190 protein-coding genes, 1 tRNA gene, 1 rRNA gene and 2 pseudogenes (1 of these 194 cut by a window edge) are annotated in these 225067 nt (G+C 36.2%); 99 read left to right on the top strand and 95 right to left on the bottom strand.

The window, feature by feature from the left end; translation table 11 throughout:
• The first annotated feature begins 344 nt into the window (after positions 1–344).
• Positions 345–974 (top strand): TetR/AcrR family transcriptional regulator, encoded by a 630-nt coding sequence (locus tag HMPREF9699_RS02140; RefSeq protein WP_002662019.1) that lies wholly within the window; start codon positions 345–347, stop codon positions 972–974.
• Positions 975–992: 18 nt separating this feature from the next.
• Here HMPREF9699_RS02140 and bcp read toward each other — a convergent pair whose 3' ends face one another.
• Complete coding sequence (bcp, locus tag HMPREF9699_RS02135) at positions 993–1451, bottom strand: thioredoxin-dependent thiol peroxidase (protein ID WP_002662017.1); 459 nt, start codon at positions 1449–1451, stop codon at positions 993–995.
• A gap of 30 nt (positions 1452–1481) precedes the next feature.
• Between bcp and nth the strand changes: the two genes are divergently transcribed.
• Both nth and coaBC read left to right on the top strand, forming a co-directional pair.
• Entirely contained in the window at positions 1482–2096 is a 615-nt protein-coding gene (gene nth / locus HMPREF9699_RS02130; RefSeq protein WP_002662015.1) for an endonuclease III, read from the top strand.
• A 112-nt stretch (positions 2097–2208) separates the two neighbouring features.
• Positions 2209–3417: a bifunctional phosphopantothenoylcysteine decarboxylase/phosphopantothenate--cysteine ligase CoaBC gene (coaBC, locus tag HMPREF9699_RS02125; RefSeq protein WP_002662013.1), complete on the top strand. Its 1209-nt coding sequence runs from the start codon at positions 2209–2211 to the stop codon at positions 3415–3417.
• Positions 3418–3671: 254 nt separating this feature from the next.
• On the opposite strand, the gene HMPREF9699_RS02120 is transcribed toward coaBC, so the two are convergent.
• Positions 3672–5807, bottom strand: coding sequence for a peptidylprolyl isomerase (locus HMPREF9699_RS02120; protein WP_002662011.1), 2136 nt, complete (start codon positions 5805–5807; stop codon positions 3672–3674).
• Positions 5808–6133: 326 nt separating this feature from the next.
• On the opposite strand from HMPREF9699_RS02120, the gene lon reads away from it, so the two are divergent.
• Positions 6134–8521, top strand: a complete 2388-nt coding sequence (lon, locus tag HMPREF9699_RS02115) for an endopeptidase La (protein ID WP_002662008.1) — start codon at positions 6134–6136, stop codon at positions 8519–8521.
• Positions 8522–8699: 178 nt separating this feature from the next.
• Here the strand turns inward: lon and rodA are convergent, their stop codons facing one another.
• From rodA to HMPREF9699_RS02090, 5 genes are read right to left on the bottom strand one after another with little or no spacing between them, the layout of a single operon-like run.
• Positions 8700–9926 (bottom strand): rod shape-determining protein RodA, encoded by a 1227-nt coding sequence (gene rodA, locus HMPREF9699_RS02110; protein WP_002662006.1) that lies wholly within the window; start codon positions 9924–9926, stop codon positions 8700–8702.
• A complete protein-coding gene (locus tag HMPREF9699_RS02105; RefSeq protein WP_172539694.1) occupies positions 9923–11920 on the bottom strand; it encodes a peptidoglycan D,D-transpeptidase FtsI family protein in 1998 nt (665 codons plus the stop codon). The genes rodA and HMPREF9699_RS02105 overlap by 4 nt, the downstream gene beginning before the upstream one ends.
• Positions 11921–11964: 44 nt before the next feature.
• Positions 11965–12471, bottom strand: coding sequence for a hypothetical protein (locus HMPREF9699_RS02100; RefSeq protein WP_002686523.1), 507 nt, complete (start codon positions 12469–12471; stop codon positions 11965–11967).
• Positions 12461–13318: a rod shape-determining protein MreC gene (gene mreC / locus HMPREF9699_RS02095; RefSeq protein WP_002661999.1), complete on the bottom strand. Its 858-nt coding sequence runs from the start codon at positions 13316–13318 to the stop codon at positions 12461–12463. Before mreC ends, HMPREF9699_RS02100 begins: the two co-directional genes overlap by 11 nt.
• Positions 13319–13348: 30 nt before the next feature.
• Positions 13349–14374: a rod shape-determining protein gene (locus tag HMPREF9699_RS02090; protein WP_002661998.1), complete on the bottom strand. Its 1026-nt coding sequence runs from the start codon at positions 14372–14374 to the stop codon at positions 13349–13351.
• A 275-nt stretch (positions 14375–14649) separates the two neighbouring features.
• On the opposite strand from HMPREF9699_RS02090, the gene HMPREF9699_RS02085 reads away from it, so the two are divergent.
• The 4 genes from HMPREF9699_RS02085 to HMPREF9699_RS02070 are packed head-to-tail and all read left to right on the top strand — an operon-like array spanning position 14650 to position 17393.
• Positions 14650–14886: a uroporphyrinogen decarboxylase gene (locus HMPREF9699_RS02085; protein WP_407641239.1), complete on the top strand. Its 237-nt coding sequence runs from the start codon at positions 14650–14652 to the stop codon at positions 14884–14886.
• Entirely contained in the window at positions 14887–15996 is a 1110-nt protein-coding gene (locus tag HMPREF9699_RS02080; protein WP_002661996.1) for a glycosyltransferase, read from the top strand.
• Between the two features lie 9 nt (positions 15997–16005).
• Positions 16006–16425, top strand: a complete 420-nt coding sequence (locus tag HMPREF9699_RS02075; RefSeq protein ID WP_002661994.1) for a SufE family protein — start codon at positions 16006–16008, stop codon at positions 16423–16425.
• The gene (locus HMPREF9699_RS02070) at positions 16425–17393 is read left to right on the top strand and encodes a glycosyltransferase family 9 protein (protein WP_002661993.1); all 969 of its coding nucleotides are present in this window, start codon (positions 16425–16427) and stop codon (positions 17391–17393) included. Before HMPREF9699_RS02075 ends, HMPREF9699_RS02070 begins: the two co-directional genes overlap by 1 nt.
• A gap of 40 nt (positions 17394–17433) precedes the next feature.
• Here HMPREF9699_RS02070 and HMPREF9699_RS02065 read toward each other — a convergent pair whose 3' ends face one another.
• Complete coding sequence (locus HMPREF9699_RS02065; RefSeq protein ID WP_002661991.1) at positions 17434–19611, bottom strand: S46 family peptidase; 2178 nt, start codon at positions 19609–19611, stop codon at positions 17434–17436.
• Positions 19612–19799: 188 nt separating this feature from the next.
• Between HMPREF9699_RS02065 and HMPREF9699_RS02060 the strand changes: the two genes are divergently transcribed.
• The 3 genes from HMPREF9699_RS02060 to HMPREF9699_RS02050 all read left to right on the top strand — a co-directional run bounded on the left by HMPREF9699_RS02060 (position 19800) and on the right by HMPREF9699_RS02050 (position 28139).
• A complete protein-coding gene (locus tag HMPREF9699_RS02060) occupies positions 19800–24812 on the top strand; it encodes a translocation/assembly module TamB domain-containing protein (protein ID WP_002661989.1) in 5013 nt (1670 codons plus the stop codon).
• Positions 24796–27129 carry a translocation and assembly module lipoprotein TamL gene (gene tamL, locus HMPREF9699_RS02055; RefSeq protein WP_002661987.1) on the top strand — a complete coding sequence of 778 codons (2334 nt, stop codon included), beginning with the start codon at positions 24796–24798 and terminating at the stop codon, positions 27127–27129. The genes HMPREF9699_RS02060 and tamL overlap by 17 nt, the downstream gene beginning before the upstream one ends.
• An 83-nt stretch (positions 27130–27212) precedes the next feature.
• On the top strand, positions 27213–28139 hold the full coding sequence (locus HMPREF9699_RS02050) for a YihY/virulence factor BrkB family protein (RefSeq protein WP_002661985.1): 927 nt from the start codon (positions 27213–27215) through the stop codon (positions 28137–28139).
• A gap of 1 nt (position 28140) precedes the next feature.
• Here HMPREF9699_RS02050 and porD read toward each other — a convergent pair whose 3' ends face one another.
• The 3 genes from porD to HMPREF9699_RS02035 all read right to left on the bottom strand — a co-directional run bounded on the left by porD (position 28141) and on the right by HMPREF9699_RS02035 (position 30560).
• Positions 28141–29046, bottom strand: coding sequence for a type IX secretion system protein PorD (porD, locus tag HMPREF9699_RS02045; protein WP_034986055.1), 906 nt, complete (start codon positions 29044–29046; stop codon positions 28141–28143).
• A 185-nt stretch (positions 29047–29231) separates the two neighbouring features.
• Positions 29232–29555, bottom strand: a complete 324-nt coding sequence (locus HMPREF9699_RS02040) for a DNA-directed RNA polymerase subunit omega (RefSeq protein ID WP_002661981.1) — start codon at positions 29553–29555, stop codon at positions 29232–29234.
• A 45-nt stretch (positions 29556–29600) separates the two neighbouring features.
• Positions 29601–30560: an outer membrane protein assembly factor BamD gene (locus tag HMPREF9699_RS02035; protein ID WP_002661980.1), complete on the bottom strand. Its 960-nt coding sequence runs from the start codon at positions 30558–30560 to the stop codon at positions 29601–29603.
• Positions 30561–30868: 308 nt separating this feature from the next.
• On the opposite strand from HMPREF9699_RS02035, the gene HMPREF9699_RS02030 reads away from it, so the two are divergent.
• From HMPREF9699_RS02030 to HMPREF9699_RS02010, 5 genes are all read left to right on the top strand, one after another.
• The gene (locus tag HMPREF9699_RS02030; RefSeq protein ID WP_002661978.1) at positions 30869–31561 is read left to right on the top strand and encodes a MotA/TolQ/ExbB proton channel family protein; all 693 of its coding nucleotides are present in this window, start codon (positions 30869–30871) and stop codon (positions 31559–31561) included.
• A gap of 41 nt (positions 31562–31602) precedes the next feature.
• Positions 31603–32004, top strand: a complete 402-nt coding sequence (locus HMPREF9699_RS02025; RefSeq protein WP_002661976.1) for an ExbD/TolR family protein — start codon at positions 31603–31605, stop codon at positions 32002–32004.
• Positions 32005–32023: 19 nt separating this feature from the next.
• Positions 32024–32899, top strand: coding sequence for a hypothetical protein (locus HMPREF9699_RS02020; protein WP_002661974.1), 876 nt, complete (start codon positions 32024–32026; stop codon positions 32897–32899).
• 98 nt (positions 32900–32997) lie between these two features.
• The gene (locus HMPREF9699_RS02015) at positions 32998–33489 is read left to right on the top strand and encodes a hypothetical protein (protein ID WP_002661973.1); all 492 of its coding nucleotides are present in this window, start codon (positions 32998–33000) and stop codon (positions 33487–33489) included.
• A 53-nt stretch (positions 33490–33542) separates the two neighbouring features.
• The gene (locus tag HMPREF9699_RS02010; RefSeq protein WP_002661972.1) at positions 33543–35084 is read left to right on the top strand and encodes a glycine--tRNA ligase; all 1542 of its coding nucleotides are present in this window, start codon (positions 33543–33545) and stop codon (positions 35082–35084) included.
• 160 nt (positions 35085–35244) lie between these two features.
• On the opposite strand, the gene HMPREF9699_RS02005 is transcribed toward HMPREF9699_RS02010, so the two are convergent.
• The 4 genes from HMPREF9699_RS02005 to HMPREF9699_RS01990 all read right to left on the bottom strand — a co-directional run bounded on the left by HMPREF9699_RS02005 (position 35245) and on the right by HMPREF9699_RS01990 (position 38322).
• Positions 35245–35574, bottom strand: coding sequence for a hypothetical protein (locus tag HMPREF9699_RS02005; RefSeq protein ID WP_002661969.1), 330 nt, complete (start codon positions 35572–35574; stop codon positions 35245–35247).
• A gap of 264 nt (positions 35575–35838) precedes the next feature.
• On the bottom strand, positions 35839–36813 hold the full coding sequence (locus HMPREF9699_RS02000; RefSeq protein ID WP_002661810.1) for an IS256 family transposase, variant Zn-binding type: 975 nt from the start codon (positions 36811–36813) through the stop codon (positions 35839–35841).
• Positions 36814–36922: 109 nt separating this feature from the next.
• The gene (locus HMPREF9699_RS01995; RefSeq protein ID WP_002661967.1) at positions 36923–37606 is read right to left on the bottom strand and encodes a Bax inhibitor-1/YccA family protein; all 684 of its coding nucleotides are present in this window, start codon (positions 37604–37606) and stop codon (positions 36923–36925) included.
• Complete coding sequence (locus HMPREF9699_RS01990) at positions 37603–38322, bottom strand: hypothetical protein (protein WP_002661965.1); 720 nt, start codon at positions 38320–38322, stop codon at positions 37603–37605. The genes HMPREF9699_RS01995 and HMPREF9699_RS01990 overlap by 4 nt, the downstream gene beginning before the upstream one ends.
• A gap of 356 nt (positions 38323–38678) precedes the next feature.
• Here HMPREF9699_RS01990 and HMPREF9699_RS01985 point away from each other — a divergent pair, with 356 nt between their 5' ends.
• Positions 38679–39065 carry a helix-turn-helix domain-containing protein gene (locus HMPREF9699_RS01985; RefSeq protein WP_002661963.1) on the top strand — a complete coding sequence of 129 codons (387 nt, stop codon included), beginning with the start codon at positions 38679–38681 and terminating at the stop codon, positions 39063–39065.
• A gap of 181 nt (positions 39066–39246) precedes the next feature.
• On the opposite strand, the gene HMPREF9699_RS01980 is transcribed toward HMPREF9699_RS01985, so the two are convergent.
• The 3 genes from HMPREF9699_RS01980 to HMPREF9699_RS11395 form a co-directional block, all read right to left on the bottom strand.
• The gene (locus HMPREF9699_RS01980) at positions 39247–40584 is read right to left on the bottom strand and encodes a DUF5689 domain-containing protein (RefSeq protein WP_002661962.1); all 1338 of its coding nucleotides are present in this window, start codon (positions 40582–40584) and stop codon (positions 39247–39249) included.
• A gap of 30 nt (positions 40585–40614) precedes the next feature.
• A complete protein-coding gene (locus HMPREF9699_RS01975) occupies positions 40615–43473 on the bottom strand; it encodes a carboxypeptidase regulatory-like domain-containing protein (protein WP_002661960.1) in 2859 nt (952 codons plus the stop codon).
• A 332-nt stretch (positions 43474–43805) separates the two neighbouring features.
• Positions 43806–44114 (bottom strand): hypothetical protein, encoded by a 309-nt coding sequence (locus HMPREF9699_RS11395; protein WP_034985429.1) that lies wholly within the window; start codon positions 44112–44114, stop codon positions 43806–43808.
• Here HMPREF9699_RS11395 and HMPREF9699_RS11530 point away from each other — a divergent pair.
• The 3 genes from HMPREF9699_RS11530 (at position 44011) to HMPREF9699_RS01960 (ending at position 46426) form a co-directional block, all read left to right on the top strand.
• Complete coding sequence (locus HMPREF9699_RS11530; RefSeq protein ID WP_407641242.1) at positions 44011–44478, top strand: hypothetical protein; 468 nt, start codon at positions 44011–44013, stop codon at positions 44476–44478. The genes HMPREF9699_RS11395 and HMPREF9699_RS11530 overlap by 104 nt on opposite strands.
• A gap of 206 nt (positions 44479–44684) precedes the next feature.
• The gene (gene pepT, locus HMPREF9699_RS01965) at positions 44685–45938 is read left to right on the top strand and encodes a peptidase T (RefSeq protein ID WP_002661956.1); all 1254 of its coding nucleotides are present in this window, start codon (positions 44685–44687) and stop codon (positions 45936–45938) included.
• A gap of 77 nt (positions 45939–46015) precedes the next feature.
• Complete coding sequence (locus HMPREF9699_RS01960) at positions 46016–46426, top strand: BrxA/BrxB family bacilliredoxin (protein WP_002661954.1); 411 nt, start codon at positions 46016–46018, stop codon at positions 46424–46426.
• Between the two features lie 113 nt (positions 46427–46539).
• Here the strand turns inward: HMPREF9699_RS01960 and gdhA are convergent, their stop codons facing one another.
• The 3 genes from gdhA to HMPREF9699_RS01945 all read right to left on the bottom strand — a co-directional run bounded on the left by gdhA (position 46540) and on the right by HMPREF9699_RS01945 (position 49982).
• Positions 46540–47898 (bottom strand): NADP-specific glutamate dehydrogenase, encoded by a 1359-nt coding sequence (gene gdhA / locus HMPREF9699_RS01955; RefSeq protein ID WP_002661952.1) that lies wholly within the window; start codon positions 47896–47898, stop codon positions 46540–46542.
• A gap of 185 nt (positions 47899–48083) precedes the next feature.
• Complete coding sequence (gene dprA / locus HMPREF9699_RS01950; RefSeq protein ID WP_002661950.1) at positions 48084–49196, bottom strand: DNA-processing protein DprA; 1113 nt, start codon at positions 49194–49196, stop codon at positions 48084–48086.
• 21 nt (positions 49197–49217) lie between these two features.
• On the bottom strand, positions 49218–49982 hold the full coding sequence (locus HMPREF9699_RS01945) for a rhomboid family intramembrane serine protease (RefSeq protein ID WP_002661943.1): 765 nt from the start codon (positions 49980–49982) through the stop codon (positions 49218–49220).
• Between the two features lie 455 nt (positions 49983–50437).
• Here HMPREF9699_RS01945 and HMPREF9699_RS01940 point away from each other — a divergent pair, with 455 nt between their 5' ends.
• Positions 50438–51136 carry a CPBP family intramembrane glutamic endopeptidase gene (locus HMPREF9699_RS01940; protein WP_002661942.1) on the top strand — a complete coding sequence of 233 codons (699 nt, stop codon included), beginning with the start codon at positions 50438–50440 and terminating at the stop codon, positions 51134–51136.
• 108 nt (positions 51137–51244) lie between these two features.
• Positions 51245–53461 carry a heavy metal translocating P-type ATPase gene (locus HMPREF9699_RS01935; protein ID WP_002661940.1) on the top strand — a complete coding sequence of 739 codons (2217 nt, stop codon included), beginning with the start codon at positions 51245–51247 and terminating at the stop codon, positions 53459–53461.
• 56 nt (positions 53462–53517) lie between these two features.
• Here HMPREF9699_RS01935 and HMPREF9699_RS01930 read toward each other — a convergent pair whose 3' ends face one another.
• The 5 genes from HMPREF9699_RS01930 to hemA are packed head-to-tail and all read right to left on the bottom strand — an operon-like array spanning position 53518 to position 58262.
• On the bottom strand, positions 53518–54270 hold the full coding sequence (locus tag HMPREF9699_RS01930; protein ID WP_002661939.1) for an amidohydrolase: 753 nt from the start codon (positions 54268–54270) through the stop codon (positions 53518–53520).
• Between the two features lie 45 nt (positions 54271–54315).
• Positions 54316–55341 (bottom strand): uroporphyrinogen decarboxylase, encoded by a 1026-nt coding sequence (gene hemE, locus HMPREF9699_RS01925; RefSeq protein ID WP_002661937.1) that lies wholly within the window; start codon positions 55339–55341, stop codon positions 54316–54318.
• Between the two features lie 11 nt (positions 55342–55352).
• Positions 55353–56039: a uroporphyrinogen-III synthase gene (locus HMPREF9699_RS01920; RefSeq protein WP_002661936.1), complete on the bottom strand. Its 687-nt coding sequence runs from the start codon at positions 56037–56039 to the stop codon at positions 55353–55355.
• A gap of 3 nt (positions 56040–56042) precedes the next feature.
• Positions 56043–56957, bottom strand: a complete 915-nt coding sequence (gene hemC / locus HMPREF9699_RS01915) for a hydroxymethylbilane synthase (RefSeq protein ID WP_002661934.1) — start codon at positions 56955–56957, stop codon at positions 56043–56045.
• Between the two features lie 30 nt (positions 56958–56987).
• Positions 56988–58262 carry a glutamyl-tRNA reductase gene (gene hemA, locus HMPREF9699_RS01910; protein WP_002661932.1) on the bottom strand — a complete coding sequence of 425 codons (1275 nt, stop codon included), beginning with the start codon at positions 58260–58262 and terminating at the stop codon, positions 56988–56990.
• Positions 58263–58573: 311 nt separating this feature from the next.
• Here hemA and HMPREF9699_RS01905 point away from each other — a divergent pair, with 311 nt between their 5' ends.
• Entirely contained in the window at positions 58574–59866 is a 1293-nt protein-coding gene (locus HMPREF9699_RS01905) for a DUF6080 domain-containing protein (RefSeq protein ID WP_245946095.1), read from the top strand.
• A 409-nt stretch (positions 59867–60275) separates the two neighbouring features.
• Here the strand turns inward: HMPREF9699_RS01905 and rnpA are convergent, their stop codons facing one another.
• From rnpA to HMPREF9699_RS01890, 3 genes are read right to left on the bottom strand one after another with little or no spacing between them, the layout of a single operon-like run.
• Positions 60276–60635: a ribonuclease P protein component gene (gene rnpA / locus HMPREF9699_RS01900; RefSeq protein WP_375600458.1), complete on the bottom strand. Its 360-nt coding sequence runs from the start codon at positions 60633–60635 to the stop codon at positions 60276–60278.
• Positions 60632–61357, bottom strand: coding sequence for a tRNA threonylcarbamoyladenosine dehydratase (locus HMPREF9699_RS01895; protein ID WP_002661920.1), 726 nt, complete (start codon positions 61355–61357; stop codon positions 60632–60634). The genes rnpA and HMPREF9699_RS01895 overlap by 4 nt, the downstream gene beginning before the upstream one ends.
• Positions 61332–61997, bottom strand: coding sequence for a TatD family hydrolase (locus HMPREF9699_RS01890; RefSeq protein WP_245946097.1), 666 nt, complete (start codon positions 61995–61997; stop codon positions 61332–61334). Before HMPREF9699_RS01890 ends, HMPREF9699_RS01895 begins: the two co-directional genes overlap by 26 nt.
• A 180-nt stretch (positions 61998–62177) precedes the next feature.
• Between HMPREF9699_RS01890 and HMPREF9699_RS01885 the strand changes: the two genes are divergently transcribed.
• On the top strand, positions 62178–64388 hold the full coding sequence (locus HMPREF9699_RS01885) for an NADP-dependent isocitrate dehydrogenase (RefSeq protein WP_002661917.1): 2211 nt from the start codon (positions 62178–62180) through the stop codon (positions 64386–64388).
• A gap of 76 nt (positions 64389–64464) precedes the next feature.
• On the opposite strand, the pseudogene HMPREF9699_RS11615 reads toward HMPREF9699_RS01885, so the two are convergent.
• The 12 genes and pseudogenes from HMPREF9699_RS11615 to HMPREF9699_RS01825 form a co-directional block, all read right to left on the bottom strand.
• A pseudogene (locus HMPREF9699_RS11615) lies at positions 64465–64572 on the bottom strand (hypothetical protein); the annotation flags it as partial.
• Positions 64573–66286: 1714 nt separating this feature from the next.
• The gene (locus HMPREF9699_RS01875; RefSeq protein WP_002661913.1) at positions 66287–66796 is read right to left on the bottom strand and encodes a type II toxin-antitoxin system antitoxin SocA domain-containing protein; all 510 of its coding nucleotides are present in this window, start codon (positions 66794–66796) and stop codon (positions 66287–66289) included.
• Between the two features lie 135 nt (positions 66797–66931).
• Positions 66932–68728 (bottom strand): translation elongation factor 4, encoded by a 1797-nt coding sequence (gene lepA, locus HMPREF9699_RS01870; protein ID WP_034985423.1) that lies wholly within the window; start codon positions 68726–68728, stop codon positions 66932–66934.
• A gap of 76 nt (positions 68729–68804) precedes the next feature.
• A complete protein-coding gene (locus HMPREF9699_RS01865; RefSeq protein WP_002661909.1) occupies positions 68805–70328 on the bottom strand; it encodes a GH3 auxin-responsive promoter family protein in 1524 nt (507 codons plus the stop codon).
• A gap of 67 nt (positions 70329–70395) precedes the next feature.
• The gene (locus HMPREF9699_RS01860; RefSeq protein ID WP_002661907.1) at positions 70396–72000 is read right to left on the bottom strand and encodes a hypothetical protein; all 1605 of its coding nucleotides are present in this window, start codon (positions 71998–72000) and stop codon (positions 70396–70398) included.
• A gap of 8 nt (positions 72001–72008) precedes the next feature.
• Entirely contained in the window at positions 72009–72533 is a 525-nt protein-coding gene (gene lptE / locus HMPREF9699_RS01855; RefSeq protein ID WP_034986053.1) for an LPS assembly lipoprotein LptE, read from the bottom strand.
• A gap of 26 nt (positions 72534–72559) precedes the next feature.
• A complete protein-coding gene (locus HMPREF9699_RS01850; protein ID WP_002661899.1) occupies positions 72560–73849 on the bottom strand; it encodes a sigma-54 interaction domain-containing protein in 1290 nt (429 codons plus the stop codon).
• A 45-nt stretch (positions 73850–73894) separates the two neighbouring features.
• Positions 73895–76753, bottom strand: a complete 2859-nt coding sequence (locus HMPREF9699_RS01845; protein ID WP_002661897.1) for a reprolysin-like metallopeptidase — start codon at positions 76751–76753, stop codon at positions 73895–73897.
• A gap of 60 nt (positions 76754–76813) precedes the next feature.
• Positions 76814–77494 (bottom strand): DUF6261 family protein, encoded by a 681-nt coding sequence (locus tag HMPREF9699_RS01840; protein ID WP_002661896.1) that lies wholly within the window; start codon positions 77492–77494, stop codon positions 76814–76816.
• A 326-nt stretch (positions 77495–77820) separates the two neighbouring features.
• Positions 77821–79119 (bottom strand): Fic family protein, encoded by a 1299-nt coding sequence (locus HMPREF9699_RS01835; protein WP_002661895.1) that lies wholly within the window; start codon positions 79117–79119, stop codon positions 77821–77823.
• Positions 79120–79257: 138 nt separating this feature from the next.
• Positions 79258–80700: a tRNA (N6-isopentenyl adenosine(37)-C2)-methylthiotransferase MiaB gene (gene miaB, locus HMPREF9699_RS01830; RefSeq protein ID WP_002661894.1), complete on the bottom strand. Its 1443-nt coding sequence runs from the start codon at positions 80698–80700 to the stop codon at positions 79258–79260.
• 261 nt (positions 80701–80961) lie between these two features.
• Positions 80962–81558 (bottom strand): thymidine kinase, encoded by a 597-nt coding sequence (locus HMPREF9699_RS01825; protein WP_034985419.1) that lies wholly within the window; start codon positions 81556–81558, stop codon positions 80962–80964.
• 57 nt (positions 81559–81615) lie between these two features.
• Here HMPREF9699_RS01825 and HMPREF9699_RS01820 point away from each other — a divergent pair, with 57 nt between their 5' ends.
• Together HMPREF9699_RS01820 and HMPREF9699_RS01815 are read left to right on the top strand one after the other, a co-directional pair.
• Positions 81616–82596 carry a hypothetical protein gene (locus tag HMPREF9699_RS01820; RefSeq protein ID WP_002661892.1) on the top strand — a complete coding sequence of 327 codons (981 nt, stop codon included), beginning with the start codon at positions 81616–81618 and terminating at the stop codon, positions 82594–82596.
• 102 nt (positions 82597–82698) lie between these two features.
• Positions 82699–84078: a UDP-N-acetylmuramate--L-alanine ligase gene (locus HMPREF9699_RS01815; protein ID WP_002661890.1), complete on the top strand. Its 1380-nt coding sequence runs from the start codon at positions 82699–82701 to the stop codon at positions 84076–84078.
• 31 nt (positions 84079–84109) lie between these two features.
• On the opposite strand, the gene tsaB is transcribed toward HMPREF9699_RS01815, so the two are convergent.
• Both tsaB and HMPREF9699_RS01805 read right to left on the bottom strand, forming a co-directional pair.
• Positions 84110–84781 carry a tRNA (adenosine(37)-N6)-threonylcarbamoyltransferase complex dimerization subunit type 1 TsaB gene (gene tsaB, locus HMPREF9699_RS01810; protein WP_002661888.1) on the bottom strand — a complete coding sequence of 224 codons (672 nt, stop codon included), beginning with the start codon at positions 84779–84781 and terminating at the stop codon, positions 84110–84112.
• Positions 84782–84811: 30 nt separating this feature from the next.
• Positions 84812–86470, bottom strand: a complete 1659-nt coding sequence (locus HMPREF9699_RS01805) for a DNA repair protein RecN (protein ID WP_002661887.1) — start codon at positions 86468–86470, stop codon at positions 84812–84814.
• A 221-nt stretch (positions 86471–86691) separates the two neighbouring features.
• On the opposite strand from HMPREF9699_RS01805, the gene HMPREF9699_RS01800 reads away from it, so the two are divergent.
• Both HMPREF9699_RS01800 and ybeY read left to right on the top strand, forming a co-directional pair.
• The gene (locus tag HMPREF9699_RS01800; protein WP_002661886.1) at positions 86692–88848 is read left to right on the top strand and encodes a patatin-like phospholipase family protein; all 2157 of its coding nucleotides are present in this window, start codon (positions 86692–86694) and stop codon (positions 88846–88848) included.
• 170 nt (positions 88849–89018) lie between these two features.
• On the top strand, positions 89019–89426 hold the full coding sequence (ybeY, locus tag HMPREF9699_RS01795) for an rRNA maturation RNase YbeY (RefSeq protein WP_002661885.1): 408 nt from the start codon (positions 89019–89021) through the stop codon (positions 89424–89426).
• 85 nt (positions 89427–89511) lie between these two features.
• On the opposite strand, the gene HMPREF9699_RS01790 is transcribed toward ybeY, so the two are convergent.
• Positions 89512–92436 (bottom strand): M16 family metallopeptidase, encoded by a 2925-nt coding sequence (locus HMPREF9699_RS01790; RefSeq protein WP_002661884.1) that lies wholly within the window; start codon positions 92434–92436, stop codon positions 89512–89514.
• Positions 92437–92629: 193 nt separating this feature from the next.
• Here HMPREF9699_RS01790 and HMPREF9699_RS01785 point away from each other — a divergent pair, with 193 nt between their 5' ends.
• The 6 genes from HMPREF9699_RS01785 (at position 92630) to HMPREF9699_RS01760 (ending at position 96364) form a co-directional block, all read left to right on the top strand.
• Complete coding sequence (locus tag HMPREF9699_RS01785; RefSeq protein WP_002661883.1) at positions 92630–93373, top strand: DUF2911 domain-containing protein; 744 nt, start codon at positions 92630–92632, stop codon at positions 93371–93373.
• A 191-nt stretch (positions 93374–93564) separates the two neighbouring features.
• On the top strand, positions 93565–93969 hold the full coding sequence (locus HMPREF9699_RS01780; protein WP_002661882.1) for a hypothetical protein: 405 nt from the start codon (positions 93565–93567) through the stop codon (positions 93967–93969).
• A gap of 64 nt (positions 93970–94033) precedes the next feature.
• Positions 94034–94522: a DUF4920 domain-containing protein gene (locus tag HMPREF9699_RS01775; protein ID WP_002661881.1), complete on the top strand. Its 489-nt coding sequence runs from the start codon at positions 94034–94036 to the stop codon at positions 94520–94522.
• A 215-nt stretch (positions 94523–94737) separates the two neighbouring features.
• Entirely contained in the window at positions 94738–95295 is a 558-nt protein-coding gene (locus HMPREF9699_RS01770; protein WP_002661880.1) for an RNA polymerase sigma factor, read from the top strand.
• Positions 95292–95828 carry a hypothetical protein gene (locus HMPREF9699_RS01765; RefSeq protein ID WP_002661879.1) on the top strand — a complete coding sequence of 179 codons (537 nt, stop codon included), beginning with the start codon at positions 95292–95294 and terminating at the stop codon, positions 95826–95828. The genes HMPREF9699_RS01770 and HMPREF9699_RS01765 overlap by 4 nt, the downstream gene beginning before the upstream one ends.
• Positions 95829–95839: 11 nt before the next feature.
• Positions 95840–96364, top strand: coding sequence for a hypothetical protein (locus HMPREF9699_RS01760; RefSeq protein ID WP_002661877.1), 525 nt, complete (start codon positions 95840–95842; stop codon positions 96362–96364).
• An 11-nt stretch (positions 96365–96375) separates the two neighbouring features.
• On the opposite strand, the gene HMPREF9699_RS01755 is transcribed toward HMPREF9699_RS01760, so the two are convergent.
• The 3 genes from HMPREF9699_RS01755 to HMPREF9699_RS01745 all read right to left on the bottom strand — a co-directional run bounded on the left by HMPREF9699_RS01755 (position 96376) and on the right by HMPREF9699_RS01745 (position 100792).
• Complete coding sequence (locus tag HMPREF9699_RS01755; protein WP_002661876.1) at positions 96376–97605, bottom strand: 3'-5' exonuclease; 1230 nt, start codon at positions 97603–97605, stop codon at positions 96376–96378.
• A gap of 4 nt (positions 97606–97609) precedes the next feature.
• On the bottom strand, positions 97610–99154 hold the full coding sequence (locus HMPREF9699_RS01750; protein ID WP_002661873.1) for a helicase HerA-like domain-containing protein: 1545 nt from the start codon (positions 99152–99154) through the stop codon (positions 97610–97612).
• 102 nt (positions 99155–99256) lie between these two features.
• Positions 99257–100792 carry a YifB family Mg chelatase-like AAA ATPase gene (locus HMPREF9699_RS01745; RefSeq protein WP_002661872.1) on the bottom strand — a complete coding sequence of 512 codons (1536 nt, stop codon included), beginning with the start codon at positions 100790–100792 and terminating at the stop codon, positions 99257–99259.
• A 321-nt stretch (positions 100793–101113) separates the two neighbouring features.
• On the opposite strand from HMPREF9699_RS01745, the gene HMPREF9699_RS01740 reads away from it, so the two are divergent.
• The 4 genes from HMPREF9699_RS01740 (at position 101114) to HMPREF9699_RS01725 (ending at position 104021) form a co-directional block, all read left to right on the top strand.
• The gene (locus HMPREF9699_RS01740) at positions 101114–101728 is read left to right on the top strand and encodes a hypothetical protein (RefSeq protein ID WP_002661870.1); all 615 of its coding nucleotides are present in this window, start codon (positions 101114–101116) and stop codon (positions 101726–101728) included.
• A 119-nt stretch (positions 101729–101847) separates the two neighbouring features.
• Positions 101848–102483: a YiiX/YebB-like N1pC/P60 family cysteine hydrolase gene (locus HMPREF9699_RS01735; RefSeq protein ID WP_002661869.1), complete on the top strand. Its 636-nt coding sequence runs from the start codon at positions 101848–101850 to the stop codon at positions 102481–102483.
• 5 nt (positions 102484–102488) lie between these two features.
• Positions 102489–103373 carry a class I SAM-dependent methyltransferase gene (locus HMPREF9699_RS01730; protein ID WP_002661866.1) on the top strand — a complete coding sequence of 295 codons (885 nt, stop codon included), beginning with the start codon at positions 102489–102491 and terminating at the stop codon, positions 103371–103373.
• Between the two features lie 81 nt (positions 103374–103454).
• Positions 103455–104021, top strand: coding sequence for a hypothetical protein (locus tag HMPREF9699_RS01725; RefSeq protein WP_245946099.1), 567 nt, complete (start codon positions 103455–103457; stop codon positions 104019–104021).
• 223 nt (positions 104022–104244) lie between these two features.
• On the opposite strand, the gene HMPREF9699_RS01720 is transcribed toward HMPREF9699_RS01725, so the two are convergent.
• From HMPREF9699_RS01720 to HMPREF9699_RS01710, 3 genes are all read right to left on the bottom strand, one after another.
• Entirely contained in the window at positions 104245–104721 is a 477-nt protein-coding gene (locus HMPREF9699_RS01720) for a type II toxin-antitoxin system death-on-curing family toxin (protein ID WP_002661864.1), read from the bottom strand.
• Positions 104721–105743 (bottom strand): hypothetical protein, encoded by a 1023-nt coding sequence (locus HMPREF9699_RS01715; protein WP_002661863.1) that lies wholly within the window; start codon positions 105741–105743, stop codon positions 104721–104723. Before HMPREF9699_RS01715 ends, HMPREF9699_RS01720 begins: the two co-directional genes overlap by 1 nt.
• Before the next feature lie 111 nt (positions 105744–105854).
• A complete protein-coding gene (locus HMPREF9699_RS01710; protein ID WP_034986045.1) occupies positions 105855–107045 on the bottom strand; it encodes a phosphoglycerate kinase in 1191 nt (396 codons plus the stop codon).
• 676 nt (positions 107046–107721) lie between these two features.
• Between HMPREF9699_RS01710 and rpiB the strand changes: the two genes are divergently transcribed.
• The 11 genes and pseudogenes from rpiB to HMPREF9699_RS01655 all read left to right on the top strand — a co-directional run bounded on the left by rpiB (position 107722) and on the right by HMPREF9699_RS01655 (position 119190).
• Positions 107722–108153, top strand: a complete 432-nt coding sequence (gene rpiB, locus HMPREF9699_RS01705; protein ID WP_002661857.1) for a ribose 5-phosphate isomerase B — start codon at positions 107722–107724, stop codon at positions 108151–108153.
• A gap of 21 nt (positions 108154–108174) precedes the next feature.
• Entirely contained in the window at positions 108175–108885 is a 711-nt protein-coding gene (locus tag HMPREF9699_RS01700; RefSeq protein ID WP_002661856.1) for a head GIN domain-containing protein, read from the top strand.
• Positions 108886–109015: 130 nt separating this feature from the next.
• On the top strand, positions 109016–111175 hold the full coding sequence (rnr, locus tag HMPREF9699_RS01695) for a ribonuclease R (RefSeq protein WP_002661853.1): 2160 nt from the start codon (positions 109016–109018) through the stop codon (positions 111173–111175).
• Between the two features lie 67 nt (positions 111176–111242).
• On the top strand, positions 111243–111524 hold the full coding sequence (locus tag HMPREF9699_RS01690) for a TM2 domain-containing protein (protein WP_002661851.1): 282 nt from the start codon (positions 111243–111245) through the stop codon (positions 111522–111524).
• 268 nt (positions 111525–111792) lie between these two features.
• Positions 111793–112122, top strand: coding sequence for a HesB/IscA family protein (locus tag HMPREF9699_RS01685; protein WP_002661850.1), 330 nt, complete (start codon positions 111793–111795; stop codon positions 112120–112122).
• Positions 112123–112202: 80 nt separating this feature from the next.
• Positions 112203–112583 carry a four helix bundle protein gene (locus tag HMPREF9699_RS01680; RefSeq protein WP_002661848.1) on the top strand — a complete coding sequence of 127 codons (381 nt, stop codon included), beginning with the start codon at positions 112203–112205 and terminating at the stop codon, positions 112581–112583.
• A 93-nt stretch (positions 112584–112676) separates the two neighbouring features.
• Positions 112677–114125, top strand: a complete 1449-nt coding sequence (sufB, locus tag HMPREF9699_RS01675) for a Fe-S cluster assembly protein SufB (RefSeq protein ID WP_002661846.1) — start codon at positions 112677–112679, stop codon at positions 114123–114125.
• Positions 114126–114180: 55 nt separating this feature from the next.
• Positions 114181–114540, top strand: a pseudogene (locus HMPREF9699_RS01670) (four helix bundle protein).
• 67 nt (positions 114541–114607) lie between these two features.
• Entirely contained in the window at positions 114608–115351 is a 744-nt protein-coding gene (sufC, locus tag HMPREF9699_RS01665) for a Fe-S cluster assembly ATPase SufC (protein ID WP_002661843.1), read from the top strand.
• 45 nt (positions 115352–115396) lie between these two features.
• A complete protein-coding gene (gene sufD, locus HMPREF9699_RS01660; RefSeq protein ID WP_002661841.1) occupies positions 115397–116677 on the top strand; it encodes a Fe-S cluster assembly protein SufD in 1281 nt (426 codons plus the stop codon).
• Positions 116678–116913: 236 nt separating this feature from the next.
• Positions 116914–119190: an aconitate hydratase gene (locus HMPREF9699_RS01655; protein ID WP_002661839.1), complete on the top strand. Its 2277-nt coding sequence runs from the start codon at positions 116914–116916 to the stop codon at positions 119188–119190.
• 67 nt (positions 119191–119257) lie between these two features.
• On the opposite strand, the gene HMPREF9699_RS01650 is transcribed toward HMPREF9699_RS01655, so the two are convergent.
• The gene (locus HMPREF9699_RS01650) at positions 119258–119800 is read right to left on the bottom strand and encodes a hypothetical protein (RefSeq protein ID WP_002661837.1); all 543 of its coding nucleotides are present in this window, start codon (positions 119798–119800) and stop codon (positions 119258–119260) included.
• A 125-nt stretch (positions 119801–119925) separates the two neighbouring features.
• Entirely contained in the window at positions 119926–120840 is a 915-nt protein-coding gene (locus HMPREF9699_RS01645) for a mechanosensitive ion channel family protein (protein WP_002661836.1), read from the bottom strand.
• A 200-nt stretch (positions 120841–121040) separates the two neighbouring features.
• On the opposite strand from HMPREF9699_RS01645, the gene HMPREF9699_RS01640 reads away from it, so the two are divergent.
• From HMPREF9699_RS01640 to HMPREF9699_RS01620, 5 genes are all read left to right on the top strand, one after another.
• A complete protein-coding gene (locus tag HMPREF9699_RS01640; RefSeq protein ID WP_002661834.1) occupies positions 121041–121364 on the top strand; it encodes a PadR family transcriptional regulator in 324 nt (107 codons plus the stop codon).
• Positions 121361–122080 carry a hypothetical protein gene (locus HMPREF9699_RS01635; RefSeq protein WP_002661833.1) on the top strand — a complete coding sequence of 240 codons (720 nt, stop codon included), beginning with the start codon at positions 121361–121363 and terminating at the stop codon, positions 122078–122080. Before HMPREF9699_RS01640 ends, HMPREF9699_RS01635 begins: the two co-directional genes overlap by 4 nt.
• Before the next feature lie 58 nt (positions 122081–122138).
• Entirely contained in the window at positions 122139–122852 is a 714-nt protein-coding gene (locus HMPREF9699_RS01630) for a hypothetical protein (RefSeq protein ID WP_002661832.1), read from the top strand.
• Positions 122849–123136: a hypothetical protein gene (locus tag HMPREF9699_RS10735; RefSeq protein ID WP_002661830.1), complete on the top strand. Its 288-nt coding sequence runs from the start codon at positions 122849–122851 to the stop codon at positions 123134–123136. The genes HMPREF9699_RS01630 and HMPREF9699_RS10735 overlap by 4 nt, the downstream gene beginning before the upstream one ends.
• Positions 123137–123282: 146 nt before the next feature.
• Positions 123283–123561 carry a hypothetical protein gene (locus HMPREF9699_RS01620; protein ID WP_147292197.1) on the top strand — a complete coding sequence of 93 codons (279 nt, stop codon included), beginning with the start codon at positions 123283–123285 and terminating at the stop codon, positions 123559–123561.
• Between the two features lie 71 nt (positions 123562–123632).
• On the opposite strand, the gene serS is transcribed toward HMPREF9699_RS01620, so the two are convergent.
• Positions 123633–124904 (bottom strand): serine--tRNA ligase, encoded by a 1272-nt coding sequence (serS, locus tag HMPREF9699_RS01615; protein ID WP_002661827.1) that lies wholly within the window; start codon positions 124902–124904, stop codon positions 123633–123635.
• Positions 124905–124958: 54 nt separating this feature from the next.
• Positions 124959–125441, bottom strand: a complete 483-nt coding sequence (locus HMPREF9699_RS01610; protein WP_002661825.1) for a hypothetical protein — start codon at positions 125439–125441, stop codon at positions 124959–124961.
• Positions 125442–125736: 295 nt separating this feature from the next.
• Here HMPREF9699_RS01610 and HMPREF9699_RS01605 point away from each other — a divergent pair, with 295 nt between their 5' ends.
• The 3 genes from HMPREF9699_RS01605 to HMPREF9699_RS01595 all read left to right on the top strand — a co-directional run bounded on the left by HMPREF9699_RS01605 (position 125737) and on the right by HMPREF9699_RS01595 (position 127575).
• On the top strand, positions 125737–126618 hold the full coding sequence (locus tag HMPREF9699_RS01605; RefSeq protein WP_002661823.1) for a cupin-like domain-containing protein: 882 nt from the start codon (positions 125737–125739) through the stop codon (positions 126616–126618).
• A 21-nt stretch (positions 126619–126639) separates the two neighbouring features.
• Positions 126640–127383, top strand: coding sequence for a 3-oxoacyl-[acyl-carrier-protein] reductase (fabG, locus tag HMPREF9699_RS01600; protein ID WP_002661821.1), 744 nt, complete (start codon positions 126640–126642; stop codon positions 127381–127383).
• A gap of 118 nt (positions 127384–127501) precedes the next feature.
• Positions 127502–127575: transfer RNA gene (locus HMPREF9699_RS01595), tRNA-Asn, on the top strand.
• A gap of 78 nt (positions 127576–127653) precedes the next feature.
• Here the strand turns inward: HMPREF9699_RS01595 and HMPREF9699_RS01590 are convergent.
• The 3 genes from HMPREF9699_RS01590 to rsmI form a co-directional block, all read right to left on the bottom strand.
• On the bottom strand, positions 127654–128766 hold the full coding sequence (locus tag HMPREF9699_RS01590; RefSeq protein WP_002661820.1) for a Fic family protein: 1113 nt from the start codon (positions 128764–128766) through the stop codon (positions 127654–127656).
• Between the two features lie 121 nt (positions 128767–128887).
• Positions 128888–129877 carry a glycosyltransferase gene (locus HMPREF9699_RS01585; protein WP_002661818.1) on the bottom strand — a complete coding sequence of 330 codons (990 nt, stop codon included), beginning with the start codon at positions 129875–129877 and terminating at the stop codon, positions 128888–128890.
• Between the two features lie 18 nt (positions 129878–129895).
• Positions 129896–130570, bottom strand: coding sequence for a 16S rRNA (cytidine(1402)-2'-O)-methyltransferase (gene rsmI, locus HMPREF9699_RS01580; protein WP_002661816.1), 675 nt, complete (start codon positions 130568–130570; stop codon positions 129896–129898).
• An 804-nt stretch (positions 130571–131374) separates the two neighbouring features.
• On the opposite strand from rsmI, the gene HMPREF9699_RS11275 reads away from it, so the two are divergent.
• Positions 131375–131584, top strand: a complete 210-nt coding sequence (locus HMPREF9699_RS11275) for a hypothetical protein (RefSeq protein ID WP_002661814.1) — start codon at positions 131375–131377, stop codon at positions 131582–131584.
• Between the two features lie 821 nt (positions 131585–132405).
• On the opposite strand, the gene HMPREF9699_RS01565 is transcribed toward HMPREF9699_RS11275, so the two are convergent.
• From HMPREF9699_RS01565 to HMPREF9699_RS01535, 7 genes are all read right to left on the bottom strand, one after another.
• The gene (locus HMPREF9699_RS01565) at positions 132406–133380 is read right to left on the bottom strand and encodes an IS256 family transposase, variant Zn-binding type (protein WP_002661810.1); all 975 of its coding nucleotides are present in this window, start codon (positions 133378–133380) and stop codon (positions 132406–132408) included.
• 190 nt (positions 133381–133570) lie between these two features.
• Positions 133571–134002, bottom strand: coding sequence for a nucleoside deaminase (locus HMPREF9699_RS01560; protein ID WP_034985404.1), 432 nt, complete (start codon positions 134000–134002; stop codon positions 133571–133573).
• A 102-nt stretch (positions 134003–134104) separates the two neighbouring features.
• The gene (locus HMPREF9699_RS01555) at positions 134105–135331 is read right to left on the bottom strand and encodes an aminotransferase class V-fold PLP-dependent enzyme (protein WP_002661805.1); all 1227 of its coding nucleotides are present in this window, start codon (positions 135329–135331) and stop codon (positions 134105–134107) included.
• A gap of 352 nt (positions 135332–135683) precedes the next feature.
• A complete protein-coding gene (locus HMPREF9699_RS01550) occupies positions 135684–136013 on the bottom strand; it encodes an SUF system Fe-S cluster assembly protein (protein WP_002661804.1) in 330 nt (109 codons plus the stop codon).
• Positions 136014–136017: 4 nt separating this feature from the next.
• A complete protein-coding gene (locus tag HMPREF9699_RS01545; protein WP_002661803.1) occupies positions 136018–136719 on the bottom strand; it encodes a 3'-5' exonuclease in 702 nt (233 codons plus the stop codon).
• A 66-nt stretch (positions 136720–136785) separates the two neighbouring features.
• Complete coding sequence (locus HMPREF9699_RS01540) at positions 136786–137334, bottom strand: SPOR domain-containing protein (RefSeq protein WP_002661801.1); 549 nt, start codon at positions 137332–137334, stop codon at positions 136786–136788.
• Between the two features lie 171 nt (positions 137335–137505).
• Complete coding sequence (locus HMPREF9699_RS01535; protein WP_002661799.1) at positions 137506–137931, bottom strand: hypothetical protein; 426 nt, start codon at positions 137929–137931, stop codon at positions 137506–137508.
• A gap of 317 nt (positions 137932–138248) precedes the next feature.
• Between HMPREF9699_RS01535 and HMPREF9699_RS01530 the strand changes: the two genes are divergently transcribed.
• From HMPREF9699_RS01530 to HMPREF9699_RS01485, 10 genes are all read left to right on the top strand, one after another.
• Positions 138249–139607 (top strand): c-type cytochrome, encoded by a 1359-nt coding sequence (locus HMPREF9699_RS01530; protein WP_002661797.1) that lies wholly within the window; start codon positions 138249–138251, stop codon positions 139605–139607.
• Positions 139608–139626: 19 nt separating this feature from the next.
• Positions 139627–142701: a TAT-variant-translocated molybdopterin oxidoreductase gene (locus tag HMPREF9699_RS01525; protein ID WP_002661796.1), complete on the top strand. Its 3075-nt coding sequence runs from the start codon at positions 139627–139629 to the stop codon at positions 142699–142701.
• A 16-nt stretch (positions 142702–142717) separates the two neighbouring features.
• Entirely contained in the window at positions 142718–144070 is a 1353-nt protein-coding gene (locus HMPREF9699_RS01520; protein ID WP_002661795.1) for a hypothetical protein, read from the top strand.
• Positions 144071–144074: 4 nt separating this feature from the next.
• Entirely contained in the window at positions 144075–144644 is a 570-nt protein-coding gene (locus HMPREF9699_RS01515) for a DUF6705 family protein (protein ID WP_245946102.1), read from the top strand.
• A gap of 36 nt (positions 144645–144680) precedes the next feature.
• Positions 144681–145274: a DUF6705 family protein gene (locus tag HMPREF9699_RS10730; RefSeq protein ID WP_002661791.1), complete on the top strand. Its 594-nt coding sequence runs from the start codon at positions 144681–144683 to the stop codon at positions 145272–145274.
• A gap of 43 nt (positions 145275–145317) precedes the next feature.
• Positions 145318–146712, top strand: coding sequence for an NrfD/PsrC family molybdoenzyme membrane anchor subunit (nrfD, locus tag HMPREF9699_RS01505; protein WP_002661790.1), 1395 nt, complete (start codon positions 145318–145320; stop codon positions 146710–146712).
• Positions 146699–147220, top strand: a complete 522-nt coding sequence (locus HMPREF9699_RS01500) for a DUF3341 domain-containing protein (protein WP_002661788.1) — start codon at positions 146699–146701, stop codon at positions 147218–147220. Before nrfD ends, HMPREF9699_RS01500 begins: the two co-directional genes overlap by 14 nt.
• Positions 147213–147893, top strand: a complete 681-nt coding sequence (locus HMPREF9699_RS01495; protein ID WP_002661787.1) for a c-type cytochrome — start codon at positions 147213–147215, stop codon at positions 147891–147893. Before HMPREF9699_RS01500 ends, HMPREF9699_RS01495 begins: the two co-directional genes overlap by 8 nt.
• An 18-nt stretch (positions 147894–147911) precedes the next feature.
• The gene (locus tag HMPREF9699_RS01490) at positions 147912–149246 is read left to right on the top strand and encodes a hypothetical protein (RefSeq protein WP_002661786.1); all 1335 of its coding nucleotides are present in this window, start codon (positions 147912–147914) and stop codon (positions 149244–149246) included.
• Positions 149247–149308: 62 nt separating this feature from the next.
• Complete coding sequence (locus HMPREF9699_RS01485) at positions 149309–150553, top strand: DUF445 domain-containing protein (RefSeq protein ID WP_002661784.1); 1245 nt, start codon at positions 149309–149311, stop codon at positions 150551–150553.
• A 46-nt stretch (positions 150554–150599) separates the two neighbouring features.
• Here the strand turns inward: HMPREF9699_RS01485 and HMPREF9699_RS01480 are convergent, their stop codons facing one another.
• Genes HMPREF9699_RS01480 through HMPREF9699_RS01470 form a run of 3 tightly spaced genes read right to left on the bottom strand, consistent with a single transcriptional unit; the run spans position 150600 to position 151922 of the window.
• On the bottom strand, positions 150600–151025 hold the full coding sequence (locus tag HMPREF9699_RS01480; RefSeq protein WP_002661782.1) for a hypothetical protein: 426 nt from the start codon (positions 151023–151025) through the stop codon (positions 150600–150602).
• Positions 151026–151027: 2 nt separating this feature from the next.
• A complete protein-coding gene (locus HMPREF9699_RS01475) occupies positions 151028–151417 on the bottom strand; it encodes a hypothetical protein (RefSeq protein ID WP_002661781.1) in 390 nt (129 codons plus the stop codon).
• A 7-nt stretch (positions 151418–151424) separates the two neighbouring features.
• On the bottom strand, positions 151425–151922 hold the full coding sequence (locus HMPREF9699_RS01470; RefSeq protein WP_002661779.1) for a hypothetical protein: 498 nt from the start codon (positions 151920–151922) through the stop codon (positions 151425–151427).
• 116 nt (positions 151923–152038) lie between these two features.
• Between HMPREF9699_RS01470 and HMPREF9699_RS01465 the strand changes: the two genes are divergently transcribed.
• The gene (locus HMPREF9699_RS01465; protein WP_002661778.1) at positions 152039–152413 is read left to right on the top strand and encodes a helix-turn-helix transcriptional regulator; all 375 of its coding nucleotides are present in this window, start codon (positions 152039–152041) and stop codon (positions 152411–152413) included.
• 118 nt (positions 152414–152531) lie between these two features.
• Entirely contained in the window at positions 152532–154976 is a 2445-nt protein-coding gene (locus HMPREF9699_RS01460) for a bifunctional UDP-N-acetylmuramoyl-tripeptide:D-alanyl-D-alanine ligase/alanine racemase (RefSeq protein WP_002661776.1), read from the top strand.
• Positions 154977–155000: 24 nt separating this feature from the next.
• On the opposite strand, the gene HMPREF9699_RS01455 is transcribed toward HMPREF9699_RS01460, so the two are convergent.
• From HMPREF9699_RS01455 to HMPREF9699_RS01440, 4 genes are all read right to left on the bottom strand, one after another.
• Complete coding sequence (locus tag HMPREF9699_RS01455) at positions 155001–155513, bottom strand: DUF6973 domain-containing protein (RefSeq protein ID WP_002661775.1); 513 nt, start codon at positions 155511–155513, stop codon at positions 155001–155003.
• Positions 155514–155584: 71 nt separating this feature from the next.
• Positions 155585–156436: an acetyl-CoA carboxylase, carboxyltransferase subunit beta gene (gene accD / locus HMPREF9699_RS01450; RefSeq protein WP_002661773.1), complete on the bottom strand. Its 852-nt coding sequence runs from the start codon at positions 156434–156436 to the stop codon at positions 155585–155587.
• A gap of 65 nt (positions 156437–156501) precedes the next feature.
• Positions 156502–157569: a class II fructose-bisphosphate aldolase gene (fbaA, locus tag HMPREF9699_RS01445; protein ID WP_002661772.1), complete on the bottom strand. Its 1068-nt coding sequence runs from the start codon at positions 157567–157569 to the stop codon at positions 156502–156504.
• 122 nt (positions 157570–157691) lie between these two features.
• Positions 157692–161042, bottom strand: coding sequence for a methylmalonyl-CoA mutase family protein (locus HMPREF9699_RS01440; protein WP_002661770.1), 3351 nt, complete (start codon positions 161040–161042; stop codon positions 157692–157694).
• Between the two features lie 218 nt (positions 161043–161260).
• Here HMPREF9699_RS01440 and HMPREF9699_RS01435 point away from each other — a divergent pair, with 218 nt between their 5' ends.
• The 4 genes from HMPREF9699_RS01435 (at position 161261) to HMPREF9699_RS01420 (ending at position 165167) form a co-directional block, all read left to right on the top strand.
• Positions 161261–161587 carry a hypothetical protein gene (locus HMPREF9699_RS01435; RefSeq protein ID WP_002661768.1) on the top strand — a complete coding sequence of 109 codons (327 nt, stop codon included), beginning with the start codon at positions 161261–161263 and terminating at the stop codon, positions 161585–161587.
• Between the two features lie 58 nt (positions 161588–161645).
• Complete coding sequence (locus HMPREF9699_RS01430) at positions 161646–162782, top strand: hypothetical protein (protein ID WP_002661766.1); 1137 nt, start codon at positions 161646–161648, stop codon at positions 162780–162782.
• A gap of 2 nt (positions 162783–162784) precedes the next feature.
• The gene (locus HMPREF9699_RS01425) at positions 162785–163318 is read left to right on the top strand and encodes an adenine phosphoribosyltransferase (protein WP_002661765.1); all 534 of its coding nucleotides are present in this window, start codon (positions 162785–162787) and stop codon (positions 163316–163318) included.
• A 178-nt stretch (positions 163319–163496) separates the two neighbouring features.
• On the top strand, positions 163497–165167 hold the full coding sequence (locus HMPREF9699_RS01420; RefSeq protein ID WP_002661763.1) for a DUF6909 family protein: 1671 nt from the start codon (positions 163497–163499) through the stop codon (positions 165165–165167).
• Positions 165168–165243: 76 nt separating this feature from the next.
• Here the strand turns inward: HMPREF9699_RS01420 and mnmG are convergent, their stop codons facing one another.
• A complete protein-coding gene (mnmG, locus tag HMPREF9699_RS01415; protein ID WP_002661761.1) occupies positions 165244–167106 on the bottom strand; it encodes a tRNA uridine-5-carboxymethylaminomethyl(34) synthesis enzyme MnmG in 1863 nt (620 codons plus the stop codon).
• 35 nt (positions 167107–167141) lie between these two features.
• Positions 167142–167729: a Uma2 family endonuclease gene (locus tag HMPREF9699_RS01410; protein WP_002661759.1), complete on the bottom strand. Its 588-nt coding sequence runs from the start codon at positions 167727–167729 to the stop codon at positions 167142–167144.
• A 285-nt stretch (positions 167730–168014) separates the two neighbouring features.
• Between HMPREF9699_RS01410 and HMPREF9699_RS01405 the strand changes: the two genes are divergently transcribed.
• The 4 genes from HMPREF9699_RS01405 to mutS all read left to right on the top strand — a co-directional run bounded on the left by HMPREF9699_RS01405 (position 168015) and on the right by mutS (position 172662).
• Complete coding sequence (locus tag HMPREF9699_RS01405) at positions 168015–168701, top strand: LysE family translocator (protein ID WP_002661758.1); 687 nt, start codon at positions 168015–168017, stop codon at positions 168699–168701.
• Between the two features lie 4 nt (positions 168702–168705).
• Positions 168706–169638: a S66 peptidase family protein gene (locus HMPREF9699_RS01400; protein WP_034986026.1), complete on the top strand. Its 933-nt coding sequence runs from the start codon at positions 168706–168708 to the stop codon at positions 169636–169638.
• Between the two features lie 4 nt (positions 169639–169642).
• Positions 169643–170014, top strand: coding sequence for a YraN family protein (locus HMPREF9699_RS01395; RefSeq protein WP_002661755.1), 372 nt, complete (start codon positions 169643–169645; stop codon positions 170012–170014).
• Positions 170015–170079: 65 nt separating this feature from the next.
• Complete coding sequence (mutS, locus tag HMPREF9699_RS01390) at positions 170080–172662, top strand: DNA mismatch repair protein MutS (RefSeq protein WP_034985395.1); 2583 nt, start codon at positions 170080–170082, stop codon at positions 172660–172662.
• A 6-nt stretch (positions 172663–172668) separates the two neighbouring features.
• Here mutS and HMPREF9699_RS01385 read toward each other — a convergent pair whose 3' ends face one another.
• From HMPREF9699_RS01385 to glmM, 10 genes are all read right to left on the bottom strand, one after another.
• Entirely contained in the window at positions 172669–173538 is an 870-nt protein-coding gene (locus HMPREF9699_RS01385) for an NAD kinase (protein WP_034986022.1), read from the bottom strand.
• A gap of 4 nt (positions 173539–173542) precedes the next feature.
• Positions 173543–174196 carry a CBS domain-containing protein gene (locus HMPREF9699_RS01380; RefSeq protein ID WP_002661749.1) on the bottom strand — a complete coding sequence of 218 codons (654 nt, stop codon included), beginning with the start codon at positions 174194–174196 and terminating at the stop codon, positions 173543–173545.
• Between the two features lie 56 nt (positions 174197–174252).
• Positions 174253–174792, bottom strand: coding sequence for an RNA methyltransferase (locus tag HMPREF9699_RS01375; RefSeq protein WP_002661747.1), 540 nt, complete (start codon positions 174790–174792; stop codon positions 174253–174255).
• Positions 174793–174825: 33 nt separating this feature from the next.
• Positions 174826–176175 carry a tetratricopeptide repeat protein gene (locus HMPREF9699_RS01370; protein ID WP_034985392.1) on the bottom strand — a complete coding sequence of 450 codons (1350 nt, stop codon included), beginning with the start codon at positions 176173–176175 and terminating at the stop codon, positions 174826–174828.
• Between the two features lie 79 nt (positions 176176–176254).
• Positions 176255–177556 carry a GDSL-type esterase/lipase family protein gene (locus HMPREF9699_RS01365; protein ID WP_245946104.1) on the bottom strand — a complete coding sequence of 434 codons (1302 nt, stop codon included), beginning with the start codon at positions 177554–177556 and terminating at the stop codon, positions 176255–176257.
• 7 nt (positions 177557–177563) lie between these two features.
• The gene (locus tag HMPREF9699_RS01360) at positions 177564–178280 is read right to left on the bottom strand and encodes a hypothetical protein (protein WP_002661740.1); all 717 of its coding nucleotides are present in this window, start codon (positions 178278–178280) and stop codon (positions 177564–177566) included.
• Positions 178281–178363: 83 nt separating this feature from the next.
• On the bottom strand, positions 178364–179449 hold the full coding sequence (locus HMPREF9699_RS01355) for a mannose-1-phosphate guanylyltransferase (RefSeq protein WP_002661739.1): 1086 nt from the start codon (positions 179447–179449) through the stop codon (positions 178364–178366).
• The gene (locus HMPREF9699_RS01350) at positions 179446–180036 is read right to left on the bottom strand and encodes a SprT-like domain-containing protein (RefSeq protein WP_002661737.1); all 591 of its coding nucleotides are present in this window, start codon (positions 180034–180036) and stop codon (positions 179446–179448) included. Before HMPREF9699_RS01350 ends, HMPREF9699_RS01355 begins: the two co-directional genes overlap by 4 nt.
• 85 nt (positions 180037–180121) lie before the next feature.
• The gene (gene rseP / locus HMPREF9699_RS01345) at positions 180122–181483 is read right to left on the bottom strand and encodes an RIP metalloprotease RseP (RefSeq protein WP_002661736.1); all 1362 of its coding nucleotides are present in this window, start codon (positions 181481–181483) and stop codon (positions 180122–180124) included.
• Between the two features lie 63 nt (positions 181484–181546).
• The gene (gene glmM, locus HMPREF9699_RS01340; protein ID WP_034985390.1) at positions 181547–182935 is read right to left on the bottom strand and encodes a phosphoglucosamine mutase; all 1389 of its coding nucleotides are present in this window, start codon (positions 182933–182935) and stop codon (positions 181547–181549) included.
• A gap of 132 nt (positions 182936–183067) precedes the next feature.
• On the opposite strand from glmM, the gene HMPREF9699_RS01335 reads away from it, so the two are divergent.
• The 5 genes from HMPREF9699_RS01335 to mfd all read left to right on the top strand — a co-directional run bounded on the left by HMPREF9699_RS01335 (position 183068) and on the right by mfd (position 192251).
• On the top strand, positions 183068–185761 hold the full coding sequence (locus HMPREF9699_RS01335) for a carboxypeptidase regulatory-like domain-containing protein (RefSeq protein ID WP_002661733.1): 2694 nt from the start codon (positions 183068–183070) through the stop codon (positions 185759–185761).
• A 57-nt stretch (positions 185762–185818) separates the two neighbouring features.
• Positions 185819–186451 (top strand): ATP-binding cassette domain-containing protein, encoded by a 633-nt coding sequence (locus HMPREF9699_RS01330; protein ID WP_002661732.1) that lies wholly within the window; start codon positions 185819–185821, stop codon positions 186449–186451.
• Positions 186448–187407, top strand: a complete 960-nt coding sequence (locus HMPREF9699_RS01325) for a hypothetical protein (RefSeq protein ID WP_002661730.1) — start codon at positions 186448–186450, stop codon at positions 187405–187407. Before HMPREF9699_RS01330 ends, HMPREF9699_RS01325 begins: the two co-directional genes overlap by 4 nt.
• A 68-nt stretch (positions 187408–187475) precedes the next feature.
• On the top strand, positions 187476–188663 hold the full coding sequence (locus tag HMPREF9699_RS01320) for an endonuclease/exonuclease/phosphatase family protein (protein ID WP_002661729.1): 1188 nt from the start codon (positions 187476–187478) through the stop codon (positions 188661–188663).
• 198 nt (positions 188664–188861) lie between these two features.
• Positions 188862–192251 (top strand): transcription-repair coupling factor, encoded by a 3390-nt coding sequence (gene mfd / locus HMPREF9699_RS01315; RefSeq protein WP_002661727.1) that lies wholly within the window; start codon positions 188862–188864, stop codon positions 192249–192251.
• A 1204-nt stretch (positions 192252–193455) separates the two neighbouring features.
• Here mfd and HMPREF9699_RS10725 read toward each other — a convergent pair.
• Together HMPREF9699_RS10725 and HMPREF9699_RS01300 are read right to left on the bottom strand one after the other, a co-directional pair.
• A complete protein-coding gene (locus HMPREF9699_RS10725) occupies positions 193456–195690 on the bottom strand; it encodes a tetratricopeptide repeat protein (RefSeq protein ID WP_002661724.1) in 2235 nt (744 codons plus the stop codon).
• A 194-nt stretch (positions 195691–195884) separates the two neighbouring features.
• Positions 195885–198026, bottom strand: coding sequence for a S46 family peptidase (locus HMPREF9699_RS01300; protein ID WP_002661722.1), 2142 nt, complete (start codon positions 198024–198026; stop codon positions 195885–195887).
• A 69-nt stretch (positions 198027–198095) separates the two neighbouring features.
• Here HMPREF9699_RS01300 and HMPREF9699_RS01295 point away from each other — a divergent pair, with 69 nt between their 5' ends.
• The 8 genes from HMPREF9699_RS01295 to HMPREF9699_RS01260 all read left to right on the top strand — a co-directional run bounded on the left by HMPREF9699_RS01295 (position 198096) and on the right by HMPREF9699_RS01260 (position 204826).
• Positions 198096–198509 carry an META domain-containing protein gene (locus tag HMPREF9699_RS01295; RefSeq protein WP_002661720.1) on the top strand — a complete coding sequence of 138 codons (414 nt, stop codon included), beginning with the start codon at positions 198096–198098 and terminating at the stop codon, positions 198507–198509.
• A 6-nt stretch (positions 198510–198515) separates the two neighbouring features.
• On the top strand, positions 198516–199001 hold the full coding sequence (locus tag HMPREF9699_RS01290) for a YkgJ family cysteine cluster protein (protein WP_002661718.1): 486 nt from the start codon (positions 198516–198518) through the stop codon (positions 198999–199001).
• Between the two features lie 72 nt (positions 199002–199073).
• Positions 199074–199829 (top strand): Rossmann-like and DUF2520 domain-containing protein, encoded by a 756-nt coding sequence (locus tag HMPREF9699_RS01285; RefSeq protein WP_002661717.1) that lies wholly within the window; start codon positions 199074–199076, stop codon positions 199827–199829.
• A gap of 14 nt (positions 199830–199843) precedes the next feature.
• Complete coding sequence (locus HMPREF9699_RS01280) at positions 199844–200362, top strand: KdsC family phosphatase (RefSeq protein WP_002661715.1); 519 nt, start codon at positions 199844–199846, stop codon at positions 200360–200362.
• A gap of 45 nt (positions 200363–200407) precedes the next feature.
• Positions 200408–200974, top strand: a complete 567-nt coding sequence (locus HMPREF9699_RS01275) for a Maf family nucleotide pyrophosphatase (RefSeq protein WP_002661714.1) — start codon at positions 200408–200410, stop codon at positions 200972–200974.
• 99 nt (positions 200975–201073) lie between these two features.
• Positions 201074–203623 carry a type IX secretion system periplasmic lipoprotein PorW/SprE gene (gene porW / locus HMPREF9699_RS01270; protein WP_002661713.1) on the top strand — a complete coding sequence of 850 codons (2550 nt, stop codon included), beginning with the start codon at positions 201074–201076 and terminating at the stop codon, positions 203621–203623.
• Between the two features lie 92 nt (positions 203624–203715).
• Positions 203716–204582 carry a GLPGLI family protein gene (locus tag HMPREF9699_RS01265; RefSeq protein WP_002661711.1) on the top strand — a complete coding sequence of 289 codons (867 nt, stop codon included), beginning with the start codon at positions 203716–203718 and terminating at the stop codon, positions 204580–204582.
• A gap of 16 nt (positions 204583–204598) precedes the next feature.
• Positions 204599–204826 carry a PLDc N-terminal domain-containing protein gene (locus tag HMPREF9699_RS01260; protein WP_245946106.1) on the top strand — a complete coding sequence of 76 codons (228 nt, stop codon included), beginning with the start codon at positions 204599–204601 and terminating at the stop codon, positions 204824–204826.
• Positions 204827–204961: 135 nt separating this feature from the next.
• Here HMPREF9699_RS01260 and HMPREF9699_RS01255 read toward each other — a convergent pair whose 3' ends face one another.
• The 6 genes from HMPREF9699_RS01255 to pgi form a co-directional block, all read right to left on the bottom strand.
• Positions 204962–205762, bottom strand: a complete 801-nt coding sequence (locus tag HMPREF9699_RS01255; RefSeq protein WP_002661708.1) for an ABC transporter ATP-binding protein — start codon at positions 205760–205762, stop codon at positions 204962–204964.
• Positions 205762–206514, bottom strand: a complete 753-nt coding sequence (locus tag HMPREF9699_RS01250) for an MlaE family ABC transporter permease (RefSeq protein WP_002661707.1) — start codon at positions 206512–206514, stop codon at positions 205762–205764. Before HMPREF9699_RS01250 ends, HMPREF9699_RS01255 begins: the two co-directional genes overlap by 1 nt.
• Positions 206515–206713: 199 nt before the next feature.
• On the bottom strand, positions 206714–208087 hold the full coding sequence (locus tag HMPREF9699_RS01245) for an exopolysaccharide biosynthesis polyprenyl glycosylphosphotransferase (RefSeq protein WP_002661706.1): 1374 nt from the start codon (positions 208085–208087) through the stop codon (positions 206714–206716).
• A 10-nt stretch (positions 208088–208097) separates the two neighbouring features.
• Entirely contained in the window at positions 208098–208730 is a 633-nt protein-coding gene (locus tag HMPREF9699_RS01240) for a 7-carboxy-7-deazaguanine synthase QueE (protein ID WP_002661704.1), read from the bottom strand.
• 140 nt (positions 208731–208870) lie between these two features.
• A complete protein-coding gene (locus HMPREF9699_RS01235) occupies positions 208871–209746 on the bottom strand; it encodes a bifunctional 5,10-methylenetetrahydrofolate dehydrogenase/5,10-methenyltetrahydrofolate cyclohydrolase (RefSeq protein WP_002661703.1) in 876 nt (291 codons plus the stop codon).
• A 1-nt stretch (position 209747) separates the two neighbouring features.
• The gene (gene pgi / locus HMPREF9699_RS01230) at positions 209748–211370 is read right to left on the bottom strand and encodes a glucose-6-phosphate isomerase (RefSeq protein WP_034986017.1); all 1623 of its coding nucleotides are present in this window, start codon (positions 211368–211370) and stop codon (positions 209748–209750) included.
• Positions 211371–211720: 350 nt separating this feature from the next.
• On the opposite strand from pgi, the gene HMPREF9699_RS01225 reads away from it, so the two are divergent.
• The 4 genes from HMPREF9699_RS01225 (at position 211721) to HMPREF9699_RS01210 (ending at position 215252) form a co-directional block, all read left to right on the top strand.
• Positions 211721–212668 carry an MlaD family protein gene (locus tag HMPREF9699_RS01225; protein WP_002661698.1) on the top strand — a complete coding sequence of 316 codons (948 nt, stop codon included), beginning with the start codon at positions 211721–211723 and terminating at the stop codon, positions 212666–212668.
• A 19-nt stretch (positions 212669–212687) separates the two neighbouring features.
• Entirely contained in the window at positions 212688–214022 is a 1335-nt protein-coding gene (locus HMPREF9699_RS01220; RefSeq protein WP_002661696.1) for a 4Fe-4S dicluster domain-containing protein, read from the top strand.
• 104 nt (positions 214023–214126) lie between these two features.
• The gene (locus HMPREF9699_RS01215; protein ID WP_002661694.1) at positions 214127–214906 is read left to right on the top strand and encodes a (Fe-S)-binding protein; all 780 of its coding nucleotides are present in this window, start codon (positions 214127–214129) and stop codon (positions 214904–214906) included.
• Between the two features lie 130 nt (positions 214907–215036).
• Positions 215037–215252: a DUF3820 family protein gene (locus tag HMPREF9699_RS01210; protein WP_002661693.1), complete on the top strand. Its 216-nt coding sequence runs from the start codon at positions 215037–215039 to the stop codon at positions 215250–215252.
• A 234-nt stretch (positions 215253–215486) separates the two neighbouring features.
• Here the strand turns inward: HMPREF9699_RS01210 and HMPREF9699_RS01205 are convergent, their stop codons facing one another.
• Genes HMPREF9699_RS01205 through HMPREF9699_RS01190 form a run of 4 tightly spaced genes read right to left on the bottom strand, consistent with a single transcriptional unit; the run spans position 215487 to position 219730 of the window.
• Positions 215487–216239: a type III pantothenate kinase gene (locus tag HMPREF9699_RS01205; RefSeq protein WP_002661691.1), complete on the bottom strand. Its 753-nt coding sequence runs from the start codon at positions 216237–216239 to the stop codon at positions 215487–215489.
• A 36-nt stretch (positions 216240–216275) separates the two neighbouring features.
• Positions 216276–217040 carry a Rossmann-fold NAD(P)-binding domain-containing protein gene (locus HMPREF9699_RS01200; protein WP_002661689.1) on the bottom strand — a complete coding sequence of 255 codons (765 nt, stop codon included), beginning with the start codon at positions 217038–217040 and terminating at the stop codon, positions 216276–216278.
• Positions 217041–217059: 19 nt separating this feature from the next.
• Entirely contained in the window at positions 217060–217842 is a 783-nt protein-coding gene (locus HMPREF9699_RS01195) for a GLPGLI family protein (protein ID WP_002661687.1), read from the bottom strand.
• 43 nt (positions 217843–217885) lie between these two features.
• Positions 217886–219730 carry a M1 family metallopeptidase gene (locus tag HMPREF9699_RS01190; protein ID WP_002661685.1) on the bottom strand — a complete coding sequence of 615 codons (1845 nt, stop codon included), beginning with the start codon at positions 219728–219730 and terminating at the stop codon, positions 217886–217888.
• Positions 219731–220097: 367 nt separating this feature from the next.
• Between HMPREF9699_RS01190 and HMPREF9699_RS01185 the strand changes: the two genes are divergently transcribed.
• From HMPREF9699_RS01185 to HMPREF9699_RS01170, 4 genes are all read left to right on the top strand, one after another.
• Complete coding sequence (locus HMPREF9699_RS01185) at positions 220098–220319, top strand: hypothetical protein (RefSeq protein ID WP_002661683.1); 222 nt, start codon at positions 220098–220100, stop codon at positions 220317–220319.
• Between the two features lie 142 nt (positions 220320–220461).
• Positions 220462–221205 (top strand): GLPGLI family protein, encoded by a 744-nt coding sequence (locus HMPREF9699_RS01180; protein ID WP_002661682.1) that lies wholly within the window; start codon positions 220462–220464, stop codon positions 221203–221205.
• A gap of 107 nt (positions 221206–221312) precedes the next feature.
• Positions 221313–223874, top strand: coding sequence for a peptidase associated/transthyretin-like domain-containing protein (locus tag HMPREF9699_RS01175; protein WP_002661681.1), 2562 nt, complete (start codon positions 221313–221315; stop codon positions 223872–223874).
• Between the two features lie 645 nt (positions 223875–224519).
• Positions 224520–225067: ribosomal RNA gene (locus HMPREF9699_RS01170) — 16S ribosomal RNA — on the top strand (it continues 980 nt past the right edge of the window).

The raw sequence follows: 225067 nt of genomic DNA, 5'->3' as shown, positions 1-225067 counted from the left end.
GTGTGTGTGTGTGTGTGTGTGTGTGTGTGTGTGTTTACACAATCATTTGAATTGACCAAATTTTTGGCCCACTTTTTTTCAGTATTTTTATATATGTTGATTGTGTGTAACATAACGAGGCAAAGATAGATAAAGTTTTCTAATATGCAAAAAGTTTTTTATAAGTGGTACAATGATTTTAGAAGTTGGTAATTAGAATTTAGAGGTTAGAAAAAGCTAACTGTCAAAAGCTAGAAGCCATTCGCTAAAAGCCTACTGCCTATTGCTACATCCTGCTTTTAGAAAATTAGAATCCATATTCCTAATAATCCTTATCTTTGATTTCTAAATGATAAGTAATTAATATGAATCTTAGCGATAAACAAATCCATCTCCTCCAAGCAGCGGATGATGTGATATCCATCAAGGGATATGACACCTCCACACTCAGGGATATTGCTAATAATGCGGGAGTAAATATCGCACTGATTTCTTATTACTTTGGCTCTAAAGAAAAAATGATGCGTGAACTCCTGCACTATAAATGCTATATGCTGAGAACACACATTGCACAGTTTTTCTCTACCATCCAGAATGGGCTTCCTACCATGCAACTTCGGGAACTCATTCGGCAGAGTATTCGGAATCTCTTTAGGATTTTACGCTTAAAAAACGAAGTGGAAAAAGAGTTTTCCATTCACATTTCACTCCATACCTCACTGGTTCCTTTTCTGGAACTCCTTACCATCTATATTGATGAGGTCTTGAAAAGAGGCATTGCACAAGGTATTTTTACTTTTTTCCAAAAAGCAGAAGACCTTACCACAATGATAGTAGGGGCGGTTTTTTTTGCTTTTGACAATAAAGATTTTTATCAAAATTACCTTATACCAACTAGGAGCGAAGATTACTTCACCGAAGCCGAAAAGAACATCACTATTTCCATTTCTTTTTCCGTATTCGCTTCATTAGGAACAAAAGATGCTAGGCACTAATAATGGCACTCCATCAGATTAAATATTTTCTAATTCCAAAATCTGCTGAGCCGCTTCTTTCGTTTTTACCTTATCTATTCTATGAGTGCAGATTCCTTTTTCATCAAAGATAAAAGTAGTTCTTACAATGCCCATAAATTCCTTTCCCATAAATTTTTTGAGCTGCCAAACCCCAAACCGTTCACAAATCACCTTTTCTTCATCCGCAATAAGGTCATACTTCAGCTGATATTTACTATGAAACTTTTTTTGTTTTTCCACAGCATCTGCAGAAATCCCTATGAGCTGATAGCCGTGTTTCTGTAGTTCCGAAAAGTGGTCAGAAAGGTCACAGGCTTCAGCGGTACAGCCAGGAGTGCTGGCCTTAGGATAAAAGAAAATAATGAGCTTTTTACCTATAAACTGTTGTGATGAGATTAGATTTCCATCTTGATTTTTTCCTTCAAAAGCAGGAAGAGTATCGCCTATTTTTAACATAATGATTATTTTTACCCAAAATTACAAAAAGTGACGAAAAAACAACGAGCAAAAATCATTATCGAAGAACTCGAAAAACTATATCCACAAACGCCTATTCCATTAGATCACTATAGCCCGTTTACCCTTTTGGTAGCCGTGGCACTTTCCGCACAGACTACGGATAAAAAAGTAAATGAAGTAACCCCTGCCCTTTTTAAAGTAGCAGACACCCCAAAAGCTATGGCAAGTATGGAAGTGGAAGAAATAAAGGAATACATCAAGGAAATAGGATTATCTAATACCAAAGCCAAAAATTTAAAAAAAATGTCAGAACTTTTATTAGAAAGACATAATGGAGAAGTACCCGAAAGTTTTGAAGAGCTGGAAGCACTACCAGGGGTAGGGCATAAAACGGCCTCCGTGGTCATGAGCCAAGCCTTTGGGCATCCTGCTTTCCCTGTAGATACGCATATTCATAGACTAATGACAAAATGGAAACTTACTTCTGGAAAAAGCGTAGTGGAAACAGAGAATGATGCCAAAAAACTCTTCCCAAAATCTAAATGGAATAGCCTCCATCTCCAAATCATATTTTACGGAAGAGAATATTCCCCCGCAAGAGGAAAGGGAGATAAAGATTTTATTACCAAAATGGTGATATAAATAGAAAAAAGCCCTCCCTATCATTCACATTTTAATCTATGTACATCGTATATTATTAAAGAAAAATAGTCCTTTAAATCTTTATACTTTATACATTCATACAATAAAAATCATGGCATTAAAAAATAAAAATATACTCATAGGAATTACGGGTGGAATAGCCGCCTACAAAATCCATACGCTGATTCGTCTTTTGGTAAAAGAAGGAGCTACGGTAAAAGTAATACTCAGTCCCTCAGCGGAAAATTTCGTTTCGCCTAATACGCTGAGCGTACTCTCTAAAAATTCCGTATATACCGATTTTTTTTCGTCCCAACACGCATGGAACAATCATGTAGAGCTGGCACTTTGGGCAGATCTCATGCTCATAGCTCCATGTACCGCTAATACTCTCGGGAAAATAGCCCACGGATTATGTGATAACTTCCTTATGGCAACCTATCTTTCAGCCAAATGCCCCGTAATGATTGCTCCCGCTATGGACTTGGACATGTATGCACACCCTACTACTCGGCAGAATTTGGACACCATCGAAGATTTTGGTAATATCATCATTCCTGCCGAAGAAGGAGAGCTGGCGAGTGGACTTTTCGGAGCGGGAAGAATGAGTGAGCCTGAAACCATTTTTGAACAAATAAAAAAGCATTTCGAAGTCGCTAATTCCCTTTCTCTGGAAGGTAAAAAAATCCTCATCACAGCTGGGCCTACCTATGAAGCTATTGATCCCGTGCGTTTTATTGGAAATCATTCCAGTGGGAAAATGGGCTATGCCATCGCTGAGGAAGCTGCTAAGAGAGGGGCAAGCGTTCAGCTCATATCGGGGCCTACGGCACTCCACATTCAGCATAATAACATCCTACTTACCCGCGTTACCTCTGCCCAAGAAATGTATGATGAGGTGTTTAAACATTTTGATACGGTGGACATCGCCATTGCCGCCGCTGCCGTGGCAGACTATACTCCTAAAATAAAAGCCTCTGAAAAAATTAAAAAAAATGAGGATACCATGACCATAGAGCTCATTAAAAACCCTGACATTCTAAGAACAATGGGAGAAAGAAAAAAGGAACAATTACTCATTGGCTTTGCCCTCGAAACGGAAAACGAAGAAGCCAATGCCGAAGCGAAATTGGTAAAGAAAAATTTAGACATGATAGTCCTTAATTCTCTAAAAACGGAAGGTGCAGGTTTCCAAAAAGATACCAATCAGGTAACATTCATTTACCCCAATAAAAAAGAAAGCTTTACTCTAAAAAACAAAAACAAAGTAGCCCAAGATATCCTCAACGCAGTGGAAATACTTGTGGAGAATGGTTTTTAGCGTTTAGGGACAAATAGTACAAGAAAACATAAAAAACTTTTACTAATGATTAGTAAGTTTTTTCTGAATGCATTGAATTCATTTTGATTCATCTTACTTCCGAAGCACTTTACCAAAATACCTCGGAATCGTATTAAGACTTAGGGAGAACTTGGGCAAAATCAAAAAGTCAAGACAAGTTCCGATTATTATACAGCACAAAAAAGGTCGTTTCAGTTTTTGAAACGACCTATAAAATAGATATGAAAAAACTATTATTGTTGTCCTTTGTCCCAAACATCTATTCTGTAATCTTCTATTTTAGCGTTATCTTGTAAGCTCTTTAAGAAAGATTGTACAAAGAAGTTAGAGTTTTGGGCAGCGTTAGATTCCATCATTTGTTTAAGGTCTCCAGCTTGTTTATTAGTGGTCTCTGATTTTTTCACTACCACGAATACCCCTGTCATTCCCTCTATCGCTTGGCTGAGTTTTCCTTTTAAGATTCCGAAAGAAGCTCCTGCTACTTTGGGTTCTATAGCTCCTGCCACTTGCGGCTGTGCAAAATTTACAGTAGAAGTTTGCACAGATGTTCCGAACGCTTTGGCAATTTGTTCTAGATTAGAAGCCTTAGTACTTGCTATTTTTTCTGCTATTTTTTTCGCTGCAAGTTTATTTTTTACGATAAATTCTACTTGGTCTCTAACAGTTTCAGGGTTAGCGAGTCCTTTTTCATATCTTCCATTGAGGAAGACCACTACTCTATCTCCTGTACCTTCTACCACGAACATTTCTGTATCTCCCTTTTCTCTTTTCTTATTAAATGCCCAAGCGAGAATATCCGCATCTTTAGGAGTTCCTAAACCTGGAATCATGCCCTCAAATCGTTTGAGGGATTTTGGGTTAGAATAGTTGAGGTTTCCTTTTTTAGCTAGGTTAGTAAAATCAGTGAAAGATTTACCTTCGGCCTGCTGGATGAATTTTCTTGCATTTTTGTCCACTTCTGTTTCTGTAGCTTCAGAAGGTTTTATTTCCTTGATGACATTGGCTATTTTGTACCCCATCGCACCACTTTTCTTATCTTCAATATTGATAATGTGGTATCCAAAAGCAGATTCTACTAAGCCCGTAGCCCCTTTTGGGTTATTCATCAAATAGGCCAGATAGGCAGGGTCAAAAGGTGAATCTGGAGTTACCCATCCTACGCTACCATTTCTTTCTGATGCCCCTGGCTCGTCAGATATTTTGAGTCCTTCAGTGAATGTAGCAGGGTTCGCTTTTATTACTGCAAATAAGCTATCTGCTTTTTTCTTTGCTTCCTCTTTCGTTCGGGTAGCGGTAGATCTTTCTGCTCCAGAATAGGCAATAAGAATATGTTTAGAAAGTACAGAATCTGTAGGTTTTTTAGAAATCAATTTAGACATGACGAATAAATTGTTTTCCTTTACTGGTCCTAATATTTGCCCTACAGCAGCAGATTTTGCCCAATCTTTCTGGAAAGGAGGAAGCTGTGCTTCTGGAAGATATCTTGGGTCATAAGGCATCTCTGAATTCATCATCACGAACATAGAATCGCTTTTCGTATTTTGGAAGTTTTCTCCCGTTCCTGTATTTCCAGAAAAAAGATTTTCTATTTCTTTTTTCTTTGCCGCCTCATCTGCAGCACTGGCTACAGAAGGGAAATATACTACCCCTAAATTCACACTTGGGTCTGTCTTATAAGTATTTGGGTATTGTTTGATATAATCTTCTATATCTTTGGCAGTTACTTTAATAGGATTTTTTGCCAAATAACTGCTGTAATCTACCTTCACGAAATCAATATCTGCCACTTGGTCACGCTGTTTCATCATGAGTTCAGCCTCTTTTTTTCCTGTGGTGATTCCTGTAGAGAGATTTCCGAAAACTTGTCTTGCCATCATTCTCGTTTCAATGGATTTTTTCGCTTTCAGCCACTGGTTATAGAATTCTGGTGCTTGTCCGTTTTTAAGTTCGTCAATTTGTTTTTTGATTTCTTGAAGCTTAAAGTTCCCCTTCTCATCAAAATTTTGAGGATTATGGGCAAACATAGGATCGAACTGTAACTGATTCCAAAAGTAGTCATCAGTCATTTCAAAGCCCATTTTATCAAACTCTTGAGCGATGAGTTTGCTCTGAACTGCCATTTGCCACGCTTGTTCTTCCAAGCCAGTGGTAGGCTGCCCTTGCTGTTGTGCGTTACTTTGAAGCACAAAGAGGTGGTCCAAGTACTCTTCTCTTGTGATTTTTTCTCCATTCACCTCTCCTAAAATATTGGGGTCTTTTCCAAAGAATTTGTCAAAAGTTTCTGGATTTACCAAAAATGCTAACAAAGCCAGTGCGATGATGCCCATTAATAGGATAGGTCTTTTTCTGATTTCGCCTAAAACTGCCATAGTTTATAATACATTATATTTCAAACTGCGAAAATAAGTTTTTTTTGTCAAATAGCACGATAATCAAGGAGTAAAGTTAAATGATTTTCTCTGATGAATTCCCCATACACCTCTCAAGTGAAAGTGTTTTTATTGCCATTCTGTCTTATTTTTTTCTTGGCATAAGTATTGACCTTATTACGGTCGTGCTTATATTCTAAACATAAAAATGCGGTCATGAGCTATTTTTAGTGAGAAATTAAGAGGACTTATGACATTTTGTCGGGGATAAGTAGTGATGATGAATCATCACAGACGAGCATATCAATTACATTTATCAAGCAATTATGAATTTTGACGATATTTTAGAAGAAGGATTTAGCATCGTAGCAGAAGAAATCAATGTAAAAGACATTGTAGATTCTAAAGAAGATAAATCTCAAACCGCCTTTCCTATTCTGGCGGTGAGAAATATGGTAATGTTTCCACATATCATTGTTCCTATTACGGCAGGAAGAAACGCTTCTATCCAGCTTTTAGAAGACGCTCAGAAAAACAATCAGCTCATCGGTATTGTGAGCCAGAATAATCCTATGATAGAAAACCCTACCGAAAAAGACCTCTATAAGGTGGGTGTTCTGGCAAAAATCATTAAAATCGTTCGTCTTCCTGAAGGAAATATCACCGTGATTACCAAAGGTTTCGGTAAGTTTAAAATCAAGAAAATGATGGCTACTGAGCCTTATTTTATAGCGGAAATCACTAAACAAAAAGACACCCAACCTCAAAATAAAGAGGAGTTTGATGCAATGATGGAGAATATCGTTCAGATTTCTGAAAGTATTATCTCCCTAGATCCGAGCATCCCAAATGGAGCAAAAGTAGCACTCAAGAATTTTAATCATCATGAGGAATTGCTCAGTTTCATAGCACTCAATGCTAATTTTAGTTACAAAAAGAAACAGCAACTTTTGGAAATAAAAAAACTCCAAGAGAGAGCGGAGCTTTGTTATCAATTTCTTCACGAAGAGTATAAAAAACTAGAACTCCGAAACCAAATTCATCAGAAGACAAGTAAAGATTTAGATAAACAGCAGAGAGAGTATTTTCTTAATCAGCAAATAAAAACCATACAAGAAGAACTGGGGGGAGGGGCAGAATCCGATGCCGATGAACTGAAAGCGAAAGCGGAAAAAATAAAATGGACGGAATCTGTGCAGCAACATTTTGATAAAGAACTCAATAGACTATCAAGACAACATCCTAATTCCCCAGATTATAATGTACAAAGAAACTATCTAGACTTCTTTACGGAGCTGCCTTGGGAAAAATTCACGCAAGATAATTTTGATATCACCAAAGCTGAAAACACACTAGACAAAGCTCACTTTGGCTTGGAAGATATTAAAAAAAGAGTTCTAGAACACATCGCTGTACTGAAACTCAAGGGGAATATGAAATCGCCTATTCTCTGTTTGGTAGGTCCTCCGGGGGTAGGGAAAACTTCATTAGGAAAATCCATCGCAGATGCTTTGGGAAGGAAGTATGTTCGTGTTTCCTTAGGAGGATTGCATGATGAATCCGAAATTCGTGGACATAGAAAAACCTACATAGGAGCCATGGCAGGAAGGATATTACAGAGCATTAAAAAAGCAGGAGTTTCTAATCCCGTAATTGTTTTAGATGAAATAGATAAATTAGGACAAGGCATCCATGGAGACCCAAGTTCGGCACTATTAGAAGTGCTTGATCCTGAGCAGAATCATTCTTTTTATGATAATTATTTAGAGCATGGCTATGATTTGTCTAAGGTAATGTTCATTGCTACAGCAAATTCACTTTCTACTATTCAAACTCCACTTTTGGACAGAATGGAACTTGTTCGAATTGCAGGATACACTCTTGAAGAGAAAATGGAAATTGCCAAAAGGCATTTAATCAAAAAACAATGGGAAGCGAATGGGCTGAGTGCAAACGCTTTTAAACTCGGAACTAAAGAGCTAAAACACATCATAGAAGCGCACACTTCTGAAAGTGGAGTGAGAACACTGGAAAAGAGAATTGCGGCAATTGCCCGTTGGGTAGCACTTCAGATTGCGATGGAAAAGGCATACGATGTGAAAATTTCCATTGAAAAAATAGATGAAATTCTCGGAGTACCAAGACCGAAAAATCTTTCGGAAATCACCGATGTTCCAGGAGTGGTTACGGGGTTAGCATGGACACAAGTGGGAGGGGATATTCTTTTTATTGAGAGTATTTTGAGTAGTGGAAAAGGGACGCTTTCATTGACAGGAAATTTAGGTAATGTGATGAAAGAATCTGCAACGATTGCCTTGGAATATATAAAAGCAAAACATGAAGCACTGGGTATAGATAAGGAGGTGATAGAGAAAAATAATATCCATGTCCATGTCCCTGAAGGAGCTACCCCCAAAGATGGACCAAGTGCAGGGATAGCCATGATTACTTCCATGGCTTCTAGTTTCCTCAATAAGAAAGTGAAATCTCATATCGCTATGACGGGAGAAATAACACTGCGTGGAAAGGTGTTACCTGTAGGAGGAATTAAGGAAAAATTATTGGCTGCAAGCCGTGCAGGAATTAAGGAAGTCATTTTATGTGAAGCGAATAGAAAAGATGTAGAGGAAATACAGAAAGATTATCTCAAAAAAATGAAAATACACTTTGTAACCCATATTAAGGAAGTGATTGGCCTTGCGATAGAGGAGTGATGATAACACACTGTCCCAAAAGATATGCAAGTTCAAATAATTACATCAATTTGCCCATAATTATTTTAGAAATGGGGCAATTCCTATGTAATACAAAGCACATGAAATTCAACAGATTGAAAGATTAAACAGCTTCTTACTTAACAATTACACGGAATAATACACATGAAATGAATATTTACACCAAAGCATTTCTATCGGCATAGTTGAGCTTAAAAAAGATAAAAGTCATGATGGAGAAGGCAACCAGTGAGCTTCCTCCGTAGCTGAAGTATGGCAGAGGAATGCCTACGGTAGGGAAAAGCCCCATGACCATCCCGATATTAATCACAAAGTGCATTAATAATATAGAGGCAAAGGAATACCCAAATACTCTATTAAATACATTTTTTTGTCTTTCAGAGAGATAGTAAATTCGGCCGATGTATAGTGCATAAATAATAATCAAAATAGAACTGCCTACAAAGCCCCACTCTTCACCTACGGTGCAGAAAATATAGTCGGTTTCTTGTTCTGGAACGAATTTCCCCCTCGTTACCGAGCCTTGCATATAGCCTTTTCCCAATAATTCCCCTGAACCAATGGCGGTTTTGGAGTATAAAAGATTATATCCTGAAGTATCTCTAAATTGTTTTTCGCCTTTGTAGAGTACCTCTATTCTTTCTCTTTGGTGTTTAGGGAGTTTTTCTAATACTGTTGCTGAGCCATAGGAAAGTGCCGAAAGCAGTAAAGTAGTCCCCACTATTCCACTCACAGAAAGTACATTCCAAGAAATTCTATGATAATTTCTAAATACGAAAAGAGCGACTAAAACCACCATGGTGGCAATGACATACCACGGACTGACAGCGATGGAAACTAAAAAAACAGCTGCAAATACAAAGCCTACCATAAACAGCATTCCGCTGAGGCCTTCTCTGTACAATGCAATAAAAAATGCCGTGAAAACCAAAAGTGAACCTACATCAGGAATGGCTAAAACCACCACTGCAGGGATGCCTATAATCGCTAGAGCGGTAAGCAATGATTTTCTGTATTTCAGATTAAAATCTGGACTGGAAGCATAATTAGAAAGCATAAGAGCGGTTCCTATTTTGGCAAACTCTACTGGCTGCATTGTAAAGCTACCGAATTTGTACCAATTTTTTTGTCCCAAAATCTCCGTCCCAAAAGGAAAAAGTCCGATAAGCAAAAGCACACCTCCTATGTAAATGATACCAGCAAAGTTTTCAAAAAACTTACTCCTCATCGTAAAAATAATGATACCTAAAAACAAAGAAATCCCGAAAAATATCATTTGTTTTTTTCCCAAACTTTCATCCACGCTGAAGATATTTGCTATGGCAAAAGTGCAAATAATAAGGTATAGCCCTATTCCTAATTTATCGATACCTTCCCACTTCATTTTTTTGTAGATTTTACTGGTGCTGTTTTTCTTATTCTTTCAATAATGGAGTCTTTTTGCCTAATGAGTTTTTGCCTCTGTTCTTTTGGAGGATTATTTTCTAATAAAGCTTCTATTTTCAGCAGTGCCACAGAATCTTTACTTGGTTCTTTGTAAAGTCCTTTTCGTTTTAAATCGGACACCCATTGTCTTTTGTATTCTGGTAAGAAACTAGAAGTAATCATTTTCTTGTAAAGATGTTCCCTTTTCAGATCTCCTGTGATGTATTTTTCGGCAATGACTGTGCATGCAGGTCCTGCCCAAGTGGCTCCAAATCCTGCATGTTCCATAACCGCTGCTACCACTATTTTCGGTTTATCTGCAGGAGCAATAAGCACAAAGATAGAGTTATCTTTCCCTTGTGGCACTTGTGCGGTTCCTGTTTTTGCCATTTGGGTAAATTCTGATGATTTCAGTCCTCGGGCGGTTCCTCCCAGCACCACTTGTTCCATTCCTTTTTTTACGAATTCATAATATTTTTTATTCTGAACGAGGGTATAATTTTTCTTTTTAAATCTCGGGTCGGGATTAGGTTTACCATCGATAGCTTTTACGATGTGCGGTGTGTAGTACCATCCGTCATTGGCTATGGCAGCGGTAAAATTAGCCATCTGAAGTGGAGTAAGGGACACCGCCCCCTGCCCCATTCCGTTATAGATAGAGCCATTCATGGTGTATTGAGGAGACCAATCCTTCTTTCCGCCACTTCGTTTTCTATAAAATTCACCATCAGGAATAAAACCCGTTACGCCACTGGCTAAGTCATTGTTCATATATCTGCCCAGTCCAAAGGATTCCATGATGGCTTTCCATTCATCTACGCCTCTTCCTGGGTCTCCTGGGTATTTGTTCATCATGGCAATAAACGCATAGGAGAAATAGCAGTTGGAAGAAACTCTAATGGCAGGAATAAGTGGGTCTGCCCCTCCATGCCCTTTAATGCCTAGTCCTCTATACCTAAATCCTCCTCCACAAGGAAAAATGGTATTTTCATCCATGACCCCCATCTGCATTGCCGCCAGTGCGGTAAGCATCTTAAAAGTAGAGCCAGGTGGATAGGCGGCCTGTACAGAGCGGTCAAAGGTGGGTTTCCAGTCATAGACAGTATCTACCTGTAGCTGATATAGATTTTTAGTTTTCTCTGGACCCGAGAAAAGGTTAGGGTCTATGTCTGGACCTGTAGCCATTACTAAGATTTCCCCATTATTAGGGTCAAGAGCTACGATGGCTCCTTTCTTATTGACCAGCATTTCCTCTGCCATTCTTTGGAGTTCATAGTCCAAAGTAAGCGTGATATCTTTACCACTTACCTCTTCTTTATCCAATGCTCCATTTTTATAGGAGCCAATGTCTCTGAGTTTGATATCTTTCTGGATGTATCGGACTCCTTTTTCGCCACGGAGCACTTTTTCGTATGATTTTTCTACCCCTCTTTTCCCGATAAGGTCTCCACGAATATAGTACAATGAATCTTTAGCTATTTCTTGATTATTGACTTCATTGGTATAACCTAAAATAATGCCCGAAGTATTCACTTCATATTTTCTCTGAGGTCTTTGGACAATGGAAAATGCGGGATATTTAAAGATGATTTCCTGTATTCTGGCTACATCTTCACGGCTTATATTTTTGAGGAAAGGAATGGGGGTGAGCTTAGAATGTTTTTTAGCGGCTATTTCTTCATCTATTACCTTCATTTTTTGCTCATATTCTTCTGTGCTAATTCCTATCAATTGACAAAATTCGGCTACATTAAAATCTTCTTTTTTAAGTAAATTTTTAGTAAAAGAAAGCTCATAAGAGGGCTGATTGCTCACTAAGATTTGACCATTTCTATCAAAAATAGCTCCACGCTGTGGGATGATGTATTCGGTTTTTATAGAGGTATTGGCTGCATTGAGTACATATCGATCTGTAAATAATTGTAAATACGCTAGCCTTGCAATAAAAATCATTGCAATCACAGAGAGAAATACAGTGAGAATGATGTATTGTCTTTTCACACTTTTTGTTTTACACGGAAAATGAGGATGTACGCTAAAATAAACACAAAAGAAATCAGAGAAGAAATAATGCTTCCCAATAAGATTTCCAATATTCGGCTCAATTTAAAAAACTCGATGAGATGAACCATGAGCTGATGTCCGATGATGGAGATTAAAACAAAAAATAAAAACTGTGACCACTGTAAGGTAGAAAAAGTAAAAAAATCCGTAGTGGTATCCGTAGAACTTCTAAAAATAAGAGTTCTAAAATATGCTAATGCCGTAGTAGCGAGAGCATTAATCCCCCAAGTTCCCATGAAGGCATCTATTCCCAAACCCAGTAAGAAACTGAAAGCAATGAAATGGTATTGGTTCCTAAAAAAAGGATAAAATAACACGAAAATAGGATAAATTACTGGTGTATAAGCCCCCATAATGGTAATCCTATTCAAAACAAATATCTGAATAGGTATCAAAATTAAAATGAAAATAAGGTCTCCCAATGGTGTTCTATTCATCATTTTCTCTTTTTATGGTCGCCTTGAGTGTGTCCTGAATTTTCTGTATTTTTTCTTTCTTCAAGTTTCTGACCACATACACTTTACGAATATTCCCCATCTTTTCCGAAAGTTCTACGGAGATATCCCAATATCCTGTTTTGGTATCCACTTCATATCCTGCTACTCTACCTATCATGACGCCTTTCGGGAAGATAGCAGATTTACCATCTGTAATTACGGTATCTCCCACGGCTATAGGAACATACTTAGGAACATCTGCCAAGTGCATGATTCGGGCGTTATCTCCTTTCCAAGTGAGCGTTCCGAAATATCCAGCGTTTTTCAGTGCTGCATTGATACGCATTTTATTGACACTTAGTACAGACTGTACCAGTGCATATTCATCCGTGGTATTAATTACAATTCCTGCAATTCCTTGTGGTGCAATCACGCCCATCTTAGGCATTACACCATGTATTTTTCCCCTGTTAATGGTAAAGTAATTATCTTTCCTATTGATAGAATTAAAAACGATGTCTCCATCTATCATAGAATAAGTTTGCGTTCCGTCAAGGGTATCTTTTTTATGGATAAGTGTTGCCTTTTGAGAAAACTCTTTCCCATACAAAGCCTCCATGAGTGCTTTATTTTGAGCAACTAATTTTTCATTTTCTTGTTTTAGCTGTAGGTAAGAAGCCCCTTCATCAATGTATCCTGAGACGAAAGAATTTATCGCTGCCGTTTGTGCTGCAAGCCAACTTCTCTGCATAGAATTTCGGGTGAAAATGAGTACTACTGCAATGATTTGCAATAGCAAAAAGAACAGAAGTAGTCCGTTCTTTTCCAAAATTCTAATGATGAATGCCATTATTCTTTATCCTAAATGTAAATAAGATGATTATTTATTCAAGAAATTGAATTTATCAATATTTTTCAAAGCAATTCCCGTACCTCTTACTACCGCTCTAAGAGGGTCTTCGGCCACGAAAACAGGAAGCCCAGTTTTTTTAGTAAGTCTATCCGCCAAGCCTCTAAGCAAAGCTCCTCCTCCTGCAAGGTAGATACCCGTTTTATAAATATCTGCTGCAAGCTCTGGTGGGGTAAGGGAGAGTGTTTCCATTACTCCATCTTCTATACGAATGATAGATTTATCTAAAGCTCTTGCAATCTCTTTATAACCTACCATAATTTCTTTAGGCTTACCCGTAATAAGGTCTCGCCCTTGTACAGGGATATCTTCTATCTCTACATCCAGTTCTTCCACGGCTGACCCTACTTCTATTTTTACTCGCTCTGCCGTTCTTTCTCCAATGTAGAGATTATGCTGAGTTCTCATATAGTAAGCGATATCTCCTGTGAAAACATCACCAGCCGTTTTTACAGATTTATCACAAACGATACCTCCCAGTGCTACTACTGCAATCTCTGTAGTACCACCACCGATATCTATAATCATGTTCCCTTCTGGTTTTTGAACATCAATACCCACCCCTATAGCGGCTGCCATCGGCTCATAAATCAGTCTTACTTCTTTAGCATTAACTTTTTGTGCAGAGTCTCTTACGGCTCTTTTTTCTACCTCAGTAATTCCTGAAGGAATACAAATAACGATTTTCAATGCAGGCTGAAAGAGTTTTCCTTTGATTCCTGGAATCTGCTTAATGAACTCCTTAATCATGTGTTCAGAAGCATGGAAATCTGCTATTACACCATCTTTGAGTGGACGGATAGTCCTAATATCTTCGTGGGTTTTACCTTGCATTTGCTTCGCCTGTTCCCCTACGGCAATGGGCTTACCCGTGGTTCTGTCCAATGCCACGATAGAAGGCTGATCTATAACAATTTTATTATTATGTATAATGAGCGTATTGGCCGTCCCAAGGTCAATCGCTATTTCTTGCGTAAACATATCAAATAAACCCATAATACTTTCGGTATTTCTTTTTAAATCAAGTGTACAAAGATATATATTTTAAAGCCATTCCAAAATAATATTATTCAAAAAAAATGTTAATATTTATCACTGCTTATTTTCTTCTTAAATAAAATTTTAGGCATTTGTATTTGTTTTCTGGACCCGACAATCACCCATCAAAGCACTATAGAGTAGCTAGATAATGAAAATTCCATGTATTACAATAACACACTTTTCTTTCAGACCGTAATTTCCCTTTGTATATTTATTGTAAGTTCCTATATTTGTCCAAAAGCATTATTTTGAGTCCTGAACTGATTAATATCATTGGCTATTCTGCCTCTTTTTTTGTGGTCTTAAGTTTTGTACTGAAAGACCTAAAAAAAATTCGTGTAGTGAATTTAATAGGCTGTTTGTTATTTGTGGCATACGGTGTGTTTTCTGACTGGCTTTGGCCCATTATCATCCCGAATGCTATTCTTTGTGGTGTACAGCTTTATCATATTTTTGTTCGTAAATAGATGCTCGTTGTGAAAATCATTGTTTCGGCTTTTAGTAATCTTACCACAGATCAGCGTATTGAGAAGATCTGTAAAACACTGAGCGATAATGGTTTTAAAGTGCATCTTATTGGAAGCACATGGGGAGATGAAACACCTGTTACGAGAAATTATCCTACGGAAAAAATAAAAATAGTATCCCGAACATTAAAAACAGCATACCCTGAGTTTAATTTTAAGCTCTACCAAAGATTAAATACACTCATTACCAAAGATACCATATTGTATTGCAATGATTTAGACGCCTTATTAGCCCATCACCTCATCGCAAAGAAAAAAAACATCCCGCTCATCTATGATAGCCATGAAATTTTTACAGAAATGCCTTCAGTAAAGGGGCGTTTTACCCAGAAAATTTGGCAGTGGATAGAGAAAAGTATTATACCCCATATCCGTTATATGATTGCGGCATCTGAGAGTTATGCAGATTGGTTTGTGGAAAAATATGGAATAGTGCGTCCTACCATAGTACGAAATTTTCCACAAAAAAACTTTCATTTTTCAGAAATACGAAATTCGCCTAAAATCTTACTGTATCAGGGCATGCTGAACCCCTCAAGAGGATTAGAGAAAATACTATTGGCATTACCTGAGATAGAAAATGTAGTGTTGCATATTGCAGGAGATGGCCCTCTCCGAAAGGAACTGGAGATTTTGGTGCATGAACTGTCATTAGAAGAGAAAGTGAAATTCTTAGGGAAAATACCACCTAAAAAATTAGTTAAAATTACCAGAAATGCGGATATAGGACTAAGCATCGAAGAGAATAATGGACAGAGTTATTATTATTCCTTACCCAATAAGATATCAGACTATATACAGGCGGGAGTACCTATCCTTACTTCCTCATTTCCAGAAATGAAAAAAATAGTAACACAATATCAGGTAGGAGAAGTGATAGAAAACCATTCTCCCGAAGAATTGAAAAGTAAAATAGAGCAATTATTGGCATTAGGAAAAGGTTATTATCATAACCATCTTCGTATTGCGGCAGAAGAACTATGTTGGGAAAATGAAGAGAAAGCACTACTTTCTGTAATTCATCGGGTAAAAAAAGAAAACTTTGGTTAATTTTGCAAAATGACTATAGCAGAGAAACAAGCTGAGCTGATCAGTGATTTTGATTTTTTAGAAGACTGGGAACAGAAATATGAATACCTGATTGACTTAGGAAAAGGACTTCCAGCGATGGACGCCCAAGATAAAACGGAAGATAATCTCATCCGTGGATGCCAGTCTCAGGTATGGATGGCAGCATCTCTAAAAGATGGAAAAGTACACTACAAGGCAGATTCTGATGGTATTTTACCTAAAGGCATTGTAGCGTTATTGGTATCTATTTTCGATGGCCAACCTATAAAAGACATCTTAGATGCAGATTTTGATTTTATAGAAAAATTAGGGCTGAAGGAGTTTCTTTCTCCCTCTAGAGCCAATGGACTTTTGGCCATGACCAAACAAATAAAATTTTATGCTCTAGCATTCCAAGTGAAATCCTAATGAAAATTTTGGCTTACAGATTTTCTGCGTTCGGAGATGTGGCTATGGTGGCTACTGTACTGCGTGAGTTTTTGCATCAAAACTCGGGCGTGGAAGTGGTATTTGTAAGTCGTCCTAATTTTAAACCTTTGTTTGATGGTATTCCGAACCTTAAGTTCTATGCCGTGGATTTGGATAAAGTGAAAGGCATTTCTAAACTATTTCGCTTAGCTGCTCATCTTCATGCTACTTTTCAGCCGGATGTGGTGGCAGATCTTCATAATGTCATCCGAACAAAAGTTTTTAAATATTATTTTAGGTACAAAAGAATTCCGCTCGTCATCATTGATAAAGGAAGTAAACAAAAGAAAATTTTGACCCAAAGGGGAGCAAATCATTATCACCCTTTACCAACTATGCATGAGAGATATGCAGATGTTTTTAGAAAATTAGGCTTTTCGCTTACGCTTTCTCATCAGCTTCCAGAGAACTCCCGAGAGAAGAAAGGAATTGGTTTTGCTCCTTTTGCTCAGCATCAGGGGAAAGTGTTGCCTATGGAAAAATCTTTCGCCCTCACAAAAGAGCTGGCAAAATATGATAAAGTATATCTTTTTGGAGGCAGAGGAGAGGAAGAGCAAACACTCTTAGAATGGACAGAAAAAATTCCTAATACCGTTTGTACGGCAGGTCAATATTCTTTGGTAGAAGAACTGGAACTCATTGCTCAGCTTAAGGTGATGATTTCTATGGACTCTGCGAATATGCACCTCGCCAGCTGGGTAGGTACCCGATGTATTTCTATTTGGGGAGCTACACATCATTATGCTGGTTTTTTAGGCTATGGACAAAGCAAGACAGATATTGTAGAATGTAAAACTTTAGATTGCCGTCCGTGCTCTGTTTTTGGTAACAAGCCTTGTAAGAGAAAGGATTATGCGTGTCTTATGAATATAGAAATAGATGAAGTATTAGAAAAACTAGAAAAGTAAAAACCACCCGATAAAGGGTGGTTTTTTATTTGATTTTTTTTTATTTCTTTTTATTCAGTTCAGAACCTTTAATGGGTTTTGGAGCGTCATGGGTAACGAAAGTCATTTCTTCAATGAGGTTTCGGGCTCCCGCGTATTTATCTATAATCCACATGACAAAACGGATATCTACATTGATGGTTTTTTGGTATTCTTTCTCAAAGACGATGTCTCCTGAGAGTGCTTCGGAGTTTCCATCAAAGGCTATTCCTATGAGGTTTCCTTCTCCATCTATCGTTGGTGAACCAGAATTTCCGCCCGTAATATCATTATCTGAAAGGAAATTTACAGGAAGGTGTCCATTTTTATCTGCATATACCCCAAAATCTTTTAAAGCATTCATATCCAACACTTTTCTTGGCAAATCAAACTCTTCATCTCCTGCTTTATATTTCTTGACAAGACCATCCATCAGCGTGTAGTAGTTTTCATCGATGCCTTCATAATCTCTGTCTTTTCTTTTAGGAAGAGTACTTACTTTACCGAAGGTAATACGCATGGTGCCATTCGCATCAGGATAGAACTCTTTATTAGGGAAAGCCTTTCTTAACCCCTGAAGATAAAGTCTATTATTTTTTGCGAAATAAGCATCTACTTTAGCGTAAGCCTCTGCGATGGCTTTTTGTCCTTCTACAAATTTTCTTCCCAGCTGATACATAGGGTCAGCATCCAATTTTAATCGGTCAGGGTTTTGCATAAAAGCCAATACCGAAGCTTTATTAGCAAAGATAGAGCTATGAGCTTTTAGAGAAAGACTAGAAGCATCTTGGCTGGTTAATGCTTCATTCGCCAATGAAGATGTAATATTTTCCTGATACAGTCTCACCATAGAATTCAGCATTTCGCCCTCTAGCTGTTCATCGAATTCTTTATAAAATTCATCGATGGTTTTTAGAAGTTCAGGTTTCATTTTGATTCTATTTTGAAGCTCTTGCTTCGCATAAGAATCCAATAATGTTCCAAGGCGGTAAGCAATGCTAATGTACTTTACATTCATCTGAATCTGGGCATTGTACATTCTTTCTACATTTCTATCTTCTACCTGTTTATAGTAGCTATTGAGTGCCGTAAGCACACCACTGTACTTTTCATTTCCTGGCTGATATGCCCAGTTTCTGAATTCGTTTTCTAACGCTTGCTTTGCAGAGATGGTTCCATTCTGATACACCGCATCTATGGTACCTTGGCGGTTTTTCCAGTAGTTGGCCACACTGGCATATTGTCCTGCATAGTTCAGCTGTACCTTTTTCTGCTTATCCATATGCTTTTTCATTACGGTCATAGCAAGGTTAGACGCTTTTACCCACGCGGGATAGCTTTTGTTTACCAATTGTTCTAAACCATATGAAGTAAGGTAACGATTGGTTCTTCCTGGGTAGCCTATAATCATGGCAAAATCTCCGTTTTCTACACCTTTTAAAGAAATAGGGAGATGATGTTTTGGTTTCAGAGGTACATTGGTAGGGCTATATTCTGCAGGATTTCCTTTAGCATCTGCATACACTCTGAACATTGCAAAGTCTGCGGTATGTCTTGGCCATTCCCAGTTATCCGTATCTCCACCAAATTTACCTAATGCCGATGGCGGTGCCCCTACGAGTCTTACATCTTTAAAATCTTGATACACAAAATAATAAAATTCATTCCCTCCAAAAAAATCTCTTACTACTACGGTGTATTTTCCATTTTCAGAATTTTCCTTTTGAATGGCTTTGTATTCAGCATCGATGATTTTTTTTCTTTCATCGGCACTCATTTCGTCATTCAGTTGGGCATTAATTCTTGCTGTAGCATCTCCCATTCTTACTAAGAAACGAACGAACAAATCTTTGGAAACCAATTCGTCATTTTGTCTTTTTGCCCAGAAGCCGTTTTTTAGATAGTCTTTTTCTGGGGAGGAAAGTGCTGCTATGGCATCATATCCGCAGTGATGATTGGTCAGTATAAGCCCTTTTTCAGAGACTATTTCTCCAGTGCAGAAACCACCGAAACTCACGATACCATCTTTCAGAGAAGCCTGATTAATAGAATAAATTTCTTCGGGCGTCAGTTTAAGTCCTTGTTTCTGGAAATCCACTCCTCTAAGGCGTTTTATCATGGTCATTAGCCACATGCCTTCATCGGCTTTCACAGTGAGGAAGCTCATCAAAAATGAGCCAAGAAGTAGTATTTTTTTCATGTTTAACGAAATTTGTGAGCTAAAATAGGAATTTTTCTGAAAAGGTAAATATTTTTATTGGTTGAAACTAGACATTAAAAAGTGGGCTTCTAAAATCTGTCAGTATCCATATTATATAACGAAAAATTAAATACTTAGAAATGAAATTCCTAAGGAATATAGTATTTTTGCGGCAAAAATAGAACCCGTTGAAAAAGAATACATTCAAAAAAATACTTCGTATTGCAGGTATCTCATTGGGAACCATAGTGCTGATACTTCTTATTTTCATCTTTAGCTTGCGTTTTGGGTTTATGCAAAATTTCCTGAAGGACAAAGCTATTACCTATTTGGAAGAGAAAATAAAAACTCCCGTTGCTTTAGAAAAAATCTATATTGGTTTTCCTAATTCTATAGCACTAAAGCACCTCTACCTTAAAGGTCAAAAAGTGGATACACTACTCTACGCAGGAAGTCTAGAAGTGAAGCTGGATATGTGGGCACTTATGAATTCCAAAGCAGACATTACCTCCATTGCACTCCAAGATATGAATGCCCATGTGGTAAGAAATGAAGATGGTTCTTTTAACTTTGATTATATCATTGATGCTTTCGCTTCGGAAGAAAAAGAGGAAAAGAAGGAACAGAAACCTTTTGTGCTTTCATTAGATAAGATTGATTTGAAAGGCATTAAGGTAGCATTCACTGATTTACAAGCTAAAAATAATCTTAAAATTCATCTTCATCATTTTAATACTCGTGTACAAAAATTTGATTTAGAGAACAATGCCTATGCTATTGGAGATATCCTTTTGGATGGCTTGAAACTCCACCTGAAACAAGACATGGTACAAGAAGTAGCTGAAAAAGTGGAGAAAAAAGTAGATTCTCTCAATCAGAAAAAACCCATGCAGCTGGCACTTCGCAGAATACAGCTGAAAAATTTTGATATCGGTTTTGATGATGAAAATTCTAAAACCTTTGCCAAAGTAGCTTTCCAAGAGCTAAGCACGAAGGTAAATAAATTAGATTTAACCGATAATAAATTTGATATTCAGTATCTTAAACTGAATAAAGCAGATATTGATGCTCGGCTTTTTTTGACTCAAAATAATGATACAAACAAAGCTGAAGCTCCAGATAAAACCACTGAAAATAACACGCCTTTCCTCAAGCTGAATACCTTACAACTAGATGATGTAAAAGTAAAGTATGCCAATACAGCTGCTGCCCCTGCACGGAGTGGTATGGATTTTAATCACTTGAATTTCAGCAAACTGAATTTTGAAATGAAAAACTTCGTCATGAATAACGGCGAGTTTACTGGTAAAATAAGATCAGCAGAAATAACAGAAAGTAAAGGGCTGAACATCCAAAAATTGCACACGGATTTCGCATATAAAAATAAAGAAGCCTACCTTAAAAACCTCGTTCTACAAACGCCTAATACAATACTGAGGGAAGAACTAAAACTCACTTACGCATCTGTGCATCAGTTTTCTAATAATATAGGTGAAGTGCATATTGCTGCCCATCTTCCGAACACCAAAATTGGGTTTAAAGACATTCTTCTCTTCGCTCCTGACCTTAGAAACACCGCTCCTTTTAATACCTATCCGAATGCTGTTTTGGCACTGAATGCCAGAGTAATGGGAAAAGTGAATGATTTGTCTATTCATGAATTACAGGCTTCAGGAATCGGAGATTTGAAGGTATCCATGGCAGGAAAATTAAAAAATGTCACTCGCCCTGATGCTTTTTTTTATGATTTGAGAATGAAGCATCTCTCCTCTTCTGCCCAAACTTTACATGCCATTTTACCGCCTAATACCATTCCGAAAAATATCTCACTGCCTACACATTTTACCCTCTCGGGGAATGCCAAAGGCACCACTAAGCATGTGAATACTCTGCTCAATCTCCAATCTACGGACGGAAATACTCAGCTCATGGCTCAAGTGGATATGCGTAAGAAAAATGCTGAAACATATACGGTACAAGCAGATCTGAACCAACTGAACATTGGAAAAATCATTCAGAATAAAGATATGGGCATGATCACTGCAAAGCTCAATGCCAAGGGGCAAAGTTTTGATGTGATGAAAGGAAATGCGGATATCCAAGGGCAAATTCAGGCGTTGGACTATCGTCATTATCGATATCAAAATATTCAGTTAGAAGGAAAGCTGAGAAAAGGTGCTTATGCACTCCAGATGAATTCTAAAGACCGTAACGCAAATCTAAATCTCACCGCACAAGGCGTGTATAATGAGAAGAATCCTACCATTAAATTAGATGCTTCGATAGAGAAATTAGACCTTCATCAGCTCAATTTCAGCCAAGACCAGTGGGCCATTGCAGGTAAAATTCAAGGAGATTTTGATAATCTGAATCCTGATACACTTAATGGAAATCTTCTTTTAGACCAATTTGCCATTGCAGATGGAAAAGAGGTTTTTCCGTTACAGCCTGTGCGTATCTCGGCAGTTTCCACTCCTGAGCAAAACCAGCTCATGCTTCGTTCTCAAATTGCCGATGTTGATATGAATGGGAAATATAGATTGACTCAAATTTTTGGTGCTTTACAGCATACCCTGAACAAGTATTACCAATTCCAAAAGCAATCTGATTTACCCAAAATTACTGAAGGACAATATTTCACCATTGACGCAAAAGTAAAAGATGATGCACTCATCAGAAAATTTGCTCCTGAATTAAATAGTTTTGAAACCCTACATCTTACAGGGAATTATCAAGCAGACACCCAAAAAATAGAACTGGATATACAGATTCCTCAGTTGGATTATGCTAAAAATAAAATAGAGCAAGGAAGACTGAAAATTGATAATGAAAATGAAGCCTTACAATATGCTCTTCATATAGACAAAGTAGGGACGGAGAACATTACACTGAACAAAATAGACTTATCAGGAAATATTGCAGAAAACAAGATTACCTACCTGCTCAGCACCCAAGATGAAAAAGGTGTAGAGCAGTTTCTCATCGCTGGAAATGCCGAAAAACAAGGGAATGATACTCAGATTTCTCTCAATACGGACGGACTTAAGCTCAACTATGATGTATGGAATGTACATCCTGAAAATAGATTACAATTCGGGAAGGCAGGTATTTTGGCGGAAAACTTTATTCTTTCACATCAGGGAAGCCAAATTGCTATTCAGTCTGAAACAGCTACCCCAAACAGTCCATTGAATATTTCAATTCAGAATTTTAAGATACAAAGCATTACCGAAATGCTGAAAAAAGAAGCATTACTGGCAAAAGGAAACATTAATGGAACGGTAAGAATTAGTAATTTACAGAAAAATATGAATTTCAATGCCGATGTTCAAGTTTCGGAATTGGAAATGTATGATAGTGCCATAGGCAATATAGATATCAAAGCGGAAAATACATCTGCAAATGTCATCAATACCCTCGTTCAGCTTACGGGTAATGAAAATAATCTCCAGTTGGCAGGTGATTTTAATACTTCCAATCAAAGTTTTGATATGATACTCAACATACAGCAGCTTCAGATGAAATCCGTACAAGGGTTTAGTGCTAAAGCAATTCTAGATGCAGAAGGTTTTCTTTCAGGGAAACTTGATATTAAAGGAAATGCTAAAGCTCCACAAGTTCTAGGAAAAATAGCATTTAACAATGTAGGAATGACCATTGCTAAAACGGGAAGTAACTTCAGAAAAATCAATGATGCTATTCTCTTCCAAAATGATGGACTGAAATTTAACCAGTTCCAGCTGAAGGATACGCAAGGCAATGCACTTACCATAAATGGAAAAATAGCTACTACAAACTACCAAGACTTTGGGTTTGACCTGAAAGTAACCGCTGATGATTTTAAAGTAGTAGATGCTGAGGAAGACCAAGAAAAAATGATGTATGGAAAACTCGCCATTGATGCGAATCTCAATATCAAAGGGAAACTAGACCTTCCGAAAGTAGATGGTAATCTCAGCGTAACCGAAAGTACTGATTTTACTTTTGTACTGCCTCAGAGTTCCCCATCATTAAAAGACCGTGAGGGCATCGTAGAATTCATAGACCAAGATAAGGTAGTACTCAATGAAACCATAGCTACCGAAATCAATTCTCAGACAGAGATTAAAGGAATGGATGTAAGTGTAAATATCGCCTTGGATAAAAATGCGAAGATGTCTATCCTTATAGATAAATCCAACGGAGATTTTGTAAAACTCCAAGGGGAGGCAGAGCTTACAGGAGGGATAGACCCTAGTGGAAAAACTACACTGGTAGGAGTGTATCAGGTGGAACAAGGAGCGTATGAAATGTCTCTCTCCATGCTGAAAAGACGCTTTGAAATAGAAAAAGGAAGTACCATCACCTGGACAGGAGAGCCTACGGCTGCCAAGCTGAATCTTACCGCTGTCTATACCACCAAAGCAGCACCACTAGACCTTCTTCAGCAGCAACTGACCACAGAACAAATGAACTATTATAAACAGAGAATTCCTTTTAACACTGAACTAATACTTAAAGGGGAGCTGATGAAGCCTATAATTACCTTTGACATTACCGTAGATGATGAGGTAAGCACCATTTCCCGCGAAGTGCTAGACAACACCAAAACAAAGCTAGAACAGCTGAGAAGAGATGAAGCCGAAATGAATAAACAAGTTTTTGCATTGCTTTCTCTGAATCGTTTTGTGGGCGAAAATCCTTTCCAATCAGAGTCTGGTCAATCTACAGGAACCATGCTGAGGCAGAGTGTAAGCCAAATACTTTCCCAGCAACTGAATAATTTGGCATCAGACCTCATCGCTGGGGTAGATCTTTCTTTTGACCTAGATTCTTATGAAGACTACTCTACAGGAAATAAAAATACCCGAACAGACCTCAATGTAAATCTTAGTAAAAACCTACTTAATGATAGACTGAAAGTAACCGTGGGTTCTAATTTCGGGGTGGAAGGAAATGCCCGACAAAATGAGCAAATGACCAATATTGCTGGAAATATTAATTTAGATTATTTAGTATCTAAAGATGGAAGGTATAAGCTAAGAGCTTTCAGAAAAAATGATTATCAGGTAGCCCTCCAAGGGCAAATCATTGAGACAGGGGTAGGCTTCGTGCTGACACTGGACTACGATAAATTCAAGCATATTTTCCTTCAAAATAAGTATAGGAAAGAAGTGAAAAAAGTAGAAAAAAACCAGAAAAATAATGAAGAAAAAAAATAATACTTATCCATACATTTTAGGAGCTACACTTGCAGCTTTTCTTTTGCATAGCTGTAATACGCGCTATCTTCAGGAAAATGAACTTCTCTATACCGGAGCGGATGTTAAAATTAAAAATGATACTTTAAAAAAATCTAATGCCAAAGCCTTACAAGCAGCACTGGAAAGCCAGCTCACGCCTAAGCCTAACAGTTCTTTTCTAGGATTAAGACCAAAACTTTGGATTTATAATATCACTCCAGAGCCTACTAAAAATAAAGGGCTTAAGCATTGGCTCAAAAATAAAGTAGGCGAAAAACCCGTATTGCTAAGCCATGTAGATAGAGACTTTAATCAGCAAATTATAGAAAACTATGCTGAAAATAAAGGCTATTTCAACGCTAAAGCCTCTTATGATACCATTACCCATGGTAAAAAAGCAAAGGTAGAATATACTCTACATACGGGGGCTAGGTATAAGATTTCTAATGTAGTATTCCCTGAAGATTCTTCCCTCATTTCTAAAAAAATAGCTAATATTCAAGGACTTTCTCTACTGAAAAAAGGACAACCTTTTGATTTAGACATCATCAAAGCAGAAAGGGCAAGAATAGACAATAAACTGAAAGAACAAGGGTTTTATTATTTCCACCAAGACAATATCATTGTTCAGGCAGACAGCACTGTAAGCCCGAACGCAGAGGTGGAACTCATTGTAAAACTCAAAGAAGATGCACCTAAACTCGCAAAAGAACAATTTACCATAGATAATGTCATCGTTTTTCCAGATTATAATATAGCAGATGTAAGGGAAAATAAATATTCTATTCCCGTGGCAATAGATTCTGTAGAAAGATATAAGAATTTTTATATCGTGGATCCCAAGAAAAAGTTTAAACCCATGATTTTTGATAGGGCGTTGTACTTTGAGAAAGGAGATTTGTACAATCGTACAGACCATAATTTAACGCTCAATAGACTGATCAGTTTGGGTACTTTTAAATTCGTGAAAAATGAATTCGTGAGAAATGACAGCTTAAGGAATTCTTTTGATGTCTATTATATGCTGACTCCTAAAGAATTACAATCTCTGAATGTAGAGGTATTAGGAAAGACCAATTCTGCGAATTATGCAGGGTCTGAAGTGAATCTTAACTGGACGCACAGAAATGCTTTCAAAGGAGCAGAGCATCTCAAAATTAATGCCTTTGGAGGAGTGGATATTCAGATGGGGGGTGCCAAATCTCAGACCCGAAGAGAAGGAAATATTATGCGTTTTGGAATCAAATCAGAACTTTCTATCCCGAGAATCATAGCTCCTTTTAAGTTTACTACCGCAAGTGCCTTCGTCCCAAGAACCAACGCAGCCATTGGATATGAATTTGTAAATAGAACCAATTGGTATAGACTGCATAATTTTAATGCTTCTTTTGGTTATGTGTGGAAGGAGAATGTCCGTAAAGAACATCAGCTTAAATTAATAGACATTACGCTGGTAGAGCCTAAAAATGTTACCGAGGCATATCAAAATTATATTATGGATAAGCCTTATTTGGCAAGAGCGATAGAAAGACAGCTCATCTATGGTCCCATTTACTCCTATACTTACACCAATACCATGACTCCGCAGGTTTCTACCTTTTATTATAGAGGGTTGCTAGATTTGGCAGGAAACCTTTCAGGACTCGCTTCGGGAGCGAATGTAAAACAAGGAAAACAGCGAAAACTTTTTGATATTCCTTTTAGCCAGTATGCCAAAATGGAACACGATTTTAGATTTTATCATAAAATCAATGATGCACATAGTCTGGCCACGAGGTTCGTAGGTGGCTTAGCATTGCCATATGGAAATTCAGAGTTCGTTCCTTTCGCGAGGCAGTTTTTTGCAGGAGGAGCCAATAGTATAAGGGCTTTTAGGGCAAGAACATTGGGTCCAGGAAGCTATGATCCAAGGACAGACAACGGTACTCAGTTCTATTTTGACCAAGCGGGAGATATCAAACTGGAACTTAATGCAGAATATCGTGCGAAGCTGTACAAATTCTTACACGGAGCAGTTTTTGCCGATGCTGGAAATATTTGGCTGGTAAATGAAGATGCTTCTCGCCCTGGGGCAAAATTTTCAAAAGATTGGATGAAAGAAATCGCTGTAGGGGCAGGGATAGGTTTAAGATTAGATTTTTCTATATTGCTCTTAAGGCTAGACCTTGCTATACCGCTGAGAGTACCTTACTATCCTGAAAATGAAAGATGGAGATGGAACCATATTCATCTTGGTAACCAACAATGGCGAAGAGATAATCTCATGCTCAATATTGCAATAGGGTATCCATTCTAATGTACCATCATAATTCAGTTCCCCCAGAGGAACATTTAATGGCACAGCTAAACAGCTATATAGTTTTAAAAAAATAAGAAAAAATGAAGAAAAAAATCACATTTTATAAGGAAGTTTTAATGGATGCTTTCAAAGAATGGAACCAATCTGATGTGAGTAAAGATGCCATGAGTTTGGCTTACTCTGCTATTTTTTCCATTCCAGGTTTACTCATTATCGTCATTTGGGTAGCGGGGCTTTTTCTTGGTGAGGAAGCCATTCAAGGAGAAATTAGTAGCCAAATCAGTGCAACGATGGGAGAAGATGCCGCTAAAAGCATTCAGGATATGATTCATTCTAACATGGTAGATAAAGATAATATCTGGATGAAAATCATAGGAATATGCGGTTTAGTTTTTGGTGCTACTACGCTTTTCTTTAGACTCCAAAAATCATTGAATGACCTTTGGAGAGTAAAGCCTTCCCCCAATAGAGCCTTCTATACCTTTATTACAGACCGAGCAAACTCTCTTGGAATGATACTCATCATCGGGTTTCTGATGATTATTACTATGCTTTTTACCACCCTGATAAGTTTACTGAATAATATTATTACTCAGTATTTCGGTTTTGAAACTTATGCCCTGATACAGGTAGTAAATTTTACGGTAGGCTTTCTCTTAGTAACGCTTATTTTCGCTTTAATATTTAAAATATTACCTGATGTCAATATTAAATGGCGTGGCGTGTGGGCAGGAGCCTTTTTCTCTTCCATATTATTTACCATTGGCAGGTTTGCGTTAAGTTATTATTTTGCAGAATTTAAACCTACCTCTGCTTTCGGGGCGGCAGGAACCGCCATTCTTATCATGATGTGGGTCAATTATTCTTGTTTATTACTTTTTTTCGGGGCCGCTTTTACCAAAGTATATTCAGAAAAAAAAGGATGGAAAATTCAGCCTTCCGAACATGCCGAATGGGATAGAGCTCAGCTTCAGGCAGATGAAATTAGGAAAGAGGAAGAAGCATAGATTATTTCCATCTACTCCATTTTCCATCTGTATTTTTAGGGGACATGGTACTCATAAGGGTACGAAGTTCAGTCATATTCACCGTACCATTGTTCCCTGCATTGAAAATCTCAAAAATCTCATTGGCTTTCGTATCTAGAAAAAGATTGATGGCATAATTTTGCTGGAAAGAGTTTTCGAAAACTTTGAGCATCATCAGTGCATCTGATAGGTATTTCTTCGCCTGAACATTGTTTTGACTATGCATATTGTCTAGTCCATTTCTGTGGTATTTATAGAAAGCTTCTCTCAGTGCGTTATTTCCACTATTCATGAGATGGTCTATCAGTGCACCACGCGTTCTAGGCCCATCTATCATAGACCATCCCTGATATCCTCTATTCACTGAATTTCTTGCAGTGGTCTGTGCCTTTTGGAAGGCCGCCTGTCCTCCTCTGTTTTGGAAACTATCCCCATCATAGCCAAGTACTAAATAAATATAGAAACTCACCAAATCTACTAGGTTTTTCCCAGAAAATTGTCTTTCATTAAACACGAGGTTTTCATTTTCTACATACTCAAAGGAGACATTAGCATCATTAACATTGATGAGAGGAGATTCATAGGTAGTGCCGTACACTGGTCTTACGGCTTGCACTACCAGACTTGCCATGAATTTATTCCCTTCTCTTCCTGTGATGACAAAAGCAAAATTGGCCTTTATTTTTTCAAAATTTTGAACTTTCTTTCCCATCCAGCTGGTTTTATTAATATAATCTTTCAGACTTTTTTCCAAATTCTTATATACCTGCTGATTACTCCCCGCTATTTGCTGTGCATTTACTGTAACATTGGCCATGATTTCTTGAGTTTTTCCAAAGAAAATCATCCCAAAAAGAAAACAAAAAGTGAATATTTTATTTTTCATAGAACTCATATATAATTATTGATGCTACTTTGAGCGTCCTAAATTAAGAATTAAAAAATGAAAAAACTGATATATGCTATAAAAGTTTGCTAAGTTTTAAGATTTTAGCAAATAACGAAGTATTAAAAAAAATCAAAAATTGTATATTGAAATAAAAACCACAGCTATATGCTGTGGTTAATTTTTTAAGATTTATCCTCTGCTTTTCTGAAGTAGATTTCATCATCTAGCCATTCTTTGATGGCTACAGAAGTAGGCTTAGGAAGTCTTTCATAGTGTTTAGAGATTTCTATTTGCTCTCTATTTTCAAAAACTTCTTCTAAGCTGGCATTGTGAATCGCAAATTCATCTAATTTTTCGTGTAGCTCTGTACGAACTTCCGCATTAATTTGCTCGGCTCTTTTTCCCATAATTACAATGGCTTCATAGATAGAGCCTACTTTGTTCTCTATCATATCTCTGTCATAAGTAATGGTATTGAGCTGTGCTATATTTTTATTATTTTCCATAAAGAAAAGAATTTACATAATGGTTTAGGGGTACAAAGATAGTTATTAATTTTGAATTGGTAAAGAGATGCCCGTTGGGGGTGTATTGATTTTCACACTGTCACTGAGTGCTTTTTGGGTATTCCTCATCTTTTTTTCAGCTTCTTTTTGGGAGAGTCTTGCTTGTTTTTGCTTAAATTTTTCTTCGTTATCTTGTATTTCTTTTTTCAAAGCTTGAAAACGAGCTTTTTCTTTTTCTAATGAAGTAATCATGTGTTTCGCTTCGGTGGCATAAGAAGAATTAGGAAATTCTTTTTCCACTTGTTTTGCAAAAAGACTTGCCGCTTCTAGCCTATCCTCTTTGAGGTCAAAAACAGAGTTCATTGCCAATTGGTATTTAGAATCTAGCTGGATACCCATCGCTTTTTCTTTTAGTTTAGTTGCAGGGAAATCATCCATAAAATTTTCCATGGCAATATCTGCTGCCTTATAATTTGCCATTTTATAATATTGCCTTGCGTTTTCAAAAGCCTTAAACTCTAATTTATATGAAAGCTCATCAATAAGTTGATCTATATTTTTTGCTTTTTCAGAATCAGGATAACGGTTAATGAAGTTTTGCAATTCATTTATTGCTTGCTCTGTACTGGTTTGGTCTAGGTTATAGTCCATAGAGCCTTGGTAATAGCAAAGAGCGGACATATAGGCAGCTTCTTCTCTTCTAGCATCTTGAGGGAAAGAGACAGAAAAGTTTTTAAACTGATGCCCAGCGATTTGGTAATTTTTATCATAGTAATTTGCATACGCACTATTGAAAACCACATTGGGTGCATCATCTGTTCCTGCTACTAGATTGGTAAGTCTTTCATAAAGTGCCAATGCTTTAGACCATTTTTTATTCGCAAATTGTTCATTCGCTACAGTAAGAATGAATGTTTTATCAGCACTTTTTAAGGCTTCATCTTGTCGGCTTTTACAGCTGACGATAGTTGCTAAAGCGATTAGTAATAATACGGTTTTCTTCATGCTTTCAGTTAAATACGCTATGATTTTCGTAATCCACGGACAAAAATAGGGAATTTGATACAAATAAAAATAGTGGAAAGGTGTATTTTAAGAAAAATTTAGTATTGCGAAAAACAGAAGAATATTTTTCATGTATGCAGATTATGAGAATATTCTGGTAGGAAGAAAGTAAAGCCGTCTATGAGGTGATTATTGTTTTATCCATCGGAATCATTATCTTTGCTTCAAAATTGAATTATTTTTGAGGGAATTGGCATAAAAAATGCCATATACTCCGATGACTATTACAGAATAAACGAAAAATAATTATGCTTTTACAAGTAGATTCTACCGCTGCAGTAAATGCCGTAAAAGATACGGCTTCAGAAGTTTCTTTCTCTTTTTGGGATATTATGTTTCATGGTAATTTGTTCGCGAATATCGTAATGATTGCCGTATTACTTTTGGGAATGTTTTCCCTTTATATTTTTATAGAAAGATTTTTGTACATCAAAAGACATCTTAAAATAGTAGATAAAAACTTAGTAGATAATGTGAATGATTTCCTTGCGGAAGGAAATATTCAAAAGGCGATAGACTACTGTGAGAGACAAGATACCCCTGAGAGCAGAGTGCTTTCCAAAGGGGTTTCCAGAGTAGGGAGACCTCTGCAAGATATCCTTAGTGCTATGGAAAATCAGTCCCAGATAGAAGTGGCCAAACAAGAGAAAAACCTCAATCTATTAGCAGCAGTGCCCAGCCTTGCACCTATGCTGGGTTTATTAGGAACAGTGATAGGTATTATCATGGCGTTCTTTAATATGTCCACGGCTGAGGGAACCGTTTCTCCAAAAACATTATCCACAGGTATTTATACTGCATTAGGGCATACCGCAATGGGGCTTGCTGTAGCCATCCCCGCCAACTTTTTTTATAATTTACTGCTGACACAGATTGATAAATTCGTTCTTAAGATGCAAAATCTTTCTGCAGACTTTTTAGATATTATCAATAAACCATAACCTCCTTAGGGCATTGCCTCTGGATTATTCGTATTATTACAATGAAAATTAACCGTAGAAATAAAGCCAATCCCGAATTTTCACTCGCCGCAATGGTGGATGTCATTCTGCTTTTGCTCATTTTTTTCATGGTAACATCTGCGGCCTCTAATATTAGCCAAATAGATGTTCAGCTTCCGAAAACCAGTACAGAAAATACGGGTATTAATGATAGAACAGCAGTAAGCATTAAGCCTGATGGTACATTTTTCATCGATGATGAGCAAGTGGAAAGACAGATTTTAGAACAAAAACTAGTTCAGAAACTTCAGGGAGAGGTAAACCCTGCATTCATCATTCGTGCAGATGAAAATACCTATCATAAAGATGTAGTCTTTGTGATGGAAATTGCTGAAAAACATAAATTTAATATTGCTCTGGCTACTACTAAAGAGCAAAACTAATCACTAAACTTCCTTTATGATGCAATATACAGCCAGAAAAGAGGTTAGAAAAAAAGAAAAAAGACTGAGTGCTGCCCTTACACTTTTGATATGGGGAAGCATCATGCTATTCTTTTTTCTGTATCGCATCTCCATGCCTAAAGAAGAGGATAAAACAGAGGTGGTTACTACTATGCTCATCAATTTTGGTGATAATAGAAATGGAAAAGGGGTAGAAGAACCCATGGAACAAGAGGGGAGCAAGGTGAAAGCTGACGCTATAGAAGCTCCTACACCTTCAGTAACCCCAGAACCTATGGTAAAAAAAACAGAAAAATCCCCCAAAGAGGATAAAATCATCTCTGGAAAATCTGAAAAATCTACCATAAAGAAAAACGAACCCAAAGAAAATACACATAAAAATACCGACAAAAACACAGCTACTAAACAGAAAAATAACAAGAAAAATACAGGAACACCTACAACTACAGGAGTAAAAAAATCTTCGGCAAGCGGTGGAGATGGTCAGGGAAATGCTGCTGTGGGGAATCTTATTCGGGGTAGAGGTACGAAGCCTGGTTCTCAAGGGACGGGAGAAGGAGTAGGCAATGCAGGAGACCCACTGGGAGGAGATGGATATGGAGATAGCCGTGTAGGGGTAGATAGAAAATTAGTAGGTTTCATCCCTGGTACCATGGGAAGGGGAGGGAGTCATCCCGCTCATAGCTGTTCTGCCACGGGAACCATTGTCATTGCTTATACTGTGGACAAAAACGGAAAAATAATTTCTGCACGAAGAGCCAGTGGGGTTACGGATCCATGTATAGTATCTACCGCCACAGCTTGGGTAAAGCAATTCGTAAAAGCAGAGAAAGCCAATTTTTCTTCTACCGGAACTTATAAGATTTCTTTTTAAAAGAAATGATTTAGAGTACATACTGTTACTCTAAGAATGGTAATTCATTATTCTCTGGTTTTTTTGTGTATCTTTGGGACGATTTTAAATTATTTAGAATGAAAAAAATAATCATTACAACATTGGCAATTTTAGTATCCCAAATGGGATTTGCACAAGTTTCTCTCGATGGAAACAAATTATTAAAAGATGGACAATCCTATAAGTTCAAAGAATACGAACAAGTGTTTAATAATGCAGAGGCTAAGGTTTATTTCAAAAAAGCGAGAACCAACAAAACCGTAGGAGATATCATTTCTTTCACGGGAGGATTTGGGCTTGGTTTTGGATTAGCAGGGGTTTTGTTTGCACCTCAATATAGCACAAGTAGTGCGTCTGGGCAAAAAATTAAAAATGACAAAGGAGCGTATTGGGCAATGCTAGGAGTAGGAGCAGGACTTATCGGGGTTAGTATTCCGTTTTATGTAGGCTATGGTAAAAACGCATCAAAAGCTGTCGCAATAGAAAACGATACCGAACCTGTGAGTTTCAAACCATATTTCAAAGTGGAAAGTAATGGCTCTAATATAGCACTGAGTTATAATTTTTAGTCCTTTTTTCTAACTTTATCCTTATTTCTGTAAATTAAATTCAAAAGAGTTTTATGGCAAAGCAAGACGATATTTTCAAAAAGGTGGTTTCCCACGCCAAAGAATATGGATTCATTTTTCCGTCCAGTGAAATTTATGACGGACTTTCTGCGATTTATGATTATGGACAAAATGGAGCAGAACTAAAGAATAATATTAAACAATATTGGTGGAAAGCCATGGTGCAGCTCAATGAAAATATTGTAGGGTTAGACTCCGCCATTTTTATGCATCCTACCACTTGGAAAGCTTCTGGACATATCGATGCTTTTAATGACCCACTTATTGATAATAAAGATTCTAAAAAGCGTTTTCGTGCCGATGTTTTGATTGAGGATTACTGTGCAAAATTGGAGGACAAAGCCCAGAAAGAAATAGAAAAAGCAAAGAAAAGATTTGGCGATAGCTTTGATGAAGCCCAATTCGTAAGCACTAATACGCGTGTATTGGACTACAGAGAAAAACAAAAAACAATTCTTTCTAGAATGGCAAAATCTCTGGACAATAATGATTTAGCAGATGTAAAAGCCTTGATAGAAGAATTAGAAATTGCAGACCCAGATACGGGGTCTAAAAATTGGACGGAAGTGAGGCAGTTTAACCTCATGTTCGGGACAAAACTGGGAGCGGCAGCAGAATCGGCAATGGATTTATACCTTCGTCCTGAAACGGCACAAGGGATTTTCGTAAACTTTCTTAATGTGCAGAAAACCTCAAGACATAAATTACCATTCGGAATTGCTCAAATCGGAAAAGCATTTAGAAATGAGATTGTTGCAAGGCAGTTTATTTTCAGAATGAGAGAGTTTGAGCAAATGGAAATGCAATTCTTCGTACCTCCAGGAACAGAGCTGAAATTCTATGAAGAGTGGAAGCAAAAAAGAATAAATTGGCATTTGGCACTTGGTTTAGGCGAAGAGAATTACAAGTTCCACGATCACGAAAAATTAGCTCACTATGCCAATGCCGCTGCAGATATTGAGTTTAAATTCCCATTCGGATTCAAGGAACTGGAAGGTATTCACTCTAGAACGGATTATGACCTATCAGCTCACGAACAGCATTCGGGAAGAAAGCTCCAGTATTTTGACCCAGAGCGAAACGAAAGCTATGTGCCGTATGTGGTAGAGACCTCCATCGGTTTGGATAGGATGTTCTTGGCATTGTTCTCTCACTGCCTCAAAGATGAGGTGTTGGAAGATGGCTCAGAGCGTACGGTATTGTCCTTGCCACCGGCGTTGGCACCTGTAAAAGCAGCGATTTTACCACTTGTAAAAAAAGACGGATTACCAGAGTTTGCAGAAAAGATTTTCAATGATTTGAAATACGATTTCAATATTATTTTCGAGGAAAAAGATAGTATTGGAAAACGATACAGAAGACAAGACGCCATCGGAACGCCATTCTGCATCACGGTAGATCATGATTCATTAAATGATAACACAGTAACACTCCGAGAGAGAGATACCATGAAACAGGAGCGAGTACCCGTATCAAAACTCCGAAGAATCATTGATGAAAAAGTGAGCTTTAGAAACCTTTTAGCGAAGATTTAAAGCAAGAAAAATTAGTTTGAAACAATATTTTATTAGATAGGGCTTAGTTATGTCTAATTAAAAGACCGACACAAAATTCTTGTCGGTCTTTTTTGTGTAAAGCTATCTCCACTTCCGAGTAAAAAGTAGAGAGAACAAAGTGTAATAAATGTATTAACTGTTACTCCTTGAATAGATCAAGAAAATCTTTATCAAAAGAAAAGAAATTCACATATATATTACCATCGGTGGTATATTCTGCCGTATATGCTACATCAATTTTTTCTCCTAATATGGAAATCTCTGCTTCACATTCACAAGATTTTAGTTCTTTATTTTGTCCTATTGTTCTGATGTTTTTGAAAGAAGGAGTTATTGAAGTATCAAATTCTTCTTTTGCTATCTCAGCTGCCGTTTTTATTACTGCTACATCATCGCATTTGAGAGCTTTCTTTGAACAACTTGTAAGTAGACATCCTATTGTAAGGATAAAAAATAACTTATTTTTCATTTTTCTTTATTTTTAAAATGGCAATGTGGTAAAAAATGGTACTTTTATAATTGATAAAAAATGCTTATATTTCGCACATTGATTGGAAGAGGAAACAAGCTCTGCTGAGGAATAAGCGAGAAAAAGCGAATAGCTTTTACGAAGGTTACGAACATAGTTCATTGTCAGCAATACAATCAATGTTCAAAACGATAGTTTTAGGGGTGAGTTTTTCTCACCCTTTTTTATTAAAACTATCGGATGAACCCTATGGCTAAAAAAACCTTATCCCCCTTGATTTTTAAAATATAAATACCATTTTATAAAGTTCTTTTTAGCCTCAAAACGAAGTCCTCTATGCAAGGTTAATTTCTCTTTCAAATGCGTAAAATAGGCTTCTAAACGATTGGTAGTATAAGGGATTTCACTATCTTTCAGATATGCAAACATATTGGGTAAGGCATTGATAATATGATAAGTAGCTAAGTGTAGATTTTTATGTTTAAACCACTGAAATCCAGATTCTTCATTCATTGATTTTTCTTCTATAAAATATTGATTTTCAACATACCACTGGTAAAATCTATTTACCCAATCGTTAGCCTGTTCATTGGTTTTTAGATGCGTAATTTCTTTGGATAAACACAAAAGCTGTTGGCTAATAAAATGTTTTGGGCTACCACTTAAATAGTTCTTAATCTGTCGTTTAATATGCACTAAACATCTTTGGATAATCACCTCTGGAAACACCTTTTTTACCGCTCCTAAAATAGATTTATGCCCATCGCAGGTTACACTGTAAACTGCCACATTCAGCTTCTTTAAGTTTTCCAAATCTTGCTTTATATCACGAAGTTTTTCCTTGTTGGTTTGGCGGTAAAGTTGCACATATCGAATGTCATAATCGTAGTAGAGTATCAGGCATAATCCATTGGAAAAGTAGGTGCCATCAATCAAGAGATGAACCTTTGTCTTGCTTTTGATGCTGAGGGTAGGAACTTGTGAAAGGTAATGTTTAAAGAGGTTTTGAAGGGTAGATTGGCTCATTGAGCTATCCCTCGAAAGGGTTTTATAGACTTGCCTTTCCATTATCCATTTTCTGAACCAAATGAATTGATTTTTTCTTTTTACACCAATGTTTTTAATCGTAAAATTTGCCTGACAATCTCCACATTGAAAGCGTTGTTTTCCATTTCTTTTTCCTTTTTTGATGATGTGATTAGAATCACAAACTGGACATTTTTTATTCGTTTTGGACATAAAATAAGAGTTATAATGAAACCACTTTCATTATAACTCTTATAAGTCTATAAAAGACAATGCTTTACAAGGTTTTTAAGCACCATTTTTTGTTATATTGTCTTTAAAATTAATCATCAGAGGAAATAAATAATCTAATGACATACCAAAATAATAACATAACCGAAGCGAATAATTTTAATGAAGCCCCAACATATTGTTGTGTTGTATATTCGTTTTTTATCTGATGAGTTTCATATAGAATACTTCCAGATGCTAAAAGAATCATACCAACAGTAAACCATAGACCTAATTCAAAACCAAAAACGATTCCTGCTACAATAATTCCTAAGGATAGAAAACCTCCAACCACAATGAAGCTTCGAAGGGTGGAAAAATTTCTTTTTGAAAGAAATACAATTGAAGTTAAAGCACCAAATAGAGCAAGAGTAAGTATTGCTGCTTGGCTAATTACTTCTTCACCTGTGGAATATATAGCATAGTATAAAAGGGGTAAAAAAATAATTGCTTCTATCAAAATATAAAACCCTAGCCCCAGATATTGAACTGTTTGACTTTCAGCTTTAGACCACTTATCAGCAAAAAAAGATGCCAACCAAAATCCACCAATAATGAATAACCAAGTATAACTATCAAACATTGATAATATAATGTCTTCATCCACTACCTCAATGAGTATAGATTCTACAATAATGAATAAAAAAACAGATAATGCCAAGTGTCCATACACTTTTTTGTAAAACAATGCTTTTTCTTTTTCAGAAGCATTATACACTAGTGAGTAAGTATTCATAATTTTTTATTTTTATTTTCTTTTTGTATAAGTTCTACATAAATATAGCCATTTTCATCTTTCTGTGCGGAGTAAATGATTTTGACAGGTTTCTCTTCAGCGTATTCCACTATAGCTTTACATTCACAATTTTTAAATTTTTTATCGCTGTTGAGAGTAACAATATCACTGATCGATTGCGGAACAAAGTGCTTCTCATATAATGCTTTTATAGCATCATTACTTTCGTAGTTATCTTTTAAATATTCTATTCTTTCAGAAAACTGATTGGAGTACTCTTTTTCAATAAGTGTTTTTTTATTATAAAGAATTTCTGCTTTTTGGTCCCTATCTTCTTGTTCTTTAGATATTTTTTCACTTATTTCTCTGCTATTTCCTTCATAGTATTCACCTGTGTAATCATCCCAATATCCTTCTCTGCTTAAAGATTCTAAATATTCTACTTTTTTTGAACTGATGCTATCTATTTCTGCTATTTTGCTTTCTATACTATCAATTTTAGATTCATATTCACTTATTTCTTTTGTATAGAAGTCATTATAGACTTTACGCCAAGCTGAAGATGCGTTTTTAAATAATCCATCTTCTGAACCAATGGTACAAATGTTTCTTACTAAATCCAAAACTTCCTGATCATCACAGTTTGGTGATGATATTTTAGAACAACTTGTAAGAACAACTTGTAAGAACAATAAAAAATAAATAAAATTCTTCATTTTTTAAGATTATATAATTTAGTTAATAATTTCAAAAATATTTCACCCCTATTGTTACACTAATGATAATAAATATTAGGGTGGAATATCTATATTTATCTTTTTATATGAATAAAATAATTCTAAATTGGCGAAAATAATACAAGCCATAGTTTTATTTATGATAAGCTTAATAAATACCTCTTTCTTAAACAAAAACATAATTTATTTTTCGGTAAAAGTAGAGTGCTATTACGCCAAAATGCGTCGTTCAAGTTTTTTTTGAAAAAACTTTTACAAAAGTAGATAGAGATATATGTTTTACTGAGTTAATAATGTATATTTGCATACGAATATTGCATAATTTTATACAAAAAATGAATAGTTTAGGATTTAATATTAGAAAAATAAGAGAACAAAAAGGATTTTCTCAGGAGTATATGGCGAATGTCTTAAATATTAGCCAAGCTTCTTATGCTCGTATGGAAAATGAAGAAACCAAAATTACGGTGGAACGCCTACAGAAAATTGCTGAGATATTAGAAACCAGCATTATTGATTTTTTTAATAATGACAGATATATTATTAATAATCAAAACTATGACAACGCTTACGGCAATGCCTATGTACAAAATCTGACAATAGAGAATAAGGATGCTAATGAAAAACTAATTGCTTCTTATGAACAGCGTATCAGTGAATATCAAGAAAGATTAAAAGAAAAAGACGAACAGATAAGCTTTCTGAAAACTCTAATTTCATAGATAAATAATAGAAATTTACATTTTAATGAATTAGAACTCGCTACCTGTAATCGGATTATTTCAGTAAAGATTACACCATTACAGTAAGTTTAAAAACTATTGAGCATTATATTGCCAATAACAAAAGACCATCTTCACAACCCAGTGAAGATGGTCTTTTACTTTAGTATGAAATATTATTTTAAAGCTCCTGAACTTTTACATTGTCTATTTGCCATAGGCTGGTAGAGGTAGTAGTAGAAGTATATTTAAAAGCAATTCTAATATTTTGACCGATGAAGCTGCTAAGGCTAATATTTCCTGAGTTTACATAGCCATAGGCAGCGTCATTGGTGTCCCAATTTACCCCTGATAGAGGCACCCAAGTAGTAGTAGCAGGGTCTCCAGTGTATTGGGTAGTAACGAATAGTTCTAATGGAGTATTTCCATATCTCGCATCGTTATCAAAAGAAAGGCTTGCTTCCGAAAGTGAAGCAGGAAGTTGTATTTCATTAGAAATTAGCCAATCTTCATTATCGTATTTTGTAGAGCCTTGTTGTCCATTAATGGTAGCGTAGTAATTTCCTTGGTAGGAACTTACTCTCCATGTTTGTGTACCTATTACGCTTACCGCAGTCCATTTGTTTAAATTATTTGCACTGAAGTTATCTGTAAAGATAAAGTTAGGTCTTGGGTTGGTGAATTGAATATCGTTAATAGAACGAATTTGCATTTGGAAATTAGAATTGTATCGTCCTACTACGAAAGAGATTTCCCCTGAGCCTTCTGGAAGAAGAGTTTTCCCATCACGGAAATAGCCAGAGTTTCTTAATACAGCCGTACCGTTATTGAAATCTTCTAGCGTTCTATCTGTATCACTGAGTACGCCATTGGCATAATCTACAAAAGTTTTACCCAGCTCACTTTCAGCAAACATTACATTCTTTACTTTTACCAATCGGTTAATGTATTTTGCTTTTTTGGCTTCGGCAAGGTTTGGAAGTTCCAGTGGCACGATTTCCCTTACATCTAATCCGTTTCCGTTACATACCCCTGAGATGTACTTAGACATTAGGACTTCAGGTATCCTTCCAATGGCATAAGTAGGATCTACTGCACCTATTTTATAAGAACCTCTATCAAAACCGATGACCAATCCGTTCAGACGAACTCTGATTTTAGCACCTACAGGAAGATCTCTGTAGATAGAAGTTTTATTTACTTCGATAGAGATACCTGTGGTAGGATTTTCAGGAGCATCTTGGATAGAGATGCTTTTGTAAAAATTTCCGTTTTCATCAGAGGAAACCACGAAACCTTCAATGATAATCTCTGGGTCATTAGGTCCATTAGGAATCATTGTAGAACCTGAGGAAGGTGCCATATTAATGACTTCTTGAATGGTTTTGGTAGGCTCTGAAAATCGGTTTTCACAATTCATAGGAGGAATATCCCACTCGTCTTTCTGAACACATGAGGTAAGTGTAGCAGTAACGATGAGTGCACAAGCACTGATTTTGAGTAATGTATTTTTTAACATGATTTTTTATTTAGTATTTTATAGTGAGTATTAGAATCTAAATTGGAGATTGATGAAATAAGATCTTCCTTGCCCGTACCAATATTTCGGTGCAAAGAGAGGATGCTGTCTTTCACTCTCTTGCTGGAAGCTTGGTAAGTTTGCATTCCTGATTTGTTCAAAACCACCTGTAATAAAGTTGGTATTATTGAGTACATTATTCACGGTAGCAGAGATGAGGAAATAATATTTTCCTAGTAGCCAGCTTTTTCCTGCATTAATATTTAGGAAATGAGCAGAAGGCAGCTGTCTCTGTGCGAGGAGTCTTCTTAGTGTTTCTTCATTCGCACCTGCATACGGTGTTCCTATGTTTCCGTTTTGGATAAATCTTTCCGTTCTAATGATTGCCGAAGGGTCTAAATAGTTATTTGCTAAATAGTTCCAGTTAGCACCTACCCACCAGAATTTAGGAGATGAATAACGAAGGCCCGCCGAGAAAGCTTGCTGAGGAGTTCCCCCTTGACGGTAGTTTTTCAGATAAGCCTTTCCGAGCTCCACGAAAGAGCTTCCATTATCTGTAGCCCCCATAGCATCGGCAGCAAAATATACATTAGGATTATTTCTATAAGTATATTGTCCTAAATTGGCTAATCCTTGGAACTCTAAAGAAGGCGTAAGTTTATAAGAAACACCTAGTTCTAATCCTATATTTCTTTTTTGAACATCAGTAAGCACTTGGGTAACAAATGCCGACTGGGTAGGAGTAACTTCTCCTTGCTCATTGATGGTTTCTATATTAATTCCATCGGCAAAGAATCTAGAGGTATTGGTTCCGTTTTGAGTATCTACCCAATATCCGGTAAGTCTAATTTTCGCTTTTGGAGCGTTAAGTACATAGCTTAAATCATTTGCAACGAAGAAAGTGCTTTTGATATTAGGAACCACTGAGCCATTCAGTCTTGGATTGATGAATAAATTATCCAGCACCGGAGCTACAGAGAACACACCACCATTGTACACGATGAAGTTTCTACCGTTGATTCTACGGGTAATCTGCCCTTTCATACCGAAATTCCAGAAAGTATATTCTTTTCCTTTTCCGTAAGCATTCGGGTAGAGGTAATGTCTGAAAAGCCCTTCTCTGCTAGAGATAGAATAATCTGCTTGCCCAGAAAGGAATACATCCCAAGCTCCCGTAGAGAATCTTAAAGCAGGGTTTAGCCTTACTTCTTGTCTTCTGAAGATATAGTCATAGGTCATCTTGTCACCTACTTTTTTGGCTACATTGGCTTCTCCTACATTATAAAGTTCTCCATTGGCTCTAGGATTTGTGGCTGCGAAGTGATCTCTGTTCAGCACAAAATCAGCTCCTAATAAATCTTTTACCTCTCTGTATTGGTTAGAGTAGTAGTTTTGATAACCTATATTGAGAATGAATTTGGTAACATCATTAAAATTATGCACCAAGTGAGTATTAACATTCCAAATTTTGTCATCGTTTACATCGTTCACCAAGTAATACAGTGCTCTTCTACCCGTTGCTCCGTAGTAAGTACCCACAGGCTGTTGGCGGTTTCTGGCATAGAGAAGATCCCAGTTCAGCTGAGTGTATTGTTGGTTTCCATTTTTCCAATGGTTGAGCATTTCCTGATACGCCATTTGGTTGGTAGAAAGCGGTCCTGACTCTGGAATGATGGTTGCCGTAGGGTCAAGATCTGCCAGATAGCTGGGTAGATTTCTATAATAAGTAGGCGATGGGTTAGGAGTTTGTTGCCAGTCTAAACGAGAGGCTTTATCTTTTCCAAATTGGTAAGAAACTGAAGTCCAAAGGGTGGTTTTATCACTGATTTTCCAGAAATCTTGAAGTTGGATAATTGGCATGAAATTCTCACGAACTCTTTCACTTCTCTTTTCACCATTATGCCATCCCCAGTAGGAGTTATAGAAGATGCCTCTGTAGTTATACACTTCTTGTGTATTCGGGCTAGAGGTAGCTCTCTTAGAAGGAGATGCAAAAACATTAAGCGTAAGGGTTCTGTTTGAATTAATTCTCTTCTCTATTCCCATATAAGCACCATACGCGTCATAGAATGTGCCTTCGTAGATACCTTCTTTAGCCCATCTTCTGGCCCCCATTATGGTAAATGCCCACCCGCTTTTACCCATTCCAGAGCTGTATCTTAGAGAAGTACGGTTTCTATAATTTCTATTGGTAAAGGATTGGGTAAACTGGAATCCTTTACGGTATTCACTTGCTTTGGTATTTTTGTACACCACGCCATCTGCACCACCAAAAGCATATTCAGAAGGGCTATGGTTTACTGCAATTTCTGGGTAACGGGTAATTTCATTCAGTCCTCCCCAGTTATTAAAATTAACATTGCCATCATCTGCTTTTCCCATGGGAGCACCATTGAGGAAAGTTTGGCTTTTTCTGCCATCTATACCTCTTGGTCTGAACCAATAAAAACCTAAATCAAAAGAAGCAATTCTGGAGAAAACATCTCTAGAAGACTGCAAAAGCCCCACGGTAGAACTCTGCCCTGAGCCTTCTTCATCAGAGCTATCTAATATGGTAAGCCCTTGCTCTAAACCTAAGATATTGGAATACAGTGTTACAGTTCCTAGGTCTAATCTTTTTTCATCCTTAACCTCGAATTCTAAGGTTTTAGTTTCAAAGTTGGGTCTACTGAGAACAATTTGGTAATTTCCTTCCTTCAGGTCGATGAATTGGAAATAACCTATTTTGTCCGTTTTCACCCCTTTTGTAGCCCCTTTGATATCCACTTCTACATGCTCTAAGGGGTTCCCGTTTGCATCTTTCAAATATCCATACGCCGTAGTCTGCCCAAAATAATAGGAAGCAGGGAGTAGCGTGAATAGTGAAAGTAATGATAGTTTCTTCATCATAAGATAATCTATTTATAACGATAATGAGGAATGATTTTTCATTTCCATTGAGGGGACAAAATTACTACTAATTTATGGAATTCACTTATTTATCTATTAAATTTGCATTAAGTTTTTAATGATTCTTATCAGCTGGCAAGAAGAGCAATATTATAACCGTTCAAAAATTTGTGAAAATAAAATACCTAAGGATACTGTGAATTTTCGCTCATTTTTTATTCTATTTCCTATCGAAAAATAAACTAAAGCGTTTAATGGGAGGATTTTACTAAATGATTTTTGCATACAGAAGAGGTGTATTATTTGTAACTTTGCAACATGAAAGAAATAATTCATTTTTTAATAAAAGGAAAGCTGAGCCAAAATTCTTTCGGGTTGATAGGTAATTTGAAATTTGTAGTATCTAGGTATTTTGGGGTATTATTTTCTTTTTTGATATTGGCAATTATATTCTCATTTTTTGGAATGCTGAAATCAGATGGAGAAGTAACATCGGGGATAGAAAAAAAATTCCCCGATGGAATTAGAATTTTATTGGTGTGTATTATAGCTCCTGTATTAGAAGAGTTAATTTTTCGTTTACCGCTAAAAATCAATAAAATAAATCTATCTATTTCTCTTGTATGTTTTAGTCTATTCATGTTTTTTTTGATGAAAAGTTATTTTCCTCAAAATGATATACTCCGGTATCTGTTTGTGTGTATTTTATTTTTTTCATGCCTTTATTTAATATTGTACAGATACAATGATGTAAATGCGTTCTTAAAAAATCATTATATCATACTTTCACATTTATTAACCATAAGTTTTTGTTTGGCTCATTTCGGTAATTATAATTTTAAAACTAAATCAATAGTTCCTTATTTGATTATGTTTTCAGTACTATTGAACGGTTATTTATTTTCATATGTAAGACTTAGATTTGGAATTCAATACTCTATCTTTATTCATATGTTTCATAATACTTTGGTAACATTACCGATTATATTAAAATTTTTCAAATAAAAAATATGTTTCATTTTTAGCTATAATGACTTCTAGCTATTTTTGGAGTTCTTTCTTGAAAAGAAATTTATTAAGATTCGATGGAAAAATAGAGCGAACATCATTAAAATTGTAGCTTAACCGCCTTTCTCTCTGATGAAGATGCTTTCCTTATGACTTATTGCCCATCTATCAATTAATTCCCTATTTTTGTAAAAAATTTTTCAATGCAAACGATTCAATTCAATAAAAAATGGAGAGAAAAACTCCTACAGCGTTTCCTTACTTACGCTAAAATTTATTCTACCAGTGATGCCGAAAGTGAGTCCTGCCCTTCCACACCTCAGCAATGGGATATCGCAAATTACCTCTATGAGGAGCTTAAAAGTATGAATCTGGAAAATGTGGAGATAGATGAGCATGGCTATGTGTACGCTGTGCTTCCTTCTAATATAGAAAATGACACCCAGCCTACGGTAGGCTTTATCGCTCATTATGACACCTCTCCTGATTTTAATGGGGAAAATGTAAACCCAAAAGTGTGGGAAAATTATGATGGAGGAGACCTTTTACTCAATGAAGAAACAGGTTTTACCCTTTCTCCGAATAAATTTGAAAAACTAAAAAACTTTATCGGGAACACACTCGTTACTACGGACGGAACTACGCTTTTGGGAGCAGATGATAAAGCAGGCGTGGCAGAGATAGTAACAGCCGTGGAATACCTTATGGCACATCCTGAAATTAAACATTCACGCATTGCTATTGGTTTTAATCCAGACGAAGAAATAGGAAGAGGGGCACATCTTTTTAATGTAGAAAAATTCGGTGCAGAATGGGCCTACACCATGGACGGCAGTGAAACAGGAGAGCTAGAATATGAGAACTTTAATGCCGCAGGAGCAGTAGTGAAAATTCATGGACTGAGCGTACACCCTGGCTATGCCTATGGAAAAATGGTGAATGCAGCACTTCTCGCAGCAGAGTTTGTACAGATGCTTCCAGCCAATGAAACCCCAGCTACCACCCGAGGTTTTGAAGGTTTCTATCACCTTATGGACATTCAGGCAGATATTTCTTTGGCAAAATTACAATACATTATCAGAGACCATGACGAAGAAAAATACAATGACCGAATCGCATTCATCCAAAAACAAGTTGCCCTGTTCAATGAAAAACATGGGGAGGGCACAGCTGAAATAGAAATTAAAGAGCAGTACCGAAACATGAAACAAATGTTTGAAGGGAAAATGCACATTGTAGAAATTGCAGAAAAAGCCATGAAAGCCGCAGGTATAGAGCCTCAAGTTAAAGCAATAAGAGGCGGTACAGATGGTGCACAGCTTTCTTATATGGGACTTCCTTGCCCTAATATTTTTGCAGGGGGAATGAATTTCCATGGACCGTATGAATATGTACCTCTAGAAGTGATGGAACAAGCGGTACAAGTAATCATCAATATCGCTCAGGCAGAAAAATAAAGCCATTTTGACCGATTATTTTTTTGGAACGAAATTGATATCATATTCTCCATTAATCATTTTAAACAATATATATTATGTATCCAGCAGAAATTGTAATGCCCATGAAGGCAGAACTTACAAATAATGGTTTCCAAGACCTTAATGACGCTGCCAAAGTAGCAGATGCTTTAAAACAATCAGGAACCACGCTTTTGGTAATTAATTCCGTGTGCGGATGTGCAGCGGGAGCAGCAAGACCGGGAGTTATCCATTCTTTACAAGGAGAAAAAAAACCAGATCACTTGGTAACTTCTTTCGCAGGTTTTGATGTGGAAGCTGTAGCAGAGGCCAGAAGACACCTCGCACCATTCCCTCCAAGCTCACCATGCGTGGCACTTTTCAAAGATGGGGAATTGGTACACATGCTAGAAAGACACCACATTGAGGGGAATCCTGCAGGAGCTATTGCTGCAAACCTTCAGGCAGCCTATGATGAGTTTTGTTAATAGTAAAAATAGGAGGCTATACTAAATAGCCTCATTTCTTATTAAAACCTGTATTTCCATAAAATAAAAAGCCATCCTAATTAGGATGGCTTTTTTATAATAATGTTACGGTATTATACTACTCCTTGAGCCAGCATTGCTTCCGCCACTTTAACGAAACCTGCAATATTTGCCCCTTTTACATAGTTCACATAGCCGTCTTCTTCTACTCCGTAGAATCTACAAGAATTATGAATACCTCTCATAATTTCTTTTAATCTCGCATCTACCTCTTCAGAAGTCCAATTGAGACGGATAGAGTTCTGTGTCATTTCAAGACCAGAAGTAGCTACTCCACCTGCGTTAGACGCTTTCCCTGGAGAGAATAATACTTTGTTATCCAAGAAATGGTTAATCGCATCTAGCGTAGAAGGCATATTAGCAGCCTCTGTAACACACATTACCCCATTGTTTACCAATGCCTGAGCATCTTCTAAATGAAGTTCATTCTGTGTAGCACAAGGGAATGCAATATCACATTTCACCTCCCAAGGGCGTTTTCCTGCTACGAATTTAGCACTTGGAAATTTCTTGGCATAGTCTTCTGCTCTGTTATTTCCAGAGGCACGAAGTTCTAATAGATAATCAATTTTTTCTCCACTGATACCATCTTCGTCATAGATATAACCATCTGGACCTGAAATAGTAAGCACTTTACCTCCCAGTTCGGTGAATTTTTTCACTACGCCCCAAGCCACATTTCCGAAACCTGATACGGTAGCTGTTTTACCTTTAATCTCTTCCCCTTTTGTTTTAAGCATTTCTTCACAAAAGTATACTACACCATACCCTGTAGCCTCTGGACGGATGAGTGACCCACCATAAGCCAAGCCTTTACCTGTAAGTACACCTGTAAATTCATTTCTGATTTTTTTGTATTGCCCGAATAGGTACCCGATTTCTCTAGCACCTACCCCGATGTCTCCTGCAGGAACATCTGTTTCAGGACCGATGTGCTTACAAAGCTCTGTCATATACGCTTGGCAAAAACGCATAATCTCATTATCTGATTTTCCATTTGGGTCAAAATCAGCACCTCCTTTTCCACCTCCCATAGGAAGCGTAGTAAGTGAGTTTTTAAATACTTGCTCGAAAGCGAGGAACTTCAATACAGAAAGGTTTACCGTAGGATGGAAACGAATTCCTCCTTTGTAAGGTCCAATTGCAGAGTTCATCTGAATACGGAAACCACGGTTTACTTGGATTTCTCCTTTGTCATCTACCCATGGAACTCGGAAGATGATGATTCTCTCTGCTTCCGTCATTCTCTCGAGAAGTTTTTTACCGCTGTACTCTGGTTTGGTTACGATGAAAGGGATTACAGTAGCCGCAACCTCTTTTACTGCCTGAAGGAATTCAGGTTCATTAGGATTCTTCGCTTCTATTCTTGCTACGAAATCCTGGATCTTTTGTTCTACATTATGTTGTTCCATATAATGATATAAATGATTCCAACAAATTTAGAGTATTTTTATAAATATGCAAAAATATTTTGCTTTTTTATTGAAAATATGACAAAAACAGACCCTTTAAATAAAAAACAGAACTTTTTATATTTTTCTTTATCGAAAAACAAATTTTATCTTTAAAAAGATACGATTTTATAAATCTTTATTTTCTAAGAAACAAGATATTGCCTACTGGAATTACAACGAATAAGCCCCGAAAGTTCCATTTGTAATAATTCTACCATCAAATCTTTGGTATTCATATCTACCAAAAGTGCAAGGTCATCAGATGAAATTCCATTTTTAGACCGAATAACGGAATAAATTTTTTCCTGAACAGCATTCATTTCGGGCAATTCTTGAGAGGCGAAAAGATCTCCTATAGTGTTTTTTTGCTTATGGATATATCCCAAATCTTCCATCATATCAGAGATGGAAAAAAGAGCTTTTGCCTTGCTTTCACCGATGAGTTTATTACAGCCTTGGCTGTATTTATCATTAATTTTACCTGGAAGTGCAAATACATCTCTATTATAGCCATTGGCAAAATTCGCTGTACTGATAGAGCCTCCGCCAAAAGCCGTTTCTACCACAATGGTAGCAGGAGAAATACCTGCTACTATTCTATTTCTTTGGATAAAATTCTCTCTGTCAGGCTTTTGACTACTATTAAATTCTGAAAGCAAACCACCTCCTTTTTCTAAAATTTCTTCGGCTAATTTTTTATTTTTTGAAGGGTAAAGCGTATGAAAACCATGTGCTAATACCGCAATGGTGGTAATACCTTGATGAATAGACTGCTGATGCACTTCGGTATCCACGCCTAATGCAAGACCACTGACGGTATGAAGGTACAGCGTTTCTCTGAGCATTTCCATCATTTCATGGATAAAATGTTTCCCATAGACCGTCATATTCCTCGTCCCTACAATGCTGAGGTAATTTGCTTTTTTAGGCAAATTTCCTTTGTGATACAGGATAGCAGGAGCATCATTACACTCTCCTAACCAACCAGGAAGCTGCTCTCTATGTCTCAAGATGATATTCACTTGGTTTTTCTGACAAAAAATAATTTCTTTCTCAGCGAAATCAAGATGCTTTGTATTACCAATGTCTTCTATACTCTTAAGTCCAATCCCTGTTTTTTCATGGATATCTTTATGATGAGTAGTCCACACCTCTTTGGCCGATGAAAAATGATTCATCAGTTGAAAAAAATAATTGTCCCCAATATTCCTGCATTTTCTCAATGCGATACTATAATGAATCTCTTCCTCATTCATAATCCAAATTCTTCTCCGAATTTAAGAATTTTTTCTGATTTCGTCTAAATAAGCCCACTCGTCATTCATGGTTATTTGGGGCAATTCAGCACAGTCTTCAGGATGTTCTGCTTGGTATTTTTGCCATAGTAGATCATCCTTCTCACTATAATAATTCGGATATTCCCACACGAATTTTCTTTTTTTCTCGCCTTTGCCTTTATACACCCACGCGAAAATAGTTCCTACTACCGCTCCAGAGAGATGAGATTGCCAAGAAATTTTACTTTCAGCATCCATCTTTTGGAAAAACTCTTCAGGAAAAAGTCCCCAAATCATCGAACCAAAATACAATGCCACCAATAAAGATATCGTCAATAGTTTCGGATTTTTTCTAAAAACTCCCGAAAAGAAAAGAAAAAAAGCCAACATATATGCTACGCCACTCGCCCCAATGATACAGGTAATGTAATACTTTGCTTCTAAATCCATAGAAGGCAGTAACCATACCAAAAATCCCGTCATTAAAGTACCATAAATTAAAATAGTTTTTGCCATGGTAGAATAAAATAGAAAAAGTAAGTACACCATGACTGCTATGGGTAATGAGTTACTAAGGATATGCTCTAAACTTCCATGTAAAAAAGGAGAAAGGACTATTCCTTTTAACCCCGAAGGTACTAAAGAAATGATAGCACCATCACAATTACTGAATAAACCTAAATACTGCATGAGAAACCCACCCCACATCAGCGTAAGCATAATGAGCGAAGGTACAGCAGATTGTATTATCGGATTTTTTATCATAACCTTTCTGTATCAAATAAGCATCCAATATTTTTTTCAAGAAATTATGGCGTAAAATTATTTTGACACAGAAATAACATCCCTTTTTTGTCATAAAAAAAGAGCCAAACACTTGGCTCTTATCATTCAACTTAGTGATTTTTTAGCATTACCCATCCTGAATAGCTGGATATGGTTCCATTGATTTGACTAACAAATTTTTATTTATATCTGAAATATAATATCTAAAACTGTAATGATAAAAAGTAAAATTAAAAACAATACCTTTGTAATGAAAAAAGAATCATAGGAAAACAAAAAGCTCTTTTAAATTATTTTAGTTAACATATTACAAATAATAAAATGTAAAAACAGATTTCAGCATATTCAGAATTACACTGATTTCCAGAACATTTTTGATTTAATGACAAAATAAATGAATCCCCCCTTAAACACTCACTAAAATTACTTGAAAAATGAAAGAATTACAAAAAGTAAATTGGTATAAAATTATCATCTTCTATTTTTCTATTCTAACAATAACTTTTTTATCAAGGAAACTACCAAATCTCTTTCAAATAATTGTGACTCTTTTTACAGAGGTACAATTACCGTGGAATTTCAATCACGGATTTGCAATTTTAATTGTTTCAATCCTTTTTTATAAATTTTATACAGATGAAAAATCCAAAATTTCTTTCTTAGGAAATCAAAAAGTAAAAGCATTGCTTTTTCCAATTATTCTATTTACAGGCTATACTATTTATGGATTCAAAAACAACCAAGGAATTGATGAACATATTTGGGCATTTATATTTTGTTTCATAACATTCATTTATAATATTATGGAAGAATACACTTGGCGAGGATATCTAATTGAAAATTTAGGAAAGTTAAATCTAATTATAAAAGGCTTAATATCAGGAATATTTTGGGCTGTATGGCATGTATTCATATTCAATGATTTTGAACAATATGGTGGATTTTATCTATTTCTCATATTTTGCATTGTTTTTTCAATTTTGCTTACTTTTTCAGTTTTAAAAACAAAATCACTAATTGTTCCCGCTACTATTCATACTTTATTGATTAAAACGAATATTGTAACATTAATTTGTCTTATTGTTTTTTTGATTATTCTAACCACTTGGAATAAAATCGTGCTTAAGAAATGAGCTTTAATAAAAATATACTTAACAAGCAATCTTACAATCCTTCAAAAAAATTCCACAACAATCCTTAGCAAAAAATTCACGAAATTCGCATTATAAAAATCAAGAAAAATGTCAAAAAATAAAAATACCATCACACAAACTTTTCCCGTCCTTGGCATGAGCTGTGCGGCTTGTGCCAGCGGTGCAGAAAACATTGTAAAGCAAACCCAGGGCATCGTATCGGCTTCGGTAAATTTTGCCACGGGTAATCTCACGGTGGAATATTTTCCGAGTGCAACAAGCATTGCCGAAATAAAAAAAGCCGTACAAAAAGGCGGGTACGACCTACTTATCCAAAATGAAGAAGAACAACAACAAACCCTCGAAGCTCTCCACGAAGAAAAACTCAAAAAACTAAAATTCAAATCGTTTTGGGCGATTATTCTGTCCCTTCCTGTGGTGATTATCGGGATGTTTTTTATGGATATGCCCTATGGCAACGAAATTTCGTGGTTGTTTGCTACCCCTGTCCTATTTTGGTTGGGTAAAGATTTCTTTGTGAATGCGTGGAAACAAGCCCAGCATCGCACCGCCAATATGGATACACTCGTGACACTCAGCACAGGAATCGCTTATCTTTTTAGCGTAGTAATGATGATTTTTGCCGAGCATCTACACAAAATAGGTATCCATCCTCATGTGTATTTTGAAGCAGCATCGGTGATTATCGCCTTTATCTTATTAGGAAGGTATTTGGAAGAAAAAGCCAAAGGAAATACCTCTACCGCTATCAAAAAACTAATGGGATTGCAACCCAAAACCGTGGTAGTACTCCATGAAAATACCGAAAAAATTACACCGATAGAAGCGGTAAATACAGGGGATATTATCCTCGTGAAACCCGGTGAAAAAATTGCAGTAGACGGCATCGTAACGCAGGGAAACTCATTTGTAGATGAGAGTATGCTGAGTGGCGAACCTGTACCTGTACAGAAAAAAGAAGGCGAAAAAGTCTATGCAGGAACCATCAATCAAAAAGGAAGTTTTCAGTTTCAGGCAGTGAAAGTGGGCAAAGAAACGCTCCTTGCTCACATCATCAAAACGGTACAAGATGCCCAAGGAAGTAAAGCCCCTGTACAAAAATTAGCAGACAAAATCGCTGCTGTTTTTGTTCCTACTGTTTTATCCATTGCGGTACTCACATTTGTACTTTGGGTAGTTTTAGGTGCTGAAAATCAATGGGTACAAGGTTTGATTTCCGCCGTTACGGTATTGATTATCGCTTGCCCTTGTGCCTTGGGATTGGCTACTCCCACCGCAATAATGGTAGGTGTGGGCAAAGGTGCCGAAAACGGTATTTTAATTAAAGATGCTGAAAGTTTGGAAACTGCTAATAAAATTAATGCCGTTATCCTTGATAAAACGGGTACCATTACCCAAGGAAAACCTGAAGTTACTGATGTCCTTTGGCTAAATAACGATAGCTCTGCTGAAAGTATTCTTCTAAGCATGGAAAAACAATCCGAACACCCATTAGCAGAGGCGGTTGCACTTAGACTTCACTCGGTAACCACTGTTGAAATATCTGATTTTGAAAGCATCACAGGAAAAGGTGCCAAAGCGATATTTAATGATAAAATGTATTTCGTAGGCAACCAAAAATTGCTGCTCGAAAATCATATCAATATTGATGCAAAGCTACTTGAAAAAGCCAAGGAATGGGCACACCAAGCCCAAACCGTAATTTGGTTTGCCGATAGTGAAAAAGCATTGAGTGTTTTGGCAATTTCGGATAAAATTAAGGAAAATTCCGTCCAAGCTATCCAAGAATTGCAGCAAATGGGGATTGAACTGTATATGCTCACGGGCGATAACGAGGCTACAGCAAAAGCTATTGCCCAACAAACGGGCATCGAACATTATCAAGCGGAAGTGTTGCCACAAGACAAAGCAGACTTTGTAAAAAAACTGCAATCTCAAGGAAAAGTAGTAGCCATGGTAGGCGATGGCATCAACGATAGTACGGCACTTGCCACGGCAGATGTGAGCGTCGCAATGGGAAAAGGCTCTGATATCGCAATGGATGTTGCCAAAATGACGCTCATTTCATCAGATTTAACCAAAATTCCACAAGCTATTCGCTTATCAAAACACACGGTAGCAGCCGTTCGTCAAAATTTATTTTGGGCATTTATCTACAACCTCATCGGTATTCCCATTGCGGCAGGGGTTCTCTATCCTATCAACGGATTTCTGCTCAACCCGATGCTTGCAGGAGCCGCTATGGCACTGAGCTCCGTAAGTGTAGTAGGAAATAGTTTGAGACTAAAGAAAAGCAAACTATAAACCTATCTCATATAAAAATCCCTCTCCGAAGTTTAGTCTTTGGAGAGGGAAAACTATTACTCCACTATCTCAAATTCATCTCTATCTCTCAAGAAGTCATAGTGTTTTCGGAAAGATTGTAGCTGAATTAAATCAATTTTAGCGGTAATGAGATTTTCTTTTTTCGTAGAGATTTGTTCGCCATCAGCAAAAAAAGCATAGGAGCTTTCTGGATAGTAAAGCCCATTACCATCGGTACCAATTCTATTAAGCCCAAAAACTATTGCCTGATTTTCTATCGCTCGGGCTTTGAGAAGGCTTTCCCACGCAACAACACGCTTTTCGGGCCAATTGGCTACATACAGAGCAACATCATAATCATTTTTATTCCTCGAAAAAACAGGAAACCGAAGGTCATAGCAAATTTGCAATAAAAAACGCACCCCTTGATACTCGGCAATGATGCGTTCTTTTCCTTGAGCATAGGTTTTATCTTCTCCTGAAAACGAGAAAAGGTGCCTCTTATCATATTGAAAATAAGAGCCATCAGGTTTCACAAAATACATTCTATTGAAATACTTCCCTTGCTCCATTATAGATACACTTCCACAGATGGCAGCATTTTTATGAGAAGCAAATCTCTGCATCCAGTTCAGTGTGGACTCATTACCATCCGCAATTCGTTCAGAACGCATAGAGAATCCTGTGGTAAACATTTCGGGAAGGAGGAAAATATCCGCTTGAACATCAGCAAACTCTTCCTCTATCATTTTAAAATTTGCCACAGGATTTTCCCAAACAACGTCTTGATTAAGCCCACAGATAATCATAGATGAATATAAAATGGTAAAAAAATATTAAGTCTTACTGAAGCCTTACGCTTTCCACTCTACTACCGCACGAATGAATGCTTCTGCATTTTCCACAGGAATATTAGGAAGGATGCCATGTCCTAAATTCGCGATATAGCGGTCTTTCCCGAAACGGGTAATCATTTCGTGTACCATCTTCCTAATGGTTTCTGGCGTAGAATGCAACCTCGCAGGGTCAAAATTCCCTTGTAATGTTACTTTGTCTCCTGCCAGTTTTCTTGCGATTTCTGGAGCAACCGTCCAATCTACTCCCAATGCCGAGGCTTTACTCTTTGCCATTTCCTCAAGGGCAAACCAACAGCCTTTAGCAAAAACCACCACCTCTGTTTCAGAAGCAAGTGCCTCCACAATTTGATGAATATATTGCCAAGAAAACTCCTGATAGTCTGCAGGGGAAAGCATCCCTCCCCAAGAATCAAAAATCTGAACCGCAGAAACGCCATGTGCCACTTTTCGTTTGAGATAAGCAATGGTGGTATCCGTTATTTTTTGAAGTAAAAGATGAGCTGCTTCGGGCTGAGTGAAACAAAATGATTTGGCTATATCAAAAGCCTTAGAACCTTTTCCCTCTACACAATAGCACAATATCGTCCAAGGGCTTCCTGCAAAACCAATCAGTGGAATCTCGTTTTCAAGCTTTTCAAGGGTAATATCTATTGCATCAAAAACATAGCCTAAAGTTTCTTGTACATCAGGAGTAACAATATTTTGAACTTGTTCCATGGTTCTTATAGGAGTCTCCAGCCAAGGACCTACACTTTCCTTCATCTTAAAATCTATCCCCATGGCTTGAGGAACCACTAAAATATCTGAAAAAAGAATGGCCGCATCTAGAGGAAACCTACGAATAGGCTGTACGGTAATTTCTGCCGCAAGCTCTGGCGTCTGACAACGGGTAAAAAAATCATATTGATCCCTCAAGGCTCTAAATTCTGGGAGATAACGCCCCGCCTGCCTCATCATCCACACTGGGGGTCTTTCTACAGTTTCGCCTCTCAAGGCTCTCAGATATAAATCGTTTTTTAGCATTCTTGTTCTTTTTATTTTTTTGAATAATAATTTTTTATCCGCTGGATAAGATCTTCACTGGTACTCTCCGTGCTGGTAATAATGGGCTGTTGGGTATGTTTTTTTAATTCCTTTTCGGTGGTTTGTCCAATGGAAAACACGGTTTTTCCCTCTAAGGAATTATACTTTACGAAGCTACGCACACCACTAGGACTGAAAAAAGCAATGGCATCAAAATTACAATCATTCTTCGGATATAAAAGATGTGTTTCATACACTTCAATCTTTTTATAATCAATATTTTGCAATGGCAATTTTTTATCTAGAATGTCTAATGCTAAATTACCGCAAAAATGTAAAAAAGATTCATTGCTACTATTTTGTAGAATAAAATCAGCCAAATCGGCAGCGTGTTTTTTTACTTTAAAAGTACCGAATCCGTATTTTCTCAGCTCTTTTTTAGTTCTTATTCCTACTGCGTAAATTTTATTAAAATGAGCCAAATCGGTCAATTTTTCTTTAGGGAGAAAGCCATTTTCAAAAAAAGCCCGAACACCATTTACGCTGGTGAATATAAGGGAATGATTTCTAAGGTCAAAAGGGGCTACATGAAGATGCCGAATAGCGATAACTTCCAGAAATTCATGATGAAACTGGGCATCGAAAGCGTTATTCACCTCCTTCTGTAGAGTGCTTTTAGTCCAAAGAATCGTAGTCATTTCTTATGGATTAAGGTTATTTTTTAAGCTGTCCATGATTTCTTTCCCTCCGTTTTCTAGCATCTTTTGTGCGAATGAATACCCTGCAGTTTCAGCATGACAGACAGATATTATCTCATTGATTTCCAAACATTTTTTTCCATCCAAGGTGCACAGCCTACCATGAAAATGCAATTGATTTTCTTGAGTAAATCTCACTATTGCCCCGATGGGTGCGGTGCAGCCTCCTTCCATCGTCTGTAGGAAAGTTCTTTCTATTTCCACACAAATTTGGGTAGGCAAATGATTAATTTTTTCTACAATGGTGTTCACCTCTACATTCTTCTCATGTCCCGCAATGGTTACCACCCCCTGGGAAGGAGCCGAAACCATAAAAGGAAGCGGTTCATAATCAATGTTCAAAGCCAATCTTTTAAGCCCTGCAAGGGAGAAAAGCGTAGCATCTGCAAGTCCGTCATTGAGTTTTTGGAGCCTTGTTTGTACATTGCCACGGATGTCGGTAAATTCAGCATTAGGAAATTCTTTTTTCCAAAAAGCACGCCTCCTTAAACTACTGGTGGCTACTTTTAGTTCATGGAGTGGTTTATCTTTCGCTCTAGGACTTCGTACCAAAACATCTTCGGGAAAATCTCTTTCTAAATAAGCAATAAGTTTTAGATTTTCAGGCATTTGAGTAGGCACGTCTTTGAGAGAATGCACGGCAATATCTATCTCTCCATGGAGGAGCGCAATGTCTAAATCGCGAGTAAAAACTCCCGTAATTCCCATGGAATAAAGTGGCTGAGTAAGGTTTTTATCCCCTGAAGAAACCACAGGAATAAGTTCCGTTTCATATCCTAAAGCGTTGATTTTAGATGCGACTTCTTTTGCTTGCCACATTGCCAAAGGGGAGTTTCTTGTACCTATTTTTATCCGCATGATGATGTTTTTATGGAATTGTAAAGCCAATTAATGTTTTTCCTGAAATTCTCTAAATGCCTGCTGTACCAAAATTTCGTGCATGAGCTTAGTAATTTCCTCGGAACGCAATGGATTGTCTATAATATATTTAGCAAACCTATTGGTAATTTTTTGTATGATTTTATCCGTCAGTTCCATATCATCTATTTTAATATACCTATGCTTTCTATGGATATTGTGCATTTCATTTCGTTCAATATTTTTCAGCATAGCTTTAAAATGATGAATATTAGGTGCGTGTTTCCTTTTCTTTTCCCAGTCAATGAATGCTTTGGTCATCTCCTTGATGATTTCTTCTGCTTTAGGAATTTCTTTTTTTCTTTGTTCAATGGTTTCCGCTATGGCTTTAGAAATGGCATCTACATTGATGAGGGTAACCGCTTTGTTTTCTTCCACCTCCCTTGCTACATTATTCGGGATAGAAAGGTCCAAGATAAGCATTTTTTTATCCTCGGGAATATGTTTTTTATGGATAATAGGCTCTGAAGCCCCCGTTGCCACAATAAGAATATCCGTGTTTTTCAGTTCTGTTTCTAAATTTTGGTAAGGGGTATAAGGAATATTGTATTTCCCAGCAATTTTTTCAGCCGTCTCTGTGGTTCTATTCGCAATTTTAATATGACAATCGGGAGCGTGTTTTAATAAATTTTCTACCGTATTTTGCCCTATTTCCCCTGTACCTACCAATAAAATATTGGCATTATGTAGGTTTTCACTTTGGGTCATGATATAATGCACTGCAGCATAGGAAACAGAAGCAGCCCCCGAAGAAAGAGCGGTTTGGTTTTTTATTTTTTTAGAAATCTGAATGGCAGAGTTAATGGCTCTTTCCAAATAAGGATTACTTCGTTTTTTTTCTTTCTTAAATCGGTTGTATGCTTTTTTGATTTGCCCAATGATTTCAAAATCACCAAGAATCTGGCTTTCAAGCCCTCCTGCTACACGAAAGAGATGATTAAGTGCGGCTTCACGGGTAAATATATTGGCAAATTGTAAAAACTCTGAAAGCGTAACCCCTGTGGCTTTACAAAACTCTTCTGCAATGAGGAGATAGTTAGACGAGGTAGAATAAATTTCTGTTCTATTACAAGTAGATACCACAAAAGCATCTCCTATTTTATTTTCACTAATAGAAGAAACGAAAGATTTTACATGATCATCAAAGAAAGTAAATTTACTACGAACTTCCGCATCAGCTTTTTCATAGCTGATACTCAGTACAGAGAAATGTGCAGTATTATGCAGTTTGTGTAGCTTTTCCATGTTATATCATGCAAAAATAATGAATTTAATAGACATAGTCTCTGTATAATAGTGAGAATTTAAGAAATAGAAAATGAATTAGAATCATTATAAATGAGTCCATAAAAATAGATGGATTTTTCGTGCTTCCGTAAAGTAAATTTATCAATTTATTTGATAAAAAATATCAATTAGGAATCATAGTACTCTTCGTGTTAAAAACCTATAAATGAGTTGATGAAGAATATTAAGTTTAACGCGTTTTACTGTTTTTGGTACTTTACCAAAGTTTTTAGTACTTTGGCAAATAAAAAAGTCAAGACACGCTTATTATGAGAATAATTAAACCATTGACATCTAAACTTAAAAGTTTTTACGCATTAACTTTCCCAAAAGGAAAAGTAGAGTGGATGGTTTTCGGGACTGTTCTTTTTTTGTTTTCCCTTTTAAGCTATTTTCTAGCGATGAACTACCGAATTATTTTCGATAATAGAATTCCCTGGGATGCCTATTTCAGTTTTGATAATAGGGCCATCGTGATGACGGGAGGTGGTTTTGAAAGGCATCCACTTGCTAATTATTTTTTTGATGCCATAAGAGCTGTAGCACTTTGGTTTTCTGATGGTAAAATGAATGCGACATTCAGATGGGTATTGGCTTGGGGAAGCACTTTAGCTACCTCTTTCTCCGTACTGTATGTTTTTAAATATCTGAAAAATATCCTTTCATTATCTAATGCAGTTTCAGTCGCTTTGTCTTTTTTCTTTTGTGCATTTAGCACCAATATTTTATTGTCTTTTACCCCTGAAACTTACCCTTACTCCCAGTCTGCTATCCTACTTTTTTTTCTTTACGCATCTCAACAAATTCAGAGAAGAAAAAAGCTTTCTGTAGTAGCATTATCACTGGGTACCGTGTGCATTGGAGGGCTTACCATTACCAACGCTGTAAAAGTATATATCCCTTTGCTTTTTGAACAAAAAATATGGAAAAATATACGAACATTAGGGCATGGTGTATGGAAAATCGTAGTATCAACAGGAATATTCATGCTGCTAGTCCTCAATCGATTAGACTTTGACTTAGGAAAGCTTTTCAGTAAAGCAACCGCTCAATATGAAAAATTTTCTCAGCCCAAAATCACACCACTTTGGGATATGATTCTTTCATGGTTCGTGGGAGGTAATATGCTTTTCCCTAATTTTATTACCAGAGATTATTATAACGGTAAAACAGGATTCCCATACAAGGCACTTTTTATGGATGTATATTCTTCATTTTTTAACTACCTATGGGTGGGGATAATACTGGTATTGGTCATTTGGGCAGTGATAAGAAATAGAAAACATGCGTTAATCTGGATTTTAGTTCTATCTCTTTTAGTGGATGTTATCATTCATGGGGTTATGAAATTCGGGCTTCATACGGCCTATATTTATGGTGGTCATTTCATTTTTATCATTCCTATGCTCATCGGCTGGCTGCTTTTTTCGTATCGTTCTAATGCTTTTTGGCGAAATATTATTCTGTCTTGTCTTGGCGTTCTTACAGCATACCTTGTGATGAATAATCTCTACCGAATGCAAGAATTTCTATTCTTTTTAGAATTGCACCATTTGGCATAAAGTAAAAACTCTATCTTATTTTTGCTGTAGCGTCATTCCTTTTTGGAATGGAAAATATATAAACAGAATTCTATTTTTGTATAAATAGTTTTGTTTTTAATGCACACTGGTTTTTAATCATATTTTTGAAAATCAAATTGTTATATATTAACATTCCTTGCTAGGGCATAGAGTTCTCAGGATTTTCTCTAATTAATACTTCATTCCTTTTTGGAATGAAATAGATTATTAAATTTATCTCGAAAAGGAGTTTATGAAGAATATTGAGTTGAATGAATTTCATCCTTTTGGGTACTTTGTCAAAGTACTAAAAACCTTTGACAAAGCACTTTAGATGGTCTTAAAACTCAGAAAATTTAGGCGAAATCAAAAAGTGAAAACGAGTTCATTTTATGTAAAACGATAAAGCCTATATTTTGCTTAAAAGATGAATTACTTCATCTCTTACCTCTTGATAATTTTGGGGCATTTTTTTGCTTGACCAGAAGAGCATTGCATGTGCTTTTCCATTCCATTTATCGTGAAAAAGAGGTTTATTGAGACGGTAAGATTCTCTTAGAAGTCTTTTAATTCTATTTCTATCTACGGCTTTTTTAAAATTTCTTTTAGGTACGGAAACGCCTATTTTCATAGCGTCTATATGCTCGTTTTGCAAAAAAATAATACGAAGATGTTCTACTGACTTCCATTTCCCATGCTTAAAAAGAGCATCTAAATCACTCTTTTTTTTGAGTTTTTCTTTTTTTCCGTAGGCATGCTGTTTCATCATGATTTTTTTACAATAGACTGAATTACTTCTGCAGCTGCAAAAAGCCCAAATGCGGCAGGGATATAACTGATGGTTCCATAAAAAGATTTTTTAAAATGAGTCCCGTCGGTCATTTTCAGGCTGGTTTCATCTTGTAGTTCGGTACTGAAAACACATTTTATCCCCTTATGGATAGAATGTTCTCTTTTAAGTCTTTTTCTCACTTGTTTAGCAAGGTAGCAATTGCTGGTTTTAGAAATATCTCTCACCAAAATTTTAGAAGGATCCATTTTACCTCCCGCACCCATTGCCGAAATGATTTTTAGCTTCTGTCTCTTCGCTGCTACGATAAGTGCCAGCTTAGGCGAAAGACTATCTATGCAGTCTAATACATAATCAAAATGATTTTGTGCCAATAGCTCTGGCATGGCTTCGGGCTGAAGAAAATTTTCTTTTACCGAAAGATTTAGTTGAGGATGAATGTCTAAAAGCCTTTTGCCTACCAGCTTAGCTTTAGATGCTCCCACGGTAGAATGGAGTGCCGGTAGCTGTCTATTAATATTGGTAATATCCACAGTATCTCCATCTATAATCATCATATTCCCCACGCCTGCACGAGCCAAAAACTCCGCTGCGAAAGAACCTACTCCTCCCAGTCCTACTACTAAAACATTTGCAGATTTTAGCTTTTCTATACCTTCTTCTTTTATGAGAAGTTCACTTCTCTCTAACCAATTTGTCATGGATTCCTAAGTTAATTAAATTCTCTTTTATTCTGTCTTTCATCCACTGTTCACTTTTTCCTAAAACTTGAGCAGCTGTAGTATATACTTGAGAAATGGGCATATCCTTAGCATCTGTTTCTAAAAAAAAGGCGTCTTCTGGCATGGCTTTTAGCGTCTCTTGCAAGGAAGAACTATGCGTCAGCTGAGTTCCGAAACTCAATAAAAAACCATGTCTTACCAAATCCATTGCAAGATGTTTATTCTTATTAAAACCATGAATTACCATAGGAACTTTCGCTTTTTTTCTAAAAGGTATGAGGGCATCATATTGTTTTACACAATGAATAATCATCGGTTTTCCAAGTGTGTTTGCCCATTCTAAATGAGCATGGAAAACTTCTTTTTGAAGCATAGTGGAAGCATTACTCCGCACATCCAGCCCACATTCTCCAATCGCCACACAATTTGCTAACTGAGCTTTCTCCTTAATTTTATCAAAGGCTTCCTCCCAATTTGGAGGAATCTCCATAGGGTGGATGCCTAAGGAAATTAGCATTTCATGAGGAGTGTTTTCCAAAGAAGCATTGAAAATACCATCGCGAACGCCTAAATGGTGATGATGAAAATCAAAATAACACATTTCAATGCAAAAATACAATGATTTTTTGGATTCAGGATTTTATTTTTCCTTTCCTATTTCGTTAAGTAATAGTAAATCAATCATATCAAATCCACTTTTGAACAATAAGCCTCAAGGAGCTGTAATATTATGCCCTAAAAAACCATATTTTTCATTAATTTTGTCCATGACTAATTTTTCAAAAAAACATCTATTATAATGTCAAAAATTTATTACACCCTAACCGATGAGGCTCCAATGCTGGCAACTCATTCTTTTTTACCTATTGTAAAGGCTTTTACTAAACATGCCGATGTAGAAATCGTAGTACCAGACATCTCTCTTTCGGGAAGAATCTTGGCAAATTTCCCTGAATCTCTTACCGAGGGACAAAGAATACCAGATTTCTTAGCAGAGTTAGGAAAGTTGGCTACACAACCCGATGCCAATATCATTAAACTCCCTAATATCTCGGCATCCGTTCCTCAATTAGAAGAAGCCATTGCAGAACTTCAAAAACAAGGCTACAATGTACCGAACTATCCTGCCGAGCCGAAAAATGATGAGGAAAAAGCCATCCATGCTAAATATGCTAAAGTATTGGGTTCAGCGGTAAATCCTGTGCTGAGAGAAGGAAACTCTGATAGAAGAGCACCGAAATCTGTAAAAGATTACGCAAAAGCCAATCCACACAGAATGGGCGAGTGGAAAACGGATAGTAAAACGGCGGTAGCTCACATGAATGATGGAGATTTCTTCGGAACTGAAACCTCTACTACAGTGGAAAATGAAGGAAAATTCAGAATTGTTTTCTACGGAAATGATGACACTGAAAAGGTATTGAAGGATTTCGCTCCGCTGAAAGCAGGAGAAGTGATAGATTCTTCAGTGATGAATATTTCTGCACTGAAATCTTTTGTGAAAAGTGCCATTGCCCAAGCAAAAGAAAAAGATGTTTTGCTCTCGGCACACCTTAAAGCTACGATGATGAAAGTTTCAGACCCTATTATCTTCGGAGCAATCGTAGAAACTTATTTCGCTGATGTTTTTGAGAAATACAAAGAAGAGTTTGATGCATTAGATATCAATCCTAATTTTGGATTGGCAACACTTTACGAGAAAATTTCAGGCTCTCCAAAAGAAGAAGAAATCAAAGCTGCAATTGCTACCACCATAGCCAATGGTCCAAGACTGGCAATGGTAAACTCTGACCAAGGTATTACCAATTTCCATGTTTCTTCAGATGTCATTGTAGATGCTTCTATGGCAGCTCTAGTGCGTGGCGGTGGTAAAATGTGGAACAAAGATGGCAAGGAAGAGGATACCATAGCAATAATTCCAGACCGCACCTATGCAGGTTTCTATGATGCCATAGTAGAGGATATGAAGAAAAACGGTGCGATAGACCCTACTACTTTTGGTACTGTACCGAATGTAGGTCTCATGGCTCAAAAGGCAGAAGAGTACGGCTCTCATGATAAAACTTTCCAAGTATCAGCAGAAGGAACAGTGAAAGTAGAGGACGAAAATGGAAATACGCTTTTGGAACAAAAAGTACAAGGTGGTGATATTTTCAGAATGTGCCAAACGAAAGATGCTCCTATTCAGGATTGGGTAAAATTAGCTGTGAATAGAGCAAGGCTCAGCAATACCCCAGCTATTTTCTGGCTAGACAAAGACAGAGCACATGATGCACAAATCATTAAAAAAGTAGAAAAATACCTTCAAAATCACGATACCACAGGGCTAGATATTCGCATTTTAGATGTGAAAGATGCCATGCTAGAAACCCTGAAAAGAGCAAGAGAAGGGAAAGATACGATTTCCGTTTCTGGAAATGTATTAAGAGATTACCTTACTGATATGTTCCCGATATTAGAACTGGGTACTTCGGCAAAAATGCTTTCTATTGTACCACTGATGAACGGAGGAGGGCTATTTGAAACAGGAGCCGGCGGTTCTGCACCGAAGCATATTGAACAATTCCTTCATGAGGGCTATTTGCGTTGGGATTCTTTAGGTGAATTCTTAGCATTACAGGCGAGCTTGGAACATCTGGCACAAACACAAGGAAATGATAAGGCTCAAATTCTTGCTGACGCTTTGGATGCTGCCAATGCGAAATTCTTACAAACGGATAAATCTCCTGCAAGAAAAGTGGGAGGAATAGATAATCGTGGTTCGCACTTTTATTTAGCCATGTATTGGGCAGAAGCTTTGGCTAATCAAACAAAAGATGCCGAAATTGCAGCGAAGTTCACCCCTATCGCTCAAGCAATGCAAGAGAATGAAGCCAAAATCAATGAAGAGCTTATAGGAGCACAAGGTGCTGGTCAAGATATTGCAGGGTACTACCACCCAAATGAAGCGAAAACTTATGCCGCAATGCGTCCAAGTACTGCACTCAATGCTATTATAGATAAACTATAAAAGGGACAACGACAAGAAAATGAACCCGTCTCAGTATAAACTGAGACGGGTTTTATGAATGTAATGATTAAAAAAATTAATCATTCAACTTAAGCACCGCCATAAAGGCAGATTGTGGCACCTCTACACGCCCGATTTGCTTCATTTTTTTCTTTCCTTCTTTTTGTTTTTCTATATTTTTTTTATTTGTAGCATCATTTTTGATATTGTCTGTATTTGAAATCTTATTGCTACCAATATAACATATTGAACCTAAAATACCCAAATAAAAAATTAAAATTAACCCCCAATGTTTTTTGAATATATTTTCATTATGTCTCGTGATTAAAAGTAAAACCAAAAGAAATGATATTAAGCCAGTTGAGAAAACTAATAAAAATAAAATCGCACTCCAAATATCTTCTACAAATTGAAAACCTGAAACAGAACTCATTACAAAGGCTATAACAGCTAAAAATATACCCATCAATTCTATTACTTGAACCCTGTTCTTATTCACTTCTAGCAAAAGACTACTTACTTTTTTTAAAGGTTCTATCTGTGTTTTTAATGCCTGATAGCTAGAATTTAATATTTCATATTTATCGTGAGCGTCCTTATTAGGTGCTGGTAAAACAAAGGAAGAATATATGAAAGTGTTATCTATCATACACTCATTATAATCTACACGATATATAAAGTTACTATGTTGTGAAGACCACTCCATATTAGCTTTATATTTTTCATATTCAGGAGCTAATTTTTCATTAATAAAACTTTCTAATTCTTTTATTTCTTCTAATGAAATATTTTCTTTTTGTAAATTATTATTAATTATATATACTATTTTATCAATAAATTTATATTGTGGAAAGTAATTCTTATAATCGCCCTTTATTTTTTGATACTCTTCATAAATTCTATCTTTATTTGAACATGTCTTTAAAAATAATGAAAAACGATTATTTATAGCATATTGTAAAATAACATCATATACATTATCTTTTTGTTTAAGTTCAATAATTTTTATGATTTCATCTAACTTATCAAGTCTTTTTTCAACATCTTTGTAGTATTTGATATAGAAATGTATATCCTGGCATGAATACTTCCCTAATTCTTCATCTTTTATTTGTTTAAAAGATCTTTTTAATTCTCTTTCTCTTCTTTCAAAATAATGATTATTGATATATTCTACCATATTTTTCCATCTTTCTCCATAGGAAATAACCTGCTCTTCATAATTTTCCTTTTCTTCACCATCAATAATAGAACTAATATCTTTATTATCAACCTCTGCTCTTTTGTACCACTTAAATAAAAGAAAATTTGCTTTTCTTAACATTTTTTCCTTTTGTTGTGTTAAATATCCACCTGTATGAATATAAGATTTAAGTCGCTCAATATTAGAAGCCGATTTATAATGTTCATGTAATTGAACATCATTGACACATAAATCAAGATTTACTAAAAATAGATTATATTCCTCTTCATTGCCAATTATACTTCTTCTATTTTGTGAAATACTAAAAATATAATCTTTATCTTGATTTATCAAAAATCCAAAATTATTAATAAATCTAATATATTCCTCTAATAAATTTTCTATTAGGTAAATTTTCTCCCTTACAACTGATAAAAAATGGATTACACTTTGATTGTCAATACCTTGTAATCTATTTTCCAATTCTTCGGAAGAGAATAAAGAATTTTTAATTTCCTGTATATCATTTTTTATTTCTAAATTTCTGACAAACTCTCCTTCTAATACTGAATCAAAAAGTAGAGCAATAATATTTTCAACTTCTACTGACAAAGCAGAAATACTTTCAAATCCGACATCTGGATTTGAAAGTATTTCTGCTATTTTAGTATTGATATCTCTAATTGCTTCAATTATTCTCTGAGTAGGAAAATCATTATCTGTAATATTTTGGCTCATATTTTAGCATTTCTTTTTCCATATCTTCATAACGTCTGTTCAATTTATTATAGTAAATATCCCAAGAAAGGTGAGAGTGACTTATGTCTACTAAATGAAAAGCATCATAAGAAATTAAATCTGAATTTATTTCTTTTATCCTCTCAATATTAGTTCTAATTTTTTCTGAATATTCTCCATTTTTTGGAGTGTAATTTTCTTTGATTCTTAATGTGTTCCTGTCAAGTTCAATACTAAAAAATTTTCCGTTATTTCGAGAATAAAAGTTATAAATATCAGACTCTACATGTCCATATTGCCAAGCCTGAAACTTATTAAAAACATCAAAAAGATTATTCTCTACATCTGCACCAGATACAAAAAACAATAATTTCATTGCTTTTAAGATACTTATATCATTCTCTTTTTCAGGATTTTTTTCCTTATACCAAGAGTTCAGATGATATAAAACTTCTTCAAAAACTTGTATTTTAGTATTTTTAAGCATAACTTTATCGTCGCAAATTTATAAAAATATAATTTAATATAACTAAAAATTATATTAAATTATGATAACTATCATAAAAACAACCTCCTCCATGATTGGAAAAGGTTGTTTTATATTTATGCGTGGGGGTTCACCCTAATCATTCAGCTTTAGCACCGCCATAAAGGCAGATTGTGGCACCTCTACACGCCCGATTTGCTTCATTTTTTTCTTTCCTTCTTTTTGTTTTTCTAGGAGTTTACGCTTACGGGAGATATCCCCACCGTAACATTTTGCCGTTACATCTTTCCTCAATGCTTTAATGGTCTCACGAGCAATCACTTTCGTTCCTAGGGCAGCTTGTACCGCGATGTCAAACTGCTGTCTTGGAATCAGCTCACGCAGTTTCTCACACATCTTTTTCCCGATATTATAGGCATTACTATCGTGAATAAGGGAAGACAAAGCATCTACCATATCCCCATTGATCAGAATGTCCATTTTCACCAATTTAGAAGCTCGGAAACCGATAGGATGATAATCAAAAGAAGCATATCCTTTGGATATTGACTTTAGTCTATCATAAAAATCAAAAACCACTTCCGCCAGTGGCATATTGAATATTAACTCTACCCTATCCGATGTTAAATACGATTGATTAACAATTTCGCCTCTTTTCTCGATGCAAAGTGTCATTACCGCACCTACGAAATCCGACTTTGTGATAATAGAAGCCTTGATATAAGGCTCTTCCACTCGGTCCATAATCGTAGGGTCCATCATTTCAGAAGGGTTATTGATGAGGATAGGCGTATTGGGTTCTTTTTTGCTGTAACCATGGTACGAAACATTGGGAACGGTGGTGATTACATTCATATTAAACTCTCTATCTAAACGCTCCTGCACGATTTCCATGTGGAGCATACCGAGGAATCCACATCGGAAGCCGAAGCCTAACGCCGCTGAACTTTCTGGTTCAAAAACCAAAGAAGCATCATTCAACCTTAACTTTTCCAAAGAAGTCCTTAGCTCTTCAAAATCTTCACTTTCCACAGGATAGATTCCCGCAAAAACCATTGGCTTCACCTCCTCAAATCCCTCTATAGGAGCATTGGCTGGGTTTTCTACGCTCGTAATGGTATCTCCCACTTTTACTTCTCGGGCATCTTTAATCCCCGAAATGATATAGCCTACATCACCGCACTCTATGGATTTTTTAGGGGCTTGTTTTAGTTTGAGTGTTCCCACCTCATCGGCTTCATAGGTTTTATCCGTTGCCATGAATTTTACCTTTTCCCCTTTCTTGATGCTTCCGTTTACAACTTTAAAATACGCCTCAATTCCTCTAAATGGATTAAAGACGGAGTCAAAAATCAAGGCTTGGAGTGGAGCATTAGGGTCGCCCTTCGGAGCTGGAATTCTTTCTACGATTTGTTCTAAAAGCTCATGAACCCCTTCTCCTGTTTTTCCCGAAACACGCAGCACATCTTCGGGTTCGCAACCTAGAAGGTTCACTATCTCATCGGTTACCTCCTCTGGATTTGCGGACGGAAGGTCTATTTTATTGAGGATAGGAATAATTTCCAAATCGTTTTCTAATGCCAAATAAAGGTTAGAGATCGTTTGTGCCTGAATACTTTGTGCCGCATCTACGATGAGCAAAGCCCCCTCACACGCCGCAATGGAACGCGAAACTTCATACGAGAAATCCACATGCCCTGGAGTGTCAATAAGATTGAGTACATATTTCTCCCCTTTGTACTCGTAGTCCATTTGAATGGCGTGAGATTTAATGGTAATCCCTCTTTCTTTTTCTAAATCCATATCGTCCAAAGTTTGAGCTTGTAACTCTCTTTGGCTTACGGTATTGGTGTATTCTAAAAGTCTATCTGCCAAGGTAGATTTACCATGGTCTATATGAGCAATGATGCAAAAATTTCTGATGTTTTTCATGTATAAAATGGTATCGTGCAAAAATAATGAATTTTGCTTCAAATCTTCGTTTAGTGCTTAAAAAACAGATGTTTTTCTAAAAATGTGACTTCATAAGTTCTAATATAGGCGTGATATAAGTTCTATCATTGCTAAGCCTAGGCACTTTATTCTGTCCTCCCATTTTTCCTCTGCTCTGCATCCACTGATAAAATAACCCTTCGGGAGCTTTATGGATTACTGGGCTTTTCAGTGTCATATTATTATATCTCTTTGCCTCGTAGTCAGAATTTACCTGTTTAAGGTGTTCATCAAATGCCTGTGTAAATTTTTCTAAGGAATCTGGAGCTGTATTAAATTCAAAAACCCATTCATGCCCCCCGCTTTCATTACCTTCCATGAAAATAGGAGCTCCCGTAAACTCTCTGACCGAAGCACCCGTCTCCTGACATGCTTTTACGATGGCAGATTCCACATTTCCTATCATCAGTTCCTCCCCGAAAGCATTGATATAATGTTTGGTTCTCCCCGAAATTTTTATCCTGTAAGGATCTAAGCTGGTAAATATTACCGTATCTCCTATGATATAACGCCATAGTCCGCCATTAGTAGTGATGACCACCGCATAGTTTTTACCCAATTCCACCTCCTCTAATGGAATAGCCATAGGATTTTCAGTAGAGAATTGGTCCATCGGGATAAATTCATAGAAAATTCCGTAGTCCAGCATGAGGAGCATCTCATCACTTCCTGACCGGTCTTGAATACCGAAGAAACCTTCAGAAGCGTTGTAAATTTCGTAGTAGTTAATAGTTCTACCAATGATTTTTTTGTATTCTTCCCGATAAGGCGAAAAATTAATTCCCCCATGAAAGAATACTTCTAAATTCGGCCAAAGTTCACCTATGGTATTGATATTTTTTTCTTTCAGTATTCTCTGTAAAAGCACCATCATCCAGCTGGGCACTCCTGTAAGGCTTCCTACATCCGCATGAACTACCTCTTCTACAATGGCTTTCAGCTTCTGTTCCCACTCAGACATAAGGGATACTTTTTTGCTGGGTGTGGTAGTAATTTCTACCCAGAATGGAAGGTTATCTATCAGTATAGCAGATAAATCTCCGAATTTAGTATTAAATTCCTCATACAGCTCTGCACTTCCTCCTAATCTTAAATTTTTATTAGAAAAAAGCTGATTGTCTGGATGATTATTGGCATAAATGGATACCATGTCTTTCCCCGCCTTCATGTGGCATTTCTCTAAACTATCCTGAGTAATAGGGATAAACTTACTTTTAGCATTGGTAGTTCCCGAAGATTTGGCAAAATTCTTAATCGCTCCTGGCCAGATGATATTTTTTTGTCCCTGCCTTGCTCTTTCTATATAAGGCTCAAAATCTTCATAGGAAACAATAGGCACCTGATTTTTAAAGTCCTCATAAGAACTAATGCTACTAAAACCGTGCAGTTTTCCATATTCTGTATCTTCGGCATGATAGAGCTGAGAGAATAATATCCCTCTCTGAGTATCAATAGGATGCCGCATAAAGTTTTGTATCTGATCGATTCTTTGTTTGATGAACCAATTCACTACAGAATTAAACAAAGTTTTAGTCGCCATATCTACAAATATAGAAAAAAAAGCGTAGATAGCACTAAAATTTAGAACAAATTGAGAAGTAAAAAAATCACTGCCCTAAATTGGCATTTTTGAGTTTTTTAATTTCCTCTATTTTTTGTTCAAAGATTTCTTTTTTAGAAGGATGTTTATCCATTAAAACTTCGTAAGCCTCTAAAGCCCTGCTGTATAGTCTCTGTTCTACATAGATATTGGCGAGGGTTTCCGTCATGAGGTGAAGGATATCATCATCTTTTCTTTCTTTAATAAGTGGTGCGGCAGTTTCGTCTTTTTTTATCGGTGAAATTTTAGGCTCTGTTTCGATGAACTTATCGATGGCTTGGGCTTTGACATTTTCTACTTTTGCCTTCTTAGGGCTTGTAAAAGTTTTTACAGAAGAATTTCTATCAATTTTTAACCAACTTTGCCAAGTAGATAGAAAAGTAGGGATATTAGAATCTCTATCCTCTATGGCTTTCGGTGATACTTCTTGTTTTTTTTCTTCCTCATTTTTTTCCTCTTGTGGAGCAGAGTTTTCTTCCTCTACCGCAATAGGTGTTACTGTAGGTGTAAAGAAAGAAACCGTCATTATAGGTGCTTCCTCTGGAGTATTTTCTGCAGTCTCTTCATTAGATGTATCATTCTCTTCTTGCTTTTTCTCTGTGGTTATTTTTCTGAAATTGTGTTTTTCAGCGTGAAGATTCATAGGCTGCCAAGAAGATGTATTCTCCTGTGAGGCTTCCTCTTTATCTGTAATCTCTGTTTCTTTTTGTTCTTTTTCCCATGCCATATCTGCTTCTGAGAAATTGAGATTAAAATTATCCAAATTCTCTTCTTCTTGAGATACCTCTTGACTTTGAGACTGTTTTTTTTCTTTCAGTTTTCTTTCTACTTCCTCTATCAGTTTTCTTCTTTCTTCTTCGTATTTATCAAGGGTTTCATTTTTTGTAGGTACAAAATGTTCTTCCCGTTTCACAGGAGCATGAACAAAATGGCTTTCTGTATTTTCATGGAAATTAATTTCATGATGATACACCTCTTCCTCATCTTTTACTATTGCTTTGTTTTCCTCTACCTCTGTGTCATTTTGAGTAGTTTCAGATATATGCTCTTCCATTTCAGGTGGAGCTTTTAAATGATGTTCATGGCTTTCTATCGTTTCATTTTCAGCATTAGTTTGGGTATTTTCCTCGCTCTTTTCAATGACACTTTTACTTGTAATAGTTTTATTTTCTGTAGTTTCAGCTATTACATTGCTTTCCTCTTCTGGTTTTATCCATGTTTCCACTTCGGTGAGTTTTTCTCCAATGGCTTCTTGATTGGTATTGATTTCTACCTCACCAGCTTCTTCTTCCAAATAAGCGTCTTTATTTTCATGACTTTCCTCACCAATGCTTTGCTCTGTTAGATGATTTTCACTTTCTTCAGGGGTAATTGGCGTATTTCTTTTTCCGTTTACCAAATGATAAAGAATTTTTTTATCGGTAGTAAAAGCAGCCGTATTGGCAAGAATGGCATTATAGTTTTCTTGTTCAAATGTAGATACGCCCAGAAGGTATAAAGCCCTAAAACTTTGCACAAAAGGATATTTCTTAATCTCATTTTGTATCAATGGTAGGTCTTGCTGATTAATCTGATGGGGCTGAAAAAGTAACTCTAAAACTCTATTATTCATATTATTTATTACCAATTGGCTACTATATCATTAAATATTTTATTGATGATTCTTTCATTTACTAATCGCACTTGTGTATTTTCTATATCAATAGTACTGAGTGTATTAGAAAAAACTACCTCATCTGTAAATGTTCTGTCAAAACTTTTTTCGGGCTCTACACGGTTTTCATAATGCACTTTTACTGATATCGTAAGTTTGTTTTGTGCAGACTGCAAAACTCCTCCCACAGATTCGGTGGGGGAAGTTACTGTGGTAGGGGAAATGGTGTAGCCCGTAATCTCTCCTTCTAACAAGATACTAGGATTTTCCTTAGTTCCTTTCAGTGTAGTTCTTTGTAAAAACCGGTTTTGTAAATCAATGGTAAACTGCTGTGCCAGTGTAGGATTGTTCAGTGGCGAATTGTTAATAAAAGGATTGATTTGTATGGTCTTCGTTTCAGGACTCAGGGAAGAACCCGTAAAACTATAGCAAGAGCTAAGGGCTACAAGCCATAAGCCGTAAGCCATAAGCCACAGTTTTAAATCTTTCATCCTAAATCTCAATTTTTTTAACTTCATCAGTCTTCCAAATTGTATTGTTTTATTTTTCTATACAGCGTTCTCTGGGAAATCCCAAGTTCATCGGCCGCTTTATTTCTTCTGCCCTTGTGTTTTTCTAGTGCTTTTATAATGAGTTCCTTCTCGTTATTCTGGAGCGATAGCGTTTCTGGCTTAGCTTCTTCCACTTCTATTTCTTGCACATCTTCATAATCTTCCTGCGTAGATGGAGAAATAATGGTAGGATTCACCACATTGGGTGATGCTGGATTTTCAAAATATAAAAGAGAATTAGGATTATTTACCTGATTATCTTGATTATAAATCCTACTAATTAAACCTTTTTCTGAAGTGCTAAACTCTGTATTTCCACGATTCTTTATCAGCTCCGAAGTTAAGGATTTTAAATCATTAATATCATTCCTCATATCGAAAAGGATTTTGTACATAATTTCTCTTTCGGTATGAAATTCGGTGCTGGAAACGCCTCCTGCATTAGATTTTTGTACCACGGCAGGGAGGTTGGCCTGCTGTGGAATATATTCTGCCAGTCGCGTAGAGTTCACTTCACGATTTTGTTCTACCACCGTCATTTGTTCCACCAAATTCCTGAGTTGACGGATATTCCCAGGGAAACTGTAACTTTCCAAATACTTTACTGCATCTTCCGTTAGCTGAAGCTCGGGCATTCTATATTTTTCTGCAAAATCAATCGCAAACTTTCTAAACAACAAATGAATATCCCCTTTTCTTTCTCTCAAAGGTGGCATATCTATCTGCACCGTGTTCAGTCTATAATACAAATCTTCCCGAAAACGCCCTTCCTCAATGGCGTTCATCATATTCACATTGGTAGCCGCTACTATTCTTACATTGGTTTTTTGTACTTGGGACGAACCTACTTTCATAAACTCGCCACTTTCCAAAACACGAAGCAATCTCACTTGCGTTTGCAAAGGCAATTCGCCCACCTCATCAAGGAAAATCGTACCGCCGTCGGCCACTTCAAAATAGCCTTTTCTGGTGGAAGTTGCCCCTGTAAAGGCTCCTTTCTCGTGTCCAAAAAGTTCAGAATCTATGGTTCCCTCAGGGATAGCTCCACAATTGACCACAATGTAGGGCTGGTGCTTTCTGCGAGATTCTGCGTGAATAATTTTGGGAATATGCTCTTTTCCTACACCAGATTCTCCAATTACCAAAACGGAAATATCTGTGGGTGCAACTTGTATCGCCTTTTCTAATGCTCTATTGAGCATAGGGTAATTCCCAATGATTCCAAATCTATTTTTTATGTCTTGTAGTTTGCTCATTAAATTAATCTAAAAACTATTTAAAATATAATCATAAATGGTTTATTATCTTAAACATTCCCACAAATTGTTTTGAAATATTTCTAAACATTTTTCGGTGGTATTGTAAATCATGGTACCTTCTTTTATCTCCGTTGTATCAAAAGACGCTCTTTCTAGCGTAGTAAAATTAGGAAAAGATACCCCTTGTAAAAAGTTTTCGTCTATTTCTCTGATATCTAAAGTAGCTTGAGGTTTACTAATATTGATACCTACCCTACCTTTATAGTATTCTTTACTAGGAGCTGCTGCCAATGGTATACTGCTACCATTAATAGCAGGAAATGCATGGAAACAATTCCAGTCATTATCCTGAAATATTTGTAAACACTTTTCCGTAATATTATAAATCATGGTACCCTCTTTTATTTTTTGTTTGTCAAAAGAATTTCTTTTTTGGGTAGTAAAATTAGGGAAAGATACACCCTGAGGCTGTCCCATAGGTAAAACATGTATATCTATCTCCATTATATCTAAACTGGCTTGAGGATTCCCCGTATTAATTCCCATTCTTCCTTTAGTATATTTTTTAGTAAGAATGGTAGAGGTACTGGTATTACTATTAGCAGGTTTTCCTAGACACATCCAAGTATTATGCTGAAATATTTCTAAACACTTTTCCGTAATATTATAAATCATAGTACCTTCCTTTATTTCTTTTTTATCAAAAGTATCTCTTTCTGTTGTAGTAAAATTCGGGAAAGAAACACCTTGTGGCTGTCCCAAAGGTAAAAGATGAAGCTCTATTCTTCTTATATCTAGTGTAACTTCTGGGTTTTCTGTATTTACACCTACCCTTCCTTTTACTTGCTGTGGTGTAGATGGTGTAGGGGGGGTAGTAGGCTGTTCAATTTCAATATGCTGAACAAAACTAGAAGTATTACCACAGCTATCTTGAGCCGTCCAAGTTCTTGTAATAAAGTTTTGGTATCTTACTTCATTTAAAGTTAATTGCGTAGTACTATTACCTGAACAAGTAGAAACAGCCTCTATATCCGCATGAGGAATAGGACTTCCATCCAGAATTTTAATATTAGAAGGTGGTGTTTTAGTAAAGATGATCTCAGAATTTTCCACCTCAAAACCTCCATTTCCTGTAACATCATTATTTGTTAAAGCAAAAGCAATATGGTCAATAACTTCAATTTTGATAAGCCCCAAACCAGAGTGAAAAATAGGGTTTCCGTTTTGGTCTGCATGATAAACTTGTCTTCCTATAGCAGTATGAGGCATCACGATTTCGTGGCTTCCATCATTTTCTGTTTCTAGAGCTAAAACATGATTAAAGGTTTTTCCAAAATCATTAGAAAGTAAAATACGCACTTTATGATTTCTTAACAAGCTATCTACATTCCAAGTAAGCATTACCTTCTCTCCTGTTTTGTATTTTTTGCTTTGAAAATTGGTAATTTTGAAAGGTATCCCATCTACATATTTCACCTTGGTTTCATACATATCATAGCGAGTAGGATGATTAATTATCTCATTGTAAGTATCCTTAGTGTCATTGACCCCTAACCAAAAAGTATATGCTTTCCCAGCACTTAAATCATATTCTCTTTTAACAAAACTTCCTATCACCCAATGGTTATAGAATGCTTTTGTGTTATCACGAGTAGATTTTTCGGATTCAAACTGAGCATTATTTTTTCTTATATCTGCCTGATGAAACGCATACAAAAGTGGGTCTCCATCAGAATCCGTCGCATCAATTTTAAATTGAAAAAAAGTTTCTTTAGGGAGTGTATATTCTCTACTAAGCTTTGTGGTATCAATAACAGGTGCTTCATTGTTTTTTGAAGTACCTACCATAGTATTCGCTCTGACCGTTTCACGAATAAAATAAATACTTGGCAATGAAAAAAAATTAACAGGAGTTCCATAGCTCATAATAGACTGTCCATTACCAGGCTCTGTTTTTATGGTACTAGTTCCTCCTGTTGTAAAGGTATGTAGTGAGCCAAATAAATGTCCAAGCTCGTGGGCGATGATACGATTTATATTGGTAGACATTGCTTTTGCTTTTGAAGTAGAGTAATTAACGCGTCCGAGACCTGCCAGTCCACCTATACCGGTGTCACTATTTCTTGCAATTACAATCCCTGCATCATAGTTTTCTTCGCCTATAAGATTACTTATTTTGAATGTAGCACTATTTATAATTCTGTCAGCTGTTTTTCCATCAAAAATTGGAGAGGAATCAATAATTAACTTGTCATTATTTACTATTTGAAATGTAATACCTATTTCTCTGGCATAATATTCATTAAGAGAAGTCTCCAATCTGCTCCAAAAACCTCTAACAGACTGTTTGCTTCCATACCTATTATAGTAATGCTTATCCACAAGTACAGCTAAACGGAATACACGCAAAAAATTATCTGTGTGAATTTGCTTACTCTGCGATCCAGCCTTTGAAAAAATATTTGCTGGATTCCTATGAACTCCCATATTACCATGAACATTACAATTTCCACCATCACAGCCTCCACATTTACCTTGTGAAGATTCCTTAATGATAGAGAGATAACCATCTCTGGAAGTAACTATCCTCCACTGCTTTTCCTTCCAAGTAAAATCTCCAGATACATCCCCTGTATTTGAAATAGACATCGTAGCTATAAATAAATCTCCCTGATACCCTACAAAAGTACGGATACCCGTCTTTTCAGTAAAGGAATTTTTCCGTTCACTCCACTGCAAAGTAAGTCTTTCAGATGGAGAAATAGGGATGATCCATTCAATAGATTTATTTTGAAAAAAGCGTTCTGCCACCTCATGAGCCTTTGTAGAGGTTTTAAATACTTGCTGTGCAAATACACTATGTACAAAACAAATTAAGAATAAAAAAATATTTTTTCTCATCGGTTATAATGCTTTCAAATACAGTTTTTATGATTACTTTATCTAGGATAATAAAACTTATTACTTCACAGATACTTCTTTAATTTCTAAATTAATTGCATTTATTAGGTTTTGGTACTTTTCTTTGCCATTTATAAGCGAAAGCCCATTGATAGCGATTACCAATTGATCAAAAGCCTCTTGCATTTTCTCTCGTTCAGCTTTGGTTTTTCCTACTTCTATAGCACTTTGTTCTTCGGTGCGTTCGGTGTGGAGTTTTTCCAATTCTGCATTGGTTGTTTTTAGGTGTTCTAACCATTTTGTAGCTCCTATGGTGGTAACGGCCTGTGCTAAATCTATCACTTCAAGGTCTGCGAGAAGATTTCTGATGATGGCGGTTTCCTCCCTCAGTCCTTGCTTTTGTGGGTTTTTTCCATATTTCTCGATGATGATGATGAGTTTTTTCGCTGCTTGTGAAGAGGCTTCTTCTGGAAAGGTCTGGAATAATCGGCAATATTTAATAAAGCCCATAAGAAGCGTATCTCTCTTGTGGTCTAATTGTTTTATCTTCGCAGTATTCTCGTTCTTTCTTAGTGGCTTTATCGCTTCTTCTAGTGCAGATAGCTGAGCATTAAATGCCGTAGCCAATGCCGTTAGGTTCAGCGTTTCGAGATTTTCCTTGGCTAAAAATGACTTTACATTGTTCATTACTTGAACAAAAGCCATTATTCGGATATTTTTCAAGTTGCTTTTTGTAATCATTTTATTAATATTTTAAGAATTTGTTTTAAATGTTAAATTTTATTTATTGGAAAGCATTAATCCTTAAGTTTTAATACTGTCCAAAACTTGGATTTTATCAGTTCTTTATTCTTCATCTTATCCGAGCTTCGGATTTTTATAATCCTCTTAGATTGGCTCTGTCCGAAATTGGAGCCTTGCTAATCCCTCGTCTTGAAGTAGTCCGAAGTTTGGATTTTCTTATACTTTAATGGGTTGAGGAAATATCAGAGAAAATCATCTTAAACTCATATCCTGTACAAATCTATGGAAAAACATTTTTTCCTAATAGAGTTATGTTACATATGTCATAAATTATATTGCTTCAATACATTTTCAAAATGAGGTGATTTTATAAAATTCTGCTTTTGTTTATTGACTTGAATGATTTGCAGAAATCCCAATTCTACTAATGTTTTCAAGTCGGTTCTTGCGGTATAGCTGGATACATTAAATCGATGCTCCATTTCTTTAGTATTTAGTATTCTTTCAGGGTCATCGTGTATTATTTTAAGGATTTGTGCCATTCTATCATTTACATTCGGTATTTTCATAAATTTTGCAGCTTGGAATACCTCTTTTTGCTTACGCCCAATATATTCTTTTAATGCATCAAAAGCCTTTTCCATTGTTTTGATATGATAGGTAATGAAATAAGTAAGGTCATTTCCATCTATTTCGGTATACAGGTAGGCCTTTTCATATTGTGTTTTTGTATCCTTGATTATCCTTGAAATGGATAAATATTCAGTGAGCCAATAACCTTTTTTCAGCATATACCAGTAGAATAAGGCTCTTGCTGTACGCCCATTGCCATCAGTAAAAGGGTGTATCCATCCGAGCATAAAATGAATGATACACCCCTTAATGATAGGGTGAATAAATTCTCCATTATCCGTATTAAAAAACACACATAAATCTTCTATGAGCCGAGAAAGATCTGACTGCAATGGAGGTGTATGTACCACCTCGCCATCTGTGTAATTTATTACTCTTACTTCATCATCATCTCTGAATTTTCCTTCATCTTCTGCTGAATCTAATGTGTCTTTGGTAATCAACCTATGTATGTAAAGGAGGTTTTCTGGGGTCAAATCTTCATCTTTATATTGAGCAATATATTTCATTGTGATAAAATTATTATGAATCATCTGCTCAGATGTGTTTTTAGGCTTTTTCTCTTGCTGAATCATTTCTTTTGCCTTTTTTCTCGTGGTATTTGCCCCTTCCATTTGGCTACTGGAAATGGCTTCCTCCATTATAGAACTGATGATAAATTTGGTTTTATCCGTTTCGGCAATACCTATATTACTTCCCAGCATTCCACCAATATTCATATCCAATTTATGAAGGGCTTTTTCAATATAACCCGTAATGACATAGTGAAACTTTGACGAATGAAAACGGATCTCTCTTTGTTTTAATAATCTGTCTAATTTCACTGCACTCCATAACTCCAAAGGCGTACAGTCTCTGGCTTTGTATTTTATTTTGTCCCAATACAAATAGTCATTTTGAATATTTCGTAGCTGACCATTTAGCTGATATTTTACCATTAGTGATAAAATTTGGGTATTATCTTCTATTTTAGGAGCTTGTTCTATCATTTTATGTACTCTAAAAAGTTATACGAAAGACAAAAGTAAGCAAAAACCGCAAGATTTATGTAAAATCTCGCGGTTTTTACAAAGTACTTTGCTGATAAAACCTTTTAGATGAAACGAGATTTTTTATAACGAGTAAGCTTAATACTTCTCCTCCACTCTCCCTATCAAAGTTCCCTGCGTATTGTCATACACAAAAACATTCACTAAATCACCTACCTTTTGTCCCTCTTGCTTATCGAATACACAAACGGCATTTTGAGAATTTCGTCCTTTCCATTGGTTCTCGTTCTTTTTAGAAGTTCCCTCAATCAAAATTTCGTGGGTTTTCCCTACATAGGATGCCATTCTTTTTCGGGACAATTCCCCCTGTAAAGCGATGACTTCGGACAATCTTCTTTGTTTTACATCGGCAGGAATATCGTCTTCCATTTTTTTATGAGCAGGCGTTCCTGGCCTCTCCGAGTAAGCGAACATATAGCCGTAATCATACTCTACTTCCCGCATGAGGGAAAGTGTATCTTGATGGTCCTCTTCGGTTTCGCCACAGAACCCTACAATCATATCTTGGGAAAATGCAATATCAGGGACAATGTTCTTCGCTTCTTTAATTAAATCCAAATATTCCTGACGCGTGTGCTGGCGGTTCATAGCTTTGAGCATATTATCGCTCCCACTTTGTACAGGAAGGTGCACATATCTACAGATATTAGGGTATTTTGCCATCATTCGGAATACATCAAGGCTCATATCCTGAGGATTAGAAGTAGCAAAACGGATACGCATTTCAGGAACGGCTTTGGCCACCATTTCCAATAGCTGAGCGAAGTGTACCGCCGTAAGTTTCTGCATTTCGGTGGCTTTGGCAAAATCTTTTTTAGGTCCTCCACCGTACCAAAGGTAAGAATCTACATTCTGCCCCAGCAGGGTAATCTCTTTATAGCCATTTTCCCAAAGTTCTTTACATTCATTAATGATAGAGTGCGGGTCTCGGCTTCGTTCCCTTCCTCTTGTAAAGGGTACTACACAAAAAGTACACATATTATCACACCCTCTTGTAATGGTAACGAACGCTGTAACGCCATTTCCGCCCAATCTTACGGGATTAATATCGGCGTAAGTTTCGTCTTTAGAAAGGATTACATTAATGGCATCTCTGCCCCCTTCAGTTTCTTTCAGTAGGTTGGGTAAATCTCTGTACGCATCGGGACCCACCACCAAATCTACCAAATGTTCTTCTTCCAAAAATTTGGTTTTGAGCCTTTCTGCCATACAGCCCAATACGCCTACGGTGAGGTTAGGTTTGCTTTTTTTCAGGTGATGGAAGGAAGACAATCGGTTACGGACGGTTTGTTCTGCTTTTTCCCGTATTGAGCAGGTATTGAGCAAAATCAAATCCGCCTCTTCTACTTTCAAGGTGGTATTGTAGCCTTGCTCATTAAGAATAGAAGCTACAATTTCGCTATCCGAAAAGTTCATCTGACAGCCATAACTCTCCAAAAAAAGTTTTTTAGTATTTCCTTCTTTCTCCGCAATGGCATACGCCTCGCCTTGCTTGTTTTCGTCTATGTATTTTTCTTGCATGTTATTCAAAATTAAGGTGATTGTATGGAGATAAAATCTATCCTTTGATGGATATTAAAACCATTCCATAAAATGAAAAATATTCTTTCGTTTTTCTAATGCTATCTTGGGATGATTTCTATTTTTTCAACTTGAAACCTCCTGTTATTCAATCTGCAAAGATATGGAAAATTCTGCCATTCTGGCAGAATTTTAAAAAGTGTTTTGAAGGGAAATAAAAATGCTATAAACAGTAAGTAACAGACTCTTAGCGTATGGCTTTCAGCCTTTTAATTTTCTAACCTCTAAAAATTCATCTACAAAAACTCTACGGCTTACGGCTTCATAACTTTCCGTTTCACCGAGTTCTACCAAATCTTTACTGGTAGAAGTACGCATGGAGTAGTTGGCAAGATTTCCAGTCCTTTTACAGATGGCGTGTACCTTCGTTACATATTCTGCTGTAGCCATAAGAAATGGCATAGGACCAAACGGTCTTCCCATAAAATCCATATCTAGCCCTGCAATGACTACGCGTACACCACTATTGGCAAGCTGATTTGCCACTTCTACAATACTTTCATCAAAAAACTGAGCTTCATCTATGCCTACCACATCACAATTAGAGCCTAAAAGCAAAATTTCATCTGGCGTTTCCACCGCCGTACTGGGAATTTTATTCCGATTGTGCGATACCACATCTTCTTCAGAATATCGGGTATCCAATTTGGGTTTAAAAATTTCCACATTTTGTCCCGCCATTTCCGCCCTACGAAGTCTGCGAATCAGCTCTTCAGTTTTTCCAGAAAACATTGATCCACAGATGACTTCCATCCATCCGCTTTGTTTTGAATGATTAATTGTATTTTCTAAAAACATTTGTTAAATTAGCCGTAATTTTGGAATCTCAAAAATACGCAAAAATAGTCAACTGATATGAATACCTCTCAAGACATTATTAACCAGCTCATTGCTGATATTCAATCTACCATTCTCCAGCTTTCAGACATCCAGTCGGTACAAGATTTTATCGATAAAAGACCACTCTTCGAAAAATTAATCCGACTACAAGACTTCGCTACTCAACTCAATGAATATGCTCTGCTCATTTCCACCCCTCTTGTGCAACAGACACGAGAAGAAGTGAGTACCATCATCCATAAAGAGCCTGAAAATAAACTGAATAATGAGATAGAAATCACAGAGAATGAAAACATTGTAGACGAAACAAAAACTTCTGAGGAGCAAGTACAAATTTCTGAAAACACAAATGAACCTATTAATAACGCCCATCTGTCATCTGATGAAAATGCTGAGATATCAACTACTGAAAGCATTTCCATAGAAAATGGTGCCAATGAAGTAGCTCATGATATTCAGCCAAATGAACTTTTAGGTGATTTCGATAATGGAGAAGAATCACTCTGTGTAGGAGGCGTAGAGCCGAGTATTTCTGATAAAATAGAAGAGATAGAAGAAGCTGAAAAAGAGAACACTATAACAGAAGCTTCATTAGAAGAGGAAAATTTGGAAGAAAATAAACCGGAAACAAAAGAACATAATACACCTACAGAAACATCTCAAGAAAAGAAATTGAAATTAGCTAATATCAAAGGGCTCCAAACGCCTATTTTTGAGGAAGGTGCGAAAGCTGTTCAAGGAGAGTTTTTTGCGGATATGTTTCCCAAAACGCCCAAAGTATTCAAACTAGACCTCAATGATAAACTGGCATTTACTCAGAAATTATTTGATGGTAGCCAGCATGAGCTTAATGAAACAGTGAGAATACTTAATTCCTTTGACCATGTAGATGCTGCAAAAGAATACCTGAGTGATATGTATTACGAGAAAAATTGGGAAAAAGTAGATGAATATGCCCAAAGACTGTGGTCACTGGTAGAAAATCGATTTTTGTAATAAAAAGATTCTTACCAGTTCTAAAGTTTGCTTTTAAGGAGTTCATATCCCAATCCTTAACAAAAAACGACGAGCTCTTACAAATAAAATAATAATACAATAATGAATATCAATCATATCAACAATTTCCAAAAACCTTTTTTCATCGGAATTGCTGGAGTAGGTATGAGTGCCATTGCCCAGTATTTACAAGGCATCGGGAAAGAAGTTTCAGGAAGTGATAGGTATTTCCGTGAAGGAGAGTACAACGCCACTCAAAACCAACTGGAGGCAGAGGGCATACAATGTTTCGTGCAAGACGGTTCAGGAATTACTGAAAATACTGATTTGGTGGTAGTTTCCACAGCCATAGAAGATACCGTATATGAAGTAAAAAAAGCCAAGGAACTAAACATTCCCATCATCCGAAGAAGTGAACTTTTAGCATTGATTGCGAAAAGTAAAAAGACCATAGCTGTAGCTGGAACTTCTGGTAAATCAACTACTTCAGCTATGCTATTTCAAATACTGCTTGATGCTGGTTTGGCACCAAGCATTATCTCTGGAGCAGGGCTTACCAGCATCATCAAACAAGGAAGAATAGGCAATGCATTTGTAGGCAATGGAGAGTGGCTCATCATTGAAGCAGATGAAAGTGATGGCTCTGTAATACAATATACACCTGATATTGGACTACTGCTCAATGTGGATAAAGACCATCAGGAAATTGATGAACTGATGGATTTGTTTTCTACTTTTAAACGAAATACCAAAAACTTATTCATTGTAAATCAAACTAATACATTATCACAGCAACTATCTGCCAATACAGAGCATGATTTCGGTTTTGAAAAGGAAACAGCGAAATATAATGCTACCAATTTTACCCAAAAAGGCTTTGAACTTCGTTTTGAAGTTTTAGGGCAAACCGTGAAAATGAACGCCATCGGTCAGCATTCTGTGGAAAATGCCGTAGCAGCCATCGCTGTAGCCCACCAGATAGGTGTAGATTTAAAAACTTGTGCTAAAAGTTTAGAAAACTATGAAGGTATTTACCGTAGGCACCAAATTTTAGGGCAAAAAAATGGCATTTGGGTAATTGATGATTATGCTCATAATCCTGCTAAATGCGCAGCGAGTATCAAGGCCTGCCAGCCTTTGGCCGATAAAGTTATCGCATGGTTTCAGCCTCATGGCTACGGACCTACACGCTTTTTAAGAAATGATTTTGTAGAAGAAATCACTCATGCACTTCGTCCACAAGATGAAATTTGGATGAGTGAGATTTTCTACGCAGGTGGAACAGCCACCAAAGATATTTCTGCTAATGACTTGGTGAAAGACCTACAAAAGAAAGGTAAAAATGCCTTTTTCGTGGAAGATAGGAATGATTTACTCCATCACTTAAAACCCGCTCTTACCGGAAATGCTGTACTACTACTCATGGGAGCCAGAGACCCAAGTTTAGAAGCGTTTTGTAAAGAAGTGTTTGACAAATTGTAAATAGAAGGACTATTTTTCCCTATTGAAATCCCTATTTGGAAAGCTTTGTCCCCTGAAATTCTTTAAGATAAAAAGGGTCAAAATAAGCAATATCTTCAAAGGATTGGTGATTGTATTTTTTCACCGCTTTCTGAACAAGATATTGAGCAGAAGGAAAAACTTCCGAATGATAAGTAGCATGAGGCATCTGCAAAATGGTAGATGCCTTCTTGGCTCCATCGCCCACGAAAATCACCTTTTCATCATGATATTCTGAAAAAGAATTTTCATCTAAAATAAGCGCTTGGGTAGGAGCTATTTCTTTGCCATCATTACCCGAAAATACCGCAGAATACACTTCCATTCTTCGGGCATCTACCATGGGAATAATTGCATCAAACCCCTGACCTACAAAAGGCTCTACCATAGTTTCTAAAGAGTTTACAGCAATTAAAGGAATTCCAAGTGCAAAGCAATACCCTTTAGCCGCCGCAGTGCCTATTCTTAGCCCTGTATAAGAACCCGGCCCCATTCCGAGTGCCACTGCATCTAAATCTTTAAGCTGAATCTCTGCACCTTCTAATGCCCATTCTACAAACTTATGGAGATGTTCAGATTGTTTATAATTTTCCGAAACCTCTTCACATAGACATAAAATATGCCCATGTTCTGAAATGGCAACTGATGAGTTTTTAGATGAAGTTTCGAGGTGTAATATTTTCATATTCTTACGGTTTACAGTGGTGCTTATATGCTATGCGTCTTTATTCATCAATGCTTTTGCTTGTTCCACTGCAGCATCTGTAATGGTGGAACCCGAAAGCAATTGGGCTATTTCTATAAGTCTTTCTTCTTCAGACAATGGCTTAATGGTGGACTGAGTAACGCCCTCTACATCAAATTTCTGAACTTTATAATGATGCGTTCCTTTGGCGGCTACTTGTGCCAAATGAGAAATAACAATAAGCTGCATATCTTTCGCCATATCCTTCATTACCATTCCTATTTCTTCAGCTACTTTTCCTGAAACTCCCGTATCTATCTCATCCAAAATAAGGGTAGGCAACTGGTTATTTTCTGCCATAATTTTCTTTACCGCTAGCATCACCCTGCTTCTTTCTCCACCAGAAATAGCTTGCTGTATCGGTTTCATCTCAAAACCAGAGTTGGCTTGGAACAATATCTTTATATGCTCTTTTCCTAAAAGATGAAAATCAGAACTCGGTGTAAGCTCTGCGAGGATTTTTGCTTTTTCTAATCCTAATTGCTGAAGCAATTGTTCCATTTTGGCTTTAAAAACATCTGCTGCTGATTTTCTTTTATCACTGATAATCAATGATTTTTCATTAAGTAAACCTTCTTTTATTAAAATATCTTTTTGCGTTTCGGCAATTTCCTCTTCAATATTTTCAAAACCCGATTGTTCACTCTGCATCTGATTTCTAATTTCTATCAGCTGCTCCACACTTTCGGTGTTATGCTTCACCAATAACCCCTGAATAAGATTTACTTTCTTTTGCAGTTCTTGAATCAAGATTGGATTAATTTCCACTTTCTCTGTTTCGGACTGGAGTTCATTGGTAATATCTTTGATTTCTAAAAAGGAAGAATCTAACCGGTGTACCAGTTCGGCATACTGTGGAGAAAACTCTGCCAATTTTTGAAGACGATGCAAGATGGCACTCAATCCATCTAATACCCCCATCTCCTCAGCCTCTAATCTTCCCAAAGCATAACTCAAATTTTCAGCAATAAATTCCGCATTTTCCTGTGTAGAGAGTGTGCTTTGAAGCGTTTCCCAATGCACATCATCTAGCTGAGCATCCTGTAATTCCGTAAGGAGGAAGTTTTTATAATCACGCTCTTGGTTTCCTTTATGAAGCTGTTCTTGTAATTCTTTCAGCCTAGACTTTAACTTTAAATAACTACGATATTCATACTGATAATCATCTATTTCTATTTCATTTTTTGCAATACCATCTATAATATTAAACTGAAATTCTTCGGTGAATATTTTGGCTGTTTCAAACTGAGAATGAATATCTATGAGCTTTTCCGAAACCTTTCTAAGTTGTTCCAAAGTGGTAGGCACATCATTAATAAAAGCTCTAGATTTCCCATTAGGAAGAAGCTCTCTGCGGATGATGGTTTCCTCCTCAAAATCCAAATCTAGTGCTTCAAACAAAGATTTCATGGATGGCGAAACACTAAACTGCACCTCTACAATGCTTTTTTTATCCTCTTTTACTACACTTTTAACATCAGCCCTTTCTCCCAAAATAAGGCGTAAAGCCCCAAGGATAATGGATTTTCCAGCACCTGTTTCTCCCGTAATAACTTGAAGCCCCGAATGGAGGTCTATGTCTAAATGCTCAATGAGCGCAAAATTTTGAATAAAAATCCTGTTCAGCATAGTGCAAAAGTAGGGAATTATAATAAAAATATGTAAAAATTATAAGTGGAAAAAATACCCCCTTTCTTCAGTGTGATAGTACTGATATAATTCGTCGTTAATACACTTATATTTATCCCTTATCATGATGTTTTTATTTAACAATCATTATTTTGTTCAAATCATACATAAATGGTATTATCTTTGTTTCAAATTTTTCAATTTTTTTTTTTAGAAAAAACATGAAGAATATATTCTCCTTTTTTCTCCTACTCATGGTAGGATTATTTTATGCTCAAGTAAAAAAAGACCTCATCATTCATCCTGATGCTAAAGTAGGGCTATCACTCAGCGGTGGTGGAGCAAAAGGCTTTGCCCATATTGGGACACTAAAAGTACTAGACTCTCTTGGCGTAAAGGTAGATTATATCTCTGGAACAAGTATGGGGGCCATTGTGGGAGGACTGTATGCCGCAGGATTCACAGGAAAAGAAATAGAGAAAATAGTATTGGATACAGATTTTTACGCTGTACTTGCTAATGAAAAAAACCGCCAAGAGTCCTCATTTTTTACCAAAAAAACGGATAAATATCTACTGGATATTCCCATCAAAAATGGGAAAATAAACTTGGTACCAAAATCCATTTCTAAAGGACAAAAAAATATCTATATGCTGAAAGAACTTTTTAAGAATGTGGCACATATAGATGATTTTTCCCAGCTACCCATTCCCTTCATCTGCACAGGAACCAATTTAGAAAGTGGCAAACTGAAAATTTTTGATAAAGGAGATTTAGTGAAATCCATCATGGCAAGCTCTGCCTATCCCTCACTCATTGACCCAGTAAAAATTGGGGATAGCCTTTACATAGATGGTGCAATGACCATTAACTACCCTTCTGAACTACTCAAAGATAAAAATATGGATATCGTTATTGGGGTAGATTTAAGCCAAGGGCTCTCCAAAAGAGAAAACTTAACTTCTGCATTTGGAATTTTAGACCAAGTCATTGATTTTAATATTCAAAAAGAAACGCAAAGACAATATCAGTTTACCGATATTAATATTCATCCTAACTTAGAAGGATTAGGAGCAACCAGCTATGGTGATAAGAAAAAAATTCTAGACCTAGGCTATCAAGAGGCACTGAAATATGTGGATGTTCTAAGCCAGCTTCCCAAAAGAGAAAACCAACTGCTGCGTGCCCCAAGTAATCCCATTTTTTCTAATGTCTATAAAATAGATGAAATTACTGTAGAGAATAATAATATCTTCGATGTAAACTATGTACAAGGAAAAATGCGACTAAAAGTACCTTCGCTCCAAACTTATGGTAGCATCAATAAAATGATTGATAAACTGTATGCCACCAATAACTACAATCTCATTAGTTATGACCTCATCAGAGAAAACAATAAAACCAAGCTAAATATCATTGTAAATGAAGAAGAAAGCAGATATTATTTAAAGTTCGGCTTACACTATGACGAAGTAATGAAAACAGGACTCCTCCTCAATGCCACCATTAAGAGATTACTATTTAAAAATTCCACGGTCTCCTTAGATGTAGTAGTGGGAGATAAACCAAGATACTATTTTAACTACTCTATGGACAATGGATATATCCCTGGTATAGGAGTATTTGCATCGGGAATGCGTTTAGACCTAAAAAATGAGCAAGAGTACATCCATGAATCATGGAACTGGTTCCGAAACGAAGCCTTTATCCAATCCATCTGGAGAGATAAATACGCTATAGGAGGAGGTATTAGCCATGATTATTTTTCCTCTAACTCTGTACATCCTACTAACGCCACAGAAAACTTTATAAACCCTTTTATTTTTGCAAAAAGTGATACTCAAGATGATAAAAATTTCCCTACACGCGGATTTTTCATAGATACTGAGGTAAAAGTGCTAGATTTATACAATAAAGAAATCCAAAAAAAAGCTATACAGGCAAAAGTGAATATGCACATTAATTTTCCCATTTCTCAAGCATTTACTTATAGACTCAATCTCTACGGAGGCATCAGCATAGGAGATTATATTCCTTATTATTATCAATTCAGACCTGGAGGTATTTTTGAGCAGCCACTTGGTAATTTCATTAAATTCAAGGGGTACCACTTCGGGGATTTAAGTGCTAATAATATACTCATTGCATCTAATGACTTACAGCTGAACTTTAAGAAAAACTATTATCTAGTAGGACATCTTAATTTTGCTAATCTTTTTAATGATACCCAAACCGATGATATCCTAAAAATCAGTAATAGCTCTGCAGGAATTACAGCGGGATATAAATCTCCTTTTGGACAAATAAAAGTAAACTATTCCAAAGCTCTAGAAGGAAGAAAAGGGATATTTAGCGTGATTTTAGGCCATTGGTTTTAAACGAAAAATGTAACTCCATTGCACTCACATAAGATTTGACAACACTCCTCCCTCAACTATCAAATAGTAGGGAGGAGTTTTTTAAGGTATAATTTTTATTGAGGAATTATATGTGATATATCTTGAACCTTATAAATTTTCATTAATTTTACCACCTTATTTTACTTTAAATGATTCATTTCTTTTTCGAAAATATAGACGAGCAACCACTAGACGAACAGCTGAAAAATTGGCTAGAAAAAATCATCCTCTCCGAAGGTAAAAAATTAGGAGACATTAATTATATTTTTTGCGATGATGAATACCTCCTCAAAGTAAATCAAGACTATCTACAACACGATTATTATACAGACATCATCACCTTTGATTATGTGAAAGGGAAAACCATTTCAGGTGATATTTTTGTTTCGATAGAAAGAATTGAGGATAATGCTACTACGCTATCCAAAGATTTCGATTCGGAGTTTCATCGTGTGCTTGCCCATGGTATCCTCCACCTCTGTGGATATAAGGATAAATCCTCCGAAGAAGAACAAATCATGCGTGAAAAAGAAGATTTTTATATCCGTCTTCGCTAATTACCGCATCATTTTAAATCTTTCACATAATAAAATTCAGCCTCCAGAAATAGAGGCTGAATTTATTTTTGAAAAAGAGAAGCTCTTAATATCCAAAAATTTCTTCTAAAGAAACTTTCTTTACCTCTCCTATTTTCTTTATCTCATCCATATTCACTTTGTCTTCAGATGCTACCAAAACATAAGTATATGACTTTCCTGATAAGTGCGTTTTATGGAAATTTTTCAGGTCATTCATCGTTATTTTATCCACTGATGTGTACACCTGCTTACGAATATCTTCCTTCAACCCTAATCTTTGTGCTGCAAGGTACTGGAAAATGATTCCGTCCTGAGTAATTCTCTGTGTCTGAATATCTTTTTTTACTTGATTTTTAGCCAAGTCAAAATTACCAGTAAGCTCTGGCATCGTGGTAAGTAGTGTATTCATAGAGCTTACTGCTTCATTAAATTTATCTGCCTGAGAACCTACATAGCTCATCATATAGTATTTATCTTCCTTTTTAGAAGGAGACACATAGATACCATAAGTACTGTATGCCAATGCTTTACTTTCTCTAATGGTTTGGAAGACAATAGACCCCATACCTCCACCGAAGTATTTATTGAAAACATTCACCAGTGCTGTATGCTTAGGGTTATAGGTATCGGTATTTCTAAGCCATCTGGTTTCTGCCTGTACCATATCATAATGCGTAAAGAGGACTTGCGTCTTATTCATCGGTTGCTGAGTAAATACTTTTGCTTTAGGTGCCACCGAAAACTTAGCAGGAACTTTATGTAGCTTATTGAGCTTTTGAGTGAGTACATTTAGTTTTTCAGGACCATAATAAAGGATGGTCTGCTCATAGCTATTCATATTTTTCACTCTATCTACCAGTTCTTTTGCAGTAATGGCATTCAGTTCAGCATCAGAAAAAGTATTATTAAATTTATTTTTCGGGCCATACATCGCGTAGCTGGTCAGTCCATTCATAATGGCTCCTCGGTTAGATTTTGCATCTTTTCTAGACTTCATCAGTCTTGCTTTCAGTGCTTTGAGAGCCTCCTCATTCGGCTGAGCATTAAGTACCAAGTCTTCATAGAGCTGCACCGCTTTATCAAAATTTTCTTGTAACCCCTCTATGGTTACTGTGGTGTATTCCTCTCCACTAGAAATGCTAAAGCTAGATGCAATTTTGTAAAACTCTTTCGCAATGGTCTCTGCGGATTTTTTATCTGTACCAATGAAATTAATATACGAAGCCGCGAGTGATTGTCTCAAGTCATTGAGTGTTCCTATTTTATAGCGGTATCTCAATCGGAACAATTGATTTTCTTTATTAGGAACATACAGCACCTCTACATTTCCGAGTTTTGATTTCTGAATATCTTTATTAAAATCTAAAAATACGGGCTCAGAAGGCACATTAGGCATATCATTTACCCTTTTCACGAATGCCGACTGTTTATCTGCATTAGTTTCCACAGGTGTGATGGCTGGTTTTTCTATTTTTGTAGAAGCAGGGCTTTCTCCTTTTCTTTTGAGAACTGCCACGAAATTATTGCCCAGATATTTATTGGCAAAATTCATGATGTCTTTTTTCGTGATTTTGGAGAGGTTATTCACATACGCTACTCTATCTTTCCAGTCTTGTTCGGCAGTAAAAGCATCCATTAAAAGACTGGCTCTATCACTGTATTTTTCAGACTCTTGGATTTTTTGTTTTTTAATATTATTTACAATGGAAGGGATGAGGTCATCATCAAAGTTTCCTTTTTTCAGATTTTCTATCTCATTGAGCACTAGTGCCTGAGCCTGTTCCAATGTTTGTCCATTCGTAGGAGTAGCATAGAGATAAAGAATACCATGATCAATGAGGGTATAAGTAAAAGCCCCTGCCTGAAGGAGTTTTTGTTTTTTTACCAAATTTAAGTCTATGAGCCCTGCTTCTCCATTGGTAAGAATGGAACCTACCAAATCTGCCAATAAGACATCTTTATCCTTATTTCCTGGCAAACGGAACCCTATGGTAACTCCCTCTGCATCAGGACCTACTATTTCTTTAACAATTGGTTTAGTAAGTGGCACTTCGGGCTGAAATTCATACTTCGGTACTGGCTTATATTGCATATACGCGAATGCCTTATCTATCTTCCCGATAACTTCATCTGGATTAAAATCACCAGAAAGAATCACCGCCATATTATTAGGCACATAGTAATTATTAAAATACTTTCTGATTTCTATAAGTGATGGATTTTTAAGGTGTTCTACTGTACCAATGGTGGTTTGTTTTCCGTAGTTATGATTTTTAAACAATTCTGAAAAAAGCGTTTCAAAAACTTTACTTCCATCACTATCCAAACTTCTATTTTTCTCCTCATATACGGCTTCTAACTCGGTATGAAAAATTCTGAGCACAGGATTTCTGAATCTTTCGGCCTGTACGGTAAGGTATTTATCCACAGCACTGCTAGGAATGTCATCCGTATAAACCGTCTGTTCAAAAGAAGTAAAAGCATTGGTGCCTTGTGCCCCCATGGCAGACATCATTTTATCATATTCATTAGCAATGGCATATTGAGAAGCCACACCAGAAATAGAGTCTATTTTCTTATAGATGGCTTTTCGTTTCGTTTCATCTTTGGTAGCATTATACTGCTCATAAAGGGCATCAATCTTATCCAGCTCTACTTTTTCTTTTTTCCAATCCAAAGAGCCATATTGATCTGTACCTTTGAAAAGCATGTGTTCTAAATAATGTGCCAGCCCAGTATTGGTAGCGGGGTCCGTTTTGCTTCCTGCTTTTACCGCTACATACGCTTGGATTCTCGGTTCATTTTTAGTAGGGCTCAAGATAACGGTGAGTCCATTTTTCAGGGTATAAAATCTAGCTTGTGTAGGGTCATTGGTTACAAATTTATAAGTGTACCCTCCTCCTTGGGCTTCTTTCCACTGAAAATTTTGTGCCTGTGCTGAATACATTACAGCAGCAGTAAGTGCAATGAGAATTCTTCTTTTTAACATAAGTATGAATATTTATTTTCGTAAAAAATTGAGATAAAGCAAAGATAGGAAATAATGTAATTATACTCATCTGCTAATATTTTACTTATGAGTACACTGATATAAACTACTTAATTTTAGGGTGAGTCCTTCATCAGAGGAAAGGAGGTGTATTGGGTATTTTTTTCTATTTTTGTTCAAAATATTTTCCTCTATGAAAAAAAGTTTTTTGATACTTTCATCTCTACTAAGTATTTCCATTTTTGGACAAATGAAATTCCCTACTGCCAGTCCAGAAGCAGAGGTAGAACAAACGATAGGTATAGTAAAAATGCAGATTGACTACCTTCGTCCTGCTAAAAAAGGAAGAACCATATTCGGAGGTCTAGTTCCTTATGGAGAAATTTGGCGTACAGGTGCCAATGAAAATACCACCATAGAATTTTCTGATGATATTAAAATAGACAATACTACCTTAGAAAAAGGAAAATATGCCATCTATACCAAGCCAGAAAAAAATCAGTGGACTATTTACTTCTATAAAGACACTAAAAACTGGGGGCTACCCAAAGCATGGAATGACAATTTAGTTGCTTTAAAGACCACTGTGAAAAGCCAAAAACTTTCTCCCAGCTCAGAGTTTTTTACCATAGAAATTAATCCTCTTAGTAATAATGATGGGGAAATCGTGATGAAATGGGATACTACCCAAATACAAATTCCGTTTCAAACTTTTTCTCATCAAAGACTAATGGCTTACATTGATAATGGTTTATCTCAATCTACCAATGCAGGGGATTATTTTCAGGCAGGTAGTTACCTTTTGAGAATAGGTGAAAACCCCAAAAAAGCTTTAGAACTTACGGAAAAAGCCATCCAGCTAATAGACAACCCGCCAGCATACATGCTGAAACAAAAGGAACAAGCAGAGGCTCAACTGAAAAATGTAAAAAAATAAATCCTAACCCGTAAAGGATTCCTAACCAATACACTTCCGCTGTACAATAAGTATGTACACCTATTGTACAACGGAGGCGTACCTGTACTTATAATGATGTCATTCACCAAGTTCATGTAAGAGTGCTGGATCATATCAAAAAAACCTCTGAAAAAAGAATTAAAATACACCAATAACTCATCTTTAACATCATGCTAAAGAAAGATTTTTTGCTGAAATACATTGAAGATTTTTTCCAAAAACTAAATCAATTGATGCAAAAAGAACATCACCTAATGCCCTCCAATGAAATGGAAACGGCATACGATGAATTTATGAAAACCCATTTTCAAATAGGCATTCGAGAGATACACTTTTTAGATACTGAACAGTATAAGGATATCCTCTTCAATGAATCTCACAGAGGATGGATACAACTTTTTTTCCTGAAAATAGCTTATCATTTTCGTGAAAAAGAACCTCAATTTGCACAAAAATATGTAGATTTGGTACATAAAATTCGGGAATATCCTTATAAAAGCATAGCACTCATTAAGGATACTACAGAAAAGGAAGTAGAAAAACTACTGGAAAAATGGACTGCGGAAGAGCATTAAGAAAAATGCCTTTTACCATAAAATAGCATTCTGAGAAAATTTGGTATAAAAAAACATATTGGATATGAAAAAAATCATCACAATCATCGCATTTACAGTAACCACGGTACTCTATGCACAGAAAAATGAAATTCCAGAAGCCATTCCAGGACAAGAGTATGGAGCTGGCGTTTCAGAGAACATTACTTTTAATGTATATACTCCTGATGCAGCCATTGAAGAAATTGAAAAAGAAGGTAAAAAATTAGAAAACATCGTAGTTCAGGCAGAAATTACAGGGGTATGTCAGAAAAAAGGCTGCTGGATTACCTTAAAAAATAACAAAAAAGAAACCGTCTTTGTAAAAATGAAAGATTATGCATTCTTCTTACCTATCTCTAGCATGGGAAAAACAGTGCTTCTTCACGGTGAAATGGATAAAAAAGTAACTTCTGTAGAAGAACTAAAACATTATGCAAAAGACGCAAAGAAACCTAAAGAAGAAATAGAGAAAATTACCCAGCCCAAAATAGAGTATAGATTCCTCGCCAGCGGAATTAAAGTGGTAAAATAACATATTATTACACTAACCTATTCGCCTCCAAATTTTTAGGAGGCTTTTTTATAAACTTAGATTCAACTTATAAGATTTTCTTTTGTTTAAATTTTCTGAGCTTTAATACGATTTACAGACATTTTGCCAAAGTTTTTTATACCTTTAATCCATAAAATTATTTTCTTTTTTTAACTTTTACCCATTTTTACTATCCAACAGCAAGGAAAAGCAAAATGAAAGCAAGCGATGCAGAGATACTCACCATGATGAAATCCCCCCATAAAAGGGAGTTGGGGCTTCGGAAATTAATGGATACCTATCAGTCTCGTTTGTATTGGCACATCAGAAGAATGGTAGTAGAACACGAGGGGACACAAGATATTTTACAGAATACTTTCATTAAAATCTATCAAAAAATAGATGCTTTTAAAGAAGAAAGTACACTCTTTACTTGGCTGTACAAAATCGCTTCTAATGAGGCACTACAATACCTTGCTAAAGAGAAAAAAATGCCCAGAATAGGAATGGAATCTGCCAGAGACTATATGGAATCTCAGATAAATCTCCACGCAGATCCCAATGCGGAAGAAATCCAAATCCTTCTCCAGAAAGCCATTCATACGCTTCCAGAAAAACAACGCTTAGTGTTTAACTTAAGGTACTATGATGAACTACCTTATGAGGAAATCAGCCAAATAGTAGAAATGTCCGTAGGAACGCTGAAAACCAATTACCACTATGCTAAACAAAAAATAGAAATCTACATTAAAGAACATTACGAAAAAATATGAAAGAGATAGATATAGAAAAATTGCCCCGAAAAAATATCTATACCCAACCTGAAAACGCTTTTGATGTGCTTCAGAGAAGAGTCATGCAAGGTATAGAAAAAATAGAACAAGAAAGAAAACCAGCACTTCCCATTGCTAAAAATAACCTTAAGAAATACTGGGCAGTGGCGGCATCTTTTGTATTGTTATTAGGACTGGGAATAATACTCCTTTCCATTGAAAATAAACATGTTTCTTCCGAAAAAGAAATCATCGGTCATACTAAAAATGAAAATACGAAAACAATGCAAAGCCATATGATAGTGAAAAAAGATTCTGCTCAGCACTATGCAAATCATGATAACGCATCATGGGCTAATGCCAGTAATATTTCTCCTATTAAAAATGAACAGAAAATAAATAAACAAAATAAAAATTCGGTAAAACTAAAAAGCATACCCGCAGAACAGATGATTAATGTGCTTCCTGCTGAAGACATTGCTATGCTTACGCAAAATATGGAACTGGATTTATATTTAGATTTATATCAATAAAAAAAATTGACATGATGAAAAGTATTCATACAATAATATTCACCATTGCTTTATTCTTTGTTCATACTTGGGCAATGGCACAAAACATCGAACAATGGCATAAACTGGATTCCCAGCAACGAAAGGAAATTTTAGACAAACTCAGTCCAGCAGAAAGAATGGAGCTTTTCCGTAACGCCATTCTACAAGAGGTGGTTAAAAAAATGAATCTTCCACAAGATAAAATTCATGATTTTACAGAAATCTACAGCGAGTATCAGCTCAAGATTCACGCCGTAAAAGAAGCATATCCTATGCAAGAAAATCTGGGCGAACTCACAGAGGAAGAAGCAAAAAAGATTTTAAATAATAGTTTCATAGTAAGTGAAAAACTATTAGAAATAAGAAAAGAATATGCTAAAAAATTCCAAACCATTATCTCCACCCACAAAGTAATAGAACTATTTCATTACGAAGGGCGTATCCGAAAAAGAATAATGGAAAGAAAGATAAAATACAACGATGCTGATAAAAATAACAAAAACATGAAACCATAATAAGCCTTTTTTCAGGGCATATTTATCACACATTCTTTCATTTCTCCCTGAAGATATGCTAACTTAAGTTCATTCTCGATGGCTTTCATCGGGATATGGATAGGTATCATGAGCTGGCTAATTTTTTTCCAAGTGGAAATCTGTGTATGGAACTCATAAAAACCATAGCCTACTACTCCACTTTTTTCTAGGACAATAAAAGCCTTCTCTCCCAATCGTCTCCCTTCTATAGTAAATATTTTTCGGTTTTCAGACAAAGAAAATATGTTACCAAGCGTTGCTATATCCTCCTTCCAGTGGCTTTGATGAATGTATCGTAACGCTTTCATCCCTTGAGATGTGGAATAAAATTCCAGCAAAGGCTTAATATCCTTCCCCATAGAAGCTCTGGATTTCAGCTTCCATTCCTCATCAATTTCATACAGTCCAATAGGGCGTTTTTTTTCTCGAAATAACTGTTTCTGTGTAAGTATGATCTGTGCCAAAAGAGCATTTCCTACCAGTTCATACTGAACCTGAGAGGTGGACTCCTGAATGGGCATCATTCGTTTAGATTTGGCATTAAAAATTTTCTTCACTCCTCTATTGATATTTTTTACATACTCAGAGTAAAGAATTTCTCCTTTTTTATTTTGTAAATAAAAAATTCCCACCTTACTAGGCAAATCTTGGGTAAGCTGTTTTACCTTGTTCAGATAAGTTTTTGCATTGGTATCCTCATGCAGTTTTTGAATAATGGTATTTTCTACATCTTTAGAAATAAGAATTTTGAAAAGTTCCAAAGTGGCTCTAGCATCATTTTCTGCCCGATGTGCATTAGACAATGGAATCCCCAAACTTTTGACCAATTTACCTAATGAATAGCCTTCTGCATCAGGAATCAACTGCTTTGCCAGAGGGATGGTATCCAATGTTTCAATATGAAAATCATAACCTAATCTCCTAAACTCCTGCCTGAGCATTCGATAATCAAAATCAATATTATGCCCCACCAAAGTAGTCCCTTCAGTAATTTCCACTATTCTCCTCGCCAGTTCGTGGAATTTAGGTGCTGTACGCACCATCTTAGTGCTAATTCCTGTGAGCTTCTGCACATAGGGAGCAATTTCTGCCTCTGGGTTTACCAAAGAAAAAAACTGATCCATGATTTGATGCCCATCAAATTTAAAAATTGCAATATCGATGATAGATTCTTCACGATAGCCAGCACCATTGCCTTCAATATCGATGATTGTGTACATAGTTTTATCTTCTTCTCCTTCCTCCTAAGCCTAACATTCCCATAATAGCTTTTGCTCCTTCCCTCATAATGGTAGTAGTAAAAGTTCTTCCTGCACGGCTAGAAAACACTTCTTCCATCATGCTCTTTTCCTTTTTAGTAGAAGTTCTTTTGGGCGTTGGAGCTGTATTCTGATTTTCAGCATTTCTTTCTGCTCTTTCTATTCTTTCTACCAATATTTCATATGCAGATTCTTTATCTACAGTAGTAGCGTATTTTTTTACCAATGCTGAATGCTGTGTCAGCTGTTCTATTTCTATCTCAGAAAGAACATTCATTCTAGATTGTGGTGAGATAAGATAAGTATGCACCAATGGTGTAGGAATTCCTTTTTCATCTAAAGCAGTAACCAAAGCCTCTCCTATTCCTAAATTTTGAATAAGATTTTTAGCATCATAAAATGCGGATTCTGGATAGTTCTCCACTGCTTTGGTGATTTCCTTTTTATCTTTTGCTGTAAATCCTCTCAAGGCATGCTGAATTTTGAGCCCCAATTGAGATAAAACATTTTCTGGAATATCACCTGGGATTTGGGTAATGAAATAAATACCTATCCCTTTGGAACGAATGAGTTTTACCATAGTTTCTATTTGGCTCAAAAGCGTCTTGGAAGATTCTTTGAAAATCAAATGTGCCTCATCTATGAAAAGTACCAATTTAGGTTTTCCACTATCTCCTTCTTCAGGAAAAGTCATGTAAATTTCGGCAAAAAGGGAGAGCATAAAAGTGGAGAAAAGCTGTGGTTTACTCTGGATGTCTCCCACCCTAAGGATATTAATAACCCCTTTTCCTTCTCTCTTCTGAAGCAAGTCTTCCACATCAAAACTGGGTTCACCAAAAAAAGAAGTAGCTCCCTGCTGTTCTAATGCCACTATACTTCTTTGGATAGCTCCTAAAGAGGCTGGAGAAATACTTCCATAATCTTTTGCCAATGCTGCTTTGCCTTGAGGGTCTGTGGTAAGAAAATTGAGCATTTTTTTCAGGTCTTCTAAATCAATGAGCGGTAATCCATTGTCATCAGCATATTTAAAGACAATAGAAATAATACTGGACTGGGTATCATTCAATCCCAAAATTTTTGATAAGAGTATCGGTCCATATTCTGTTACAGTAGCTCTCAGTCTGACTCCTTTTTCGTCAGAAATGGTCAATAGTTCCACGGGAAACATCTGTGCTTCCCATTCCAATTGAGATTTATCATATCTTTCTTGGATAATGTTATTTTTTTCTCCTTGAGCTGCAATTCCTGAGAAATCTCCTTTAATATCTAATACCAAAGAAGGAATTCCTGCTAAAGATAATTGTTCCGCAAAAGCCTGAATTGTTTTGGTTTTTCCCGTTCCTGTAGCACCTGAAATTAGTCCATGTCTATTGATAGTTTTCAGTGGTATAGCCACTTTTACTTCAGGTATTACCTCACCATCTAAAATACCCGTTCCCAAAAGTATATTTTCACCTTTGGTTATATATCTCGGCTGAATTTGTTCTATAAATGCAGTTTTGTTTTCCATAATAGAATTACAATAGGATGAAGCAAAATTACTGAAAAAGACACTGAAAAGCGAAGAAAAACAAATAAAAAATGGCGGCACATAGTGACCACCATTTATCTGTTATACATTCCAAAACTCTCTATCTAAACTTCGATATTGAATAGCTTCGGAAATATGAGCAGGCTGTATGTTTTCTTCCCCATCTAAATCTGCTATGGTTCTGGCTACTTTCAATATTCTATCGTATGCTCTGGCTGAAAGATTAAGTTTTTGCATGGCTATTTTAATCAAATTCTGAGAAACGGCATTGAGAACACAATATTTTTCTATCTCTTTAGGTCCCATCTGTGCATTGTAATTGATTTCACTTTCTTTATATCTTTCAGTCTGTATTGTTCTGGCTTTCAATACTCTTTCTCTAATTTCTATACTTGTTTCTCCTTTTCTTTTATCCGTAAGCTGCTCAAATTCTACTTTTTGAACCTCAATATGGATATCTATTCTATCCAAAAGAGGACCTGAAAGTTTATTCATATACCTCTGCATTTCATAAGTAGAAGAGGTATTATTAGGGTCATCAGGAAAATACCCGGAAGGCGAAGGGTTCATACTGGCTACCAACATAAAACTAGCGGGATAATTTACCGTAAATTTTGCTCTGGAAATGGTAACCTCCCTATCTTCTAAAGGCTGACGCATCACTTCTAATACAGTTCTTTTAAATTCGGGCATTTCATCAAGGAAAAGTACGCCATTATGAGCCAAAGAAATCTCCCCTGGCTGCGGATAACTTCCCCCTCCTACTAAAGCAACATCAGAAATGGTATGATGCGGACTTCTGAATGGCCTTACCGTCATGAGTGAAGTTTCTGCCCCTATTTTCCCTGCTACCGAATGTATTTTAGTAGTTTCCAAAGCTTCTTTAAGGGTCAGTGGAGGTAAAATACTAGGAACTCTTTTAGCAAGCATGGTTTTACCGCTTCCTGGCGGACCGATAAGGATGATATTATGTCCGCCTGCTGCTGCCACTTCCATAGCTCTTTTTGCCGTCTCCTGCCCTTTAACTTCTGAGAAATCATAAGGAAAATGATTAATCTTTTCCTCGAACTCCTTTCGGGTATCAATGCTGGTTTGTTTAAGTGGAATACCGAGATTAAAAAAATCAATAACCTCCTTGATATTCTCCACACCATATACTTCTAATTGATTTACAATAGCAGCTTCTTTAGTATTTTGGATAGGTAATATAATTCCTTTAAACCCCTCTTCCCTAGCTTTAATAGCAATAGGCAAAACTCCTTTGATAGGCTGTAAACTTCCGTCCAAAGATAATTCCCCCATGATGATGTATTTATCTAAATCAGGTGCAGTAATCTGCTCTGAAGCAGCTAAAATTCCTATAGCAATACTCAAATCATACGCTGAACCTTCTTTTCTTTGGTCAGCAGGAGCCATATTAATCGTGATTTTTTTACCTGGTATTTTATATCCTACATTTTTCAATGCTGCAGAAATTCTATAACTACTCTCTTTAATCGCATTGTCTGGCAAACCTACCAAGTGATAACCTATTCCTTTAGCATCTACATTTACTTCTATGGTAATGGTTTGAGCAGAAACTCCGTGTATAGCACTTCCATAAACTTTTACTAGCATAGCTTTGTATTTGATAGCTAATATAATAAATAAAACCCAATTCAGTAGGAGAAAATGTAGAATTATTTTTGATTTTATTGTTGCAAAAACAATACGCAAAATCAATTTTTTACCTGATTATTTATTAGTAATATGCTCCATACTAAGTTCCTTTTACTTTATCATGACACAATGTTTCACGAGAAACATTAATATTAATAAACTGTTTTTCAAATATTTAAATACAAAATACATAAAAAATACTTTAAAATAAATTCAGCGTAATGAAATCATTAAAAATAAAAGGAATAATCTTTGATTAAAAGTACAAAAAAATACAAAATGAAAACTATTAAATTATCACTACTATTAGCATCCAATATATTCTTAGGACAAAACCTCATTGACATGGTCCAAAAAAACATAAACAGAGGCATCATCTATAAAAATAATGATACTACAATAGAGGGAAAAATCACTACACCACTTTCTGCCTATCAAAAATATATCAAAATAAGAAATGCTGGGGAAAATCTGAATATAGAGAGCAAAGAAATTGATTCCATTGTGTACAATGAATACCCTAACACAGCAATACTATTTACATCCACTGTATATTATCCTAAAAGAAAAAGTACAGATAAAAAAATAAAAAGAAAAGAATGGATAAAAAGAATCATACATGGTAAACTATCTCTCTATGAAACTACCTATATAGAACACAGAAAAGAATATAGTAAAAGTAACACATATTACTTTTTAAAAAGAGATAATGAAAATCATCCTACACTGATTGGAACAAGGACGAACGAACCTTTTCCTAATACCAATGAAAGAGTTTTCAAAAACAATATAGAAAAATACTTTTCTGATGAACCCGACTTCTTAAAACAAATAAAACAAAAAGAATATTCCCTAAATGAGCTGAGATTAATCTGTAAGGAATACAATCAATGAAGCGAAAATAAAATAAAAAAATAACTGTAACTTTTTTAAAAAAAACAATAGATGTTTCCCGTGAAACATCTATTGTAAAAACGAAAACAAAATACTATTATTGCAACATAAAATAAGGTATGAAAAAACGAATATTCGGAATCATCACTACTACCCTACTCTATGGCTGTACCATAAATCAAAGTAATATTGATATAAAAAACGGTGATTTTATTTTTATAGAAGCAGAAACCAAAAAATTATCTGGAGCCATTAGCAGAGTAACAAAAAATGAAAAATCCATCATTTCATTTGATCATATTGCAATGATAGAAACCGATGGGGAAAACCATTTCGTATTAGAGGCCACTACTGGAAAAGGTTCTCATAGAGAAAATCTAAAAACCTATCTTAAAAGACATAAAAAAGAAAATAGAATACTTCATATTTATCGACTCAAAAAAGAATATTTACCATGCTTAGATGATGCCATTCCCACAGCAAAAACCATGCTCGGCAAACCTTATAACTACACCTACACTCCGAATGAGAATGAATACTATTGTTCTGATTTTATAGAACGAGCTTTTAGAAATTGTAGTATCTTTGACCTCCAACCTATGACATTTATCAATCCCGAAACAGGAAAAACTGATGAATATTGGCTACAGCATTACCAGCAACTGAATGCCAAAATACCAGAAGGCGAGCTGGGATGTAACCCAAATGGAATGTCTAAATCCGACAAAATTTATAAAATTGGAACCCTAAAATAAATGGAATGAAAATCAAAGACCATTTCCTTTCCCAAGAAGAATTTGAACTCCGAGAAACAGAAATTTCTGGAGTTTTAAAAACCTACCCTATTCCTGAAAATATAAGCCAGTATTACGAAAGTAAAAATTATATTTCCCACCATCAAGATAGTGGTAGCCTGAAAGAAACAATCTATAAATTCCTACAAAAATTCAACTTAAAATATAAAAAGAAAATTTTACAAAAAGCTACAAGCAGGAAACAGGATACCAGCCATGAAAATGAGAAAATGGAAAAGCCTAATGCCTCTAGCCTACCGTCTATCTCTATATTAGACTATGGTTGTGGTGCTGGAGAGTTTGTAAAATATATTTCCAAAGAATACCGAACCTTCGGCTATGAACCCAATTCAAATGCCAGAACTTTTGCCCAACAAAAAAACAATGTAACCACTTTTCTCTCCTCCCCTACCCTCTCCGAGATAGAAAATGAAAGTTTAGATGCCATCACGCTTTGGCATGTTTTTGAGCATATAGAAAACCAAAAGGAAGTGTTGGATATTTTTCATCAAAAATTAAAACCTCAGGGGAAACTCATAATTGCTGTTCCCAATCCTAACTCTTACGATGCTCAACACTACAAGGAGTTTTGGGCAGCCTATGATGTGCCTCGCCACATTTTTCACTTTTCCAAAGCAGGCATGCTGAGACTAATGAACAACGAACAATGGCAAGTGCAAAAAATAGCCCCTCTCCTACTGGACTCATTTTATATTTCACTACTGAGTGAAAAATACAAGAAAAATCCGCTTTTTTGGTTTTTTGGAGGTCTCCACGGAGCAATTTCTAATTTTAAAGCATTAAAAACAGGAGATTTTTCTAGTTTGATATATATAGTCGAAAAAAAATAGAAAATGGATTTTTGATATATTTCTGAAGGTCGATTTTTTACAGATTTCCAGAAAATGGATAAAAAACAACATTCGATGGATATGGAAGGACTTGTATCTGATTTTATATTAATTTTTATCTTCATCATTCTTCCCATAATTTTTGGGTGGGCACTCTACTATATTCCAAAAATTTTTGGAGATAAAGGAATCGGGAAAATTTTGAGTTTTTCTTACTTCATTTTGCTGATAAGCTTTATACTTTACTTAAAGTATGAAGATTTATTTTTTTATGAAAATAATGTTAAAGAATTCCTAGCAGAACAAGATATTATCCTTAAAGAGGATTTTAGAATTCTCAAAAACGAATCTCATTCTTCAATTGGTGATTATTACCATACTTTTACACTTTCCATTTCTTCAGGAGACCAACAAAGAATTATCCAGCAGATAAAATCCTCAGAAAATTATAAAACTCAAAAAGATAGTGTAAATTACTTTATTTATTTGAATAGATTGGATAAAAAAATAATTCAAAACTATGAAACGAATAGCTCCTATGTAAGAGAATATTTCCAACCCAATAGCGAAGGCTATGCCCCCACTTTTAGAAGAATTTCTATTCAAAAAACGAAAAATGAATTGGTTTTCGAAGATATTGATGAGTAAATATATCGAAGCTATCTCGACTTATTTGATAACAATACCCCTTAACAAGTAAAGAAAATTAAGTATAAAAACTTTTTATTAAAAATCTATAAATAGAGCTATGAGAAATGTTTAGCTCAATAAGTTTCATTATTTTTCTGATACTCTATTAAGGTTTTTAGACTTTGACAAAGTGCTTTGAAATAGTAAAAATTGAGTAAAATAAAAAGTCAAGATGAGTTCATCAAAAAAAATCATCATCATATGTGTCATTCTTTCTTTCTTCAAAAACAGTCATTACAGAAATTATCTTCAATTTCAATTCTTCACTATAATCATCTTCAAAGATTATGGAATAAATAATTTCATTTAAAAGTGACTTATCTATAAAATTATCAGCAACAAGGACTGATATATTCTCCATTTCTCTAATAAATTTGCCCACTATATATCCAAATCCATTAAATTCTAGAAACATTGCTCCTATTGCAATTGAGGTTCTTTTATTTCCGTCTTCAAAAGCATGATTTTTATTAATAGAAAATACCAAATGAGTTAGTTTATCCTCAAATTTTGGATAATAATCATTCTCTTGGACAAAACTAAGAGGACTTTCCAAATATCCTATATTCTTTACTCCATTTAACCCACCTGAAATCTTGATAATTTCATCGTGTTTTTCAATAATATCTTCTATTTTGGGATATATCAAAGTTAACATTATCTATCTCTTAGACGTTTAAATACATCTTTATTTTCTTCAAATCTTTTACTTAAAGCCATACTATGCTCTCCTAAGAATTTTTCAAAATCTTCCTCTGAAATTTCTTTTATATAATTCTCTAATTTCTGATGTAGAACATCTCTAAAAACTAAATCTCTACTTGCCATCAATTGTCTTGCTTGATTAATAGAATTTTCCATTAAAAATTCTGCCCTCTTTGCAAAATCATTAAAGATATAATGAGCTTCCGTCAAAGTAAGTTTATCCCCTTTTTTGTGATATTCTAATTCTAACTCTTTCGCAAAACCATTTTCATAATCTGAGATAATTCTCAAAACTTCGGAATACAAAGTCGCCCTAACACTATCTGATTTAGATAAATTTAATATTTTTTTATATTCTTTCGCCTTTTCATTAAAAATACTTTTATACACTTTATCTGTCAATTGAGCATATTTAAAGTTATTTTTAACAATATAAAAATCAATAGCATTTGTAAATTTCTTTCTGCAATCAAACTCATTAATAGCTGATTCTAAATACTTTTCTTCTCTTTGGTTAATATATTTCGTATGCCCTTCAGCTCTTTGATTCAGAACATCTATCACAATATCCAGTATCAAAGAACGAACCTGCCGTGCTCTCTCCGATTCTGATAAAAGCATACCTATATTTAATAGAGATTTAAAAGTAAATACACCTAAAGAAGGAGCTTTATTAATTCTATCGTATAACGATATATTATTTTTTAAAATTTCATCTTTAAAATCTCGAAGTTTTTGTCCCGTAAATACCTCATAACCACTATACTGAATTTCAGATTCGTGATTTTCTATCAATCGCTCTATTGTTCTTGTATCTACCTCATAAAAATCAATGATTTGTTCTTTGGTAAATCTATATTTTTTATCAAAGAAAATCCCATCATAGCCAATTGCCTCATAAATCTTAGGTATTGCAATATTATTATTCAATATATTTTTCCTATGTACGGAAGAATTTACCAAATCTTGTTTCATAATAGTTTTTATCTAATTAAACCATTAAATATCAATAACTTAATGTAAAAATTACTGATGTCTCCGACATGAATGTCGGAGACATCAAATTTTATATTGTAAATCAATACATTACTTATTAACCGCTGCTACTCCAGGAAGCTCCAAACCTTCAAGGCTTTCTAACATTGCTCCCCCACCTGTAGAAACATAAGAAACCTTATCTGCATAGCCAAATTGCTTTACAAAAGCTACAGAATCTCCTCCGCCTACGAGAGAAAAAGCATCTAACTTCGTTGCTTCTGCAATACTATCACCTAAAGATTTAGTTCCTTCAGCAAAATTAGACATTTCAAAAACTCCTAATGGTCCATTCCAGAGAATAGTACGAGAATTCATGATTACATCATTATTCATAGTGCATGTTTTCGCACCTACATCTAATCCCATCCATCCCTCAGGAATTTCATCTGCTGGAACTTCTTTTCTATCGGCATCGTTATTAAAAGCATCTGCTGCAATCACATCTACAGGAATGTACACCTTTACATTCTGGGCTTTCGCCTTCTGTAAAATATCCAAAGCCAAATCCAATTTATCCTCCTCTACCAAAGAACTACCAATGTTTCCACCTTGTGCTTTGATAAAAGTAAAGGCCATACCGCCACCGATAATCAAGTTATCCACCGCAGGAAGAATATTTTCTATAATCGTGATTTTAGTAGAAACTTTAGACCCTCCCAGAATGGCTGTTACAGGTTTTTCCCCAGAATGAAGTACCTTATCTATCGCCTCTAATTCATGAGCCATTAATAAACCGAAAAACTTAGTTTCAGGAAAAAACTGAGCAATCACCGCTGTGGAAGCATGAGCTCTGTGGGCTGTACCGAAAGCATCATTCACATAGACATCCCCTAACTTAGCAAGTTGTTCAGCAAAAGCCAGATCACCAGACTCTTCTTCTGCATGGAAACGAAGATTTTCCAAAAGTAAAACTTCTCCAGCTTTTAATTCTGCTACCATTTTTTCTGCCTCCTCCCCTATACAATTAGGAGCAAATTTTACTTCTCTGCCCAGTACTTTAGCTACTTCTGAAACAATTTGAGCCAAAGAAAACTCTTCATTTACTTTTCCTTTAGGTCTTCCTAGGTGTGTCATGATGACCACTGCCCCACCGTCATTAAGAATTTTATCTATAGTCGGTTTTGCTGCTACAATGCGGGTATTATCGGTTACTTTTTTATCAGCATCTTGAGGTACATTAAAATCCACACGCACCAATGCTTTTTTGCCAGAAAAATTGAAATTTTTGATTGTTTTCATAAGAGAGAGTTGAAATTTTATATAGCACAAAAATACAAATATTCCCTTGAACTTTATGTTTTCTTCTCCATTCATTTTTCACAAAACATATTCATCATCATCAGTACTTTTTTTCTTAATTAATAAAAAAATAATACGGAGGCTGTTGTTAAGTGTTTGTGAATTTGTGGATAATTATTAGGTACTGACTTATACCGATTTTATTCTCATTTTTAGCATTACTTTTGTGAATAATATTAATCTGATAATCATTATATTAAGTATTTTATTCACAATTATGGATTATTATTATTGATGAATCATGCGTATAACAATTTTCAGAAAATATATAGAAAAGGTCTTTTGAAAATTTTTATAAAAAAGTATTGTATTTATCATTCATTTTTTCCATTATGCTTTATTTTGATTGGTACAAGTATTTTTTATTCTTATTTTTCCATAGTTATTCACATTTTGACTCACATTTTTTCATTTCGGCTTAATTTTTTCATTATTAAATCATTAAACTTAGGTAGATTTTTCAGTTGATTCATTATCAGTAGAGTATATTTTATTTCTAAAATGAACCGATGTGGATAACCTATTTTTATTTGAACTTGATGGTGAAAATATATTCTAATTTTCATTTTTTTCCTTTATTTTTGTCAGGAAAACAATGAATAACACATAAAAACTTATGAAAAAAATAGCGATTGCTTGTGATCATGCAGGTTTTGAATACAAAGAATTTTTAAAAGAGCAGTTGAAAGGAAAATATGAAATCACGGATTATGGTACGCATTCTTTGGATTCGGTAGATTATCCAGATTTTGTGCATCCAGCGGCTTCATCTGTAGAAAATGGAGAGAATGAATTTGGGATATTAATATGTGGAAGTGGACAGGGAGTACAGCTTACTGCGAATAAGCACAAGGGTATAAGATGTGCTTTGTGTTGGATGCCCGAGTTAGGTGCTTTAGCAAGACAGCACAATAATTGTAATATGGTGGCTATTCCAGCTCGTTTTATAGCGAAGGAGTTGGCATTAGAGATCGTAAATACCTTCCTTACTACAGATTTTGAAGGCGGAAGACATCAGGGAAGGGTAGATAAAATTGCTTTTTGTTAAATCAATAAATTAAATATCATTATGAAAAAATTATTATTATTCCTATTCTTAGGGTGGGCAGTAGCTTTCTCCTTTGGACAAAATAGGGTACGAGGTAACGGAAAAGTAACTACACAAACCCGAAATATCTCAGGCTATAGTGGTGTGGTACTCAAAGGGAGTTTAGATGTGGTGCTTACTCCGAAGGAACAAGGAAAAATTACCATTTCGGCAGAGGAAAATATTATTCCTATTATCACTACGAAAATAGTCAATGGTAATTTAGAAATCTCATTCAAGGAAAATATAAGCGTTTCTTATAAGAAAGGGGCAACTGTTTATGTTCCTTCTACTGGAGTGAATAAAATAGAACTTTCAGGCTCAGGAGATATAGAAAATCAAGACATTTTAAAAACACAATTGTTAACACTTCATTTAAGAGGTTCGGGAGATATTAAACTGAATGTCAGTGCAGCATCCATATCAGCTCAGCTCATCGGCTCGGGAGATATGGAACTGAAAGGAAACACTAAAGATTTTAATATAGACCTTAGAGGCTCTGGAGATGTATCTGCTTATCAGCTTAGTAGTCAAAAAGTAGAAGCTACTCTAGTAGGCTCTGGAGATATAGAAGTGAATGCTTCATCTCATTTTAAAGGAGATGTAAAGGGTTCAGGAGATATAAAAGTGAAAGGCAACCCTTCTGATGTTGAAAAGAAAATCAAAGGTTCAGGAACGATAAAAATATTATAAAAAAAAATAAAGCCTTGTCGTTACATGACAAGGCTTTTTGATTAAATTTTGATACAGACCAATGGCTAAAAGTCATCAGTCTCCCATTTTTTTAATCTTTTAATTATTCAATTATTTAATATCAATGTAAATGGCAAAAAAAAGAAAATATATATCACAGAAAAATGAGAATAAGCTCAGAGATATCGGTAAATTGATTCTCAATTTTATGAATAAGAAATCATCTAAAATCTATAATTATAAACAAATTTCAGATGGCATTGGTTATAAAAACCCAAGACAAAGAGAACAGGTTATCCAGGCACTTCATCGTCTTTTGGCAAAGGACAAAATAAAGGAAACCGAGAAAGGAAAATACATTATTAATCTCCAGATAGAAGGTACTCTCATAGGGATTATAGATTTTAATCAGTCTGGAAATGCTTATGTGAAAGTGGAAGGATTGGAAGAAGATATCTTCGTGCATTCTAAAAATGTAAAAGATGCCCTCCAAGGAGATAAAGTACTCATCGTTACCTATCATTTTAAAGGTAAAAAAATGGAAGGTTCGGTATTAGAAGTTCTTGAGAGAAATCGTGAAGAATTTGTGGGTACTTTGGAATACATTAAGCATAAAGATTTTGGCTTTGTGGTGTGTGATAAGAAACAAATTAACACAGATATTTTCATTCCAAAAGGAAATATCCATGATGCCAAAGATGGGGATAAAGTGGTGGTAAGAATTGTAGATTGGAAACCGCATTCCAAAAATCCAGAAGGAAAAGTGGTACAAGTTTTGGGTGCTCCAGGTGAGCATGAAACCGAAATTCATTCTATTTTAGCAGAATACGGATTACCATATAGTTTTCCAGAGGAAGTAGAACAAGAGGCAGATGCGATTAACAGAAACATAGATGAAGAAGAGGTAAAAAAACGCCGAGATATGCGTGATGTACTTACCTTTACCATAGACCCGAAAGATGCTAAAGATTTTGATGATGCCCTTTCTATTCGTCAGCTCAAAAATGGAAATTGGGAGGTAGGCGTTCATATTGCTGATGTATCCCACTATGTTACTCCAGGAACATTATTAGATGAGGAGGCCTATAGCCGTGCTACATCCATTTATCTCGTAGATAGAGTAGTACCTATGCTTCCAGAAGTGCTTTCCAATGATGTTTGTTCCCTTCGCCCCAATGAGGATAAATACACTTTCTCCGCTGTTTTTGAACTGAATGATAAGGCAGAAATCATTAAACAATGGTTTGGAAGAACGGTGATTCATTCGGACAGAAGATTTACTTATGAGGAAGCCCAAGAACGGATAGAAACGGGTAAGGGAGACCTTGCAGAAGAAATTTTGGTCCTTGATAAACTGGCAAAAATTCTCAGAGAAGATCGTGTGAAGAAAGGTGCCATTACCTTTGATAGAAGCGAAGTTCGTTTTCATCTCGATGAAAATAATGAGCCTGTGGGTGTGTATTTTAAGACGAGTAAAGATGCCAATCACCTCATCGAAGAATTTATGCTCTTGGCCAACCGAAAAGTATCCGAGTACATCTCTATAAATGCTAAAAATGAAGTTACAGGGCTTACCTTCATTTATCGTGTTCATGATGATCCAGATCCTACAAAGCTGGAAGCATTGAGAGATTTTGTGGCTACTTTTGGCTATAAAATGAATCTTTCTAATTCTAAAAAAGTGGCAGAGAGTATGAATAATCTCTTAAAATCAGTAAAAGGAAAAGGAGAGGAGAATATGATAGAAACCCTCGCAATGAGATCCATGAGTAAGGCCGTTTATTCTACTGATCCTATTGGGCATTATGGGTTAGGATTTGCTTATTATACCCACTTTACATCGCCCATCCGCCGTTATCCAGATTTGATTGCCCACCGTTTATTACAGCATTATTTGGACAAGGGAAAATCTCCTAATAAGGCAGAATACGAGGAAAAATGTAAACATTGTAGTAATATGGAAAGACTCGCTTCTGATGCAGAAAGGGATTCTATTAAGTATATGCAGGTGAAATTTATGGAGCAACATTTAGGTCAGGAGTTTGAAGGAGTAATTTCTGGCGTTGCAGAGTTCGGTTTTTGGGTTCAAATACCTGAAAATGGAGCCGAAGGACTAATAAAACTTAGAGACTTAATGGATGACACTTATATGTATGATGCTAAAAATCATGCGGTCTATGGAATGCGTACAGGTAACCAATACCAGCTGGGAGATACTGTAAAAATAAAGGTAATAAAAGCGGATTTGGTAAGAAAACAATTGGATTTCAAAATAATGGGAAAAATATGATTTTTTTCATTTGACCTGATAGCCCAATAAAAAAATAATTTATAACTTTATACAAAATTATTAAGCAATGAATACAACAGAAAATCAAGGTGTACAATACACTAATCCAGCACCAAAACAAGAGAATAAGAAAATAGTGGCAGGTGTATTAGCACTTCTTATAGGCTCTTTAGGCGTTCATAAATTTGTTTTGGGTTATCAAAAGGAGGGAATTATTCAGATTGTGGCTACCATTTTTACTTGTGGTGTAGCAGGGATTATTCCTTTCATAGAGGGAATTATGTACCTTACTAAATCAGATGAAGAGTTTTATCAAACTTACCAAGTGGGTAGAAAACCTTGGTTCTAAATAAAGCAAAAAACTGTCCCAAAAGGGCAGTTTTTTTATAATTTCATTAGGCAGAATAAACCCTATATTTTATTTTTCGTTATGGTATTAGGTTTATCCATAGTAGTTATTAATAACGCTAGTTTTTAGAAAAAAATTACTTCTCGTGGTTTTTTCTTCAGACAAAAGTTAAATTTACGAAATTTATCGTATTAATTTATACAATAAATTGATTTTCGTCATATTAGTTCGTATTTTTGCCAGTTCAAAATCATTCTAATTAAATACAATGATAAAAGTATCTGACCAAGCAAGAGATAAGGCTTTTCAGCTGATGAAAGAAGACGGCTTTGATCCTGCCAAGGACTATATAAGAGTGGGCGTGAAGAGCGGTGGCTGCTCTGGACTGGAATATGTTCTGAAATTCGATAAGGAAAAAACAGAATCCGATCAGGTTTTCGAGGACAATAATCTTAAAATTTTAGTGGATAAAAAGTCCATTCTTTACCTTGCCGGAACTACACTGGAATATTCAGGAGGACTCAATGGTAAAGGATTCGTATTCAATAATCCTAATGCCGCAAGAACCTGCGGATGTGGAGAAAGTTTTTCGTTATAAAAATTAAAAAATTCAAAGATTCAAGAATTAAAAAAATTAGAACTGCTTTTGATACATCATTTAGCAATAAGTAAATAGATATGGCAGAAAATTTTGAAAACTTTAAAGTTTATCAGCTTACCTTAATTCTTACAAAAAATATTTTTGAATTACTTAGTAATGAAGCCTTACAAAAAGAATTTGAATTGTCTAACCAGTTGAAAAGAGCTATTTTATCTATAAGTAACAATATCGCAGAAGGTTCTGAATACAATAGTAATATTCAGTTTGTTAGATTTCTAAAATATGCGAAAGGAAGTTGTGCAGAAGTGAGAAATATGCTCAATATTTGTGAAAAAATTTATCAGATAGATGTGGAACAATTGCAAAAAGATTGTAAAGAAATTTCTGTGCAATTGTCAAAATTTATAGATTATTTGAAAATAACAAGTCATAAAAAGACAAGTAATAGTAGAAATTAATCCTTATAATAAAAACAACTTCAAAAAATAAATAAATTGAAAGAATGTTAATCTTTTTAATCTTTCAATTTTTTAATCATTTAATCAATAAAAATGTCAAAATACACCGAAGACGATTTAAGGGAAGACCTTAAAAATAAAGAATACGAAGCTGGATTTTATACCGATATAGAATACGAGGATTTTCCAGCAGGACTGAACGAGGATATCATTCGGGCGATTTCTGAGAAGAAAGAAGAACCAGAATGGATGACCGAGTGGAGGCTGGAAGCTTTCCGTATCTGGCAAAAAATGGAAGAACCCGATTGGGCAAATATTAAGTATGAAAAGCCAGATTTCCAAGCGATAAAATACTATGCGGCACCGAAGAAAAAGCCAGAACTCGAAAGTTTAGATGAGGTGGATCCAGAGCTTTTGAAAACTTTTGAGAAACTCGGAATTTCGTTGGACGAACAGAAAAGACTCACGGGGGTAGCCGTAGATGTGGTAATGGACTCCGTATCTGTGGCCACTACCTTTCAGGAAACGCTAGCAGAAAAAGGCATTATCTTTATGTCCATTTCCGAAGCTATAAAAAAACATCCAGATTTGGTAAAAAAATACATCGGTAAGGTGGTGCCGAGAGGAGATAATTTTTATGCCGCACTGAACTCAGCGGTGTTCTCTGATGGGTCATTCTGCTATATTCCTAAAGGGGTAAAATGTCCTATGGAACTTTCTACCTATTTCCGTATCAATCAGGCAGGAACGGGGCAATTTGAGCGAACTTTGGTGGTTGCCGATGAAGGTGCTTATGTATCTTATTTGGAAGGCTGTACGGCACCTTCTAGAGATGAAAATCAGTTGCATGCCGCGGTAGTAGAGCTTATTGCTTTGGATAATGCCGAAATTAAATACTCTACCGTTCAGAACTGGTACCCTGGAGATGAAGAAGGAAAAGGCGGGGTGTACAATTTCGTGACCAAAAGAGGACTTTGTGAAAAGAATGCAAAAATCTCATGGACGCAGGTAGAGACAGGTTCGGCGGTTACTTGGAAATACCCATCTTGTATTTTGAAAGGCGATAACTCCATAGGAGAGTTTTACTCTATCGCAGTAACCAATATGCACCAATACGCAGATACAGGAACCAAAATGATTCATATCGGTAAGAATACCAAATCTACCATTATTTCTAAGGGAATTTCAGCAGGAAAATCCAACAACTCCTACAGAGGTTTGGTAAAGGTGATGCCATCGGCAAAAGGAGCAAGAAACTTCTCCCAGTGTGATTCTCTGCTTATGGGCAATGAGTGTGGAGCACATACCTTTCCGTACATTGAAATTAAAGACCCTTCGGCACAGCTGGAACATGAAGCTACGACTTCCAAAATCGGAGAAGATCAGATTTTCTACTGTAACCAAAGGGGTATTGATACGGAAAGAGCCATTGCACTTATTGTTAATGGTTTCAGTAAAGAGGTTCTCAACAAACTTCCAATGGAATTTGCCGTAGAAGCTCAGAAACTACTGGAGATTTCGCTGGAAGGAAGTGTGGGATGATAAGATAATTTGAGAATGGGGGAATGAGGTGATTTTTATTGCAATGTTATAAATTATGGAAAAAAATATCATTTTAGATAAAACTTTTTCATTCGCATTAGAAATTATTAAATATTGCGAGTTACTTCATCAAATGAAAAAATTTGTCATTGCTAATCAATTATTAAGGTCTGGAACTTCTATATGAGCGAACATTAGAGAAGCTCAAAACAGCGAGAGTAAAAAGGATTTTATTCACAAATTCAAAATCTCTGCAAAAGAAATAGAAGAAACTAAATACTGGTTAGAATTATGCCATTATTCTCAAAACTATCCCAATTGTGAGAATTTAATTTCTGATTTAAAGGAAATAGAAAATATTGTTAATAAAATTATTATCACGCTAAAAAATAGAATGAGAGAATGCGGGAATTAGTAATTACCTCATTATACTAATTACCAAATTACCAAATTACCTCATTATCACATTAAATAAATATATCATGCTTAAAATAAAAAACTTACACGCACAAATAGAGGACGGTATTGAAATCCTTAAGGGGATTAACCTTGAAATAAAACCAGGGGAAGTTCACGCCATCATGGGACCGAACGGAGCAGGAAAATCCACCCTGTCATCGGTGATTGCAGGAAAAGAAGACTATGAAGTTACGGAGGGAGAAATCCTCTTCGAGGGAGAGAATATTGTAGAAGATGCTCCTGAAGAGAGAGCACATAAAGGTATTTTTCTTTCGTTCCAATATCCTGTAGAAATACCGGGGGTTTCTAATACCAATTTTATAAAAGCAGCGATTAACGAAACCAGAAAAGCTAACGGACTTGAAGAGATGCCAGCTAAGGAAATGCTCGCCCTTATCCGTGAAAAATCAGAGCTTTTGGGGATGAAAAAAGAGTTTCTTTCTCGTTCACTAAACGAAGGCTTCTCAGGAGGAGAAAAGAAAAGAAATGAAATCTTCCAGATGCTCATGCTCAATCCTAAATTGGCGATTTTGGATGAAACCGATTCGGGATTGGATATTGATGCTCTAAGAATTGTTTCCGAAGGAGTAAATCATTTTAAAAATCAAGGCAATGCAGTACTTTTGATTACCCATTACCAACGGCTATTGAACTACATTCAGCCAGATTTTGTCCATGTATTGGCAGATGGTAAAATCATTAAAACAGGCGATAAATCTCTCGCTTTGGAACTGGAGGAAAAAGGCTACGATTGGCTGGTGAAGTAAAAATTAGATAATAAGCTAATTGGATAATTCGGAAATTTTAGAGTAATGGCATTATTAGAACGGATAGAAAAACAAAAAAATACGCTCCAAGGGGAAAAACATGCCGCTTTGGAGAAGTTTCTTAGCTTGGGTTTTCCTACTAAGAAAGACGAAGAATATAAATATACTCACCTGAAAGAGGTAACCGAAAAAGACTATAATTTTAGTCCTAAAAAAACGCATAATATTACCAAAGAGCAGCTCAATCAGTTGCATTTGGGCGAAGAAAATTTTGATTGGCTCGTTTTTGTGAACGGTGAGTTACACAAGGAACTTTCTAAAATCTCCATAGAGAATGCGGAATTTCTTTCCTTAGAATATGTTCAGAATCACGAGCAATACCAGCCTATGGTAAAGCAGTATTTGGATACAATAGCCAATAAAGATTTGGCTTTTACCCAACTGAATACCGCACTATACAGCTTCGGTTTTTTTCTTCATATCCCTAAAAATACGGTGATAGAAAAGCCAATTCATGTGTTTTACCTTTCTCAAAACCAAGAAGAAAACACTTGCTACAATGTAAGAAACCTATTGATAGCAGAAGAAGGAGCGAAGGTGGAAATTATTGAAAGTCATCATAATTTTGATACTACTTATACTTTTACCAATGCCGTAACGGAAATTTTTGTGGCATCTAATGCCAAGGTAGATTGGCATAAACTTCAAAATGACAATGCTAGTTCTTATTTAGTGGATCATACTTTTGCTAAGCAAGAACGCGATAGTTTGGCTACGGTGAATACTTTTTCTTTCGGAGGGAAACTGGTTCGTAACAATTTGGATTTTATTCACAATGGGGAAAATATTAATTCCTTTATGAATGGAATTACCATCATCGGAGGGGAACAGCTGGTGGATCATCATACCGCCGTACATCATAATCAGCCAAATTGTGAGTCTTACCAAAATTATAAAGGGATTTTCAAAGATAAGGCACATGGCGTTTTTAATGGAAAGGTTTTCGTGGATAAAATTGCTCAAAAGACCAATGCTTACCAGCAAAATAATAATGTGCTTCTCAGCGAAGGGGCTACCATAGATACCAAGCCACAACTAGAGATTTTTGCCGATGATGTGAAATGCTCCCATGGTTGTACCGTGGGGCAGCTAAACGAAGATGCACTCTTTTACCTCAGAGCCAGAGGAATTTCTAAGAAAGAAGCACAGGCATTGCTCCTCTATGCTTTCGCCAATGATGCCATGCAAAATATAGATATAGAGCCACTGAAAGAGAAAATTTCTAGACTGCTTGCCGAAAAATTAGAAGTAGGTATAGAGTTTTAAAAGATTGTCTTGATAAAAACTCCTCTTTTGGGTATTCCTTAGAGGAGTTTTTCTTTTATTGTAGGAAAAAGATTCGCTCACTTTTTGTGATACTTTGTGTTGTAATCTATATTATTTAAACTCATTCCAAATTCTTTACAGAGGCTCCACAAATATCAAAAAATTACTACATTTGATGATTAGTATCCAGCTAAAAATCTCTTTAATTATTATTTATTATAAAAACTTATTTTGATATGACTTTTGATATTGATATGATCAAAAAAGTGTATGAGCGTTACCCAGAACGAATTGCAGCGGCAAGAAAGATTGTGGGAAAACCGCTTACACTTGCAGAAAAAATACTATACACTCACCTTTGGGACGGAAAACCTACCGAAGCGTATGAAAGAGGTAAATCCTATGTAGATTTTGCTCCGGATAGAGTGGCTATGCAAGATGCCACCGCTCAAATGGCGTTATTGCAGTTTATGCAAGCAGGAAAAAAGAAAGTAGCTGTTCCTTCTACTGTGCATGCAGACCACCTTATTCAGGCAAGAGTAGGGGCAGATAAAGACCTTCAAGAGGGGATTCAAAAAAACTCAGAAGTATTTAATTTCCTTAGCTCCGTTTGTGATAAATATGGCATTGGATTTTGGAAGCCAGGAGCGGGAATCATCCACCAAGTGGTACTAGAAAACTATGCCTTTCCAGGTGGAATGATGATAGGAACAGACTCTCACACCGTAAATGCGGGTGGATTAGGAATGGTAGCCATAGGGGTAGGCGGAGCTGATGCTGTAGATGTAATGGCAGGTATGGCATGGGAGCTGAAAATGCCAAAACTCATCGGGGTGAAGCTTACTGGAAAAATGAATGGATGGACTTCAGCCAAAGATGTTATCCTTAAGGTGGCAGGTATTCTTACGGTGAAGGGCGGTACAGGTTGTATTGTAGAATATTTCGGGGAAGGAGCTCAATCGCTTTCAGCAACGGGTAAGGGAACCATTTGTAATATGGGAGCGGAAATTGGAGCCACTACTTCTACCTTTGGGTATGATGATGCTATGAGAAGATATTTAGTAGCTACGGGAAGGCAAGATGTGGTAGAGGCTGCAGATAAAATAGCAGAGCACCTCACAGGAGATGAGGAGGTTTATGCTCATCCTGAAGAATATTTTGACCAAGTCATAGAAATCAATCTTTCTGAACTTACGCCGCATCTCAATGGGCCTTTTACGCCAGATTTGGCTACTCCTGTGGCAGAATTTAGAACCAAAGCCTTAGAAAATGGTTGGCCTTTAGATGTAGAATGGGCACTCATAGGTTCTTGTACCAATTCCTCTTATGAGGACCTTTCCAGAGCGGCTTCCATCGTAGAAGATGCCGTGGCGAAAGGGGTAAAACCAAAGGCTATTTTGGGGATTAACCCTGGTTCGGAACAAGTAAAATTTACCGCTGAGAGAGATGGCTTCCTTGATTCTTTTAGAAAATTTGAAAACGCAAGAATTTTTACCAATGCTTGTGGTCCATGTATAGGGCAGTGGGACAGAGAAGGTGCAGAGAAACAAGAGAAAAACTCCATCATCCATTCTTTTAATAGAAATTTCGCGAAAAGAGCCGATGGTAACCCCAATACCCATGCCTTTGTAGCTTCGCCAGAAATGGTGGCAGCGGTAGCCATTTCGGGGAGATTAGATTTTAACCCGATTACAGATACGCTGACCAATGAAAAGGGAGAGCAAGTAAAATTAGATGAACCTAAAGGAGCAGAGCTTCCTACCAAAGGATTTGATGTGGAGGATAATGGTTACCAATCGCCTTCAGAAGATGGTTCTTCGGTACAAGTCATCGTAGATCCAAATTCGGATAGATTACAGCTTTTAGAGCCTTTCCAGCCGTGGGATGGGAAGAATATAGAGGGTGCGAAAGTACTCATCAAAGCATTTGGAAAATGTACTACTGACCATATTTCTATGGCGGGGCCGTGGCTGAAATACCGTGGACATCTGGATAATATTTCTAATAATATGCTCATCGGGGCAGTGAATGCCTATAATATGGAAACCAATCAGGTGAAAAACCAACTGACGGGTGAATATGGGGAAGTACCTGCCGTACAGAGAAATTATAAGGCAAGTGGAGTACCTTCCATTGTGGTGGGAGACCATAACTATGGTGAAGGCTCTTCCCGTGAGCATGCTGCTATGGAACCGAGACATCTTGGTGTGAAAGCGGTTTTGGTAAAATCTTTTGCGCGTATCCACGAAACCAATCTGAAGAAGCAAGGAATGCTGGCACTTACTTTTGCAAACGAAGCTGATTATGATAAAATTCAGGAGGATGATACCATTGATTTCATTAATTTGGTAGATTTTGCACCTAATGTGCCTTTAGTTCTTAAGGTTACCCACAAAGATGGTACTACGGATGAAATATTGGCAAACCATACTTATAATGAACAGCAAATAGGCTGGTTCCGAGCAGGCTCTGCCCTTAATCTGATAGCTGAGGAAGCCAAAAAAACGGAATAGTGTTTTTACTTATCGTTCCATAATAATAAAACTGCCCCGAAAGGGGCAGTTTTTGTTTCAGAAGTTATCATCTTTGGTATTCAAAATACTCTACCTCAAATTTTCTACTCTCCTTAGCATTGGTAGCATAGTTAAAATAACTTTTTTCCATGATGAGCCTATACCTTGTATCCGTTATTTTTTTGAAAGAAAATACTTTAAGACCACTGCCTAAAATCATTTCAGTATCCGTCTCAGTTCCTTTTTTAAAATAAAGCGTATGAAGGGAAGATAACTGGATGCCAAGAAATCCACCGTCATAAGAAGAGGTTTGTACCTCAGGAAAAGTAAATGTTATAATACTCCAAGGATTATTATGATCAAGAGAAACACGAAGTTCCATATCTCTTCTTCTAGGGGTAGAAAAATAATTAGAGGCATATAGTTCCTTTAATATATTTGTATTGATGACTCCATCATCATTCATATCTATTCCTGCCCCTTCAATAATATCAAACTTACTAAAATGAAATAGCAATTCCTCTTGTCGGTTATCTACAACTGTATTTTCAATACGGTCACAAGAAACAATAGCGAAAATGAATAAAAATGTAAACCAAATTTTTCTCATTGTTTGGAATAAATAAAAATAAATTTGCACAAAACTAATGAAAAAATATATTATACAATATGATATTTATCATGATTTTGATTAAGGTAACAGCTGCTTTTCACTGAAGCAATAAGGAAGTGCTATCATTCTTGCAATCCTTTTTCATGATGAGAAGCATCATTCTCGCTATTATGAAGCCCGGAGCGGATGTGGATGTCTCTTTGTGGAAATGGAATTTCAATATTATGTTTGGCAAATTCTTTGAAAATAATATAATACAAATGGCTTTTGAGAACTACGGGTTTTTGAATATAGGTAGAAGTCCAGACTACCAGCTCAAAATTTAAAGAATTATCTCCATATTCTACAAACCAAAAGGCAGGTTCTGGGTTTTTCAGTACATCAGGGTGATTATTTGCGATATTGAGTACGATTTCTTTCACTTTTTCAGGGTCTTCTTTGTAGGAAACAGATACGGGATAATGCACCCTTATTCTCCTATCATTATGAGACCAGTTAATCACATTGTCATTGATAAATTTAGAATTCGGTACGATGATAGAGATATTATCATTGGTGACAATAGTGGTAGAACGCATGGAAATAGAAGTAACATCCCCCGAGATATCTCCCACTTGTATTCTATCTCCTATTTTGATAGGTCTTTCAAAAAGGATAATAATGCCCGAGATAAAATTACTTGTAATATTCTGTAAGCCAAAACCTAAACCTACCCCTAATGCTCCGAGCATCCAGCTGAATGCTCCTAAGTCAAAGCCTGCGGTTTTGAAGATAAAAAAGAAACCTAGAAGTAAAATAGCATATCGGATAATGGTAACTATGGCAGATCGTGTTCCTTTTTCGGCAATTGCAGTAGCGAGGAGTTTATTTTCCAGCAGCCGGGTAATTCTTTTAGAGAGAAAAATTAAGAAGCTAGAAGCAATAATGATGTAGATGAGGGTAATGAGTGTGAATTTAGTTCCACTGACATTAAAAATCACAAAGTTCATTACTTCTTTCAGTTGGTCAATAAAATTGTTGGTCAATTCTTTATCCATATTTATTTTTCTTATTGTAGAGCATCAAATTTCTTTCAGTCCAAATATAGGAATTTTCTTCATTTCATTTTAAAGGGCTTCGTTAGTACTTTAGCAAAATCCAAAACAATGAAAATCATTTTTTAGAGAATTTATGAGTAAAAAAAATATAATACCTAAGAAAATTATGTATATATTTGCAATACATAAGTTATATAGGTATGAAGAAAAACGCCTTGTACAAAGGGACTTTACAAAATATCATCTTAAAACTTCTTTCTACGGAGGTAAAAATGTATGGCTATCAGCTTACCCAGAGGGCAAAGGAACTCACCCAAGGAGAGCTTGAAATGACGGAAGGAGCATTGTATCCTATTTTGCACAAGCTGGAGGCAGATGGCGTTATTTATTCTGAAATACAGAAGGTCAACGGTAGAGATAGGAAGTATTATCTACTCACCGAAAAAGGAAAAAGACAGCAAAAACTGCATGAAGCAGAAATGCGGAGCTTTATTTTTAATCTTAATACCATTTTTAGCAAATGATGACACAAGAAAATTGGGCTACGATAAAAAGGTTTTTAGGAGAAAAAAGACTTCCATTAGATTTGTATTTAGAGGTGCTAGACCATATTACTGAACAGATACAAAGTCTGATGATACATGAACAAAGGGATTTTCCTACAGCATTCAGAATAGTAAAAACAGCATGGCAGGAGGATCTCAAGTTTAAGAAAAATATTTTACCATGGCGAAGAAAAATTACTATTTTAGAAAACAAAGCCATTAATACAGTGCATAGAAAATTTCTTCTCAAGGCATTGTATTGGTATATTATTCCTTTTATAACTTGTTTGTTACTAATGCGGTATGATGAAGATTTGGGGTACTATTCTTGGATGATGATGCATGTTATTTTTGTTCTTATTGGTGTGTATTATATCATTACAAAATGGAAATTGGTAAATAATAGTAGGCGGAATCATAGGAAAAGGCTGAGTTTTACTGAAGCTGGAGTAGGTTTATTGCTTTTGGGAACTATTTACCAGCCTATGCTGGTAACCACTTTACCTAGGAGATATGAAAAATTTTTAGCTCAGCTGATGGATTTTCATTTTAATTTTGAAATAACCATAGATTTTATTATCCATTTTATTACCTTTTTTGCATGGAACTATATTACCATTGTAGGGATTTTATATTTGAAAGAATATAGCAAAAGTGTAGAAACAATTAACCGCAGGTTAAAGGCAGATTTTTAAACTATGGCTGTTTTTATCATCACATTTATTCTCCAACTTATTTCTTTTTTTACCTAAAATGACCGGATCTCAATACAAGGAAATTATTGATTTTCTAATAGCTAAGAAAATTCCGATAGATATTATTTTGGAATTGAAAGATCATTTTGTTATGCAAATTTCTGAGACAATGACAGCACAAAATTTGAGTTTTGCTCAAGCATTTGAACAAACCCAAATGGCATGGAAAGAAGATTTGGAAGCAGCATATCCTTGGTATGTTATTGTGAGAAATGAACGCTCTGTACAGACGAGAATAGAAAAGAAAATGAGAGCAGATGCCAATCAAAAAGCGATGATTTTCGCCCTTAAAATAACGGTATTTAGTTTTATTTTCCTTATCCTCAGTACGCAGTGGTTTTCCCTAGAAATTTACCAAAAATTATTAAAAGGGCTATTGTTTTTGTTTCTATCGGTGCACTTTTTTTTCGTCATGTATTTTTTCATTTTTAATAGAATTTTGTTTAAAGAGAAATTCAAGGATGTCCGTTTTTCCATTTACCAATGGAAGACATTTTCATTTTTTCCTTTTGCTTATCTGGGTTTACAATTTCTTGGTCCGTGGGAAGAATGGGTATCACCGCTGTATTTTTTAAACTTTTCCCTAATTAATACCACGGTGAAAATCATTGCTTATGTGGGGATTTGCTGGATGATTATCTATGCGAATACCATGCTTTTCCATTTTTTAAAAACCATGCACCTACTAAAACGAAAAATTAATTTCTTATGACAGAGAACCAACATACTGAAATTGTTCATTATTTGATTTCCAAAAAACTGTCTATAGACATCATTGCAGAAGTGTATGATCACTTTGTAACACAAATTACGGCATTGATGGCAGAGGGGCATGCATTCGAAGAAGCATTTAATAAAACCCAATTGACATGGAGTGAAGATTTGAAAGTCTATTGGAATGGCAGTTGGGATTTAGATGACAAAACCGACCTTGAAAGAAGAATGTACAAAGCCCAGCGAAAAGCTTGGCTTAAGGCATCCTTTTTTATTCACTGAAAGTGGGCATGGTATTCTTTGCAATACTCTTTTTATTATCTAGGGGAGTAGAAAGAGAGCTTTTTCTCATTGGTGTAATTATCCTTTTGGCGGTATTGGGCACCATTCCGTTTATGGTATTTATTAAACACCGTAAAATCTTTACAATGGCGAGAACTTTTAGTAATTATAAGCTCAATAGCCTTCAAGGAACTATGGGAGCAGGATACGGTTTAGTGGCAAATCTAATGATTAATCTTCGTCCTTCTTACCTCATTTACTATGATATGATAACAGATGTACATCAGCTTATGCGTCTCGGTTTTTTTGTCATAACCATTATGATTATTTTATTCGGTATCGTATCCACTTTAGTACTCCAGTACCGATATATTCATTCTATGGATAAGATAAGTCCGTTCTTAAAGTATCTGAAAGAAGGATAAGAATTAGGAAATAAAGATTTAAGTACAAATGCAAAATAGGCTTTCCCATTTTTTCGGAAAGCCTATCTTGTTTAATCAATTATTTCAAATCTAGTGTATTGAGCTAATTTTTTAGGGATTTTAATTCCATTTTCGGTTTGGTTGTTTTCTAAAAGTGCTGCCATAATTCTAGGTAGTGCCATGGCAGAGCCATTGAGCGTATGTACCGGCTGAGCTTTTCCTTCATTACCTTTATACCTACATTTCAGTCTATTGGCTTGGAAATTCTCAAAGTTAGATACAGAAGAAACTTCTAGCCATTTTTGCTGTGCTGCACTCCATACTTCAAAATCATAAGTCAGTGCAGAGGTAAAACCCATATCTCCTCCGCAAAGTCTTAGGATTCTGTAAGGCAGTTCTAAATCTTCTAAAATACTTTGTACATGGGCTTTCATTTCTTCCAGTGCTGCATAAGAGTTTTCAGGTTTTTCTATCCTTACTATTTCTACTTTTTCGAACTGGTGCAGCCTGTTCAGACCTCTTACATGGGCACCATAGCTTCCTGCCTCTCTGCGGTAGCACTGAGAAAACGCCGTATTTTTAATGGGTAAATTTTTCTCCTCTATAATGGTATCTCTGTAAATATTGGTTACGGGAACTTCAGCAGTAGGGATGAGGTAGAGATTATCTTCATTGATGAAATACATCTGTCCTTCTTTATCAGGAAGTTGTCCTGTTCCGTACCCCGATGCTTCATTCACTACATGCGGAGGGTTCACTTCTAGATATCCTGCGTCTGTATTTTTATCAAGGAAATACTGTACTAAGGCTCTTTGTAGTCTAGCACCTTTTCCTAGATACACGGGAAACCCCGCCCCTGCGATTTTAACGCCCAGTTCAAAATCAATAAGGTTGTATTTCTTTGCCAGTTCCCAGTGCGGAAGAGCATTTTCATCCATGCCTTCTACCTCTGTGGACTGGTAGATATTTTCGTTATCATCTGCGGAAATACCTGCTTTTACCGCTTCTGATGGGATATTAGGAATTTGATATAGAATGTTTTGTAGTTCCGTTTCGGTGTCTTTAAGGTGTTGCTGTAGTTGCTGAATGCTTTCTTTGTAGCTGGCGGTTTTTTGTTTTGCTTGTTCTGCCTCTTCTTTTTTTCCTTCTTTCATGAGCATACCGATTTCTTTGGAGATTTTGTTCATTTCGGATAGGTTTTGATCCAGCTCAAACTGTATTTTTTTACGAGCATCATCCTTTTCTATCGCCTGATGAACCAGTGCTGTTTCCTTGAAATTTCTCTTTGCCAATCCCGTCATTACACGGTCTATATTTTCGCGTAAAAATTGTACTTGAAGCATAATTGTAGATGAATTATGAAATTTGTTGATTGAATTAAAGCGTAAAAATAACGATTATTTATGAATTTCTATACGATGTGCATTTTCTTCTTTACCATGAAGTGCTTCTTTGCCGTTATATCGTGCACTGATGAGCCTAAATTCAGCATCGGAGAATCGGTAGTCTAAAATGAGCGTATCCTGAATGGGGAGAATGCTGGCTGTAGTATGAGCGGGGTAGGCCATCTGAAAAGCAATGATGGAACGCACAATAGTGGGGGAATGTTCTGTAGGAAGGGTTTTTCTTACCGCTCCTGCGGTGTATTCTAAAAAGTATCTTCCGTTTTTATTTTGTTTCAGCTGAAGTGATACCGGAGCGTTATCTGTAAGTCCTAATGCATCATAATATCTTCGGGTTTTATAGCTGATATTCAGGCTGTCATTGAGCATATCTATCCCTGCCGAATCTATATAAATTCTGGAAACTTGGTCTATTTCTCTCACAGGGGTATCTTCTCTTTGACAAGAAATCATCCATAGCATAATGAGAACCGACATGATTTTTTTCATGAAGTAAAGGTAATGATAATTTTTTATAGCACTCGTATTGACTTTTTATTTTGCTTACTCCCTGAGTTTGGATACGATTTTAAAGCACTTTGCCAATGTGCTAAAAACTTTGGCAAAGTACTCTCTTCATTTTTTAATAAATGTTTATTATCAAATAAGTATCAAGATAGCTTCATAGAAAAACCCAAGCCAAGGGATAGAAATACCGAATGATATATATCACTAATATCAATGGGATGATAACAGAAAATTGATTACCTTTGTTTGGAAAAATTGTTTTATTATGAGCATTAAGCTTACTCCGATAGATATTGTAGAAAATATCACCAAAGAAGAGTTTCATGAGAAGTATCTGAAACCTCGCAAGCCGGTGGTGATTAAGAATATGGCTCGTCAATGGCCTGCCTACGAAAAGTGGTCATTAGACTATATGAAAGAAGTAGTGGGTGATGTGGAGGTGCCTTTGTATGATAGTTCCAAGGCAGATCCAGCAGCTCCTATTAACGCTTCGGCAGCCAAAATGAAGTTTGCAGATTATATTGATTTAATCAAAACTACACCTACAGATCTTAGAATTTTTCTCTTTGATCCTATAAAATTTGCTCCCAAATTATTAGATGATTATATGTCTCCTAAGGAATTGATGGGAGGATTTTTGGACAAATATCCTAATATGTTCTTTGGTGGGCAAGGTTCAGAAACTTTCTTGCACTTTGATATTGATATGGCTCATATTTTCCACACCCATTTCGGAGGACGAAAACATATTTTACTTTTTGATTACAAATGGAAAGAAAGGCTGTATCAGATTCCTTTTGCTACTTATTCATTAGAGGATTATAGTATTGAAAATCCTGATTTTGAAGCATTCCCAGCTCTCAATGGCGTGGAAGGGATAGAGTGTTATTTGGAACACGGAGATACACTTTTTATGCCTACAGGATGGTGGCATTGGATGAAATATTTGGACGGAAGTTTTTCTATTTCATTAAGAGCATGGGATAAGTCTTGGGCAGTAAAGGCACACTCACTGTGGAATCTTACTGTACAAAGAAAATTTGACAATTTTATGAAAGCTCAGTTCAAGGGGAAATACATGGCTTGGAAAGAGCAGCTCGCTATTAAAAGAGCCAATGAGGCTTTGGCAAAAGGATTACCAAAATAATATCAACCAAAAATATATACAATGAAATTATTAGAAGGAAAAGTGGCTCTAATAACGGGCGGAACGCGTGGTATAGGAAAAGGAATAGTAGAGGAGTTCGTGGCTCAGGGTGCGAAGGTGGCCTTTACTTATGCAGGTTCTGTGGAGAAAGCAAAGGCATTAGAAAGCGAATTATCATCAAAGTCTAAGGTAAAATCTTATCAGTCAGATGCTTCTGATTTTGATGCCGCTCAGCAGTTGATAGAGCAAGTATTGGCAGATTTTGGTCAGATTGATATTTTAATTAATAATGCAGGAATTACCCGTGATAATTTGATGCTAAGAATGTCCAAAGAAGATTGGGACACTATTATCAAGGTAAATTTGGATTCGGTGTTTAATCTTACTAAGGCAGTGATTAAGCCTATGATGAAGGCAAAAAGCGGTTCTATCATTAATATGACATCAGTGGTGGGCGTAAAAGGAAATGCAGGACAAGCCAACTATGCAGCATCTAAGGCGGGGGTTATTGGTTTCTCTAAGTCTATAGCCTTAGAGTTGGGTTCCAGAAATATTCGTTGTAATGCCATTGCACCAGGGTTTATAGAGACTGAAATGACGGGAGCACTTGATGAGAAGATAGTTCAGGGATGGGTGGAACAAATTCCACTGAAAAGGGGCGGACAGCCAAAGGATATTGCAGACGCTTGTGTATTCCTAGCGAGTGATATGTCCACATATATTACAGGACAGGTACTGAATGTGGATGGCGGAATGCTCACATAAACAATGTGTTAAGGTTTTATTTGCTAATAAAAGTGAAAAAAATATAAAAAAAGCGAATAAAAATTTGGCTAAATAAAAAAAAGGTTCTATATTTGCACCAGCGAAATCAAAGGAACAATCCTCCTTAGCTCAGTTGGTTAGAGCATCTGACTGTTAATCAGAGGGTCGCTGGTTCGAGCCCAGCAGGAGGAGCAAAAGGCTTACAGAAATGTAAGCCTTTTTTTGTTTTCATTAAAAAGTATGCTACTGAGTTGATAAGAAAGTTAGAATCTAGAAACTTTGCCTAAAGTTAATCTCATACCTCACATTTCTTCCTGCTCCTTTAGGAGTGAGGATATTTTTCTCTACTAAATCTTGCAAATCCCTTGTAGCTGTGGCTCTGGAAGATTTTGTGATAGAAATATATTTCTTGGTGGTCATACCTCCTTCAAAGCCAGAAACTCCAAGTTCAAACATCTTCAAAAGAACTTTTAGCTGTCTTTCATTGATATTATGTTTATGATTATCAATAAATTTACTCTTATTTATAGTAAAAAGAATGGTCTGTTTAGCAGATTTTTGAGCCTTTACAATAGTTTTAGAAAAATATAAAATCCAATCTGTAATTTCAAGGGTTCTTTGAGCCTTTTTCAATGTATCATAATATGCTTTTTTATCTTTTTCAATAACAGAAGAAAGACTGATTAGCATAGGTCTATTAAGAGATTGAGCCAGACATTTTTCGGCCAAAGCCCTGCCTATTCTTCCATTTCCATCTTCAAAAGGGTGAATACTCTCAAAATAAAGATGGCAAATACAAGTCTTGATTAAAGCCTGTTTCATATCATCAGAGTTTACCTTAAAATGAGTATACCACTTCACAAATTGCTTCATTTCATCTGCAACTTTTTTAGATAGAGGTGCTTCATAATGAACCACTTCCTTTCCAAATGCCCCAGAAATTACCTGCATAGGTTCTGCTCCACTTCTGTATTTCCCTGCATTAATGTAAGGATGGGCACTCATCAGGGTTTTATGCCAAGATTTCAGCATAGATTCAGTGAGTTTTTCCTGATAAGATTTTCTAACTTCCACCATTAGAGAGCCTATTCCCAAAGCCTTTTTATCTCTAATATGAGTTAAATTTTCATTAATTCCCAAGTGCCTTTTAATGGAAGACATCACATCTTGTCTGCTAAAAAATTCTCCTTCAATTTCAGAGGTTTTTATAGCTTCTGAAATCATAAATTGTAGAATAGTATCTTGTTGATTACCGTCAGAAAGAGCATTTAGCATTCCTTTAATTTCACTGGTTTCAGAAATTAAATCAATTAATAATGAATCTATTACAGAATCATCATAAGTGAAGTTAGCCCAATCTGGATATTGCCAATTGTATTTCATTTGAGTCAATTAAATAAAATAATCGCCTCAAATATACAATAATTTTGAGTCAATTAAAATAGATCATCCTATGATTAAGCATTCTGAATAATAGAATAAAAAGGTGAATATGAACTTATTATTAGGCTTTCCATTCCAAAAATTTTTCCTGCTGAATTTTTACCAATTGTGGCGATTTTTCATTCAGAAACCCTCGCTGAATGATGGCGTGGTACTTTTCTAAATAGGTCATGGTCATTTTTTCGGCATTAAATTGCGCTTTGGCGTAAAGATGACACCCTTCTCTATCGTATTTTTCTATTTGACCTATGGCTTCTGAGAGTGCTGTGCAAGAATTGCTTAGAAAACCCACTTGGGAGTTTACCAATTCGGGCAAAGCTCCATAAGGCGTTCCAAAAACGGGGCAGCCGTAGTAGAGACTTTCTATGATCGCAAGTCCGAAAGGTTCATGCCAACGAACGGGGAATATCAGTCCCTTGGATTGCATCATGAGTGCATCTTTTTCTTTACCTCCCACTAGTCCTTTAAATCGTGCTTTAGGAGTGAATGTAAGCCGAATGCCCATATTAAAATTAAACCGAACACCTCCCAGAATATCGATGGATTCATTGGCTTTTTTGGCAACTTCTATTGCACCCACCACATTTTTTACTCTCCATGCAGCATTGCCTAAAAAATGAAATCTTTTTCTAGGTAAACACAGATTCGGTGATGAATAGTCTTCCCATTCTAATCCATTGTGTACGAACTGTTCAGAGCCAAACCTCTCTGCATGGTTTTTTGAAACGAAAATAGTGTTTTTGTCCAGCGGGTATTGGCTATTGGTATTTCCATGCAGGGTCATGGCATAAGGAATATCTAACCCTTCTGCCAGTTCAAAATGAGAATGAAAATGCACGAAATCTACATTTTCGGGCAGTTGTTCATGAATTTTTTTTCGCGTGTCTAATGGTATCACCTCAGCAAAATCACTATAAGAGCCTTCTTTACAGAGGAAAATTACCTCATGCCCCATTTTAACAAGAGATTTACCCAAATACCAAACCACTCTCTCTGTACCTCCATAGAGCGTAACGGGAAGCTGAGAATAAACAACTAATGCAATTTTCATAGAAAAGGTATTATTACTTTATATGGCATTATTCACTATCAATACTATTTCTCCTTTTAAAGTTTTTGTTTTAGAGAAATCTATTAATTCATTGATAGTCCCTCGTTTAGTTTCTTCAAATTTTTTAGAAATCTCTCTGCTAAGGCTTACTTTGGTTTCTTCACCAAAAAATTCTTTGATTTGCTCCAGAGTGGTATTAATTTTATGGGGACTTTCATAGAGGACGATGGTTTTTTTCTCTTCAGCGAGTTGTTTGAGTTTGGTTTGTCGTCCTTTTTTGGCGGGTAAAAATCCTGCAAATAGAAACTCATTATTGGGTAAACCAGAAACCACCAAAGCGGGAACAAATGCCGTAGCTCCAGGCAAACAAATCATATCAATGTCATGATCTGTACATGCTTTTGCCAAAAGGTAACCAGGATCTGAAATTCCAGGAGTTCCTGCATCAGTAATGATGGCGATATTTTGCCCATTTTGTAAATCTTGAATTACTTTAAGTGTTGCTTGATGTTCGTTATGTAAATGATAAGATTTCAGTGGTTTAAAGATTTCATAGTGTTTTAGAAGTATCCCCGAAGTTCTTGTATCTTCACAGAGAATATAGTCCACCTCCTTTAAAGTTTTTACCGCTCTGAAAGTCATATCTTCTAAATTCCCAATAGGGGTAGGAACAAAATATAGAATACCTGCCATGGAATAAATTTGACCAAAGATAAAGCTAAAATTAGAATTTCGCCAAAAAAGTCTGTGTAAGTCGTAAGAAAGTAGATTTTACACACCGAAACTATTTATTTCGATTTGGATAAAAATGTTTGGCTAATAGATGATTTTCTATTTTGAAAAAGCAAAAAATTTTCAATAACAATTTTTTATTGTAATTTTGGAGAAAGAAATTTAAGCTATGGAAAGTTTACCATAATGGTTAATGTGGTTTCAGATAAGGTGGTATATCCCAGCTTGTGTATTCTGTATTTAGGAAGACGGGGAATAGAAATCGCTTTGCTACCAGTGTACATAGTTTATTCACGAGAAAATTAGCTGAGTTAGGATGTTAGTTGAAATGAGATCATATACGATGAAAAAATATAAGTGGGTTAGAGTTTTAATATTATTGCTATTAATTTTATACGCTATTTTATCTTTTTTTAAAGCTGAAATAAGAGAGTTTAAACCAATATATGTATTGATTGTAATAATTTCTTTTTATTTGTTATATAGAGTATTAAAGAGAGATTAAACATACTTTCATTCAAATTCATTCCAAAATTTAGCATTTAAAATTTTGTTATTTTTTGATTTTTCGTTAGGTTTGTGGTGAAGAGAATCATGTACGAAGATTTTCAAAATTTAATATTCTACAATGTGAAAAAACTAAATGTTTCGTAGGTGGAAGATTCTCAATGCGAAAGTTGGATGTGTTATTCAAATTCAGCTATAGTGTTTGTTACCAGTGGTTTAGCGGGAGCAATGGTTTATTTTTAATCTTATTTCAATATTATGATGGTTGATTTAAAAAAAAGAATAGTAATAGCACTAATTTTAAATTTGTCTCTTTTTAGTGCTTCAGTTTTTGCTTTTGTAAATAATTGGGAAGTATCAAATATTAATCATTTGATTGCTTCTGCTTTTGCGGTATTTATTTTTATGATTTTTATAGTATTCATTTTGATCAAAAATCATAAGATACTATTTGCTAAAAACAATTGATGCTTATTTGTGCATTATTCCGTATCATTCAGAGAGAGATGAAGTTTCATCTTTTGTGTAAATGAACTGGAGTAGATAAGCCACCTGGCAATGTTTGTGGTGATTGGGATAAAAGGAGCTTTAATAGCATGATTTCATATCTCCTTTTTCTTTTAAAGGAAAATTTTTGCAGAGTTTAATGTTTTTAAAAACCAAATATATATGAAGTATTTAATCACTTTTGTATTCGCTTTAATTCTAGTATATTTTATTTCTGTAATAACAAGTGAGGATGGTGGCAAGATTTCCATTTATTGGTTTTTTGTATTGATTCTAGTTCCCCGTATTTTAGGAGGCGTATTTCCCAAGCTGAAAGAGTTGGGTATTGGAACTATCCATTTTATTCCTAATCTTATCAACTATATAAGAAGCAAATAATTAATGAAGGCAATTTTTTGAAAATACTTTTTTATATGAAAGTGAATAGAAGGTTTGAATATTTCTATTCAACAATACTTTTGATTGTTTCCTTATTTTTAGCCTATAAATTTATTATTGATAAGGTTATTTATACTAAAACTCTTTTCTCGGTCTTTGGGCAATGTGGTAAAAAATGGTACTTTTATAATTGATAAAAAATGCTTATATTTCGCACATTGATTGGAAGAGGAAACAAGCTCTGCTGAGGAATAAGCGAGAAAAAGCGAATAGCTTTTACGAAGGTTACGAACATAGTTCATTGTCAGCAATACAATCAATGTTCAAAACGATAGTTTTAGGGGTGAGTTTTTCTCACCCTTTTTTATTAAAACTATCGGATGAACCCTATGGCTAAAAAAACCTTATCCCCCTTGATTTTTAAAATATAAATACCATTTTATAAAGTTCTTTTTAGCCTCAAAACGAAGTCCTCTATGCAAGGTTAATTTCTCTTTCAAATGCGTAAAATAGGCTTCTAAACGATTGGTAGTATAAGGGATTTCACTATCTTTCAGATATGCAAACATATTGGGTAAGGCATTGATAATATGATAAGTAGCTAAGTGTAGATTTTTATGTTTAAACCACTGAAATCCAGATTCTTCATTCATTGATTTTTCTTCTATAAAATATTGATTTTCAACATACCACTGGTAAAATCTATTTACCCAATCGTTAGCCTGTTCATTGGTTTTTAGATGCGTAATTTCTTTGGATAAACACAAAAGCTGTTGGCTAATAAAATGTTTTGGGCTACCACTTAAATAGTTCTTAATCTGTCGTTTAATATGCACTAAACATCTTTGGATAATCACCTCTGGAAACACCTTTTTTACCGCTCCTAAAATAGATTTATGCCCATCGCAGGTTACACTGTAAACTGCCACATTCAGCTTCTTTAAGTTTTCCAAATCTTGCTTTATATCACGAAGTTTTTCCTTGTTGGTTTGGCGGTAAAGTTGCACATATCGAATGTCATAATCGTAGTAGAGTATCAGGCATAATCCATTGGAAAAGTAGGTGCCATCAATCAAGAGATGAACCTTTGTCTTGCTTTTGATGCTGAGGGTAGGAACTTGTGAAAGGTAATGTTTAAAGAGGTTTTGAAGGGTAGATTGGCTCATTGAGCTATCCCTCGAAAGGGTTTTATAGACTTGCCTTTCCATTATCCATTTTCTGAACCAAATGAATTGATTTTTTCTTTTTACACCAATGTTTTTAATCGTAAAATTTGCCTGACAATCTCCACATTGAAAGCGTTGTTTTCCATTTCTTTTTCCTTTTTTGATGATGTGATTAGAATCACAAACTGGACATTTTTTATTCGTTTTGGACATAAAATAAGAGTTATAATGAAACCACTTTCATTATAACTCTTATAAGTCTATAAAAGACAATGCTTTACAAGGTTTTTAGGCACCATTTTTTGTTATATTGTCGGTCTTTGCAATGGGAGTTGTTTATCTGCTAATTAAGTTTAGAAAATAGAGTATTTTTAGTATATGTTTTATTAATTATACCACATTCCTATCTCCTTTCCTGAAAAAACTTCTTGATAAGGTTGCTGCATTCCTTTTGGAGGATGCCTGAGGTAATTTCGGTTTTAGGATGGAGCGTAACGCCCTTGGCTCGGAAGCCTCTATGAGGGTCATCGGCACCCCAAACTACTCTAGAAATCTGAGACCAAGCCAATGCCCCAGCACACATAACACATGGCTCTAGCGTGATGTACATGGTACAATTTTGTAAATATTTTCCCCCTAAAAAATCGGCAGCAGCGGTGATGGCCTGCATTTCTGCATGTGCAGTAACATCTTTGAGGAGTTCCGTAAGATTATGAGATTTCGCGATGACTCTCTCATTAGTTACCACAATAGCACCCACAGGGATTTCCCCCGCATCATAGGCGGCTTGTGCTTCTGCCAGTGCCAATCGCATAAAATATTCATGGGTAAACATAATGAGATAATGAGGTAATTTGGGAATGGGATAATTTGGGAATGAGGTAATATCCAATTTCTAATCTCTAAATTCTAATCTCCAATCTCTAACTTCTAAAAATTATCCTAACAGTCTTTGTGCTTTCTTCACGCCTTCTACAAATCGGTCTATTTCTTCCATAGTGTTGTACACGGCAAAACTCGCTCTTACCGTTCCTGCGATATTGAAGAAATTCATAATCGGCTGTGTACAGTGATGTCCCGTTCTTACCGCTATGCCCATTTTGTCCAAAATCATCCCCACATCAGAGGCAATGCCTTCGTTTAAAAGATTAAAAGAAACCACTCCTGCTCTTGGAGATTTTTCGCCATAGATTTTGATATGGTCTAATGTTAATAACTGCTCTTGGGCATAATTCAGGAGCTGATTTTCATGCTTCTGAATGTTTTCCATTCCTACAGATTCCATAAAATCAATGGCATAGCCTATTCCGATATTGGCTGCGATATTGGGCGTCCCTGCTTCGAATTTAAAAGGCAATCCCGCATAGGTGGTTTTTTCAAAAGAGCAAGTAGCAATCATCTCGCCGCCACCGTGGAAAGGGGAAAGAGTGTTAAGGATGGCTTCTTTTCCGTACAGGATGCCCACCCCAGTAGGGGCGTAGCATTTATGTCCAGAGAAAGCAAAGAAATCACAGTCTAGCTCTTGGACATTGATTTTCAAATGAGGAGCCGCCTGAGCACCGTCAATGAAAATGAGTGCCTCTGAATGTTTTCGGATAAGTGCGATCATTTCTTTGACAGGATTAATGATGCCCAGTGCATTCGAAATATAGTTGAACGAAACCAGTCGGGTTTTTTCATTAAGATTTTCTTCTAAAAATGCCATGTCTAGAACCCCCTCCTCGTTCATGGGGATAACTTTCAGTACTGCCCCCGTCCTTTCGCAGAGCATTTGCCAAGGTACGATATTGGAGTGGTGTTCTAAGTGGGAAATGATGATTTCGTCCCCTGCTTTCAGCCACTGTGTGTTTCCTAAACTGTAAGCAACGAGGTTAATAGACTCGGTAGTTCCTCGCGTGAATATCACTTCATAATCATGCTTTGCCTCAATGAATTTTTGTACTTTCTTTCGGGCATCTTCCATTGCTTCTGTTGCTTCTTGGCTGAGTGTATGGATACCTCTATGCACATTGGCATTCAGGGTTTCATAGTATTTTCTTTCATTGTCCAGTACCAGCAGTGGTTTTTGGCTGGTGGCCGCATTATCCAGATAAACGAGCGGATGACCATTGACCTTTTGCTGAAGGATAGGAAATTCTTTGCGTATATTTTCTATGGTAAGCATTTCTGTATGAAAATTAAGTGATTAAAAAAAACATTCTGATTTTTTGAGGTTTCTTGAAAATGGATGGCAGTTAAAGCATTCACATTCAGAAACTGCGGACAAAGATAGGATAAAAAATAATTTCTTTTATTCTTATCTTAAAAATATCATTCAGGGATAGATTTAATCTATTAAGTGCAATTTTTTATACTTGGAATTAACTCACTTTGAATTGATAATTTATAACTGGAGCTTCTCCAAAGCATCAAAATGGTGGTAAAGCAAATGAAAAATAGAGACGCCGTGCATGGTGTCTCTACTCTAATTTTAAAATTTATTTTTTCTCGGTTGAATCATTGTACTTTATCCAAAACTAAAGCATTCCCAGTTCGAATTTAGCTTCTTCGCTCATCATATCTTTATTCCAAGAAGGCTCAAAGGTAAGTTCTAAATCTACCTCCCTCACGCCTTCCACCTCTTGTACTTTGTCTTTTACCTCTTGTGGAAGCGTTTCGGCTACGGGGCAATTGGGAGTGGTGAGGGTCATCACTACTTTTACATCTCCCTCTTCAGAAATCTGAACATCATAGACCAGTCCTAGTTCATAAATGTCCACTGGAATTTCAGGGTCATACACGGTTTTCAGTGCCATGATGATTTCTTCTCCTATCGTTTGTATTTGTTCGTCAGTAAGCATTTTCATTGTATTATAATTCATTTTCACTGCGTGTGAGTAGTTCTTCTTGTCGCATTCGGCGGAAAACATTCGCCAAAGTTAAAACATCTTTCTCACAATAGCGTACTATTCTTTCTAAATCCTTTTCTTTCCAATAAATTTCTGCTACCATGCTGCCGTCTATATCATCTTTCGGGGTAGGAATCCCAAACAGGTGTGCGAGGAGCTCCAGCGAAACAAAGGTTTTATAATCTCCGAATTTCCATAGTTCCATGGTGTCTAGGTGTGGAATTTCCCAAGGTTTTTTCCCGAACATCTGAAAGGGGAGAGGTGGTGTCATTCCATTGACCAGAAATCTTCTTGCTATCCAAGGAAAATCAAACTCTTTTCCGTTATGGGCACAGAGGATAACATTCGCCAGTCTTATGCTATTAAAAATCTGACCGAAGTCATGGAGTATTTTTTGTTCATCATCATCATAAAAAGAAGTGATTTTCAGCTTTCCGCTTTTGTCTATCATGCCTACGGTGATACAGATAATTTTTCCGAACTCTGCCATTACTCCTGCTCTTTGGGCGTAATATTCTTCGGCGGGCTCTTCTTTTCTTTGGTAGAAAGTTTTTTTATCCCAAAGATTTTTTTCTTGCTCAGAGAGTGCCTCCCAAGTTTCATAAGCAGGGACGGTCTCTATATCCATGAATAGGATATTTTCGATAGGGATTTTTTGGAGCATAAAGAGGTGTGTGTTCGTTAAATCACTTAGGCGTCTATGAGGTAAAAATGTATGACTTATACTTTTCTATTTCCCTTCTACACAGTAAATGGTTCTCTGTACGGCTACCGCTTCTTTAAATGTGGATTTAATTTGCTTAAGGTCTCCACTCGCACTTTCTCTAGAGAAATAGCTTCCTGCTAGGATTTTATAGTTCGGTCTTAGGGAAGCATCGGTTTCCACTTTCAGTCTTGGGAACATCCTTCTGAAGTTGGTTTTTATAGTATTGGCTTCCTCATTGCTTTTCACTACGGCAATTTGAATTTTATATCCTGATATTTTAGGGTTTCGGCTGCATATCTCCGCAGTGGTGAGTTTTCGGGTGGGTGTAGTTCGGGTATTTCTTACATTATCACTATCTGTGCTAGAAAAAGCGGTGGTTTTATCATTGTTTTTCCCTACTCCCGAGGTGCGGTTGCAGTTATTTTCCATGGTGTGGAGGGCCGCTGCGGTTCTGCTGTCCATGGTAATGGTAAGGGGAGTGCCATTGTATGTTTCTTCAGTGGTAACCAGCTGTTGTCCACTCATAAAGCAGAAAGAAAATATTGCTAAAGAGCTAAAAATGTAATTTTTCATTATCTTATTCTATTAGGTGCAAATTTATATAAAAAGAATTGGATGTATAAAAAATCAATAAGTTCGTGATTAGGGAGTTCTATATAATAGAAAAGCATTAGCAAAAAATACACCACTTTAGATTAAAGTGGTGTAAAGGTAATCAATGTGTAAGTGATTATGTTAAAATGATTATTCAAAACTTGTTACGGATTTACTACAATCCCCCAATGTACATGGTGTACAGCTGGCTTTACTTTTAGGAATACATTCATTATTTGCTGAACACCCACTCGAGGTGCAAGTGATGCCCGCATATTCATACTCCATGGTACTCGTATTCTTGTCTAGCAAGGAGGTGGAAGTATATTCCCCATAGGTGGATACTATGTACATATTTCCGTCTATTTCTTTTACTATAGAATTTTCTACTCTTACAGGTACATGTTTTCCTGTTTTAGAAAATAACTCTCCTTTTAAGTGATTTTCTACAATACGCTCTATTTTTGATTTTTCTGTGTCTGTGAGCGTAAAAGAATCTTCTTTTTTGTGATGTTTACCGCAAGAAATCAAAAAACTCAAAATAAGTAGCGGTAATAATGTTTTTAAATGTTTCATAATAAATGTTTTGAATGGTTATTGCTTCGAAGGTATGAATTTTTGAATTAAATAACAAGGATGAGCGATAAAATGTTGATAAATTTAAAATTTTAAAAAGAATTGTATTGGTTTGTCTGGAATAAAGTTATTATGATGAGCGGGAGAATGGTGAAGGTTTTGTTTGGTATTTGATAATTTAGAATCGTTACAAATTAACTGAAAATGATATTTTGCAGGTTGGGCTGGCTGTTAATTTCGTGTTAAAATTGTTACTTTTGCCCAACTGAATGTATATTTACATAATTGTATTTAATATAAAATCAAGTTTTAAATAAATGGTTACTTGGAAAAAGCATTTGAAAAGAGGACTTTTAGCACTTAGTTTGCTATGGGGTGCTGGTGCTTCTGTGTTTGCACAAGGCGATGCTAAAAAGGGTGAACAGCTCTTTAAGACCAATTGTACAGCTTGTCACGCATTAGATAAGCAAGTTATTGGTCCTGCGTTAGGAGGCGTTGTGGAAAGGTTAAAAACAGAGCAGAATTTAGATGAGCAATGGCTTCAGAAGTGGATTAAAGACAGTAAGGCTTTAAGAGAATCTGGCGATAAATACGCGAATGAGATTTTCGAGAAGTTTAATAAGGTGGAAATGACCGCCTTTCCTGCTTTATCAGAGCAAGATATTACGGATATCTTGGAATATACTACTAATCCGCCTGCTCCAGAGCCAGTAGCAGAGGCTGCGGCCGATACGAATTCTGTAGCGGCGTTAGAAGCAGCTGAAAAAGCAAAAATGAATTCTACTATCGTATTGATTTCTTTGCTATCTATTGTAGGTTTGCTCATTTGGGTATTATTCCAGCTTAGAAAACTTGTAAAAGTACAGCAGTCGCCAGAGTTGGCAGAACTCAATGCTACAAGAATTCAATCTGTAGGTGAGCTTTTTGAAAAGTATAAGAAATTTGCCAATGCGGGAATTGGGCTTCTTGCACTCTTGGCACTTTATGGTGTGTGGAATGGCTTAATGTGGATAGGGGTGTACAAAGGATATAAGCCAGAACAGCCAATTCATTTCTCTCACAAAATTCACGCAGGTGATAATAAGATAGACTGTCAGATGTGTCACTCTTCTGCAAAATATGGAAAGGTGTCTGAAATCCCTTCTGTAAATGTTTGTATGAACTGTCACCGTTCTATTTCTGAATACAATGGTAAATATTTTGAGCCAGGAAAAGATAAGGCTTTCTATGATGCTGAAATTCAGAAAATCTATAAAGCAGCTGGTTGGGATCCTGCTACTCAGTCTTATACAGGTAAAACAGAACCTATTGAGTGGGTGAGAATTCACAATATGCCAGACTTTGTATTCTTTAGTCACGCACAGCATGTGGTGGCAGGTGAACAGGCTATCATCAGTTCTCATAACAAGAAAAACCCTAAAGACCAAATTGATGTGGTTTGTAAAGCATGTCATGGTAAGGTAGATACAATGAATGTGGTACAAATGGCGAATGACTTCACAATGGGATGGTGTATAGAATGTCACCGTACTACAGAAGTGGATATGAACAACGGACATAATAAAGAGTATTTCAAAAACTTACACGAAAAACTGAAAAAACAATATCCTTCTAAAGAAGGTAAGATTACAGTGGACGCTATTGGTGGTCTAGAGTGTGGTAAATGTCATTATTAATTAAAATAAGAAGTGTACAATGGCTTCAAATAAAATACAATTCAGAAGTATTCATGAACTAAAAGATCCGTCTCTTACGGCGAATCTTGCACAAAAAGAATTTCAAAATGAAATTCCTGTAGATGAATTCTTAGGAGATGAGGAAAAACTTAATGGAGGTTCTACTTCAAGAAGAGATTTCCTAAAACTCTTAGGTTTCTCTACCGCTGCAGTTACTTTGGCAGCATGTGAGGCACCAGTGATTAAAACGATACCTTATGTGGTAAAACCGCATAGCATCACTCCTGGTGTTCCTAATTTTTATGCAACTTCTTTCTTTGATGGGTTTGATTTTGCAAGTGTTCTTGTAAAAACTAGAGAAGGAAGACCTATCAAAATAGAACCAAACCCTCAGGCAGGTGATTTAGGATGTACTTCCGCAAGAGCTCAGGCGGCGATACTTTCACTCTATGATAATGATAAAGTGAAGCAACCGGCTTTGAATGGTAAGGATGAAACTTTTGATAAAGTAGATGATGTAGTTATCAAAGCCTTAAATGATGCACAGGTTTCAGGGAAGAAAATTGTAGTACTTTCTCATTCTTTCGCTTCGCCTACATTTAAGAAATTATTTGCTGAGTTTAAAGCCAAATATTCTAATGCTGAGTTAGTAACTTATGATGCCATTCCTTTTTCAGCAGGACTTGATGCTGCAGAGGAGGTATTCGGAACGAGAGCATTACCTGTATATGATCTTTCTCAATCTGAATTGATAGTATCTTTCGGTGCAGATTTCTTAGGAGATTATAACGGTGCTTCTTTGGAAAAATCTTATGGTGCAGCTCGTAAACCGGGTGCAAATATGCTTAGACATATTCAGGTAGAATCTAATATGTCTCTCACAGGAGCCAATTCGGATACTAGAATTCCATTGAAGCCAAGCAAAGTAGCTAAAACTTTAGCAGAAGTTTACAAAATTGTTTCAGGAGCTTCGTCTTCAGATAAAATAGCAAATGATATTGCAAAAGAACTTTTAGCAAAAGGAAATAAGGCTGTGGTTTTAGCAGATGGAAATAAATCTGCTCATGTGCTTGCACATTTGATTAATGCGAAATTGGGTGCTGTGGCCTTCACAGGTAAGGCAAATTTCCTTAGAGAATACAATGATGTGGCTTACCAACAGTTCTTAGCATCTATGAATGCAGGGCAGGTGGGCGTACTCATTACCAATAATGTAAACCCAATTTATTCTTCTAATAAAGGAGCTCAGTTTAGTGAAGCACTTAAAAAAGTAGGTACTGTAGTAGCAGTTACTGATAAGAAGAATGAAATGTATAAGGCAGCTAAGGTGGTAATCCCTGTTGCCAACTGGTTAGAAAGCTGGGGAGATATTATGCCTCAAACAGGGGTGTATGCACTGATTCAGCCTACTATTCAGAAAATTTATAAATCAAGACAGATAGAGGAATCACTATTGGTATGGTTAAATGGTAAAAACCATGCGAATAATAACTATTATGAATATTTGAAAGCCCATGCGGTAGAGATTCTTGGTACTACTTCATTTAACCAAGCACTTTATAATGGTTATAACGAAGTGGCGGCAGGTAATACACTATCTTACGCAGGAGGTAATGCAGCTCAGGCTTTGGCAGAAATTCAAGAGATTAAAGAATCTGAGTTTGAAATCAATCTTTATACTAAGACTGGTATGGGAGATGGTACTCAGGCGAATAACCCTTGGTTACAAGAACTTCCAGACCCGATTACTCGTCTTTCTTGGGATAACTATCTTACCATTTCTCCTAAGGATGCAGAAAAACTAGGGCTTGAGAATCACTTAAATGCTCGTATGCAGCTCAATGGTGATGTAGTAAAAGTCAGTGCAAATGGTGTTGCCTTAGAAAATGTACCTGTGTTCATTCAGCCAGGTCAAGCGGATGGTTCATTTGGTTTAGCGTTGGGTTATGGTAAAAAAGACCACGGAAAAGTAGCAGAAACGGGGGTCAATGCATATCCTTTATTTGACGGAAAATCTCTATGGGTAGGGAATGTGAAGTTAGATAAAACAGGTGCTGAACATGAGTTTGCAGGAATGCAGCTACAAAATACTTTGATGGGTCGTTATGAAATTGCAAGAGAAGTTTCTCTTCAAGATTTCATCAATGTACCTTTCGATGATGCTAAAAACGGTTGGAACAAACCATTGGAATATCATACGCTCAATGGCTCTCTCCCAGCAGGAAAAATCAGCCTTTGGGATGAGTTTGATGATACGGATGGTGTACATTTTAACTTGTCTATTGACTTAAACGCTTGTACAGGTTGTGGAGCTTGTGTTATCGCTTGTCAGGCAGAAAATAATACGCCAGTAGTAGGTAAGGAAGAGATAAGAATGTCTCGTGATATGTATTGGTTGCGTATTGATAGATACTACTCTGCGGTTCAAAAATTAAAACCAGAAGAGGCGGTAGCGAAAGGAATGGATGTTCCAGATATGTATGGAAACCATATCACAGGTAAGAAAGGGGCTCTATCAGAAATTGCTGAAAACCCAGATGTGATTTTCCAACCAATTATGTGTCAGCACTGTAACCACGCTCCGTGTGAAACGGTTTGTCCAGTAGCCGCAACTTCCCACGGTAAGCAAGGGCAAAACCAAATGGCGTACAATAGATGTATCGGTACGAGATATTGTGCGAACAACTGTCCATATAAAGTGCGTAGATTTAACTGGTTTACTTACAATATGAACGATAAGTTTGACTTCAATATGAATAATGACCTCGGTCGTATGGTATTGAATCCAGATGTGGTAGTAAGAACCAGAGGGGTAATGGAGAAATGTTCTCTATGTATCCAATCTACTCAGGCAGCTATTTTAGAGGCTAAAAAAGAGGGTAGAAAGGTAACTGATGATGAGTTTAACGACGCTTGTGCATGTAGTACAGCTTGTTCTACAGGGGCGATGAGATTCGGAGATATGAATGATAAAGAATCTAAAGTTCGTGAGCTTTTCGCAGACACCAGAAGATACCACTTGTTAGAAGAAATCGGTACGAAGCCGAATGTATTCTATCATGTAAAAGTAAGAAATAGAAAAGAAGAAGTGTAAATATTGTAAGTTTGCAATGAGGTATATAGGGGTATTGTTAATTTTATTGTTGATAGGCTGTAGAACAGAAGAGCAGTGGTTGGAAGAAACCCAGCGAAGCCAATATTTTAGAACTTTAGGAGAGACACATAAGGAGGGCTTTCCGTATGGGAGCAAGTTCAGAGATTTATTCCAAAGGAGAGACTCTATTCAGCATACTAAAAATAAAAAGTTTACTCCTTTAGTGCTTGGCAAGGATGCTAAGTTGAGGCAAAATACGCCTTATATAGAATGGAATATTTACACTGAACCCATGATGGGTAATGGTGAAGTTTGGGTGCTCTATCCATTGGTAGAGCATGGGAGGGTAAGAGATATTTTTGGTGTAACGCTGAGTGAAGACCGAACAGTGCTAGGGAGCTATATTATCTCCCCACAAACAGAGTACCATGATGAGTTTAAGGAAAAGATGAATGTAGCTTTGGAGCAACTGGGCAAACCGAAAACCGAACAGCTTTCCTACAATAGAGGGATGGTAGCAAAGGTGAGATGTACAGGAGAGGATGTATGTGATATAGAAGAAGTTGTTATTTCTGCACCTCCAAGAAGTCCGAGATATTATTTTTTTACTTCTTACTATGATTATGGCTCAGATTCTGGAGGATGTGGTGACTTTAATGATTGTAGTTACTCAGGAAATATAGGCGGTGGTGGTGGCGGTGGCGATCCAAAACCAAAAGACCACCAAGATCCATGTAATAAAATCAAGCAACAAAGAAATAGTATAGACTTCAATAAAAGTATTGAAAAATTAAAAAATAATACTGGTCTATCAAAGGAAACTGGATACATCCAAAGAAACGAGGGGGAATATGTTTACTACGACGATTCTCATGCTTCTAATGGTAGTCAAGCCCACTCTTTGGGACTTCCTAATCCAAGGATTGAAGATTATAAGGATATTTATGGTGTAATGCACACCCATATAGATTCCGATAGTGGTGTGAAAATGTTTTCTCCTGCTGATGTGGATTATTTTATGGATATGGTAAGGAATGCAGCTGAGAAAGGTAGAGCTCTAAGCGATGTGTATATGATTATGATAAGTAGCAGTGGCAATTATCAATTGAGATTTACAGGTAGAGAGGAAGATATTAAAACTTTTACAGAAACTGAAATGAAAAAAATTAGTAAAGAGTATGCGCAAATGTTTGAGAAAAGTGAGTATGATATTACCTATGCTCCAAATTTAGAATTGCCATTTTTACAATTTCTCCAAAATAAAATGAGTTTGAAAGGGGTAAGTCTTTATAAAATGGATAGAAAAGACAAGAATAAAGAAATAAAACTCAATGATAGAGGAACTTGGATCAAAACAACAGAATGTTAATACTATGAAAAATATAGCAATAATAATATTGGGATTTGTAACTTTGCTGATTAAGGGGCAGGTTGTTCCTTTAGAAGCGGATCACATCAAGCCGTCTCATTATACTTATAAAAAAGATGTTAATGGGCTTCTTGATAAATATTTGGGTACTTGGAAAGGGAGTTTTCAAGGGAACACCTATGAGTTTAAATTCGTCAAGAGAGTTGAAAATTTTCAATATCATGATGGAAATTATAAAAAGAAGGATGAATTATTAGGAAGATTAAGAGTGAGAGATGCTAGAGGTACAGTTGTTTTTAATACTTTTGATGAACCCAATGATGAAGAAACTTGGTTTAATGGTTTGAGTTTTTATAAAAAAGATATATCGTGGTACAGAATGTATTTTGTAGGAGATGCTCCTGAGGGATGTATGAACAGAGGTACTGTATATATAAAAATAGATCCCAACAATCCTAATACGATGATAGCGAAATATTATACAGATAGAGATATATTGAAGGGACCGTGTCCTCCTACTTTTAGAGCAACTTTTCCCAAATCGGAGGAAGAATTTGTATTGATGAAGCAGTAGGATTTTTGTTGGTAAAGAAGAGGAGGATGAAGAGAAATGCCTGATATTAAAAACGATACTATCAGAAATATAGCAATAATAATATTGGGATTTGTAACTTTGCTGATTAAGGGGCAAGTCGTATCGTTGGAGGAAGGGCTTTATCTAAAGCCATCACAGTACACTTACGAAAAGGATACCAATGGTTCTTTGAATAAGTTTGAAGGTATTTGGAAAGGAAGTTTTCAAGGAAATGTTTATGAATTGAAGTTAAACAAAGGTATACGATATTTCGAATATCAAGGTAGCGAAAAAAAAAGAGATAGGCTTTTAGGGAGATTAAGAGTGAGAGATGCCAAAAGCAGTATAATATACAATACTTTTGATGAACCTAATGATAATGAAACGGGATTAAGAGGGTATTCCTTTAAGAAAAAAGAGCCTCAATGGTATCATTTTCATTTTGGAGGAGATGCTCCTGAGGGATGTATAAATAGTGGTTTTGTGTATATAAAAGTAGATCCCAACAATCCTAATAGGATGATAGCGAAATATTATACACATAGAGATATATTGAAGGGACTTTGTCCTCCTACTTTTAGAGCGACTTTTCCCAAATCGGAGGAAGAGTTTGTATTGATGAGGCAGTGAGAGAATAAGATAAAAAAGAGTTAAATAATACAAGTATAGTAATATGTCACATTACGAAGCCCCGATAAGGGAACCTTTAATTATTGGTCACAAAACTTACCGCGATATCACGGAAGATATTGCAAGACCTATAGAAGAACGCGCTGGAAAACTCTGGTGGATTGCATTTTACGCATCATTAGTTCTTTTTATTTACGGATTTGGTTGTATTGCTTATACCATCGGTACGGGTATCGGTGCGTGGGGACTCAATAGAACCATCAACTGGGGTTGGGATATTACCAATTTCGTATGGTGGGTAGGTATTGGGCACGCGGGTACACTCATCTCCGCAGTATTGTTATTATTTAGACAAAGATGGAGAATGTCTGTAAACCGTTCTGCGGAAGCGATGACCATCTTCGCCGTAGTGCAGGCGGCACTTTTCCCAGTGATTCACATGGGTAGAGTATGGGTAGGATACTGGGTATTCCCTGTGCCTAACCAGTTCGGTTCTCTATGGACGAACTTTAACTCCCCACTACTTTGGGATGTATTCGCAATTTCTACCTACTTCTCGGTATCTACCGTGTTCTGGTTCATCGGTCTTATTCCAGACTTTGCGATGATCAGAGATAGAGCGAAAACACCTTGGACAAAGAAAATCTACACTTTCCTTTCTTTCGGATGGGGAGGTAAGGCAAAACATTGGCAAAGATTTGAAGAGGTATCTTTGGTATTGGCGGGTTTGGCTACGCCACTTGTATTCTCGGTACACACTACCGTATCTTTTGACTTTGCTACTTCGGTAATTAAAGGATGGCACTCTACCATCTATCCACCTTACTTCGTAGCGGGTGCAGTATTCTCAGGGTTTGCTATGGTACAAACACTTCTTTTGATTGCAAGAAAAGTGTGTCATTTAGAGGATTATATTACCATGTACCATATTGAGATTATGAATATTGTAATCATCATTACGGGCGGTATGGTAACCGTAGCTTACGCGTGTGAGTACTTCATCGCTTGGTACTCAGGAAGTAGATATGAAGACTTTGCTTACCTTACGCATGGGGCAGCTACAGGACCTTACTGGTGGGCATTCTACTCACTCATTATTTGTAACTTAGTAGTTCCAGCACTATTCTGGTTTAAGAAAGTAAGAACTAATATCTTTGCTACATTTATCATTGCATTGATTATCAATATCGGTATGTGGTTTGAGAGATTTGACATTATTGTAATCAACCTTTCTAGAGACTACCTACCAGGTTCATGGACGATGTTTAAACCTACCATCATTGATGTAGGGGTATATTTAGGAACGATAGGATTCTTCGGAGTATTATTCCTATTGTACGCAAGGACTTTCCCTGTGATTGCACAGGCAGAATTAAAGTCTATTTTGAAAATTTCAGGTGAAACTTATAAAGCAAAAGAAGGAGATGAGCACCACTAAAATTATTTACGGACTCTACGCCGACGATGATGATATGATGAAAGGCGTGCATTCTTTCAGAGAGAAAGGAATAGAAATCAGCGAAGTCTATACGCCATTTCCTGTCCATGGACTTGATAAGGCACTGGGCTTACGCAAAACAAGAATATCTGATGCAGCATTTTGCTATGCAGTATATGGAGTAACGATAGGTATTTTACTTTCATGGTACACGATGAACCATGATTGGCCTCAAAACATTGGTGGTAAACCTGCTTTTTCCTGGGCAGAAAATATGCCTGCCTTCGTGGTACCAATGTTTGAGCTTATGGTATTCTCTGCAGCACACATGATGTCACTTACTTTCTTTGTGAGAAACAAAATGTATCCTATGGCACCTGCTCAGAATCCAGATCCAAGAACTACGGATGATAAATTTTTGATTGAAATTAAATCGGATAACTTGGAGGCTGTAAAACAAGTGTTCATTGAAACTGGAGTAGAAGAAATAACTGTAAAAGATGCATAATATGAAAAAGAATATATTAAAAATCGCATCTGTATTAGGAATCACTGGTGTAGTGCTAAATTCTTGTGGCCCGAAAGAAAATACCCCTTTGGTATGGTTTCCAGATATGTATTTTCCGGTAGCATATGACCCACTACAAAAAGCGGAAGATGCTTATTCTAAACACGATAATGAAATTCCTGCTTTTGTGGCACAGAATGGAGCTACTGCATTAACACCAGTAGATGGTACCGTACCGAGAAATATAGAGCATATAGTAGAGGTAAATAGTAGCAAAATTCTTACCCCTGATGAATATAACGCAGGGTATGATGCTTCTAAGTCTATCACTGTTTCCCCTCTTGATCCTAAAAATCGTGAGAAGGATTTGGCCAGAGGTAAGGTGCTTTATGAGAGAACTTGTGGTGCTTGTCATGGTGCTGCAGGAGATGGACAAGGTTCTATTGTGGTAAGCGGTGCTTATTCAGGAGTTCCTAATTATAAAGATAGAGAAATCACATTAGGCTCTGTACACTATGTATTGGTAAATGGTAGAAATGCGATGGGGTCTTATGCTGGTCAGTTACAACCTGGTGATAGATGGAGAGTTGCAATGTATGTAATGGATGCTTTCAAAGGAGGAATGGCTCCTGCTCCTACTGCTGTTGCTCAAGATTCAGTTGCCACTAAATAATATTTAAACTAAGAAACAATGTATAGTTTTTCACCAAAATTACGCTCCATTTCCTTAATCATGTTAGTATTAGGGGCGGTATTGTTCGTTGGAGGATATTTTATTAATCACGGTATTGGAAAGGAACAAGTTGCTCAAATGATGGAGGAAGTAAATGCTCATGGTCACCATGCTCCCTCCAACTCAAGTGAGATGAAAATAGCTCATGATGATCATGAAGGACATTTGGAAGCAGCGATGCATCAGGTGCATAATCGTCCTATTGCAGCCATTCATTTTGTGTCTGTATTTTTCTTTGGATTGGCTTGTGCAGTAATGTTCTTCTATAGTATTCAGCACGCAGCACACGCTGGATGGTCTATTATTATTACTAGAGTAATGGAGGCCATAGGTGCTTATATCCCTTGGGGGGGGGCTATAGTAATCATCATCATGATTCTCAATGTTACCCATGTGGGGCATCTTTTCCACTGGATGGATCCAGAGGTAGTGGATATGAATAGCCCGAAGTTTGATGCCATATTGTTTGAGAAAAGCAAATATTTGAACATTCCGTCGTATGTGATTAGAAATATCATTTATGTGGCTGGTGCATCTTTCTTTGCTTGGAAACTTCGTTCTCAGTCTCGCAAGGTAGATGAAACAAAATCTTTAAGAGAATATCAATACCTTTACAGATGGTCAGTAGGATATATTGCCTTCTTTGGTTTTGCATCTGCAGCTTGGGCTTGGGATTGGTTGATGTCTATTGACTCTCACTGGTATTCTACAATGTATATTTGGTACTCTATGGTATCTTGCTTGTCAAGTGCAGTAGCGGTAATCATCATCATTTCGGTATATCTAAAGAAAAATGGATTCTTGCCACAGTTTAATGATAACCACTTGCATGATTTAGGTAAATTCCTTTTCGCTACTTCTATGCTCTGGACATATACTTGGTTTGCTCAGTTTATGCTTTATTGGTATGCTAATGTACCAGAGGAAGTGAACTATTTCTTTGGAAGATTTGAATTCTATAAGGGACTATTCTTGCCAATGCTTATTCCTAACTTCTTGATTCCATTATTAGTAATGGTATCTTCAAGCATCAAGAGAAATTATAAAGTGGTAACCACCATGGCATTTATCGTAGTGTTTGGACATATTTGGGATTATTTTAATATGGTATATCCAGGTACTGTAGGTCCGTACTGGCAGTCGGTAGATTCTTTCTTGGTAGTCATTGGGGCAATCTTATTTGTAATGGGATTATTCATCTTCGTAGTATTTACTATGTTGAGCAAGTTGAAACTCATTCCTACAGGAAACCCTTACCTCAAAGAATCGGAAATCTATGAATATCCTTTCTAAATAGGAAAAAAGAATATATTTAAAGCCCTCTGAATGAGGGCTTTTTTGTTTAAATTTGCTGTATGACTGAACAACAAAAAAAGCAACAACTGAGAAAGTATCAATTTTTCGCTACAGGATTATTCACTCTCATGGCGGTTATTTTTATAGTAATGACCGTCCTGCAAAAAACGAATAACGCTCCATGGATAGGTTTTGTAAGAGCTTTTTCTGAGGCAGCAATGGTGGGGGCTCTGGCAGATTGGTTTGCCGTTACCGCATTGTTTCATTATCCTCTGGGATTAAAAATTCCGCATACCAATCTCATTCAAAATAAAAAAGACCAGATAGGAGATAATCTTGGTAATTTCGTAGTAGAAAATTTTCTCTCACCACAGAGTATTAGACCGTTTATAGTGCAACTCAAAGTTTCCGCAGGTATAGGAGAGTGGCTGGCTAAAAAGCAAAATCAAAAGATTTTGGTGGAGCAGATTTCAGACATTGCTTTGGGTATTGTTCAGAAATTAGAAGATGAAATGGTGCTAAAGGTAATTCATGCTAAGGCGGAAGAAATGATTGCTGAGCTGAAAATGAATACCATTGTGGGGAATGGTTTAGATTATGCTTTACAGAAAAATATGCACCAAAAACTCATTACTACACTTGCGAAGGAAATTAAAAATTATATTTCCAATCATCAAGAGATAATTCAAGAAAGGGTGCAAAAAGAAAGTTTTTCTATTATTCCTAAATTTGTGGATGATGCTATTGCGGGGAAAATTACTAGAGGATTGATGCAATATTTTGAAGAAGTAGAACAGAATGCATATCATGATTTAAGGAGAGAAATTACGCATCAATTACAGACTTTCATAGGTGAGGTGAAAACCAATGAAAAGTGGCAAATGGAATTTGAAAAGGCAAAAAAAGAGATTTTAAAATCGGATACGATAGCATTATACACTAAAGATATTTGGCAATCTCTGAAACGAACGCTGATGGAAGCGTTAGAAAGTGAAAATTCTTTACTAAAAACTTATTTGCTCAAAAATTTATCATCATTTTCAGAACAATTGCAAACCAATGCACAGTTACAGCATAAAATAGACCATTGGGTACGCGTTACGGCATACAAAACTATCTTAAAAAATAGGCATCGGTTTGGGACATTAATTAGCTCCACCGTGGGAAATTGGGAAGGAAAGGAGCTTTCTAATAAGCTGGAATTAGAAGTGGGCAAAGACCTTCAGTTTATTAGAATCAATGGTACGATAGTAGGAGGACTGGTAGGGCTTATTATTTATACTATTGTTTATTATTGTAGCTGAGAAATAATTCAAAAAAATCCGCTTTCATTGGAAGCGGATTTTTTGGTTATTGAATAATGATATAAGTAGAAGAAATTGCATTTTTCTTTATGGTAAGCTCTGGAAAGTAGGTGGATAAAAGCACATAGCTATCCCCATTTTTTCTGAAAGCTCCAAAATAGAACTTCTCTCCTGTACTAGAAATTACCATGGAGGATAAATCAAAAACGGCTTCTCCCTTATCATTTGTAACTACTTCTTTTAGAATAGTAGGCAATGCTTCAGTAATAGATGGTTTGCTCTTAAACATCAATACTGAAATGTTTTTCTGAGGAGTGCTATTCGGGCTTTTTAATACCGTAATTTTTGCCGAAGTAGTGGTAGTAACCGTAGATGAAGTAGAGGAAGAACTGGTGCTTGTTTCATGGGTACTTTCTTCTCTACATCCTATGATGGCAAGTGCCATTGAAAAAATAAATACAATTTTCTTCATGATTATTGTAAATTAATGGTTGCGGATTTAGTTTGTCCTTTTTCAATGGTTACTCCTACATGCCCTATTGGGGTATTATTATCAAATACTCCGAAATAAAGCGTACTTTGATGATTAATTACTTCTAAATCATACACCTCTTGTAGCTTGAAAGTCGCTACACCATTACTTTCTGTAACTACAGTTTTGTCTGCAAAAAAAGGCTTAAAAAATGTAGTACCAGGTCCACGGTCTTTTTTGAACATATATACCGTAACGCCTTGTTTGGCTCCAGAAATGTCTTGAACTTTTATATTTACAATGGTTTCAGCTATTTTATCATCCTCTTTTCTACAAGAATGAAACAATATGAATAGCGAAGCTAAAAGTGAAAAGAATAGAGTTTTCTTCATGGTATTATTATTTATTGGTTTTTGTTACTTGGTCAAATTTAAGCTCTGTTTTTTTACCTTTACCATATTCAATGATGAGTTTGTTTGAATTAATACCGATAATTCTTCCATCAATGATTTTTCCGTTTTGTTTAAAAACTACAGCGTCTCCTATTTCTAATTGGATATTTGCATTTGCCGAAGCGATTACATTGACATTGGTACTTTGAGTTCCCCATACATCGCCTATTACTTTTACCTTTTTACCATTATCTTTTACATAGACTTTTACATTTCTTACAAATTCACCTTCGTGCTTCTTTGTGATTTCATCTATGGCTTGTTCCATTGCATCAGAGCTGGAGGAAGTAACGGCTTCCACATCTCTATGGAGGAGTACATATTTCTTACTATCGTCTATATTACGATTACTGATGGAAGTAAGGTCTCCTATTCTTACCCATGAACCACAAGAAACCATGGTAGTCCCTATGGCCATCAAAATAGATAAAGTTTTGATATTCATGCTAAATAAAATTTTAAGTTACAAAAATATCATCTAGTCATTATGATTAAACTAACTTTTTGTAAAATAATTTTACTATTAGTATAAAAATTTTTACTTTTGGTAAAAACAAAAATATGGAAATAGAAAAAATTATCGATAAAATTACTCAGTATAGAAGCCGGAAAGGATACACTTACGAGAATATGGCAGATGAACTGGAGCTTACGCCTGCTGCCTACCGAAAAATAGAAACAGGGGAAACTAAACTTACTGTAGAAAGACTTTTTCGTATTTCCGCTATTTTAGAAACGCCCATTGAGGAATTTTTGAGTGTAGATAAAAACGCTTTTGTGCAAAATAACTATAATAATGAAAGTATTTTTCAGCAAAAGATTGAAAATTTTTATCAAGAAAATAAAGAAATTACAGATCAGCTTATCAGAGTAAAAGATGAGCTTATAGAGCAACTTAAAAGCGAAATTCAGTATCTGAGAGACAGGAATAAGTAAAACTCTACTCTCATTTAATGTTGAAGAAAGAGAGAAAGAAATTAAGTGGGAGGATGAGGAATAAAATTTTCTCATTTATTGACCCTTTTTTGAAAAGAGAACAATAAAGTCATAGCAAATGAAATACACCGCTCAACAACTTGCAGAAATTGCCAATGCTCAGCTGATAGGGGACCCTAATAAGGTGGTAAAGAATTTGGCATTTGATAGCCGTATTATTTATTCTGTGCAGGATACGGCTTTTTTAGCCATCAAAACGGAGAAAAATAATGGAGAAAAATACATTGCATCTGCCATTGAAAAAGGTATTCATGTAATTATTGCTGAGCAAAAAACGATTGATAATGATGAAGTTTCTTGGCTTTTAGTAGAAAATGCCATTGATTTTGTACAAAAATTAGCCCGATATCATTTTAATCAATACAATATCAGTAGCATAGGTGTTACGGGAAGCAATGGAAAAACCATTGTCAAAGAGTGGCTTTATCAGAGTTTATCCGATGATTTTTCTTGTGTGAAAAGTCCCAAGAGTTTTAATTCCCAATTGGGATTGCCTTTGTCTTTATTGAAAATTAATGCATCTCATCAGTTAGGGATTTTTGAGGTGGGCATTTCTAAGCCCAATGAAATGGAAAAACTTCAGGAGATTTTTTCTCCTAAAATAGGCATTCTTACGCATATCGGTTCGGCACATATCGCTCATTTTCAAAATGAAAAACAGCTTATAGAAGAGAAAATTACGCTATTTAAAAATTCTGAAGTAATTGTTTTTAATGGGGATAATGATTTGGCATTTAGTATATTAAATGAAAAATATTCAAGTAAACATTTAATCTCTTATGGGTTTGGAAAGCACAATGATGTTCATATCATTTCAGATTGGAAAGATAGAACGAAAGATATTACCGTTACCTGCTTGGGGGAAGTGTTTTCTTTTCCCGTTCATCAAAGAGATGAGGCTACTTTAGTGAATGCTTTGGCGGTGATTACCGTTTTGTACCATTTGGGTTATGCTCGGGAAAAAATCATTGAGAAAATTCATCATTTAAAGAGCGTAGAAATGCGTTTAGAAGCGGTAAATGGTATCCGTAATAACCTTATTATCAATGATTCTTTTAATCTTGATTTAGACTCTCTTAAAATAGCTTACCAATTTATTAAGGAATATAATAAACCTAATAAGGTATTGATTATTACGGATTTCGTAGAAAAACACAATGCTGATGAGCTGTATAAAGAGGTGGCTGACCTTACCAACGAACAAAATTTTAATATGATATTCCTTGTAGGGGAGGAGATTCAGAAATATCAATCGCTTTTCAAAGCATTGAGTTTTAGTTTTAATAAAATTTCTGAACTGATTAAAAGTCAGGAGTTTAATAAATTAGAAAATCAGCTCATTCTTCTCAAAGGAGCAAGGAAGTTCGAAACGGAAAAAGTAAAAACCTATTTGGAACTCCAAAAACATGAAACGGTATTGGAGGTGAATCTCAATAAGGTGCTTCATAATATTAGGGTACATCAGTCATTCCTTCGTCCAGAAACGAAGATGATGGCAATGGTAAAAGCGTATTCTTATGGTTTGGGAGGGTACGAAATAGCAGAATTTTTACAGCATCATCATATTGATTATCTAGGGGTTGCAGTGGCAGACGAAGGTGTAGAGCTAAGAAAGAATGGCATCATTACCCCCATTATTGTGATGAATCCTGAACAGCATAGTTATAATGCGGTAATTGATTTTAATCTTGAACCTAATATTTATAGTTTTAGAGTATTAGAATTGTTTTACCAACAACTAAAGCAAGCGGATTTTGTGGGTGATTATCCTATTCATATTAAATTAGAGACGGGTATGCATAGGCTTGGTTTTAAGGAAGATGAATTAGATGAGCTCATCCAAAGGTTAAAACAAATGAATATTCGTGTGAAGAGTATTTTCAGTCATCTTTCTAGTGCAGATATTCCAGCGGAAAGAGAATATACACTTCAGCAATTCGAAGTCTTTGAAAGGCAATCAGAGCGGCTTATCCAAGGGCTAGGCTATACGCCTATTCAGCATATTTTGAATTCTTCAGGTATTTTAAATTATCCAGAATATCAATATGATATGGTGAGAATAGGTATAGGGATGGTCGGGATTTGCTATAATGAAAAGGTAAAGCCTCTATTACAACCTGCGGTGGCTTTTAAGTCGGTTATTTCTCAGATTTCAGAGATAAAAAAAGATGTATCTGTGAGCTATGGACGAAGATACAAAGCAGAAAAGGACACTAGAATTGCCACTATTCCTGTGGGCTATGCAGATGGTATTCCAAGGCTATTAAGCAATGGTGTGGGTTTTGTGGGGATAAAAAACGCCATTGTTCCCATTGTAGGAAGTGTATGTATGGATATGATGATGGTCAATATTGAGGATATTCCCGCTAAAGAAGGAGATGAGGTCATTATTTTTAATGGTCATCCATCTCTAGAGGAGTTTGCTCACTATTGTAAAACCATTCCTTATGAAGTGCTTACTTCTATTTCCAGAAGAGTAAAAAGAGTATATGTAAAGGATTAGTAGGCTGATATATGACCTGATTTGTTAAGATTTTTCTATATATATCATTTCATTTCCTTTGATTTCATCTAAGTTACGCACCAGCTGAGCATTAGGGAGCATTTTTTGGAGTTCATCAATGAGAAATTGTTTTTCAATAAATTGCCTATGTACGCCTTTTAAAATTCGCTGGAAAACCATGAGGCCTATCTGGTTATTATGTAAATCCATTGCCCTTTGTAGCGGAGTATTAGGAAATAAATCTTCGTGCAGATCAGTGGCTTTTTTGCTAAAGTCCATTGCTTTTTGAGGAGAGGTAACTTTAGTGCAAAAATTAGCAATCATACTGGTCCATAAAGCATGTCTGAACGCATTTTCCTTACCATTTTTACTATGTTTTTTGGGATATATTTTTGATGCTTTTCGGTAGGCAATAAAGGTAGCATACCATGTGAGGATACATAATAAAGGATGCTGAATCCCTAAGCGTACTAACTGGAAAAGTTGTTTGGGATGAAGGCTAAAAAGTGCTTGGAATATGTCTTTTAAAGATTGCATGAATATTTATAATGGTATAAAAAATCTCACCTCAGCAGTGAGAGGTGAGAGTCAGCGTTAATGCGTTGATTTTATTTGGTATAAAGCAAGTTTACTGCTTTAGAAACAGTTTCCTTAATTTCTGTTCTTTTTACAATGAAATCCACAAATCCTTTTTCTTGTAAAAATTCTGATGTTTGGAAACCTTCAGGTAAATCTTTACCGATGGTTTCACGGATAACTCTAGGACCTGCGAAACCGATGAGTGCACCAGGTTCTGCCATAATAAGATCTGCAGTCATAGCAAAAGAAGCGGTAATTCCTCCAAATGTAGGGTCACATAGGTAAGCCAAATAAGGAAGTTTAGCATCTGCCAATTGTGCTAATTTACTCTGCACTTTTGCCAATTGCATCAGTGAATAAGTAGCCTCCTGCATTCTGGCTCCTCCTGACTGACAGATGATCATGTATGGTAATTTATTTTTGATACAATAATCTATCGCTCGGCGTATCTTCTCTCCCATTACAGAACCTAAAGAACCTCCGATGAAAGCAAAATCCATACAAGAAATGACCATCTCCGTGCCATTCACCTTACCTACTGCGTTAGAAATAGAGTCATTCAGTTTGGTCTTAGATTTTACCTCTTTCAGTCTATCGCTATAGGCTTTAGTATCCTTAAAGTTTAAGATATCAATGCTTTCTACCTTAGTATCCAGTTCTTTATATTTACTATCATCAAAGAGAATGGAGAAAAACTCACGGCTTCCTATTCTTACATGAAAACCATCTTCTGGAGATACGAAATTATTTCTCTTAAGCTCCTCATGCTCTACTATTTTCCCTGAAGGTGTCTTATGCCAAAGCCCTTTAGGAACATCTTTTTTCTGGTCAGTAGAAGTGGTAATGTTTTGGGCTTTTCTTTTAAACCAATCAAATGCCATCTGCGTAATAATTATATTTATAAAGGGTTGGAGTTTATGCTGAAAAACTCCAAACCTTTGGTGGATTAAAGTGTATTTACATTGTTCAAATCCTCGAACGCTTGAGTTAATCTACGCACGAAAGTTTCTTCTCCTTTACGCACCCAAACTCTTGGATCATAGAATTTTTTATTCGGCTTATCTTCTCCTTCTGGATTACCGATTTGAGTCTTAAGATATTCTATTTTCTCCATCATATAATCACGAACCCCCTCTGTATAAGCGAACTGTAAATCCGTATCAATATTCATTTTGATTACTCCATAGTCTATTGCCTCACGGATTTCTTCTAGTGAAGAACCAGAGCCACCGTGGAATACGAAGTTAATAGGTTTTATACCCGTTCCGAATTTTTCTTGTACGAATTTTTGAGAGTTATCTAAAATCTTAGGTGTAAGTTTCACATTTCCTGGCTTGTACACACCGTGTACATTTCCGAAAGCAGCTGCAATGGTAAAATTATCAGAAATGGCTTTCAGTCTCTCATATGCGTATGCTACCTCTTCAGGCTGAGTGTATAGTTTAGAAGAATCTACATCACTATTATCTACACCATCTTCTTCTCCCCCAGTGATTCCAAGCTCTATTTCAAGGGTCATTCCCATTTTTGCCATTCTTTCAAAATATTGGCAAGAGATGTCCATATTTTCTACCAATGGCTCTTCGGAAAGGTCAAGCATGTGCGATGAGTAAAGAGACTTTCCTGTTTGTTTATAAAATGCTTCGCTGGCATCTAGTAAGCCATCTATCCAAGGAAGAAGTTTCTTCGCACAGTGGTCTGTATGAAGAATTACGGTAGCTCCGTAGGCTTCTGCTAATTCGTGGATATGCTTCGCACCAGCGATACCCCCGAGGATTGCTGATTTCTGAGCGTCATTGCTCAAACCTTTACCTGCATTAAAAGCAGCCCCCCCATTAGAAAACTGAATAATTACGGGTGCATTGAGTTTAGCTGCCGTTTCCATTGTAGCATTTACGGTACTAGAACCTACTACATTAACTGCTGGAAGTGCAAATTTATTTTCTTTAGCATAATCGAAAATTTCTGTTACCAAAGCTCCTGTGGCAACACCTGCTGGGAATTTTCTGCTCATAATTTTTTGTTTATAATGTTTATTTTAAATAGTTGAACTAAAAAATATCGGTAAAAATACAATTTTTTTTACAATTGAGCGTCATTTCATATGCATACGAAGAGGATAATTCCATGATGCTTTTACATATTTCTTCGGTATTTACCACCTACTTCAAAGAGGGCATTGGTAATTTGCCCGAGGGAGCAATGTTTTACCGCTTCCATCATGACTTCGAAAAGATTTTCTTGGTTAATGGCGGCCAATTGTAATACTTTCAGTAGTTCTTCGGATTTCTGCTCGTTCACCTTCTGGAAAACGCTAAGATTTTGTATCTGCTGTTGTTTTTCTTCCTCGGTAGAGCGGATGACTTCCCCTGGTAATACAGTAGGAGAGCCATCTTTCCCCAAAAAGGTATTTACCCCAATGATAGGATATTCTCCCGTATGTTTTAGCCATTCATAGTGCATGCTTTCCTCCTGAATTTTAGAACGCTGGTACATGGTTTCCATAGCACCCAGTACACCACCTCTTTCTGTGATTTTGTCAAATTCTGCATAGACGGCTTCTTCCACCAAATCCGTAAGCTCTTCGATGATGAAAGCCCCTTGGAGCGGATTTTCATTTTTTGCCAACCCGAGCTCCTTGTTGATGATGAGCTGAATCGCCATAGCTCTTCTCACCGATTCCTCGGTAGGTGTAGTGATGGCTTCGTCATAGGCATTGGTATGTAGAGAGTTGCAGTTATCATAAATTGCGTACAAGGCTTGGAGTGTGGTTCGGATATCATTGAAATCAATTTCCTGAGCATGAAGGGAGCGTCCAGAGGTTTGGATATGGTATTTCAGCATTTGGCTTCGCTCATCGGCTCCGTATTTTGTTTTCATAGCCTTTGCCCAAATTCTTCTCGCTACTCTACCGATAACGGCATATTCTGGGTCAATGCCATTGGAGAAAAAGAAAGAGAGGTTGGGTGCAAAATCATTGATATTCATGCCTCTACTGAGGTAATATTCCACATAGGTAAAGCCATTGGCTAGTGTGAATGCCAGTTGGGATATCGGGTTAGCTCCTGCTTCGGCAATATGGTAGCCTGAAATGGAAACCGAATAGAAATTTCTTACTTTATTTTGGATAAAATATTCCTGAACATCACCCATCAGTCTCAGGGCAAATTCTGTAGAGAAGATACAGGTGTTTTGTGCTTGGTCTTCCTTGAGAATATCCGCTTGTACGGTACCTCTCACGCTGGCAATGGTCTCTGCCTTAATTTTTGCATACACTTCTTCGGGTACTATTTCGTCTCCTGTGATGCCTAAAAGTTTTAGTCCTAAGCCGTTATTAGAAGCGGGAAGTTCTCCGTGGTATTGTGGTCTTGGTAAGTTTTTGTCATCAAATTTCTCCTTCAGTTTCTGCTCTACCTTATCCCAAAGTTGATGTTCTTCAATGTATTTTTCTACATTTTGGTCAATAGCGGCATTCATGAAAAATGCCAGTAGCATAGGAGCAGGCCCATTGATGGTCATAGAGACTGAAGTCATGGCATGGATGAGGTCAAAGCCAGAGTAGAGCTTTTTAGCATCGTCCAGAGTAGCGATGGAAACTCCTGCATTTCCTATTTTTCCATAAATATCAGGAGGTAGAGCAGGGTCTTGACCATAGAGTGTTACCGAATCAAAAGCGGTAGAAAGTCTTTTGGCGGGCATTTCTGAAGAGACATAGTGGAATCTTCTATTTGTTCTCTCTGGCCCACCCTCTCCGGCAAACATACGCGTGGGGTCTTCCCCTGTTCTCTTAAATGGGTAGATACCCGCAGTGTAAGGGAAATGGCCAGGCAAGTTTTCTTGTCCTTTCCATTGGATGAGGTCTCCCCAATCATGGTATTTCGGTAACGCGATTTTGGGTATTTTTAGGTGAGAAAGGCTTTCGGTTTTGGTATTCACTTTAATTTCTTTTCCTCTCACGAAATAAGAAAAAGAATCATTGGAAAGTTGTTCTTTGGTAGATGCCCAATTTTGGAGAAAATCTATATTTTCTTGAGAGAGCTCTTTTTCTATTTTTTGATATTCGGTATCTAAATTTTCATTTGAGGCGATGATGTTTTTTATACCATGGATATGATACAGTTTTCTTGCCAGTTCGGCTTGTTTTTTCACCCACTGATCATACTGATGATTATTTTCCACGATTTCTGAAAGGTATCGTACTCTTTTAGGAGGAATGATGGTGGCTTCTTCGGATACATTTTGCTCAATGTAGTTAGCCAGTTTCAGGTTTTCAAATTGAGCATTCACCTTATCGATGAGTCTATTGTAAAGCTCCGTGGTTCCCCAGTCATTAAACTGGCTTGCTTTGGTAGCGAAAACGGGCATTTTGTCCAGTCCTTCTTCGAAGAGGTTATGGTTTCTTTGGTACTGTTTTCTTACGGCTTGAAGGGCATCTAAAGCACCTCTTTTATCAGATTTATTGAGGGCAATGAGGTCTGCATAATCGAGCATGTCTATTTTTTCCAACTGGGTAGAAGCTCCATATTCAGGGGTCATCACATAGAGAGAAACATCGGCTATTTCAGTAATTTCAGAGCCGCTTTGCCCGATGCCCGAGGTTTCAATGATGATCACATCAGGCGTGGCGAGTTTCAGTACATTGAGTGCCGAGTGAATGTATGGAGATATGGAAACATTATTTTCACGGGTTGCCATGGAACGCATATAGACTCTAGGGTCATGAATGGCATTCATTCGGATTCTATCTCCTAATAGGGCTCCACCTGTTTTCTTTTTAGAAGGATCAATGGAAATAATGGCCATTTTTTTATTGGGATTGGCACGAAGAAACCTTCTTACCAGTTCGTCTGTGAGAGATGATTTCCCAGCCCCTCCTGTTCCTGTAATCCCGATGATAGGAATGTGCTTATGGGCGGCTTTTTGAGCAATGGCTTGGACAAGTTCTTGTTTTTCTTCGGAGAAATTTTCTACTGCCGAAATTACTTCCGAAATGGATTTGGCATCATCAAAAGAAATACGGTCAATGTCTTCTACCTCAATATGCTTTCCTGTAGCAAAATCTGATTTTTGTATCAAATCATTAATCATTCCCTGAAGTCCTAAGGCTCTGCCGTCATCTGGAGAATAAATGCGGGTAATGCCGTAATCCATAAGGTCTTTAATTTCTTCGGGTAAAATCACGCCACCACCGCCACCGAAAATACGGATTTGTGGTGCTCCTTTTTCTTTCAAAAGGTCATGAATGTATTTAAAATATTCATTATGTCCCCCTTGGTAAGAAGTCAGGGCAATGGCATTAGCATCCTCCTGAATTGCGGTATTTACCACTTCCTCTGCGGATTTATCATGTCCGAGGTGAATGACCTCACAGCCCGTGGCTTGAATGATTCTTCGCATGATGTTGATGGCTGCATCGTGCCCATCAAAAAGTGCAGCGGCGGTAACCACTCTCACTTTATTTTGAGGTTGGTATTTTTGATTATCCATTCTATTTTGTTTTATTTTATGAGATTTCAAATATAGCAATTTGATTTCAATCGGTGGATAGAGAGCAGGAAGCTGAGGGTTTTTAGCAATTGAAAATTAGACTTGTAGTTTCAAGTTTTCAGTGTAAGATATAGGCAGATGGGCTTTTACTTCTTAATCTTCATTGTGATTTGTATATTATTTTTAGAAAAGCCGTAATTTTGGCCTCAAAAAAGGGGATGAAAACAGGGTTGTTTTTTATCATTGGTTTCGGATTGGGCTTTGTGGTCAATCGATGGATTATTGGCTATGGTCATATCACTATAGAGCTTTTTTTTAGTGCTGTGCTAGGTTTAGCGTACGCTTTAGCGTATTTTGTAGATAGACCAGAGTGGAAACTTTCTAAAAAATTACTTATCTCATTGGTGGGGATTATCGCTGTACAAGTGGTGGGTACATTGTTTTTTGACTCAGAAAACACCCTTTTGGCACTCATTAAATTTTGTGTGGTTTTCATGAGTTATAATGTGGTGGCAAGTTTGTCCCAAAGAAAATCATTGAGATAGTTAAAGATATCAATACCATTATTGCGAATTTTTATATTTTTGTATCAAATGATTAGATATGAAAAAAATTTTTACCCTTTTTCTCATTGCTACACTGCTAGTAGCATGTAAAAAAACGAAAGTAGATGGCAGTTCTTTAAAGGCATTTCAAAACTCCACTAATGATATTGCTTCCCAGCTTTCTACTCTACAACAAGTGAAGTTTAATGAAGCATTGTACATCATAAAGAAATTCGGTGTGGAAGGTGAAAATGATAGAGAGGAGCTTACCGCTATGGCAAAACTGCTTCAGGGTAAAACTGCCGAAGAAATTTTTACCATGGCAGACACCATCGCTCAAAAAGAAGGCATAGAGTGGAAGAGTACGGCACCACCTTCCCTTGGGAATATGAAAATATTCGAAGATAGTACAGATCTTACAGAAAAAGACCCGAGTGATGTAGAAGCTGAAAAACTCGCTATTCATACGAAAGTGGCGGCTAGAGATAGCCTTGTAGGGGTAAAATCTATCCAAATTATTCCAAAACTAACGGATGCACAGGGAAATCCCATCACTTTTGAAGGGGCTACACTGGAAACTACGCTGGAAATTGTAAGTGGTGGGCAGAAAATATATACGGCTAAAAACATAATGCAGGACCACCATTTCAGAGGTTTCACGCTTGCTTATTCTGCACTGTCAGAAGATAAAATAGTAGATGGTAAAATAGATATTCATGTACAGGTAAATACCAAAAACCGAAAATTAAAAATGGTAAAAATAGGTGAGCCAGTGAATATGAAAGCCCTAAGACCCATTGTGGAAAAGCAAGAGGTAATAGTAGATGAAGACGAAAATTTTGATGATGAGTCATCATCAGAGAACTCTCATGTACAGCACAAGCAACAGCCTAAGGTTGCCGTGCAGAAGTTTCTTAATCATGTAGGGAATCAAAACTTAAGAGCGGCTTTTGATGCTTCTAATAACCCTGCATGGGGGTCTTATGATCATTTTTCTAATCCTAATTCAGGATTCGGGAATGTAAAGAGTATCAGTATAAAAAATATCACTGAGAAGAATAATAAAGAGGATAGAGCCACAGTGAACGCTACTTATGATGTGGTGGACAAAAATGGAAATACCATTACCGTAAATGCTTCATTCGGTCTAAAAAATATAAATGGAGAGTGGAAAATAGTAAGTTATAGCTTGTAAAAATGAAAAATCAATTAGCAAAACAAATAGATCAGACAATAGAAAATATCCCTGATTTTCCCATTGCAGGGGTTCAGTTTAAAGACATATCCCCTTTGTTTTTAAACCCAGAACTTTATAAAAAAGTGGTAAAAGCTTTTGCAGATTTCAGTAGAGGGAAGGTAGATGTAGTTTGTGGTTTAGAAAGTAGAGGCTACCTTTTTGGGGTAAGCATCGCTGCGGAACTGAATGTCCCTTTTGTTTTAGTAAGGAAAAAAGGGAAGCTGCCGCCGCCAGTCATCGGGCAATCTTATGCTTTAGAATACGGCACGGCAGAGATAGAAATGCGTGAGGGGCAAATACAGCCCGGGCAACGCGTGTTAATCCATGATGATTTATTGGCTACGGGAGGAACGGCAGCAGCTGCTACTCACCTTATAGAGAAACAGGGAGGTATTGTGGCTCAATATAGTTTTTTGATAGAACTTTTTGAACTTCAGGGCAGAGGAAAACTCAAAAAAGAGGAGGTGGAACTGCTTTCATTAACAGGGTATTAGAGAAGTGAAAATCATGATTTATAGAAGATTAACTATTGTGTAAATGATAAATGCAGTGTCTTTTTGGGGGCTGCATTTTTTGTATGCCAATTTCCAAAATATTTCCATTTATAAATAAATGATTATCTTTGCCCCCTTTTAATTTTTAATAAAGTTTGTTTAATGTAAAAAATAAGATATGAAGGAAAAAAATAGAGCTCGTATTACTACAGAAGCCATAGAGAGGATTTATGTATCTATGAGACATCTCTTTTACAGAGGTTTTTTTAAGCCATCGGGAGTGTCTGGAGAGAGTCTTCGCTCATTGCTAAAAATTATTTCGCCAGAAATTTATGGTTCCATGAATGTATCTGGAAAAGTAGAATTGGATGGTTTACTCTATGTCCTTGACCGATTACCAGAGGGAATAGAGCAAACGGCATTCATTCATCTTACATCAGATGAAGGATTTGATAAAGGAAACTTTACAGCCATTGTTCCGAAGAAAAGAAGGAGAATTTGCTACAGAATAGATGAACACCAGATGAATATAGAGGTGCTGCTCGGCAGGTCAGAAATTTATGATATCCTTACTCATCTTACATTCTTGTATATAGAAGCGGATAAAATAAGAGAGATAGCATACGATCATGACGATGACTATAAACCGAGCAGAGCGTGGAATATGGTGAAAGAAGTGGCTACAGGGAAAGCTCAGCTTAATCAAAAGGAAAGAGAAGTAGCACTGATTCATCTTTCGTCTATATTGGGAAGAACTTTTGATGAAGTATTAGATGCACATCAGAAGTTTGGTACAGACTCAGACCCAGACCGACTGTTTAAAGTAATCTATTACCTTGGAAAAGTAAGTTTAGATGACCATCTCGAAATTCGTGAAAGAGAGGTGTATTTTAGTGCTATTCTCAGAGAAAGAGTGGGGCATCATCTCTTCGGAGAAAGATGGGCAGAGAAAGTAAGGCAAACCCTGTATGAACATCAGCTCCACCTCAGACCGCTCCACATTATTTCTGCCAATATGCATTCCGTGAAAAATATGCTCTATGGAAATGCTGCATTGGGGGTAAAGTGTACAGATACAATAGACTATGCACTGTATGAAAAAATAAGTAACGATAAATCTCTCCAAGAAAAAATATTAACCCATTCAGAAAAAGAAGGGCTGATTTATGTGAAGGATAAAAGCGGAAGCAATATAGATTTTCAAATTATTGACCTTAAGAAAACCCAGCTTCAGCATACGCCTTTTGCACAAGCCCATTATCCAGAGGATGCCGTAATTTTGGTCTTTGATTATGCTTTTGGAGAACAAGCGTATGAAATTATGGATGAACTCTTGAGACCCTATACCATAGGAGATGAAACCATTCCTATGAATGTGAAATCTATTTCCATTATGGGGAAAGCGGGAATTCTCACAGGAAAAAAGGGAGATATTATGATTCCTACGGCACATATTTTTGAAGGAACAGCAGATAATTATGTTTTTGAAAATGCCCTTTCATTAGATGATTTTCAGGATGATACCATTAAAGCCTATCAAGGGGCTATGGTTACTGTACTGGGAACATCGCTCCAAAATAAAGACATCTTATCTTACTTCATGAACACTTCATGGAAAGCGGTAGGGCTAGAGATGGAAGGTGCTCATTACCAAAAAGCCATTCAGGTGGCAAGTAAAATCAGAAATCATATCTCACCAGATTTATTCGTGTGCTATGCCTATTACGCCTCTGATAATCCGCTGGAGACGGGAAGTACACTCTCATCAGGAGGTTTAGGACTTACGGGAGTAAAGCCTACCTATATGATTACACATAGAATATTAGAGAAAATATTGGGGTTAAGATAAGGTTTTTTATTAATGTTTATGAGTACAATATTGTAGAAATCCTCCTCGATGCGTATGAATCGGGGAGGATTTTCGTTTATCTACCCAAAAATATCAATAGCACATTAATATCTGCAGGAGAAACACCAGAAATTCTACTCGCTTGGGCAATAGTTTTGGGTTGAATAAGATTGAGTTTTTGTTTGGCTTCGGCAGAGAGACTGGCAATTTTGGTAAAATCAAAATCTTCAGGGATTTTTATATTTTCTAACCGCTGGAGCTTGGCTACATTCTCTTTTTCCTTTTCTATATAGCCTTTGTATTTGATGTTAATTTCTGCTTGTTCCCTTACTTCATCAGAATATTGAGTGCTGACTTCCTTAATCTTTTCTAATTTGTCCAAAGTGCTGAGTGTGATATTCGGGCGGGTAAGAAATTGGGAAGCTCTGTATGCCTGATCTACGGGGTTAGATTCCATTTCCTCTAAAATAGGATTAATCTGATGTGGTTTCAGAGAAGTTTCTCTAAGAAAATTTTCTAGTTCTTGGCTCTGATGGATTTTTTCTTCCACTTTTTTCAGTCGTTCATCTGTTGCTAAACCTATCTTATGAGATTTCTCTGTCAAACGGATATCGGCATTGTCTTGTCTCAAGAGCAATCTGTACTCTGCACGAGAGGTAAACATTCGGTAGGGTTCTTCTGTACCTTTGGTGATTAAATCGTCTATCAAAACACCTATATAAGCCTCATCTCGGCTTAAAAGAAACGGTTCTTTACCGTGGACTTTTAGGTGGGCGTTGATTCCTGCAATGATGCCTTGTCCTCCAGCTTCTTCATATCCCGTAGTACCATTAATTTGCCCAGCGAAATACAAATTCTCTATTAATTTGGTTTCCAAGGTATGCTTGAGCTGGGTAGGTGGAAAGTAGTCATACTCAATAGCATAACCTGGGCGGAATACTCTTGCGTTTTCAAAGCCTGGAATTTGCTGAAGGGCTTTAATCTGGATATCTTCAGGTAATGATGAACTAAAACCATTGATATAATATTCTATGGTTTTCCACCCTTCGGGTTCGGCAAAAATTTGGTGTCTATTTCTTTCTGCAAATCGGTTAATTTTGTCCTCAATACTTGGGCAATATCTTGGACCGAGACTTTGGATGGTTCCGTTAAACATGGGGCTTCTGTCAAAGCCTTCGCGGAGGATGTCGTGTACCGTTTCATTGGTATAGGTGATGTAGCATGAACGCTGATGCGTGAGTTTCGGTGTGTCTAAATAGGAGAATTTCTGTGGATTTTCATCTCCTTTTTGTTCTTCCATTTTGGAGAAATCAATGGTTCTGCCATCTACACGCACAGGGGTTCCTGTTTTCATTCGCCCCGCTTCAAAACCTAAAGAAACCAGTTGCTCGGTAATACCAAAGGCTTTCGGTTCGCCCATTCTACCACCACCGAGCTGCTTTTCTCCGATGTGGATGAGCCCATTAAGAAAAGTGCCATTGGTTAAAATCACAGATTTCGCACGGAATTTTACACCGATAGAGGTGATGACTCCAGTAACTTTATTATTTTCAATAATAAGTTCCTTGACCATGTCTTGGAAAAAATCCAAGTTGGGTGTATTTTCTAAAGCCAATCGCCACTCCTCAGCGAAGAGCATACGGTCGTTTTGTGTTCTGGGGGACCACATGGCAGGACCTTTGGAGAGATTGAGCATCTTAAACTGTATGGCAGATGTATCCGCGATAATTCCCGAATAGCCTCCGAGTGCGTCAATTTCCCTTACGATTTGTCCTTTAGCTATTCCGCCCATTGCAGGGTTACAGCTCATCTTCCCTATGGTTTCCATATTCATGGTAACTAGGAGTGTTTTAGAGCCTAGATTGGCGGCAGCCGCAGCAGCTTCGTTTCCTGCGTGTCCTGCCCCTACTACGATTACATCGTATATTTCGTTTGTCATAGTATCGTCAAAAAGTTGTCAATTAAAAGTTGTTTTTATGTTTTAAAAACTTCATCGGTATGGATTTTCACTTCTGGAAAAACTTCCGAGTGAATATAATCATCTGTGATAGGGAATGCTCCCTTGTATTTTCCATTTTCTAAAGTATGTACATAGACTACCTCATCTAGTGGATTCACTATCCAATATTCTTTTACGCCATATTCTTCGTAGAGTTCAAACTTATTTTTGAGTTCTTTTTTTGAATTTCCTGGAGAGAGGATTTCCACAATGAGGTCAGGAGCACCTATGCAGCCTTTATCATCCAGCTTATTTTCATCGCAGATGATGCAAATGTCTGGCTGTACTACGGTATATATGGTCTTATTATCGGTGCTTTCTTTTGGGAATCTTACATCGAATGGAGCGTAATACAATTTACACGGTTGTCTATTGAACGAAAAAAAAAGTTTCCTATAAATATTTCCCGAAATATCCTGATGTTTTCTACTGGGAGCAGGAGACATTCTGAAAATTCTACCTTTTATCAGCTCTATTCTTTCCTCGAATTTCCAGAGGAGGTAATCGGCATAAGAATATATTTTGTTCAAATCTAATTGATTGATGTCTGTTATTTTTTTCATAATAGATATGATTTATATATTTTGATGTTGGATTTGTTTTAATAATTCTTGTAAATAAGCGGTGATTTTAGGAGAATGGCTTATTTTCCTAAATTTTCACAAAATTACAAAATTGTTTTAAAAGCAACTGAAAGGAAAAAATAGTGTTTTTAATTTACTACTTTCGCGTTTTGAAAACACTTCTTTTATCCGTGAGGGAAAATCCACCCGATTACCATAGTTTGAATTTTTGTATCTTTACATTTGCAAAAAAAATAGATTAAAGAAGTATAAGAGATAAATCAGATGTTAGAACTCATTTTTTCAGCCATATTTGTAGGTGTTATGCTGAGCCTTGTTTTCATAGGTCCCGTGTTTTTCTTACTTATAGAAACCAGTTTTTCTAGAGGCTCTAGACATGCTTTGGCATTAGACCTTGGGGTGGTTTGTGCTGATGTTGTATGTATTATTGCTTCTTATTATGCCAGTTCAGATATTGTACAGCTCATCAGTGAATATCCTGGTTTTTATAAGATTACAGCACTCATTATTTTTGTGTATGGTATTTATATGATGCTTTCTAAAACACAAATGCACATTTCTAATGAGAAGAAAATCATCAGTCAGAATTATTTTAAAACTTTTGTGAATGGTTTTCTTTTTAATATTCTGAATATCGGAGTATTATTGTTTTGGTTGGTTACAGTTATTTCTGTAAGGAATCAGTATCCTAATTTTAATAATTTTGTTCTTTACATCAGCATTGTTATTGGTACTTATCTTTCTATAGATCTTTGTAAAATATTTTTGGCAAAACAATTTCACGATAAACTTACCCAAAGATTGACCAACCAAATAAGAAAAGGGGTAGGGGTTATTTTATTAATATTCAGCGTATTTATATTTATGCAAAGTTTTGCAAAGTTTAATTCCTTTGATAAAAGATTAGAAGAGGCAGAAAACCAAACCATAAAAATAGATGATGAAAAATAATACCATGATGATTCGTCCAAAGACTTTGGAAAAAGGGGATAAAATAGCAATTATTTCCCCCGCAGGAGCCGTGGAAGAGGAGCAGCTTAGGCATACCATTTCATTGATAGAAGAAAGAGGCTATATACCTGTTCTTGGGCAAAATGCACTAGGCAATCATGAGCATGGTTATCTCTATTCGGGTACTGAAAGTGAGAGAATAGCAGATATCAATTGGGCGATTCAGGATGAGGAAATAAAAGCCATCTGGGCAAGTAGAGGAGGCTATGGGTGCCAGCATTTATTGTATGAATTAGATATCAAATCTTTCCAGAAAAATCCGAAGTGGTACATCGGCTATTCTGATAACACAGTGCTTCAAAGCTACTTTTTCAAGAAAAAAATAGCATCTATTCATGGGCAAACCATAAAAACTTCTTCTTTCGGTGTTTCAGAGCAGAGTTATGCAGAGGTTTTTAATATTTTAGAAGGACATCTTCCCGTCTATGAAATAGAAGGGCATGTACTGAATAGAACTGGAGAAGCAATGGGCAACTTGGTGGGTGGTAATTTGGCGATGATTTATGCCCTTTTAGGCACTCGTTATTCGGTGAAATTCAGAAATAATATCCTCTTCATAGAGGATATTGGTGAAAATTTTTATGCTTTGGATAGGATGCTTACCTCCTTAGAGTTAGCAGAGGTATTTGACGAAATTTCAGGGCTCATCATCGGAGGAATGATTAATATGGGAAATGAAAAAGATAATCCGCACTATGACGAAAGTTTTGACCCCAAGGCGTATCAGCTCATTGAGGAGAAAATAAGAAAATATCATTTTCCAGTAGCTTTCGGTTTTCCCAATGGGCATATTTATCATAATTTACCTTTGATTATAGGGAGTACGGTGCATCTTAAGGTAGATGAAAAGGTGCATTTACATACACTGAACATTTAAAACTATGGCAAGTCATAATGATTTTGGTAAGGCAGCAGAAGAGGTGGCGGTGAAATATCTGTCAGAGAAAGGGCATGTCATCATAGAAAGAAATTACCGTTTTCAGAAAGCAGAGCTGGATATTATCTCAGAAATAGGAGATTTGCTGGTGATTACCGAAGTGAAAGCACGAAGCGATGCTCATTTTATGGAGCCTTATGAAGCGGTGAACATCAAGAAGAAAAGGCTTTTGCTTCAGGCAGCAAATCATTATGTAACAGAGAAAGAGCTAGAAAAGGAAGTTCGTTTTGATATTATCTCTATGGTGAAGAAGGAAGATGGGAGCTTTGAGATTCTTCATATAGAAGAGGCATTTGAGGCATTTACGGTTTCGTAATAACGGTATTTTCCACTTTTTTCCATTCATTATTCGTATTTTTGTGGTTGATTTTTTTAGAAATTATGGCAATGGCAAAGAAAGAAACTCCACTGATGAAGCAATACAATACGATAAAAGCCAAATATCCTGATGCGATATTGCTCTTTCGTGTAGGAGATTTTTATGAAACTTTCGGTCAAGACGCCATAAAAACAGCACAGATTTTAGGAATTACCCTTACCAAAAGAAATAATGGGAGTGATAATTTGGAATTGGCGGGTTTTCCTCATCATTCTATTGATTCTTATCTCCCCAAATTAGTGAGAGCAGGACTTCGGGTAGCAATTTGTGACCAATTGGAAGACCCTAAATCGGTGAAGGGCATCGTGAAAAGAGGGGTTACAGAGCTGGTTACGCCAGGGGTTACCTTTAATGACCAAGTTCTTAATTCTAAGAAAAATAATTTTCTCCTTTCTGTACATCATGAAAAAGGGAAATACGGTATAGCCATGGTAGATGTTTCTACTGGAGAGTTTATGGTTTCTGAAGGCACTCCAGAGCATTTGCTTCATATTGTCTCTACCTTTGAGCCTAGTGAAATTTTATATCAGAGAAGTACACAGTTACCATACGCACTCCAGCATAAAAATTTGTTTAAATTAGAAGACTGGGCGTTTCAATTCTCTTTTGGCTATGAAAAACTTACGCAGCATTTTAAAACCAATTCGCTCAAAGGTTTTGGAATAGAGCAGATGCCACTTGCTATTACCGCATCGGGAGCTATTTTTGCTTATTTGGTGGAAGACACACATCACAGTTTACTCTCTCATATCACACAGGTAAAAAAGATTCCTCAAGATGATTTTTTGATGATGGATGCGTTTACGCTCAGAAATTTAGAAATCCTTTCTCCCAATCATCCTGATGGAAAAAGCCTTATTAATATTATTGATCATACCAAGACTCCTATGGGGGGGAGAATGCTGAGGCGAAGAATCATATTACCACTCAAAGTGGCTTCTGAAATCCAAAGAAGACAGGCGTTGGTAGAGTTTTTTTATCATCATTCTGATGTTACGCATCAAGTACAGCAATTTCTTAGTGCCATTTCAGATTTAGACCGATTGGTAGGGAAATTAGCGGCAGAAAAACTCCATCCGAAAGACTTTGGAAACCTCAGGGAAAGCCTTAGGAATATTCAGCATATCAGAACTTTACTTTTAGATTACCATGATATCCCAGCATGGGTAGAGCCGTTATCTGATTTAAGCGAATTAATTGACTATTTGGATACGCATCTCAACCCTGAACTCCCAGTACATCTCCATAAAGGGAATGTAATCTGTGCAGGAGTTTCCCAAGAGCTGGATGAACTAAGGGCTTTGCAGCAGAATGGTAAAGGATTTTTAGAAGAAATGTGCCAAAGAGAAATAGAGAGAACAGGCATTTCTTCATTAAAGATAGATTTTAATAATGTTTTTGGCTATTATATCGAGGTAAGGAATACGCATAAGGATAAAGTGCCAGAAGAATGGATTAGAAAACAAACGCTGGTAAGTGCTGAAAGATACATCACTGAGGAACTCAAAAAATACGAAAACCAAATTCTAGGTGCAGAAGATAGAATAGCGGTATTAGAACAAGAACTCTATAGGGCAGTAGCTCAGCATACGCTTAATTTTATTGATATCATTCAGAGCAATTCACATATCATTGCACAGATAGACATCGGTACCAGCCTTTCAGAATTAGCCATTACCGAGGGATATACTAAACCGATGATTAATGAAAGCTATGAGCTTCACCTCAAGGCGGCAAGACATCCTATCATAGAAAAATGCTTGCCTCTAGGAGAAAAATACATTCCTAATGACATTTTTTTAGACCGAGAGCAGCAGCAAATCATCATGGTTACGGGTCCTAATATGGCAGGTAAATCCGCTTTACTGAGGCAAGTAGCACTTGTAGCTCTTTTGGCTCAGATGGGGAGTTATGTCCCGGCTCAGCATGCAGAAATAGGCGTTTTGGACAAAATTTTTACCCGTGTAGGAGCGTCTGATAATATTTCCGCAGGAGAATCTACATTTATGGTAGAGATGAATGAGGCAGCGAATATTCTTAATAATATTTCTGATAGAAGTCTTATCCTTCTAGATGAAATAGGTAGAGGTACTTCCACTTATGACGGTGTTTCCATTGCTTGGGCAATAGCGGAGTACTTACATCAGCATCCTACCAAAGCCAAAACCCTCTTTGCTACGCATTATCATGAGCTGAATGAAATGGCGGTAACTTTTGAGCGAATTAAGAATTTCCATGTGAGTATTCAGGAAAATAAAGGTACTATTATTTTCCTCAGAAAACTAGTTCCTGGGGGCAGTGAACATAGCTTTGGTATCCATGTGGCAAAATTAGCAGGGATGCCTTCACAGGTCATCCATAGAGCAAGTGAAATACTGAAAGTACTAGAGGGCAACCGTACCCAAAAAGAGAATAAAAAAGTAAAAAAACTTACCGAGGAAAATATTCAGCTTTCCTTTTTCCAATTGGATGATCCCGTGCTGGAAGCCATTCGGGATGAATTGGAGAAAATAGACATCAATACCCTTACCCCGATAGAGGCGATGATGAAGCTCCATGCCATTAAGAATATGATAGGCAGGTAAAAGGGCTTAGTTTCTTTTGTCTTTGCCCCAAAGAAGTTTTTCTCTAAGGGTAGCATAGAAATTAATTTCCTTTGGGAAGAGTAACCTGAGGGAAAAAGGAGCTTTACGGATGATGAGTTCATCACCGATGGTCATATCATACAGCCGGCTATCCAAGGAGAGCGAATATTCAGGCACTCTGCTTTCCACTTTCAGTTTAATTTCTACATCATCTTTTAATACGATAGGTCTTACATTGAGATTGTGCGGAGCGATAGGGGAAAGCACAAAATTATCATTGGTAGGTGCTATGATAGGACCTCCACAGCTGAGAGAATAGGCGGTAGAGCCTGTAGGAGTAGAGATGATAAGTCCATCTGCCCAAAATACCGTAAGAAAATCATTATCAATGTAGGTGTCTATGGTAATCATAGCAGTGGTTTGTTTTCTGGTAATGCAGAGGTCATTCAGGGCATAAGGGAAATCAATACTTTTTTTATTCGTGCTACAAACTTCTATTACCGAGCGTTTGCTTTCTACTAAATCCCCATGCAGTATATGATCTATATTGTTAAAAATTTCTTCTTTACTGAAACTGGCCAAAAATCCTAGCCTTCCCGTATTCACGCCAATGACAGGAATTTCTAAATCTTGAATGAAAATTAAAGCGTTGAGAATAGTACCATCCCCACCAAAGGAAAAAAAGAAATCTACACCTTCTTTTTGAAGTTCTTCTTTATTTTTGAAAGTATTAAATTTTTTAGAAAATTGTAGCTTGGTAGAGGTTTCCTCCTCCAGTACACATTCTATATTTCTCATGGCAAGTTCAGAGATGAATTTGCTGAGGTACAAAAAGGTATCTAAGTCTTGTTTTTGGGTATAGATGGCAACTTTCATAATATTATATTTCAAGGTATTTTTGGAAAAAGGCAAAACGGTCTTTTATTAATTCAGATTTTTCATCATGATAATATTTCTGAATGATGGTATAGCCGTACCTTTCAAAGGTTTCTCCGATGGAGCTAAGGTTTTCACTACTTATTTTCAGTGTGATATGAATGTTTTCATCATTGATTTCGCTGATAAAACATCCGTATATCTTTGCTTGGTTGCTTTCCACGATTTGGGAAATTTCTGAAAACGAATAATATAAAGACTGGGTCTGTATAGTAAGTATAGCCCCATTCTCTGAAAAAAGAGGGTAGCCAGCAAACTCATGAAAAATATCGGTATAATCCACATAGCCCAAATACTTTTCTTGCATTGAAATCACAGGAATGATATTGGTATTAAAAGTATGAAACAGCTTGATGGTATCCCAAATCTGCGTTTCTTCTAAAAGAGCAAATTTTTCCAAATAAGGTTTCAACTGCTCTATACTTCCCGATTCATTTTCTACTAAACATTCCCGAGGAATCATACCTATAAAGTCTCCATTTTCTTCCACGATAATGTGTGTAAACCCGAATTCTGAAGCAGCAAAAAAGGCATTCCGAATTTCGTCCTGAAGTGAAAAGGTAGGATAATCTTTGGTAATATACTCTTGTACAAACATAGGGCTAAGATAGGAAAGAATTTTTCAAAAAGAGATAAAAAGCATAGTATAAAATACTATTTCTTCATAAAACCATCAAAAAAATGATACATGACTATACCGCCACACACCGAAACATTGAGGGAGTGTTTGGTGCCCAGCTGTGGAATTTCAATAAAGGAATCATAGCTATTCAGTGCTTCATCTGAGAGTCCATCTACCTCGTTGCCAAATACCAATGCGTATTTCTTCTTTGTGTCTATTGGAAATTGATTCATGGCAATACTATTATTTGTTTGTTCTATTCCTGTGATAGCATAGCCTTCGGATTTCAGTGTATTCAGGGTTTCAGAGATGGTTTTATGGTATTCCCAGTTTACACTCTCAGTAGCTCCTAATGCCGCTTTATGAATTTCTCTATGTGGAGGCGTAGGGGTGATGCCACAAAGGATGATTTTTTCCATGATAAAAGCATCTGCTGTACGGAAAAAAGCACCTACATTATGCATGCTTCTGATATTATCTAAAACAACGATAACTGGAATTTTTTCTCGCTCTTTAAACGCTTCTATGTCTATTCTTCCTAATTCTTCGAGTTTTAATTTCTTAGTTTCCATGAGGGATGATATTTTTAGGAAATCACTAAAATTTTAGTTTTTTTTCTCTCGTATAGAGGGGTATTTTTTTTGCATCTCTCCCATCAGTGATTCGTCTAATGCTATGGCTTTCTGAAGGGCTTCTTGTGCCAATTGGTTTTGGTTCAGCTGAAAGTGACAATGGCTCAGTTGATAGTACAGTTCTGCTCTTTTGTGTCTTTTTAGTCCGATGGAAAGCGTACGGATAGCTTCTTCGTATTCCTCTAAAAGCATCAGCACTTCTATGTAGGCATACCAGTTGTAAAATCGGTTAGGTTCCGCATCTACTATTTTTTTCAGGCAGATGGCACCTTCGTCAAAACGGCTTCGCTCTATGTAGAGGTAAGCCAATCTTTTTTGGTATTCTAGATTGCCCTCATTCAGCATCGTAGCTTCTTTGGCAAAATGGAGTGCCTCTTCCATAGCGTGGAGTGCTTCGTACACAAAGCTTTGCTCCATCATGGCAGGATAATACTGTGGGTCTTCTATCAGAGATTTTTGAAAATATTTTAGAGCAATGATAGGTTTGTTTAAAGCTCTGTAGCAGAGTCCTATGCGGTGGTAGGTGTATGCTTTGGTAAATTCTATTTCCAGTACTTCTTCATAAATTTCTATGGCTTTTTCATAGTCTTTCAGAGCTTCATAGCAGGTAGCTTTATTGGTATAAACGCCTACCGCATTAGAATTGATTGCCAGAAGATAATCAAATGCGTTAATGGCCTTTTTATATTCTTTCCTATTGAAATAAAATTGTCCCATTTCATACCATGCAGTTTCAGAATAAGGAAAACGGTCTAAGTAGTCATTGAGAAAAAGGAGTGCATCTTTAGGCTTTTTCAGTTCTGCAAAACAACGCATACAGTTTTCTAGGGCATAATCGTCTTCGGGGTCTTCATGAAGTGCTTTTTGGTAATGGCTGAGTGCACGGAAAGGCTCTCCTATGTTTACGCATTCATCAGCGATGAAATTGTGGAGAAAATCTAGCTCTTCCCCCAGCTGTAATGCTTTTTCGCAGAGGGCAATAGCTTTTTTAGAATTGCCTAGATTAGAATAATATTTTGCACAGCACACTAAAAAATCAGTGCTTTCTTGGGAATTTTCTTGCAGTTCGTTAATGAGTTTTCTTGCTGTGGTATAATCTTCTAATTCTAAAAGTACCTCTAAATATTTGATTTTGATGTCTATAGAATTAGGGTGTATGCTCAGGCCGTGGTGTACGGCTCTTTCAGCATAGGAAATGTCTCCTAGTTCCAGGTAATAAACGATGATCTGCTCTATTTCTTCGGAATCGAAATACAGTTCATCATGGTTTTCTATCATGTCCTCGAACTTTTTAATGAGTTCATTTTCAAAAAAATCTTCCAAAAGTAAATTTTATTTAAAGGTAAAGAATTTGCGACAAAGGTACACAAATTGACAAGTAAAAAACACTTTTTTCTCGGGATTATTTTTTTAAATAGTTTTGAAAAGCATTCCAAATTACCTGAGCTTGTTCTTCATATCCTGATTTTAACAGATGCACACCGTCTTTATTGGCTACTTTTCTGGCGAGTGCTTTTTTAAAATAACCCGCACCACCCATTTCTTCATAAAGGTGGAGGTAGGCGATATTATTTTCCTTAGCAATATCTACTATCCATTGAGCTACTAGCTTCGTTTTGGTGGCGTTCATGGTATTATCCGTGGGGGTAATGAGAAGAATAGGAAGGTTTTTATTAGAAGATTTCCAAAGACGGATTAGGTCCATGGCATTTTTCTTAAACTCTTCTTCTGTGATTTTGCTTACCCCTTCGTTGGTTCCCAGTGCGATGGCCAATAAATCAGGATGGAGGCTTTTTAGTTGCCGAAATTGTATAGGATGTTTTAAGAAATCAGCATAGGTAGCTCCATTTACGCCTACGGAGTTAAAAATCACGCCGTTTTGCCCGTTAGAGAAGTGGAAGCCATAAAAATAATTGTCATTAGCGTAGGTTTTTAAAAGCATTTTTCGGGTAAGCAGCGGAAGCTGAATGGGAGTAATCTCTTCTTTTAAATTGGTTTTTAGAATAGATTGAGTACTGTTTTCGAAATCAGTATTATAGTGTACAGAAACTTGGTCTGCTTTTATCCATGCTCCAGGCTTAGGATTCATGACAGATGCTCCATTGATTGCTTTAAGCTGGGTGGTAGTAGTATTAAACATAGAGGCAAGTTCAGGGTAGGTGTCTCCCTCTTGGATTTGATAATTCACTCGCTGGGTAGATTTGCGTACGAAATGACTCAAAGAAAGCGGAGCAGTAAAAAACGCTATTTCTTTCCCTATCATTTTAGGGTCGCTGAAAATGGTTACATGATTAAATGTATCATTGTCCAGTGCTATCTCTATCATCGCGGGAGATTGGTTGCCTATTACGAATCCTGATGCTCCTAGCTGTGGGTAGATGTCTTGCTCATGAACCAATCTGAAAACATCCCACTTAGTACTGGAAATGGCAGAAAAATCATTCGCCCCATTGGTGTTTCCAATAGGGTAAGGGAAAACTAGACCTCTTCCTGCATTGCCATAATGCGTCTGGAACTGTGCTCTGAGATAGTCCGTTATATTTCCTGCCTGAGTGTGCGAATCTCCTATGAAAAGAATTTGCGTTACTTTATTTTGATTTTTAATACTTTCTGCGAAAGGTGATAATGATTCCGTATTTTTTATGGTCTGTGCATTTCCTACAATGGAGAAGAAAGCACCTAATGCAATAAGATTATTCTTCATTTTTTTATTAACGATTATGCTTTCTTTGGATTTTTCTGATTCTTTTTTCCATTTTGGCATTGATTTCCTTTTGTTCTTTGGCTTTTTGTTCTCGCTGTCGTTTTACTTCCTCCATTTGTTTTTCCACTTCTGCGGTGAGGGGATGATTGGTACAGTCTTTATGATAGATAACAAAGTACCTAGAGATGTCTTTCAGTTCTTTGACTTCTTGGGTAGAAGAATTCACCGATAGCAGGAAATTATTTTTTGCATAAGGGCATTGTTCTGAGGTTACTTTACTGAGTTCAAAATGATATTCGCCATTTTTCATTTCATAGTTTCCCGCAAAATGATGATGTTCAAAATCAGGGAAATAACCTTTGCTCATCGCTAAAAGTACGGCTTCTTGAGGGGAATTTATTGTTCCCATAAAAGCGGAGAGAGCAGCGAGGTCTGTAATATAAACTACCTCGTTTCCTCGTTGATAGGCGATGTAGAAATAATGGTCATCTGATGGGTTGAATTTAATCCCTTTAAACTGTGGAAAATGAAAAAAATCTCCTTTAGATTTTAGGATTTTTTCATTGGCATATTTCTTAGAAACAATTTTATAGCCTGTTACAGTTTCATTAGGGAAAATCCCACCGAAAATCTGTTCACTATTTTTTATTTCTACTTTTTTTTCTTGCCCATAAAACAATGCAGAAAGCATCATAAAGGCAGTAAATATCCATGGATTTCGCATTGTATTATTATTTTAAACTTTATTTCAACTGATGGTTTACCAATGAATCGATATTCAACTCATCGTTTTCTAATGGGTTTTTTCTACAAAAAATGATTTCCGTTTCGGATGCCCTTTAAGTCTTGAACGAATTCTTTGATTCTTTGGTCTTCATTTCTTGGGCAAATGAGGAGTGCATTATCTGTATCTACCACAATATAATCTTGGAGCCCTGAAACTACAATGGCTTTTTTCTCATTTTGTAAACGGATGATATTTCCTTCAGATTGATATACCAATCCGTACTTAGTGTTCAAGGTATTATTTTCAGTGTTTTTCTCTGCATTTTCATATACCGAAGTCCAAGTTCCTAAATCGCTCCATCCTAAATCTGCAGGAATAACGAATACATTTTCTGCTTTTTCTAAGATGCCATTGTCCACCGATATTTTGGTTACCTTCGGATAGATGATTTCTATACATTCCTTTTCTCCGTCATTATTATACTCACAAGCACTGAATTGCTCTATCATTTCTGGGAGATGCGTTTGGAAAGCATGAAGAATGGTTTTTGTATTCCAAATAAACATGCCTGCATTCCATAAGAAATCACCACTTTCTAAAAATACTTTTGCAAATTCGAGGTCGGGTTTTTCTGTAAAGTTTTTTACTTTGAATATATTTTGATTTTCTTCTTTTTCGAACTGAATGTATCCATAGCCAGTGTCAGGCCGAGTAGGAGTAATGCCCAGGGTGATGAGATAATCGTTTTTTGAAGCAATATTGAGTGCCAGTTGCATTTTTTCCACGAAGGCGTCTTCTTTTAAGATGAGGTGATCTGCAGGGAGTACCACCATTGTAGCCTCCGGGTTGAGGGCATGAATTTTACTTGCCATGTATAGGTTACATGCTGCGGTATTTTTCATCATCGGTTCTCCCACGATATTGCTTTTTGGAATATCAGGAAGTTGGCTTTCCGTGATTTCTATAAAATCCTTATTGGTAATGACGAAGATATTTTCTGGGGCGATTACTTTACGGATTCTTTCAAAAGTCTGCTGGAGCATGGTTTGTCCAGTGCCTAAGATGTCTTGAAATTGTTTTGGGAATTTTTGGGTGCTAAACGGCCAAAAGCGGCTGCCTACCCCTCCTGCCATGATGACGCAGTATTGATTTTTATTGTAATTCATGAATTTTCTATTTTTACTACCGAGGCCATGGGGTTAAATGTATATTTTTTTAGTGACCCTTGCTGTATGCAAAGATAGTTTTTCCTAAGTTTTCCTACCATAAGATACATTTCTCCGCGATACATAAATAGGCTTTCGGGTGTCAGTTGCTCTACAAGAACCTCGCCATCGTGCATTTTTGTTTTAGAAAAATATTTTACCAGTGGTGTAAATGCATTGAAATTGGCTTTAGGATTCTTTGCATAAGTGAGTATATAAGGTTGTAAATCTGAGGAATAAATATGGATGCTTTCTAAAAGCATGTTTCTATAAACGGTTTTCCAGTGGACACCATGTGGAGGGATTTTTCTGCCAAAATGTTCAAAAGCGAGGAGGTGAGCCAGCTCATGGGTAAGCACGAAGAAAAAAAGTTCTGGTTTAAGATTATGATTAATGGTAATCTGATGTGTTCCTTGTTGGTCTTTATGGTAATCTCCCAATTTAGAACTTCTATCTCGGGTAATGGTAATTTTTACTTTAAAACCATTGCTCCATTTTTGGATGAAAGAGAGGGCGTTATCAGGTAAGTAGGCAAATAGTTTATCCATATCGGAAGTGATTCTTAAATGATGCAAGTATTTTTAAAAATAGAAAAACTCTTCTTGTGGAAGAGTTTTCTATGATGGATTTTGCTTAAAGCTTATTGGTTAAAACTTTAAATATATCATTCCCGAAGATGAGGAGCATAAGTCCAAGTAAGAAAATCATACCTATCATCTGGGCATTCTCTAATACTTTTTGTGGTGCAGGTTTTCCTCTAAGCATCTCCCATAGTGTAAATACTACATGACCGCCATCAAGCCCTGGTATAGGAAGCAAATTTAAAAATGCTAGCCATACGGAGAACATTGCGGTGAAAGTCCAAAATGCCGTCCAGTTAATGCTCATTTCGCCTTTTTCACCTTTTTCCACAGGCATCATTTTCACAATGGCAATAGGCCCTCCTACTTGTTTATAGCCTTGTGTTTTGGAGTTAAAAATGATTTTAAACTGTTTTACTTGGGTAGTGAGTGATGCGAAAGTTCTTTCTAAGCCTCTTGGGATTGCTTGAAAAAAGGAATAATTTTCATGTGTACGATAGTGGGATATGTCTTTCAAAAGGCTTTTCATAGTAAGACCTATTTTCCCATTTTCATCTACTAACACTTCTGTAATATTCACTGTTTTTCCATCTCTTTTTACATCTAATGAAATAGTTTTACCACTATTGGCATGTACCAAAGAAGAAAACTCATCATAGTAGTGTACAGGCTGTCCATTTACTGCAAGTACTTCATCGTTTTTGGTTAATCCTGAATTTTTAGCAGTGGCAGAAACGAGGCTATCAATGATAATGCCTTTATTTCTTGGCAAGAGGTATAGCTTGGTTTCTCTTTGTTTAATAATCTCGGCTACACCATCTTCATTAATGGGGAATGTGATTTCTTTACCATTTCTCATTACGGTGGCTTCATCTGAAAATAGGATATCTAAAGAGGCGTTTTCTAATCGGGTAACTTCTTTGCCATCTACTTTTAATAGTTGGTCACCATTTTGAAAGCCTAATTTTTTTCCTGCTTCGGTAACGCTTATACCGTTTTCAAATTTTCTAAGGTCTGTATAAGTTTCACCGTTATTAAAACTCAATGCAGAGAAGATGAGCCATGCCAAAAAGAAGTTTACCGTAACTCCACCTAGCATGATGATGAGTCTTTGCCAAGCAGGTTTTGATCTGAACTCCCACGGCTGAGGTTCAGATTTGAGTTGGTCTTTATCCATGCTTTCATCTACCATACCCGCAATTTTTACATATCCGCCAAAAGGTAACCACCCGATGCCGTATTCTGTTTCGCCTATTTTCTTTTTAATCAAAGAAAAGTAAGGGTCAAAAAAGAGGTAAAATTTTTCTACCTTGGTTTTGAACCACTTGGCAGGTAAGAAATGCCCCAGTTCATGAAGAACCACTAAGATAGAGATAGAAAGAATAAATTGTGCAATCTGCAATGCTAATTCCATGTACTAAAATATTAATTTGCAAATGTACTTAAATATAAAAATCTTGCCAAAATTTAAGGGGGATTAGATTCCAGCTATTGCCTTCATCTCTGATATGAACCTATCTGCTAAAGCATCGGCTTCTTCTTGAGACTTGGCTTCGGTATAGATACGGATGATAGGCTCTGTATTAGATTTTCTTAGATGTACCCAGTTTTCGGCAAAATCTATCTTTACTCCATCTACGGTAGAAATTTCTTCATTATGATAATTCGTTTGTACTTTTTCTAAGAGCGTATCCACATTGATTTCTGGGGTTAATTCTATTTTCTTTTTGCCCATAAAATAAGCAGGATAAGACGCTCTCAGTTCAGAAACGGTCATATTTTTCTTTGCCAGATGCGTTAAAAACAGTGCAATTCCTACCAAAGAATCTCTTCCGTAATGCAAATCTGGATAGATGATACCACCATTACCTTCCCCACCGATGACTGCATTTTTTTCCTTCATCAGCGTTACCACATTCACCTCTCCCACGGCACTGGCAAAATATTCAGAACCTAAGGATTGTGCTACATCTCTTAAAGCTCTACTGGAAGATAAATTAGAAATGGCAATACCTTTTTTATGGTTCAAAAGATAGTCTGCCACGGCTACCAAAGTGTATTCTTCCCCGAACATTTCTCCTTTTTCATCGATGAGTGCCAATCTATCCACATCGGGATCTACCACGATGCCGAGGTCTGCATTTTCTTTTTTCACCAGTTCGCAAATATCGATAAGGTGCTCTTTGAGAGGCTCAGGATTGTGTGGAAATTGTCCGTTTGGTTCGCAATACAAAGGAATGACTTCACAGCCCAATTTTTCCAAAAGTGGAGGGATAGAAATTCCGCCTGTAGAATTGACCGCATCTAAAACTACTTTGAATTTTTTTGCCTTTACGGCATCGGCATCTACCATAGGTAGGTGGAGGATTTTTTTAATATGGATATCAAAGCCGTCATTTCTTGTTTCATATTTGCCTAGGTCATCTACTTCGGCATAATTAAAATCTTCACTTTCCGCTAAAGCCAAAACCTCTGCTCCGTCTTTTCCGTTGATAAATTCTCCTTTCTCATTAAGCAGTTTGAGTGCATTCCACTGTTTGGGATTATGAGAAGCGGTAAGGATGATGCCTCCATCGGCATTTAGTTCAGGAACCATTACTTCCACTGTAGGAGTGGTAGAAAGCCCTAAATCTATGACATGGATGCCCAAGCCTTGTAGGGTAGCGGTCACCAGTGAAGAGACCATTTGTCCAGAAATTCTAGCATCACGCCCGATGACTAAGGTTAAATCTTTTTTATTTTTATTATTCTGAAGCCATGAGCCGAATGCAGAAGTGAATTTTACCACATCTAAAGGCGTAAGATTGTCATTTACTTTCCCGCCAATGGTTCCTCGAATTCCTGAAATAGATTTTATAAGTGCCATAAAGTTATTGGATATGAATGTTTCCACAAAATTAGGAAAAAACATTGTTATTATTTAAGTCGGATGGGTAGAAGATTCGTATGTTTGTAACAATTTGAAATTTATAGCTACTCATCCACTAAAAACCGTATCATGACATACAGATTTACACTTTTTTTTTCCATTCTTTTTTCTGTTGTGCTTTCGGCACAGAAAACACTTTCGGGTAAAGTAACCAATGCCAGTGGTGCTCCTATTCCCAGTGCTTCTGTAACACTGGAAGAAGCAGGGAAAGATGCCATTATTTCTTATGGCATTACCGATGCAAAGGGAAATTATAAAATTACTTTTACTACGGATGCTACCGATATCAGCGTACAGGTGAAAGCCTTTAACCATAAATCACAAACTAAAAAGATTAAAAATGATACTCAAAATCTCAATTTTTCACTTTCCTCTGAGGTCACTGAAATTAAGGAGGTCATCATCAAATCAAAATTGATTACCAAAAGGGGAGATACCATTGCCTATGACCTTAAGTCCTTTGATACTAAAAATGACCGTACCCTTTCTGATGTACTGAAAAGAATGCCTGGCTTTGAGGTGAATAAAGACGGTTCTATCCTCTACCAAGGTCAGCCGATTTCCAAATTTTATGTAGAAGATAAAGATCTTATGGAAGGAGGCTATGGTGTGGTAAATAATTCATTACCCAAAGATGCTGTGGCAAAAGTGGAAGTGATGGAAAGTCATCAGCCTGTGAAAATTCTTCAAGGAAAAGTTCCTACGGAACAAGCAGCGATTAACATTAGGCTTAAAAATAGAGTTACCATGACGGGAAGGGGAGAAGTAGGCTCTGGAATAGCAGATCCCGCCCTTTGGAATGTAAAACTCACCCCAATGTTCTTTAGCAAAAAAATACAGTGGCTTCTGAATTACAAAACCAATAATATGGGGGAAATGGTGGAAAGCGAAGGGGGACTTTTCGCGATGGGTATCCGCTGGGAAGGACGAAGAAGTAATGCCACACAAGATAAGTGGGTGAGTGTAGAAAATGCGGCTACGCCTAATTTACCCGAAAAGAGATATCTTTTTAATAATGTACACTATCTCTCTGGAAATATACTCATTAACCCTTTTAAAAATAAAGAATGGGAAATGAAAGCCATTGCCAGCTATACCAATAACGCAGTGGAAAGAGCGTCTGAAGTGCAAACGAGGTTTAAAGATGTGAATAACACCCTCTCCGAAAGGAAAATTAGCAATAATTTCTATACCAATAAAGCCAAAGCAGAACTCATCTTTACCAAAAACGCTAAAAAAGGATTTTTCAAAAATACTACTTCATTCAGTAAGTTTTGGAATGCCGATAGAGCCATTACCTTTTTTAATAACCCATTGGAAGCTACGCCACAGAGAAACGCTGCACAGGCTTTAGAATCGCCTACGGTTTCTGTGCAAAACTCCCTGAGTACCATCATTCCGATAAAGGAAAAAATGCTGAATGTAATGTCTTATATCAGTTACCAAAAAGACCAACAAGACCTTTTTATCACTTCGGGAAACTATGTGTTCTTCCCTGATAATATGATGAATAATCTCTTCGGGACAGAGCGACAACTTTGGCAATATTTCCGCTCTAATACTTTTGAGACCAATCATTCTGCGTCATTAGGATTTAGCTACAGAGGATGGACTTTCACGCCAGAACTAGGGCATAACTATACCCGAAACGGCATTGATGCACACCTTTTGGGAGACAATGGCAATGGTTACCGACCTTTCGGGCAAAATTTTGATAATGAAATGGTTTTCATTAATAATCAGCCTTACGCCCAGCTGGGGATTAATTATAAATCCAGTGCCCTTTCTATGCACATCAATGTGCCTGTTAAGATGAATAATATCTTTGCTGAAGATCCTCTGCGTGGGCTGAACAAAGATTTTAGCAAAACTACCTTTGAGCCTTCCGCGTTCATTCAGTATGAATTCGCTTCATTCTGGAAAGCAAGGGTTTTCGGAAGTATGGGGAATTCTTTTGCCAATGCTTCTATGCTTTACGCAGGGTATATCATGAGCAATGCACAGTCTATAGGACATATGGACACCCAAAATCCACTTTTGCAAAGATTCTCTAGAAATGGTGGAGCCAGAATAGAATACAGAAATCCATTGAACAATTTATTTTTTAATGTAAATTACAATGTCTCTAAAATGATTTCCAATCTTATTTCTAATCCTTTTAATAACAATACAGGGTATAGTGTAATTTCTTATTTGGAAAAGGATAATAGTACGCTTTCTCATTCCCAAAGTGCAGAAGTGGGGAAGTACTTTCCTAAATTCAAATCTAATCTGGCAGTGAATTTCAGGAATTCATCTTCCGTTTCGGATAATTATTTGAACAATGAATATTTTGAAAATAAAAATACTCAACAAAGAGCAGGAATGAAACTGAGCAATGCTTATTTCTCATGGCTGACTTTAGATTATAATTTTAGCTTGATTTGGTCTAAAAATAATAGACAAAATCTTTCTACCCAAAATAAAGGGTATCACCATGGATTTACCGCTACCGTTTTCCCATGGGATGGACATTCTGTGGCATTCAATTGGGATCAAATCAATACCGAACAGGCAGGAATGGCTTTTAAAAATGGTTTTTTTGATTTGACTTATCAGTTTGCATGGACAAAAAGAAAAGTGGATTTCGAGCTAAAATGGCTCAATATTGCCAATAAAAATGTCTTTGAAACCATCTTTGACGGTGCCTATTCTACCACGGTGTCCAGAATAAATATCCGTCCGAGCCAAGTAATGCTCAGCGTAAAATTTAATTTTAAATAAAGAAAGAAGCTGTCTTTTTTAGACAGCTTTTTTACAATCAGTAAATCAATACAAAAAATGCTACATATTGAGTTACAAAATATTCGTTATAGGAATAAAAATATATTGTCTGATATTCGTATTGCTATTCAAAAATCGGGTTTGTATGGCTTTTTTGGAAAAAATGGAGCAGGAAAAACCACTTTTTTTAAGGCCTTATGTGATACCATAAAGCGTAAGGGAAGCGTTTTGTATCATGGGGAAGAACTTTCACCATCGGATATAGCATTTGTTCCCACGGAGCCTTTTGTGTACGAGTATTTGACTACTGCTGAATTTTATGATTTTTATTCTTATTCCATCATTGGAAAAAAATCAAAAGGGAATACAATATTTGAAATAGAAAAAAATAAACTATTAAAAGAGTGCTCTACGGGAACTCGAAAAAAGGCGTATATGAATGCCGTTTTACAATTTGATGATTATAAGCTGTATATTTTTGATGAGCCTTTCAATGGACTTGATATAGAGTCTAATTATCTCATTTTAGAAAAAATTATCGCCCTTTCAAAAGATAATATTGTTTTTATTTCGTCCCATATTATTGAAGTGATAGAACCTTATTTGGATGAAAAATTTATAATTTCTAATGGCAGTATTACTCATTTTGATAAAAATGTTGCTCTGAAAAGTTACTTTGAAAAACCATGAGAATATTCCATTTATTGCACCTTATCTACCTCAATAGGTATAGGAAATTAACCTATGATGATGAAAGCAGGCTGTATATTTTACTGGGGTTATATGGTATGGGATTGTATTATCTATTTACTAGTGAAATGACATACAAAACAGAATGTATTTATTTCATTTTTATCACACAGAGTATAAATGTTTTACAAAGAAATGATTATTCATTATTAAAAAAACAAATAGGTTACCGCAGGACACATTTACTCATAGCTTTAGATGTTCTTATTTGTAATTTTCCTTTGTTGCTGTATTGGTTATGGGTGTATCCATTTCATTTTACGATGGTGCTGGGAGGTGGTTTAATTTTTCCATTCATTTTATGCTTTAGAAAAATAAGTATTCATGCCATCCGTTTATTTCATGTTTTTGACCCTTTGTGGAATACGCATATCAGAACTAAACCTTTAGAGTATTTTATTTTGGTATTTTCTTTATTTATTCAGTATCAAGGAATTCATCATCATAATGAGGGATTGCATTTTGCTGGGTTATGCATCGTTTACTTTTTGATTCTTCAGATATACGGCACAAAAGAAAGTCTATATTTTTATAAATTTTCTAAAATGAAAGCAGGAGATATTCTTCTTAATCTGCTAAAATACAATATTTTAAATTATTTATACATTATTATTCCGTCTTTTGTTTTATCCATTCTGTATTTATCCAAAGGATATGTATGGAATGTTTTTTATTTTCTGTTTACACTTCCTTTGTTGTTTTGGATGAGGTTTATATTTTTCAGAAATGATTTATTTAAGGGCATCGGTATAATGATTTTAATATTCGTTTTAATCGCTAACCGATTGTCTTCCTATTGCTCTCTATATGAAGACTTAATAATGCTTTTTATCGCTCATTTTTTATTCTATTTCCTATCGAAAAATAAACTAAAGCGTATAATGGGGAAATCTTAAATTCCATTTGTAAGTGCAGTTTTTTAGGATAATTTTCTCATATTTGCACCATAAAATACTTTTGAAATATGAAAAAAATCGGGTTGCTTTTTGCTGTTTTATTGATGAATAGCTATTATGGACAAAAGCAAGTTCGTGCAGCTACCATTGGATTTATGAATGTGGAAAACCTTTGGGATACCATCCAATCAGCGGACTATATTGATGGGACAAAAGATTTCTCTAATCCTGCTTTCCATCGTAGTGTGCCTTTGGATTCCCTCAAATATCTTCCCGTAACGGAGGAAAACTATATGGGAGTATGGAATAATGAAAGCCTGAAAGGAAAAAAAGTAGTGAGAAAACAAGGCGGTTCTCATGAGTTTACCCCAAAAAGTTCTAAGAATTATACCTATGAAATCTATCAGAAAAAACTTGCCAACTCCGCCAAAGTGATTTCTGAAATGGGGGCTCAGTACACTAAAACTGCTCCTACCATTGCTGGACTCATTGAGGTGGAAAACCGTCAGGTGGTGGAAGATCTCATTAAGCAACCTGCATTGGCAAGGTATGATTATGGTATAGTGCATTTTAACTCTTTTGATTATAGAGGAATAGATGTGGCATTGATTTACCAAAAAAGAAGATTCTCACCCAGCAAATCATATAAAAGAGAAGTAGTGGTCTATGGAAGCTCAGGAAAAAGAGAATATACGCGTGATATTTTAGTGGTAGTAGGCTATTTAGATAATGAGAGAGTAGCTTTCTTAATGAATCACTGGCCTTCAAGAAGAGGTGGCGAAGTAGCCTCTGCTCCTAAGAGAAACGCCTCAGCAAAAGCTCTGAGGGAGGAGATGGAAAAAATCTTAGCTCAAGATGCTAATACCAAGATTTTTGCCATGGGAGATTTTAATGATGACCCTGTGAACAAAAGTATGCTAAATCATCTAGGAGCTGCTGAAAGCAAAGAAAAAGTAACTCCAGAAAAACCTTTCGTGAATCTTATGTATCCTTTGTTTAAGAAAGGTGTGGCTTCTCTGGCTTACCAAGATGCACCTAACCTATTTGACCAGATTATCGTAACACCCAATCTTATTCAGAAAGGCGTAAGTAAAGAATACTCTATTTGGAAAACGGAAGTTTTTGCACCTAAATATTTGATTAATAAAGAAGGAAATTATAAAGGCTATCCTTTCCGCTCTTGGGTAGGGGATACTTTTACAGGCGGATATAGTGACCATTTTCCTGCCTTTGTGGTGATACAAAGAGAAAATTAATTTGGAAAGTAAAACCAGTGCCATGTGGAGTGCTGTTTTTTTTATTTTCAAGGAGGATGTTCTATTGAAAACCTGAAATAATAACTTACCTTTGCCCAAGAGTAACGATTTCGGAAAGTCCCGAAATCGCTTTTGTGCATTAATAAATTAGAGGATTAAGAAAAAGAAACTTTATCTATAATTGGATTAACAACAAACATGGGTTTACAAACGATACAGCAGGAATTTTTGCCTTATTTATTAAAAAAGAATTTTGGAGAACGAATTTTTGAGGCGTTAGAGGAAAATAATCATATCACAGTAAAAGGATTTGCGGGTTCAGCAGCATCTTTGGTAGCCGCGGAATACTTTATTGTTCATCAAAAAACCATACTTTTTATCACCGACGATAAGGAAGATGCTCACTATATTACTACTGAAATGGAAGAGCTTTTGGGAGAAAAAAGCGTATTGTATCTCCCCGCTACCCATTTAGAACCTTACCAAATAGAGCGAACACAAAATGCCAATTTGGTATTAAGAACGGAAGTAATTAACCGATTGAATGCCGATAAATCCCCCAAATGTATCGTAGCCCATTATACAGCATTGAGTGAGAAGGTGCTTAAAAAAGAAGATTTTAAAGCGATTACTCATGAAATAAAAGTGGGGGATCAATTAGATTTTGATTTCACCGAAGAGCTTTTGCATCAATTTCAATTTCACCGTACGGATTTCGTTTCAGAACCTGGAGAATTTGCCGTTCGGGGAGGGATAGTAGATGTCTTTTCTTATGCCAATGAAAAACCTTACCGCATCTCATTTTTCGGTAATGAGGTAGAGAGTATTAAAACTTTTGATATTGAAACACAGCTTTCTATAGAAAAAGTGGAAGCATTACAATTGGTATCTAATATGAATTATGCCGTACAAGGTACCAAGGAGGCCTTATTAGAGCTATTGCCCAAAGATGCACTCATCATCACCAAAAATGCCTACCTCTCTTTAGAAGGACTCCAAAGATTTTACCAAAAATCTGAAAATCAATTTCTAACCCTGAATGAAGCCATTAAGCATCAAAAGCCAGAGGAACTCTTCCTCTCGGATGTGGATTTTTTTAAAAGCTATCATCAGTTTAAAACACTGGACTTTTCACCACAGCCTATGGCATCTCTTAAGCCTATGGTTTTAGATTTTTTTCAGACGCCTCAGCCTAGTTTTCATAAGAATTTTGAAATGCTCATGGAGGATTTACAGAACAAACAGAAAGAGGGCTATAGTATCTGGATTTCTTTTTCCACCGAAAAACAAAAAGAAAGATTAGAGGAGATTTTTAATTCGTTGCAAGAAACAGAAAGCGAAGAAACTTCAAGTTTTAAACTTCATATTTCCAACTTTAAATCTTCTCTTCATGCTGGGTTTATCGATGCTGAAACTAAAAATGTAGTGTATACAGATCATCAGATTTTTGATAGATACCAAAGATATAAGGCAAAGAATGCTTTTGCAAAATCGGAGCAGCTGACTTTAAAGGATTTGATGTCCTTAAAGGTAGGAGATTATATTACGCATATAGACCACGGCATTGGGAAGTTTATGGGGCTGGTAAAGGTGAATAATGATGGAAAAGTACAAGAATGTTTTAAGCTCACTTATAAAAATGGAGATCTGCTGTATGTGAGTATTCATGCACTACATAAAATTTCCAAATATAATGGCCCCGATGGTAAGGAAATCACCTTATCTAAACTCGGTTCACCCGCATGGAAAAATTTAAAGCAAAAGACGAAGGCTAAAGTAAAGCAGATTGCTTTTGACCTGATAAAACTTTATGCTAAGAGAAAAACAGCCAAAGGTTTTGCCTTTACTCCAGATACTTACCTACAAAATGAGTTGGAAGCGAGTTTTCTCTACGAAGATACTCCTGACCAAGAGAAAGCCACTGCCGATGTGAAGAAGGACATGGAGGCAGAAACCATCATGGATAGACTGGTATGTGGAGATGTAGGTTTTGGAAAGACAGAGGTAGCTATTCGGGCGGCTTTTAAAGCAGTAACCGATGGAAAACAAGTGGCAGTTTTGGTACCTACCACCATCTTGGCTTTTCAGCATTATAGGAGTTTTCAGGAAAGACTGAAAGATTTTCCGGTCAATATCTCTTATCTCAATCGTTTTCGGACAGCCAAGCAAAAAAAGGAAACTTTGGAACGATTAGAAAGTGGAAATTTAGACATTGTGATAGGAACGCATCAGCTGGTTTCAGATAAGGTGAAGTTTAAAGATTTAGGGCTTCTTATCATTGATGAAGAGCATAAATTTGGTGTTTCAGTAAAAGATAAATTAAAAACTTTGAAATCGAATATTGATACGCTTACCCTTACGGCAACACCTATTCCTAGGACTTTACAGTTTTCCCTCATGGCAGCCAGAGATTTGTCCGTGATTAAAACACCACCACCGAACCGACAACCCGTAGAAACACAGTTGATAGGCTTTAATGAAGAGGTCATTCGTGATGCTATTTCTTATGAAATCCAACGCGATGGGCAGGTGTATTTCGTTAACAATAGAATTGAAAACCTAAAGGAAATGGCGGGGCTTATTCAGAGATTGGTTCCTGATGCGAGGGTCATTACGGGACACGGGCAGATGGACGGCAAAGAACTGGAGGAGCGTATTTTAGACTTCATGGAAGGGAAGTATGATGTACTGGTTTCTACCACCATTGTGGAAAGTGGTGTGGATGTACCCAATGCCAATACTATTTTTATTAATGATGCACAGAAATTCGGAATGGCAGACCTCCACCAGATGCGTGGACGCGTGGGGAGAAGCAATAGAAAGGCTTTTTGCTATCTCATTACCCCGCCTTATGATATGATGACTTCTGACGCCAGAAAAAGATTGGAAGCGATAGAGCAATTCTCAGATTTAGGAAGTGGATTCCAAATTGCGATGAAAGACCTTGAAATTCGTGGTGCAGGGGATTTGTTAGGGGGTGAGCAGAGTGGCTTTATTAATGAAATGGGATTTGAAGCGTACCAAAAAATAATGCAAGAAGCTTTAGAGGAATTACAACACGAGGAGGATTTTGATACGCTTTTTGAAGATAAAGAAGACCGTAAAAAGCTCTTTAAATCTACCAAAGAGGTGAATATCGATACGGACCTCGAACTTATGTTGCCAGATGACTATATTTCCAGCATAGAGGAACGATTGAGCTTGTATCAAAAATTGGCCGAAATTCAGAATGAACAAGATTTGCAACGCTTTGGCAATGAATTAGAAGACCGCTTTGGAGCGATGCCAGAAGAGGCAATTAATTTATTAAAATCCGTGGAGCTGAAATGGCTGGCGGCGGAAATAGGCTTTGAGAAAATAGTGATGAAAAAAGGCGTATTTCTAGGTTATTTCCCGAGTAACCCGCAGGATAAATTTTACCAAAGTGAGCAGTTTAGGAATATCATTAATTACCTAAGCCAAAACCCTACCGCTGCTCAACTGAAAGAAAAATCTACCAAAGAGGGGAATCAATTGATGCTAAGAAAAGAGCAGGTGGAAAGCGTAGAGGCTGTGAATGCCTTGCTGGAGACTATCAGCCAGAGGTAGTATTCTCCTTAGGTTAAAGGATTTACTCTTTTTACCAGAACGCCCTGGTATTCTTATAAGGACAGTTACTCTGTTAGCATAAGAATAGAGTGGCTGTTTTTATTTTGTTTGAATTGCCTGAGTCTTAAAACGATTTCAAATTACTCACAACATGTAAAAATCAAATATTAAGGTGAAATGGGAATTTCTTAGAAAAATATTATCTGATTTTTTGCTCCTACCGTACTCCGAAAAAAAGAGACTACCCAAAAAGACAGTCTCACAAAAATAACTACAAATATTTTTTTAACATAATATACAGTGATGAAAAAATTACGACTATTATTCCAGAAAGTGAAAAAATACCCGTCTTATAATAAAAAAATATTATAAATATGAATGCAAAAATTAAGAATGCTCTAAAATATTTTTCGTGATTAAAAAGTGTTAGTGTTTTATAAATAAACACCATAGTAAAAACAAAAAAAGTAAATTGCCCTATTTTGTTTTCCAAATAGTCATAACCCAAGTTATTATATACTTTGCTTAACCAAGTATATCCAAAATAAATCATTCCGATAAATGAAATTATTAGAATTATTATTTTTTTGTATTTAGAAAAAAAGATTGTATCCATTTTTAAGTTATTTTTTAACAACCTACAACTTTAAGATAACCTCGCAACATTCTCATGTACCATAAAACCTTCCAGCTATTAACAATGATATTTTAGAAGCATATTTTTAAAATGTTCTACGATGCTCAAATATACGCAATATTTTCAAATATTCAAATTTATTCTTATGTTATTTTCAAAAAAGCATAACAATAATGAAAAATATAAATTCATTATATAAAACTCGTCTTGACTTTTTTCTGATACAGAATCCTTTGCTTATGGAAAATAAAAATAAGAGGCAGGAAGCTTTTGGGGGATGGGGGATGACCTTCTAATTTCCCAATTCTAACCTCTAATTTCCGTCATTATACTTTGTACTGAGTACATTATACAATGAACTCGTCTCGGCTTTTTATTTTGCTTTAATTTTCTGAGTATTAAAAACGGTTTCAAAATACTTTGCCAAAGTATCAAAAATGGACATTGTTAAATATATGTAATTATTGATAAAATGGATTATTTTATCCATTATCATTGAGTTGTAGTGTAGATTTAAATGTTTCTAATAAATATATTAAATTAACAAAGGTAAAATTACTTCTTTGTTTAGGAGGTGGTAGAAACATAAGGTAATGAGGATTTAATGATGTTAATATTATCTTTTTTCTTTTTTAATTTATAATAAAAAGTTTCCATATTTTTTTTGTTGGAAGTTTTTTCAAAGTTTGATCCTAGAATAATGGTATCAATATATTTTAATAAATTATCAATAGGAACATATAGTTTTCCCGTATATTCACAATTTTTTACTCTATTAGAATCATATTTTTCCAAAGTGATTACTCTTATTTCATCTTCGTCTTTAAAAGCAAAATTTTTAAATAGATATCTAATATACTCTATAATATCTTTTATATTATCGATGCTCTTATCTTTACATTCGTTTTTTAATTTATTTAAGTTGTTGGAAAGTTTTTCTAATTTTTTTTGATGCCATAAGCTAGTAATATTACCTCTAAGAGGTTTTAAATAAACTCCAAATTTTCTTTCTTTATCATCTAATGGTATCATTAATTCATTTTCTTCTGTATATTGGTCATAATAAACGATATAAGCGACTTGATATAATGGGTCGTTTAGCTTATTTTCAATTTCAAAACTTTGTGTTTTCAGATTGAAATAATTATTTTTATTTCCTAAGTTGTTGAAAACAAGGCAACAGCCGGATGATTCTACTCCATCTTCTTTCCCATAAAGTCTAAATTGATTTAAATCATTTATTCTTGTTGTGAGAGATGTGAAAAAGGCATTTTTTTCACTGAAAGGAATTATATTGTCTAATTCTAAATCTTGATGACCAATAACTTCTAGTAAATTTTTTCCTTCCATTGGGTCATTCATATAATTAGAAGTCCACATTCTTAGATTGTTGTTACTTAAAATTTCTTTTTTATCCTTTGAGTTTGTATGATAGTTTTCTTTTTCTAAATCAAATAATATTGAACATACTTTTGAGCTTGTATAATGTGCGAGAGGAATATTTAAAATATCTAAATAATCAATTTTTAGATATGATAAAATATTAATACAATAATTCCAATTATCAGAGCTTTCTAAGTTTTTAATATCTATGCTTTTATTTTGCAAAAAAGATATTATTTCATTTGATTTTTGTTTATAATATTGATCGAAAAAGGAATTAAATTTTTTTTCAAAAATATTAATATATTTTTTGTGCTTGTCTAAGTTTAATGGAGTGTCGTATTTTGAAATGATTAAACCTAATAGGCTTTTATTTATGCTAATATTTTCAAATAAATCTTTTACTAAGGGAGAAAATATTTGAAAATGTTTGGTTTGTGTCAAATTATTGAATATATTGGAATTTATTATTTCTAAAATTTCATTGACACATTCAAATGCAATGATGCTATTTGAACTCCTAATATTGCATTTTGCTAGATAATAGTAAGAGTAGATAGTATCTTCTAGTAAAAGTAGGGTTTTTTCATGATGAAATTTAGTATAAAAATCATTTTCAAAGTTAGGTTTTTTAAAATTGCTTCCTCTCTTTTTCCTAAAGAATCTATCCGAACGATACTTGATAAAGTCATATACTTCATCTTTTAAACAGGTTTCATAATAGTGCTGCTTTTCTGAATCTAAGTTTAAATTAAAGACAGAATTTTGATTGTAAATGAATTCAGAGTACATGAATATGAAATACACATCAATAATACTTTCCTCAAAATGCTTTTTTGCAAGTGAGTTATAATTTTCTTTTATACTAGATTTATCATCCGTGAATTTTTTCTTTTCTTCTAATATCGCTAACTCGTAGTAACATCTACCTATTCCGTAGTTTGGATTATAATATTCTCCGTATGATTGTTCGTTTTTTAATAAGAATTTTTTCTGAATATCATGGTTGTTATCTTTAATTTTATTGAAGTATTCAATTGATTTTTTAAATTCTTTATTGTTTAAATAACATCTTGCTATTCCGTAATAAATATCGTTAATACTAATATTGTCTCCGATAATTATATTATTATCATTATATTCCTTTTCTATAGAAGTAAATATTATCAAGGCACTATCGCTATCATCATTCCAGAATTTACAAACACCTAACCAATAGTTAGATTTTTTATTGCCTATTTTTTCAAAGCATAAAATTGCTTCTTTAAAGTTTTTTATTTTGAAATAAGATTTACCTAATAGATATAATTCTTCGGAATTAGACCTCATGTTGATTTGTTCTTGTTGTTCAATAATATCTGTGTAATTCCTGCTATTAAAAAGTTCTTTTATAGATTGAAGTGATTTTTTTTCTTGCATATTTATATTTGGATTATAAAGTTTTGCCTAATATAAATGTTTTATATAGTGTGATAAAAAAATCTTTGATATTTAATATAAACCAGATTTATTTTTATAAATAATGGTTGGTATAAAAATAATAGAAAAACAAATAAATAATGTATAGAGAGTTTGAGGTATATAACAAAGCCGCTTTTCAGCGGCTTCTATTTTTATTTTACAATGGTCATCTCGTTAAGGAGGTGTCCTGCTCCGGCGTATTTATCAATAATCCAAAGGACAAATCTGGAATCTACATTGATGGTTTTTTGCCATTTTTCTTCGAAGACGATATCTCCAGAGAGGGCTTCAGAATTTCCATCAAATGCAAGCCCCATCAGTTCTCCTTTGCCATTCATAATCGGTGAACCAGAGTTTCCACCTGTGATGTCGTTGTCTGAAAGGAAGTTGATAGGAAGGTTTCCATTTTCATCTGCATACTGACCGAAGTCTTTCGCTCTTGCCATGTCTAAGAATCTTTGAGGGAGTTCAAATTCTTCGTTTCCTGGCTTATGCTTCGCTACCATGGCGTCTATGATGGTGATATAGTTATCTTTTTCTTTCACCCCGTGGTATTCTCTATCATTTCGGATAGGGAGTACATCTACATTTCCGAAGGTAATTCTCATAGTAGAGCTTGCATCTGGATAGTAGGTTTTATCCGTGTTTGCCTTTCTCAGTCCATCAAAGAAGAGTCTATTGTTTTTAGCAAATGCCTCATCATTTTCTGCCAATTTTTTATTCAGAGCAGGAGCGTTTTCAGCAAATTTATATGCGATTTTGTAGAGAGGATCTTGGCTGAGCTTTTTTTGGTTCGGCTGGTTTAGGAAGTTCATTACCGATTGTTGGTTGGCAAAGATAGAATTCCTTGCTACTTCTCCTAAAAGCTGTGGATTAATGGTTTGGAAGGCGGTGGCTGCTGCTGAATTTCTTACTTTATCGCGGTAGAGCTGTACCATTACTTGGAGCATTTCTTGTTCCAGCTGGGGATTGAACTTTTCATACATGGTATGGATTCTTTCCGTAAGCGTTTTCTTCATGTTCGCTTTTTTAGTGGCACTATTTTCTGCCATGTATTGATTGAAAAGTGTTCCTAAAGTATTTGCGTACGCTAGGTATTTTGCATTTCTGGAAAGCTGAGCGGCATAATTTCTTTCTATGCTTCTATCCGAAGTTTGGAAGTAATAGTTTTTGATATTGGATAATACCTCGCCATACATTTCTTTATTTTGTTTTTGGTTTGCCCATGCTTGGAAATGTTGCTCTACTTTTTCTTTGTCTTGAATAGTTCCATTTTTCTTAACCGATTCTATGGTACCTTGTCTATTTTTCCAGTAGTTGGCCACAGAAGCGTATTGCGAAGCATAGTTCAGTTTGGTAGCCAGATCTCTGTCCATGTATTTTTTCATTACATCCATGGCAGTTTTAGACGCTTCTACCCATCCTGGATAATCTCTATCTACCAACTGTGAAATTCCGTAAGAAGTAAGGTATCTATTGGTTCTTCCTGGGTAGCCCATAATCATGGTAAAGTCTCCTGGTTTGTATGATTTTAAGGAGATAGGAAGGTGGTGCTTAGGCTTCATCGGAATATTGTTAGGAGAATATTCTGCTGGATTTCCATTCGCATCGGTATAGACTCTGAATACGGCAAAATCTGCGGTATGTCTCGGCCATTCCCAGTTATCGGTATCGCCTCCATATTTTCCTAATGCATTCGGTGGGGTACCTACTAATCTTACATCTTTAAAATCCTGATATACGAAATAGTAAAACTCGTTTCCATTGAAAAAATCTTTTACTACTACGGCATATTTTCCATTTTCAGCATTTTCTATTTCTATGGCTTTAAACTCAGCGTCTATGATGGCTTTTCTTTCTTTTTCGCTCATCCCATTATGGAGTTTCGCATTGATTCTTTCGGTGGCATCCCCCATTCTTACCAAGAATCTTACATGAAGTCCCTTTGCTGGAATTTCTTCTTTTTTGTTCATTGCCCAAAAGCCATTGGTAAGATGGTCTTTCTCTGGCGTAGAAAGTGCCGCAATATTTCCATATCCACAGTGATGATTGGTAAATAGTAGCCCCTCTCTGGATACTATTTCTCCCGTACATCCTCTTCCGAACTGCACGATGGCATCTTTTAAACTAGATTGATTTACAGAGTAAATTTCTTCAGGCGTAAGTTTCAGCCCTTTTTTCTGTAAATCTTGTCCTTTTAGGCGTTTAATCATGGTAAGTAGCCACATTCCTTCATCGGCTTTCACGGAGAGAAAACTCATTAAGAAAGTAGCGAGTAGAAAAATTCTTTTCATAAAGCTATAAATTTTGGTGCAATTTACTCATTTTTGCCGTATTTTTGGGAGAATAAAACCGAAAACACGATGAAAAGGTTATTTTTACTTTGTTTTTCAGCCATTATTCTGAGTTCAATGACTGTTTTTAAACCCAAGCCTCAGCCACTGAATGCGAAATGGACACTCATTCAGATGCCCAATTACACGAAGCAAGAATTGGTTCAAAGCACCATCGTATTGGATGTTACGGATGCCCGAAATCCTATATTGCATACAGGCTGTAATGAATTGCAGATGATGGCTCAGTTCTCTAAGAAAGGGATTTTTAAGGTAGCAAAAATGAGCATTCCCGAAAATGAATGCGAGGGAAGGGAAAAAGAAATAGAAGAGCAGCTCATCGCTTATTTTAAAGAAGGTAAATCTTATATTCTTCACGGAAAATACTTAGTCATCCAAACCCAAAGCAGTAAAGAGTTGCTTTTTGTGGTTCATGAATCATAATTAAGAATGGCAAATCATAAACGAAAGAAAAGTATTTCTCCTGCTGTAGATGCAAGGAAATTCTTAGAACAACTCAAAAAAAAGCCTCCCAAAAATTTGGATTATTTGGTTCAGGATACACACGATGCGGTTTTTGAGGAAATTGATTGTCTGAGCTGTGCCAATTGCTGTAAAACCACAGGGCCGCTTTTCGTGGAGAAAGACATAGAAAGAATCTCTAAGTTTCTTAGGATGAAAGCTGCGGACTTTGAGGCGAAATACCTTAGGCTAGATGAGGATAATGATAAGGTTTTTAAGACGCTACCATGTCCTTTTTTGGATGCAGAGAACTATTGTTCCATTTATGAAGTGCGTCCTAAGGCGTGTAGGGAATATCCGCATACGGACAGAAAGAAGATCTATCAAATCAATGTAATTATGCTGAAAAATATTCCGATATGTCCTGCTGCGGAAAGATTTGTAGAGAAATTACAACAGGCGGTGGGCAATTAGCCCGTGGGTTTTGTTGGGAAAATTTTCATTGTACATGATACATTCATCATGGTGCAATTAAAATCGTAAATTATGAAAATAGTATTAATAGGCTCTGGAAATGTGGCGTACCATTTAGCAAAGGCATTTCATCAAAACGATGTACCCTTGGTGCAAGTTTTGGGGAGAAATCATGAAGCTTTACAAGAAATTCATGCGGCAACGGGTTTTCCCATTTGTACCAATTGGGAAAAAATAGAAAATGCAGATATCTATATTGTTGCGGTGAAAGATAACGCGATACAAGAATGTGCCCAAAAGATTCCCAATAAAAAAGCGTGGGTGCTACACACGGCAGGCTCGGTGTCGTATCAAGAAATTCCCGAGGGTTTTCAGCGTGGAGTGCTATATCCTTTACAAACTTTTTCTAAGAGAAAAACGCTGAACTATCAGGAGATACCATTTTTTGTAGAAACTGAAAAACAAGAGGATGCAGAGCGGGTAATGCAGTGGGCATCTCTTCTCTCGCCAAAAGTGATGTATGCAGATGAAAATACACGCAGGCAGCTTCATTTATCCGCCGTGTTTGCTTGTAACTTTACCAATCATCTTTTCACCTTGGCAGAAAATATTTGCCAGCAGAATGATATTCCTTTTGAATATCTTCATCCGCTCATTTTTGAGACGGTGGATAAAATTAAAACCCTATCGCCTAAAGATGCCCAAACAGGCCCTGCGATAAGAAACGATATGCCTGTAATAGAGCAGCAGCTCAATACACTCGCGGGAAGACCGAAAGAAATTTATCAGCTCCTTACAGAGAGTATTATAGAAATGTATAAATCATAAAAGATAGAATAATAATGAGTTACAAACAGAGATTAAAACATATAAAAGCCTTTATCTTTGATGTAGATGGCGTGTTTACTGATGGCAGCATTTTGCTTCTACCCAATGAGCAGATGTGCAGGGTGATGAATGTATTAGACGGTTATGCCGTAGTGAAAGCCCTCAAGGAAGGCTATAAAATAGGTGTGATTACGGGGGGGGATGACCCGATGGTGAAACATAGAATACATTATTTAGGGATAGAAGACTATTACCCTAAATCCTCTGACAAGTGTATTGATTATGAAGATTTTAAACAAAAGTACAGCTTAGAAGATGCAGAAATTCTCACTATGGGAGATGATTTGCCAGATATGGGTATTCTTCAGCGTTCAGGAATTGCTACTTGTCCGCCCAATGCCGTTCAGGAAGTTAAAGCCATTGTGGACTATATTTCTCCCATTTCAGGAGGAAAAGGAGCAGTGAGAGATGTTATAGAACAAGTGCTGAAAATCCAAGGCAAATGGGAAATAGACGAAACGAGGAGTGTTTAATTTTAGCAATTGGTATTCATTGGATTAATTTCTACAAGAAAAAAAATGAAAATTTTATTAGGCTCTAATTCTCCGAGGAGAAAAGAATTGCTTCATCAGTTGGAGTTTGATTTTGAAACGGTAAAGATAGATTGTGAAGAGATATATCCTGAAAATATCCCTTCGGAAGCGGTGGCCGAATATTTGGCAGCACTCAAAAATTCAGCATACAAAGATTTGAAAGCAAATGAAATACTCATTACTTCGGATACGGTGGTCATTGTAGATGATGAAGTGCTGGGTAAACCTAAAGATGAACAAGAGGCTTTTCTTATGCTGAAAAAGCTAAGTGGAAATACTCACTTTGTAGATACCGCCATCTGTTTGAGAACTCAGGAACAATCCATCGTGCAAACCGATAGGGCAGAAGTAACGGTAGCACCGCTTTCAGATGAGGAAATTAGGCATTATATCCGTGAGGGTCAGCCTTTAGATAAGGCGGGCAGCTATGGTATTCAGGATTGGTTCGGTTTGGCCAAAATTACTCAGATTAAAGGAAGTTATTATACCATTATGGGGCTTCCTACGCATCTTTTGTATTCGCATTTATCAGAATGGAAGAAACAAAAATAAAACGATATCCAAAAAAAATTGTACTTTTACTCATGGATTGTGTTTACCCAGTTTTTTCAGAAAACTGAAATAATTGGGAGTAAGTATAATAAAAAATTAATGAAAAAAAGTTTCATCTATATATGTACGGCAGTATTACTTATGGCTTGTGTCTCCAAGAGACCCGAGAAGCGAGGGCGTTTTATGAAAGGGTTTTCTGCTCAGTACAACACGCTTTTTAATGCCGATCAAGCATTAGAAGAAGAAATAAACAGCAGACTTGCCCAGCATAAAGATAATTTTTATGCCCCTTATATCGCTATTTTTCCTTACGAGAAAAAACCAGTAGATGAGCAAGGAAATAACTTACCTCCCGTAGATGAAAATCCTTTTGGAGATATATTTGGACTGGGAAATAAAACTCCGCCTTCTACTCCTCCCTCCCGAAATAGAAAAAGTAAATCCGAGAGAGGTATCAGAAAAGATGCTGAACAGGCACCTCCTTCATCGAAAAAGACCACTATGCTAGAAATTGCTGAGGCGAAGGCGTTAAAAACCATAGATAAGTTTTCTGTAATTCGAGAGGAGCAAGAGAAAAATAAAGTCATTTTTGATGCCTACATCATCCTCATTAAGGCGAGAATCTATATGGAGGAAAATTTTAAGGCACTAGATGCTATTAATATGATGAATAAAAGATTTCCTAAACATAAAAGAATAGGTTTGGGGAAAGTGTATCAGGGACTTGCGTATTCTAATATAGGAGACTATGCTAGAGCGAATAAGATATTTGAAGCACTAAGGAAAGAACCGCTTCATCCTGAAGATATGGCATTGATGACTATCTATTATGGTGAAAACTTATTAAAAAACCATCAAAACAAAGAAGCCATAGACCTACTCTCTACAGCTTTTGACCTCAATAAAAATAATAAAATTAAAAGTAGAATAGCATTTCTTAAAGGGCAAATTTTGCTCAGTGAAAACCAATTGCCTATGGCTCGGGAGAGCTTCCAAAAAGCGTATGACCTCGCTTCTGATTTTGAATTTGAAGTAAAATCTCAAATAGAAATTGCTAAAACTTTTAACGCTAAAAACAATTATGCAGAAACCCTGAAATATTTAGACCATCTCAGTAAAAAAGGAACTTATGCCTCTAGAAAAAATGAATTTCTCTATGCCAAAGGGCTTTTGGCACTTCGTGCAGATAAGAAAAAGGAAGCCCGTGATTTCTTTTTCGCTTCGGTGAAAGAAAAGGCGACCGATACCCATATAAAAGGACTGAGCTATTATGAAATAGGTAAAAGTTTTTTAGAGGAAGATGACTATATCCGTGCAGGAATTTACTATGATTCTGCAGTGGCTGCCATGACCTATGAACCTACTAAAAAGGAAGTGCAAAAACAAGCGGAAGATATTAAGAAAGTATCTGATAATTATTATCTTATCAAGAGAAATGATAGTATTCTTGCACTTACAAAAATGTCTAAGGCAGAGCAAATAGCGTTTTTTAATCAGCATATTGCAAAGCTGAAAGCCAAGGAGGAAGAGGAAGAAAGGAAAAGACGCATAGCAGAAAGACAAAGTGGATTCCAAGATGGTGATTTTGGGCTAAATTCTATTTTTGGAAGCAGCGGAAATGCGTTTCAAGATTTTGGAAATCCAAGTGGTAAATTTTATTTTGCTAATGCCAGCACCGTGGCACGAGGAATCTCGGATTTTAAACAGCTGTGGGGAGATAGGGCTTTGGCAGATAATTGGCGATTTTCTAAAAGAACATCCAGTGTAGAGGAGGTGAGAAATCAGGCTTTAGGACAAACTTCTGAAGCCAATCCAAGGCGTTTTGAACCCGCTTTCTATACTGAGCAAATTCCTAATTCTTTGAAAGAAATAGACCGGCTGAAAAAAGAAAGAGATGAGGCAGAACTAAACCTCGGTACCCTTTTTAGAGATGCGTTTAATGATATTCCTTTAGCCACCAAGACTCTCTATGGGCTCATTGAAAAACAACCCGAAGAGAAAGTGATGCTCCAAGCATTATTCCAAATTTTCTCAATGAATTTCGAGCATAATCCTCAAGCCGCTGAAAAGGCAAAAATCATTTTACTTAAAGATTATCCGCATACGGCGTACGCAGAGTATGCCAGAAATCCTAGAAATTCTAATTTTGTGAAATCCTCTGTACAAGCAGAGCATGAGTATGCAAAAGCGTATTTCATGTATGAACAAGCCCATTTTGAGGAAAGCCGAATGGTGGTGGAAAACGCATTGATGCAGTTTAAAAATGACGCTCTCATTCCTAAATTTCATTTGCTCAATGCCCATCTTGCAGGTAAACTTTATGGTAAAGAGGTGATGATACTCCAACTGCAGCAGATAGTGCTCAATTATGAAAAAACATTAGAAGGAATCCGTGCGGCGGAGATGCTTAAAAATCTAAAAAGTGATTTGGATAAAAAGACAGTTTCTCCAAAACCAGAGCATCAACAGTATAAAGAGACTTCGAAAAATACTCCGCCGAAATCTCCAATAAATACCACGAATCTTTTTGAAACTCAAAATCAACCTCAGATACAAGAAACTAAGGCGATTATTCCTACGGATGCTCAGCCTAAAGACCATCCGTCTGTACAAAAACAGAATATCGTTCTTCCAAAGAAAGCGAAGTGATAAAAGAAAGTCTTCAAATAAAAAAACATTTCTTTTGTAACAAACACAAATTCTTTTAGACTAATGGATAAAACCATAAAATTTTAAGAAAAATGAGAAAAAGTATTGGTGTTTTTATAGCGATTTTAATGACTTCGGTGGTATTTGCACAGCAATCTGCCAATCGGTTTTTCTATGAACTCACCTTTAAGCCCAAAAAGGCAGAGGAGAAAAGAGAAAAAATAATGACCGCACTGGATATTACCACAGAAAAATCTATTTACGAAGATTTTACCATTAGAGCACAGGATTCTATTATCAAGCAAGAAGTAGAGCAAATGACAAAAACAGGAGTTTTCAAAGACTTGATGAAAACGATTACGATGCCTAAATTTACTTATAAAGTAGTAAAAAAATATCCTTCTATGGAGGTTTCGGTACAGGATAATATCAGTAATAAGAGATTTTCTTATCAATCTCCTACGAAGCTCAATTGGAAGGTGGAAAGCGAAAAAACGAAAATAGGAGCGTATGCCGTGCAGAAAGCCACTACGGATTTCGGGGGAAGACAGTGGACAGCGTGGTTTACCATGGATATTCCTTTCCAAGATGGACCGTATAAATTCCATGGACTGCCAGGGCTTATTGTAAAAATAGAAGACAGCAAAAAAGAGTATTCTTGGGAGCTGAAAGGAAATGAAAACATCGCGAAATGGGAAGAACTTTCCTATACACAGAAAATGCAATCTCGTTTTGGGATGAGTACCAGTGTAGTAGAAATTACTAAGGAAAAATTTGACAAGGCTTATGCGAATTTTAAGGCTGATCCACTTGGTGAATTTAGAGCGTATATGACTCCAGAACTGATGAAACAGCCTCTTCCGGGGACTGATAAAACCGTAGGAGACATGATTAAAGATCAAGAAAAAATGGCGAAAGATTTCTTTGCTGCGGTAGATAATCCGATAGAAATAGAATAATAATAAAAAAAATAAGATGATGGCAGATACCCTTTTTTTAAGTTTTGCATTGCTTTTGACCATTGCACTCATTGTATTTGCAATTAAGCAGGTGGATAGGAGAGATACCTATAAATCACTTTGGTATCTATTGATTTTTATGATGCCCATAGCAGGAAGTTTGCTAACCCTTCTTATCATTACTCACCCGAGCTATCGTAAAGCACTTGAGCATCAAAGAAAATTTAGATTCAGAAAAGTATAAACTTTTTTAACACTTTATATGATGAGCTGCCTTTTTAGAGGTAGCTTTTTTATTTATGGTAAAAGTTGCTATTAATATCTTCTTATATTCAGACCTTAAAAAATCCCTTTCTGAAATGAGAAAGGGATTTATTTATTATTCAGGTTTAGTAATTACATTTTCTATAGCGGTTTTATTGGTTTTAAGGAAATATTCTCTTAGTTCTTTAAAAAGTTCGGAGGAATAGACGAAGTCAATAAGATTTTCATTTTCCGCAGTAATCACTTTGCTTTTATCACCTTCCCATTCTAGAAGTCCGTTTTTTAGATATACTATCTTTTCACCGATGGTCATCACGGAGTTCATGTCATGTGTATTCACTATGGTGGTGGTATTGTATTTTTCGGTAACTTCTAAAAGTAAATCATCAATGACATTAGAGGTATAAGGGTCTAATCCAGAGTTAGGCTCATCGCAGAAAAGGTATTTAGGATTATTCACAATGGCTCTACCGATGGCCACTCTCTTTTGCATTCCCCCAGAGATTTCCGAAGGGAATTTATCTCCCGCATTGACTAGGTGGACATTGTCCATCACTTCTTGTACACGGTCTTTTTTTTCGGCTGCCGTAAGACTGGTAAACATATCCAATGGAAAGGCAATATTTTCTGCTACAGTAAGGGAGTCAAACAAAGCACCGCCTTGGAATACGGTTCCTATTTCTGCCCTTAGATTTTGTTTTTCATCTCTTCCCATTTTGGTAATATCTCTTCCGTCAAAAAGGATGGTGCCAGAGGAGGGCTCATGGACATTGAGCAAGGATTTTAGAAAAACCGTTTTTCCAGAGCCACTCTGTCCAATGATGAGGTTTACCTTTCCACTTTCTAAAGTGGTAGTAATTCCTTTGAGAACGAGGTGGTCACCAAACTGCTTTTTAAGGTCTTTTACTTCTATCATTAGCCCAAGATAATTTGTGTTAATATTAATTCTGAAATGATGATGAACACCATGGTCCATACTACCGCCTGTGTGCTGGCTCTTCCTACTTCTAATGAACCTCCTTTTACCGTATATCCGAAATAGGAAGGTACCGTGGCAATGATAATAGCGAAGACCACCGTCTTAGTAAAAGCATAATAGTAGAAAAGATTAGGCATATACATTTGGATACCTGTGGTAAAATCTGCCACAGTCCATTTTCCTGTCAGCTCTCCCGCCATAAACCCTCCCATAATGCCTACTACAATACTGAGTGCGATGAGTAGGGGATTAAAAATTACACAAGCAAGAATTTTAGGTAAAATCAAAAAATTAGAAGAATTTACCCCCATAATATCTAATGCATCGATTTGCTCTGATACCCTCATGGTTCCGATGCTCGATGCAATATAAGACCCTACTTTCCCTGCTAGTACCAAGCTGATAATGGTAGGCGAAAACTCAAGGACGAGTACCGCTTTGGAGGCATACCCTACGAATGCAGGTGGAATGGGAAAAGCAGAGGCATCAAAATTATTAAACATTTGGATAGCTACTACCGCTCCTACAAATATGGAAGTAAAAACGACTAACCCAAAAGAATTGACCCCTAAATCATAAAGCTCTCTGGAAAAACTCTTCCAAAAAACCGACATCTTTTGGGGCTTTTTTAGTGCCTTACCCATGAGTAAAAAATACTCTCCTAGGGCGGTTAAAAATTTTTTTGTCATTGGGCAAAATTACAATTTTTTATCTTTTCAGCTTTTATCAATTTTTCTAAATCTTTGTAGGATTTTCATTATTAGGCAGTCCGCTTTTAGCGATTGGCATTTAGCTTCTGGCGTATAGCTGTTGGCAAATAGCTTCTAATTTCTAACATATCATCTCCAATTTCTAAAATCATTGTATATCGTACAAAATCATAGCTCACTATCTTGCCTTACTATCCCCAGTGAAAAGAATATAGATGGTTTTTAGTATAATGATGAAATCTAATGTGATACTCCAATTTTTGATATAGAAAGCATCTGCCAGAAGCCTTTTTTTCATTTCAATATTCATATCTCCACTATCACCACGGAGTCCGTTTACTTGTGCCAGTCCTGTGATGCCTGGTTTAATGCAGCTTCGGAAGTCATATCGTTCTATTTTTTTTCGGTAATAGTCATCCACTAAAAGCATGTGCGGTCTTGGACCTACTACGGACATCTGCCCTAAAAAGACATTGATGAACTGGGGAAGCTCATCTAGGCTCATTTTTCTTAAAAATTTCCCGAATGCGGTGATTCTATCATCATTTTCTCGGGTAACCGATGTGGCAGAATGCGGATTTACCACCATGGTGCGGAACTTGTAGCAGGAAAAAACCTCCTGATTTTTGCCATATCTTTTTTGAACAAAGAAAATAGGACCTTTATTATCCAGCCAGATGATCAAAGCGAGGATTGGAAAAAGCCATGTGCCAATAAAAATCAAAACGATAAGAGAAAGAAAAATATCCATTATTCTCTTCAAAAGCCGATTGAAAAGGTATTCTAAAGGGAGTTTTGAAGTTACTAAAATAGGAATGGACTCTACATAGCTCAGCTCATAGTGAGAAAAATTGTTTTTATCCACTTCGGGAACTAAGGTGATTTTTACCTTATACTTTTCCGCTGCTTTGAAAATTTGTTTTCGCATTTCTCTGTCCAGCCCTGAGTTTTGCATTGGTAGAAATACAGTATGGATACCTTTTTCTTTCCAAAAAACTTTCAGTTTATCCAGATTCATCGCATCAGAAAAAGTATAGATATAGTAACCGTAGTCTTTTCTTTCTTTCAGTGTATTTTCTAATATGGTGAGTGCTTCATTTTCATTGCCTAAAAACATGGCATTCCTATGATTGATACCTAATTTCCGAATGTATTTTAATAGGAAGAAAACAAAAGATTTTACGCTGATGATGATGGCCGAAAGACTCAGTGCAAAGACAATGCCCCCAGTGTCCAAAATAGACTGTCCCCTCAGTTTTCCTAAAAAAACTACTCCTACGCTAAAAAGAAATGTGTGAATAATGATTCTTTCTAAAAAAAGAGTGTAGGTAAGGTTTCGGGGAATGTCATAGAGCCGAGTATGTGCACTGATGGACACCCAAATTCCCGAGAGAAAAAGACAATAGAAAATAAATTCTTCCCAAGCATTCCATACGTCTTCCGTGAGCAAATCTTTGGATTCTGAAAAGAACCCAAACAACGCCACTAATACCATCAAGTCTAATACAATGATGAATATTTTGAGGTATTTGGAAAACCTGAGCTTTTGCATATTAAGTTTTTTATGGTATGTTCAGATACTTATGCGTTTGTACCGAAGCTCGCCACTGTGGATTTTTTAGGATATAGTCCGTTATTTCAGGGTACATCTTATCTCTTTTACTCCATTCACTTTGCATGTAGAGCATGCAGTTTTCATTTACTTTAGCGGCCTGTTCTTCGGCAAATTTAAAATCATGCTGATTAAAAATAATGACTTTTAGTTCACTTGCTTTTTGGTAAATTTCTTCTAAAGGGAGTCCTGTTTTTTTAGGGGAGAGTGTTATCCAGTCCAGATGCCCACTCATAGGGTATGCTCCTGAGGTTTCGATGTGAATTTTACAGCCCTTCTCTTTAAGTCTTGAAGTGAGGGGGGCTAAGTTCCACATGAGTGGTTCTCCTCCGGTCAGCACGATGGTCTTAGAATAAGAAGCAGCAATGTCTGCTATCTCTCTAGCATTATGAAGAGGATGAATATTAGGGTCCCAACTTTCCTTTACATCACACCAATGGCAGCCTACATCACACCCTCCTAATCGTATAAAGTAGGCGGGTGTTCCTGTATATGCACCTTCTCCTTGAATGGTATAAAAATGCTCCATTACGGGGAGCATTTCGCCGCTTTCTAGTGCGGTATTGTTCTGTGTTTTTGTCATAAAATGGTATATAGGATAGCACCAAAGATATAGGCTTTGGGCTGTTAGCGATTTGCTATCATCGGTGCCAATTGGTCACTCCCTTTTTAAGTTGCTAAAAGCAGTGACTAGTTAAGGTTACTAACTTTACTCTTAACTTTTTAACTTCTTCTATAGTAAGCCAAAAGGGTATTTTGCATCAGCATCGCTCGGGTCATAGGACCTACGCCTCCTGGTACAGGGGTAATCCATGAAGCTTTTGCTTCGCAGCTGGTATAGTCTGCATCCCCCGCAAGGTGATAGCCTTTTGGACTATCATCTTCCACACGCGTAATGCCTACATCTATTACTACAGCTCCGTCCTTAATCATTTCGCCTTTCAGGAAATGAGGAATGCCCAAAGCAGCAATTACAATGTCTGCATTTTTAGTATATTCTTCAATGTTTGGGGTGTGGCTGTGTACCACTGTTACAGTAGCATCACCAGGGGTGCCGCGGCTACTCATCAGGATGCTCATCGGTCTTCCTACTATTCGGCTTCTCCCGATGACCACACAGTTTTTCCCTTTCGTATCTACATGATATCGCTTCAAAAGTTCCATAATTCCGAAAGGAGTAGCGGGTAAAAACGCTTCCATTTCTAACGCCATTCTTCCGAAATTTTCAGGGTGAAAGCCATCTACATCTTTGGTAGGGTCTATGGCGTTAATGATTTTTTCTTGGTCAATCCCTTTAGGTAGAGGTAACTGTACTATGAAGCCATCTACAGTTTCGTGTTCATTCAGTTTTTTTATTTCAGCTAAAAGTTCTTCTTCTGTGGTGGTTTCGGGCATACGGATGAGCGTAGACTCAAAACCTACTTCCTTACAATCTTTTACTTTTGAATTTACATATGCTTTACTTGCTCCATTTTCTCCTACTAGAATCGCTGCCAAATGAGGGGCTCTTTTTCCAGATTGAGTGATGCGGAGCACCTCCTCTTTTATTTCGTTTTTGATGTCTTTAGAAGTTTTTACGCCGTCTAAAATAGTTGCCATGTTATTGATTTTTATGTTGTATATAGTAATTGATTAATCCTTTAGTAGAGCTGTCATGTTGCCCTATTTTTTCGTTTTTTATTTCGTCTAAAATGGTATTGGCTAAAACTTTTCCCAGTTCCACCCCGAATTGGTCAAACGAGAATATATTCCATATTGCCCCTTGAACGAAAATTTTGTGTTCATAGATTGCCACCAATTGTCCTAAAGTATAAGGCGTAAGCTCTTGAAAAAGGAGTGTATTGGTAGGTTTGTTGCCTTCAAGTGTTTTATGGGGAATGAGTTTGGTGTTTGTGCTTTCATTACAAACTTCTCTTTCTGCTTTCCCAAATGCCAATGCTTCGGTTTGGGCAAAGAAATTCGCCATGAGTTTTTCATGATGAGTGCTTTCCGTGTGATGAGATTTTACAAAACCAATGAAATCAGACGGAACTAAAGTGGTGCCCTGATGAATGAGCTGGTAGAAGGCATGCTGTCCATTCGTTCCTGCTCTTCCCCAGAGTATGGGGCCTGTAGCATAATTTACTTTTTCACCATTTCTGTCCACAGATTTACCGTTACTTTCCATATCGGCTTGCTGGAGGTAATCAGGAAATAGGTCAAGGTTTTGGGCGTAAGGTAACACAGCGTGCGTAGTTGCATGATGAAAATTTCTGTACCAAATGCCTAGCATAGCCATAATCACGGGGATATTTTGGGAAAAATCGGTTTCACGAAAATGGATGTCTATATTTTCTGCCCCTCGAAGTAGCTGTTCAAAATTTTCTGGTCCTATGCCTAGCATTAAACTCAAGCCAATGGCTGACCACATACTGAATCTTCCACCTACCCAGTCCCAAAATTCAAATCTATTTTCTGCCTTAATTCCAAATTTTTCTACTTCTTCGGGTTGGCAAGAAATAGCGATAAAGTGCTGTGCGATATCCTCTTTTGTGCCTCCTTGATTTAGAAACCAGTTTTTTGCAGTATGGGCATTGGTCATGGTTTCTTGAGTGGTAAAGGTTTTGGAAGCAATGATGAAGAGGGTTTGCTCAGGATTTATCTTCTCGAAAATCGATTGGATTTGACTGTAGTCAATATTAGAAACGAAGTGAACACGAAGCCCAGAAGAAAAATCTTTTAATGCTTCCGTGGCCATTTTGGGGCCGAGGTCTGAGCCACCAATTCCGATATTAACGATGTCTGTGATTTTTTTTCCAGTATAGCCTTTGTATTCTCCATGGATGACTTTTCGGCTAAATGCTTTCATCTTTTGGAGAGTCTGCTGAATCTCAGCATACATCTGCTTCCCCCCTGTTACTGTGAATCGAGGGTCAGTACTTCTCAGTGCGGTATGAAAAACAGCCCTTTCTTCAGTCTCATTAATGATTTGTCCCCCAAAGTAGGCTTTTATACAAGATTCTAATTCACAGGCTTTGGCTAAGTTAATGAGCAAAGTCATTGTCTCTTTGTTGACCAAATTTTTACTAAAGTCAAACAAGAAGTTGGGGGTGGTAATAGAAAAGTTTTCAAACCTATGAGCATCTTGCAGAAAGCAATCTCGTAAGTGAATATTCCTATTGCGATAATGATTTTCCAAGGCTTTCCATTCAGGAAGCGTAGTAGGGTTGATTTTAGGAAGCATAAAAAGATATTGAATCCAAAAGGCAAAAATACGAAATATTTTGAAGTGATAACAAGCTAATTTGTTGAAATTCAAAAGAGGATTAGTTTTCATTATTTTCCAAAATTATTTTTGAATTATCATTTTTCTTCATGATGATTATGATGGTTTTTGTAGGAAGTTTAGATATAAAAAATATTGTTTTGTTTTTTTAAAAAGATGATTATTAGTTATTTGTTTCCAAGTGTTCTGTAAGAAAATGGAAGTTTAAATTTGGGGAATTTACATTCATGGGGAGGTGCAAGTCTTTTGTTTAGAATTAGTCAAAACTATTAAATGCCTATATTTGCCTATTGTAATAATATTTTATAATGAAAATATCAAAAGAATTAAAAGCAGGAGCTATTGCAGTGTTATCCATAGTAGCATTTGTAGTGATGTTTCAGTTTATGAGAGGGAAAAATATGTTTACTAGGGACAATACTTACTTGGTTCAGTATGAAAATGTGGATGGACTAAAGCGTTCTAGTGAAGTGCAAATTAATGGGATGAAAGTGGGACAAGTGGATGAAATCATTCCAAAAACAGAAGAAAATGGGAAAATTTATTTTTTGGTAAAATTATTGGTGGATCCAGATTTTAAATTTTCTAAAAACTCTACTGTAGAAATTACCGAGCCTGGCTTTATGTCTTCTAAAATATTGAAAATTAATGCGGCGTATGATGATCCTATTGCTCAAGATGGGGATATGCTGAAAAGCTCTGTGAAACGCTCTATGCTAGAAAGCTTGGGGGGCGAGGTAGGCCCTATATCAGATCAGCTGAAACAAGTACTGAAAACCGTAGATTCTTTGGGGAATAATGCCAATAAAATCTTTGATGACCAGAATAGAAGAGAAATTGCAATGCTTTTGATTAATCTTAACCAAGTAGCAAAAGCACTTCAAACTACTGCTCATCAGGCTAATGCGTTGATATCGAGTAATCACCCTAAGATGAACAGAGTGCTGGATAACGCGGATAAAGTGATGCTGACTACGAATGCTGCTGTAGGAAAATACGGACAATTGGCGGAAAGCATTGATACTCAAAAACTCAATGAGACCATAGCTTCACTAGATGCCACTATAGGGAAACTTAACGGAGTAGTTTCTTCTATAGAAAGAGGAGAAGGCAGCCTAGGAAAGGTGATGAAAGATGAACAGCTTTATCATAACCTTCAAGAATCTACCCGAAGTTTGAATGAACTTTTGAAAGATTTTAAGGAAAATCCAAAACGATATGTGAATATTTCCGTTTTCGGTAAAAGTGGAAAATAATAGCTAATAAGTTTAAGTGATGCAATATTTAGATAATATCCTATTTTTTATTCTGCTGATAGTTGGTTTTGGTCTCTTCGCGAAGGGACTAAAAGAAATTTATCGCAATATTATGCTGGGGAAAGCCATTCATCGTTCAGACCGTCGCACAGAAAGATGGAAAATGATGGGCAGTGTAGCATTGGGACAAAGTAAAATGGGGGCAAGACCCATTGCTGGTTTTCTTCATGTCTTGGTCTATGTAGGCTTCATGATTGTGAATATTGAGATGATTGAAATCATCATTGATGGGATTTTCGGTACCCATAGAGTATTAGCAAGTATTCTCCCAGAATGGATGTACAATGCACTTACGGCTACCCTAGAAATAATGGCACTTCTTGTAATGGTGGCGGTGGTTATCTTCTTTATCCGTAGGAATATTGCCCATGTTAAAAGGCTGAATATGAAGGAGCTTTTAGGATGGCCTAAAGATGATGCTAATGTGATTCTCATCATAGAATATGTACTCATGGTAGCGTTCTTTACCATGAACGCATCTGATGCACTACTACAAGCGAAAGGCGTATATGCCGCACATGGTCATTTCCCTATTTCCCAAATACTCTTTATGCCGATGCTCGGGTGGTTTAATTTTGATGCCACAGTCCTTACCTTCTTAGAAAGAGGTGCATGGTGGTTTCATATCATAGGGGTATTGGTTTTTGCTAACTATCTGTATTACTCTAAACACTTACACATTTTACTAGCATTTCCTAACACTTGGTATGCAAAACTTCAGCCGAAAGGGCAGTTTGAAAATCTGGATGCAGTCACTAAGGAAATTAAGCTCATGATGGCCCCTAACGCTGACCCTTATGCTGCACCACCAGAAGCAGATCCTAATGCAGTTCCTGAAAGGTTTGGTGCAAAGGATGTGTTTGATCTTAATAGAGTGCAGCTTCTTAATGCATACACTTGTACCGAATGTGGTAGATGTACTTCCGTTTGTCCCGCTAATATCACGGGGAAAAAACTCTCACCAAGAAAAATTATGATGGATACCCGTGACCGACTAGAAGAAGTAGGGAGGAATATTAATAAAAATGGAAAATTCGTAGAAGATGGTAAGAGCCTTATAGATACCCATATTCAGAGAGAGGAACTTAGGGCGTGTACCTCATGTAATGCATGTGTAGAGGCTTGCCCAGTACTCATAGACCCGCTGTCCATCATTATCAGTTTGAGACAATATATGGTGATGGAAGAATCTTCGGCACCGCAAGAGTGGAATCTGATGTTCCAAAATATAGAAAATAATGCGGCACCTTGGCAGTACAACCAAGCAGACCGACTAAACTGGGCAAATGAATAACTAATGATGTTCCTGTGAGTTGATAATTGTGTAAAAGAAGAGCGTTTTTAGTCCTACTACTTATGGCAATTTTATTTAACATCATTTATTATTAATAAAATCATATGACTATAAAAACCATGGCGGAGTACGCCGCAGAAGGAAAATCACCCGAAGTTTTATTTTGGGTAGGTTGTGCTGGAAGTTTTGATGATAGAGCAAAAAAAATAACTCGTGCTTTTTGTAAAATCTTAAATAGCATCGGGATAGAGTTTGCTGTATTAGGACAAGAAGAATCTTGTACAGGAGACCCCGCGAAAAGAGCTGGAAATGAATTCGTATTCCAAATGATGGCACTTACCAATATTGAGGTACTTAATGCGTATGAAGTGAAAAAGATAGTAACGGCTTGTCCTCATTGCTTTAATACCCTTGCTAATGAATATCCTAGTTTAGGCGGTAAGTATGAGGTAATGCATCATACACAGTTTTTGAAACAGCTCATGGAAGAAGGTAGGCTGAAGATAGAAGGAGGAAAATTTGAAGGACGGAAAATTACCTTCCATGACCCATGTTACCTCGGTAGAGCCAATGATGAATATGAAGCTCCAAGAGCATTGCTCCAAAAATTAGATGCAGAATTGGTAGAAATGAAGCGATGCAAAAAAAATGGACTTTGCTGCGGTGCAGGAGGCTCTCAAATGTTTAAAGAGCCAGAAAAAGGAAATAAAGATATTAATATAGAAAGGGCAGAGGAAGCACTGGGAGAGCAACCAAGCATCATCGCTACGGGATGTCCATTCTGTAATACAATGATGACCGACGGGGTAAAACATTTTAACAAGGAACATGAAGTTGCCGTAAAAGACATCGCAGAACTCCTTGCAGAAGCAGAAGAGCTTTAGATTTTTTTGGATTTATTGTAATGATGATTAATGCTCTGGCTACGCTCAATATAAGCCAGAGACTTTTATCTGAGCAGTTTGGAATCTAAAGGTAGCGTGTGATACTTTTCTTTTTTCTAAGTCAAATAAAATGAATCCAGAGATTTTAAAGGAAATTTGTGAAGCAAAGATGCCTTTCGGGAAATATAAAGGTACTATTTTAGCTGATTTACCGATTTCTTATTTGGAGTGGTTTCAGAGAAATGGAGGTTTTCCTCAGGGAAAATTAGGGATGCAGTTGGCCACCGTTTATGAAATTAAACTGAATGGACTGGAAGACTTACTAAGAAAAATAAGAAATATATAAGTGAAACTCATAAGGTGGATGTTTTCAGCATTTTGCCAAAGTGCTCCAAATTAAAAATACTCATTTTTCAAATTTTCTAAAAAAGTGAGCATTTGCTGGTTAGCTTTTGACAATTAGCCTTTAGCAAAAGGCTTTTGGTTCAATTTCAAACTTTAAATCTCTCACCTCATTTCTAAAAATAAAAAGACCATTCCTCCAGAGGAATGGTCTTTTTATTTTTGTTTTGTAGTATCTTTATTTTCCTAAAAAGAATAATCCTTTTAGTGTGTGGAGTTTATCGGCAATGTGAATTTTTTCGGTTAAAGGTTTATAGACATGAGATACGCCTCCCGTAGTCACCACAAAACAATCGTCATTCACCTCTGCATTGATTCTATCTATGAACCCTTCCACCATACCGAGGAAACCATAGACCATACCACTTTGCATACAAGAAATGGTGTCATTTCCTAATACGGAAGGCGGCTGGGTCAGTTCTATTTCAGGAAGTTGAGCCGTTTGCCCCACAAGGGAATTGAGCGAAGTAATGATGCCAGGTGCTATAATTACTCCTAGTGTATCTCCACTTTCATCTAAACAGCTTGCAGTAAGGGCAGTGCCAAAATCAAGGATAATTTTCTTTTTATGCGGATATAGGAAATGTGCCGCTACTAAATTGGCATAAATATCCGTTCCCATTTGTTTGGATTTTTTTCGTACGGGCGATGGTGTATCTCTATCCACCAAAACGGGTAGGAAACCGTGGATTTTTTTCATGGCTCTTTGTACACTTTGAGTAAGCGGAGGCACCACCGAGCCGATAATTACTTTCTCTATGGTAGCAGCATCTATACCATGGGTTTGGTAGAGCATGGTAAACTGTAAGATGAGTTCGTCACTGGTTTTGTACGGCTTGGTATTAATAATCCAAGAACGCGTACAGGCCTCTCCTTCAAATAATCCAAAACGAATATTGGTGTTTCCTATATTGATGACAATGGTTTTCATTTTCCTGAAAATTCGGGGTGCAAGATAGCAATTATTCTATTGAAAATCAAAATCCAATGGATTCGGCATAATAAAACGATAGCTAAGTTCTTTAGTCATCAGTTCTGATGAAATTATTCTTCCGCTCGCTTCTGAAATTTCGAAATGTTCATTTTTTTGTCTGTTTAATATTACTCTTTTAGTAGGATGGTGAGGAGCAACGATATTATAGGTTTTTGAATGTAAGTTTTTATTAATCATTATTTTAATAATTTCTGAAACATCAGAATAATGAATATGATTTACCCTTTGATAAGGATGAGATACATGGTATTTGCTTAAAAAACGGTCGTCCCCCATGAGTCCTCCAAGTCGTAGCAAATGGACCTGTGGGAAATAGCTTCTGACCCATTTTTCTACGAATAGTAAATTAGTTTGTAAATCTTCGTCATCAAAACTTTTTTCTGTAATTTCTATTTCCTTTTGTGGATAAATGTCGATAGAACTCATTAGAAATAGTTGTTTTTCATAGCCACGAATAAATGCACAAATATTAGAAACACGATTTTGAAGATTCTGTTTTGAGGCTTTTTTAGAAAAAGGAACAGCAATAATAATTACATCTAATAATTCTAAATCCTCCCAAATTTCTATATCCTGAGTTTCATCATCAGAAAAAGCAATGGGTGTAACATAATAGCCCATTGCTTCTAACTGTTTTTGTTTAGAAGTGGTTGTTGCAAAAATTTTGTAGGTCTTTTGCAAACATTTGGCAATTCTTTCTCCTAGCCAACCGCAGCCAATAATACCAATGTTTTTCATTTTTGAAAAATTAAATCAATTAATCATATTTCAACTCTATAGGATTATTTTTTCTACGATTTTTTTCTAATTCCCTTTTATTGTATTTTTGATAGGCTTCTTCTGGTAGCATAATTCCTGAATTTTTCAATAAAATAGATGGATTTTCCTTAGCATTGTTAAGAAACTTAATGTAATCTTGTCTTGATAATTCCTTGTATTTTGTATCATCAATATAAGCGTTGTACTTCTTCAATTTACCAATGGCAAAAGCTGAAAAATGATATTGCTTTTTGGTATCATACATTTCCAAAATTACACCAGGTAAGCCAGAAAATTTATAGGGACCATCTATAAAAGGAAGTTCAGTAGTGTACCAAGCACTATAAGTACGCCCTCTGAAGTCCATTGTTGCCAATTGACAAGAATATCCAAGAATTTCTTTTTTAGCTTCCTTGTCTATTTTCCATTCAAGCGTAGGAGAATCATTTATCTTAAACCGATAGACTCCTTTGGCTTCATACAACATTTGCTCATTGGTCAGATGATTTTTATAAACTCTATATGAGAACGCTGGTTTACTAAGTCCAAAAAGTGCATTGGGATTGGTAGCTAAAATGGAATCTTTTGCATATAAATTTTGAGCTTGAAAAAAAGATTTTTTTTCAGTCGGCAAAATATCCAAATACATCAATTCTTGGGATTTACTTTTTATATCCGTTGAGTCGGGTTGATAGTTTAGTACATATTGTATTCGTATGGCTTCTTGTGAAAGCAAAAAAGAACTAATAAGGCATGAAATAAGTATAACTAAGTTTTTCATTTTTGTAATTAATTAAAAACTATTGTCTATATGCCATTAGCTATTAGTTATTCAGTACATTGTTATCTCTATTCACATCGGCCAATCTTTTGGATTTATCAATTTCCACAGAGGCGATTTCTGATTTAGCAAAAGGCAATTCGAGGCGATACTCTTTTTGTGTAAATGGCCAATAACTTACCGTTTCAAAAGCTCCAAAGCGGTCTTTGGATTTCCAAACTCGAGTAAGATTGGTAGGGATATGGTAATGTTTCTTTTGTCCATTCTTTAGCGTAACGGTAAGGTCTATCGGCATAGGTACTTCTCCTTGATTGTAGAGTGTTAGTTGGGATTTTTTACCTTTTTCATCCATATAGCCTACAGCATAATCAATGGTCTTGGTGGTATTAATCCAATAATGCTCAAACCATTTCAAGTCCATCCCTGAAATTTTTTGGGCAAGGTGCATAAAATCTCTATTATTAGGATGTTTTAATTTCCAAGTATTGTAGTAGGTTTTCATGAGTTTACTCAGTTGGTCTTCACCTAAAATATAGCCTAACTGCACGAGGAAGAGTTCTCCTTTTACATAGCTTGCAAAGGTATAGGCGGTGCCATCTTTGTGGTGATCGGCAAGGTAAACTGCAGGTACTTCTCTTCCTGTTTTGGTAAATTTCACATAATTTTCTATCGTAGAAGTGAAAGGGTGAGGTGCTGTCTTTTTTTCGTCAAAAAGTTCATACATTGCTAGGCTTTCGGCATAGCTGGTAAACCCTTCATCTAGCCAAGGTTTCATACTCTCATTGGTAGCGAGCATCTGTTGGTACCAGCTATGAGCAGCTTCGTGAAACATCAGTCCTACTAGTCTTTCTAGAGATTTGGCTTCTCCCAAAATCATGGTACACATGCCGTATTCCATTCCGCCATCGCCACCTTGTACAAAGGCATAGCTCGGATACACATATTTCCCAAATTGGCGATTCATGAGCTCAAAAAATCCTACGGTATATTTTTTTGCAGGTTCCCAATATTGGGTTTTATCAGTTTTTTGATATACGAAGAAAAGTTCTGGTCCATCGGGCACTTGTGTAGTTTCTACGGTAAAATCAGGGTCTGCCGCCCAAGCGAAATCTAGCATGTTTTCTGCTTTCCAATGCCATGATATTTTTCCTTTCGCATCTGGTTTTGCCGTTGATGTTGTATTGTATCCTGGCATGTGTTTCCGGTTTACCAGGGTGCCTCCTGCACCGATGATATAGTTTTTATCGATATTGATCTTCACATCGAAATTAGCAAAAGGAGCGTGGAACTCTCTACCCAGGTAGTCAAATGTAGCCCATCCATCATAGTCGTATTCTGCAATTTTAGGATACCATTGGGTCATGGTCATTTCTACCCCTTCGGCGTTATTTCTTCCAGCACGGCGAATTTGCATAGGAATCACCGCATCCCATTCCATTTCAAAAGTGGTAGAGGAATTAGGGAGAATGGGTTTTGCTAAATTTACTTTAAGGATGGTTTCTTGTACTTCGAATGTGAGATTTTTACCATCTTGTTTAATGAATCTAATATTTTGGGCACCTTCTTCTTTTTTAGGAATGGAAGCTAAGCGGGAAACACCATTTTTTTGTAATCTTTTATCTCCCTCTTTGCCATTATTTTGTACATTCTGATCCATCATGGAATTCGGTTTAAAGGCATTCCAATACAGATGAAAATAAGCTACAGAAAGCGTATCTGGTGAATTGTTTTTATACTTTATCTGTTGTTTTCCCTTATACGAATAGTTTTTAGCATCTACATCTATTTCCATTTTATAGTCTGCAAATTGCTGATAATAAGTGGTATTCTGAGCGTGTGTAGCACTCATGGCTCCGATACAAAAAAGGGCTTTCAAAATATTTTTCATAGTGGATATATAATATATGATAATAAGGAAGTGCAAGATAATCATTCTTGTGAGAATAAGAGTAAAATTTTCTACTGTTTTACTTTGAAGTTATGTTGACTTATTTGGTGATAAATATCCATTAAAAAGATTGGGTATAATGTTACAATAATGTTTTTTTGTTAAAAATCTATAAATGAGTTGATAAAGAATGTTGAGTGTATGAATTTCATGGTTTTGGATGCTTTGTCAAAGTGCTTTGAAATTGTATAAAGTTCAAGGACTTTAAGCATAATAAAAATTAAGATGAGTTCGAAATAAAATAAAAAAACATGTGAGATTCATAAAAAATATTTAATTTGGCCGTACAATTAAAATTTTATTTATTATGAGAAAATTTTTACTAAGCATTATGATGCTTACAGGAGTGGGTTTAGGGTTTGCCAAAGGCTTACCAGTGAACCAAGAGAGAAAATTAGATGCAGAATTTGTGTCTAAAACACCTGTTAAGGTGGAGACCTTTCGTTTTGATACGAAAGAGGAAATGGAAAAGTTTTTAGAAGCTCGATGCTTTTATTATTTAAGAAGGGACAAGAACTATTTCTGTTAGTGGTGTTAGAGATGGTGTGGCTGTACATGTGGTGATTGTTCAGTATTATACTATTTATGCGGAATGGGATTGTTAAACTAAATATTACACTCTGTTTAAGCATTTTTAAATAGAGTGTATTTTAAAAATGATTATAGCTATTATGAGAAAAATTGCGAGTTTATTTCTGTTATTTATAAGCGGATTGCTATTAAATGCTCAAAGTGTGTTGAAAGTAGAATATGAGGAGTTGGTAGATGTGGAAAAGACTATACCTAAAAGCATTCCTGAAGAATTGAGAAAGCAACTGTTAGAAGATGCTAAGAAAAATAAAAAGTATGTGTTGTACTACTCAGGAGGAAATAGCTACTATACAAATAATTCAAAATTAGAAACAAAGGAGGTTCAAAAGAATGTGAATCAAGTGGATGAGCATAAAAGAATTGTGAATAGTAGTGAGGTTTTTTATGTACCTATTCGCTTTTATCATAGAAAAGGCGAGAAAGGGGTGTATAATTATCAGAATATAATTGGTGATGAATACTATGCTTATGAAGAACCTAAATGGACTTCTATAGAGTATAAAGATGAAATTCAGAGGATAGATGTTTTTGATTGTAAGTTGGTGGAGATGGTGAGTGCTAATGGTTATGTTTTCAGGGTGTGGTATACGGAAAAATTACCCGTTAGTGCAGGACCTCTTATTTTCTATTCTCTACCAGGCTTAGTATTAAAGGTAGAAGCACCAAATTATACGCTCTACGCTACTAAGGTAAGCAATGATGCTAAACCTTCTGATGTGGAAGTTCCAAACCCTAAGCTAAAAGTATATAAAGGTGAGGAATTGCGAAAGAAAAATGAAGAGCTTTCCAAGCCAAGAGTGATTCGAAAAGAAATCAGAATGTAAATCATACGAAAAGCCGTAAGCCTTAGGCTTGCGGCTTTTTGCAAGAAAATGTTCAGTTAAAACTATTTCAAACCACATCAAATAAACTTAAAACAACCACATTGATAATGAAAGGAGCGATAGTAGTGTTTGTATTGTTTATTAATTTTTGTTTTGCCCAACAGATTGAGGTGGTGGCAAAAGATGGGCGTGGGCAAAGGTTGGGAAATATTAATGTCCAACTCCAAAAAAAAGGCAAAACCATAGATTTTCAAAAAACGCAAGATAATGGAACTTGTTTCTTTACTCTAAAAGAATCAGGAAGCTATACTTTGAAAATTACCTCGATGTACTATAAAACTCAATTTTTGGAAATCGATACCAAGGAAAAAACGCATTTTCAAGTTATTTTGGAGGAGCAACATACCGAAATCAAAGAAGTAGTCATCAAATCTCGACCTAAAATCATAAAGAATGCAAAAGATACTTTAAAGTACAATATCAAAGCCGTAAAGGACGGTACCGAGCGAACAGCGGAAGACCTTATCAAAAAACTTCCTGGTTTAGATGTGAATGAAAATGGAAAAGTAACCTTTCAAGGCAATGCTGTAGGGCAGGTATTGGTTGAGGGAAATGAGTTTTTTGGGAAAAATCATAAAATGGCCACTCAAAATATTACCGCTGATATGCTCGAAGGAGTCGATATGTGGAAAAATTATACAACAATAGATGGAAAAAATTCTACCGCCCTCAATCTGAAACTAAAAGATAAATACAAAGGCAAAATCACAGGAAGTGGAGAAAGTTATTACGGGAATGCTAATGCGTATTGGATTCATTCTAATGTTTTTAAATTCAATACTTTCGGCAATTTAGCCTTGATTGTAGATGCGAATAGTATCGCTAAAAAACCTATCAGTATCTCTGATTTTCAAGAAATGAATCAACAGGAAGAACAAGATGAAGCCACCACCATTACTCGCGTAGATATACCCAGTTTCCTCAATAACGACCAGAATATAAAGCGTAAAACAAATCAATTCGGAGCTTTGCAATACTCCAAAGCAAATAAAAAATATCATATAACCGCTTTTTCTATTCTCAATGGTGTTCAGCTTCACAAGTTATCCACTACAAATAGAACAGCATTCGCTCATCAGCCCACGAGTTTTAATTTTTTAGAGAAGAAAAACGAGGACAATAAAGGTTTTTTGGGAACAACGCGACTGAGATTCAAACTGAATTTTTCCGAAAATAATTATTTATATTACAGGTTTGGCTACAATCCTACTCGCGATGACTTCTCGCAAAATATCGATAGAGCGTCCAATAATTCGTACTATTTTAATAATCAAGAAATAGTATCTAATAATAACCTTAGCCATTACCTCGCTTGGAATAAAAATGTGAATGGGCTAAAAATGAAAATGTCTTTCGCTCAATCTTCTGAAAACATGAGTAGTATCTTAAGACTCAATTCCAACAAGTCTCTTTTTCTAACGCCCAATCATAGCCTCTTACAAAACACCTCTATACAGTCGGAGGGCTATACGATGGATTTTATGATCAGAGGTTCAAGTCGTATTGTTGATTATCGTTTCAATACACGGTTTGAAAATAAACATACAGAAGCCCTACTCTCAGAGCAATATACACTACAACAAGAGCGATTGATTCTCGATAAACACTTGTATAAGAATGAATTGCTACTCGATAGAAAAATAGGGAGTTTTAATACCAGTGTATTGTTGTCTTCTCATTTTACTTCTGTCAATCAAGAAACTGTACATTATTTAGAGACAATGTATAGGCTCAATTATAAACCTCGCACTTCCGTAATGATGGATTTCGGAGTAGAATACGCTTCGAAATATGAATTTCCAGAGATTAAAAATTTATTCACAGACAATGTGTATTCAAAAAATTTTTCGATGAGCCAAAACATTGCTCTCTCGCCTACAACGATGAGTAAAACCGATAATTGGAAATTTAATTTTATGCGTCTTGATGTGTTCAAAGGAAACCATTTATTGCTCTTGGGAATGTACAGCAAAAGTAAGGCGAATTTTACCGATGATGCGTATAATTATGGAGTTTTTTCCAAAATGCAACAGACCATAGGGCAATTTAAAGATAGATGGTTTTTTCTCTTATCTGATGAACATCGTCTTAGTAATGTTTGGTCTTTGAAATCCAAAGTTACTTTTATGCAAAATCGAAATACTAATTTTGTACAAGGACTTGAAAATATTTTACAAATTACAAATATGGAAATTGCTGAAAAAATTACTTCTCATTTCAATAATTTCCCAGTTCAAGTAGATACAGGCATTACTTATACAAAGTCCAAATTTATACAAAGTCTCTTTTCGGTTGGTACGATGCAGGAAAATATTAAGTTATATATAGGACTGCGTACTCACTTTAATAAAGAATGGCTTGGGAATATTCTTGGAGAATACTTTATACAGAAGACATCTTATCAAACTGTAAGAAACTTTCTTTTAGGAGGACATTTTTCTTATCGTAAAGAGAAGGCTAACTTTGAGTACAGTTTATTATTCAATAATGTTACCAATCTAAACACTTTTGAGCATATATACAGTACAGCTTCTTCGTTAGGTATCGATAGAACTTCGGTATCTTCATTGCCTGGTTATATATTATTAGGTGTGAAAGGATATTTTTAGATGAACATATTCCGTTTGTAAAAAGGATATAAGCAAGAAGTATTTAGACAGGAAGCCAATTACTAACAGTGAATTTTAATAATATTAAAATTCTCAAACCCTCAAACTTTATCAAACAAACTTTTACTATTAAAATTTATTTTGTTGAATATCAGTATTTTGGTTATTTTGCAATAAAAAACATTAAAAAAAGTGGCATAAAAATTTGGTAGTTATGTAGGAAGTATCTACTTTTGCACCCGCAAATCAGGAATGATGAGCGGCGAAGGAGATTAAGAAAATAAGTTAAGGAAAAAAAACTTAATTTTTTTTGAAAAACATTTGGAGTTTAAATAAAAAGATTTTTATCTTTGCAGTCCGGTTCTTAAGTAAGAACGGAAGTAAAGAAAAGAAATTAAAAAAAACTTTAAAAAAGTTTTGTCAGAATAAAAAAAGTTTCTTACCTTTGCACTCGCAAAAACGAAAGCCTTAGAGTTAAGGATTTGTAAAGCGAAAAAGAGCAGTTGATTTTAAGGATATCAAATATTAAATTTTTAGATTTGAAATCAACGAAGCGAAGAGATCATTGAAATAAGATATAAAACAACCAAGATAAGGAAAGACCAAAGCGAAGTCAAAACTTTGAGTGAGCGTAAGGAAAAACATACAATGGAGAGTTTGATCCTGGCTCAGGATGAACGCTAGCGGGAGGCCTAACACATGCAAGCCGAGCGGGATTTGTTGGTTAGCTTGCTAACTAACAATGAGAGCGGCGTACGGGTGCGTAACACGTGTGCAACCTGCCTTTATCTGGGGGATAGCCTTTCGAAAGGAAGATTAATACCCCATAATATATTGATTGGCATCAGTTAATATTGAAAGCTCCGGCGGATAGAGATGGGCACGCGTAAGATTAGCTAGTTGGTGAGGTAACGGCTCACCAAGGCTGCGATCTTTAGGGGGCCTGAGAGGGTGATCCCCCACACTGGTACTGAGACACGGACCAGACTCCTACGGGAGGCAGCAGTGAGGAATATTGGACAATGGGTGAGAGCCTGATCCAGCCATCCCGCGTGAAGGACTAAGGACCTATGGTTTGTAAACTTCTTTTATACAGGGATAAACCTACTCTCGTGAGGGTAGCTGAAGGTACTGTATGAATAAGCACCGGCTAACTCCGTGCCAGCAGCCGCGGTAATACGGAGGGTGCAAGC

Origin of the sequence: Bergeyella zoohelcum ATCC 43767, from assembly GCF_000301075.1 — a bacterium.
GTDB lineage: Bacteria > Bacteroidota > Bacteroidia > Flavobacteriales > Weeksellaceae > Bergeyella > Bergeyella zoohelcum.
Note: the sequence above shows the minus strand (reverse complement) of the source record. Positions and strands in the feature narration are given on the sequence as shown.

What these genes read in the sequence shown, in the direction of transcription:
- HMPREF9699_RS02140 (WP_002662019.1), top strand. Translation starts at nt 345, where the DNA reads ATGAATCTTAGCGATAAACAAATCCATCTCCTCCAAGCAGCGGATGAT.
- bcp (WP_002662017.1), bottom strand. Translation starts at nt 1,451, where the DNA reads ATGTTAAAAATAGGCGATACTCTTCCTGCTTTTGAAGGAAAAAATCAA.
- coaBC (WP_002662013.1), top strand. Translation starts at nt 2,209, where the DNA reads ATGGCATTAAAAAATAAAAATATACTCATAGGAATTACGGGTGGAATA.
- HMPREF9699_RS02120 (WP_002662011.1), bottom strand. Translation starts at nt 5,807, where the DNA reads ATGGCAGTTTTAGGCGAAATCAGAAAAAGACCTATCCTATTAATGGGC.
- lon (WP_002662008.1), top strand. Translation starts at nt 6,134, where the DNA reads ATGAATTTTGACGATATTTTAGAAGAAGGATTTAGCATCGTAGCAGAA.
- rodA (WP_002662006.1), bottom strand. Translation starts at nt 9,926, where the DNA reads ATGAAGTGGGAAGGTATCGATAAATTAGGAATAGGGCTATACCTTATT.
- HMPREF9699_RS02105 (WP_172539694.1), bottom strand. Translation starts at nt 11,920, where the DNA reads ATGATTTTTATTGCAAGGCTAGCGTATTTACAATTATTTACAGATCGA.
- HMPREF9699_RS02100 (WP_002686523.1), bottom strand. Translation starts at nt 12,471, where the DNA reads ATGATGAATAGAACACCATTGGGAGACCTTATTTTCATTTTAATTTTG.
- mreC (WP_002661999.1), bottom strand. Translation starts at nt 13,318, where the DNA reads ATGGCATTCATCATTAGAATTTTGGAAAAGAACGGACTACTTCTGTTC.
- HMPREF9699_RS02090 (WP_002661998.1), bottom strand. Translation starts at nt 14,374, where the DNA reads ATGGGTTTATTTGATATGTTTACGCAAGAAATAGCGATTGACCTTGGG.
- HMPREF9699_RS02080 (WP_002661996.1), top strand. Translation starts at nt 14,887, where the DNA reads ATGCTCGTTGTGAAAATCATTGTTTCGGCTTTTAGTAATCTTACCACA.
- HMPREF9699_RS02075 (WP_002661994.1), top strand. Translation starts at nt 16,006, where the DNA reads ATGACTATAGCAGAGAAACAAGCTGAGCTGATCAGTGATTTTGATTTT.
- HMPREF9699_RS02070 (WP_002661993.1), top strand. Translation starts at nt 16,425, where the DNA reads ATGAAAATTTTGGCTTACAGATTTTCTGCGTTCGGAGATGTGGCTATG.
- HMPREF9699_RS02065 (WP_002661991.1), bottom strand. Translation starts at nt 19,611, where the DNA reads ATGAAAAAAATACTACTTCTTGGCTCATTTTTGATGAGCTTCCTCACT.
- tamL (WP_002661987.1), top strand. Translation starts at nt 24,796, where the DNA reads ATGAAGAAAAAAAATAATACTTATCCATACATTTTAGGAGCTACACTT.
- HMPREF9699_RS02050 (WP_002661985.1), top strand. Translation starts at nt 27,213, where the DNA reads ATGAAGAAAAAAATCACATTTTATAAGGAAGTTTTAATGGATGCTTTC.
- porD (WP_034986055.1), bottom strand. Translation starts at nt 29,046, where the DNA reads ATGAAAAATAAAATATTCACTTTTTGTTTTCTTTTTGGGATGATTTTC.
- HMPREF9699_RS02040 (WP_002661981.1), bottom strand. Translation starts at nt 29,555, where the DNA reads ATGGAAAATAATAAAAATATAGCACAGCTCAATACCATTACTTATGAC.
- HMPREF9699_RS02035 (WP_002661980.1), bottom strand. Translation starts at nt 30,560, where the DNA reads ATGAAGAAAACCGTATTATTACTAATCGCTTTAGCAACTATCGTCAGC.
- HMPREF9699_RS02030 (WP_002661978.1), top strand. Translation starts at nt 30,869, where the DNA reads ATGCTTTTACAAGTAGATTCTACCGCTGCAGTAAATGCCGTAAAAGAT.
- HMPREF9699_RS02025 (WP_002661976.1), top strand. Translation starts at nt 31,603, where the DNA reads ATGAAAATTAACCGTAGAAATAAAGCCAATCCCGAATTTTCACTCGCC.
- HMPREF9699_RS02020 (WP_002661974.1), top strand. Translation starts at nt 32,024, where the DNA reads ATGCAATATACAGCCAGAAAAGAGGTTAGAAAAAAAGAAAAAAGACTG.
- HMPREF9699_RS02015 (WP_002661973.1), top strand. Translation starts at nt 32,998, where the DNA reads ATGAAAAAAATAATCATTACAACATTGGCAATTTTAGTATCCCAAATG.
- HMPREF9699_RS02010 (WP_002661972.1), top strand. Translation starts at nt 33,543, where the DNA reads ATGGCAAAGCAAGACGATATTTTCAAAAAGGTGGTTTCCCACGCCAAA.
- HMPREF9699_RS02005 (WP_002661969.1), bottom strand. Translation starts at nt 35,574, where the DNA reads ATGAAAAATAAGTTATTTTTTATCCTTACAATAGGATGTCTACTTACA.
- HMPREF9699_RS02000 (WP_002661810.1), bottom strand. Translation starts at nt 36,813, where the DNA reads ATGTCCAAAACGAATAAAAAATGTCCAGTTTGTGATTCTAATCACATC.
- HMPREF9699_RS01995 (WP_002661967.1), bottom strand. Translation starts at nt 37,606, where the DNA reads ATGAATACTTACTCACTAGTGTATAATGCTTCTGAAAAAGAAAAAGCA.
- HMPREF9699_RS01990 (WP_002661965.1), bottom strand. Translation starts at nt 38,322, where the DNA reads ATGAAGAATTTTATTTATTTTTTATTGTTCTTACAAGTTGTTCTTACA.
- HMPREF9699_RS01985 (WP_002661963.1), top strand. Translation starts at nt 38,679, where the DNA reads ATGAATAGTTTAGGATTTAATATTAGAAAAATAAGAGAACAAAAAGGA.
- HMPREF9699_RS01980 (WP_002661962.1), bottom strand. Translation starts at nt 40,584, where the DNA reads ATGTTAAAAAATACATTACTCAAAATCAGTGCTTGTGCACTCATCGTT.
- HMPREF9699_RS01975 (WP_002661960.1), bottom strand. Translation starts at nt 43,473, where the DNA reads ATGATGAAGAAACTATCATTACTTTCACTATTCACGCTACTCCCTGCT.
- HMPREF9699_RS11395 (WP_034985429.1), bottom strand. Translation starts at nt 44,114, where the DNA reads ATGAATAGACTAAAACATACAAGAGAAATAGATAGATTTATTTTATTG.
- pepT (WP_002661956.1), top strand. Translation starts at nt 44,685, where the DNA reads ATGCAAACGATTCAATTCAATAAAAAATGGAGAGAAAAACTCCTACAG.
- HMPREF9699_RS01960 (WP_002661954.1), top strand. Translation starts at nt 46,016, where the DNA reads ATGTATCCAGCAGAAATTGTAATGCCCATGAAGGCAGAACTTACAAAT.
- gdhA (WP_002661952.1), bottom strand. Translation starts at nt 47,898, where the DNA reads ATGGAACAACATAATGTAGAACAAAAGATCCAGGATTTCGTAGCAAGA.
- dprA (WP_002661950.1), bottom strand. Translation starts at nt 49,196, where the DNA reads ATGAATGAGGAAGAGATTCATTATAGTATCGCATTGAGAAAATGCAGG.
- HMPREF9699_RS01945 (WP_002661943.1), bottom strand. Translation starts at nt 49,982, where the DNA reads ATGATAAAAAATCCGATAATACAATCTGCTGTACCTTCGCTCATTATG.
- HMPREF9699_RS01940 (WP_002661942.1), top strand. Translation starts at nt 50,438, where the DNA reads ATGAAAGAATTACAAAAAGTAAATTGGTATAAAATTATCATCTTCTAT.
- HMPREF9699_RS01935 (WP_002661940.1), top strand. Translation starts at nt 51,245, where the DNA reads ATGTCAAAAAATAAAAATACCATCACACAAACTTTTCCCGTCCTTGGC.
- HMPREF9699_RS01930 (WP_002661939.1), bottom strand. Translation starts at nt 54,270, where the DNA reads ATGATTATCTGTGGGCTTAATCAAGACGTTGTTTGGGAAAATCCTGTG.
- hemE (WP_002661937.1), bottom strand. Translation starts at nt 55,341, where the DNA reads ATGCTAAAAAACGATTTATATCTGAGAGCCTTGAGAGGCGAAACTGTA.
- HMPREF9699_RS01920 (WP_002661936.1), bottom strand. Translation starts at nt 56,039, where the DNA reads ATGACTACGATTCTTTGGACTAAAAGCACTCTACAGAAGGAGGTGAAT.
- hemC (WP_002661934.1), bottom strand. Translation starts at nt 56,957, where the DNA reads ATGCGGATAAAAATAGGTACAAGAAACTCCCCTTTGGCAATGTGGCAA.
- hemA (WP_002661932.1), bottom strand. Translation starts at nt 58,262, where the DNA reads ATGGAAAAGCTACACAAACTGCATAATACTGCACATTTCTCTGTACTG.
- HMPREF9699_RS01905 (WP_245946095.1), top strand. Translation starts at nt 58,574, where the DNA reads ATGAGAATAATTAAACCATTGACATCTAAACTTAAAAGTTTTTACGCA.
- rnpA (WP_375600458.1), bottom strand. Translation starts at nt 60,635, where the DNA reads ATGATGAAACAGCATGCCTACGGAAAAAAAGAAAAACTCAAAAAAAAG.
- HMPREF9699_RS01895 (WP_002661920.1), bottom strand. Translation starts at nt 61,357, where the DNA reads ATGACAAATTGGTTAGAGAGAAGTGAACTTCTCATAAAAGAAGAAGGT.
- HMPREF9699_RS01885 (WP_002661917.1), top strand. Translation starts at nt 62,178, where the DNA reads ATGTCAAAAATTTATTACACCCTAACCGATGAGGCTCCAATGCTGGCA.
- HMPREF9699_RS01875 (WP_002661913.1), bottom strand. Translation starts at nt 66,796, where the DNA reads ATGCTTAAAAATACTAAAATACAAGTTTTTGAAGAAGTTTTATATCAT.
- lepA (WP_034985423.1), bottom strand. Translation starts at nt 68,728, where the DNA reads ATGAAAAACATCAGAAATTTTTGCATCATTGCTCATATAGACCATGGT.
- HMPREF9699_RS01865 (WP_002661909.1), bottom strand. Translation starts at nt 70,328, where the DNA reads ATGGCGACTAAAACTTTGTTTAATTCTGTAGTGAATTGGTTCATCAAA.
- HMPREF9699_RS01860 (WP_002661907.1), bottom strand. Translation starts at nt 72,000, where the DNA reads ATGAATAATAGAGTTTTAGAGTTACTTTTTCAGCCCCATCAGATTAAT.
- lptE (WP_034986053.1), bottom strand. Translation starts at nt 72,533, where the DNA reads ATGAAAGATTTAAAACTGTGGCTTATGGCTTACGGCTTATGGCTTGTA.
- HMPREF9699_RS01850 (WP_002661899.1), bottom strand. Translation starts at nt 73,849, where the DNA reads ATGAGCAAACTACAAGACATAAAAAATAGATTTGGAATCATTGGGAAT.
- HMPREF9699_RS01845 (WP_002661897.1), bottom strand. Translation starts at nt 76,753, where the DNA reads ATGAGAAAAAATATTTTTTTATTCTTAATTTGTTTTGTACATAGTGTA.
- HMPREF9699_RS01840 (WP_002661896.1), bottom strand. Translation starts at nt 77,494, where the DNA reads ATGATTACAAAAAGCAACTTGAAAAATATCCGAATAATGGCTTTTGTT.
- HMPREF9699_RS01835 (WP_002661895.1), bottom strand. Translation starts at nt 79,119, where the DNA reads ATGATAGAACAAGCTCCTAAAATAGAAGATAATACCCAAATTTTATCA.
- miaB (WP_002661894.1), bottom strand. Translation starts at nt 80,700, where the DNA reads ATGCAAGAAAAATACATAGACGAAAACAAGCAAGGCGAGGCGTATGCC.
- HMPREF9699_RS01825 (WP_034985419.1), bottom strand. Translation starts at nt 81,558, where the DNA reads ATGTTTTTAGAAAATACAATTAATCATTCAAAACAAAGCGGATGGATG.
- HMPREF9699_RS01820 (WP_002661892.1), top strand. Translation starts at nt 81,616, where the DNA reads ATGAATACCTCTCAAGACATTATTAACCAGCTCATTGCTGATATTCAA.
- HMPREF9699_RS01815 (WP_002661890.1), top strand. Translation starts at nt 82,699, where the DNA reads ATGAATATCAATCATATCAACAATTTCCAAAAACCTTTTTTCATCGGA.
- tsaB (WP_002661888.1), bottom strand. Translation starts at nt 84,781, where the DNA reads ATGAAAATATTACACCTCGAAACTTCATCTAAAAACTCATCAGTTGCC.
- HMPREF9699_RS01805 (WP_002661887.1), bottom strand. Translation starts at nt 86,470, where the DNA reads ATGCTGAACAGGATTTTTATTCAAAATTTTGCGCTCATTGAGCATTTA.
- HMPREF9699_RS01800 (WP_002661886.1), top strand. Translation starts at nt 86,692, where the DNA reads ATGAAGAATATATTCTCCTTTTTTCTCCTACTCATGGTAGGATTATTT.
- ybeY (WP_002661885.1), top strand. Translation starts at nt 89,019, where the DNA reads ATGATTCATTTCTTTTTCGAAAATATAGACGAGCAACCACTAGACGAA.
- HMPREF9699_RS01790 (WP_002661884.1), bottom strand. Translation starts at nt 92,436, where the DNA reads ATGTTAAAAAGAAGAATTCTCATTGCACTTACTGCTGCTGTAATGTAT.
- HMPREF9699_RS01785 (WP_002661883.1), top strand. Translation starts at nt 92,630, where the DNA reads ATGAAAAAAAGTTTTTTGATACTTTCATCTCTACTAAGTATTTCCATT.
- HMPREF9699_RS01780 (WP_002661882.1), top strand. Translation starts at nt 93,565, where the DNA reads ATGCTAAAGAAAGATTTTTTGCTGAAATACATTGAAGATTTTTTCCAA.
- HMPREF9699_RS01775 (WP_002661881.1), top strand. Translation starts at nt 94,034, where the DNA reads ATGAAAAAAATCATCACAATCATCGCATTTACAGTAACCACGGTACTC.
- HMPREF9699_RS01770 (WP_002661880.1), top strand. Translation starts at nt 94,738, where the DNA reads ATGAAAGCAAGCGATGCAGAGATACTCACCATGATGAAATCCCCCCAT.
- HMPREF9699_RS01765 (WP_002661879.1), top strand. Translation starts at nt 95,292, where the DNA reads ATGAAAGAGATAGATATAGAAAAATTGCCCCGAAAAAATATCTATACC.
- HMPREF9699_RS01760 (WP_002661877.1), top strand. Translation starts at nt 95,840, where the DNA reads ATGATGAAAAGTATTCATACAATAATATTCACCATTGCTTTATTCTTT.
- HMPREF9699_RS01755 (WP_002661876.1), bottom strand. Translation starts at nt 97,605, where the DNA reads ATGTACACAATCATCGATATTGAAGGCAATGGTGCTGGCTATCGTGAA.
- HMPREF9699_RS01750 (WP_002661873.1), bottom strand. Translation starts at nt 99,154, where the DNA reads ATGGAAAACAAAACTGCATTTATAGAACAAATTCAGCCGAGATATATA.
- HMPREF9699_RS01745 (WP_002661872.1), bottom strand. Translation starts at nt 100,792, where the DNA reads ATGCTAGTAAAAGTTTATGGAAGTGCTATACACGGAGTTTCTGCTCAA.
- HMPREF9699_RS01740 (WP_002661870.1), top strand. Translation starts at nt 101,114, where the DNA reads ATGAAAACTATTAAATTATCACTACTATTAGCATCCAATATATTCTTA.
- HMPREF9699_RS01735 (WP_002661869.1), top strand. Translation starts at nt 101,848, where the DNA reads ATGAAAAAACGAATATTCGGAATCATCACTACTACCCTACTCTATGGC.
- HMPREF9699_RS01730 (WP_002661866.1), top strand. Translation starts at nt 102,489, where the DNA reads ATGAAAATCAAAGACCATTTCCTTTCCCAAGAAGAATTTGAACTCCGA.
- HMPREF9699_RS01725 (WP_245946099.1), top strand. Translation starts at nt 103,455, where the DNA reads ATGGAAGGACTTGTATCTGATTTTATATTAATTTTTATCTTCATCATT.
- HMPREF9699_RS01720 (WP_002661864.1), bottom strand. Translation starts at nt 104,721, where the DNA reads ATGTTAACTTTGATATATCCCAAAATAGAAGATATTATTGAAAAACAC.
- HMPREF9699_RS01715 (WP_002661863.1), bottom strand. Translation starts at nt 105,743, where the DNA reads ATGAAACAAGATTTGGTAAATTCTTCCGTACATAGGAAAAATATATTG.
- HMPREF9699_RS01710 (WP_034986045.1), bottom strand. Translation starts at nt 107,045, where the DNA reads ATGAAAACAATCAAAAATTTCAATTTTTCTGGCAAAAAAGCATTGGTG.
- rpiB (WP_002661857.1), top strand. Translation starts at nt 107,722, where the DNA reads ATGAAAAAAATAGCGATTGCTTGTGATCATGCAGGTTTTGAATACAAA.
- HMPREF9699_RS01700 (WP_002661856.1), top strand. Translation starts at nt 108,175, where the DNA reads ATGAAAAAATTATTATTATTCCTATTCTTAGGGTGGGCAGTAGCTTTC.
- rnr (WP_002661853.1), top strand. Translation starts at nt 109,016, where the DNA reads ATGGCAAAAAAAAGAAAATATATATCACAGAAAAATGAGAATAAGCTC.
- HMPREF9699_RS01690 (WP_002661851.1), top strand. Translation starts at nt 111,243, where the DNA reads ATGAATACAACAGAAAATCAAGGTGTACAATACACTAATCCAGCACCA.
- HMPREF9699_RS01685 (WP_002661850.1), top strand. Translation starts at nt 111,793, where the DNA reads ATGATAAAAGTATCTGACCAAGCAAGAGATAAGGCTTTTCAGCTGATG.
- HMPREF9699_RS01680 (WP_002661848.1), top strand. Translation starts at nt 112,203, where the DNA reads ATGGCAGAAAATTTTGAAAACTTTAAAGTTTATCAGCTTACCTTAATT.
- sufB (WP_002661846.1), top strand. Translation starts at nt 112,677, where the DNA reads ATGTCAAAATACACCGAAGACGATTTAAGGGAAGACCTTAAAAATAAA.
- sufC (WP_002661843.1), top strand. Translation starts at nt 114,608, where the DNA reads ATGCTTAAAATAAAAAACTTACACGCACAAATAGAGGACGGTATTGAA.
- sufD (WP_002661841.1), top strand. Translation starts at nt 115,397, where the DNA reads ATGGCATTATTAGAACGGATAGAAAAACAAAAAAATACGCTCCAAGGG.
- HMPREF9699_RS01655 (WP_002661839.1), top strand. Translation starts at nt 116,914, where the DNA reads ATGACTTTTGATATTGATATGATCAAAAAAGTGTATGAGCGTTACCCA.
- HMPREF9699_RS01650 (WP_002661837.1), bottom strand. Translation starts at nt 119,800, where the DNA reads ATGAGAAAAATTTGGTTTACATTTTTATTCATTTTCGCTATTGTTTCT.
- HMPREF9699_RS01645 (WP_002661836.1), bottom strand. Translation starts at nt 120,840, where the DNA reads ATGGATAAAGAATTGACCAACAATTTTATTGACCAACTGAAAGAAGTA.
- HMPREF9699_RS01640 (WP_002661834.1), top strand. Translation starts at nt 121,041, where the DNA reads ATGAAGAAAAACGCCTTGTACAAAGGGACTTTACAAAATATCATCTTA.
- HMPREF9699_RS01635 (WP_002661833.1), top strand. Translation starts at nt 121,361, where the DNA reads ATGATGACACAAGAAAATTGGGCTACGATAAAAAGGTTTTTAGGAGAA.
- HMPREF9699_RS01630 (WP_002661832.1), top strand. Translation starts at nt 122,139, where the DNA reads ATGACCGGATCTCAATACAAGGAAATTATTGATTTTCTAATAGCTAAG.
- HMPREF9699_RS10735 (WP_002661830.1), top strand. Translation starts at nt 122,849, where the DNA reads ATGACAGAGAACCAACATACTGAAATTGTTCATTATTTGATTTCCAAA.
- HMPREF9699_RS01620 (WP_147292197.1), top strand. Translation starts at nt 123,283, where the DNA reads ATGGCGAGAACTTTTAGTAATTATAAGCTCAATAGCCTTCAAGGAACT.
- serS (WP_002661827.1), bottom strand. Translation starts at nt 124,904, where the DNA reads ATGCTTCAAGTACAATTTTTACGCGAAAATATAGACCGTGTAATGACG.
- HMPREF9699_RS01610 (WP_002661825.1), bottom strand. Translation starts at nt 125,441, where the DNA reads ATGTCGGTTCTCATTATGCTATGGATGATTTCTTGTCAAAGAGAAGAT.
- HMPREF9699_RS01605 (WP_002661823.1), top strand. Translation starts at nt 125,737, where the DNA reads ATGAGCATTAAGCTTACTCCGATAGATATTGTAGAAAATATCACCAAA.
- fabG (WP_002661821.1), top strand. Translation starts at nt 126,640, where the DNA reads ATGAAATTATTAGAAGGAAAAGTGGCTCTAATAACGGGCGGAACGCGT.
- HMPREF9699_RS01590 (WP_002661820.1), bottom strand. Translation starts at nt 128,766, where the DNA reads ATGAAATACAATTGGCAATATCCAGATTGGGCTAACTTCACTTATGAT.
- HMPREF9699_RS01585 (WP_002661818.1), bottom strand. Translation starts at nt 129,877, where the DNA reads ATGAAAATTGCATTAGTTGTTTATTCTCAGCTTCCCGTTACGCTCTAT.
- rsmI (WP_002661816.1), bottom strand. Translation starts at nt 130,570, where the DNA reads ATGGCAGGTATTCTATATTTTGTTCCTACCCCTATTGGGAATTTAGAA.
- HMPREF9699_RS11275 (WP_002661814.1), top strand. Translation starts at nt 131,375, where the DNA reads ATGATGGTTGATTTAAAAAAAAGAATAGTAATAGCACTAATTTTAAAT.
- HMPREF9699_RS01565 (WP_002661810.1), bottom strand. Translation starts at nt 133,380, where the DNA reads ATGTCCAAAACGAATAAAAAATGTCCAGTTTGTGATTCTAATCACATC.
- HMPREF9699_RS01560 (WP_034985404.1), bottom strand. Translation starts at nt 134,002, where the DNA reads ATGTTTACCCATGAATATTTTATGCGATTGGCACTGGCAGAAGCACAA.
- HMPREF9699_RS01555 (WP_002661805.1), bottom strand. Translation starts at nt 135,331, where the DNA reads ATGCTTACCATAGAAAATATACGCAAAGAATTTCCTATCCTTCAGCAA.
- HMPREF9699_RS01550 (WP_002661804.1), bottom strand. Translation starts at nt 136,013, where the DNA reads ATGAAAATGCTTACTGACGAACAAATACAAACGATAGGAGAAGAAATC.
- HMPREF9699_RS01545 (WP_002661803.1), bottom strand. Translation starts at nt 136,719, where the DNA reads ATGCTCCAAAAAATCCCTATCGAAAATATCCTATTCATGGATATAGAG.
- HMPREF9699_RS01540 (WP_002661801.1), bottom strand. Translation starts at nt 137,334, where the DNA reads ATGAAAAATTACATTTTTAGCTCTTTAGCAATATTTTCTTTCTGCTTT.
- HMPREF9699_RS01535 (WP_002661799.1), bottom strand. Translation starts at nt 137,931, where the DNA reads ATGAAACATTTAAAAACATTATTACCGCTACTTATTTTGAGTTTTTTG.
- HMPREF9699_RS01530 (WP_002661797.1), top strand. Translation starts at nt 138,249, where the DNA reads ATGGTTACTTGGAAAAAGCATTTGAAAAGAGGACTTTTAGCACTTAGT.
- HMPREF9699_RS01525 (WP_002661796.1), top strand. Translation starts at nt 139,627, where the DNA reads ATGGCTTCAAATAAAATACAATTCAGAAGTATTCATGAACTAAAAGAT.
- HMPREF9699_RS01520 (WP_002661795.1), top strand. Translation starts at nt 142,718, where the DNA reads ATGAGGTATATAGGGGTATTGTTAATTTTATTGTTGATAGGCTGTAGA.
- HMPREF9699_RS01515 (WP_245946102.1), top strand. Translation starts at nt 144,075, where the DNA reads ATGAAAAATATAGCAATAATAATATTGGGATTTGTAACTTTGCTGATT.
- HMPREF9699_RS10730 (WP_002661791.1), top strand. Translation starts at nt 144,681, where the DNA reads ATGCCTGATATTAAAAACGATACTATCAGAAATATAGCAATAATAATA.
- nrfD (WP_002661790.1), top strand. Translation starts at nt 145,318, where the DNA reads ATGTCACATTACGAAGCCCCGATAAGGGAACCTTTAATTATTGGTCAC.
- HMPREF9699_RS01500 (WP_002661788.1), top strand. Translation starts at nt 146,699, where the DNA reads ATGAGCACCACTAAAATTATTTACGGACTCTACGCCGACGATGATGAT.
- HMPREF9699_RS01495 (WP_002661787.1), top strand. Translation starts at nt 147,213, where the DNA reads ATGCATAATATGAAAAAGAATATATTAAAAATCGCATCTGTATTAGGA.
- HMPREF9699_RS01490 (WP_002661786.1), top strand. Translation starts at nt 147,912, where the DNA reads ATGTATAGTTTTTCACCAAAATTACGCTCCATTTCCTTAATCATGTTA.
- HMPREF9699_RS01485 (WP_002661784.1), top strand. Translation starts at nt 149,309, where the DNA reads ATGACTGAACAACAAAAAAAGCAACAACTGAGAAAGTATCAATTTTTC.
- HMPREF9699_RS01480 (WP_002661782.1), bottom strand. Translation starts at nt 151,025, where the DNA reads ATGAAGAAAATTGTATTTATTTTTTCAATGGCACTTGCCATCATAGGA.
- HMPREF9699_RS01475 (WP_002661781.1), bottom strand. Translation starts at nt 151,417, where the DNA reads ATGAAGAAAACTCTATTCTTTTCACTTTTAGCTTCGCTATTCATATTG.
- HMPREF9699_RS01470 (WP_002661779.1), bottom strand. Translation starts at nt 151,922, where the DNA reads ATGAATATCAAAACTTTATCTATTTTGATGGCCATAGGGACTACCATG.
- HMPREF9699_RS01465 (WP_002661778.1), top strand. Translation starts at nt 152,039, where the DNA reads ATGGAAATAGAAAAAATTATCGATAAAATTACTCAGTATAGAAGCCGG.
- HMPREF9699_RS01460 (WP_002661776.1), top strand. Translation starts at nt 152,532, where the DNA reads ATGAAATACACCGCTCAACAACTTGCAGAAATTGCCAATGCTCAGCTG.
- HMPREF9699_RS01455 (WP_002661775.1), bottom strand. Translation starts at nt 155,513, where the DNA reads ATGCAATCTTTAAAAGACATATTCCAAGCACTTTTTAGCCTTCATCCC.
- accD (WP_002661773.1), bottom strand. Translation starts at nt 156,436, where the DNA reads ATGGCATTTGATTGGTTTAAAAGAAAAGCCCAAAACATTACCACTTCT.
- fbaA (WP_002661772.1), bottom strand. Translation starts at nt 157,569, where the DNA reads ATGAGCAGAAAATTCCCAGCAGGTGTTGCCACAGGAGCTTTGGTAACA.
- HMPREF9699_RS01440 (WP_002661770.1), bottom strand. Translation starts at nt 161,042, where the DNA reads ATGGATAATCAAAAATACCAACCTCAAAATAAAGTGAGAGTGGTTACC.
- HMPREF9699_RS01435 (WP_002661768.1), top strand. Translation starts at nt 161,261, where the DNA reads ATGAAAACAGGGTTGTTTTTTATCATTGGTTTCGGATTGGGCTTTGTG.
- HMPREF9699_RS01430 (WP_002661766.1), top strand. Translation starts at nt 161,646, where the DNA reads ATGAAAAAAATTTTTACCCTTTTTCTCATTGCTACACTGCTAGTAGCA.
- HMPREF9699_RS01425 (WP_002661765.1), top strand. Translation starts at nt 162,785, where the DNA reads ATGAAAAATCAATTAGCAAAACAAATAGATCAGACAATAGAAAATATC.
- HMPREF9699_RS01420 (WP_002661763.1), top strand. Translation starts at nt 163,497, where the DNA reads ATGAAGGAAAAAAATAGAGCTCGTATTACTACAGAAGCCATAGAGAGG.
- mnmG (WP_002661761.1), bottom strand. Translation starts at nt 167,106, where the DNA reads ATGACAAACGAAATATACGATGTAATCGTAGTAGGGGCAGGACACGCA.
- HMPREF9699_RS01410 (WP_002661759.1), bottom strand. Translation starts at nt 167,729, where the DNA reads ATGAAAAAAATAACAGACATCAATCAATTAGATTTGAACAAAATATAT.
- HMPREF9699_RS01405 (WP_002661758.1), top strand. Translation starts at nt 168,015, where the DNA reads ATGTTAGAACTCATTTTTTCAGCCATATTTGTAGGTGTTATGCTGAGC.
- HMPREF9699_RS01400 (WP_034986026.1), top strand. Translation starts at nt 168,706, where the DNA reads ATGATGATTCGTCCAAAGACTTTGGAAAAAGGGGATAAAATAGCAATT.
- HMPREF9699_RS01395 (WP_002661755.1), top strand. Translation starts at nt 169,643, where the DNA reads ATGGCAAGTCATAATGATTTTGGTAAGGCAGCAGAAGAGGTGGCGGTG.
- mutS (WP_034985395.1), top strand. Translation starts at nt 170,080, where the DNA reads ATGGCAATGGCAAAGAAAGAAACTCCACTGATGAAGCAATACAATACG.
- HMPREF9699_RS01385 (WP_034986022.1), bottom strand. Translation starts at nt 173,538, where the DNA reads ATGAAAGTTGCCATCTATACCCAAAAACAAGACTTAGATACCTTTTTG.
- HMPREF9699_RS01380 (WP_002661749.1), bottom strand. Translation starts at nt 174,196, where the DNA reads ATGTTTGTACAAGAGTATATTACCAAAGATTATCCTACCTTTTCACTT.
- HMPREF9699_RS01375 (WP_002661747.1), bottom strand. Translation starts at nt 174,792, where the DNA reads ATGGAAACTAAGAAATTAAAACTCGAAGAATTAGGAAGAATAGACATA.
- HMPREF9699_RS01365 (WP_245946104.1), bottom strand. Translation starts at nt 177,556, where the DNA reads ATGAAGAATAATCTTATTGCATTAGGTGCTTTCTTCTCCATTGTAGGA.
- HMPREF9699_RS01360 (WP_002661740.1), bottom strand. Translation starts at nt 178,280, where the DNA reads ATGCGAAATCCATGGATATTTACTGCCTTTATGATGCTTTCTGCATTG.
- HMPREF9699_RS01355 (WP_002661739.1), bottom strand. Translation starts at nt 179,449, where the DNA reads ATGAATTACAATAAAAATCAATACTGCGTCATCATGGCAGGAGGGGTA.
- HMPREF9699_RS01350 (WP_002661737.1), bottom strand. Translation starts at nt 180,036, where the DNA reads ATGGATAAACTATTTGCCTACTTACCTGATAACGCCCTCTCTTTCATC.
- rseP (WP_002661736.1), bottom strand. Translation starts at nt 181,483, where the DNA reads ATGGAATTAGCATTGCAGATTGCACAATTTATTCTTTCTATCTCTATC.
- glmM (WP_034985390.1), bottom strand. Translation starts at nt 182,935, where the DNA reads ATGGCACTTATAAAATCTATTTCAGGAATTCGAGGAACCATTGGCGGG.
- HMPREF9699_RS01335 (WP_002661733.1), top strand. Translation starts at nt 183,068, where the DNA reads ATGACATACAGATTTACACTTTTTTTTTCCATTCTTTTTTCTGTTGTG.
- HMPREF9699_RS01330 (WP_002661732.1), top strand. Translation starts at nt 185,819, where the DNA reads ATGCTACATATTGAGTTACAAAATATTCGTTATAGGAATAAAAATATA.
- HMPREF9699_RS01325 (WP_002661730.1), top strand. Translation starts at nt 186,448, where the DNA reads ATGAGAATATTCCATTTATTGCACCTTATCTACCTCAATAGGTATAGG.
- HMPREF9699_RS01320 (WP_002661729.1), top strand. Translation starts at nt 187,476, where the DNA reads ATGAAAAAAATCGGGTTGCTTTTTGCTGTTTTATTGATGAATAGCTAT.
- mfd (WP_002661727.1), top strand. Translation starts at nt 188,862, where the DNA reads ATGGGTTTACAAACGATACAGCAGGAATTTTTGCCTTATTTATTAAAA.
- HMPREF9699_RS10725 (WP_002661724.1), bottom strand. Translation starts at nt 195,690, where the DNA reads ATGCAAGAAAAAAAATCACTTCAATCTATAAAAGAACTTTTTAATAGC.
- HMPREF9699_RS01300 (WP_002661722.1), bottom strand. Translation starts at nt 198,026, where the DNA reads ATGAAAAGAATTTTTCTACTCGCTACTTTCTTAATGAGTTTTCTCTCC.
- HMPREF9699_RS01295 (WP_002661720.1), top strand. Translation starts at nt 198,096, where the DNA reads ATGAAAAGGTTATTTTTACTTTGTTTTTCAGCCATTATTCTGAGTTCA.
- HMPREF9699_RS01290 (WP_002661718.1), top strand. Translation starts at nt 198,516, where the DNA reads ATGGCAAATCATAAACGAAAGAAAAGTATTTCTCCTGCTGTAGATGCA.
- HMPREF9699_RS01285 (WP_002661717.1), top strand. Translation starts at nt 199,074, where the DNA reads ATGAAAATAGTATTAATAGGCTCTGGAAATGTGGCGTACCATTTAGCA.
- HMPREF9699_RS01280 (WP_002661715.1), top strand. Translation starts at nt 199,844, where the DNA reads ATGAGTTACAAACAGAGATTAAAACATATAAAAGCCTTTATCTTTGAT.
- HMPREF9699_RS01275 (WP_002661714.1), top strand. Translation starts at nt 200,408, where the DNA reads ATGAAAATTTTATTAGGCTCTAATTCTCCGAGGAGAAAAGAATTGCTT.
- porW (WP_002661713.1), top strand. Translation starts at nt 201,074, where the DNA reads ATGAAAAAAAGTTTCATCTATATATGTACGGCAGTATTACTTATGGCT.
- HMPREF9699_RS01265 (WP_002661711.1), top strand. Translation starts at nt 203,716, where the DNA reads ATGAGAAAAAGTATTGGTGTTTTTATAGCGATTTTAATGACTTCGGTG.
- HMPREF9699_RS01260 (WP_245946106.1), top strand. Translation starts at nt 204,599, where the DNA reads ATGATGGCAGATACCCTTTTTTTAAGTTTTGCATTGCTTTTGACCATT.
- HMPREF9699_RS01255 (WP_002661708.1), bottom strand. Translation starts at nt 205,762, where the DNA reads ATGATAGAAGTAAAAGACCTTAAAAAGCAGTTTGGTGACCACCTCGTT.
- HMPREF9699_RS01250 (WP_002661707.1), bottom strand. Translation starts at nt 206,514, where the DNA reads ATGACAAAAAAATTTTTAACCGCCCTAGGAGAGTATTTTTTACTCATG.
- HMPREF9699_RS01245 (WP_002661706.1), bottom strand. Translation starts at nt 208,087, where the DNA reads ATGCAAAAGCTCAGGTTTTCCAAATACCTCAAAATATTCATCATTGTA.
- HMPREF9699_RS01240 (WP_002661704.1), bottom strand. Translation starts at nt 208,730, where the DNA reads ATGACAAAAACACAGAACAATACCGCACTAGAAAGCGGCGAAATGCTC.
- HMPREF9699_RS01235 (WP_002661703.1), bottom strand. Translation starts at nt 209,746, where the DNA reads ATGGCAACTATTTTAGACGGCGTAAAAACTTCTAAAGACATCAAAAAC.
- pgi (WP_034986017.1), bottom strand. Translation starts at nt 211,370, where the DNA reads ATGCTTCCTAAAATCAACCCTACTACGCTTCCTGAATGGAAAGCCTTG.
- HMPREF9699_RS01225 (WP_002661698.1), top strand. Translation starts at nt 211,721, where the DNA reads ATGAAAATATCAAAAGAATTAAAAGCAGGAGCTATTGCAGTGTTATCC.
- HMPREF9699_RS01220 (WP_002661696.1), top strand. Translation starts at nt 212,688, where the DNA reads ATGCAATATTTAGATAATATCCTATTTTTTATTCTGCTGATAGTTGGT.
- HMPREF9699_RS01215 (WP_002661694.1), top strand. Translation starts at nt 214,127, where the DNA reads ATGACTATAAAAACCATGGCGGAGTACGCCGCAGAAGGAAAATCACCC.
- HMPREF9699_RS01210 (WP_002661693.1), top strand. Translation starts at nt 215,037, where the DNA reads ATGAATCCAGAGATTTTAAAGGAAATTTGTGAAGCAAAGATGCCTTTC.
- HMPREF9699_RS01205 (WP_002661691.1), bottom strand. Translation starts at nt 216,239, where the DNA reads ATGAAAACCATTGTCATCAATATAGGAAACACCAATATTCGTTTTGGA.
- HMPREF9699_RS01200 (WP_002661689.1), bottom strand. Translation starts at nt 217,040, where the DNA reads ATGAAAAACATTGGTATTATTGGCTGCGGTTGGCTAGGAGAAAGAATT.
- HMPREF9699_RS01195 (WP_002661687.1), bottom strand. Translation starts at nt 217,842, where the DNA reads ATGAAAAACTTAGTTATACTTATTTCATGCCTTATTAGTTCTTTTTTG.
- HMPREF9699_RS01190 (WP_002661685.1), bottom strand. Translation starts at nt 219,730, where the DNA reads ATGAAAAATATTTTGAAAGCCCTTTTTTGTATCGGAGCCATGAGTGCT.
- HMPREF9699_RS01185 (WP_002661683.1), top strand. Translation starts at nt 220,098, where the DNA reads ATGAGAAAATTTTTACTAAGCATTATGATGCTTACAGGAGTGGGTTTA.
- HMPREF9699_RS01180 (WP_002661682.1), top strand. Translation starts at nt 220,462, where the DNA reads ATGAGAAAAATTGCGAGTTTATTTCTGTTATTTATAAGCGGATTGCTA.
- HMPREF9699_RS01175 (WP_002661681.1), top strand. Translation starts at nt 221,313, where the DNA reads ATGAAAGGAGCGATAGTAGTGTTTGTATTGTTTATTAATTTTTGTTTT.